Origin of the sequence: Chitinophaga agri (genome assembly GCF_010093065.1) — a bacterium.
GTDB lineage: Bacteria > Bacteroidota > Bacteroidia > Chitinophagales > Chitinophagaceae > Chitinophaga > Chitinophaga agri.
Map to the genome: position 1 here is coordinate 4,729,061 of NZ_CP048113.1, position 230,686 is coordinate 4,959,746.

The 230,686-nt window shown below is 45.7% G+C and carries 196 protein-coding genes, 2 tRNA genes and 1 riboswitch (2 of these 199 cut by a window edge); of the genes, 110 read left to right on the forward strand and 88 right to left on the reverse strand.

What is annotated here, in order from left to right; all coding sequences use genetic code 11:
• Positions 1 to 130, reverse strand: the start of a protein-coding gene (locus GWR21_RS18725) for a pyridoxal phosphate-dependent aminotransferase (RefSeq protein WP_162333221.1). 1,130 nt of this gene lie to the left of the window's left edge; the window shows 130 of its 1,260 coding nt (coding positions 1-130); it begins with the start codon at positions 128 to 130; the stop codon falls past the left edge of the window.
• 351 nt (positions 131 to 481) lie between these two features.
• Here GWR21_RS18725 and dnaN point away from each other — a divergent pair, with 351 nt between their 5' ends.
• The 3 genes from dnaN to GWR21_RS18740 all read left to right on the forward strand — a co-directional run bounded on the left by dnaN (position 482) and on the right by GWR21_RS18740 (position 2,940).
• Positions 482 to 1,600 carry a DNA polymerase III subunit beta gene (gene dnaN / locus GWR21_RS18730; protein ID WP_162333222.1) on the forward strand — a complete coding sequence of 373 codons (1,119 nt, stop codon included), beginning with the start codon at positions 482 to 484 and terminating at the stop codon, positions 1,598 to 1,600.
• Between the two features lie 234 nt (positions 1,601 to 1,834).
• Positions 1,835 to 2,653: a sterol desaturase family protein gene (locus GWR21_RS18735; protein WP_162333223.1), complete on the forward strand. Its 819-nt coding sequence runs from the start codon at positions 1,835 to 1,837 to the stop codon at positions 2,651 to 2,653.
• 29 nt (positions 2,654 to 2,682) lie between these two features.
• Complete coding sequence (locus tag GWR21_RS18740; protein WP_162333224.1) at positions 2,683 to 2,940, forward strand: hypothetical protein; 258 nt, start codon at positions 2,683 to 2,685, stop codon at positions 2,938 to 2,940.
• Between the two features lie 86 nt (positions 2,941 to 3,026).
• On the opposite strand, the gene GWR21_RS18745 is transcribed toward GWR21_RS18740, so the two are convergent.
• Entirely contained in the window at positions 3,027 to 3,524 is a 498-nt protein-coding gene (locus GWR21_RS18745) for a lipocalin-like domain-containing protein (RefSeq protein WP_162333225.1), read from the reverse strand.
• A 45-nt stretch (positions 3,525 to 3,569) separates the two neighbouring features.
• A riboswitch (TPP riboswitch) is annotated at positions 3,570 to 3,679 on the forward strand.
• A gap of 84 nt (positions 3,680 to 3,763) precedes the next feature.
• On the opposite strand from GWR21_RS18745, the gene thiS reads away from it, so the two are divergent.
• The 7 genes from thiS (at position 3,764) to thiH (ending at position 9,883) form a co-directional block, all read left to right on the forward strand.
• Positions 3,764 to 3,967 carry a sulfur carrier protein ThiS gene (thiS, locus tag GWR21_RS18750; protein ID WP_162333226.1) on the forward strand — a complete coding sequence of 68 codons (204 nt, stop codon included), beginning with the start codon at positions 3,764 to 3,766 and terminating at the stop codon, positions 3,965 to 3,967.
• Positions 3,968 to 4,119: 152 nt separating this feature from the next.
• Positions 4,120 to 5,949 carry a phosphomethylpyrimidine synthase ThiC gene (gene thiC / locus GWR21_RS18755; RefSeq protein WP_162333227.1) on the forward strand — a complete coding sequence of 610 codons (1,830 nt, stop codon included), beginning with the start codon at positions 4,120 to 4,122 and terminating at the stop codon, positions 5,947 to 5,949.
• Positions 5,949 to 6,563: a thiamine phosphate synthase gene (locus GWR21_RS18760; protein ID WP_162333228.1), complete on the forward strand. Its 615-nt coding sequence runs from the start codon at positions 5,949 to 5,951 to the stop codon at positions 6,561 to 6,563. Before thiC ends, GWR21_RS18760 begins: the two co-directional genes overlap by 1 nt.
• A complete protein-coding gene (locus GWR21_RS31585; protein ID WP_238429875.1) occupies positions 6,536 to 7,381 on the forward strand; it encodes a hydroxymethylpyrimidine/phosphomethylpyrimidine kinase in 846 nt (281 codons plus the stop codon). The genes GWR21_RS18760 and GWR21_RS31585 overlap by 28 nt, the downstream gene beginning before the upstream one ends.
• Entirely contained in the window at positions 7,378 to 7,992 is a 615-nt protein-coding gene (locus tag GWR21_RS18770) for a thiamine phosphate synthase (protein WP_162333229.1), read from the forward strand. Before GWR21_RS31585 ends, GWR21_RS18770 begins: the two co-directional genes overlap by 4 nt.
• Entirely contained in the window at positions 7,989 to 8,762 is a 774-nt protein-coding gene (locus tag GWR21_RS18775) for a thiazole synthase (RefSeq protein WP_162333230.1), read from the forward strand. The genes GWR21_RS18770 and GWR21_RS18775 overlap by 4 nt, the downstream gene beginning before the upstream one ends.
• A gap of 11 nt (positions 8,763 to 8,773) precedes the next feature.
• Positions 8,774 to 9,883, forward strand: coding sequence for a 2-iminoacetate synthase ThiH (gene thiH, locus GWR21_RS18780; RefSeq protein WP_162333231.1), 1,110 nt, complete (start codon positions 8,774 to 8,776; stop codon positions 9,881 to 9,883).
• A gap of 225 nt (positions 9,884 to 10,108) precedes the next feature.
• On the opposite strand, the gene GWR21_RS18785 is transcribed toward thiH, so the two are convergent.
• Positions 10,109 to 10,570 carry a ferritin-like domain-containing protein gene (locus GWR21_RS18785; protein WP_162333232.1) on the reverse strand — a complete coding sequence of 154 codons (462 nt, stop codon included), beginning with the start codon at positions 10,568 to 10,570 and terminating at the stop codon, positions 10,109 to 10,111.
• Between the two features lie 312 nt (positions 10,571 to 10,882).
• On the opposite strand from GWR21_RS18785, the gene GWR21_RS18790 reads away from it, so the two are divergent.
• From GWR21_RS18790 to GWR21_RS18815, 6 genes are all read left to right on the forward strand, one after another.
• Positions 10,883 to 11,035, forward strand: a complete 153-nt coding sequence (locus GWR21_RS18790) for a lmo0937 family membrane protein (RefSeq protein ID WP_162333233.1) — start codon at positions 10,883 to 10,885, stop codon at positions 11,033 to 11,035.
• A gap of 331 nt (positions 11,036 to 11,366) precedes the next feature.
• Positions 11,367 to 12,068: a ferritin-like domain-containing protein gene (locus GWR21_RS18795; RefSeq protein WP_162333234.1), complete on the forward strand. Its 702-nt coding sequence runs from the start codon at positions 11,367 to 11,369 to the stop codon at positions 12,066 to 12,068.
• 34 nt (positions 12,069 to 12,102) lie between these two features.
• Positions 12,103 to 12,924: a ferritin-like domain-containing protein gene (locus tag GWR21_RS18800; protein ID WP_162333235.1), complete on the forward strand. Its 822-nt coding sequence runs from the start codon at positions 12,103 to 12,105 to the stop codon at positions 12,922 to 12,924.
• Positions 12,925 to 13,047: 123 nt separating this feature from the next.
• Positions 13,048 to 14,178 carry an esterase-like activity of phytase family protein gene (locus GWR21_RS18805; RefSeq protein ID WP_162333236.1) on the forward strand — a complete coding sequence of 377 codons (1,131 nt, stop codon included), beginning with the start codon at positions 13,048 to 13,050 and terminating at the stop codon, positions 14,176 to 14,178.
• A 472-nt stretch (positions 14,179 to 14,650) separates the two neighbouring features.
• On the forward strand, positions 14,651 to 17,806 hold the full coding sequence (locus tag GWR21_RS18810) for a SusC/RagA family TonB-linked outer membrane protein (RefSeq protein WP_162333237.1): 3,156 nt from the start codon (positions 14,651 to 14,653) through the stop codon (positions 17,804 to 17,806).
• A gap of 27 nt (positions 17,807 to 17,833) precedes the next feature.
• Positions 17,834 to 19,399, forward strand: a complete 1,566-nt coding sequence (locus tag GWR21_RS18815) for a RagB/SusD family nutrient uptake outer membrane protein (protein ID WP_162333238.1) — start codon at positions 17,834 to 17,836, stop codon at positions 19,397 to 19,399.
• Positions 19,400 to 19,512: 113 nt separating this feature from the next.
• Here the strand turns inward: GWR21_RS18815 and map are convergent, their stop codons facing one another.
• The 5 genes from map to GWR21_RS18840 form a co-directional block, all read right to left on the reverse strand.
• Positions 19,513 to 20,277 carry a type I methionyl aminopeptidase gene (gene map / locus GWR21_RS18820; RefSeq protein ID WP_162333239.1) on the reverse strand — a complete coding sequence of 255 codons (765 nt, stop codon included), beginning with the start codon at positions 20,275 to 20,277 and terminating at the stop codon, positions 19,513 to 19,515.
• Positions 20,278 to 20,285: 8 nt separating this feature from the next.
• On the reverse strand, positions 20,286 to 20,972 hold the full coding sequence (gene tmk / locus GWR21_RS18825) for a dTMP kinase (RefSeq protein WP_162333240.1): 687 nt from the start codon (positions 20,970 to 20,972) through the stop codon (positions 20,286 to 20,288).
• Between the two features lie 36 nt (positions 20,973 to 21,008).
• On the reverse strand, positions 21,009 to 23,882 hold the full coding sequence (locus GWR21_RS18830) for a M1 family aminopeptidase (RefSeq protein ID WP_162333241.1): 2,874 nt from the start codon (positions 23,880 to 23,882) through the stop codon (positions 21,009 to 21,011).
• Between the two features lie 93 nt (positions 23,883 to 23,975).
• Positions 23,976 to 25,109: a helix-turn-helix domain-containing protein gene (locus tag GWR21_RS18835; protein WP_162333242.1), complete on the reverse strand. Its 1,134-nt coding sequence runs from the start codon at positions 25,107 to 25,109 to the stop codon at positions 23,976 to 23,978.
• A 36-nt stretch (positions 25,110 to 25,145) separates the two neighbouring features.
• Positions 25,146 to 25,517: a winged helix-turn-helix transcriptional regulator gene (locus GWR21_RS18840; protein WP_162333243.1), complete on the reverse strand. Its 372-nt coding sequence runs from the start codon at positions 25,515 to 25,517 to the stop codon at positions 25,146 to 25,148.
• 150 nt (positions 25,518 to 25,667) lie between these two features.
• On the opposite strand from GWR21_RS18840, the gene GWR21_RS18845 reads away from it, so the two are divergent.
• From GWR21_RS18845 to GWR21_RS18855, 3 genes are all read left to right on the forward strand, one after another.
• Positions 25,668 to 26,543: an SDR family oxidoreductase gene (locus GWR21_RS18845; RefSeq protein ID WP_162333244.1), complete on the forward strand. Its 876-nt coding sequence runs from the start codon at positions 25,668 to 25,670 to the stop codon at positions 26,541 to 26,543.
• Between the two features lie 296 nt (positions 26,544 to 26,839).
• The gene (locus GWR21_RS18850; protein WP_162333245.1) at positions 26,840 to 29,812 is read left to right on the forward strand and encodes a gliding motility-associated C-terminal domain-containing protein; all 2,973 of its coding nucleotides are present in this window, start codon (positions 26,840 to 26,842) and stop codon (positions 29,810 to 29,812) included.
• A gap of 149 nt (positions 29,813 to 29,961) precedes the next feature.
• Complete coding sequence (locus tag GWR21_RS18855) at positions 29,962 to 30,756, forward strand: class I SAM-dependent methyltransferase (protein WP_162333246.1); 795 nt, start codon at positions 29,962 to 29,964, stop codon at positions 30,754 to 30,756.
• Positions 30,757 to 30,838: 82 nt separating this feature from the next.
• On the opposite strand, the gene GWR21_RS18860 is transcribed toward GWR21_RS18855, so the two are convergent.
• Both GWR21_RS18860 and GWR21_RS18865 read right to left on the reverse strand, forming a co-directional pair.
• The gene (locus tag GWR21_RS18860; protein ID WP_162333247.1) at positions 30,839 to 32,095 is read right to left on the reverse strand and encodes a hypothetical protein; all 1,257 of its coding nucleotides are present in this window, start codon (positions 32,093 to 32,095) and stop codon (positions 30,839 to 30,841) included.
• Positions 32,096 to 32,879: 784 nt separating this feature from the next.
• Positions 32,880 to 32,953, reverse strand: a tRNA-Ile gene (locus GWR21_RS18865).
• A gap of 154 nt (positions 32,954 to 33,107) precedes the next feature.
• On the opposite strand from GWR21_RS18865, the gene GWR21_RS18870 reads away from it, so the two are divergent.
• A complete protein-coding gene (locus tag GWR21_RS18870) occupies positions 33,108 to 33,722 on the forward strand; it encodes an HAD family hydrolase (protein WP_162333248.1) in 615 nt (204 codons plus the stop codon).
• 8 nt (positions 33,723 to 33,730) lie between these two features.
• Here GWR21_RS18870 and GWR21_RS18875 read toward each other — a convergent pair whose 3' ends face one another.
• The 3 genes from GWR21_RS18875 to GWR21_RS18885 form a co-directional block, all read right to left on the reverse strand.
• Positions 33,731 to 33,991 carry a DUF4834 family protein gene (locus GWR21_RS18875; RefSeq protein WP_162333249.1) on the reverse strand — a complete coding sequence of 87 codons (261 nt, stop codon included), beginning with the start codon at positions 33,989 to 33,991 and terminating at the stop codon, positions 33,731 to 33,733.
• A 90-nt stretch (positions 33,992 to 34,081) separates the two neighbouring features.
• Positions 34,082 to 34,432, reverse strand: a complete 351-nt coding sequence (locus GWR21_RS18880; protein WP_162333250.1) for a TM2 domain-containing protein — start codon at positions 34,430 to 34,432, stop codon at positions 34,082 to 34,084.
• A complete protein-coding gene (locus GWR21_RS18885; RefSeq protein ID WP_162333251.1) occupies positions 34,429 to 34,746 on the reverse strand; it encodes a DUF2752 domain-containing protein in 318 nt (105 codons plus the stop codon). Before GWR21_RS18885 ends, GWR21_RS18880 begins: the two co-directional genes overlap by 4 nt.
• A gap of 182 nt (positions 34,747 to 34,928) precedes the next feature.
• Here GWR21_RS18885 and GWR21_RS18890 point away from each other — a divergent pair, with 182 nt between their 5' ends.
• From GWR21_RS18890 to GWR21_RS18915, 6 genes are all read left to right on the forward strand, one after another.
• Positions 34,929 to 35,393: a ribosome maturation factor RimP gene (locus GWR21_RS18890; RefSeq protein ID WP_238429877.1), complete on the forward strand. Its 465-nt coding sequence runs from the start codon at positions 34,929 to 34,931 to the stop codon at positions 35,391 to 35,393.
• Positions 35,394 to 35,412: 19 nt separating this feature from the next.
• Complete coding sequence (gene nusA, locus GWR21_RS18895) at positions 35,413 to 36,660, forward strand: transcription termination factor NusA (RefSeq protein ID WP_162333253.1); 1,248 nt, start codon at positions 35,413 to 35,415, stop codon at positions 36,658 to 36,660.
• A 124-nt stretch (positions 36,661 to 36,784) separates the two neighbouring features.
• A complete protein-coding gene (gene infB, locus GWR21_RS18900) occupies positions 36,785 to 40,405 on the forward strand; it encodes a translation initiation factor IF-2 (protein WP_162333254.1) in 3,621 nt (1,206 codons plus the stop codon).
• A 90-nt stretch (positions 40,406 to 40,495) separates the two neighbouring features.
• A complete protein-coding gene (locus GWR21_RS18905; RefSeq protein WP_162333255.1) occupies positions 40,496 to 41,881 on the forward strand; it encodes a peptidylprolyl isomerase in 1,386 nt (461 codons plus the stop codon).
• 255 nt (positions 41,882 to 42,136) lie between these two features.
• Positions 42,137 to 43,864 carry an amidophosphoribosyltransferase gene (locus GWR21_RS18910; protein ID WP_238429879.1) on the forward strand — a complete coding sequence of 576 codons (1,728 nt, stop codon included), beginning with the start codon at positions 42,137 to 42,139 and terminating at the stop codon, positions 43,862 to 43,864.
• Between the two features lie 202 nt (positions 43,865 to 44,066).
• Positions 44,067 to 44,567, forward strand: a complete 501-nt coding sequence (locus tag GWR21_RS18915) for a SixA phosphatase family protein (protein WP_162333257.1) — start codon at positions 44,067 to 44,069, stop codon at positions 44,565 to 44,567.
• Between the two features lies 1 nt (position 44,568).
• Here GWR21_RS18915 and proC read toward each other — a convergent pair whose 3' ends face one another.
• Positions 44,569 to 45,369 carry a pyrroline-5-carboxylate reductase gene (gene proC / locus GWR21_RS18920; RefSeq protein ID WP_162333258.1) on the reverse strand — a complete coding sequence of 267 codons (801 nt, stop codon included), beginning with the start codon at positions 45,367 to 45,369 and terminating at the stop codon, positions 44,569 to 44,571.
• 123 nt (positions 45,370 to 45,492) lie between these two features.
• Between proC and GWR21_RS18925 the strand changes: the two genes are divergently transcribed.
• Both GWR21_RS18925 and GWR21_RS18930 read left to right on the forward strand, forming a co-directional pair.
• Positions 45,493 to 45,960: a thermonuclease family protein gene (locus GWR21_RS18925; RefSeq protein ID WP_162333259.1), complete on the forward strand. Its 468-nt coding sequence runs from the start codon at positions 45,493 to 45,495 to the stop codon at positions 45,958 to 45,960.
• A gap of 72 nt (positions 45,961 to 46,032) precedes the next feature.
• On the forward strand, positions 46,033 to 49,341 hold the full coding sequence (locus GWR21_RS18930) for a DEAD/DEAH box helicase (RefSeq protein WP_162333260.1): 3,309 nt from the start codon (positions 46,033 to 46,035) through the stop codon (positions 49,339 to 49,341).
• Positions 49,342 to 49,419: 78 nt separating this feature from the next.
• Here the strand turns inward: GWR21_RS18930 and GWR21_RS18935 are convergent, their stop codons facing one another.
• Complete coding sequence (locus GWR21_RS18935) at positions 49,420 to 49,989, reverse strand: helix-turn-helix domain-containing protein (protein WP_162333261.1); 570 nt, start codon at positions 49,987 to 49,989, stop codon at positions 49,420 to 49,422.
• A gap of 31 nt (positions 49,990 to 50,020) precedes the next feature.
• Positions 50,021 to 51,085 (reverse strand): tRNA dihydrouridine synthase DusB, encoded by a 1,065-nt coding sequence (gene dusB / locus GWR21_RS18940; protein WP_162333262.1) that lies wholly within the window; start codon positions 51,083 to 51,085, stop codon positions 50,021 to 50,023.
• A 93-nt stretch (positions 51,086 to 51,178) separates the two neighbouring features.
• Between dusB and GWR21_RS18945 the strand changes: the two genes are divergently transcribed.
• From GWR21_RS18945 to GWR21_RS31380, 5 genes are read left to right on the forward strand one after another with little or no spacing between them, the layout of a single operon-like run.
• On the forward strand, positions 51,179 to 52,147 hold the full coding sequence (locus tag GWR21_RS18945) for a CPBP family intramembrane glutamic endopeptidase (RefSeq protein ID WP_162333263.1): 969 nt from the start codon (positions 51,179 to 51,181) through the stop codon (positions 52,145 to 52,147).
• Positions 52,148 to 52,179: 32 nt separating this feature from the next.
• Positions 52,180 to 52,401: a putative signal transducing protein gene (locus tag GWR21_RS18950; RefSeq protein WP_162333264.1), complete on the forward strand. Its 222-nt coding sequence runs from the start codon at positions 52,180 to 52,182 to the stop codon at positions 52,399 to 52,401.
• A 40-nt stretch (positions 52,402 to 52,441) separates the two neighbouring features.
• The gene (locus tag GWR21_RS18955; protein WP_162333265.1) at positions 52,442 to 53,329 is read left to right on the forward strand and encodes a phosphatidate cytidylyltransferase; all 888 of its coding nucleotides are present in this window, start codon (positions 52,442 to 52,444) and stop codon (positions 53,327 to 53,329) included.
• Between the two features lie 26 nt (positions 53,330 to 53,355).
• On the forward strand, positions 53,356 to 54,009 hold the full coding sequence (locus GWR21_RS18960) for a phosphatidylserine decarboxylase family protein (protein WP_162333266.1): 654 nt from the start codon (positions 53,356 to 53,358) through the stop codon (positions 54,007 to 54,009).
• A gap of 33 nt (positions 54,010 to 54,042) precedes the next feature.
• Positions 54,043 to 54,303 carry a hypothetical protein gene (locus tag GWR21_RS31380; protein WP_202928964.1) on the forward strand — a complete coding sequence of 87 codons (261 nt, stop codon included), beginning with the start codon at positions 54,043 to 54,045 and terminating at the stop codon, positions 54,301 to 54,303.
• Between the two features lie 78 nt (positions 54,304 to 54,381).
• Here the strand turns inward: GWR21_RS31380 and GWR21_RS18970 are convergent, their stop codons facing one another.
• Positions 54,382 to 55,080, reverse strand: a complete 699-nt coding sequence (locus tag GWR21_RS18970) for a YjjG family noncanonical pyrimidine nucleotidase (protein ID WP_162333267.1) — start codon at positions 55,078 to 55,080, stop codon at positions 54,382 to 54,384.
• Positions 55,081 to 55,168: 88 nt separating this feature from the next.
• Between GWR21_RS18970 and GWR21_RS18975 the strand changes: the two genes are divergently transcribed.
• From GWR21_RS18975 to GWR21_RS18985, 3 genes are all read left to right on the forward strand, one after another.
• Complete coding sequence (locus GWR21_RS18975) at positions 55,169 to 55,873, forward strand: SDR family oxidoreductase (protein ID WP_162333268.1); 705 nt, start codon at positions 55,169 to 55,171, stop codon at positions 55,871 to 55,873.
• 110 nt (positions 55,874 to 55,983) lie between these two features.
• Positions 55,984 to 57,966 (forward strand): BatD family protein, encoded by a 1,983-nt coding sequence (locus tag GWR21_RS18980; RefSeq protein ID WP_162333269.1) that lies wholly within the window; start codon positions 55,984 to 55,986, stop codon positions 57,964 to 57,966.
• 21 nt (positions 57,967 to 57,987) lie between these two features.
• Entirely contained in the window at positions 57,988 to 58,746 is a 759-nt protein-coding gene (locus GWR21_RS18985) for an SH3 domain-containing protein (RefSeq protein WP_162333270.1), read from the forward strand.
• 64 nt (positions 58,747 to 58,810) lie between these two features.
• On the opposite strand, the gene GWR21_RS18990 is transcribed toward GWR21_RS18985, so the two are convergent.
• The 7 genes from GWR21_RS18990 to GWR21_RS19020 all read right to left on the reverse strand — a co-directional run bounded on the left by GWR21_RS18990 (position 58,811) and on the right by GWR21_RS19020 (position 64,554).
• Positions 58,811 to 59,566 carry a LytR/AlgR family response regulator transcription factor gene (locus tag GWR21_RS18990; RefSeq protein ID WP_162333271.1) on the reverse strand — a complete coding sequence of 252 codons (756 nt, stop codon included), beginning with the start codon at positions 59,564 to 59,566 and terminating at the stop codon, positions 58,811 to 58,813.
• Positions 59,567 to 59,695: 129 nt separating this feature from the next.
• Positions 59,696 to 60,427, reverse strand: coding sequence for a sensor histidine kinase (locus GWR21_RS18995; RefSeq protein ID WP_162333272.1), 732 nt, complete (start codon positions 60,425 to 60,427; stop codon positions 59,696 to 59,698).
• Between the two features lie 252 nt (positions 60,428 to 60,679).
• On the reverse strand, positions 60,680 to 61,387 hold the full coding sequence (locus tag GWR21_RS19000; RefSeq protein ID WP_089829386.1) for a response regulator transcription factor: 708 nt from the start codon (positions 61,385 to 61,387) through the stop codon (positions 60,680 to 60,682).
• A 23-nt stretch (positions 61,388 to 61,410) separates the two neighbouring features.
• On the reverse strand, positions 61,411 to 62,430 hold the full coding sequence (locus GWR21_RS19005) for a sensor histidine kinase (RefSeq protein ID WP_162333273.1): 1,020 nt from the start codon (positions 62,428 to 62,430) through the stop codon (positions 61,411 to 61,413).
• Complete coding sequence (locus GWR21_RS19010; protein ID WP_162333274.1) at positions 62,411 to 62,920, reverse strand: gliding motility lipoprotein GldH; 510 nt, start codon at positions 62,918 to 62,920, stop codon at positions 62,411 to 62,413. Before GWR21_RS19010 ends, GWR21_RS19005 begins: the two co-directional genes overlap by 20 nt.
• Positions 62,921 to 62,965: 45 nt before the next feature.
• Complete coding sequence (locus tag GWR21_RS19015) at positions 62,966 to 63,841, reverse strand: YicC/YloC family endoribonuclease (RefSeq protein ID WP_162333275.1); 876 nt, start codon at positions 63,839 to 63,841, stop codon at positions 62,966 to 62,968.
• A gap of 128 nt (positions 63,842 to 63,969) precedes the next feature.
• Positions 63,970 to 64,554, reverse strand: a complete 585-nt coding sequence (locus GWR21_RS19020; RefSeq protein WP_162333276.1) for a pseudouridine synthase — start codon at positions 64,552 to 64,554, stop codon at positions 63,970 to 63,972.
• 65 nt (positions 64,555 to 64,619) lie between these two features.
• On the opposite strand from GWR21_RS19020, the gene GWR21_RS19025 reads away from it, so the two are divergent.
• From GWR21_RS19025 to GWR21_RS19080, 12 genes are all read left to right on the forward strand, one after another.
• Positions 64,620 to 65,330: a Crp/Fnr family transcriptional regulator gene (locus GWR21_RS19025; RefSeq protein ID WP_012788352.1), complete on the forward strand. Its 711-nt coding sequence runs from the start codon at positions 64,620 to 64,622 to the stop codon at positions 65,328 to 65,330.
• A gap of 122 nt (positions 65,331 to 65,452) precedes the next feature.
• Entirely contained in the window at positions 65,453 to 67,846 is a 2,394-nt protein-coding gene (locus GWR21_RS19030; protein ID WP_162333277.1) for a heavy metal translocating P-type ATPase, read from the forward strand.
• Between the two features lie 112 nt (positions 67,847 to 67,958).
• Positions 67,959 to 68,174 (forward strand): cbb3-type cytochrome oxidase assembly protein CcoS, encoded by a 216-nt coding sequence (gene ccoS, locus GWR21_RS19035; protein ID WP_162333278.1) that lies wholly within the window; start codon positions 67,959 to 67,961, stop codon positions 68,172 to 68,174.
• 53 nt (positions 68,175 to 68,227) lie between these two features.
• Positions 68,228 to 70,354: a cytochrome-c oxidase, cbb3-type subunit I gene (gene ccoN / locus GWR21_RS19040; protein WP_162333279.1), complete on the forward strand. Its 2,127-nt coding sequence runs from the start codon at positions 68,228 to 68,230 to the stop codon at positions 70,352 to 70,354.
• A 27-nt stretch (positions 70,355 to 70,381) separates the two neighbouring features.
• Entirely contained in the window at positions 70,382 to 70,549 is a 168-nt protein-coding gene (locus tag GWR21_RS19045) for a CcoQ/FixQ family Cbb3-type cytochrome c oxidase assembly chaperone (RefSeq protein WP_162333280.1), read from the forward strand.
• Between the two features lie 36 nt (positions 70,550 to 70,585).
• Entirely contained in the window at positions 70,586 to 71,680 is a 1,095-nt protein-coding gene (locus tag GWR21_RS19050) for a cbb3-type cytochrome c oxidase N-terminal domain-containing protein (RefSeq protein WP_162333281.1), read from the forward strand.
• A 14-nt stretch (positions 71,681 to 71,694) separates the two neighbouring features.
• Complete coding sequence (gene ccoG, locus GWR21_RS19055) at positions 71,695 to 73,077, forward strand: cytochrome c oxidase accessory protein CcoG (RefSeq protein WP_162333282.1); 1,383 nt, start codon at positions 71,695 to 71,697, stop codon at positions 73,075 to 73,077.
• 27 nt (positions 73,078 to 73,104) lie between these two features.
• Positions 73,105 to 73,542, forward strand: coding sequence for a FixH family protein (locus GWR21_RS19060; protein ID WP_162333283.1), 438 nt, complete (start codon positions 73,105 to 73,107; stop codon positions 73,540 to 73,542).
• 7 nt (positions 73,543 to 73,549) lie between these two features.
• Positions 73,550 to 74,266 (forward strand): sulfite exporter TauE/SafE family protein, encoded by a 717-nt coding sequence (locus GWR21_RS19065; RefSeq protein ID WP_162333284.1) that lies wholly within the window; start codon positions 73,550 to 73,552, stop codon positions 74,264 to 74,266.
• Between the two features lie 2 nt (positions 74,267 to 74,268).
• Positions 74,269 to 75,627, forward strand: a complete 1,359-nt coding sequence (gene hemN / locus GWR21_RS19070) for an oxygen-independent coproporphyrinogen III oxidase (protein WP_162333285.1) — start codon at positions 74,269 to 74,271, stop codon at positions 75,625 to 75,627.
• A 485-nt stretch (positions 75,628 to 76,112) separates the two neighbouring features.
• A complete protein-coding gene (locus tag GWR21_RS19075) occupies positions 76,113 to 77,057 on the forward strand; it encodes a UDP-3-O-(3-hydroxymyristoyl)glucosamine N-acyltransferase (RefSeq protein WP_162333286.1) in 945 nt (314 codons plus the stop codon).
• Between the two features lie 60 nt (positions 77,058 to 77,117).
• Positions 77,118 to 77,792 carry a hypothetical protein gene (locus GWR21_RS19080; protein ID WP_162333287.1) on the forward strand — a complete coding sequence of 225 codons (675 nt, stop codon included), beginning with the start codon at positions 77,118 to 77,120 and terminating at the stop codon, positions 77,790 to 77,792.
• Positions 77,793 to 77,798: 6 nt separating this feature from the next.
• Here GWR21_RS19080 and GWR21_RS19085 read toward each other — a convergent pair whose 3' ends face one another.
• From GWR21_RS19085 to GWR21_RS19105, 5 genes are all read right to left on the reverse strand, one after another.
• Positions 77,799 to 78,785, reverse strand: a complete 987-nt coding sequence (locus GWR21_RS19085) for an SDR family NAD(P)-dependent oxidoreductase (RefSeq protein WP_162333288.1) — start codon at positions 78,783 to 78,785, stop codon at positions 77,799 to 77,801.
• A gap of 19 nt (positions 78,786 to 78,804) precedes the next feature.
• Complete coding sequence (locus GWR21_RS19090) at positions 78,805 to 79,665, reverse strand: 3-hydroxyacyl-CoA dehydrogenase NAD-binding domain-containing protein (protein ID WP_162333289.1); 861 nt, start codon at positions 79,663 to 79,665, stop codon at positions 78,805 to 78,807.
• A 92-nt stretch (positions 79,666 to 79,757) separates the two neighbouring features.
• A complete protein-coding gene (gene pheS, locus GWR21_RS19095; protein WP_162333290.1) occupies positions 79,758 to 80,786 on the reverse strand; it encodes a phenylalanine--tRNA ligase subunit alpha in 1,029 nt (342 codons plus the stop codon).
• A gap of 16 nt (positions 80,787 to 80,802) precedes the next feature.
• Complete coding sequence (locus GWR21_RS19100) at positions 80,803 to 81,492, reverse strand: response regulator transcription factor (RefSeq protein ID WP_162333291.1); 690 nt, start codon at positions 81,490 to 81,492, stop codon at positions 80,803 to 80,805.
• Positions 81,493 to 81,503: 11 nt separating this feature from the next.
• Positions 81,504 to 82,925, reverse strand: coding sequence for a sensor histidine kinase (locus tag GWR21_RS19105; RefSeq protein ID WP_162333292.1), 1,422 nt, complete (start codon positions 82,923 to 82,925; stop codon positions 81,504 to 81,506).
• A 177-nt stretch (positions 82,926 to 83,102) separates the two neighbouring features.
• Here GWR21_RS19105 and GWR21_RS19110 point away from each other — a divergent pair, with 177 nt between their 5' ends.
• Both GWR21_RS19110 and GWR21_RS19115 read left to right on the forward strand, forming a co-directional pair.
• Complete coding sequence (locus tag GWR21_RS19110; RefSeq protein ID WP_162333293.1) at positions 83,103 to 83,861, forward strand: GLPGLI family protein; 759 nt, start codon at positions 83,103 to 83,105, stop codon at positions 83,859 to 83,861.
• Positions 83,862 to 83,905: 44 nt separating this feature from the next.
• On the forward strand, positions 83,906 to 86,776 hold the full coding sequence (locus GWR21_RS19115) for a TonB-dependent receptor (RefSeq protein ID WP_162333294.1): 2,871 nt from the start codon (positions 83,906 to 83,908) through the stop codon (positions 86,774 to 86,776).
• Between the two features lie 195 nt (positions 86,777 to 86,971).
• On the opposite strand, the gene GWR21_RS19120 is transcribed toward GWR21_RS19115, so the two are convergent.
• On the reverse strand, positions 86,972 to 87,289 hold the full coding sequence (locus GWR21_RS19120) for a hypothetical protein (RefSeq protein ID WP_162333295.1): 318 nt from the start codon (positions 87,287 to 87,289) through the stop codon (positions 86,972 to 86,974).
• Positions 87,290 to 87,586: 297 nt separating this feature from the next.
• Between GWR21_RS19120 and GWR21_RS19125 the strand changes: the two genes are divergently transcribed.
• Positions 87,587 to 88,480, forward strand: a complete 894-nt coding sequence (locus GWR21_RS19125; RefSeq protein WP_162333296.1) for a hydroxypyruvate isomerase family protein — start codon at positions 87,587 to 87,589, stop codon at positions 88,478 to 88,480.
• Here the strand turns inward: GWR21_RS19125 and GWR21_RS19130 are convergent.
• The 3 genes from GWR21_RS19130 to mqnC form a co-directional block, all read right to left on the reverse strand.
• Complete coding sequence (locus GWR21_RS19130; RefSeq protein WP_162333297.1) at positions 88,477 to 89,019, reverse strand: GNAT family N-acetyltransferase; 543 nt, start codon at positions 89,017 to 89,019, stop codon at positions 88,477 to 88,479. The two genes, GWR21_RS19125 and GWR21_RS19130, sit on opposite strands and share 4 nt — an antisense overlap.
• A gap of 52 nt (positions 89,020 to 89,071) precedes the next feature.
• Positions 89,072 to 89,716, reverse strand: coding sequence for a hypothetical protein (locus tag GWR21_RS19135; protein ID WP_162333298.1), 645 nt, complete (start codon positions 89,714 to 89,716; stop codon positions 89,072 to 89,074).
• A 339-nt stretch (positions 89,717 to 90,055) separates the two neighbouring features.
• The gene (gene mqnC / locus GWR21_RS19140) at positions 90,056 to 91,180 is read right to left on the reverse strand and encodes a cyclic dehypoxanthinyl futalosine synthase (RefSeq protein WP_162333299.1); all 1,125 of its coding nucleotides are present in this window, start codon (positions 91,178 to 91,180) and stop codon (positions 90,056 to 90,058) included.
• 61 nt (positions 91,181 to 91,241) lie between these two features.
• On the opposite strand from mqnC, the gene GWR21_RS19145 reads away from it, so the two are divergent.
• From GWR21_RS19145 to GWR21_RS19165, 5 genes are all read left to right on the forward strand, one after another.
• Positions 91,242 to 92,474, forward strand: coding sequence for an aspartyl protease family protein (locus GWR21_RS19145; protein WP_162333300.1), 1,233 nt, complete (start codon positions 91,242 to 91,244; stop codon positions 92,472 to 92,474).
• Positions 92,475 to 92,556: 82 nt separating this feature from the next.
• Complete coding sequence (locus tag GWR21_RS19150) at positions 92,557 to 93,480, forward strand: aspartyl protease family protein (RefSeq protein WP_162333301.1); 924 nt, start codon at positions 92,557 to 92,559, stop codon at positions 93,478 to 93,480.
• A 58-nt stretch (positions 93,481 to 93,538) separates the two neighbouring features.
• Positions 93,539 to 94,774, forward strand: coding sequence for a M16 family metallopeptidase (locus GWR21_RS19155; RefSeq protein WP_162333302.1), 1,236 nt, complete (start codon positions 93,539 to 93,541; stop codon positions 94,772 to 94,774).
• Between the two features lie 59 nt (positions 94,775 to 94,833).
• Entirely contained in the window at positions 94,834 to 96,117 is a 1,284-nt protein-coding gene (locus tag GWR21_RS19160; RefSeq protein ID WP_162333303.1) for a M16 family metallopeptidase, read from the forward strand.
• Between the two features lie 168 nt (positions 96,118 to 96,285).
• Complete coding sequence (locus GWR21_RS19165) at positions 96,286 to 96,693, forward strand: lysozyme inhibitor LprI family protein (protein ID WP_162333304.1); 408 nt, start codon at positions 96,286 to 96,288, stop codon at positions 96,691 to 96,693.
• A 4-nt stretch (positions 96,694 to 96,697) separates the two neighbouring features.
• On the opposite strand, the gene GWR21_RS19170 is transcribed toward GWR21_RS19165, so the two are convergent.
• From GWR21_RS19170 to GWR21_RS19180, 3 genes are all read right to left on the reverse strand, one after another.
• On the reverse strand, positions 96,698 to 97,588 hold the full coding sequence (locus GWR21_RS19170) for a YitT family protein (RefSeq protein WP_162333305.1): 891 nt from the start codon (positions 97,586 to 97,588) through the stop codon (positions 96,698 to 96,700).
• Positions 97,589 to 97,598: 10 nt separating this feature from the next.
• On the reverse strand, positions 97,599 to 98,750 hold the full coding sequence (locus GWR21_RS19175) for a formimidoylglutamase (RefSeq protein ID WP_162333306.1): 1,152 nt from the start codon (positions 98,748 to 98,750) through the stop codon (positions 97,599 to 97,601).
• A gap of 150 nt (positions 98,751 to 98,900) precedes the next feature.
• Complete coding sequence (locus GWR21_RS19180; protein WP_012788383.1) at positions 98,901 to 99,149, reverse strand: hypothetical protein; 249 nt, start codon at positions 99,147 to 99,149, stop codon at positions 98,901 to 98,903.
• A gap of 379 nt (positions 99,150 to 99,528) precedes the next feature.
• Here GWR21_RS19180 and GWR21_RS19185 point away from each other — a divergent pair, with 379 nt between their 5' ends.
• Positions 99,529 to 100,632 (forward strand): glycosyltransferase, encoded by a 1,104-nt coding sequence (locus GWR21_RS19185; protein WP_162333307.1) that lies wholly within the window; start codon positions 99,529 to 99,531, stop codon positions 100,630 to 100,632.
• Positions 100,633 to 100,759: 127 nt separating this feature from the next.
• On the opposite strand, the gene GWR21_RS19190 is transcribed toward GWR21_RS19185, so the two are convergent.
• On the reverse strand, positions 100,760 to 101,122 hold the full coding sequence (locus GWR21_RS19190) for an arsenate reductase family protein (RefSeq protein ID WP_162333308.1): 363 nt from the start codon (positions 101,120 to 101,122) through the stop codon (positions 100,760 to 100,762).
• A 182-nt stretch (positions 101,123 to 101,304) separates the two neighbouring features.
• Between GWR21_RS19190 and polA the strand changes: the two genes are divergently transcribed.
• From polA to GWR21_RS19205, 3 genes are all read left to right on the forward strand, one after another.
• Positions 101,305 to 104,127: a DNA polymerase I gene (gene polA / locus GWR21_RS19195; protein ID WP_162333309.1), complete on the forward strand. Its 2,823-nt coding sequence runs from the start codon at positions 101,305 to 101,307 to the stop codon at positions 104,125 to 104,127.
• Positions 104,128 to 104,364: 237 nt separating this feature from the next.
• Positions 104,365 to 104,883, forward strand: a complete 519-nt coding sequence (locus GWR21_RS19200) for a GNAT family N-acetyltransferase (protein WP_162333310.1) — start codon at positions 104,365 to 104,367, stop codon at positions 104,881 to 104,883.
• A gap of 122 nt (positions 104,884 to 105,005) precedes the next feature.
• On the forward strand, positions 105,006 to 106,142 hold the full coding sequence (locus GWR21_RS19205) for a C1 family peptidase (protein ID WP_162333311.1): 1,137 nt from the start codon (positions 105,006 to 105,008) through the stop codon (positions 106,140 to 106,142).
• Between the two features lie 92 nt (positions 106,143 to 106,234).
• On the opposite strand, the gene GWR21_RS19210 is transcribed toward GWR21_RS19205, so the two are convergent.
• The 3 genes from GWR21_RS19210 to GWR21_RS19220 form a co-directional block, all read right to left on the reverse strand.
• Positions 106,235 to 106,936 carry a pectate lyase gene (locus tag GWR21_RS19210; protein WP_162333312.1) on the reverse strand — a complete coding sequence of 234 codons (702 nt, stop codon included), beginning with the start codon at positions 106,934 to 106,936 and terminating at the stop codon, positions 106,235 to 106,237.
• 541 nt (positions 106,937 to 107,477) lie between these two features.
• A complete protein-coding gene (locus GWR21_RS19215) occupies positions 107,478 to 107,642 on the reverse strand; it encodes a hypothetical protein (RefSeq protein ID WP_162333313.1) in 165 nt (54 codons plus the stop codon).
• 215 nt (positions 107,643 to 107,857) lie between these two features.
• On the reverse strand, positions 107,858 to 108,475 hold the full coding sequence (locus tag GWR21_RS19220) for an L-threonylcarbamoyladenylate synthase (RefSeq protein WP_162333314.1): 618 nt from the start codon (positions 108,473 to 108,475) through the stop codon (positions 107,858 to 107,860).
• 108 nt (positions 108,476 to 108,583) lie between these two features.
• Between GWR21_RS19220 and mtgA the strand changes: the two genes are divergently transcribed.
• On the forward strand, positions 108,584 to 109,297 hold the full coding sequence (gene mtgA, locus GWR21_RS19225; RefSeq protein ID WP_162333315.1) for a monofunctional biosynthetic peptidoglycan transglycosylase: 714 nt from the start codon (positions 108,584 to 108,586) through the stop codon (positions 109,295 to 109,297).
• A gap of 63 nt (positions 109,298 to 109,360) precedes the next feature.
• On the opposite strand, the gene GWR21_RS19230 is transcribed toward mtgA, so the two are convergent.
• From GWR21_RS19230 to GWR21_RS19245, 4 genes are all read right to left on the reverse strand, one after another.
• The gene (locus tag GWR21_RS19230) at positions 109,361 to 109,882 is read right to left on the reverse strand and encodes an AAA family ATPase (protein WP_162333316.1); all 522 of its coding nucleotides are present in this window, start codon (positions 109,880 to 109,882) and stop codon (positions 109,361 to 109,363) included.
• A gap of 8 nt (positions 109,883 to 109,890) precedes the next feature.
• Positions 109,891 to 110,526 (reverse strand): nicotinamide riboside transporter PnuC, encoded by a 636-nt coding sequence (gene pnuC, locus GWR21_RS19235; protein ID WP_162333317.1) that lies wholly within the window; start codon positions 110,524 to 110,526, stop codon positions 109,891 to 109,893.
• 22 nt (positions 110,527 to 110,548) lie between these two features.
• Complete coding sequence (locus GWR21_RS19240; protein WP_238429882.1) at positions 110,549 to 112,219, reverse strand: PNGase F N-terminal domain-containing protein; 1,671 nt, start codon at positions 112,217 to 112,219, stop codon at positions 110,549 to 110,551.
• A 106-nt stretch (positions 112,220 to 112,325) separates the two neighbouring features.
• Positions 112,326 to 112,922, reverse strand: a complete 597-nt coding sequence (locus GWR21_RS19245; RefSeq protein WP_162333318.1) for a NifU family protein — start codon at positions 112,920 to 112,922, stop codon at positions 112,326 to 112,328.
• Positions 112,923 to 113,186: 264 nt separating this feature from the next.
• On the opposite strand from GWR21_RS19245, the gene GWR21_RS19250 reads away from it, so the two are divergent.
• Positions 113,187 to 114,719 carry a glycoside hydrolase family 10 protein gene (locus tag GWR21_RS19250; RefSeq protein WP_162333319.1) on the forward strand — a complete coding sequence of 511 codons (1,533 nt, stop codon included), beginning with the start codon at positions 113,187 to 113,189 and terminating at the stop codon, positions 114,717 to 114,719.
• A 171-nt stretch (positions 114,720 to 114,890) separates the two neighbouring features.
• Here GWR21_RS19250 and pafA read toward each other — a convergent pair whose 3' ends face one another.
• From pafA to GWR21_RS19275, 5 genes are all read right to left on the reverse strand, one after another.
• Complete coding sequence (gene pafA, locus GWR21_RS19255; protein ID WP_162333320.1) at positions 114,891 to 116,528, reverse strand: alkaline phosphatase PafA; 1,638 nt, start codon at positions 116,526 to 116,528, stop codon at positions 114,891 to 114,893.
• Between the two features lie 135 nt (positions 116,529 to 116,663).
• Positions 116,664 to 117,590 carry a glycerophosphodiester phosphodiesterase family protein gene (locus GWR21_RS19260; protein ID WP_202928965.1) on the reverse strand — a complete coding sequence of 309 codons (927 nt, stop codon included), beginning with the start codon at positions 117,588 to 117,590 and terminating at the stop codon, positions 116,664 to 116,666.
• An 85-nt stretch (positions 117,591 to 117,675) separates the two neighbouring features.
• Positions 117,676 to 118,404: an MIP/aquaporin family protein gene (locus GWR21_RS19265; protein ID WP_162333321.1), complete on the reverse strand. Its 729-nt coding sequence runs from the start codon at positions 118,402 to 118,404 to the stop codon at positions 117,676 to 117,678.
• Between the two features lie 78 nt (positions 118,405 to 118,482).
• Positions 118,483 to 120,024 (reverse strand): glycerol kinase GlpK, encoded by a 1,542-nt coding sequence (gene glpK, locus GWR21_RS19270; protein WP_162333322.1) that lies wholly within the window; start codon positions 120,022 to 120,024, stop codon positions 118,483 to 118,485.
• Between the two features lie 15 nt (positions 120,025 to 120,039).
• On the reverse strand, positions 120,040 to 121,632 hold the full coding sequence (locus GWR21_RS19275; RefSeq protein WP_162333323.1) for a glycerol-3-phosphate dehydrogenase/oxidase: 1,593 nt from the start codon (positions 121,630 to 121,632) through the stop codon (positions 120,040 to 120,042).
• Between the two features lie 322 nt (positions 121,633 to 121,954).
• Between GWR21_RS19275 and GWR21_RS19280 the strand changes: the two genes are divergently transcribed.
• Positions 121,955 to 122,725, forward strand: a complete 771-nt coding sequence (locus GWR21_RS19280) for a DeoR/GlpR family DNA-binding transcription regulator (protein WP_162333324.1) — start codon at positions 121,955 to 121,957, stop codon at positions 122,723 to 122,725.
• Positions 122,726 to 122,805: 80 nt separating this feature from the next.
• Here the strand turns inward: GWR21_RS19280 and GWR21_RS19285 are convergent, their stop codons facing one another.
• Complete coding sequence (locus tag GWR21_RS19285; RefSeq protein ID WP_162333325.1) at positions 122,806 to 123,102, reverse strand: hypothetical protein; 297 nt, start codon at positions 123,100 to 123,102, stop codon at positions 122,806 to 122,808.
• A gap of 932 nt (positions 123,103 to 124,034) precedes the next feature.
• Between GWR21_RS19285 and gltB the strand changes: the two genes are divergently transcribed.
• The 8 genes from gltB (at position 124,035) to GWR21_RS19325 (ending at position 140,189) form a co-directional block, all read left to right on the forward strand.
• A complete protein-coding gene (gene gltB / locus GWR21_RS19290; RefSeq protein ID WP_162333326.1) occupies positions 124,035 to 128,561 on the forward strand; it encodes a glutamate synthase large subunit in 4,527 nt (1,508 codons plus the stop codon).
• 33 nt (positions 128,562 to 128,594) lie between these two features.
• Positions 128,595 to 130,070: a glutamate synthase subunit beta gene (locus GWR21_RS19295; RefSeq protein WP_162333327.1), complete on the forward strand. Its 1,476-nt coding sequence runs from the start codon at positions 128,595 to 128,597 to the stop codon at positions 130,068 to 130,070.
• 173 nt (positions 130,071 to 130,243) lie between these two features.
• On the forward strand, positions 130,244 to 130,834 hold the full coding sequence (locus GWR21_RS19300; RefSeq protein WP_162333328.1) for a hypothetical protein: 591 nt from the start codon (positions 130,244 to 130,246) through the stop codon (positions 130,832 to 130,834).
• Positions 130,835 to 130,941: 107 nt separating this feature from the next.
• Entirely contained in the window at positions 130,942 to 131,553 is a 612-nt protein-coding gene (locus GWR21_RS19305; RefSeq protein WP_162333329.1) for a hypothetical protein, read from the forward strand.
• Positions 131,554 to 131,589: 36 nt separating this feature from the next.
• Positions 131,590 to 132,204, forward strand: coding sequence for a hypothetical protein (locus tag GWR21_RS19310; protein ID WP_162333330.1), 615 nt, complete (start codon positions 131,590 to 131,592; stop codon positions 132,202 to 132,204).
• 177 nt (positions 132,205 to 132,381) lie between these two features.
• Positions 132,382 to 137,454 carry a translocation/assembly module TamB domain-containing protein gene (locus tag GWR21_RS19315; RefSeq protein WP_162333331.1) on the forward strand — a complete coding sequence of 1,691 codons (5,073 nt, stop codon included), beginning with the start codon at positions 132,382 to 132,384 and terminating at the stop codon, positions 137,452 to 137,454.
• 1 nt (position 137,455) lies between these two features.
• On the forward strand, positions 137,456 to 139,759 hold the full coding sequence (gene tamL / locus GWR21_RS19320) for a translocation and assembly module lipoprotein TamL (protein WP_162333332.1): 2,304 nt from the start codon (positions 137,456 to 137,458) through the stop codon (positions 139,757 to 139,759).
• Between the two features lie 58 nt (positions 139,760 to 139,817).
• The gene (locus GWR21_RS19325) at positions 139,818 to 140,189 is read left to right on the forward strand and encodes a septal ring lytic transglycosylase RlpA family protein (protein ID WP_238429886.1); all 372 of its coding nucleotides are present in this window, start codon (positions 139,818 to 139,820) and stop codon (positions 140,187 to 140,189) included.
• A 72-nt stretch (positions 140,190 to 140,261) separates the two neighbouring features.
• Here the strand turns inward: GWR21_RS19325 and GWR21_RS19330 are convergent, their stop codons facing one another.
• Positions 140,262 to 140,813: a type 1 glutamine amidotransferase domain-containing protein gene (locus tag GWR21_RS19330; RefSeq protein WP_162333334.1), complete on the reverse strand. Its 552-nt coding sequence runs from the start codon at positions 140,811 to 140,813 to the stop codon at positions 140,262 to 140,264.
• 563 nt (positions 140,814 to 141,376) lie between these two features.
• Positions 141,377 to 142,381, reverse strand: a complete 1,005-nt coding sequence (locus GWR21_RS19335; protein ID WP_162333335.1) for a hypothetical protein — start codon at positions 142,379 to 142,381, stop codon at positions 141,377 to 141,379.
• A gap of 238 nt (positions 142,382 to 142,619) precedes the next feature.
• On the opposite strand from GWR21_RS19335, the gene corA reads away from it, so the two are divergent.
• Entirely contained in the window at positions 142,620 to 143,744 is a 1,125-nt protein-coding gene (corA, locus tag GWR21_RS19340; RefSeq protein ID WP_162333336.1) for a magnesium/cobalt transporter CorA, read from the forward strand.
• Here the strand turns inward: corA and GWR21_RS19345 are convergent, their stop codons facing one another.
• Both GWR21_RS19345 and GWR21_RS19350 read right to left on the reverse strand, forming a co-directional pair.
• The gene (locus GWR21_RS19345) at positions 143,745 to 144,248 is read right to left on the reverse strand and encodes a DUF2480 family protein (RefSeq protein WP_162333337.1); all 504 of its coding nucleotides are present in this window, start codon (positions 144,246 to 144,248) and stop codon (positions 143,745 to 143,747) included.
• A 145-nt stretch (positions 144,249 to 144,393) separates the two neighbouring features.
• A complete protein-coding gene (locus GWR21_RS19350) occupies positions 144,394 to 146,502 on the reverse strand; it encodes a peptidylprolyl isomerase (protein WP_162333338.1) in 2,109 nt (702 codons plus the stop codon).
• Between the two features lie 763 nt (positions 146,503 to 147,265).
• Here GWR21_RS19350 and nadA point away from each other — a divergent pair.
• Positions 147,266 to 148,273 (forward strand): quinolinate synthase NadA, encoded by a 1,008-nt coding sequence (gene nadA, locus GWR21_RS19355; RefSeq protein ID WP_238429889.1) that lies wholly within the window; start codon positions 147,266 to 147,268, stop codon positions 148,271 to 148,273.
• A gap of 2,446 nt (positions 148,274 to 150,719) precedes the next feature.
• Here nadA and GWR21_RS19360 read toward each other — a convergent pair.
• Positions 150,720 to 150,959 carry a FeoA family protein gene (locus tag GWR21_RS19360; protein ID WP_012788419.1) on the reverse strand — a complete coding sequence of 80 codons (240 nt, stop codon included), beginning with the start codon at positions 150,957 to 150,959 and terminating at the stop codon, positions 150,720 to 150,722.
• Between the two features lie 191 nt (positions 150,960 to 151,150).
• Here GWR21_RS19360 and ybeY point away from each other — a divergent pair, with 191 nt between their 5' ends.
• The 4 genes from ybeY to GWR21_RS19380 all read left to right on the forward strand — a co-directional run bounded on the left by ybeY (position 151,151) and on the right by GWR21_RS19380 (position 157,654).
• On the forward strand, positions 151,151 to 151,585 hold the full coding sequence (gene ybeY, locus GWR21_RS19365; RefSeq protein ID WP_162333339.1) for an rRNA maturation RNase YbeY: 435 nt from the start codon (positions 151,151 to 151,153) through the stop codon (positions 151,583 to 151,585).
• 2,025 nt (positions 151,586 to 153,610) lie between these two features.
• Positions 153,611 to 155,479: a tRNA uridine-5-carboxymethylaminomethyl(34) synthesis enzyme MnmG gene (mnmG, locus tag GWR21_RS19370; protein ID WP_162333340.1), complete on the forward strand. Its 1,869-nt coding sequence runs from the start codon at positions 153,611 to 153,613 to the stop codon at positions 155,477 to 155,479.
• Between the two features lie 680 nt (positions 155,480 to 156,159).
• Positions 156,160 to 157,245: a lactonase family protein gene (locus GWR21_RS19375; RefSeq protein WP_238429891.1), complete on the forward strand. Its 1,086-nt coding sequence runs from the start codon at positions 156,160 to 156,162 to the stop codon at positions 157,243 to 157,245.
• A 67-nt stretch (positions 157,246 to 157,312) separates the two neighbouring features.
• Positions 157,313 to 157,654 carry a hypothetical protein gene (locus tag GWR21_RS19380; protein WP_162333342.1) on the forward strand — a complete coding sequence of 114 codons (342 nt, stop codon included), beginning with the start codon at positions 157,313 to 157,315 and terminating at the stop codon, positions 157,652 to 157,654.
• Positions 157,655 to 157,661: 7 nt separating this feature from the next.
• On the opposite strand, the gene cls is transcribed toward GWR21_RS19380, so the two are convergent.
• Positions 157,662 to 159,140 carry a cardiolipin synthase gene (gene cls, locus GWR21_RS19385; protein WP_162333343.1) on the reverse strand — a complete coding sequence of 493 codons (1,479 nt, stop codon included), beginning with the start codon at positions 159,138 to 159,140 and terminating at the stop codon, positions 157,662 to 157,664.
• 117 nt (positions 159,141 to 159,257) lie between these two features.
• On the opposite strand from cls, the gene GWR21_RS19390 reads away from it, so the two are divergent.
• Positions 159,258 to 163,940 carry a DUF3320 domain-containing protein gene (locus GWR21_RS19390; RefSeq protein WP_162333344.1) on the forward strand — a complete coding sequence of 1,561 codons (4,683 nt, stop codon included), beginning with the start codon at positions 159,258 to 159,260 and terminating at the stop codon, positions 163,938 to 163,940.
• 1 nt (position 163,941) lies between these two features.
• On the opposite strand, the gene GWR21_RS19395 is transcribed toward GWR21_RS19390, so the two are convergent.
• The 8 genes from GWR21_RS19395 to GWR21_RS19430 are packed head-to-tail and all read right to left on the reverse strand — an operon-like array spanning position 163,942 to position 173,898.
• The gene (locus GWR21_RS19395; RefSeq protein ID WP_162333345.1) at positions 163,942 to 165,072 is read right to left on the reverse strand and encodes a VWA domain-containing protein; all 1,131 of its coding nucleotides are present in this window, start codon (positions 165,070 to 165,072) and stop codon (positions 163,942 to 163,944) included.
• A gap of 7 nt (positions 165,073 to 165,079) precedes the next feature.
• Positions 165,080 to 167,326, reverse strand: a complete 2,247-nt coding sequence (locus GWR21_RS19400) for a DUF5682 family protein (RefSeq protein WP_162333346.1) — start codon at positions 167,324 to 167,326, stop codon at positions 165,080 to 165,082.
• Between the two features lie 9 nt (positions 167,327 to 167,335).
• Entirely contained in the window at positions 167,336 to 168,412 is a 1,077-nt protein-coding gene (locus tag GWR21_RS19405; RefSeq protein WP_162333347.1) for an ATP-binding protein, read from the reverse strand.
• Between the two features lie 38 nt (positions 168,413 to 168,450).
• Entirely contained in the window at positions 168,451 to 169,902 is a 1,452-nt protein-coding gene (locus GWR21_RS19410) for a DUF5691 domain-containing protein (protein WP_162333348.1), read from the reverse strand.
• A gap of 5 nt (positions 169,903 to 169,907) precedes the next feature.
• A complete protein-coding gene (locus tag GWR21_RS19415) occupies positions 169,908 to 171,212 on the reverse strand; it encodes an SWIM zinc finger family protein (protein ID WP_162333349.1) in 1,305 nt (434 codons plus the stop codon).
• Positions 171,213 to 171,250: 38 nt separating this feature from the next.
• Positions 171,251 to 171,592, reverse strand: coding sequence for a hypothetical protein (locus tag GWR21_RS19420; RefSeq protein WP_162333350.1), 342 nt, complete (start codon positions 171,590 to 171,592; stop codon positions 171,251 to 171,253).
• A 52-nt stretch (positions 171,593 to 171,644) separates the two neighbouring features.
• Complete coding sequence (locus GWR21_RS19425) at positions 171,645 to 172,595, reverse strand: carotenoid biosynthesis protein (RefSeq protein WP_162333351.1); 951 nt, start codon at positions 172,593 to 172,595, stop codon at positions 171,645 to 171,647.
• Positions 172,596 to 172,608: 13 nt separating this feature from the next.
• Positions 172,609 to 173,898: an MFS transporter gene (locus GWR21_RS19430; RefSeq protein ID WP_162333352.1), complete on the reverse strand. Its 1,290-nt coding sequence runs from the start codon at positions 173,896 to 173,898 to the stop codon at positions 172,609 to 172,611.
• Between the two features lie 79 nt (positions 173,899 to 173,977).
• Between GWR21_RS19430 and rpiA the strand changes: the two genes are divergently transcribed.
• From rpiA to GWR21_RS19445, 3 genes are read left to right on the forward strand one after another with little or no spacing between them, the layout of a single operon-like run.
• Complete coding sequence (rpiA, locus tag GWR21_RS19435; RefSeq protein WP_162333353.1) at positions 173,978 to 174,652, forward strand: ribose-5-phosphate isomerase RpiA; 675 nt, start codon at positions 173,978 to 173,980, stop codon at positions 174,650 to 174,652.
• A 20-nt stretch (positions 174,653 to 174,672) separates the two neighbouring features.
• Entirely contained in the window at positions 174,673 to 175,236 is a 564-nt protein-coding gene (locus tag GWR21_RS19440) for a methyltransferase family protein (RefSeq protein ID WP_162333354.1), read from the forward strand.
• A 43-nt stretch (positions 175,237 to 175,279) separates the two neighbouring features.
• On the forward strand, positions 175,280 to 176,125 hold the full coding sequence (locus GWR21_RS19445; protein ID WP_162333355.1) for a sulfurtransferase: 846 nt from the start codon (positions 175,280 to 175,282) through the stop codon (positions 176,123 to 176,125).
• Positions 176,126 to 176,208: 83 nt separating this feature from the next.
• On the opposite strand, the gene GWR21_RS19450 is transcribed toward GWR21_RS19445, so the two are convergent.
• The 5 genes from GWR21_RS19450 to recQ all read right to left on the reverse strand — a co-directional run bounded on the left by GWR21_RS19450 (position 176,209) and on the right by recQ (position 181,782).
• Positions 176,209 to 177,330: a zinc finger domain-containing protein gene (locus tag GWR21_RS19450; RefSeq protein WP_162333356.1), complete on the reverse strand. Its 1,122-nt coding sequence runs from the start codon at positions 177,328 to 177,330 to the stop codon at positions 176,209 to 176,211.
• Between the two features lie 6 nt (positions 177,331 to 177,336).
• Complete coding sequence (locus tag GWR21_RS19455; RefSeq protein ID WP_162333357.1) at positions 177,337 to 178,440, reverse strand: SPFH domain-containing protein; 1,104 nt, start codon at positions 178,438 to 178,440, stop codon at positions 177,337 to 177,339.
• A 204-nt stretch (positions 178,441 to 178,644) separates the two neighbouring features.
• A tRNA-Phe gene (locus GWR21_RS19460) sits at positions 178,645 to 178,717 on the reverse strand.
• Positions 178,718 to 178,789: 72 nt separating this feature from the next.
• Positions 178,790 to 179,560: a DUF3050 domain-containing protein gene (locus tag GWR21_RS19465; protein WP_162333358.1), complete on the reverse strand. Its 771-nt coding sequence runs from the start codon at positions 179,558 to 179,560 to the stop codon at positions 178,790 to 178,792.
• Positions 179,561 to 179,580: 20 nt separating this feature from the next.
• Positions 179,581 to 181,782, reverse strand: a complete 2,202-nt coding sequence (recQ, locus tag GWR21_RS19470) for a DNA helicase RecQ (protein WP_162333359.1) — start codon at positions 181,780 to 181,782, stop codon at positions 179,581 to 179,583.
• A 306-nt stretch (positions 181,783 to 182,088) separates the two neighbouring features.
• Here recQ and GWR21_RS19475 point away from each other — a divergent pair, with 306 nt between their 5' ends.
• The 3 genes from GWR21_RS19475 (at position 182,089) to GWR21_RS19485 (ending at position 185,374) form a co-directional block, all read left to right on the forward strand.
• Positions 182,089 to 183,063 carry a KpsF/GutQ family sugar-phosphate isomerase gene (locus tag GWR21_RS19475; protein ID WP_162333360.1) on the forward strand — a complete coding sequence of 325 codons (975 nt, stop codon included), beginning with the start codon at positions 182,089 to 182,091 and terminating at the stop codon, positions 183,061 to 183,063.
• 1 nt (position 183,064) lies between these two features.
• Positions 183,065 to 184,156, forward strand: coding sequence for a mannose-1-phosphate guanylyltransferase (locus GWR21_RS19480; RefSeq protein WP_162333361.1), 1,092 nt, complete (start codon positions 183,065 to 183,067; stop codon positions 184,154 to 184,156).
• Between the two features lie 84 nt (positions 184,157 to 184,240).
• Entirely contained in the window at positions 184,241 to 185,374 is a 1,134-nt protein-coding gene (locus GWR21_RS19485; RefSeq protein ID WP_238429895.1) for a methionine aminotransferase, read from the forward strand.
• Between the two features lie 111 nt (positions 185,375 to 185,485).
• Here the strand turns inward: GWR21_RS19485 and GWR21_RS19490 are convergent, their stop codons facing one another.
• The 3 genes from GWR21_RS19490 to GWR21_RS19500 all read right to left on the reverse strand — a co-directional run bounded on the left by GWR21_RS19490 (position 185,486) and on the right by GWR21_RS19500 (position 188,363).
• Complete coding sequence (locus GWR21_RS19490; RefSeq protein ID WP_162333363.1) at positions 185,486 to 186,166, reverse strand: carbonic anhydrase family protein; 681 nt, start codon at positions 186,164 to 186,166, stop codon at positions 185,486 to 185,488.
• Between the two features lie 45 nt (positions 186,167 to 186,211).
• Positions 186,212 to 187,858, reverse strand: coding sequence for a SulP family inorganic anion transporter (locus GWR21_RS19495; protein WP_162333364.1), 1,647 nt, complete (start codon positions 187,856 to 187,858; stop codon positions 186,212 to 186,214).
• Positions 187,859 to 188,075: 217 nt separating this feature from the next.
• The gene (locus GWR21_RS19500; protein WP_162333365.1) at positions 188,076 to 188,363 is read right to left on the reverse strand and encodes a hypothetical protein; all 288 of its coding nucleotides are present in this window, start codon (positions 188,361 to 188,363) and stop codon (positions 188,076 to 188,078) included.
• 441 nt (positions 188,364 to 188,804) lie between these two features.
• Here GWR21_RS19500 and GWR21_RS19505 point away from each other — a divergent pair, with 441 nt between their 5' ends.
• From GWR21_RS19505 to GWR21_RS19520, 4 genes are all read left to right on the forward strand, one after another.
• Entirely contained in the window at positions 188,805 to 189,134 is a 330-nt protein-coding gene (locus GWR21_RS19505) for a PadR family transcriptional regulator (RefSeq protein WP_162333366.1), read from the forward strand.
• Positions 189,135 to 189,174: 40 nt separating this feature from the next.
• Positions 189,175 to 190,950, forward strand: coding sequence for a PspC domain-containing protein (locus GWR21_RS19510; protein ID WP_162333367.1), 1,776 nt, complete (start codon positions 189,175 to 189,177; stop codon positions 190,948 to 190,950).
• A 194-nt stretch (positions 190,951 to 191,144) separates the two neighbouring features.
• Positions 191,145 to 193,280 (forward strand): ferrous iron transport protein B, encoded by a 2,136-nt coding sequence (gene feoB / locus GWR21_RS19515; RefSeq protein WP_162333368.1) that lies wholly within the window; start codon positions 191,145 to 191,147, stop codon positions 193,278 to 193,280.
• 59 nt (positions 193,281 to 193,339) lie between these two features.
• Positions 193,340 to 194,245: a M28 family peptidase gene (locus GWR21_RS19520; protein WP_162333369.1), complete on the forward strand. Its 906-nt coding sequence runs from the start codon at positions 193,340 to 193,342 to the stop codon at positions 194,243 to 194,245.
• Here the strand turns inward: GWR21_RS19520 and GWR21_RS19525 are convergent.
• Entirely contained in the window at positions 194,185 to 194,859 is a 675-nt protein-coding gene (locus GWR21_RS19525) for a DUF922 domain-containing protein (protein ID WP_162333370.1), read from the reverse strand. The genes GWR21_RS19520 and GWR21_RS19525 overlap by 61 nt on opposite strands.
• Positions 194,860 to 194,923: 64 nt before the next feature.
• Between GWR21_RS19525 and paaA the strand changes: the two genes are divergently transcribed.
• From paaA to nadD, 5 genes are all read left to right on the forward strand, one after another.
• On the forward strand, positions 194,924 to 195,928 hold the full coding sequence (gene paaA, locus GWR21_RS19530; protein WP_162333371.1) for a 1,2-phenylacetyl-CoA epoxidase subunit PaaA: 1,005 nt from the start codon (positions 194,924 to 194,926) through the stop codon (positions 195,926 to 195,928).
• Between the two features lie 70 nt (positions 195,929 to 195,998).
• Positions 195,999 to 196,367 (forward strand): 1,2-phenylacetyl-CoA epoxidase subunit B, encoded by a 369-nt coding sequence (locus GWR21_RS19535; RefSeq protein WP_162333372.1) that lies wholly within the window; start codon positions 195,999 to 196,001, stop codon positions 196,365 to 196,367.
• Positions 196,368 to 196,382: 15 nt separating this feature from the next.
• On the forward strand, positions 196,383 to 197,138 hold the full coding sequence (gene paaC, locus GWR21_RS19540; RefSeq protein WP_162333373.1) for a 1,2-phenylacetyl-CoA epoxidase subunit PaaC: 756 nt from the start codon (positions 196,383 to 196,385) through the stop codon (positions 197,136 to 197,138).
• A 13-nt stretch (positions 197,139 to 197,151) separates the two neighbouring features.
• Positions 197,152 to 197,640: a 1,2-phenylacetyl-CoA epoxidase subunit PaaD gene (gene paaD / locus GWR21_RS19545; RefSeq protein ID WP_162333374.1), complete on the forward strand. Its 489-nt coding sequence runs from the start codon at positions 197,152 to 197,154 to the stop codon at positions 197,638 to 197,640.
• 17 nt (positions 197,641 to 197,657) lie between these two features.
• Entirely contained in the window at positions 197,658 to 198,269 is a 612-nt protein-coding gene (gene nadD / locus GWR21_RS19550) for a nicotinate (nicotinamide) nucleotide adenylyltransferase (RefSeq protein WP_238429897.1), read from the forward strand.
• 1 nt (position 198,270) lies between these two features.
• Here nadD and GWR21_RS19555 read toward each other — a convergent pair whose 3' ends face one another.
• Positions 198,271 to 199,305: an AI-2E family transporter gene (locus GWR21_RS19555; RefSeq protein ID WP_162333375.1), complete on the reverse strand. Its 1,035-nt coding sequence runs from the start codon at positions 199,303 to 199,305 to the stop codon at positions 198,271 to 198,273.
• Between the two features lie 279 nt (positions 199,306 to 199,584).
• Here GWR21_RS19555 and GWR21_RS19560 point away from each other — a divergent pair, with 279 nt between their 5' ends.
• Genes GWR21_RS19560 through GWR21_RS19570 form a run of 3 tightly spaced genes read left to right on the forward strand, consistent with a single transcriptional unit; the run spans position 199,585 to position 200,663 of the window.
• A complete protein-coding gene (locus tag GWR21_RS19560) occupies positions 199,585 to 199,782 on the forward strand; it encodes a YtxH domain-containing protein (RefSeq protein WP_162333376.1) in 198 nt (65 codons plus the stop codon).
• 28 nt (positions 199,783 to 199,810) lie between these two features.
• Positions 199,811 to 200,260, forward strand: a complete 450-nt coding sequence (locus tag GWR21_RS19565) for a hypothetical protein (RefSeq protein WP_162333377.1) — start codon at positions 199,811 to 199,813, stop codon at positions 200,258 to 200,260.
• Positions 200,261 to 200,294: 34 nt separating this feature from the next.
• Positions 200,295 to 200,663 (forward strand): hypothetical protein, encoded by a 369-nt coding sequence (locus GWR21_RS19570; protein WP_162333378.1) that lies wholly within the window; start codon positions 200,295 to 200,297, stop codon positions 200,661 to 200,663.
• Between the two features lie 10 nt (positions 200,664 to 200,673).
• Here the strand turns inward: GWR21_RS19570 and GWR21_RS19575 are convergent, their stop codons facing one another.
• Positions 200,674 to 201,699 (reverse strand): SPASM domain-containing protein, encoded by a 1,026-nt coding sequence (locus tag GWR21_RS19575; protein WP_162333379.1) that lies wholly within the window; start codon positions 201,697 to 201,699, stop codon positions 200,674 to 200,676.
• 121 nt (positions 201,700 to 201,820) lie between these two features.
• Here GWR21_RS19575 and GWR21_RS19580 point away from each other — a divergent pair, with 121 nt between their 5' ends.
• Both GWR21_RS19580 and GWR21_RS19585 read left to right on the forward strand, forming a co-directional pair.
• Positions 201,821 to 202,588, forward strand: coding sequence for a glycoside hydrolase family 25 protein (locus GWR21_RS19580; protein ID WP_162333380.1), 768 nt, complete (start codon positions 201,821 to 201,823; stop codon positions 202,586 to 202,588).
• A gap of 17 nt (positions 202,589 to 202,605) precedes the next feature.
• A complete protein-coding gene (locus GWR21_RS19585; RefSeq protein ID WP_162333381.1) occupies positions 202,606 to 202,884 on the forward strand; it encodes a hypothetical protein in 279 nt (92 codons plus the stop codon).
• A gap of 80 nt (positions 202,885 to 202,964) precedes the next feature.
• Here GWR21_RS19585 and GWR21_RS19590 read toward each other — a convergent pair whose 3' ends face one another.
• Complete coding sequence (locus GWR21_RS19590; protein WP_162333382.1) at positions 202,965 to 203,177, reverse strand: general stress protein CsbD; 213 nt, start codon at positions 203,175 to 203,177, stop codon at positions 202,965 to 202,967.
• A gap of 509 nt (positions 203,178 to 203,686) precedes the next feature.
• Here GWR21_RS19590 and GWR21_RS19595 point away from each other — a divergent pair.
• Positions 203,687 to 203,881 (forward strand): hypothetical protein, encoded by a 195-nt coding sequence (locus tag GWR21_RS19595; RefSeq protein ID WP_162333383.1) that lies wholly within the window; start codon positions 203,687 to 203,689, stop codon positions 203,879 to 203,881.
• Positions 203,882 to 204,019: 138 nt separating this feature from the next.
• On the opposite strand, the gene GWR21_RS19600 is transcribed toward GWR21_RS19595, so the two are convergent.
• The gene (locus GWR21_RS19600; protein ID WP_162333384.1) at positions 204,020 to 204,442 is read right to left on the reverse strand and encodes a YybH family protein; all 423 of its coding nucleotides are present in this window, start codon (positions 204,440 to 204,442) and stop codon (positions 204,020 to 204,022) included.
• Positions 204,443 to 204,522: 80 nt separating this feature from the next.
• Here GWR21_RS19600 and GWR21_RS19605 point away from each other — a divergent pair, with 80 nt between their 5' ends.
• The 3 genes from GWR21_RS19605 to GWR21_RS19615 are packed head-to-tail and all read left to right on the forward strand — an operon-like array spanning position 204,523 to position 207,556.
• Entirely contained in the window at positions 204,523 to 205,713 is a 1,191-nt protein-coding gene (locus tag GWR21_RS19605; protein WP_162333385.1) for a DegT/DnrJ/EryC1/StrS family aminotransferase, read from the forward strand.
• 10 nt (positions 205,714 to 205,723) lie between these two features.
• Positions 205,724 to 206,452, forward strand: a complete 729-nt coding sequence (gene kdsB, locus GWR21_RS19610; protein ID WP_162333386.1) for a 3-deoxy-manno-octulosonate cytidylyltransferase — start codon at positions 205,724 to 205,726, stop codon at positions 206,450 to 206,452.
• A 27-nt stretch (positions 206,453 to 206,479) separates the two neighbouring features.
• Positions 206,480 to 207,556, forward strand: coding sequence for an iron-containing alcohol dehydrogenase family protein (locus GWR21_RS19615; RefSeq protein ID WP_162333387.1), 1,077 nt, complete (start codon positions 206,480 to 206,482; stop codon positions 207,554 to 207,556).
• 99 nt (positions 207,557 to 207,655) lie between these two features.
• Here GWR21_RS19615 and GWR21_RS19620 read toward each other — a convergent pair whose 3' ends face one another.
• A complete protein-coding gene (locus GWR21_RS19620; RefSeq protein ID WP_162333388.1) occupies positions 207,656 to 208,882 on the reverse strand; it encodes an MFS transporter in 1,227 nt (408 codons plus the stop codon).
• A gap of 116 nt (positions 208,883 to 208,998) precedes the next feature.
• On the opposite strand from GWR21_RS19620, the gene GWR21_RS19625 reads away from it, so the two are divergent.
• Positions 208,999 to 209,742 (forward strand): NYN domain-containing protein, encoded by a 744-nt coding sequence (locus tag GWR21_RS19625; protein WP_162333389.1) that lies wholly within the window; start codon positions 208,999 to 209,001, stop codon positions 209,740 to 209,742.
• A gap of 279 nt (positions 209,743 to 210,021) precedes the next feature.
• Here the strand turns inward: GWR21_RS19625 and GWR21_RS19630 are convergent, their stop codons facing one another.
• From GWR21_RS19630 to GWR21_RS19640, 3 genes are read right to left on the reverse strand one after another with little or no spacing between them, the layout of a single operon-like run.
• A complete protein-coding gene (locus tag GWR21_RS19630) occupies positions 210,022 to 212,001 on the reverse strand; it encodes an alpha-ketoacid dehydrogenase subunit alpha/beta (RefSeq protein ID WP_162333390.1) in 1,980 nt (659 codons plus the stop codon).
• 11 nt (positions 212,002 to 212,012) lie between these two features.
• Complete coding sequence (locus GWR21_RS19635) at positions 212,013 to 212,360, reverse strand: phage holin family protein (protein ID WP_162333391.1); 348 nt, start codon at positions 212,358 to 212,360, stop codon at positions 212,013 to 212,015.
• A gap of 49 nt (positions 212,361 to 212,409) precedes the next feature.
• Positions 212,410 to 213,333 (reverse strand): hydroxypyruvate isomerase family protein, encoded by a 924-nt coding sequence (locus GWR21_RS19640; RefSeq protein ID WP_162333392.1) that lies wholly within the window; start codon positions 213,331 to 213,333, stop codon positions 212,410 to 212,412.
• A 164-nt stretch (positions 213,334 to 213,497) separates the two neighbouring features.
• Between GWR21_RS19640 and GWR21_RS19645 the strand changes: the two genes are divergently transcribed.
• From GWR21_RS19645 to GWR21_RS19655, 3 genes are all read left to right on the forward strand, one after another.
• Positions 213,498 to 214,466, forward strand: a complete 969-nt coding sequence (locus GWR21_RS19645) for a formylglycine-generating enzyme family protein (protein WP_162333393.1) — start codon at positions 213,498 to 213,500, stop codon at positions 214,464 to 214,466.
• 74 nt (positions 214,467 to 214,540) lie between these two features.
• Positions 214,541 to 215,878, forward strand: coding sequence for a Gfo/Idh/MocA family protein (locus GWR21_RS19650; RefSeq protein ID WP_162333394.1), 1,338 nt, complete (start codon positions 214,541 to 214,543; stop codon positions 215,876 to 215,878).
• Between the two features lie 72 nt (positions 215,879 to 215,950).
• Positions 215,951 to 217,273, forward strand: coding sequence for a D-alanyl-D-alanine carboxypeptidase/D-alanyl-D-alanine-endopeptidase (locus GWR21_RS19655; RefSeq protein WP_162333395.1), 1,323 nt, complete (start codon positions 215,951 to 215,953; stop codon positions 217,271 to 217,273).
• Here GWR21_RS19655 and GWR21_RS19660 read toward each other — a convergent pair whose 3' ends face one another.
• The 5 genes from GWR21_RS19660 to GWR21_RS19680 form a co-directional block, all read right to left on the reverse strand.
• Positions 217,274 to 217,918: a hypothetical protein gene (locus GWR21_RS19660; protein ID WP_162333396.1), complete on the reverse strand. Its 645-nt coding sequence runs from the start codon at positions 217,916 to 217,918 to the stop codon at positions 217,274 to 217,276.
• Positions 217,919 to 218,028: 110 nt separating this feature from the next.
• On the reverse strand, positions 218,029 to 219,402 hold the full coding sequence (locus GWR21_RS19665) for a carboxypeptidase-like regulatory domain-containing protein (protein WP_162333397.1): 1,374 nt from the start codon (positions 219,400 to 219,402) through the stop codon (positions 218,029 to 218,031).
• Between the two features lie 349 nt (positions 219,403 to 219,751).
• Positions 219,752 to 221,200 (reverse strand): Gfo/Idh/MocA family protein, encoded by a 1,449-nt coding sequence (locus tag GWR21_RS19670; RefSeq protein ID WP_162333398.1) that lies wholly within the window; start codon positions 221,198 to 221,200, stop codon positions 219,752 to 219,754.
• A 69-nt stretch (positions 221,201 to 221,269) separates the two neighbouring features.
• Positions 221,270 to 221,956: a gluconate 2-dehydrogenase subunit 3 family protein gene (locus GWR21_RS19675; RefSeq protein ID WP_162333399.1), complete on the reverse strand. Its 687-nt coding sequence runs from the start codon at positions 221,954 to 221,956 to the stop codon at positions 221,270 to 221,272.
• Between the two features lie 21 nt (positions 221,957 to 221,977).
• Entirely contained in the window at positions 221,978 to 223,717 is a 1,740-nt protein-coding gene (locus GWR21_RS19680) for a GMC family oxidoreductase (RefSeq protein WP_162333400.1), read from the reverse strand.
• A 104-nt stretch (positions 223,718 to 223,821) separates the two neighbouring features.
• Between GWR21_RS19680 and GWR21_RS19685 the strand changes: the two genes are divergently transcribed.
• A complete protein-coding gene (locus tag GWR21_RS19685; protein ID WP_162333401.1) occupies positions 223,822 to 225,291 on the forward strand; it encodes a gluconokinase in 1,470 nt (489 codons plus the stop codon).
• 76 nt (positions 225,292 to 225,367) lie between these two features.
• Here GWR21_RS19685 and mutL read toward each other — a convergent pair whose 3' ends face one another.
• Complete coding sequence (mutL, locus tag GWR21_RS19690) at positions 225,368 to 227,260, reverse strand: DNA mismatch repair endonuclease MutL (RefSeq protein ID WP_162333402.1); 1,893 nt, start codon at positions 227,258 to 227,260, stop codon at positions 225,368 to 225,370.
• Between the two features lie 331 nt (positions 227,261 to 227,591).
• Between mutL and msrB the strand changes: the two genes are divergently transcribed.
• Positions 227,592 to 228,059, forward strand: coding sequence for a peptide-methionine (R)-S-oxide reductase MsrB (gene msrB / locus GWR21_RS19695; protein WP_162333403.1), 468 nt, complete (start codon positions 227,592 to 227,594; stop codon positions 228,057 to 228,059).
• 60 nt (positions 228,060 to 228,119) lie between these two features.
• Here the strand turns inward: msrB and GWR21_RS19700 are convergent, their stop codons facing one another.
• Positions 228,120 to 228,407: a YciI family protein gene (locus GWR21_RS19700; protein WP_012788497.1), complete on the reverse strand. Its 288-nt coding sequence runs from the start codon at positions 228,405 to 228,407 to the stop codon at positions 228,120 to 228,122.
• Positions 228,408 to 228,676: 269 nt separating this feature from the next.
• Between GWR21_RS19700 and GWR21_RS19705 the strand changes: the two genes are divergently transcribed.
• On the forward strand, positions 228,677 to 230,443 hold the full coding sequence (locus GWR21_RS19705) for a DUF4836 family protein (protein ID WP_162333404.1): 1,767 nt from the start codon (positions 228,677 to 228,679) through the stop codon (positions 230,441 to 230,443).
• A 114-nt stretch (positions 230,444 to 230,557) separates the two neighbouring features.
• Positions 230,558 to 230,686 carry the beginning of an ATP-binding cassette domain-containing protein gene (locus GWR21_RS19710; RefSeq protein WP_162333405.1) on the forward strand. It continues 522 nt past the right edge of the window, so only the first 129 of its 651 coding nucleotides appear in the window; its start codon is at positions 230,558 to 230,560; its stop codon lies off the right edge, out of view.

Genomic DNA, 230,686 nt, shown 5'->3' on the forward strand with positions numbered 1-230,686 from the left:
CCTTGGGATCAAAGTCCCCAATAGTGAAATTGTAGATCTTCTCGCCCTTGGCCTGCTTCTCCTTTATCTCACCGGCCAGCTTAATAATTTCAGACCCGATCAACGTTTCGGCTAAATGAGACAGTTTCATAACCCAAAAGAATTTTAGTTTTAAAAATATTTTTTTGCGACCGCAAAGCTAAAGGATATGAACATCATTTAAAAGAAATAGGTATTTTTTTCACGCCGTATTAATAAATCGGCCCTTTATTAAATTACATTCAATAAAAGAACTTGTAATCATCGCTTTATCTAACATTGCATTTTCCGGTAATATCTGTAGTTAGCGGGATACTTGACATTTCTTTCTATCTTTGTCCGCGTTTCTTAAAAAGCCTTATTTTAGTGTGGTTAGACAAAATCCGAATTTCGGTAATTCACCTCACGGGCCATTACAGCGGCTATTTCAAGTTTAGCAAAAAGTAAATACAATATAAATCACATGAAGTTTATCGTTTCTTCCTCTACTTTGTTAAAACAATTGCAGCAGATCAGCGGGGTGATCAACTCGAACACGGTGTTGCCTATATTGGAAGATTTCCTGTTCCTGATCGATAAGAACGAACTGACTGTAGTAGCCACAGACCTTGAGACTGTGATGAAGGTGAAGCTGGAGGTGGAAGCCAAAGAAAGTGGCCGTATCTGTATTCCGGCAAAGATCCTGATGGACTCTCTCAAAAACCTGCCTGACCAGCCACTTACATTTCATATAGATCTTAACTCCTACGCGGTTGAAATTACTTCCGACAATGGTAAGTACAAGGTGATGGGTGAAAATCCGGAGAATTTCCCGAAAGAGCCTGCGGCTGATGATACCACTTCATTCACCGTAACTGCCACCGCCCTGGTTACTGCGATCAACAAGACCCTCTTCGCCGTAAGCAATGACGATCTCCGTCCTGCCATGACAGGTGTGTTCTTCGAACTGACCCCGGGTAGCCTGACCTTCGTAGCTACAGATGCGCACCGCCTTGTTAAGTATGTAAGAACAGATGTAGTGTGCCCTAAAGCAGAAACCTTCATCGTGCCTAAAAAACCGCTGAACCTGCTGAAGTCTGCATTACCTGACAATAGCACCGAAATTAAGATTGCCTATAGCCAGAACCACTTCTTTGTTACACATGACGGCGCCCAGATGATCTGCCGCCTCATCGATGCAAGGTTCCCTGACTATAAGGTTGTTATTCCTAAAGACAACCCATACCGCCTGACCGTTGCAAAAAGCGATTTCCAGAATGCCCTGAAACGCGTAAGCGTTTTCGCTAACAAGAGCACCAACCAGGTAGCCCTGAGCATTACAGGCAGCGAACTGCAGCTTTCCGCCCAGGACGTTGACTTCTCTTTCGAAGGTAATGAGCGTATGAGTTGCCAGTACACAGGTGATGATATGCAGATCGCATTCAACGCGAAATTCCTTATCGAAATGCTGAACGCAGCAGAGGGGGATGAGATCTCTATCGAATTGTCTACACCAACCAAAGCAGGTATCCTGAAACCTTCTGAGATAGAAGAAAATGAAGATCTGCTGATGCTGGTTATGCCGCTTATGCTGAATAACTAAGCCGGCCTTCCAACAACTAATAACTAATGTTTATCTATAAAGCAATCTCTCACAAGGAGATTGCTTTTTTCTTTTACCATAGCCACTTTCAAAAGATTTATTATTTAAAAAAGTCGTAAATTAATAGTACCAATAAGGATAGTAAGTATTTGATTTACCCCTGTTTGATGACCGCTATTTCACGTTCAATGATCACCGCATGAACCACGATCATGCAGAAAACTGAATTCCCGTATGGAAGAATTCTTTAATAATATTCCACCCTGGTATCGTACCGCCTTTCTTGTCGGCGGACTGGTGCTTCTCTGGATGATAGAAGGCGTAATACCCCGTCTCTCATTCAAAGGAGACCGCTACAGGCATGCGGGTACCAATCTGTTCTTTACGTTGACAACTGCGGCTGTTAACCTGGGCTTCGCATTCCTGATCGTTACCGCATCAGAATGGACTGCCCGGACACAATTTGGTCTGTTGTACACCATTCAGCTGCCTGTATGGCTGCATTGCCTGTTAGCCATGATGATGATGGATCTCATCGGCGCTTACCTGGTACACCTCATCCAGCATAAAATAGCCTGGATGTGGCATTTCCATAAGATCCATCACATTGATACCGCTGTAGATACTACGACGGCCTTACGCCACCATCCGGTAGAAAGTCTGTTCCGGGTATTCGCCCTGTTACTGGCTATCGTAGTGATGGGCGTTCCCATCTGGATGGTGATGTTATACCAGAGCGTATCCGCATTTATGTCCCAGTTCAATCATGCCAATATCCGGTTACCCAAATGGCTAGATAATGCCCTTAGCCTTGTCATAGTATCGCCTGACATGCATAAGGTGCACCATAGTCATTATCAGCCCGAAACTGATTCCAACTACGCCAACATCTTTTCATTCTGGGACCGCCTGTTCGGCACATTTGTAAAAGTGAAAGACGTAACACACCTGCGTTACGGACTGGATGAGTATCGGGAAGAACATTATCAGCAGATCGGTACCCTGCTAAAGGTTCCCTGGGAACATACAAAGCAGGAAAAAGTTATAAACTAATATTCAAATCACGCTTAATTCAACTCCATATGCAACAGCACACCACGTCCACACCCACTAAAATAGCCTGCTTCGTTTCTATGTTTGCAGGCATCTTTGCTGCAGTATATGCCTTCGTTGCAAGGAATCCAAGTACAGCACTTGTACTCGGGATTGCGGCAATCGTAATCGGAGGACTCTCCGTTGTAAAGGCACACAAAAACATTGACGATACACAGGTTGCCACTGCCGGTATATTCATGGCAGTCGTTGCCTGCGCAGTAGCTTTGTGGCAAATGTATAATTAGTATGTTCATGACTACTATAGTCTGCTTGCAGGTAACGGGCAGTATCCGTCATACTGCCTGTTGCCTGCGGACTATGGAAGTATTGGCTATCTCTTTTTACCTGCCTTTTTATATTCCTCGAGGTATCCCTCTGCAGCTTTGATGGGAAACAGCACTAACGAAGTGTCGGTCAGTGCCCTGATAAGCGTAGTATCTATGACCACAGCAGAATCTTTCTGCCGGGTACCCTCTATGTGACTCCAGAAAAGCAGCGTATCGTGCGACACACTCCACTTGTCATATGTCATCGAATAGGTATTAATGGATGTAATAGCCCCGTTCTTCTTCAGCTGAAAACCCTGCATTGCTTTATCCACACCAGCAACCGGCTGTAACCATCTCCCAAACAGCTGATCTTCACTATAAGAAATCGTATCTGCCTTGACCGTTGTAACGGAATCAATGATCGTTTCCGGCATAACTGTATCCGGCACATCTATCAGGCTGCTATCTTCTACCTGTACAGTACTGGGAGAAGGAGCGGGCTGCTGACAAGCTGCGGCAATAACGGTACAGATTACTGGCAAAAGCAGACTTTTTTTCATAGATCCAAAGATAGCAATAGTAGTTTAACAAATTTAACTACCTTTAAGGCACTTTAGGGGTGTTTTCCGGATACCTACAGTAACCGGAAAGCTGAGATGAGACCCTCAGACCTGATGCAGTTCATACTGCCGTAGGAAAAAGTTGCCTGACACAACACTTATTGTCTCAGGAACACATAACTGAACTCTCCATCATTTCCATCCTTAAAGTTTATTGTTCAACTTAATTCCTTGCAAACATGGAAGTGCTTGTAAACAATAAACTTTATGCGGTGCAGCCGGGGACCTCCATCGCTGCACTCTTACAGTTTATTCAACTACCGTCAGAAAAAGGCGTAGCCATCGCCATCAACAGTCAGGTCATACCAAAGACCTCCTGGCCCGATCAGATCTTACAGACCGCTGATAAGGTCACGATCATTCGCGCCACACAGGGGGGATAGTCTCCTGCGCTATTCACATCGACGAACCGACAATGGACATACATCGCCATAAGAGCCCTGTCATGCCCATACGTGAACGTCATTGCGCATAGCCGCCCCGTCATTCGACTTTTTTAAAACCCGATTCCTTATCTGTAAATCATTCACTGATTATGCATTCTATTTCACGCACACCATTCCCAGGATCCAGAAAAATCTACGTAGATGGCGTAGCCATGCGAGAGATCACACTGACACCTACACGTCCGCATAATAGCAAAGCAGCCGACATTCCCAACGCACCGGTTGTAGTATATGATACCAGCGGACCATACACCGATCCCAATGCTGACATCGACGTACGTAAAGGCCTCCCAAGACTGCGGGAAAGCTGGATCCTCGACAGAAATGATGTTGATAAACTGCCTGGCATTACTTCTTCCTATGGTAAACAAAGACTCGAAGATAACCGCCTGGACCACTTACGTTTCTCCTATCAGCATTCTCCGCTGAGAGCGAAAGCCGGACACAACGTATCGCAGATGCACTACGCGAAGAAAGGCATCATCACCCGGGAAATGGAATATATCGCTACCCGTGAGAACCAGTGCGTAGAAAAGCTGTTCCAGGAAAATAATGCCCTCTGGCAGCAACACAAAGGCCAGTCCTTTGGTGCCAATACCCCTGTAAAATTCATCACACCTGAATTTGTAAGACAGGAAATAGCTGCTGGCCGCGCTATTATCCCCAACAATATTAACCACCCGGAAAGTGAACCGATGATCATCGGCCGCAATTTCCTGGTGAAGATCAATGCGAATATTGGTAACTCTGCCGTGACCTCCAGCATAGAAGAAGAAGTAGAAAAGGCTGTATGGGCCTGCCGATGGGGTGCTGATACGATCATGGACCTGAGCACCGGTAAACATATTCATGAAACCAGGGAATGGATCATCCGTAACTCACCTGTACCTATTGGTACAGTGCCCATCTACCAGGCACTGGAAAAAGTGAATGGTAAAGCAGAAGAACTCAACTGGGAAATATTCCGCGATACCCTCATCGAACAGGCAGAACAAGGCGTTGATTACTTCACTATCCACGCGGGTGTACTGCTACGCTACGTGCCATTGACGGCAAAACGTACCACGGGCATCGTGTCCCGCGGAGGTTCGATCATGGCAAAATGGTGCCTCGCACATCACAAGGAAAACTTCCTCTATACACATTTTGAAGAGATCTGTGAGATCATGAAAGCGTATGATGTGGCCTTTTCCCTGGGTGATGGATTACGTCCCGGCAGTATCGCAGATGCTAACGATGCCGCACAATTCGCAGAACTGGAAACACTTGGCGAACTGACCCATCAGGCGTGGAACCATGATATTCAGACCATGATAGAAGGACCTGGTCACGTACCGATGCACCTCATCAAAGCCAACATGGACAAGCAGCTGGAACATTGTAAAGAGGCTCCTTTCTACACACTCGGACCATTGACAACTGATATCGCACCTGGTTATGACCATATCACATCGGCTATCGGCGCTGCCATGATAGGATGGTTCGGGACTGCCATGCTCTGTTATGTAACGCCGAAAGAACACCTGGGTCTTCCGAATAAGGAAGATGTGAGACAGGGGGTGATCACCTATAAGATCGCCGCACATGCTGCTGACCTGGCGAAAGGTCATCCTGGTGCGCAACACCGTGACAATGCATTGAGCAAAGCCCGCTTTGAGTTCAGATGGGATGATCAGTTCAACCTGTCCCTCGATCCTGAAACAGCGCGTTCCTATCACGATGAAACGCTGCCCGCCGAAGGTGCCAAAATCGCACATTTCTGTTCTATGTGCGGGCCACATTTCTGCTCTATGAAGATCACACAGGAAGTACGCGACTACGCTGCTAATCAGCAGATAGATGAAACACTGGCACTGGAAACCGGTATGGCGGAACAGGCGGACGCGTTTAAAGCCCAGGGAGGCGCTATCTACTTCTGATGATACAGGTCCTTACACATAGTACCCACCTACCGGAAGAGACCCGTTACTGGCGGCAACTACTGGATGCTGGTGCTGACAGTATCCTGCTGCGCAAGCCCGGATGGACGGCCGGTGATTATGAGCAATTGCTGCTGGAAGCAGATGTCACCTGCTATAGTAAGATCATGATCGCCGGTCACCCACTGCTTTGCGAAAAGTATGGTTTGCAGGGCATACACTTCAGCGAGAACGCCGGTAACCAACTGACAGCCACCACACTGTCATTATTCCGGGAGCAGGGCTGGCGGCTCAGCACCAGTGTACATACTATTCCCGTATTGCAATCAGCCGCTAATCACTGGGACCAGCTATTACTGGCGCCTGTGTTTGACAGCATCTCTAAACCGGGGCATAACAGTGCCTTCGGTGAAGATTTCAGGCTGTTCAGGGGCGCTTATCAGGGTAGGGTATTAGCGTTAGGAGGGATCGATCGTACAACAGCTGTTAAAGCCCGCAACATGCAGTTTGACGGGATTGCCCTTCTGGGCGCCATCTGGCAGGAACCAGCCACAGCTATCAGCCGGTTCAGCCACATCATGGATATATGGAACACAACCGGCCATTCGTTATGAGCCTTGCCGGCCTGGACCCGTCCGCAGGAGCGGGATTACTGGCCGACATCAAAACATTTGAGGCGCTGAACACTTACGGACTTGGTGTCTGTACTGCATTGACCGTACAAACAGATACGCAGTTTATCTCAGCCGAATGGCAGTCTGCTACGCAGATCATTGCACAGGCTCAACCACTATTGGAAAAGTTTCCCGTGCAATACTGTAAGATCGGGATCATAAAAGATGCGGCGACCATGCTGGCCGTGATCAGTGCCATCCGGCATATACAGCCAGATATAAAGATCATACTTGACCCGGTACTGAAAGCCAGTGCAGGATATGTCTTTCATCAAGATGCCCGGCTGGGTGTATGGAAGGCCGTGCTGGAACAGGTTTACCTGCTCACGCCTAATTACCACGAAGCGTTATTGTTAAGCGGGGAAGCGGATGGTGCTGCTGCCGCACGTGTGCTGGCCACTTATTGTGCAGTACTATTGAAAGGCGGTCACCGGGCGGACATGCCAGGAACCGACAGTCTGTTTGTTCAGGAAGAAGAGAAGATACGACTGCAGGACTATTGGCCTCAATCCGGTCGGGACGATCGTCTGCATATCGTACCCGGTATGCAGGAAGGTAGTTCGGTCAGTATCCTCGACATTCCGGCAGGCAGGCAGACCGTCTATCCAAAACACGGGTCCGGATGTGTACTCAGTGCTGCCGTCACCGCACAACTGGCAGCAGGCGTATCATTGTTCAAAGCATGTATTTCAGCAAAGCTGTATACAGAGAAATTCCTGGCCAGTCATTCATCACTATTAGGTTATCACAACTCATGATCAACTCATTACATTACATATCACAGCAAACGGCCAATGCTTCGCATGTTGACAATATACTGGCCGCTTGTGAAGCAGGCTGCAAATGGATACAGCTTCGTATCAAAAATGAGCCGGAAGAAAGTATACGGCGACAGGCAATGGCCGCAAAAGCTATCTGTGCGAAATACAATGCTACGCTGATCATTAATGATCATCCGCAGGTTGCGGCTACCATAGGCGCACACGGCGTACATGTAGGCAAAGAGGATATGACCGTAGCGGCAGCACGTGCACTCACGGGTGACAACTTTATCATCGGCGGCACCGCGAATACACTCGAAGACATTCTCGCTCATGTGAAAGACGGTGCTGATTATGTTGGGGTAGGACCTTACCGGTTCACCACAACGAAAGAGAAATTAAGCCCGGTACTGGGACTGGAAGGCATCGCCGGTATCATGTCATCTCTGCGGAACATGGGCATTCATATACCGGTAATTGCGATAGGGGGCATACTGGCAGCAGATGTACCGGCCCTGATGCAAACAGGGATACATGGTATTGCCGTAAGCGGTCTTATCACACATGCTGACAATAAATTACTCACCGTATCATCACTTGCAATATGACACCTCTTGTAATAGCAGGACATACCTTTTCTTCCCGGCTGTTCACTGGTACGGGTAAGTTCTCCTCTCTGCCGCTCATGGAAGAAGCCTTACTGGCATCTGGTTCAGAGCTGGTGACGGTAGCGTTGAAAAGGGTAGATGTGCATAATCAATCGGACGACATGTTACAGCATGTTCATCATCCGCAGCTAAAATTATTGCCTAACACCTCTGGTGTAAGAACAGCAAAAGAGGCAGTGTATGCCGCACAGCTGGCCAGGGAGGCACTGGAAACGAACTGGCTGAAACTGGAGATCCATCCTGACCCGCGGTATTTATTACCCGACCCGATAGAGACATTAAAAGCCGCAGAAGAACTGGTAAAACTCGGTTTCATTGTGTTACCCTATGTACATGCAGACCCTGTACTGTGCAAGCGGCTGGAAGAAGTGGGCACAGCGGCAGTGATGCCATTGGGTGCGCCTATCGGCAGTAATAAGGGACTTAAAACGATTGACTTTCTTGAGATCATCGTAGAACAAAGCAATGTGCCCGTTGTCGTGGATGCCGGCATTGGCAGTCCGTCAGATGCGGCTAAGGCAATGGAAATAGGGGCTGATGCAGTGCTGGTGAATACCGCTATTGCGGTAGCAGCCAACCCGGTACTGATGGCCCAGGCATTCAGGCAGGCAGTGTTAGCGGGCAGACAGGCATATGAAGCAGGACTGGCACCGGTACATAGACAGGCAGTGGCATCCAGTCCGCTGATCGGTTTCCTTGATGAAGTATAAACAAACACATGATGTCAGGTTTCAGAAACATTTTTGACCAGCATAACTGGGAAGAGGAGAAAGCGTCTATCTATGCAAAGACATCCAGGGATGTAGAAGCAGCGCTCGCTGCCGGTAAACGCACTTTAGAAGACTTTAAAGCGCTGATCTCACCGGCCGCAGCACCTTACCTCGAACAGATGGCACAACAGAGCAGAAGGCTTACGCAACAGCGTTTCGGGCATACTATGCAATTGTACATACCGTTGTACCTAAGCAATGAATGCCAGAACATCTGTACTTATTGTGGCTTTAGCCTGGATAACAAGATCGCCAGGAAGACGCTGAATAAGGAGGAGATCCTGCGGGAAGTGGAAGTGATCAAGGCAATGGGGTATGATCATGTATTGCTGGTAACAGGGGAGGCCAATCAGACAGTAGGGGTGGACTACTTCCGGGAAGCCATGCAGCTTATACGCCCACATTTCTCCAACATCTCGATGGAAGTACAGCCGATGGATCAGGAAGATTATGCAGCATTGATCCCGCATGGACTGCACGGCGTACTGGTATACCAGGAGACCTACCATCAGGCAGATTATAAACTGCATCATCCCAAAGGAAAGAAATCAAACTTTTATTACCGGCTGGATACACCGGACAGACTGGGAAAAGCAGGCATTCATAAAATAGGGCTGGGGGTGCTGATCGGGCTGGAAGACTGGCGGACGGACAGTTTCTTTACCGCCCTTCATCTGCAATACCTGGAAAAGACCTACTGGCAAACAAAATATAGTATTTCATTCCCCAGGTTACGCCCATGCTCCGGTGGCCTGGCCCCTAAAGTGGTCATGAGCGACCGCGAGCTGGTGCAACTGATCTGTGCCTACAGACTCCTTGACCAGGAAGTGGAATTAAGCCTTTCTACGCGCGAAACACCTAAGTTCCGGGACAATGTTATCAAACTAGGCATTACAGCGCTTAGCGCAGGCTCTAAAACGAATCCCGGGGGGTATGCTACAGACCTATCCTCACTGGAACAGTTTGAGATATCTGATGACCGTAGCCCGGCAGGCATCAGCCATATGCTGCGTACCCAGGGTTATGAACCGGTGTGGAAAGACTGGGAAGAGGGGTACTAGCACGGTCTTTTCGTGCACTATACATATTTGAAGCGATAATAAGGTAAGCCCCGCATTCCTGCGGGGCTGTTTTTTTACCTAAATCCATTACTGAAATTTGTTACTTATGGAGATAAGTAGCCGCTTAATCTTACATTTCAAATGTAAGTCGCTCATAATGAACAACCACATTGCCTGCTGTTTTGAACAAAAAGAACAACGGGTATCAAAATGAACGCAGGCCCATCAATGAGGTATCTTTTCCAGGTCTCTATATGTCTTTACGGTATCATGCGAACTTCTGAGCGCTCCTTTCTGGTTAGCGATCAATTCTCTGACACTATAAGGCATCGGAATACTGGAACGAAGTATTTCCTCGTAGGTCCGCTGAGCGGCAGCTTCTCCATATTCACATGCGGAGAGGATGGAATGGCGGTCGTGTCCGGAAAAAGTCGCTTTCACGTCCATCCATGTCCTGTAGATCTTTCCGTATATAGTAGCACCGTCCGGCGCGGTTTCACCATGTTCAGTCAATAGTTTGTTCAACTGTTCTATATATGTATTACTTTCTTCTGTCATTCTTTGAAACAATGCTTTGAGGTCTGCATCATCGGTCTGATCAATTGCCTTGCTATATCCTTCTACACGGTCGCGGTTAATTCTAACCAGGTCATTCAGGGCTTCCAACAATTTTTCATTCAGTTGCATGATAGTCGATTTAAGATTAATTCAATGGTGATTGTATATATGGATAAAGGGGTCAAAAATATGACCAGTTCTGTCGTTGCAACACCGTAGCGGGTCGCAGTCGGATAAGATGTTTTGTTTGACGGAGTTTTTGCCCTTGGTGGGGAATGAGTTCCACAAGGAAAATCCCTTATAAATCCCTGATATTCCCTACTTATAAGAGGGTATGATCCGTGAAAACACCTATAAATACTGGTATTACGCTCCGCCCGCTGTCGTTAACACTATCTGGCATAAATTTTCTACTTACAATTTTAACCAAATCTTTTTGATATGAACGGCTTACTTTATTTAATCGCAGTTATTCTGATTATCGGATGGGTTCTGGGTGCGTTTGTTTACTCCGCCGGTGGTCTTATACACATTCTACTGGTATTGGCAGTTATCGCTATTCTTGTAAATATCATACGCGGTCGCGCAGTATAGGCACGACAAACCAAGCTCCATTGTGTGAAAGGTAATCAATCGTACTGAAGAGAGATAAACACTCTTACAGCACGATTGATTACCTTATGTAATTTAGTTAAATCCTCTATGGATAGGCATCCCCGAAGAAAAATATTACCTGAAATAATAAAACCGAATATAATTATACCCCGTATATCCAATCAGAAGCACCTGCAGCTTGTCCGGAAAAGCGCCCGTGTTTCAGCTATCGCGTAGCTCCATCTCTATTTTTCCCAGTTAACTACAGATTGTTATTGTAAACAGATTGTCATTGTAAGTGTAATTTTTCGTTCACTCTAAATCTCACTTTATGTTAATACGGAAAACCCACTCCGTGGCCAGTGATGGCAAAGGAGAAGGTATTGCCATGCCTAATGTACATCGCCGTACTTTCCTTAAATACGCCGGTATGGGCGCTGCTATACTCACTGCAGGTTCTATCAGTAGCTGCAGCAGCGACGATGATGATGATGGTACAGGAGTAAGTCTTGGTAACGGAGATGTAGCCGTACTGAACTACGCCTTTGCATTGGAACAACTGGAAGCTGCTTTTTACACACAGGTAGTAGCTACGCCATATTCAGGTATATCGGCTGTTGAACTTGACCTGCTAACTGACATTCGCAATCATGAAATAGCCCATCGTGAATTTTTCAAAAAGGCGCTGGCAGGAAGTGCCATACCCAGCCTGGCAGTAGACTTTTCAACGGTCAATTTTACAAGCAGGGATTCCGTACTGGCCACAGCCAAAGCTTTTGAAGATCTGGGTGTATCAGCATATAATGGTGCCGGCCGATATATTAAGACGGCTGATTACCTGGTCCTCGCTGGCAAGATCGTATCTGTAGAGGCACGTCATGCCGCGCTGATCAGAGACCTTATCAGCAACGGCTCATTTGCAACAGACACAGACGCCAATGGGCTTGACTATGTAAGGACGCCAGCGGAAGTTTTTGCAATAGCAGGTACTTATATCAAGACTGTTATCAATGCCAACACACTTCCAAAGTAATACGGCTCATTCCTCATTGTAAAAACTGATCACTATGAATCTTCAAAATATTTTCTCCGAAATAGAAAAGACAGACCCTGAGATATACCAACGCCTTGACACCCGCAGAGACGCGATGAAACAATTCAGGAATATAGGTCGTCTATTAGCATTATCAGCCATTCCCCTCGCATTAGGTAGTATGTTTAAGAAGGCCTATGGCCGTACACCGCAGGATGTGCTGGGTGTCTTAAATTATGCACTCACACTGGAATATCTGGAGGCCGAATATTATTCCACAGCTATCACAAAAGATATCTTTCCTACCCCTGCTTCAAAAGGAGCATTTACAACGATTGCGAATCATGAGAATGCACATGTAGCATTATTAAAATCGGCAATTACCGCAGCAGGAGGAACTCCAGTGAACAAACCAACATTCGATTTTACTGCTGGTGGCAATTTTGCTCCTTTCACTGATTATCCTACGCTGCTTATACTGGCACAGGCATTCGAAGACACTGGCGTAAGGGCCTATAAAGGTAAAGCCACAGTACTGATGGAAAATCCGGATGTACTCACGGTAGCGCTTCGCATCCATTCTGTTGAAGCAAGGCATGCCGCACATTTAAGGTACATGCGCCGGAACCTGAGCAGCGCACCTCAACCCAATCTGAAACCCTGGATCACCAATGCAGATAATGATGTAGCGGCCATTCAGGCTGTATATGCAGGGGAAGATAATGAGGTACAGGGGGGTGTAACGATTACGAATATTGCGACGGAGGTAAAGAAAGAAGATGCGACAGAAGCATTTGATGAATTCCTGACCGATACACAAGTCCTCAACATCGCCAAGCTGTTTATTGCTTCGTGATCAAATCGTTAAATATCTACGCGTATTAATCATGCTGGTGGAGCTAAGAGGGATCCTTCTGCGTAAGCAGGAGGGTTCCTTGTTTTCATTCGCTACTTTTGCACCCGGGCAAAAAATGCGTTTATGAGAAAATTACTACTACTAGCCGTTTTACTGGCGGGATGCACTACCGCGAAAAAAACGACCGTCACCGAAACACCTATACCGGACGTTTCATCCCTGCGTCTACTGCATAAATATGTAGTACCGTACAACCGGCCTTTTAAAGGTACCACCATCGGGGGCCTGTCGGGGATAGACTACGATAGCGCCCGTAAGGTCTATTACATCATCTGTGATGACAGATCAGAAAAACAGCCGGCCAGGTTCTACACCGCACAGGTACCAGTGTCCCGGAAGGAAGGGGATAGTGTGATCTTCAAAGATGTTACCTATCTGCGTAAGCGCGATGGTAAGACCTATCCTTCCAAACAGGACTTTGCGCCTGATCCGGAAGCCATGCGCTATAACCCGCATACCCAAAGCTTTGTATGGAGCAGCGAAGGAGAGCGGATACTTTCTCCTGCCGGCTATATCCTCAATGACCCGGGGGTATATGAAATTGATGGTCTCGGCCGCCTGGTAGACAGCTTCCCTTTACCTCCACAATTTCACATGCAGGCCAGTGAAAACGGTCCGAGACGTAATGGTACATTTGAAGGACTGGGATTCACCCCGAACGGGCAGTATATGTTTGTAAGCCTGGAAGAACCCCGTTACGAAGATGGCCCAAGAGCCGATCTTAAAGATACGACCGCCTATACACGCCTCATTAAATATGACATACAAACCAGGAAGCCTGTGGCACAGTATGCTTACAGACTGTCCCCGGTAGCCCACGCCCCTGTACCTGCCGATGAATTTCGTGTAAACGGTATTTCGGACATCCTTCCACTGTCATCCGATAAACTACTGGTGATGGAACGCTCCTATTCCCGTGGTGTAAAAAATAATACTATCAGGGTGTATACAATAGAAATAGGGAATGCTACCAACATCAACAATATTGGCTCATTAAAGACAACAAAAAGTTTTACACCTGTAAAGAAGACGTTACTGTTAGACTTCGATACACTACATACCTATGTAGACAATGTAGAGGGTATGACCTTTGGTCCGGTACTGCCCAACGGACACAGAAGTATGATATTTGTCGTAGATAATAACTTCGATAAAGATGAAGAAACGCAGTTCTTTGTATTCGAAGTAGAATAGAGAGATACTATTTTATCATTCATTCCTAACGATAACAGGAAAGTATGCCAAAATGCTACTTTCCTGTTATCGTTTTTACGGGTTAGTTTCTCCTACTTGACCGATCAGCAGAAAACCCGCCGGTATACCCTACCATAGCAGATTCCAACACAGGAAAAGTTTTTTGCAAAAACGTTTTACTTTACTTAAAAAATATTATACTTTTAACTCGAAGTTACCATACTTTAAAACCGAAATCATATTTATAACTTAACTATTGAATTAAAGTAAATTCCGAAGTACGTTATTAGAATCATCATCAATTATTTACTGTAGCTTTTCTATTATCCAAGGATATATCGATCAGCATTTAAAATTTTCCATTACTGAGCCACGTAAAATAATGATGTAATGTCAAATCACTGATCAGGGTCGCTTATGCATACGCATGTCTGCATAGGTATGCTAAACTATTCTCTAAAACCTCCAGAATATGAAATCTAAATTCACACGTTTCATGAGAATCGCTGTGCAAGGAACATTGGCTTTGCTGATGACGTTGCATGCATTCTCACAAAGCCGGAAAATTACCGGTAGAGTCCTCGACAACCGGGACAATTCGCCTCTCCCCGGGGTTTCTGTACAACTAAAAGGAACAGCTAATGGTACACAAACTAAAGCAGATGGTACTTACAGCATAGAAGTCCCAAGTGGCGGTACACTGGTATTCTCCTTCATTGGCTATCTGAGCCAGGAGAAAGCCGTTAACGGTGCCAACGCTGTCAATGTCAGCATGTCAGCCGACGTTAAATCTCTTCAGGACGTAGTAGTGGTAGGTTACGGTACGCAAAGACGTTCCGACCTGACTGGTGCTGTCGCTTCTGTTAAAACCGCGCAACTGGAAGAAAGACCTGCTGCCTCTGTAAACCAGGCACTTGCAGGTAGAATTCCCGGTGTGCAGGTAAATACTAACTCCGGTCGTCCGGGTGGTCAGACCAATGTACGTATCCGTGGTTTCAGCTCTATCAACACTACCAACAACCCGCTCTATGTAATAGACGGAGTGGTAATTCCGGTAGGCGCACAAACACAGAGCAGTAATGCAATCGACTTCTTAAACCCTAACGAGATCGCTTCCGTGGAAGTACTGAAAGATGCCTCTTCTACTGCGATCTACGGTGCCAGAGGTGCGAACGGTGTTATCCTCGTTACGACAAAAAGAGGTAATGCAAGCGGCAGCCGCGTAACTTATGATGCTGGCCTGTCCTACAACATTCCTGGTCCTCACAGAGTAGAAATGCTGAACGCACGCGAATATATGCAGGTAGAAGACCTGGCCTGGAAAAATGCAGAGATCTATGATCCTGTAGGTTGGGCTGCTGGTAACTACGTGTCTAAAGACCCTAAGATCAAACGTTCAAACCCACTGCTGTTCGATTCAAATGGCAATCCGCTGTATGATACGGACTGGTTCAAAGAATCAATACAGAAGAAAGTATCTCACAGCCACCAGTTGGGTTTTACCGGTGGTGATGAAAACAGCCAGTTTGGTCTGTTCCTGGGTTACAGGAATGACCAGGGTCTGCTCCTGAACTCTTATCTGAAAAGATACTCTGCCCGTTTCACTTTCGACAGCCAGATGAAACCATGGCTGAAAGTAGGCGGTTCACTGGGTTATACCAACCAGGATGAAAACCTGGTAGATATCGGTACCGGTGGTCTGAACTCCGTGCGTATGATCACGGAAGCGCTGCCATTCCTGCCTGTTAAAATGCCTGATGGCTCCTATAGCAATAACAAACTGTATCCAGGTGCTGAAGGTGGTTCTAACCCTGTTCACATCCTGACTGACCGTAAATACATCCTGCAAACGCAGAACGTACTGGGTAATGCTTACGCTACTATCTCCCTGGCTCCAGGTCTGCAATTCCGCAGCGTAGTAGGTGCTAACGTAGTAACCCGCGGCCGGAACGAATGGAACGGCCGTTCACTGCTCGATATCTCCGCTACCCAGAAAGGTATCGCTATCGTAGCAAACGACAGGGAAACATACTGGTCATTTGAAAACTATATGACCTATAACAAACGCTTCAATAACAAACATTCTATTGATGCGATACTGGGTATAGGCTGGCAGAAAGACAACCTCTTTGGTTTCAACGTACGTGGTGAGAACTTCTCTACCGACTACTTCCAGACCAACAGTATTGGTTCTGCTGGTCTGATCCCTTCTTCCGGCGCCGGTTCACGTAACCTTGGATTTGCCTTTAACTCTTATTTCGGTCGTGTTAATTACGGCATTAAGGACAAATACTACATCACCTTCACAGGTCGCGCGGATGGTTCTTCCAAATTCGGTCCTAACAACAAATACGCATTTTTCCCATCAGGAGCATTGGCATGGCGTGTATCTGAAGAGCCTTTCCTGAAAAACAATCCAACCATCTCTACACTGAAACTGCGTACGAGCTATGGTCTGACAGGTAACTCTGAGATCGATCCATACAACTATAGCGCTTCACTGGCCGCCAGCAACGATTATGCATTCGTACTGAATGGTCAGAAGGTACAGGGTGTGGGCACAAACAGACTGGCGAACGATGACCTGAAATGGGAAAAAACTGCACAGTACGATTTCGGTATGGAACTGGGTCTGTTGAAAAACAGGATCTCTCTGGAAGCTGATATCTACTACAGAAAAACAACAGACATGCTGCTCGAGGCTCCAGTGCCAACCAGCAGTGGCTACACCGTCATTCGTAAGAACGTAGGTGCGATGGAGAACAAAGGTCTGGAGTTAGGTCTGAACAGCGTGAACATCGACACTAAAGACTTCACCTGGACCACTACTTTCAACATCTCTTTCAACAAAAATAAGGTACTGTCACTGGCTACTGCAGCTGATGTATTCGGTATCGGTGGTCCAAACTTCACTAACCAGACTAACATCATCCGTGTAGGTGAACCTGTAGGTTCCTTCTGGGGACTGGTACGTGAAGGCACCTGGAGCACTAAAGATGCAGCAGAAGCAGCCCTGTTTAAAGACTACCGTGGTGGTAAACCAATCCTGCCTGGCGATATCAAATACCGCGACGTAAATGGCGACCACGCTATCAATGATGCTGACCGTATGATCATCGGTAATGGTAACCCTGACTTCTGGGGCGGTTTCTTTAACACCTTCAAGTACAAAAACCTGGACCTGACTGTTGAATTACAGTTCGTTTCCGGCAACGACGTACTGAACATGACACACCACTCCGGTGAAGACCGTACAGGTCTGGCAAACAGCTTCAAAACAGTATTAAACTACTGGACTGAATCTAACCAGAACACCGACATCGCAGCTCCACGTGATCCGGCAGCAGGTTATGTTACAAACGTTGACACCCGTTGGGTAGAAGACGGTTCCTTCATCCGTGGTAGAAACCTGGCACTGGGTTACAACTTCACAGCAGAAAAACTGAAACGCCTGCACCTCTCTAAACTGAGATTATATGCATCTGTTCAGAACTTCTTCCTGGCTACCAAGTTCAGAGGTAACGATCCGGAGGTTAGCACTTACTCTCAGCCATTTGCTCAGGGTCAGACCTTCTTCGATTATCCAAAACCAACCACGTTCCAGCTGGGTGCTAACGTTGCATTCTAATCCAATTATCAGAAAAAAGAGATGCTCATGAAGAACTACATTAAAAAAACCGCATTCGGCATATTACTCGGAAGCAGCCTGTTTATGACCGGTTGCTCCAACTTCCTGGATGACCAGGACCCTTCCAACCTGTCGCCCGACAGCTATTATACTTTACCGGAACACGCTGACGCAGCTGTATATGCAGCCTATGCACGTGCCCGTTTCATCGGCGCCGGTGCCGGTATCTTCTCCAATAACTTCCAGTTACTGGATGCACCTACCGGTACTCAAACAACTGCCACCGCACAGAACTCTGACCTGAACAACCTCTTAGGTCTGGTGTACGATGGTGATAACCTGCACGTAAGACAGTGGTGGACCGGTGCATACAGAGTGATCGCACAGGCCAATCTGGCACTGGAAAAGATCCCTGGTATCAATCCAATGGATGAAGCACAGAAGAAGAGAACACTGGGCGAAGCTAGTTTCATGCGTGCATGGGCTTACTTCTACATTGTAAGACTGTGGGGTGATGCGCCACTGGTGCTGAAACCACAGACGGCTAACTCTGAAGATTTCTATCCGACACGTACACCGGTGGAAGCGATCTACGACCAGATCATTGCTGACCTGAAAGTAGCAGAAGCATCCGGTCTGCCATGGATGGACGCATCCGGCAGGGTAGGACTGGCAGCGATCAAAACTGAGCTGGCCAAAGTATACCTGACAATGGCTGGTGAACCGCTGAACAAAAAAGAATACTATAAACTGGCGGCTGACAAAGCTAAAGAAGTGCTGGATTATTCCGTTGCAAATCCGACTATTATCAACCTGTTTGAAAAATATGACGATCTGCATGCGGTAACACAGAATAACAAGGTGGAGCACCTGTTTGAAGTACAGTATCTGGCTGATATCGAGGGTAACCCTTTGCAGTCTATCATGCTGCCAAATAACTCCCTTGCCAAGAACATCTCTGCCTTTGGTAGCGGTGTTGGTAGCTCTGTGCCAACCGTATCTTTCTATAATTCCTACAAGAAGTTCAATCCAACTGATAAACGCACTGACGAACAACAGTTCTTCTTTACTTCTTATTTCGTAGATGGAACTGGTGCAGCATTCCCACTGGGTGCTCCTTACATCTTCAAACATTTCGATGTAGCTGGCCACGGTGCTCCGGGTAAACCAGGTACCGGCAGAAGCAATCTGAACATTCCTCAGATCCGCTTTGCTGAAACACTGCTGATCTATGCGGAAGCACAGAACAGAGCTGACGGAACACCAAATACTACTGCTTATGATGCACTGAACCGTGTACGTGGCAGGGCAAATCTGCCTGCATTATCTGGCCTGACGCAAACTACTTTCGAAGAAGCAGTTTGGCGTGAACGCTGGCATGAATTTGCTTATGAAGGTATTATCTGGTTTGACATGGTACGTCTGAGAAGAGTTTACAACGAAGACAGCAACGGCTTCGATAGCTTCATCGGGCACGTTAATAAGAACTCAGGTAAAGCCCTCGAAGAAAAACACCTGCTGTTCCCACTGCCAATCCAGGAAATGCGTAATAACACGAACCTGAAACCTCAGAATAAAGGCTACGGTTCCTGATATACAGACTAATTAACTACAAAAGGAAAGCGGCTCTTCATATGAAGAGCCGCTTTCCTTTTGTAGTAGCAGGAATATACAATGCACATTCCCCTGAATGAGTTGCGACCTGTTTACGCCCAGATCTCGTTAGCAGCAGTAAGTATCACCGGCTTGCCATCTGTTACAATGATCGTGTGTTCATGTTGTGCTACAAAACTACCATCATTGGTCACCAGCGTCCAGCCATCACCCATATCATACGCATAGGACGCCTTCGTAGAAATGAACGTCTCAATAGCCACCACACTGTTCTTACGGAAACGGTTCTTATTCATACGATCATAATAGTTGGGGATCTCTTTCGGCTCTTCATGCAGACTTCTGCCTACACCGTGACCTACCAGGTTCCTGATCACCCTATAGCCCATTTTCTTTGCAGCTGTTTCTATCAGATGACCCACATCAGCGATCTTCACACCTCCTCTGATCTCGTTGATGGCTTTCTGTAAGATCTGTTTGGATGCATTCACCAGCGGATTATGATTATAAATATCATTGCCTATGACAAATGATCCTCCATTATCCCCCCAGTAACCATTCAGTTCTGCAGAAACATCGATGTTCAGCAGGTCGCCTTCCTTCAGTATTTTATTTTCAGACGGAATGCCATGTGCCACTTCATTATTCAGACTGATACATGTCCATCCAGGGAATCCGTACGTCAGTCTGGGAGCGGATTTTGCACCCAGTTCATTCAGCAGCTTCCCTCCATATTCGTCCAGTTCTCTTGTAGACATTCCCGGTGTTGCATACTCACGCATCTTCTTCAGTGTAATACCAACGGCTTCACTGACTGCCTGCATACCGGAAAGATCTGTATCAGATGTGATTGACATACGCTTTATTATTTAGTGATATTATGAATGATCGCTGCATGAATTTCTTCAATAGAACGCATCTGACCCTTCTCATCGTAACAGATGATCTTTGTGACAGTAGGATCTGTATCTGCTAATATTTCATACTCCTTTTTCACTGCCAGCTGTAAGGAAAAATCCTTCTCATGTATATCTTCTTTTCCATTCAGGTATTGCCTGTCTTCCGCAGCACGTCTTTTAGTCAATGCCTGCTCAGTATGGGTAAAAGGAACATCGAGGTACACGGAAAGATCAGGGCGTGGAATACGGTTGTACTCATATTCAAACATATTGATCCAGTCACGCAGCGATTGTTTTTCTTCGCCAGTTTTCAGCTTAGCGCACTGAAAGGCAATATTGGATAATACATAGCGGTCCACCAGTACCACATATCCATTAGCCAGCCATTCATTGATTGTGTGCGAAAAGGCTTTCCTGTCTTCTGCAAACAACAGGGCGACCAGTTGCGGATGAACATCTTTCACCTCTCCAAATTCACCACGAAGGAACTTTGCGATCAGTTCTCCGAAAACCCCTTCCTGCACAATAGGAAAGTGTACGAACCTTGTTTCTATTCCCTGGTTGCTGAAAAACTGTCTGAGTAAATCAATCTGGGTGGACTTGCCTGCTCCATCCAATCCTTCGATGGCTATAAACCTGCTGTTGTTTTGCATTAAAATCAGTTAAAAACTATCCGGCAAAGATACCACTTATTCAACGAACGGGGTTTCTCCGCCTGTATCCCCCGCCACATCAATAAAAAAGTGATCTTCATCTACCATAAAATCTGCCGCCTGCATATTTTTCAGCGTCAAGGTCTTCCAGGCAGTCGTCGGGTAGATAAAAGCCATCTGGTGAGCGGCGGTAGTGACTTTTACAGGCATGTCAAAAGCAGCTACATCAGCCTTCCATCGGTACTTTACTACCAGATTTGTACCCTGTTCCTTTGTCAGAAACTCCAGTTTTGGTAAATGAGGATATTTCAGGTACTGATCAAAGAAAGGAGTATGATCATGCCGGGTAAACCTGTTGATATAGCCGACAAGGCTATCTGAAGAAAGCGTCTGATAACGGAAATGTTGTTGGATCCCCCGTAAAAGGTCAAACCACAATGTGTCGTTATGCAACACACTTCTGAACGTATGCAGCATGAGACTACCTTTGGAATACATATCCCCAATATCATAGAAAATGTGGTTAACATCGTATACCCCGATCACCGGCTCCTTATTCGCAACACCGCTTTTCTGATTATTGAGGTAGGCCGTAGCCGATGTGGTGTCTAAGAGGTCTTCGATCATCAGCGCTTCTGCATAGGTAGCAAACGCCTCATGCATCCACATATCTGCCATGTCCCGGCAGCTGATCGCATTGCCCCACCATTCATGAGCCGATTCGTGCCATACCAGTGCAGGATATTCCAGGTTCATGCCTTTGCCGATCTTTCCGAAACACACCCCACTCTGATGCTCCATCGGATAGGGGCTTTCCAGCAGGGTAAAACCATCCCTGCGAAAGGCATACCTACCGAAGTACTTCTCGAAACAAGCCAGCATAGGGGGTATTTTCTTCAGGAGCTTTTGTCCCTCCTTGAGATTATACGGCATTACGTACAGGTCAATCGTCAGCGTGTCCCCACTGATGTACAGGTCCGTCAGATGCGCATATTTACCAATGCAAAAACTAGCATTGTAGTTGTTGATCGGATAGGTCACCTGCCATTCAAAACGGGTTTTGCCAGTATCTACCGGTAGTTTACGCAACAGGCGGCCATTGGAAATTTCTGTGAATCCATTGGGCACCGTCACCCAGATCCGCATACTATCCGGTTCGTCGGACAGATGATCTTTACATGGCCACCACAAACTAGCCCCCGAACCCTGGCATACTACCTGTACCCATGGATGCCCATCATCATCCTTGTCCCACAGTACTCCGCCGTTCATAGAAATACTTTTATCGGGTATCTGCGGAACACCCTCATAGAAAACGGTGATCTCTCCGGTACTACCTGCCAGCTGCTCTTCCGGAAACTGAACAAACACAGCATCATATTCCCGGGTATAATGCAACGGTTTGCCTTTGTAAAGAATACGCTCAATCTGCATATTGGCGTACAGATCGATCTGCATCCGGCTAAAAGCCGATCCGACCTTATACCTGATCCTGTTATTTCCTTTCAGGTAATGTTTATCCATATCCACATCAACATCCAGGTGATAGAACGTCACATCATAACAGGAGCGGAGTGGTGATAACTGCCCCCGAAGCGTATCTCCCCTGATGAAACCATTTTTTCGGTTAGATATGCGGGAAACGGGCACAACTGGTTCAGCCTGCTTCTTCAATGAATCAGGTAGTTCGGGTTGCAAAATATTGTAGTGCTCCCAGAAGGCAGCATCATAGTTATTACCGACCAGGTAATTCATGGATGTTTCACGGCTGCTGACATCCGTCTGAAACCGCTGTACGCTGTCTTTATTCACATCCGTGATCAGCAGGTTAAAATCTCCCTTCCAGGGAACGTCCCGCATGTTCCGCTTATGGCTGTTGATAATAATATCCCAATGCCGGCTAACAGTATGGAGATAATACTTTCCATGATAAGGCCGATAGGACAAAACAAGCTTCAGTCCGCTGAAATCAAATCCCGCACCGACCACCTTCGACATCAGCGTATACCTGATCCCGCCTTTTCCATGCTTATTCACCCAGTCATTACCCTGTGGTGTTGTTTCTATTTCATACCGTACAATAGCTAATGACCCTTCATCTATATAAATGCGTCCTTTTACTAACCCCTTCCGGTGATTTTTCCTGGGCGCTATCTGTACCACCTGTAAATAATGGTCATCCTCTGAAACCGTCTCCAGTAATGTATAGTCATAGTAGCGATAGTTATCCGGCGCCAGCGGACTGTTTTGCACAGCGTTATATTTCACAATATCCTCACCGAGGGAACTATATGCCGTATTCCTGATATTTCCCATCCAGTTATATAAAACCGGGTCGTTATTGGGGCGTGCAGGCATCTTCCTGCCTTTGATGAGCCGTATCTGATCACGGTAGGTCTTATCCACCCGGAAGGTCTTGTAAATATCCAGTACAGACTCATTATAGTTCAGGGTGTCATTATTTAAACGTATGTCTTCCCTGTAAAAGCCGGTCATCCTGCTATCAGCTGTATCATAATTCACAGGGATAGCAGCAATAGCCTTCTTCAGGAGGTCAAGGCCGCTACGCGGCTGAACGGCAACTTCCGGCAGGGATATGACAGCCCGTTCCAGTGGGATATTTACAGCGGGACGATCTTCAGTGAATACCCGGGTCACGGACCGGTAGCCAATACAGGAGATCAACACACTATCTGCCGATAAATGCACCGGTATTTTAAAGGTAAAGTCACCCTGCGTGTTGGTGACGGTACCGGTACTACCATTCTTCAGTTGAATATTTACAGCGGGAATAGGTTGGCGGCTGGCAGCATCAGTAATACGCCCTGATATGATGATAAACCGTTCCTGTCCAAAAGAAAAATGAGGGATCAGGAGTAAACAGGCGACAACTAGCAATCGTATGTACATGGCTTCTTTTTTAAAGCAAAAGAAGCGCGTACCCCCCATTCTATCCACTCAAATCCGGATTTGAATAGTTTTTAAACTACTCATTTACAGCATTTAAGCAGTTTTATTCTGATTGTTCATGTATTCCCGCGGTGACATGCCGGTGTTGTTACGGAATGCCCGTTGAAAAGTGGGAAGAGAATTAAACCCGGACTCATAGGCAAGGCTCAGGATGGTAAACTGCTCCTGTTGAGCCGCTGCGATCTTTTCCTTAAAGGCAGAAATGCGGTATTCGTTCACAAACTCATTAAAGCTTTTCTGAAGATGCTGATTCAGGACAGCCGAGATGGTTTTCTGAGGTAGGCGGACATGTTGTGCCAGCAGCGATAGGTTTAACTCCGGATTGAGATATAACTTATCCTGTTCCATTGCTTTGATCAATAACGGAACAACTTCGTCAATCACCGAGGGCGGAATAGGAGCGGGGCTGGTAACTGCCTTTTGTATAGCGACCGTCTCTTCTGCCGTCATCATATACCCCTTTATCCCCAGGTAGTAGATCAGCACCACCAGTGGTATATACACCGGATACCAGTCTACCATGTTCAGCAGCCAGTCTGTGTAACGGGGTATTACATAAGGCACCAGGTAAATGAGCCAGATCAGCTGGAAAACCAGGAAGACCTGCAGGAACTGTTTTATCCAGTGAAAACGTTTCTCATTGTCGGTTCGCGCAACTGACAGATAGCGGTAGGAAAGGTATACGTAGACTGTTGTAGAAAGCCAGCGGGGAATATCCGAATAAACATTGTACGTATCTATGAAAATAGTCCACGGTTCCGGGTTTTTAGACAACCGGCCGGCCAGCATACCGCCGACGAAGACCATAGCAGCCAATTGCGGAACGATATCGATAATAGCGGTATAAAACAGAGGACGATGGCTGCGGGTTATTGTAAATGTGGGATCAAGACTAGACCTGACATACAAATAGATCAATGGTCCCAGTGGCATAATAATAATCAGTGGCACAAAGTTCATCAGGAACCGGAACAGGGGAATGGCGTCCGGCCAGCTGGCCATGGCAATATGCAGATTGAGACAGGCCATGGCGATCAGCAATATTAGTACTGCCAGCAAACGATCTCTTGCTGGCCGCTTTTTTGCGAAGAACAGCAGCGCACTCATAATGAGGCCCTGCAACGCGCCAAGCAACATCAGGGTACCAAATATTCCGGAAAAATGCATTGGGTTAATTTACCTACTGAAGGTACGTCACCCCGATTATGATGCCATATATTTTTCTCTGGATGCACGAATACCGTCGATGTGCACAAGCGCCCATTTCGTTAAAGCCTCAACATGAGGCAACAGGCTCATGCCTCTGTCGGTCAACGTATACTCGACACGTGGCGGTATTTCCGGGAATACTTTACGGGTTACCAGTCCATCAGCCTCCAGTGATTTCAACGTTACCGTCAGCATTTTCTGAGAGATATCTCCAATGACGTGATGCAGCTGGTTGAAGCGCATTGTTCCTTCTTCGCCCAGCACAATGATCACCAGCATAGACCATTTGTCGCCTAAGCGGTCCAAAACACTCCTTACAGGGCAATTCCCATCAATAGGCAGATATTTTTCCCACTTATCTTTCATGATAACAAATTGAATATCAGTAATAGTTACTTTCTGGTAAGATGCTGACAACGCGGTGCCTTCTTGTTTGCAATACCTCGCCGCTCTACCTTTGACTTACCAAAAGTAAGTTAAAGTAAATCAGTAAGCAATATTATCAAATCTAAGAAAATGGGTAAAATACTTATAACAGGCGTAACAGGTCACCTGGGTGGTGCCGTGCTGAACAAATTACTGGCAAAAGTGCCTGCATCGGAAGTGAGGATACTGGTTCGTGATGAAGCAAAAGCAACCGCATTCAAGCCGCTGGGTGTGGAAATAGCGCTGGGCACCTATGATGACAAGGCTTCTCTGGTAGCCGCGTTCAAAGGTATTGACAAACTGTATTTCGTATCCGGCAATGATGTGGCCAACCGTGGCCCTCAGCATGAGAATGTGGTACAAGCCGCTACAGAGGCGAAAGTAGGGCACGTTGTCTACACCAGTTTCCAGCGTAAAAATGAGTCAGACACTGCGCCACTGGCATTCCTGGCGGCCACTCACCTGCTGGCGGAGAAACTGCTGAAAGCATCCGGCCTGACATATACTATTCTGGAGCATGCGTTGTATGCTGAAGTGATCCCAATGTTTGCAGGCGAAAAAGTCCTGGAAACAGGAGTGATATTCCAGCCGGCGGGCGACGGTAAAACCGCCTTTGCACTGCGTGAAGACCTGGCAGAAGCAGGGGTAGCCGTACTGACAGGAGAGGGACATGAGAACCGCAGTTATGAACTGACTGGTCCGAAAGCATTATCCTATGCGGATATCGCAGCATTGATATCAGCAGCCAGCGGTAAAAACATTACCTATGTGTCTCCGACGGTGGAAGTATTCAAGGCAGAACTCACAAAGGCAGGTGTACCCGCTATCTACATTGATCTGTTCGCAGGGTTCAGCGGTGCGATCAAAGACGGGGAATTTGCAGGCGTCACAGATGATCTGGAAAAGCTGATCGGTCGTAAAGGCGGCAGCGTGGAAGCGTATGTGAAGAGCGTGTATGGGAAATAATACATCCATAATATATTAAAATAAATGCTCCGTCTCCGGCGGAGCATTTATCTTTCAGAGATCCCCCTCAGATAACATGGCCCCGGATACTACAACCGTCTATCACTTTCACACTTAAGTGTGACGATACCATTCCTTTTTCTTACCGTTTTTTGCACTCTATTTCGGGGGGGACAATTCTTTTGCTGCTGGTCTGATAACATTTTAGTCCCAGTACAATATATTTGTATATACCTGTTTGTTAGGATGCAACCAGTTACCCTGCTATCATTATCCTTTAAGTCTTTTTGTTACCTATGAGATTATTCTTACTGATGCTGTCACTGTTGGTAGTAAACGTGGCCTACCCACAATGCGCCAATACCTTCCGGTATGCCTTGAAAGGCGATTATACTGATGCCGCATATGATATCATGGAAATAACCGGCGGAGACCTTATTGTCGGAGGACAAACCAACAGTTTCGGGGCGGGTGGATACGATTTCTTCCTGACAAGGATGACAAAATCCGGTACTGTGGTATGGAGTAAAACCTTTGGCGGCGTGATGGACGAAACGATCAGGAAGATGCGACCGTCAAGGGATGGTAACATTCTTATTACCGGGCAAACCAAATCTTTTGGTCATTATGTGGGACACGCTATTGCCATGAAGATAGATGTGAATGGCAATGTTATCTGGTCACTCACACTTTCCGAAGGCTCGGAAACAACTCTGGGGGTGGATATTTACTGTGCAGCCGATAACAGCGTCATTGTGAGTGGCTCCAGTTATCAATCCATTAACACCTCTGACTGGATAGTGGCTAAGATAGATCCTGCGGGTAACCTCTCCTGGTTTAAACGTATGGATGGTTCATTTTCTGAAGATGTATTTTCCGTCATACAGAAAGGTGATACGCTCATTGTCAACGGAGACTCCAGTCCGGGCCCGGAGTATTCACTGGTGATGGCAAAACTCTCTTTTATTAATGGTACATTGTATGACACACGTGCGCTTCAAATGGACAACAGGGGATTATTTAGCAGTAATATCCAGTATTCCTCCGGCCAGTACCGCATCAGCTCACACCTGATAGATGGCGGTTCCTATGCACAGAAGCAGGACGTCTTTACGATACTTGATACGGCTTCGTTAAATCCTGTTAAGGCATTTAAGATAAATGCATCCCCCAGTTATAATAACAACTTCTTCACAGGGGTGCACCAGACGGCGGACGGCGGATTTGTAGCAGTATCCAGCCCAATGACATCTAATGAAGGATATCTTTACAAGTTCGATCAGCAATCTAACCTTGTATCGACGCATAGGTATTCGGCCTCACAGTCGCTGGTCTTATCCGGAATATTGGAAGATAGTGATGGTGCGATATGGCTGGTAGGCACAGAGAATGACGATGCCGTAGTGATGAAGCTGAATGCAGCAGGCGAGTTTGAATATTGCACCAATGAGCCGGTAGTGGGAACAACCACGCCTGCAACAATTACCAGTCAGCCTTTCACCTGGCTTAGCGAAGGACTTTATACAGCGCAGCGACAGGATAATACACCTACCATCACTGATTTTACTTTCAAGATAGACTCGCTTTGTACGGTACCTGTATGCGGTACCCCACAGGTCACCGGCCCGCTAACTAGTTGTAACCTGGCCGATTCTCTGACCTACGTCGCCTCTAACGGTGGGACCTGCACCGCCAGCTGGCAATGGATACTGCCAACAGGTTTCACATCGCGCATAGTGAATGATTCAACGGTGCACGTAATTGCTCCTGCAGCTGGTACCTATCCCATTATTGTAGAGAATATGACAGGCTGTACTGTACAGCGGGATACATTGTCCGTGACAATAGCACCATCACCACGCAGTATTAATCTGGGCAATGATACTGTGATATGCAGTACTTCATCCGTTACTCTGGATGCTGGCGCTGGTTTTGCGCGTTATCAATGGCAGGGCAACACTACCGGACAAACGTTGACGACCAGCACACCTGGCACTTACTTCGTAACAGCCTGGAACAGCTGTAATGAGGAGTTTTCAGATACGATACGGGTAACGTTCCGGTCAGCAGTAAATTTCAGTGCCACACCGCAGGATACTACATTATGTACGCCACTTACGCCTGTACAGCTATCCGCAACCGGAGGTCACACCTACCAATGGAGCCCGGCTACTTATCTGGACGATCCGCAGATCAGTGATCCGGTAGCTCGTCCGGCTGTCCCGACTATCTATAGTGTGCTCATTACTGATACAGTGTGTAATGTGACAAGGACACTGAATGTCAACATCAATATCACACCATCACCTGCTGGTATTGATCTGGGTAATGATACTGTACTATGTAATACAGCTACGCTGGTGTTGGATGCAGGCAACGGTTTCACCCGTTATCAGTGGCAGGACAATAGTACCGGACAAACGTTCACTGTACGTAATCCGGGCACCTACTCAGTACGGGCCTGGAATGCCTGCAACGAAGTATTCTCAGAAATGATACAGGTGAGGTACCGGTTACCTGCCGATTTCAGTGTTACCCCGCTGGATACATCATACTGTACAGCGATAGCGCCGATCCGTTTTACCGCCAGTGGGGGAGATCTCTATCAATGGAGCCCTGCTACCTATCTGAATGATCCACAGATCAGTAACCCGGTAGGCAGTCCGGATCAGTCGATCGTGTATACAGTCACTATCACAGATACGGTCTGCCATTATTCACAGGAACTTGAGGTGAATATTAGTGTGAATGCGTCTCCGGATATTCAGCTGTCCAAATCGAATGACCTGAACTGTGCAGTAGGAGCGACGCAGTTGTCAGCAACAGGGGCCGATCGTTACGAATGGATGGCAGATGAGTCTTTGAGTGCGCTGAATATACCGAATCCGGTAGCACGTCCAAATAAGACCACCACATATACCGTGAAAGCATATAGCACAGGCGGATGTATGTCGGAAGATTCCATCACGGTATACTTTGAAAAAACCGGCATCGCTGACATCTATTTGCCAACAGGCTTTACGCCGAACGGAGATGGGAAGAATGATGTTTTCCGGGTTGTTGCGACAGGATCTGTGGAGGTAAAGGAACTGTCTGTATTTAACCGCTGGGGAGAGTTGATATTTACCACTCAAAATGCCTCAAAAGGATGGGATGGTACATTCAAAGGTGTGTTTGTGGAGCCCGGCGCATATTACTGGTTTGTAAGGGCTACGAGCGCCTGTGGAGGAGAGCTATTTAAGAAGGGCCACGTAATACTTATCAAATAATCTCTATATTGTGTAATATTGCGCTAATTTTTAAGACCATGAAAGAGAACATATTCGGAAGGATTTTGTCGAAATTACCTTATTTAAGGTACGCTCACTTATATAGAAAAAATGTCGCTCACAGACCCGGACATTTTTATTCTCCCGTTGTGGACTTACATGATCTTGAAAGCCGTCAGGAACAGATATGGTCAGCTAAATCGCTGAAAGGTGTGAATATGAATGAGGCGCAGCAACGCCTGCTGATGGAGGATATGGTAGAAGCTGCCAAAGTGATTCCGTTCACTTCGCAACCATCACAGAACAACCTTCGGTATTATTTTGATAATAAGACTTATGCGCATGCTGACGGGATGGCCTTATTCAACATCCTGCTGAAATTCAAACCTAAAAGGGTGATTGAGATTGGTTCCGGTTTCTCGTCTGCATTGATGCTGGATACCAATGATAAGATCCTGAACAATAGCATTCACTTTACTTTTATAGAACCTAACCCGGATATCAGTCTGAAACGCCTGTTACGCCAGGAAGACTATAAAAATACAGATGTCAAAAAGCAACTGGTACAAGAGGTAGATCCACAGATCTTCACCACTTTACAGGAGAATGATATACTGATGATCGATAATTCACACGTGTCTAAAACAGGTAGCGATGTGAATTATCTGATGGCAGAAGTATTACCTATCCTGAATAAAGGAGTGATCATACACATTCATGATATTTTTTACCCCTTCGAATATCCGAAAGAGTGGTTGTTTGAACACAAGCTGAACTGGAACGAGATCTATACAGTCCATAACTTCCTGCTGTTTAACAATACGTTTGAGATATTGTTCTTCTCTGACTTTGTACAGCAACAGACGAAGGCGCAGTATGCGGACAAGGCGCCACTGTTCTTTAAGGATCGTCCGAGCAGCCTGTGGCTGCGGAAGGTGCAGTAAGGAGATAAGATATTTTATTAACAAAACAGACCGCCATATGGCGGTCTGTTTTGTTATAGCTGGTCTGAACTTACAAATATGTTTATTCTACTATCTGGATCAATTTCCCGTTTTTAAATGTCAGCAACGTTGAACTGGTATAGTTATGATTATAGAACCAGGATTCAACAAGGTCAGCACCTACCTGACTTTTTACGACTTTATCCGGTGTTCCTTTTGCAGCCAGACACATATCATCAGTCATCCCTAATTTCACTTTGCCTGCTACTATCAGGTTACCATTGGTAGCGCCGAATTGCTTTATCATACTGGCCCGGTATTCTTTCACATCTTTCTGCAATTGTTGTTTAGCCGCTTCTTCTTTGGCCAGTAAAGCTTCCTGTTCGGCTTTTTCCTTCTGTACAGTGGCCAGGTATTTATTTTCCGGCCATATGTATCCCAAGGAAAGCTGACGTTCAGAAGTACCTCTTTCTTCTATCTGTACCGCTATCTCTTTTCCGGCGTCATTACGAAGAATAAGGTGCAGTCTGCTAAAGTATTGTTCATCAGAAAGGAAGGTCAGGTCTGTACAATCCCATTTACTACCTTTTACATAATCGAGGGTCTGTTTATCCAGCGGATTGTAAAACGTGGCAGGAGCATAACTTTCAGTAACGAAGTAAACAGTTTTATTTACCCAGATCTGCTTGAGCTTTTCGAGATAACCTTTGGTAAAGACAGACACATTCGGCAGGTTCCTGTAGATAACCCACTCTACCTTTTCACCATCAGGATCTTTCAGGGTAACCTTGCTCTGGCAAAGGTGCTCGTCTTCTTTAATGACCTCCCAGCCGGTAACAGTAAACGTTTTGTTCTCCAGTGCGCTGTAAGGGGTGACGGCTTCGCCGGAGTATTGACCATGCTGTATATAAACAGGTTTGTACAGATACGTTTTGAGATCGTCGCTTTTTTTGGCCGTGCCGCGCACCGCGTTAGCGACACCACCAATGCTACCGAGGCTACGGATATTGGTTGACTGCGTCTTTCTCACTGTTTCATTTAACGCAGCTTTCCCCAGGTCTTTAATGACGGTCTCCTTTTCAGATCTAAATGCTGTCAGTGTGGAGTCCGGATTTGAATAGTTCTTTTTGTAATTCGGGCTTCTTTGTGCGAAATAAAATTCCTGGCCGATCATAGAAGCAGGATCATAGTAGCATCGGATGTTTTCTACGTTAACAGTACTATCGTATGTTTTTTTCTTCGGCTGGTCATTTGGTACACTACGATACCCTACTTGTCCTGATGCAGCATGCGCAGTCAGGAGAGAAATGATAAGGGGGATTTTATTGATTAACTTCACGGTATTGGGTTTAAAGCAGGCAAGGTAGGCATATTTCCGTGCGATACATGCGAATGAAATTATATACAATAAGCAGGTATTGGATCTGTAGAATGATTATTCAGTCATGCTGTGTTCCCAGACGTCCTTTACGTCCCGATTGTTTGAATTTTGCATCTTTTTCACTTTTTAAGGTGTAAACCTATTTCAGGATCAGTCAAGTATCAGTCAAGATGGCTTTCACTTACGTTTCTCTTACGTTTTAAAACGTAAGAGAAACGTAAGTGAAAGCCATCTGAAAGCCACCTCAAAGCCCCCCCAAGTATAGGCCAAACCAATCTGATGTTTTCAAATAGCTGTGGAGACTTCTCAAAACACATTAATTAATTAATTTTCAAATTTTTATACAACTAAAAATTGCCTAACGGCTTATGCCGCGAAAACGACGGCTCGTGTACACTGTTTTAGAACTGCTTTAAAAATCATTGGTAATATTGTGTTATCAATCATAGCCAAGGGTAGCGCCCCAAACAGGATAGGTACTGTCTGTTATGCCTGGCGCCTATGCATACAGGGGATATCATTTGTAAACCTTAAAAATCAGACTGTGTATATTATAATAAGCAGTAAAATGCTGACGGGGGTACTTCGGTACAATGCGAAACGTAGCTTCAGTGTGAGAAGAAATAAGACTATTGATGTTTGCAGGGGTTTCCTCCTGTGATTAAAAGGGATCATGCTCCTTCTGATAGGAGAAGTATTAAATAAAAAAGCCTCACTGGGTTACCAGCAAGGCTCTTTTATGTGGTCCCACCAGGGCATGATCCTGGGACCCCCTGATTATGAGTCAGGTGCTCTAACCAACTGAGCTATAGGACCTGTTCTTTTCAGAACGAATATTTTGAAACTTTCTCGAGGGTTCCCCTTTTGCGGGGACGGCAAAATTAATTATTTTATTCAATTATCCAATCAATTTAAAATTTTTTATTTCCGCCATATAAATTTGCACTTTCTCATTCAGCTGTTAAATACGATGAAAGGCATTAAACATATCATTTTCGATCTGGGAGGGGTGATTATAAATCTCAACTACCAGCTGACCTACAAGGCATTTGAAGACCTGGGAGTGAAGGAGTTCACCAGTTTGTACAACCAGTTCACGTTGAATACCTTATTTGACGACTTAGAGACAGGCAAGGTTGCACCAGAGGTGTTCCTGGACGAAATGCAAAAGCATACGGCACCGGGTACAACGCATCAGCAGATAATGGATGCCTGGAATGCGATGCTGCTGGATTTCCCGGTACGCAGGTTGCAGATATTACAGCAGTTAAGACAGCATTACGGGCTGTATTTGCTGAGTAATACGAATGTAATACATATGAATGCCTTTAATAAGATACTGCAGGACAGCAGGGGCATACCATCCCTGGCAGCCTTTTTTGACAAGGCATATTATTCACACGAGATCGGATTACGTAAACCCAACAGGGAATCGTTCGAATTTGTGCTGGAGGAGAATGGTCTGGACCCTGCCGAGACCTTATTTATAGATGACACGCTTCCGAATATTGAAGGTGCAAAGGCGGTTGGCCTACAAACAATTCATTTGTTGCCACCGAAAACGATGGCAGATATATTCAGATAGCAATAGAATTATTTGATTTCCTCGAAATCCAGGTAATCCCCTTTATCAGCTTTTCTGGCGTTGGCGCGTTCTGCCTGTTGCTGTTGTGCCTGGGCAGCTTGTCGCTGCGCCTGTTCCTGTTGCTGATATTGACGGCGAAGATGCTCCTGAATATCACCCATCTGTCTGCGTACGTGTTTGGTAGACTGATACACTGGTACGATGAAGCCGAACACCAGTTTATACAGTAACCAGAACACAAAAGCTAAAAATGCATATTTCAGTATCATATAGGCAAATTTAACAGTTAATCTGTTTTCGGGACAGAAAAAAGAGGGGGTTTAAGTTTTCTTTAACAGCCCCGGAAACAGATTAAAAGTCTATAAACCAAGCAGCGCGGCACTTTCAATAGCTGCTTTCTTATTGTATTCCCAGGCAAGCCTGCGGTAATTGATGGCATCTACGATCGTACCGATCACACACAAACCGCCTGTAAGAAAATAGAGGATGCCTAATCCGATCTGGTTCATCAGGAACCGGTGGATACCAGCAGCGCCTATCAGACCAATGAGGCAGCAGATAAGGATGATGGTCGGTTCTTTACGACGGCCCTGATAGATGGCAAGGAACCGCTGCCGGTTCTCGGTCGAATAATTTCTGGTCAGTTCCTGCAGCCACAGGAGCTCTTCCTGCTCTATGCCTGGTAGGGATGCAAAAGAATAGTCGTTCATGTATAATGGTTTTTAAGTTCCGCAAAAGACTGCCATTGTAATCTGGCCAGCTGGCAAGTCCGGTAAATAAGCATTACCAGTGCAAAGGGGCCGAGATAGTGGCTTTTGAAAGCTGCTCTCCATTCGCCATGCAAGAGGAAACTGATCGAGTGTCCGAGTCCACAACCGGGGCACCAGGGTATTCCGATACGCTTCAGCAAACAAAATCCGGGACCATTGTCGCTATGTGGATCCATGAAAAACAGGAGAACAAGCGCGGTCGGCCAGATGATCAACTCAAAGTTAATACGTTGTATGTATGCTTTAATTTGCATGCCTGAGAGAAAGGCAAAAGTTATTATTATTTTTTAAAATCTATGCGGACAGGGAGTTTTCTCTTATTAATTTATTTGCTACAAGTTAAAGAAAATGTTCTTGGATCAAAATAAAATGCTAATTTTGCATTAGGAAAATGATACTAACGAAGGGGACTGAGCGGTCCCCTTCTCGTTTTTTTATGGCAAACGAACAAGTAATAACAAATATCCGGGACATGGCTGCTGAAATGCTGTCGCCTTATCCTGAATACTTCGTAGTAGACGTGCGGATAAAACCCACAAATAATGTAAAACTCTTTGTAGATGGGGATAATGGTGTTCCGGTAGATAAGCTGGTCGCATTCAACCGGAACCTGTACACCAGGCTGGAAGAAGCTAATTTGTTCCCGGACAATGATTTTTCCCTGGAAGTATCTTCCCCCGGACTGGACGAGCCGTTGAAACTTCTCCGTCAATACTTAAAAAATATTGGTCGCAAGGTAGCTGTTACTTTATTGGATAACTCCGAAAAAGAAGGTACGCTGGTGTCTGTAACTGAGGAGATTGTAACAATTGAAGAGCAGGTGGGTAAGAAAAAGGAGAAAAAAACAACAGAGATAAACTTAAATGAAATCAAGCACACGAAGGTGTGCATCGTGTTTTAAAATATAATATAACCGAAACATGGCTAGTATTAACCTGATTGAGTCATTCACGGAGTTTAAAGAGGCGGAAAACATTGACCGCCCGACGTTAATGAAAGTGTTGGAAGATGTGTTCAAGACTCTTCTCCGTAAAAAGTATGGCTCTGATGAGAACTTTGACGTGATTGTAAATACTGAGAAAGGTGACCTGGAAATTTTACGCCGCCGTACCATTGTAACAGATGGAGAGGTGGAAGATGATAATGCCCAGATCGCTTATTCGGAAGCCATTTTAGTTGAACCAGATTATCAGGTAGGTGAAGATCTGTATGAAGAGGTAGAGATCCTGGATTTCGGCCGCAGAGCCATCCTGGCTGCTAAGCAGACACTTTCTGCCCGTATCGGTGACCTGAAAAAGAACATTCTCGTTAAGAAATATGCAGACCGTGTCGGTGAAATTGTAACCGGTGAAGTGTACCAGGTTTGGAAAAAAGAAGTTTTATTGCTTGATGATGAAAGGAATGAGTTAATTTTACCTAAATCTGAACAAATTCCTACCGATTATTTCAAGAAAGGTGAAAATGTAAGGGCAGTAGTTAAGAAGGTGGAGATGAAAAACAACGCTCCGCTTATCATACTTTCCCGCACCCATCCTACCTTCCTGGCAAAATTGCTGGAAATTGAAGTTCCGGAGATCTTTGACGGCCTGATCGTAATTAAGAAAATCGTACGCGAACCTGGAGAAAGAGCCAAAGTGGCGGTAGAGTCTTATGACGACCGTATTGACCCGGTTGGTGCATGTGTGGGTATGAAAGGTAGCCGTATTCACGGTATTGTGCGTGAACTGCGTAACGAAAATATTGATATCATTAATTATACCGCCAATATCCAGCTGTTGATCCAGCGTGCACTCACGCCAGCAAGGATCAGCCGGATGGAGGTAGATAATGAGAATAAATACGCTTCTGTTTTCCTCAAGGCTGATCAGGTGTCCCTGGCTATCGGTAAAAAAGGCGTCAATATAAAACTGGCCTGTGAATTGACAGGTTATGAAATAGATGTCTTCCGTGACGAAGAACAGGAACAGGCTGAATACGACATTGACCTGAGCGAATTCTCTGATGAAATCGAAGAATGGATACTGGATGAACTCAAACGTATAGGTTGTGACACTGCCCGTAGTGTGCTTGACCTGACTGTAGAGGAACTGGTACGTCGTTCAGATCTGGAAGAGGAAACTGTAAAAGATGTAAGAAGAATACTACAGGAAGAATTTGATAAAGAGTAGGTTCACACCACTAACTTCCCCGGGATGTGGGCTTGCTTGACAGAAGTATTTTTTAGTTATTGTTAATTGTTAAAAAGGAGTCCCGTTAGCCAACGGGAAAAATGGGGAGGCCCGAGATTACAATATGCCTGAAGTAACAAACAACACGCCACGATTGCTGGCTGCAGCCAAGGAGTTCAATATTGGTAAGGAAACGTTGATCGATTTCCTTGCTAATAAGGGCTATGATATGGGAGGCTTTGGCTCACCCAACGCACGCCTTAATGCTCAGATGTATGCAGCGCTGCAGTCCGAATTCCAACAGGACAAGGCTAACAAACGCAAAAGCGATCAGATAGCCCTGCCTAAAGGAAGCGTGTTAGATGCAATGAAGAAGAAAGAAAAAGAAGAAGCAGAGGCAGCAGCCAAGAAGAAAGAAGCAGCTCCTAAAGAGGAACCCACTCCCGCGGTTGCAGTTGAAGCACCCAAACCCGAACCAAAACCAGAACCGATCCCGGAACCAAAGGCAGAGCCTAAGCCCGAACCTAAACCCGAGCCCAAGCCTGAACCTAAACCCGAGCCGGTACCAGTTGCGGAAGTTAAACCACCTGTTACCAAAACAGAAGAGGGTCCGAAAGAGCCTGTCGCAGCGCCTCAGCAACCTGTTGCCGAGAAAACGCCGCCTGCAACTACTCAGCCGGAAACTCCGGAAGTTATAAAAACAGACACACCTAGGATCAATGGCCCGAAAGTCGTGGCTACTATTGACCTGGATGCGCTGAACAGACCTAAAAAACCTCCTGTTCCTCCGGTTACTAAAAAACCTGAACAGGAAGAGAAACCGGCTGCCGTGAGGCAACCAGAGCCTCCGGCTGTTGAAAAAGTACCGGTGAAAGAACCGGCACCACTGCCACAGGCTCAGACAACGCAACAACCCGTTGCCCAACAGCAACCTCCGGTAGAAGCCGCAAAACCTGCCGCACAACCGGAAGTGAAACCTGTGCAACCCGTTCAGCAAGTACAAAACGTTCAACCAGTACAACAAGAAAAAACAACTGCACCCGCTGCTGAAAAACCTGCTGTCCCCGCTGTAGAAGAGAAACAAGCGCCGGCAGCCGAAAAACCGGCAGCTGCTCAGGAAAAAACAAAAGAACCGGCAGAAGTGAAAGAAACAGTCACCAAGAAACCGGCCGCACAGCATATGGACGAAGTTGCAGCAGCAGCTATTACAGCGCAAGCATCAGAGCAGGACGACACCGGAACCACTGCCACTATTCAAAATATCCAGGCAGAAAAATTAACCGGCCCGAAAGTGATCGGAAAGATCGACTTGCCCGTACACACAGAAAGACGCGATAACAAGGGTAACAACAATTTCAACCGCGGCGGCAACAATAATAATAATGCCGACAACAACCGTAAGCGTAAGCGCATTATAGTTGAGAAGAAACCCGAACCTGTTCAACCAGGCGATCTTTCTAAAGGTGGTAACCCAGACAACCGCGATAACCGTAACTCCGGTAACCGCGACTTCAACAGGGATAACCGTAATCACGGTAACCAGGGTAACCGCGATAATAACAATAATAATAACCGACCAGGCGGTGGTCAGAACAGACCTCACGCCGCTCCTAACCGCGATGGCCGTCCAGGTGGACCAGGCCAGCATGGTGGAGGCGGTAACAGACCAGGTGGTGGTAGCCAACATGGCGGTGGTAACCGTCAGGGTGGACCAGGTGGTCACAGACCAGGTGGACCAGGCCAGCACGGTAACAGACCGGGTGGCAACTTCGGTAACCGCCAGGGTGGTCAGCATGGAGGGTACGGTAATAACCGCGACAACAACAGAAGACCTGAAGACAAAGAAATCGACAAAAACGAGATCCAGAATAAGATCAAGGAAACCATGGCCAAAATGGGCGGTGGTAACCGAGGTAAAAACGTCAAAGCCAAACAACGCCGTGAAAAACGCCATGAACTCGCAGAGCAAATGGCCAACCAGGGCGCTGAAGGCAACAAACTCCAGGTTACTGAATTCGTATCTGTGAGTGAACTGGCGAACCTGATGGATGTAAGCTTCGCCGAAGTGATCTCAAAATGTATGGGACTCGGTATCATGGTGTCTATTAACCAACGTCTTGATGCTGAGGTAATAGAACTGGTAGCCGGAGAGTTCGGTTATGAAGTGGAATTCATCGGTGTAGATGACGCTGATGAAATAGATGAAGAAGAAGTAACTGATAATGAGGAAGATCTGCTGCCAAGAGCGCCAATCGTGACTATTATGGGTCACGTTGACCACGGTAAGACCTCCCTGCTTGACTACATCCGTAACGCCAATGTGGTATCCGGTGAAGCAGGTGGTATCACCCAGCACATCGGTGCTTACCAGGTGGTAACTGCCTCAGGTAAGAAACTGACCTTCCTCGATACGCCTGGTCACGAAGCGTTTACCGCGATGCGTGCCCGTGGTGCCAAAGTAGCAGATATCGCAATCATCGTGATCGCTGCTGATGACGCCATCATGCCACAAACACGTGAAGCGATCTCCCACTCACAGGCCGCTGGTCTGCCAATGGTATTTGCTATCAACAAGGTGGATAAAGACGGCGCAAATCCTGAAAAAATTAAAGAACAGCTGGCCGGTATGAACCTGCTGGTGGAAGACTGGGGTGGTAAATACCAAAGCCAGGAAATTTCTGCCAAGAGCGGTCTGAACATAGACGTCCTGCTGGAAAAAATACTCCTCGAAGCTGAATTACTCGAACTGAAAGCGAATCCTAACAGAGAGGCTTCCGGTAGCGTGATCGAAGCATCCCTCGATAAAGGCCGTGGTTACGTAGCTACCCTGCTGGTACAGAGCGGTACGCTGCGCCAGGGTGATACGATCGCCTCCGGTTCTAACTTCGGTAAGATCAAGGCGATGTTCAACGAACGTGGACAACGTGTTGATTCCGTAGGACCTTCTTCACCTGTACAGGTACTGGGTCTGAACGGCGCTCCTCAGGCAGGTGAGAAATTCCGCATGTATGAAGACGAATCTGAAGCAAAAGAAGTGGCTAACCGCCGTGCTCAGATCATCCGTGAACAAGGTATCCGTACCAAGAAACACATCACACTGGATGAGATTGGCCGTCGTCTTGCCCTGGGTAACTTCAAACAGCTCAACCTCATCATCAAGGGTGACTTTGATGGTTCCGTAGAAGCATTAAGCGACTCCCTGCAGAAACTGTCGACCGAAGAGATCGTGGTAAGCGTGGTGCACAAAGCCGTAGGTCAGATCACCGAATCAGACGTATTGCTGGCAACGGCTTCCGATGCGATCATCGTAGGTTTCCAGGTACGTCCTTCTTCTCAGGCTTCAAAACTGGCAGAGAAAGAGAACATCGAGATCCGTACTTACTCTATCATCTACGACGCGATCGACGAACTGAAGAGCGCGATGGAAGGTATGCTGGAGCCGAAGATCGAAAAGAAAGTGGTAGCCAATGTGGAGATTCGCGAAACTTACCGCTTCGACAAGGTAACCGTTGCAGGTTGTTTTGTTCTGGACGGAAAGATCACCAGAAACACACGTATAAACGTTGTGCGCGATGGTATCGTGGTCTACACCGGCGAACTGGCCTCTCTGAAACGCTACAAAGACGACGTGAAGGAAGTTGCCGCCAATATGGAATGTGGTCTGAGTATCAAAAACTACAGTGCACTCCAGGTGGGCGATATCGTAGAAGGCTTCGAAGAAGTAGAAGTAAAGAGAACTTTATAATATCAGTATAAACTTTTGTTAAAAAGATAAGCCGCTATCATGCGGCTTATTTTTTATTGGCTATTTTTGAAATTCACTGCACTTGTTATCATGAACAAAATTTTTGCACTTTCTGCAGGTACTTTACTACTGTGCCAGGTAGCCGTTGCCCAGAAGAAAATGGTGGCCGATAAAATAGCCGCGATTGTGGGCGACAAGATCGTACTAAGATCAGATATAGAAGGAGAGATGGTGAATATGCAACGTAGCATTCCAGATGGTAACCTGCCTCCTGATGCTGCCTGTTTGATCATGGAACAGATCATTTCCCAGAAAGTTATGGTAATGCAGGCAGAGAGAGACAGCTTACCTGTAAGTGATGCCGACGTAGACGGCCAGATCGAAAACCGTATTCGTTATTTCCAGGACATGTATGGTAGTCCTGAGAAAATGAAAGAGGTGACCGGCTATTCTATTTATCAGCTGAAAGAACGTTTCCGTCAGCCAATTAAGGAAGGCCTACTCGCTAAAGCAATGCAGGATAAGATCACCAGCTCCGTAAAAGTTACCCCTTCCGAGGTAAAAAGATATTTCGATGCTATTCCGAAAGACAGTCTCCAGTTCTATGAATCAGAACTGGAAATCGGTCAGATCGTAATACAGCCGAAAGCCACCAAAGAAATGGACCAGTATGCGATTGATCGTCTGCTGGAATTTAAGAAGCAGGTACAGGATAAAACCAGTGACTTTGGTCGTCTGGCCATCCTTTATTCTGAAGATCCGGGCGCTAAAGAGAATAAAGGCGTGTATATCCTGAACCGTAATGACAAACATTGGGATCCGGATTTCCTCTCCGCTTCTTTCCGACTGAAAGAAAATGAGATCTCGTCCCCGGTAAAGTCTCAGTTCGGTTATCACCTGATCCAATGTATTAAACGTCAGGGTGATAACATCACCGTACAGCATATCCTGCTTCGGCCAAACGTTACCCGTAGCGACCTGGCGGAAGCAACCAAACTGCTGGATAGCGTACGCACGGTGATCCTGAATGGTAAGATGACTTTCTCTGAGGCCGTGACGAAATACAGCACGCTGCCAACGTCGAAATTTGACGGCGGTATGCTGCAGAATAAAATGAACGGCACCACCTATATCACTATCGACCAGCTGGACCAGCCATCAGAAAGAGATATCGTATTGCTGCTGGACACCCTGAAAACAGGTGGTATTTCCAAGCCAATAACGTATGTTGATGATGATCCTAATGGCCGTAACGGTGTTCGTCTTGTTTATCTGAAAACACGTACACAGCCACACCGTGAGAATATGAACGATGACTATTCCCGCATCCAGCAACGTACACTTCAGTTGAAACAGCAGGACGCGCGTGATAAATGGTTAAGAGAAAAGATCCCGACATATTATATCCATGTAGATGATGAGTTCAGACAATGTAACCACATCAACCAGTGGATGGGAGGTATAGCAAAACAATAACACATATAATTGAATAGGAATCCCCGGTATATATGAATACCGGGGATTCTTCTTTTCAGATACCATTGCATTTATCACAGGCCGTTGGGCATTCCGGTTTTTACCCGTAACTTTGCGCCTTCAATTCTAATAGGGATGAGTGATGACATAAAACATGAATGCGGGTTAGCATTTATTAGACTCAGGAAACCGTTTTCTTATTATCAACAGCAATACGGATCGGTTTTCTACGGACTAAACAAGTTGTACCTCCTGATGGAGAAACAACATAACCGCGGACAGGACGGAGCAGGTATTGCCACAGTGAAGTTAAACACGGAACCAGGAGTACCTTTCATGCATCGCCTGCGAAGCAGTGCCCCGCAAGCAATAGGAGATATCTTTGCTAAGGTCAGAGACGAAATAGACGAAATCGAGAAGTACCAGCCGGAAATCACCAAATACCCAGGCCTCATGAAAGGCCACATACGTTTCCTGGGAGAACTCTTAATGGGCCACCTCCGCTACGCCACCCAGGGTAAAAACAACGTAGAACTCTGCCACCCCTTCGTACGTCACAATACTATTCCTGCACGCAACCTTGCACTTGCCGGTAACTTCAACCTGGTAAACGTGGATGAACTGTTCAAGTTTGTCAATGTAACCCCGGGTGAAACACACCGCAACAGTGACCTTGCTGCTATGCTGGAAGTAATTCACCACTTCCTGAGCCAGGAAGATGAGGAAAAACGTAACGGACTGGATGTGAAAAGCATTCTCCAGAAAGCATTTTCCATGTTTGACGGAGGCTATCACGTTAGTGGTCTGATAGGTAGTGGAGACGCGTTCGTAATGCGTGATGCGTATGGTATCCGTCCTTCGTACTACTATGTTAACGACGAGGTGATCGTTGCCGCATCTGAACGTGCAGCTATCCGCACCGCCTTTAACGTAGGTGAGAACGAAGTACTGGAACTGATGCCAGGTAACGCCCTGATCGTAAAAGAGAACGGTGAGTATAGTATTGAGCAGATACTCCAGCCTAAGGAACGCAGAGCTTGTAGCTTCGAGCGTATCTATTTCTCCCGTGGTAACGACGAAAAGATCTATAAGGAACGTACCGCTTTAGGTTACAACCTTTCAGAAACAGTGCTGAAAAGCATTGATAACGACCTGCGTAATACCATCTTCTCCTTCATACCTAATACGGCGGAAATCGCCTTCTACGGTATGCTGAAAGGACTGGAAGATTACCTGAACAAGATCAAGATAGAGCGTATCCTGTCATGGGGTAAAGACTTTGATGAAGAAAAATTGTCGGAAATGGTCAACCGCCGGATCCGTATAGACAAGATCGCCATCAAAGATGTGAAAATGCGCACATTCATCACTGCTGATACCGGCCGTAATGAAATGGTACAACACGTGTACGACATCACTTACGGTACTGTACGTCCGGGGGTCGATACCCTGGTAGTGATCGATGACTCTATCGTTCGCGGTACCACCCTGCGTGAAAGTATTATCAGAATGCTTGACCGTCTGGGACCAAAACGCATCATCGTTGTGTCTTCCGCTCCGCAGATCCGTTATCCGGATTGCTACGGTATTGACATGAGTAAAATAGGCGATTTCGTGGCATTTAAGGCGGCCATCGAGCTCCTTAAAGATCACGGCAAGGAACACATTCTTCAGGAAGCTTATGGTCTCTGTAAGGAGCTTGAGCGTACCAATACCCTGCATGCACAGAATGTGGTAAGAAACATCTATAAACCATTCACTACCGAAGAGATCTCTGCGAAGATCGCTGAGATCATCACTCCAAAGAACATCGGTGCTAAAGTAGATGTCATCTACCAGTCCATCGATGGTCTGCACCAGGCTTGTCCTAATAACCTGGGCGACTGGTACTTCACGGGTAACTTCCCGACTCCGGGTGGTAACCGCGTAGTGAATAAGGCTTTCATGAACTACATGGAAGGCAAGAACGAAAGAGGATACTAATAATAGAAAAAGGCCTGTTTAAAACAGGCCTTTTTTATATCTTTTCTATTATTAAATTTCCTTTAAATCCCCACTAACAGGGCTTGCTGAGCCCCCTGTACCATACATCCTTTCAGTAAAATCCGTAAATTCGTCAGTATTAATTGTTAATACTAACTCAAACCTCCGGCAGGATCCTCTGCTGCATAATAACATTGTTGTTATGAAAACATTATTACTGATCCGTCATGCCAAATCAAGCTGGAATGACCCCGATGTAGACGATTTCGACAGACCACTTAACAAGCGTGGCAAACAGAATGCGCCGGAAATGGCCAACAGACTGACCCACAGAGGCATCGTACCCGAACTGCTGATCGCCAGTCCTGCCAAACGCACGAAAACTACTGCACGGATAATGGCGAAAGAATGGTCGTATGATAAAGACGCCATTTTGCTGGAAGACGAATTGTATCTATGCTACGCTTCCACCTTTCTGAAAGTGATCACAAAAGTAGATGACGACATCGACACAGTGGCCATCTTTGCGCACAATCCTGGTATTACGGATTTTGCGAACTATTTAACCCAGGAAATCAGGATTGACAATATTCCCACATCCGGCGTTTTTGCTGTCCAGGCCAATATTGACTCCTGGAACAACTTTGACAGTGCCAGAAAGTCTTTCCTTTTCTTTGATTATCCCAAACAGGAAGTTGTCTGAGTTAATCCTTGGCGATCTTATTGTAAGAAACAGTAATCCCCTTGATCAGTGAAGAGCTGAAACCCTGATGTTCCATTTCATTGAGGCCCGCAATGGTGCAGCCTTTTGGAGTGGTTACCTTGTCTATTTCTTCTTCCGGATGGCGGTTCTCCTTAATCAATAGCTGAGCAGCCCCTTTCACGGTCTGTGCCGCGATCAGATTAGCTGTGCGTGCATCAAACCCTATTTCAATACCACCCTGTATGCTGGCCCTGATAAAACGGAGTGCATAGGCAATACCGCAGGCACCTAATACAGTCGCTGCATCCATCAGTTTTTCGTCAATCAGTACAGCTACTCCCAGCTGATCGAACATCTCCTTTACATAAGCTGCCTGTTCTGCTGATACGTTCTTGTGGCAGATACACGTCATAGACTCCTGTATCGCAATCGCCGTATTCGGCATCGCTCTTACCACAGGCATCCCTGCACCGGCGATCTGTTCCAGATCATCGATCGAAATACCCGTAATCACGCTGATCAACATCTGACGGGAAGGGTCAAAAGCATGCTTCACCTGTGCCAGCACTTCTCTGACATTATAGGGCTTCAATGCTACCACGATAATTTCTGCATCGCGGATAGCAGCTTCGTTATCAGAAATTGTTTGTACTCCTAATGATTGCAGGTCACTCAATGAAGCAAGGTTCCGCTTCGTCACCGTCAGGTCCGCAGGCATTGAAAACCCGCTCTTTAACAGTCCCTGAGCGATTGCGCTACCCAGATTTCCCCCGCCAATAATGGCTATTTTCTTGTTGGACATGTTCACTTAATACTTTAAATCCTTCGGAAGGTAGAACAAAAATTTGTTACTTCGCATCCCTAAATACAGCGTGTAATGCCGAAAGTTTTTTATTGTGTGGTGTCATGCCTTATCCTATGCCTTTTGTTTCAACTATCCTTAGCAGCCAATCCTCCGAAAAAAGTAAAAGGGAAGGTCGTTCGCATAATGGATGGTGATACTTTTGAACTGCTTGTGAATAAAACGACCTATAAAATACGTCTGAATGCTATAGATGCACCCGAAAAAGGTCAGGACTACTACGAAAGAAGCAAGCAGGCTCTTTCCAGCCTTATTTTCAATACAACCGTTACAGTAGAACTGTTACGCCAGGATAAGTTCCAGCGTTGGGTAGGAGAGGTATACAGTGCTGACGGGCAGTACGTGAACGGAAGAATGATCTCTGATGGTTATGCCTGGCATTATACCGTTTATTCCGAAAGTGCGCCACTAGCCGCAGCACAGGCAACGGCGAAAAAACAGAAGCTGGGGTTATGGTCACTCAGCAAGCCTGTCGCCCCATGGGAATTCAGGGCAGAAAAGCGGAAAAGCAAACCACGTAGGGCAGCCTAAGCTGTTTTTACTTAACTTGCTGTTTGCGTCGTCATTAACGGTTGTCAATGCCTGGCGCCCCGCCCATTAATTATGTCAGTGAATAAGACCAATGCACCGCTGCATCAGCTTACAGGGCAAGCCTGTTATATGCGTCTGCTGGAAATTTCAGACAGGCAGTCGCCTGTAGAGATTATACGGCAACTAAGACCATTGCTGGAACAACTATTCCGCTATCTTACCAGGGAAGAATCCCGCAGCTTCGGCAACCTGTTTGCCCGCATGCAGTTCTTCTTTGATAAATATACTGTGCCTGCCCCCGTGCAGGAACAGCTTACCGTACTCAGGATCCTCACTTATAAAGCCGTTACCGGCTACCTGAAAGCCGACGACGAATTAGCCCTTGTCTGCATCCGTACGCTGGCCGATGCCATTAAGTATTTCTATGAAGAAGAGATACCCGCATCACTGGAAATACTGTGTGCTGATGTAAAGGACGAGATCTTATCATACACGCCCGAGCACGCGGCGGACTTAATCCCGCAACTAAAATGCCTGATCATACAGGTTGGTATACTTCAGAAAAAACCAGGACATGCGCCTTACTTCATGCTGGAGTGCCGCAATGATGACCTGGGACAATTTCAACTGATCATTTCAGAAAGCGTATACCCACAGGCTACGCTTTTACATACACAACTGCGTTCCTATGATACTATCCATATACTTAACTGCAGCAAAAGTGAAGCACCGCAGATATATGAGGCAGTCAATGCCACGCAGATCATACTGGAACCTGACCTGCTGATCGATATTAGTGATCTGGCGGAATGCTTCGGCAAACAGGGTGCGCACAGACTACTTTACCTGGTGAGAAAACTGGTGCCACAAACACCTGGTATCGCTGCATTTAAAGGTAATGTGGTCAATTCCCTCCTGGATAATGTACTTCGTAATCCTCAAATGGAACTACGTCAGTCATTTGTAGAAGCGGTTGCTGATCACGTATTACAGGCAGCCGCCTACGGTAAGGCAGAACTCAATAACATGTTTACTGACATCCGCAGCGTTCACTGGCCAAACCTGCTGGCGTCTGCTGCGGAAATGCATAACCGGCCTGTCAGAATAGAGCCGACCTTCTTTTCAGCTCTTTATGGATTGCAGGGACGACTGGATATCCTGGCGGAAGATGAGCATGACCCACTGAGGAAAGAGATCTTCGAGCTGAAAAGTGGCCGTAGTCCTGACTACGGAGCCTGGAAAAACCATGAGATGCAGGTAGTCGGGTATAACCTGCTGTTACAGTCTGCCTTCGGCAACGAAAGACGGGGTAGCTCAGCCATCCTATATTCAGCAGCGGCCGACACACCACTTCGCAACGTGACCACTACAAGACAGGGAGAATATGACCTGCTTTCACTGAGAAATGAAGTTGTCTCTCAGCTACTCAGACTTGCGGGAGGAGAATATGATATACTGGACAAGATCACAGAAGACGCAGCAGAAGGATTACCAGCTTTCAATGTAGTACACTTCACTGCTTTTCATGAAGTATACAGCAAGGCAGACCCGCTGTTAAGAACCTACTACCAGCAATTTCTTTCCTTTTTGCTGCGGGAATATCTACTGGCAAAATGTGGTATGTACTCTGCACCCGACCGGGAAGAAGACGCCGAAGGGTTTTCGGCCCTTTGGCTGTTATCAGAAAAGGAGAAACTGGAGCGATTCAATATCATGCCCGGGCTGCAGTTCCGGCGTTTTGATGCGAACAGCAGTACAGTTGTATTTAACGTCGAGATCCCTGTCAACCACAATTTCCGGCCGGGGGATGCCGCTATTATCTATCCCCGTTCAGCGGATGGCCTGTACCCCCTGCGGCACCAGGTATTGAAAGGCAGGATAGATGATCTCGCAAAAGATACGCTTACGTTCTCTTTGAATAACCGGCAGATCTCAGACGACTTCTTCGCGCAGCAACAACTGTGGGCAATAGAGCATGATATCTATGATTCCAATTACTGGGCAGCGGCCACTGCACTGTTCCATGTACTGGAACCCCGTCTTCAACGGAAGATGGAATTGCTGCTGGGACAGCGCGCGCCCAGTACTGTACCACTGGACATGCCAGTACCCAGGATGTTCAACAGCAACCAGCAACATATCCTGCAGGCGGCGCTGGAAGCACAGGATTATTATCTTATACAGGGGCCTCCCGGGACGGGAAAAACCTCCGCACTGCTGACTGCACTGGTCGATGTACTGGCCAATACTGATACCCAAACAGTGGTCGTTGCCTTTACCAACAGGGCAGTGGAAGAGATCTGCCGTAAACTGGAAGCCAAAGGCATTGCTCACATGCGACTCGGAAGCCGGCGATCAGAAGCAGAGAATCGCCTGCGGCAGTATTGTATGGAAGGAGATATTGCCGGTGCGGCGCAATTCGTATTGAGTCAGCGGGTATTCGTAGGCACAGTAGCGACTATGGCTACCCGTCTTCAGTTGTTGCAAACGCTGGGCGTCAAAACAGATACACTCATTGCAGATGAGGCATCACAGCTAACCGAACCACAGTTACTGGGGCTGTTAATGCCATTCCGGAAGTTTATATTGATCGGTGATCAAAACCAGCTACCGCCAGTGGTCGCACAGGATGAGCTATTTTGTCATACACAGCATCCGTTACTTGTCAATGCCGGCATCGGAGACCTGCGGTGTACGCTCTTTGAACGGCTTATCAGACGCTGTAAGGAGCAACAATGGCACTACGCCTGGGGCATGTTGAACACCCATTTCCGCATGCATACTGACATTGCCTCCCTGATTAATCATTACTATGCGGGGCAGTTATCAGCAGGAAGCGATACGCAGTCCTTCCCTTATAACACAGGCGAGCATCCGGGGTCGGACGACTGGGCAAAAATACTCTCCAGGGGGCGCACACTATTTATTCCCAGTCCGCTGGAACCAACATCCAAAATGAACCGTACGGAGGCCACCCGGGTTGTATCACTGCTGCACTACCTGCGTAACCGGTATGGACATCGTTTCGGCAGGGATACCGTGGGGGTAGTAACGCCATGGCGTACACAGATCAGCCTTATACGGGAAATGATCGGAGATGATGAACAGTTACAGGCTGTCAATATTGACACGGCTGAACGATTTCAGGGAGCGGAAAATGATATCATTATCATTTCGCTGGCTATTTATCATCCCGTACAACTGGGGTTACTGCAGAACCTTGGCGTATTCCACTGGGAGCAGGATAGGGTAGAGGTAGACAGAAAGCTCCTGGTAACATTATCCAGGGCAAGGCATCAGGTGATCATTATGGGGTATGAGCCGGTGTTGAGGGCCAGTCAGCATTACCGGGGCTTATTGAATAACGTCATCAGTTGCTAAAAAGAAAAAGCCATCTGTCACAAAACAGATGGCCGTATGTCAGACAACATCATATGATCATTCCCGGAAAACCAGGCTTTAATCCAATGTTACATGGCTCCAGTTCTCACCGCTTTTTATGCGGTAGAGCTGCATTTCGCTGATATCAAACTGTTCAGCGATCTGCTTCATGGTTTTCCTGCCGGGTTTAGCCAACAGGCGTTTAATACTTTTCACTTTGGTTATGTTCAGCTTCAGGCCTTTAACCCTGTTACGTTGCCTTTCTTTGTAGGCCAGTTTCGCAGGACTGAACTGCTGATGAGCTTCCATTTCTTCTTTGGTGGCCCATTGAAGGTTGGTGGCTTTGTTGTTCTTTTTGTCGTAATCCATGTGGATAACGAACTTGTAAGTACGTCCCGGCTTCTTATTAAATAACTTGGCTACTTCCCGGTGAAGATAAAGTGACTGGTAACTGTCTGCCGGCTTTACGTTAAGGACAGTATACCCTTCTACTGTCGAGCCGGACAACAATTTCCCGTCGGAAATATCTTCGTAATAGCTGATCACTCTTCCCATGTTAGAGACTGCATACTTTTTACGCAGGGCAGATTTATTTTTAATCTGCAAGTCTTTCCAGACTTCATTTTTCAGATTTTTAATCGTGGCCATGTGAAAGAAATTTAATAGTTGAACCTGGGGTTTATCCGTAAACGTTACAATCTGCTACTTCATTTTTTGCTGGCAGTAGGTTCTGGTCAGTAAGGGGGGATGTCCTTTCTACTATGTGATCTTTGTAATGCAATGCTATCGAATCCAACACTTCTTCTACGGCTGCCAATGTACTGCAAGTTACTAATTGTTGCCTGAATTCTTTTATATGAGGTAAACCCTTCAGGTAATTGGTATAGTGCCTTCTCATTTCCAGTATTCCCACGATGTCACCCTTCCACTGCACTGAATGTTGCAGATGTTTTTTACAGACGTTCACCCGTTCAAGAACAGATGGGGGCGGCAAATGTTCACCTGTTTTCATAAAATGCTTAATTTCATTGAATATCCATGGATACCCGATCGCGGCACGTCCTATCATAATACCATCCACCCCGTATTTCTCGCGGGCAGCAATGGCCTGTTCAGGGGTACATATGTCCCCGTTACCGAATATAGGTATGTGTATGCGTGGATTATTCTTCACCTTCCCGATGAGGGTCCAGTCGGCGTTGCCTTTATACATCTGGGTGCGGGTACGGCCATGAATGGTCAGGGCCTGTATTCCGACATCCTGCAGACGTTCGGCTACTTCTTCAATGTTTTTGGTGTCATCGTCCCAGCCGAGGCGGGTCTTTACAGTTACTGGCAGTTTAGTCGCTTTCACTACGGCGGCTGTCAGTTTAACCATTTTGGGAATATCTTTCAGGATACCGGAACCGGCGCCTTTACAAACCACCTTTTTCACCGGACAACCGTAGTTGATATCCAGCAGGTCAGGGTTTGCGGCCTCTACGATCTGGGCGGCCATGGCCATTGGTTCTTCGTCCCCTCCGAATATCTGAATGCCCACAGGGCGTTCGTAATCAAAGATGTCGAGCTTCTTCCGGCTCTTAATCGCATCACGTATAAGTCCCTCCGAAGAGATAAACTCAGAATACATCAGGTCCGCACCATTCTCTTTACATACCGCACGAAATGGCGGGTCACTAACATCCTCCATAGGAGCAAGCAATAGCGGAAAATTGCCTAATGTTATATTTCCAATCTTTACCATTTTATCATTTATTGCTGACCTGTGACCCTTCGGTTCATCCGAAAAGCAATTGTCAACTCGATTTCACAATGTAAATTTACGCAAATTTAAACTATGACAGGCCGATTGAAGCAATCTTCGCCCGCCTTACAGTTTGCGGCATTTATGCTGGCATTCCTGATTTGTGCATTGCTGTATTTTATTTTTCTGGCAGCCATATTTCCGCTGATAAGTGGCCAGTCCCTGCTTACAATCCAGAGAGAGCTGACATGGGCTACAAGTAACTCCCAGCCAGTATCCCCTAAAGTTCTCGGCTATCTGAAATTAACGCAATTTCTATACACTTTGGTAGTTTATTTATTCCCCCCCGTAATTTTCGCATGGCTGAGTTTTGAGCGCCCCGGTAACTGGCTGCGTATAGACCGCAAACCCCGCTACCTGCCTGTTATATTAGCGCTTTTAATCATGCTGATGGCTTTGCCATTTGTTAGCTATACCGGAGACTGGAACCATACATGGCCATTTTCACCAGCACTGAGAGAAGCAGAAAAACAGACCGAAGCGCTTACACGTACTATGCTCATCATGCCCGATATTTCCAGTTGGCTCATTAATCTGGTCATGATAGCCATCATTCCGGCCATAGCAGAAGAATTCTTCTTCCGGGGAGTGGTGCAGCAGCTCTTTATTAAAATGATGCCCAAAGTACCCTGGCTGGCCATCGTAATCACAGCTATCTGCTTCAGTGCCATTCACATGCAATGGATGGACTTTATTCCCCGTGTGCTACTCGGATTTCTTCTCGGTGCCATCTTTTACCTGAGCGGTAATTTATGGCTATCTATAGTTGGTCACTTTCTTAATAACGGTCTACAGGTCACGATGGTTTACCTTTACCAGATAAAAGTGATTAAAACCGATCCTATGGAAGCCGGGGCCACCGATTGGTACCTGGCGGCCGGCAGTCTGGCCCTGACAATAGGAGCTGTCTGGATATTATATAAGCGTACATCCGCCAGTGACAGGATTTATACATCACGTAAAGACGACTTTTCAGACAATGTTGAATCAATAGGCAAGTAATTTGTACTTTTGATTCTAACAAACAGATTATTATGGAAAAAGACTGGGTTAAAATTTATAATACTAACCAGGTGTTCCGGGCTGAGATCATAAAAGGAATGCTGGAAGAAAACGGCATTAATGTGGTCCTCGTGAACAGACAGGACTCTTCCTATCTGGTGGCATTACCAGGCATGGCCGAATTGTTCGTACACAATTCCCAGGAAGCGGACGCCCGCCGGCTGCTGGAACAAAATCCGGAAGCCTTGTCCTGATGCTCACCCATATCGAAATTGCTAAAACAATCACTTTTACATGAAAACATTTTTTACCCGTACTGCTACCGCTCTTGTCTTTGTGGTGGTCATGCTAGGCGGGATACTGTATAGTCCTTTTACTTTTTTCCTGTTGTTCTTTCTGATCAACTTCTTTGCGCTGCAGGAATATTTTAAACTGATCCGTCATATTGACCCGGATTATAATAATATCTCCGGCTGGCATAAAACAGGCCTGCTGGTAGCCAGCTGTGCCTTGATGATGGCGTTTACAGGAGAGCATTTTTCGTCTACAGCCAATCTCTCACTGGGTTTTCTCGGCTGGTGGATGACCGTAATCTTCCTGTTGATCATGCCTATTGGCGAAATCCTGCTCAGTAAGGACTTTCAGCTTAAGAATATGGGCTATTCCGCACTGGGATTAGCCTACATCACTCTTTCACTGGGCTTGCTGGTGCACCTGTGCCTGAACTACCGTACAATCCAGTTTACCGAAACGGCAACTGGTACTGGTCCGGGATGGCTGATCCCGATGTTGCTCATTGCTTTTATCTGGATCAATGATACCATGGCATATATTGTAGGTTCTCTGATCGGTCGCACACCTTTCGCACCTGCTATTTCCCCTAAAAAGACCATTGAGGGTACCGTAGGGGGAATGATCCTTGCTGTGGCTGCGGCAGGTATATATGGTCATTTCTGGGGAGGCCAATACCTGGCTCTGCAGCACTGGCTGGTACTGGCAGGTATTGCGGCGACCTTCGGAACGGCCGGCGATCTCATCGAGTCCAAACTGAAACGTATGGCGGGTGTCAAAGATTCCGGCAGTATTATGCCCGGCCATGGCGGGTTCATGGATCGCTTCGATTCTTTGCTGCTGGCGGCTCCATTCGCCTGGTTATATGTACATTTCTTCGCAATGATTTAACTTCGCACTAAAATAACACAACAACAATGAAGATCCACCGAGAAGGATTAGGCACCATTTTACTGACATTTGCTGTTCTGGCACTGATCAACGGCGCTGTTTTCTATTTTTTAGGGCAAATGCCACTGCTTTGCAGAATCGTGGCTGCTTTTTCCCTGGTATTATTTCTTTTCATCATTTCTTTCTTCCGTATTCCGAACAGAGAGATGAAACTAGACGAATCCCTGGTAATAGCTCCTTGTGATGGAAAAGTTGTGGTGATTGAAGAAACCTATGAGCCTGAGTATTTCAAAGACAAACGCTTACAGGTCTCCATTTTCATGAGCCCTGCCAATGTGCATGTAAACAGAAACCCGATCAGCGGTCAGGTGAAATTATCTCAGTATCATGCTGGTAAATTCCTGGTAGCCTGGCATCCAAAGTCCTCAACCGAGAATGAGCGTCACACAGTAGTAATAGGCAACAGCAAAGCAGACGTTCTGGTAAGACAGATCGCAGGTGCACTGGCGCGCCGTATTGTGAACTATCTGAAACCTGGTATGCAGGTAACACAGAACGATGAACTGGGCTTCATCAAGTTCGGTTCCCGGGTTGACATCTTCCTGCCAGTAGGTACCAAAGTATCTGTACAAATGGACCAGGTAGTTCGTGGTGGTCAGACAGTGATCGCTAACATATAATTGGTTATATTTATTAGCATAAAACAGACAGTTATGAAGAAATTCATTATAGGAACCACCACCGTATTATTCCTCGCTGCCGCTGTATATGCTCAGGATAAATCAAAAGATAAGGCCTGCTGCAAGAAGACCGCAAAGGGAGAAGCTACTGCATGCAATACGAAAGACCAGGCTGACAAAAAAGATGCTGCCTGCTGTAAACAGCCCTCTAAAACGGCTGCTTTACGTACTGCTGCCAAGCCGGCCAAACCGGCGCCAGCAACCACCCCGGCTGCCAAACCAGCAGGAAAATAAATTGATTCTTTTAATAAAAAAGTCCCGTCTCTATTGCTTTCAGTATACGAGACGGGACTTTTTATTATGTAAGTATACTTAGAGGATGTCTTTCAGTTCATGCAGGCTATTGATCACATAGGTTGGCTTCGGATCTCCGGTCACAGGCACCTGATTGTTAAAATATACCTGATCTATCCCTGCATTTCTTGCGCCCAGAATATCAACATCCAGCGTATCGCCGATCATTATACTGGTTTCCGCAGTAGCCCCTGCTTTCGCCACCGCATAGTCGAAGATCTCTCTGTATGGTTTAAGACTACCGGCTGATTCTGATGTGATCACATGTGTAAAGAAATGGTCTATGCCAGAACTTTTCATCTTCAGGTACTGCACTTCTTCAAATCCATTGGTAATCATATGGATAGGGTAGTTTTTAGCAGCCAGGTATTCCAGTACTTCTTTCGCGTGTGGAAACAAAGCTGTCTGGGTAGGCAGCTGCTCCAGGAACTGACAGCCAAGCGCCTCACATAATTTTTCATCACCGATCCTAAAGTCCAGTAATGTCAACCGGAAACGCTTGTTACGCAGATCATTCCTGGTAATATACCCCTTCCTGAAACGGTCCCAGAGCTTTTCATTGTGTACCATATAGACACTGTGAAAATCCTTGAAAGAGGTTACTCCACGGGCTTCCAGGTTATGTGCGTGATACAGTTGTTCCAGCACCAGGTAAGCATTGGTTTCAAAATCCCATAACGTATGGTCCAGATCGAAAAATATATGTTTGTATTTCATTTGCTAACTCTCCTTGGCTGGCGCAAAGATACTCATTACGTAGGGAAGCACATTTTTTACTATTTTCCAGCTTCTATAATTAACAGATATGAACGCAGTTATCACAGGCTCAAGTAAAGGAATAGGTAAGGCTATAGCGGAGAAGCTGGCCAAAGAAGGATTTAATGTCGCTATCTGTGCAAGAAATGCTGCCATGCTTGAAAAAGCGGCGGCCGATATCCGGGCGGTTAACCCCGCAGTCAAAGTACTGGCCGTTCCGGTAGATATGGGCAAAAAAGAAGAAGTGATCGCATTTGCCCGACAGATCAGCGCCACTTTTTCCACAGTAGATATCCTTGTCAACAATGCAGGTTTATTTGTACCCGGCTCACTGCATGAGCAGGAAGACGGGCTGCTGGAAAGCCTGATGGCCACCAACGTCTATAGTGCATATCACCTTACCCGCCAGCTACTGGCTGGTATGAAGACAAACAGAAAAGGTCATATTTTTAACATGTGTTCTACCGCCAGTTATACCTCATATCCCAATGGCGGTGCTTACAGCATTACAAAATTTGCCCTGTTGGGATTCTCCAAAAATCTAAGGGAAGAATTAAAATCACACAACATTAAGGTCACCTCACTGAGCCCCGGACCGACCTTAACCGCATCATGGGAAGGCTTTGAAGCGCCGCCCCGCAGGATGATGGAACCAGCCGATGTTGCGAACCTGTTATGGGGGGCCTACACCTTGTCAGAACAGGCAGTAGTAGAAGAGGTGATCATGCGACCAATGCTGGGAGACATTTCATAAACCCTTTACCAGCAAGCACTTCCGGGCTTATATAAATTATTTTTTTAACTAACTTTTAACTGGGGACTCAGCACCAACAGGGCTGGCTTTGGTTAAATTTGTTTTGCATTATGAATGTCACTACTGTTAGTATAAGGAAGTTTGTATTATCCCTGTTCTTTTGTCTGGGCGCAATCACGTGTCTGCAGGCACAGGAATTCAGGTTCACTACCACTGTCAGCAGTGACAGGGTAGCACTGGACGAACCGTTCCAGATACAGTTCATGCTGGAAAATGCACCCAATGTTACCAGCTTTTCTCCTCCTGCATTCAACGATTTTGAAATTTTGCAGGGTCCATCACAGATGCAGGGGCAGTCTATCATGAACGGACGTCGTTCTGAATATATCGCGCTCATCTATGTCATCCAGGCAAGAAAGGTAGGCAACTTCACCCTTCCCGGCGCAACCGCGCGTTCTGATGGAAAGGTGATACGTTCCAACCCGGTTACCATAGAAGTAGTAAAATCCAATACAGCCCGTGGTAGCCAAAGCCAGTCGCAAGCCGGACCTCAGGGAGGATATCCGCCATCCCGGGCGCAGCGCCAGTCATCGCAATCAGATGATATGGAAGCCGTGCTCAAAAATGGGGAAGATGTCAACGAAAAACTCCGTAAGAACATTTTTGTAAAGGTGGATGTAGATAAAACCACCTTGTATGAAGGAGAACAACTCACGGCTACCTATAAATTGTATACCCGGCTCCCCACCAACTCCAGCGTAACAAAAGTGCCGGCCTTCAAGGGGTTTTCTGCTAAAGATATAGAGTTACCAAACCCACCGCAGGCTTCCGAGGAAGTTATAAATGGCGCACGCTTCAGGGTATTTACCATCCGTAAAACATTACTCTTCCCGTTGCAGTCAGGAACCCTGGAACTGGATCCGGTGGAAGTAGACAACCATGTAAAACTGGTTAAACTTGTCAAGAACAATAACAAACGCCAGAGAGATCCGTTCGCAGATATCTTTAATGACCCTGCTTTCAGAGACCCGTTTGATGACCCTTTCTTTGACGACTTCTTCAATCGTCCGGAAGTGTCATACGAGGATGTTCCTTATAAGATACAGACAGCGCCAGTAAGGGTAACTGTTAAACCTCTACCGGTTGACAACCGTCCGGCGAGTTTTGCTGGTGCAGTTGGTAAATTCAATATGACAGCCGCCATTGACAAAAATAACCTGACCACTGATGATGCGCTCACGCTGAAAGTAGTGATATCCGGCCAGGGAAATGTCAATCTCCTGAACGGGCCGAAGGTGGACGTGCCTGCTGGTTTTGAAAAATACGATCCAAAGGTGACTGACAATATTGAAAAAAACAGCAATCCGTTGTCAGGCACCCGCCAGTTTGAATACGTACTGATGCCACAGGAAGCAGGGGACCAGGTCATTCCGCCAGTGGAATTCTCCTATTTCGATCCGGCATCCAATACTTATAAATCTGTTCGCTCAGCAGCCTTTACTGTTCATGTTGCTCCTGGTAAACAAACCAAACGCGAAAAAGAAGACTTCAGCGTCAATAAAAATACAATCACATCCAATTATACAGGTGTACTGAACTGGGTAAAACAAGGCAGATTCCTGCTGGTAAGTCCACTGTTCTACATCCTGTTATTACTGCCGGTAATAGCCCTCATAGCGGCAATCATCTTCTATCGCAGAAAGAATTATCAGCAGAACAACGCTGCCTTCCTTAAACATCGTTATGCTAATAAAGTAGCACTCAAACGTCTCGAACTGGCAGCCCGCTATCTGAAAGAAGGGAAGGACAAGGCCTTTTATGAGGAAACATCCAGGGCCATCTGGGGTTATCTGAGTAATAAGTTGCATGTACCTTTTGCAGACCTCAGCAAACAGCTGATACAGGACAAACTTACGCAACAACAGGTAGACGAGCAATATACCGCCAAGTTGTTTACCCTGTTGGATGATTGTGAAATGGCATTGTATACGCCGATGCATAACAATGATAAAATGCAGGATACCTATAGGCAGGCTGTTGAAGTCATCAGCCACCTGGAAGATGAATTACAGCGCGCAAAAACGGTGGCGTAAACCCTGTTAACTTATAAAAGGATGAGAACAATATTCACCACTATATGTGCCTTTTTACTGCTTTGCAATGTGGCAGGAGCTGCTCCGGCACCACAGCAGCAGTTTGAAAAAGCCAATGAACTTTTCAGACAGAAACAATATACCGAGGCGGCGAACATGTACCAGGGCCTGATCGACGAGGGATTCAGTCAGCCTGAATTATACCTCAATGCAGGCAATGCATGGTATAAAGCCAATAAAACCGGGCAGGCCATCTACAACTACGAAAAAGCACTCGCAAAAGATCCGTTCAACAAATCTGCTGCACACAACCTGTCTGTTGCTAACCAACGGGTGGAAGGGTATGTGAATGATCTTCCGCTGCTGTTCTTTCAGCAATGGTGGTTACAGTTATTGCATTTCCACACTCCGGACGGATGGGCAACAGGCATTATCATACTTTTCTGGCTTTTCATTGCAGGTATTATCGCCCTGCTGATAGCGCCATCATTTAAACAAAGGTTAGTGAAATGGGGAACAGGAGCTGTCCTTATTTTATTCTTGCTATATCTTACTGTTGGCATAAGTGCTTATGTGTCAGCCAATACACACAATGAAGGTATCATTATGGGCGCTGCGGTGAAAGTGAAATCCGCCCCTGATAACGATAGTAAAGATCTGTTTGAACTGCATGAAGGCGTAAAAGTAGCCGTAGTCGATGCTACCCAGGAATTCTGTAAGATATCGCTGCCGGATGGCAAGACCGGCTGGCTGGCTTGTGCAGAGATAAAGAGGTTGTAGAAAGCCGCAAACTACAGGCATCAGGTAAAAGATATTTACTTTCCTGAAGTCTGTAGTTTGCGGCTTAAAGCTTTTCAATCCTTTCCATAAATTCCTGTTTCCGCTGACGGGATACTGGTATACAGCTGCCATCTCTCATTATAATATCCCCTCCGTCTCCCTTAATATAACGGTCCATATAATTAAGATTGACCATATAGCTATGGTGTACCCTGAAGAATCCCTTGTTCTTCAGTTGTACTTCCACATCTTTGAGCGTTCGGCATATCAGGGAGGGTTCCGGTGTGTTTAAGAGATGTACCAGGGTGGTTTCTCCATCCGCCACACAATACAAAATATCCTTTACCTGCAGCATTCTGAGTCCCTCAGGACTTGGCAGGGCCAGTCTTTCCCCGGGATAGAGGTGCTGATGGAGTACCTCCAACAGGGAAATATCCGGCTTTGCATCCGGCTGTCCTCTTTTCCACTGGCGGGCAGCAGCCTTGTCAACAGCCTCTGCCAGGTCTTCCCTGATAATGGGTTTCAGCAAATAGTCCAGCGCATTATGCCTGATTGCTTCCAGTGCATAATGATCATGTGAAGTGGTCACGATAATAGAAAAATGGGCGTCTTTACACGCTTTCAGTACCTCAAATCCATTTAGCCCCGGCATCTCGATGTCCAGGAAAAGTAAGTCTGGCTGATACTTCTCAATTGCCTCTAATGCAGAGATCCCGTCTGCGCAAACCGCCACTATATTGACTGCAGGGCAATGCTTCTCAAGCAGAAGCTTCAAAACGCTTCTACTGAGCTTCTCATCATCCACGATAATGGTGCGCATGTTATAATAGTTCTTGTCCCCAAAAACCCTCTGTCAGCATAAGAAAAGCATAGGCGAGGGTCAATAAAATATACAATATTTCGTGTAAAGATGTGAAAGTTTCTTTTACGCAGATACCATTTTTATACCTTACATTACGCCTTCTCTGGTAGCTGCCTGCTGCATTTTAATTATAACAACGTGGCCACTGGGTTGTTGCAGATCATTATAAAGTGACTGTTCTGTAATGCCGGTATTCATATTGTACCGCTCTTTGATGACGTTCAGTCTTTCAGCAGCAATGGTTATACCACGGGAGAGCGTCACATCTTCTCCAGGCGCATTCTGACTGATCCCGTTGTCTTCAATGCGGACATAGAGCAATTCATTTTCACGGCTGATCCTGATGTTGAGACAGCCGCCGCTTTTGGCTGGCCGGAGCAGTATACGCTTCCAGATGGCATCCTGAATATATGGCTGAATAATAAGCGGAGGCACAAAAGTAACCTGCTGAAACACATCGGGACCTACATCCAGCTGATATTCGAACTGGGCGCCAAAACGTAGCTGCTCCAGCTGAAGGTAGAGCTCCAGTGCCTCTATATCTTCCTCGAGGTTAACCCATTCTTTGTTACAATTACGTATGATGAGCCGCATCAACCGGGCAAACCGGGTGAGGTAGAGGGAAGCCTGATCTGTACTGGTAGTAAGGATGTAGTGGTGTATGGCATTCAGACTGTTAAAAATGAAATGGGGATCCATTTGCGCCTGGAATGCATGCATTTCCAGGTGTATCAGCTGCTGTTGCCTGCTTATCTCTCGTGTTGATGCCTGTCTGATGCGCCTCTCGCGGAGATAGAACACACAGCAGATCGTAATCAAACTCAACAGAAAAAACACCCAGTACGGCCAACCTACTGCATTGAGTATGTTAGAGCAAAAAACCAAAATCTAAAGGTTTGCGAAAGGATATAATATAAGCACCTCACAAAGTCGTACACTCCTGCAGGCACGATATTCGTCAAGACCGGGATTAAATATCCGTCAAATCCGGTTGCCGGGAAAGGGGCAGTTATTACAAGGCAGCTTTTACAGAACAACCGGGGGAAAAACAATGGTAACTGGTAACAATGGCTATTCAGTAAACTTATATCCCACACCTCTTACAGAGTGGAAATACCGGGAATTCCGGCTATCTTCTTCAAAATACTTACGAAAGTTCAATATAAAGTTGTCAATAGTACGGGTAGTAGGGTAGACGTTGTATCCCCAAACCACCTGAAGGATCTTTTCGCGGGTTACGACTTCTCCTTTATTCTCTATGAGCAGCTTCAGGAGCATCGTTTCCTTTTTGCTCAGTTCATAGTGTTTACCATCTTTACCGATACATTCCTGGGCAGCAAAATCAATTTCATTATTGCCAAAGTGGTATACGGTTGATACACTGTCTTTATCCTGTATGCGTTTGTTTTTAACGATCAGCTTTTCAACCCGCAGCAACAGCTCTTCGAGGTTAAAAGGCTTAGTCATATAATCATCTCCACCTTTTTTCAGGCCCAGTACGCGGTCTGCGCTACTATTCTTGGCGCTGAGGAAAAGGATAGGTACTTCATTATTCTGGATACGGATATTCTCACAAACAGCAATACCGTCCATTTCCGGCAACATTATATCCAGGATGATCAGATCAAAATATTCGTTTTTTACCGCCTTCAAAGCAGCGGTGCCATTATCTACAGCCGTTACTTCATATCCCTCCAGTTCCAGGTTGAGCTTCAGCGCTTCCTGGAGGTTCTCTTCGTCCTCTACCAGTAGTATGGATGCTTTAGTAGCTTCCTTCATAGTTAATAATTGCAATCACTAATTTACACTCTTTGGATGGAATATACCGGCCAGGTTATTTCAAAACTGGCGCCGGCAGGCACATTATCTTTCACGACAATCGTCCCTCCATGCTGCTGTACGATCTTTCGGCACAGAAACAGCCCGAGGCCGGACCCTTTTGCCTTACGCGTATTTTCATTGCCTATACGATAAAACTTCAGGAATATCCTTTCCCGTTCATCTGCTGGTATACCGGGACCTTCATCCGCTACTTTCAGCTTTAACAGGTTGTTATTGCATATCTCCAGGCTTACGTTAATAGTGGTATTCCTGGGAGCGTATTTCACGGCATTCTCTACGAGGTTGCTCAGTAATATCTGCAGCATGAATTTATCCCCATTAATCCACACATCAGGCAAAATATGTGCCTGTATCGTATGTGTTGAGATGCGGGACTGCATTTCCTTCACCCCGTTTTCCAGTAATGAAGTGTAATCTAAGTCTTCCCTGAACAGTTGATAGCGCTGTGATTCCATCTGGGAAGCAAGGAGGATATTATTACAAAGCTGGTCCAGACGGTTTGTTTCCCGGATGGTATTGTCCAGCAGTTTCAAGCGTTTGTCCTCATCCAGCTTATGTTTGCGGAGCGTTTCAAGATTCAGTTTGGCAGCAGCGATAGGCGATTTCAATTCATGTGTCACCGCCATCAGGAAATTCTGCTGCTGCTGCGAGAGCCGCATTTGCTTCCAGATAGCCCGGTAAACAAAGAATCCACCTAATAAAATTATAGCAAGAAAAATAAGTCCTTCACCAAAGAACATGACAGAACGTCTCTCTTCTGTCGTTTGTATACGTTGCAGCTCCTGGTGATATTCCTGCGGATGTGCAATACTGTCAGTACGTAAAACGAGGTTCTGTATCTCAAACCGGGTGATCTGTTCACTTTGATTGAACAGTAACACACCCCACCATACCAGTGCGAGAATGGTATATGCCAGTACAAAGAGATAGATAAAGGAGATGGCCCTCCCTTCCTGCATATTACGGAATAGCTTTTTCATCTTTTCTCAACCCGGCTTTCTCAATCCGCAGGCCTACATTCATCACATCGGGCAACGGATTTTGCCGCATATTTTGTTCAAAAGTAAACTTGTAGACTCCTGGCTTATTCAGAATAGCATTCTGCTGAATAGGAATCCTGTGTTCGTAAATATCATCCAGTCCACTGCCCAGCCATTTTCCCGACATGTCGGCCAGCGGTAGTTCTACCCGCTGTGCAACTGGTTTGTCTCCGGGAAACTGCGTATTGACCAGCAGCCAGATGTTACTATAAGGGTAGGAGTCCTTGTGCCTGATATTCACATAAATGTTATAAAGATATGCTGTATCCTGAGGCTGCACGGTAACCTCAAAAACGGGCTTGTTAGCATAAGCCCACTCATGCCCCGGGATATCCAGGTTCTTTTCATAGGTGTCCATTTTCAGGGGCTGACAGGAGGCTGCTGCTAACAACATTCCTGCGGCCACCATCATCCGGCAGAGTCTATTCATACTTTATTGAAAATACATTTAATACGTGAGGATTGAAAGACCTTCTTACAAAACGTTCAACACCTGTTCCTTTGCCTTTTCCAGTTCATCCTTCATCAGTACCACCCATTGCTGGATACTTGCATCATTCGCTTTGGAGCCGGTCGTATTGATCTCCCGTCCCACTTCCTGCAGCACAAATCCCAGTTTCTTACCTTTAGACGGATCCACATCTGCCAGGATCTCCTTGAAATAACGACAGTGATTCTCCAGTCGTACCAGTTCTTCAGAAATATCCAGTTTCTCTAAATAGAAAATCAGTTCCTGTTCGAGACGGTTCTCATCTACGTTCTCTTTACCTACATGTTCAGCCAGCAGTCCTTCCAGACGCTGACGCACCCTTTCCTTACGTAGTGGGTCCAGCTCGCGTACTTTCGCACAGTAGGTCCCGATATTCTCTATACGGAGTAACAGATCCGCGGACAGCATCTTGCCTTCGTCCAGACGGTGTGCGTCCAGGTCAGCAACTGCCTGTCTGATCGCTGTATCAACTTCCAGCCATTCTCCCTCTGAAATCTGTTCCGTCGCTGGTGATACCACTTCCGGCAATTTCATCAGCACATTCAGCATGTCTTCCTGTGGCAGGTTCAGCTCTGTAGCCAGCGCTGTAATTGAATGATAATAGTACTTCGCCAGGTCAGTATTGATCACTACCGGGCGGGTAGCTCCATTCTGCCGGATGTTGATTGTAGCATCCAGTGTACCACGCAACAATGCCTGCTGCAGTACGTTACGGATATCAAACTCATAAGGCTTTAACAGTGGGGAAAGTTTCAGGTTTACCTCAAACTGCTTACCATTGAGCGATTTCACCTCTACAATTATCGTAGTTTCTCCTTTGGTAATTTCCGCCCTTCCGAAGCCGGTCATTGATTTCAGCATAATAGAGATTTGTAGGCAACAAACCTACCTAAATTAGCCCAAAACACAAAGAATCCATACAGGCAAACAACATCTTATGCCTGCCCGGTCTATCAGGGTGCCCGTCAGGGCCTCTCCGTAACACGCTCTCAGAACAGCAGATCGTAGATCTCTTTTTTATCTAATTCCCGCATCTGGCCTGGCTCCAGGCCATCTATCGTGATACGGGCTATACGGTAACGGATAAGTCTCAACGTCGGGAAACCCACGGCTGCCGTCATTTTTCTGACCTGCCTGTTTTTTCCTTCGCCAAGGGTTAATCTGATCCAGGGGGCGGGAATAAGCTTACGGAAACGGATAGGGGGATTCCTTTCCGGAACGGTTGGATCAGTTTCAAATATGGCCGCCTGGCAACGACGTGTGCGATAGGTCTTTCCATCTATAGCTATTTCAACACCCTGTCTCAGTTGTTGAACCGCTTCTCCTGTAACCGCCCCATCTACCTGTACCCAATACTCCCGCTCATGCGAAAATTTAGGGTCCAGCAGCCGGTGATTCAGTGATTTATCATTCGTAAGTATCAGCAGTCCCTCGCTGTCATAGTCCAGCCTGCCCACCGGATACACATCCGAAGGAACGTTGAAATAGTCCGCCAGACTGGCCTTTCCTTCCTCTCTCCCGAACCGCGTAAGCACCTGGAAAGGCTTATATATTATATAATATTTAAATGGCATACCCAAAGTAGTAAGGTCGTACGTTTATTTTGGCCGTAAATTAGTAATTTTGCCAACTGAAACTTATGTGTACGCCTTACCATAATGCCTCATGTGCGAATTGCCAGGACCGCTTTGGATCAATTTTGTTCAAAGCAGAGAAGTGTAATCTGGAAGAGATAGAGTCCGCAAAGGTGTGTACTACCTATAAAAAAGGACAAATTGTATTCCAGGAAGGCGCCTATCCGTTCGGCATTTATTGCGTTAATACAGGCAAGATAAAACTATCCCACTGTGGAGATGATGGCCGCGAACAAATCGTTCGTCTGGCCAAACCTGGCGATATTATAGGTTACAAAGCATTACTCAGCGCTGAACGCTACACCGCTTCGGCCATTGCTCTCGACGATTCTTCCGTCTGCTTTATTCCAAAAGACCTTTTCATGAGCGTACTTCAGAAAGATGCCAGCCTCTCTCTCGAAATGATGCGCATCCTGGCCAGCGAACTCAGAAAAGCAGAAATGAAGATCACCCATCTCGCACAAAAGCCTGTACGTGAACGTCTTGCAGAAACACTTCTGTTCATACGAGAGACCTATGGGGTTGAGCAGGATGGCAGCACCCTCAACGTGCGCCTTTCACGTGAAGAAATTGCCAACCTGGTAGGTACAGCGACGGAATCGGCTATCCGCTTGCTGTCCGAATTTAAAAAAGACGGTCTCATCGAATTACAGGGTAAAAAGATCCGTCTGCTTAATCCGGAGGAACTTACCCGAACGGCCAATCTCCAGGATTAATTCCCTGCACAAATATATTCCTCCTTTCCGCCGATCTCACTGACACAGATCAGTCAATCTTTTGATACCCATCATTGCCCCCCATTTCTCCTGCCGGTAGTTTTGCAGCAAACCATTTTACCATGGCAACGACCGCTGTCATTCCAGATACCAGATTGCAATGTGCCCACTGTGGAGAAGATTGTCCAGACGATAAAATCGTCCTGGAGAACAATCACTTCTGCTGCGATGGCTGCAAGCTGGTATACGAGATCCTGAACGAAAATGGCCTTTGTGACTACTATGCCCTGAACAACAATCCCGGGCAATCTCAGCGTATCGCGGTACGGAAAGATAAGTTTGCCTTCCTGGACGATAAAAAGATACAACAGCAACTTATTCAGTTCCAGGACGACAGCCAGACCCACATTACCTTTTACATCCCGCATATTCATTGCAGTTCCTGCCTCTGGCTACTGGAAAACCTCCACAGGCTTGACGGTGGCGTACAGCGTGTCACCGTCAACTTTACCCGAAAGGAAGCACTTGTTGTGTTCAACCAGCAGGAGACCTCTCTGCGCCACATCGCCGAAACGCTCACCAGCATAGGCTATGAACCTTATATCAGCCTGCAGGACCTTCGTCAGAAAAAACCACGTATACAACGTGACCTCGTATATAGACTGGGGGTAGTAGGGTTCTGTTTTGGCAATATCATGCTGCTGAGCTTTCCCGAATACTTTGCCAACTACGGTTATTCGGATGAAAAAATGAATCACATTTTCCGTTGGCTCAACCTCTCGCTGTCGCTACCTGTTTTCTTCTATAGCGCCCAGGTCTTCTTCAAGTCTGCCTGGGGTGGTCTGAAAACCGGATTTCTCAATATCGACGTACCTATAGTACTGGCCATTATCGTGACCTTCGTTCGTAGTCTGATAGATGTATTCAGTGGACAGGGAGCTGGCTTTTTTGACTCTATGACCGGTATAGTGTTCTTCATGCTCATTGGCAGGATACTACAAGACAAAACATACCAGGGATTGTCATTTGACAGAGACTACACCGCCTATTTTCCTATTGCAGTGACCGCGTTAAAGAATGGGCAGGAAGTTCCTACAGCATTACCGGACATCAGGATTAATGACACCCTGCTCATACATAACCAGGAACTCATCCCCGCCGATGGCATACTGGTAAAAGGAAACGCTGTCATTGACTACAGTTTTGTAACAGGAGAGGCAGTCCCTGTACATAAAAACACCGGCGAGATCGTGTATGCTGGTGGTAAACAGCTGGAAGGCAACATTGAAATACTTACGATCAAGGAAGTAGCGCAAAGCTACCTGACCAGTCTCTGGAACAGAGAGGAGCTAAAATCATCAGACAAAAAACCCCCTTCCTTCATACATATGCTCAGCCGTTATTTCACCTGGGTAGTATTGACTATTGCGGTGCTTGCGGCTACTTACTGGTGGATAAATGACCCATCCCGTATATGGCCGGCTGTTACCGCAGTGCTGATCATTGCCTGCCCTTGTGCGCTGCTACTGGCGGCATCTTTTACAAACGGACATATCCTGCGTATACTCAGCCGCCGGCATCTCTACCTGCGTAATGCAGATGCGATCGAAAGACTGGCTGCTGTAGATCATATTGTATTTGATAAAACAGGTACCCTGACTGGTAAGGCTGAAGCCACTATTTCATATGAAGGGGAGACACTTACGCAGGAAAAACTGAAAGCAATCGGCACGCTCGCCGCACAGTCGGCCCATCCGCTCAGTAAGATCGTCACTTCCTTCTGTGGAAAAGATGAAGGACTTCCCGTCAGGAACTTCCGTAGCATTCCATCAGGCGGCATCAGCGGATGGGTACAATATAATTTTATACAGCTGGGCAGTGCAGCCTTTACAGGGGCGGAGCACAATGATTCCACTGATGGTAGCACGGTCTATGTCACTATTGATGGCGTACAAACCGGTCATTTCACCATCCGGCATCAATATAGAGAGGGGGTACAGGAACTATTGCAGGCTTTACAGCAACGATACCCGTTATCGCTGCTTTCCGGCGACAATGATGCTGAAAGCACCTACCTGCAAAAGATTATGGGACCATCTGCCAGTCTGCATTTTGCACAGAAACCTGCTGATAAGCTAAACTATGTATTGAGCTTACAGCAGCAGGGCCAACGTGTATTGATGATAGGAGACGGACTCAATGATGCTGGCGCATTGAAGCAAAGTGACGTCGGCCTCTCACTGACAGAAGACAGTAACAACTTCACCCCCGCGAGTGACGGCATACTTGAAGCAGCACAACTCGTGCAGCTACCCCGACTGATCAGTATATGCAATAACAACAGACGCATCATTATCATCACATTCATCATCTCTCTGCTTTACAATTTTATCGGACTTTTCTTTGCCGTACAAGGCATTCTATCCCCACTCACAGCGGCTATACTGATGCCGGCAAGCTCTATCAGCATTGTGTTGCTGACCTATGGTTTGAGTGAATGGATGAACAGATCATGATTCATATCATGATCCTGATCATGATATGAATCAGTAAACCGGTTGAGCGGCATCATCGTACCCCCACCCACAACTGGCTAGCTTTGTTCATAGAAATTTAAAACCAATTACTATGAGCGTGATCATCATCCTTCTCGGAGCCAGCCTCCTGGTAGCCATTTTCTTCCTGGCGGCTTTCATATGGTCAGTAAGGAATGGGCAATTTGAAGACAATTTCTCACCTGCACATCGTATGCTGTTTGAGACTAAACCAAATGAATCCACATGCAGCACTGGAAATGCATGCACAAATTCAAACTGCAAATCACGCATCTGTCAGCACAACTAACTATCCTTATTTATACTAGCAACGCATCTATTATCATTCGTAATTGAACAAACATGTCTCTCGAAAAATTTTCGTACGATAACCGTACCGTGAAATGGTTTGCATACGCCTGTATCGGCTGGGGGCTGATCGGCATGCTGGCCGGATTATGGGCTGCACTGGCGCTCGTGCTACCCGATCTTAACCTTGGCTATGCACCTACAACATTTGGCCGTCTGAGGCCTGTTCACACCAACGCTGTCATTTTCGCTTTTGTCGGCAATGGCATCTTCATGGGTGTGTACTATTCATTACAACGCCTGTGTAAAACGCGCATGTTCAGCGATCTGCTGAGCAAGATTCACTTCTGGGGATGGCAGGCCATCATCGCTGGTGGAGCGATCACCCTGTTAATGGGCTGTACTACCGGTAAGGAATACGCAGAACTGGAATGGCCATTTGATATTGCTATCACACTGATATGGGTAGCATTCGGTGCTAACATGCTGGGTACCATCCTTCGCCGTCGTGAAACACATCTGTATGTGGCTATCTGGTTCTACATCGGCACATGGGTGGCTATCGCCATGCTGCACATTGTGAACTCCTTTGAAATGCCGGTGTCATTCCTGAAAAGTTATTCCTGGTATGCAGGTGTACAGGATGCCCTTGTACAATGGTGGTACGGACACAACGCTGTTGCGTTCTTCCTGACCACTCCGTATCTCGGACTGATGTACTACTTCGTACCTAAAGCAGCTAACAGACCTGTATATTCCTACCGTTGGTCTATCATACACTTCTGGGCGCTGATCTTTATATACATCTGGGCAGGTCCTCACCACCTGCTATACACCGCACTGCCTGAATGGGCTCAATCACTGGGTACCGTCTTCTCTATCATGCTGATCGCTCCTTCCTGGGGTGGTATGTTGAATGGCCTGCTGACACTACGTGGCGCATGGGACCGGGTAAGAGAAGATGCTATCCTGAAGTTCTTCGTTGTTGCACTTACCTGCTATGGTATGGCCACTTTCGAAGGCCCAATGCTTTCTCTCAAGAACGTGAATGCTATCAGCCATTATACTGACTGGACAATCGCACACGTACACGTTGGTGCATTAGGATGGAACGGCTTCCTGACCTTCGGTATCCTTTACTGGATGTTACCCCGTCTGTTCACTACAGAACTGTATTCACGCAAATGGGCCAATGCTCACTTCTGGTTGGGTACACTGGGTATCATTTTTTATGTGATCCCGTTGTACTGGGCTGCATTCACACAGAGTATGATGTGGAAACAGTTCACACCGGAAGGACAATTGAAATTCCAGTTCCTGGAAACAGTGAATACAGTTGTCCCAATGTACGCACTGCGCGCATTAGGTGGTTTACTCTATATCTCTGGTGTTGTCCTAATGATTGTCAACCTTGCTAAAACCGTCCGTCGCGGATCATTCGTAGCCAACGAGCCTGCTGAAACACCACCTTTACCGAAAGTGATACACACACATGGCAAATCTCACTGGCACAACTGGATCGAACGCAGACCAATACAGCTTACTGTTTTCAGTCTTATTGTAGTTGGCATAGGCGGTGCGCTTGAAATGGTACCCACCTTCCTGATAAGAAGTAATGTTCCTACCATCACCAGTGTAAAACCATACACGCCGCTTGAGCTACACGGTCGTGATGTCTACATCCGTGAAGGCTGCTACACCTGTCACTCTCAGATGATCAGACCATTCCGTGATGAAGTAGCCCGCTACGGAGAATATTCAAAAGCAGGCGAGTTTGTATATGACCATCCATTCCAGTGGGGATCAAAAAGAACCGGACCAGACCTGGCAAGACTAGGTAATAAATATCCTGACTCCTGGCACTACAACCACATGCTCGATCCGACATCTATGTCCCCTGGATCTATCATGCCACAATATCCATGGTTATTTGATGATAAGATCGACAAAGGAAAAACACCGGCCATGATCAACGCCATGAGAAAGCTGGGTGTACCATATCCTGAAGGTTATGAAAAACAGGCCAACGCGGACATGCAGAAACAGGCGGAAGAAATTGCTTCCAAGCTGAAAAAAGATAAGCTGGAAGTGAAATCAGACAAAGAAATTGTCGCACTGATCGCTTACCTGCAGCGTCTGGGTACTGACATCAAATCAAATACCGTCGCGGAGAAAAAATAATCTGAACAACTGTAAAAAAAGCAAGCCATGAAGTTTATCAATTATCTGAAATCCATCACAGGCGTGAGCATCTATCCAATGACGTCCCTGTTGATCTTCACCGTGTTCTTCATACTCGCTGCATTCTGGGCACTCAAGGCAGATAAGCGCATGATGGACCATATCAGCAATATCCCGCTGGATGACCGCTCATGATGTGATGCTCATTTACTATTCTCCAATTGCAACAATATGAACAAGAAATCAATCACTATAACCGGCCTATCTCTATTCTCCTTATGCCTGCTTAGCAGTTTGCCGGCAGCTGCACAATACAAGCCTGAGCCTCCGTCAGAACTCGGTCATCCTGTCGCTATTGTATTACTGACGGTTATCGTCGGACTACTCATTGCGATCGTAGTGCTGGGGAGTGCGGTGATCAGTGCCATGGATATATACAGAGAGCGCCTCAAGAACAAAAAAAGTACCACCATTACTACGGTTTTACTACTGCTGGCTGGTTTACTTTCTACAAGCAACCTGTTTGCACAGGAAGCAGCCGAAGCGGCAAAACCTGTCGCTACAACAGTAGTAAGCGGTCTTTCAGATACTTCCTTTTATCTGCTCTGTGCTGTAATAGCCCTGCAGATCCTGATCATCTTCTCACTGTTATACAGCCTGCGTGTACTGGTGGGCATGGAGAAGAAAAAGAAAGTAGTCCCACCTGGTAAACCCGTTGTACACTGGCTTGAGCGTATCAATAATACCAAAACACTGGATGCTGCTACCGAAGCAGACGAAGACATGGGACATGACTACGATGGCATCCGTGAACTGAACAATCCCACACCTCCATGGTGGAGATGGAGCTTCTACTTCAGTGTGGTGTTTGCTGTAGTATATATGTGGCGCTTCCAGATCGCCCATTCGGCACCTTCACAGCTGGAAGAACTGGCGATCGCTGAAACGGCTGCTGCGGAAGCAAAAGAAGAGTACCTGAAGAATGCTGCCAATAATATTGATGAAAACAATGTTACGCTCCTGACAGGGGCAGACGATATTGCCAGCGGACAAAAACTGTTCTCGGCCAGTTGTGCGCCCTGCCATGGCCCACAGGGTCAGGGGGTGGTAGGTCCCAACCTGACGGACGACTACTGGCTGCATGGAGGATCCGTTAAACATGTCTTTACCACCATCAAATATGGTGTACCTGACAAGGGAATGAAGTCGTGGAAAGATGACTTCTCTCCAAAACAACTGGCTGAACTGGCCAGCTATATCAAAAGCATTCACGGTTCCAATCCTGCTAACCCTAAAGAACCGCAGGGTGCATTGGAAAAAGAATAAGAAAAGTACTTGTGATGGAAGAAACGTTCAGAGATAGTCTTGCTACTGTTGATAGACAGGGAAAAAGAAGCTGGATTTACAGCCAGCAACCGAACGGTAAATTCTATAACGCGAGGAGTGTGCTGAGCTTCCTTTATTTCCTTGCGTTTTTCGCCGGCCCATTCATTAAATTGAATGGCCGGCCCCTGTTTTTATTTAATGTCCTGGAAGGCCGGTTTATCCTGTTTGGCGCTATCTTCTGGCCGCAGGACTTCTTCATTTTCGGGCTGGCGATGCTCGCCTTCATTTTGTTCATTGTGCTATTTACCATGGCCTTTGGTCGTCTTTTCTGCGGATGGGCATGCCCCCAGACGATATTCATGGAGATGCTTTTCCGCAGGGTAGAATACTGGATAGAAGGAGATGCTCCTGCACAGAAGTTACTGAACCAGGCGCCCTGGAATACAGATAAGATCATCAAAAAGACCAGCAAACATACCATCTTCTATCTGCTGTCTTTCCTTATCGCCAATACGTTCCTGGCTTATATTATCGGGATAGACAGTCTGATAGAAATAGTTACCGGACCTGTTACAGAACATACCGGTGGACTGGCCGCCATGGTCATTTTTGCTGGTGTATTCTATGGGGTTTTTGCCTTTTTCAGAGAACAGGTATGTACCGTAGTCTGCCCGTATGGACGCTTACAGGGTGTGTTACTGGACAGAGACTCTGTTGTGGTTGCCTATGATTATACCAGGGGAGAACCAAGAGGACGCTTTACAAAAAAAGCCGACAGTAATCTGGGCGACTGTATTGATTGCTACCAATGTGTCAAGGTTTGTCCTACAGGAATAGACATCCGGAATGGTACGCAGCTGGAATGTGTGAATTGCACCGCCTGTATTGATGCCTGCAACTTCATGATGGAAAAGACAGGCCGGCCGCTGGACCTTATCCGCTATGCCTCTGAAAACGGCATTGCGAATAAAAAACCATTAAGGTTTACACCCAGGCTCCGGGTATATAGCTCCATTCTGCTCATCCTGCTCACCGCTATCACCTGGATGCTTGCCAGCCGTAAACCGGTAAGTGGCACCATTATGCGTACAGCGGGAATGCTCTACCAGGAAAGGGGGACAGACAGTATCACCAATCTTTACCGCATTAAGCTTGTCAACAAAACAACTGCTGATATTCCGCTTACGCTCAAACTAGAAGATACTCCTGGTAAAATAGAACTGCTTGGGCATCCACAGATACTGGTAAAAGAAGAAGAACAGGGAGAAGGTACTTTCTTCATCGTTCTTCCCCGTACCGCCATCGACAAACGTAAAACGAAATTGCGCATTTCCCTGTATGAGGGAGATAAAAAGACCGGCACCTTACAGACTACGTTTCTGGGGCCTGCCCGGTAATTCATCACTAATTAAAATATACAGATCATGCATTGGGGTCATAAAATCATTATAGTATTCGCACTCTTTGCCGCAGGCATCATTACCCTCGTAACCAAAAGTATGCATACACGCATCGACATGGTTACACCTGACTACTACGCTGCAGAACTGAAGTATCAGGAGGTGATCGACGGCAGGAGAGCGGCTCAGTCACTTTCTGCTCCCGTGACTATTAACCAGTCCGCTCAATCCATTGGTGTGGCTTTTCCTTCAGAAATGCAGGGTATTGCGCTCAATGGCAACGTACTTTTCTATCGCGCATCCGATTCCCGGCAGGATGTATCCATGCCAATTAAAACCGATGAGAATGGCCTTATGCTGGTCAGTAAACAACGGTTCACTAAGGGTGACTACAAAGTGCAATTACAATGGGAAGCCGGAGGTAAAACATACTTCCAGGAGAACTTAGTAACCGTCAATTAACACGACCATGTTCCTGACATTGCTATACGCATTATCAATGGGATTCATCGGCAGCTTTCACTGCATTGGCATGTGTGGGCCCATTGCACTCACCTTACCTGTGCAACACCTGGATGGTGTACGCAAACAGGCAGGTATCCTGCTATACAATGCGGGCAGGATCACGGCTTATGCGATTCCCGGTACCATCGCCGGGTGGCTGGGCAGACAGTTCTTTCTGGGAGGATTGCAACAGTGGTTGTCTGTAACACTCGGCGGCGGCATGCTCCTGTTTATTCTATTCCGGTATGTATTTCACCATACAGCTCTCCGGATGAACACCAGCTTCTACGACCGCCACATCAAAAGAATGCTGGGAGACCTGTTACGCAAAAGACAACTGCATACGCTGTATACCATTGGTTTCCTGAATGGGCTATTGCCCTGCGGCCTGGTCTGGTTCGCCGTTACCGGAGCTGTCGCAACCGGCAGTTATGTGCAGGGAGCTTTTTTTATGATGGCTTTCGGACTCGGAACGCTTCCAGCCATGGTAGCCATCAGCTGGTGCAACGATCTTATCAGTATACAAGTGCGTAACCGGCTGCGCCGTTGTATCCCCTACGCCATGACCTTAATGGCAGTACTCCTGATCATGCGCGGCCTGAATCTTAATATTCCATACATCAGTCCTGTATTGCCTGCCGCTAATGACCGGGTGATGCAACACTGCTATAAACCATCCTGATCATGCAACTCATTAGAAAATATAACACAGCTGCTCCCCGCTATACAAGTTATCCGACTGTTCCTTACTGGGATGAATCTTCTTTTGATATTGATACATGGAAGCAGACTTTACTGCAATCTTTCCGTGCCTCCAATGAAAAAGAAGGAATCAGTATTTATATTCACCTCCCGTACTGTGAACAGTTATGTACATACTGTGGTTGCAACAAACATATCACGGTGAATCATGCTGTCGAGGCACCCTATATCCAGTCCCTGCTGAATGAATGGAAACTGTACCTGGAGTTATTTAAAGAAAGGCCACGCATTAAGGAATTACATCTCGGTGGAGGTACACCTACCTTCTTCAGTCCGGAAAGTCTGCATCAGCTCCTGTCAGGCCTCTATCTGCATGCCGACCTGCTTCCAGATGCGACGCTTAGTTTTGAAGGTCACCCGAACAACACCACTACTGAACACATGCTAACGCTCTACAATCTGGGTTTTCGCCGTATGAGTCTTGGCATACAGGACTTTGACATCCGTGTGCAGGATATCATCAACCGTATACAACCTTATGAGACAGTAGAGCAGGTAACTGCTGCTGCAAGGAAAATCGGTTACACTTCTATTAACTACGACCTGGTGTATGGCTTACCACTGCAAACCATGGCAAGTGTAGGAGATACCATCAGCAAAGTCATGCAACTGCGTCCGGACAGAATATCGTTCTACAGCTATGCACATGTACCATGGGTAAAGGGTGTCGGACAAAGGCGATATGCTGAAGACGACCTTCCTAAAGACGAAGAGAAGAGAGCATTGTATGAGCTGGGTAAAACAATGTTCGCTGAAAATGGATATACTGAGATCGGGATGGACCATTTTGCCTTGCCGCATGACAGTCTCTTCGAAGCCTGCAACCAGGGTTCACTGCACAGAAACTTCATGGGATATACCGATCACCATACAACCCTGATGATTGGGTTAGGTGCATCTTCTATAGGAGACAGCTGGTATGCATACGCACAGAATGAAAAGAGGATAGCACTATGGCAACAACTGGTCAACAGTGGTCAGTTCCCCGTTGTGCGAGGACATATCCTTGACGCGGAAGATCTCTTTTTACGCCGGCATATACATCAGCTGATGTGCGGTTTTAAAACCAGCTGGAACCAGTACAGTGAAGAGACCCATGTGATCGCAGAAAGTATTGAGCGGCTTGAGGAACTGGAGAAAGACGGCCTGGTAGACATCACTGCAGACAGTGTTACTGTAACAGAAAAAGGAAAACCTTTTATACGCAACATATGTATGGCTTTTGACGCCCGACTGTGGAAAAAGCTACCTCAATCTCAACTGTTCAGCACTGCGATATGATACTGTACAGGTCTTATCGTCTTCATTTTTATCACTTTATAAGCAGCAAGATACTGTTGTTCAAAAACGGGATACTTTTTCCAGAAAATGGAATTTCTAAACAAGGAATATATTACCGCATATAAACAGTGAATAACTGCTCCTCGGCACCAGGAAAAACAAGAAGATATATTTGGCTGAAACGCTTGTGTGGCGGGGATTTTAGCGGGCATTAAAAAAGTCTGACCGTTTTTACAATCAGACTTTCTTGTTATGTGAATGGGTTAGTAAGTACAGGGAACAAAAATTCCCTACACAATATTAAAAAGAATTTCATCACAAAAGAAAAAAAATGCAAACTTTTTTATTCACACCACTAAAAAAAGTGTGGATAACAACAGTTAAAAAGAAGCGTTAAAACTTAGCCGATCAGGTTTACGAAACCGTAACCTATGAATAATAATATCGGATTCTCTACTACCTTTGCCTCACTAAACAACTTAAACATGAAGTTTAACGAACCGATCGCAGTAACGGAAATAGCAGCATTCATAGGCGCTACGCTGGAAGGTGATGAGCAACAAATGGCAACCGGTATCAACGAGGTACACAAGGTTGAACCAGGCGATATCTCATTCGTGGATTTCGAGAAGTACTATGATAAATGTCTGCGTTCTGCGGCGACGATTATTATCATCAATAAAAAAGTTGCTTGCCCTCCAGGTAAAACATTACTGATATCAGATGATCCATTCTCCGCTTATGTAAAACTGGTTAAACGTTTCCGTCCATTCCAGCCAGCCACCAGTCCCATCAGCGATACAGCTGTAATAGGCGAGGGTACTATCATACAACCGAACGTATTCGTAGGTAACAACGTAACAATCGGCACCAACTGCATTATACACCCGAACGTAACTATTTATGACAACTCCATCATCGGTAACAACGTGATCATTCACGCCGGTACAGTTATTGGAGCTGATGCTTTTTACTTCAAGAGAAGAGCTGACAGGGAAGTGATGTACGATAAGATGGAAAGCTGTGGAAGAGTGATCATCGAAGACGATGTGGAGATCGGCGCAGGCTGCACCATCGATAAAGGTGTAAGCGGCGATACGATTATCGGCCGTGGCACAAAATTCGATAACATGATCCATATAGGACATGGTACCGTTATCGGTCGTAACTGTCTCTTTGCTGGTCAGGTAGGTGTTGGAGGTAAAGCCCACATCGAAGATAATGTCATCCTTTGGGGTCAGGTCGGCGTATCCAAAGACCTTACCATAGGAAAAGGAGCCGTTGTGCTGGCACAGAGTGGTGTACCTTCTTCTCTCGAAGGTGGTAAAACCTATTTCGGTTCACCAGTAGAAGAAGCCCGTACAAAGATGAAAGAAATTGCCCTGATAAAACGTCTTCCGGAGATCTGGGAGAAACTCACAGGCAAATAATTTACGCTATAAAAAAGGCTTCATGTATAACGCATGAAGCCTTTTTGTTAATCCTGATATATGTTCCGTTATTTCCTGACATGCTTACTCGCTGTCTCCCTGAGCACAACATGCCTGGCGCAAAAAAGCCTTTATGACTCCTCACAGGAATGGACAGTAAAGATCGATGATGGCTGGTTCACCGCCAGAACCATCTCCTTTGGCGCGTATACCACAACTTCCCGTAAGAACGGTGCAGATAGAAATATTGATCTTTCTTTTGTAAAATCGCCCCTGCATCCCTTTAATTTCCGGCTCACGGGTAAAGAGCAGGATATACTAATACAAGTGATACAGGCGGCTCACATTGCCTTTTCAGGGCTATCTCTGCCCTCATTTATGGACAAAATGCCTCCAACTGCATTATTTACCTATGTAGCGATCAATATTGGCAAAAATGAGCCCTTAAAACAGTGGCAGCTCATCCTGAAGGACCAGACCTTTCTGGAGCTGAATGAAAATAAACCGGCAGGTATACTTAGATCCGCTGATACAGAGATCCGTATTACTGCTCATAACCGGTTTGGCACTAAAAATTCCTATGAAAATATCTGCTATGAATTTCACCTCCGTAAAAAGGTGGTAGCTGCGGTAGTAACCGGCGTGCATCCCCGGGTATGGATGAGTGCGGACATGGAGGAAAATCCTTTTCAGCCGGTCCTGGCAGCGGCCATAAGCGCGCTGCTTGTCAGATAAGAAAGTTTATGATCGTTGCTGCTGTTCCCGCAGGAAGGCCTTACACATATCGGCAATAGTTTGCTCCAGTGGTGTAAAAGTGAAATCCGGTAATGCCTGCTGTATCTTGTCGTTGTTGTAGAAAACCTGCATTTGTGCTGTTCGGGCTGTCTCTTTAGTCAGAATGCTCTTTTTTCCCGTGATCTTGCTTTTCAGCGTTTCCATACGCCATACGATTTCCGCCAGCCATGGTTTCACCGGTATATGTGGCGGCTTTTTACCCAGTTGGGTCGCCATCTCACGAAACAGATCGTAATACTTCCAGTTGGCCGTTGATATAACAAACCGTTCGCCATCAATATCACTTTCCATTAACCTGTACATGATCTCAGCCACGTCCCTTACATCAGTGAAGCCGTTGATCCCCTGTGTATAATAAGGAAATTCCTTCCAGGCATTTTTGATCAGCGCGCCGGAGCCGTCACTCCAGTAACCTGCTCCAAGGATGATACTTGGATTGACAATTGCCACATTCAGACCTTCCGCTCTGCCTCTCCATACCTCCATCTCTGAAAAGTATTTACTGACAGCATACTTAGAATTATTCTTGCTATCCTGCCACTCACAGGACTCATCCAGTTTGCCGGCTTTAGCTCGTCCAAGCGCTGCTACCGAACTTACATGCACCAGTTTTCTTACGCCGCCGGCATCTATAGCAAGGTTCACCACATTTGCAGTACCTTCTATATTCACCTTCATCATCCTGTCATGATCTCCCGGAGTAAAAGACACGACTGCCGCACAGTGGTAGACTTTGTCCACTCCCTGCATCGCGTCTTCCAGCGCGACCACGTCAAGCACGTCACCCTGTATCCATTCTATTTTATGCTGAATATCTTTTACCTGATGAGGAATTTCTTTACGGTACAATGCACGTACCTGTTGCCCGACATTCACCAGTTTCCGTAATAAATGACTGCCTAAAAAACCTGTTCCTCCCGTTACTAAAATCATGAAGTAAGTCCCGTTTGCATCAAAGATAATTATAAAATCCCTTCCCGCTTTTCTTTCCAAGTGCACCTTCTTCCACTTTCGCTTCCTGGAGAGGGCTTGGCGCAAACCGGGGAGCCCTGTCATATGCCTCATAAAGTGAACGGGTAACGGCCAGATTTACGTCATTACCGATCAGGTCCATCAATGCAAAAGGCCCCATCCGAAAACCTGCACTTTCCAGCAACCGGTCAATTGTTTTATACCCTGCGACGCCTTCTGCGGCCACCTGCATAGCTTCCAGGTAGTAGTGCCGGGCGACCCTGTTGACGATAAATCCGGGCGTATCTTTCACCATTACGGGCGTTTTTCCCAACCGCTGAGATAATGTAAATAGCAGTTCAGCTACCGCAGGTGATGTACGATCTCCGGTTACTATTTCTACCAGTTTCATCAGGGGAGCCGGATTAAAAAAATGCATCCCGGCGACCCGTTCCGGTTGTGCGATCTCTTTAGCGATCTGGGAAACCGACAGGGAAGAGGTATTGGTAGCAAAGATCGTATCCGGACCATTGACACCTGCCAGTTCGTTAAATAATGCTGTCTTTACATCTGTTCTCTCTATGATCGCCTCAATGATCAGGTCAGCTTTACAATCGTCCACCCTTCTGGTAAAAGAGAGCCGCTGTAATACCGCTTCTTTTTCTGCTGGTGTCATACGTTCCTTCTTTACTGCTGCTTCCAGCTGCTGGGAGATCTGCTGACGTGCCTTATCCAGCACAGTAGCCTGCAGGTCGTAAAGTATCGTGCTATAACCGGCTGTTGCCGCTACCTGTGCAATGCCTGCGCCCATGGTACCGGCGCCACACACAACGATCGTTGTGATCTGATCAATTGTTTTCATAATAGGAACTGTTGGGGTAAAAAAACAGAAGGAGAAAACGGTGGCTATCTCTAACGCACGTCTTCTCCTTCTGAAAAGAATAATTTATGTCGTCAAAGCGCACCCTCGAACTGCTCAAGGAACCTGGTGTCGTTCTCTGAGAACAGGCGAAGATCTTTGATCTGGTAGTTCAACATGGTAATTCGTTCGATACCCATACCGAAAGCAAAACCGGTATATTTCTCCGGATCGATACCACAGTTTTCCAGCACTTTAGGATGTACCATACCACAACCCAGGATCTCTACCCAGCCGGTATGTTTACAAACGTTACATCCGGAACCACCACAGATCTGACAGGAAATGTCCATTTCTGCACTTGGCTCAGTGAACGGGAAGTAGGAGGGACGGAAGCGGATACGGGTGGTATCTCCGAACAGCTCCTTTACGAAATGGTAGAGCGTCTGTTTCAGATCAGCAAACGATACATTCTCATCAATGTACAGGCCTTCTACCTGATGGAAGAAGCAATGTGCTCTTGCTGAAATGGTCTCGTTACGGTACACACGACCCGGGCAAATGATACGGATCGGCAGTTTGCCGGACTCCATTGCTCTTACCTGTACAGAAGACGTATGGGTACGCAGTAACCAATCCGGATGCTTACTGATATAGAATGTGTCCTGCATATCGCGGGCAGGGTGATTTTCCGGCAGATTTAACGCTGTAAAGTTATGCCAGTCGTCTTCTATCTCCGGACCTTCCGCAATAGCGAAGCCCAGGCGTTCAAATATGCTGATAATCTTATTTCTTACTACGCTGATCGGGTGACGGGTACCCAGTCTGTGTGGTTCTGCAGGCAGGGTCAGGTCAGCATCGGTGCTGGCTACAGCGCCGTTGTCTTTCAGGTGCTCAAACTGAGCATACCTTTCCTCCGCCAGCTGTTTAAAGCCGTTCAGTACCTGTCCGAACTCTTTTTTACGGTCGTTAGGCACCTGCTTCATTTCGCCAAACATGGCTTTTACGATTCCTTTGGTACCAAGGAATTTAATGCGGTACTGTTCAAGATCCGCAGCTGTGGCTGGTTCAAATCCCAGAATTTCCTGTTTGTAGGCAGCTATTTGCTGTTCTATCTGCTCCATAGTCCGCAAATATAATTTAAAAGATCAGTTTATAACCAACCCCTCTTATATTCACGATCTGTACCCGCGGATCGTCTTTCAGGTACCTTCTAAGCTTGGTGATAAACACGTCCATGCTCCTGGCATTGAAGAAACTATCATCCCCCCAGAGGTCCAGCAATACCGTCTTCCTTTCCATGACCTGGTTCAGGTTATCCGACAAACGGCGTAATATTTCCGCCTCCCGGTGGGAGAGGAATGCTGTCTGGTTATTACGCGTCAGCGTCTGCTTGGTATAGTTAAATGAATACTGGCCAATGGAAATCTCATCCGAACTGGCAGCCGGCGCGGCTCCGTTTGCCTCTTTAAACCGCTGCAATAGCGCCTTGATACGGACAATCAGCTCATCCATACTGAACGGCTTCTTCAGGTAATCATTGCCCCCCAGCTCAAACCCTTTCACCACATCCGTCGTCTGGGACTTTGCTGTCAGAAAAATGATAGGCGTCGTCTTATCCTGTCTTCTGATCTCCGTGGTGACCGTAAACCCGTCCATATTCGGCATCATAATATCCAGCACGACTACATCCGGCTGATGCTCCTGGTATAAACGGAGCCCTTCCTTTCCATCTGCTGCATATAACATCTCAAAGCCTCTCATTTCCAGACTATCCTTCACGATCTGTCCTAACTGCCATTCATCCTCTATCAATAATACTTTAGACATAATTGCTCGTATTAAACCAGTATTTGTATGATAAATTCACTTCCTTTTTCCGGCTCACTGTGTACGGTGATGGTGCCTCCATGCAGCTCCACTATCTTCTTCACATAACTCAACCCGAGCCCAAATCCCTTCACATTATGCAGGTTACCGGTCGGTACACGGAAGAAGGTATCAAAAATGTTCTGCTGATATACCTTCGGGATACCGATCCCGTTATCTTTCACCCGAATCACCAGCTTACTTCCCTCCAGTGCCGTTTTGATATAGACGGAAGGCTGATCTCCGGAGTATTTTATCGCATTGTCCACCAGGTTACTGACTGCATTTGTCAGATGCGTCCTGTCTATATTGACCAGCTGTTCTCCCAGCAGATTATCAAACCTGAACTGTACCGGACGGTTGTACTTCAACTGATGATTGGTTATAATACTGTCCATCACTTCGCTTAGGTCTGTCGGCTCTCTGAACAATTCTATCTCCTCATTCTCCTCTGCCGCAATATGCAGTACTTTTTCCACCAGGTCGGACAACCGTTGTAACTCCTGCTTTGAAATATCCAGGTACATCTGTGTCTTCCGCTGATCGTTCAGTGCATTAAAGTTCTGCATAGCTTCAACGGCTGCGTAGACCGTTGCAATGGGTGTTTTCAGCTCATGCGTCATGTTATTGATAAAATCGTTCTTCACCTCTGACAATCGCTTCTGTTTCAATATCGTACGCAGCATATACACGAAGCAGAGCGTCGTCAGCACTAATAACAAAAGAGAACCGATCAGCGTCCACATCATCTTTGTCAGTATATATTCCAGCGGCGATTCAAACTTAGCCTGGACAAAAAGGTTGCTGGCCGCATTAAAAGGAATTTTAGATGTCTGTAGCGGGGGACGTTTTCTTAAACTGTCCCGGAACCCTTCTCTGGAAAAACCGTTAAAATCAATATGAAAAGTATCCAGCGAATACGCTGTAAGTATCTGACGGGAATGAAGTTCTGAAGTAAATAAAGAATCCAGTTTAATGAGCTTCACACTGTCACTTAACAGGCTGTTGAGCAATATCAGGTCAGATATCTGTCTCGCAAGCGTATCTGCATACTCCCGCTTCGAAGAGTCATTACTTCCCCGGAAATCTCTCCTTCGTTTAATTGTGTCTGTTAAATAAGTGCTTTGCTTTCTTCTGATGATAGGCTCTTCCATCTGCATATCATGCGGTGGCATTCTGAAAGAATCCCGGTCCCTGCCCGGATTTCTGAAATACCTGCGTACATCTGCAAACTGTTTATTAAATACAGCCGTGCGCAGCGATTCATTGATATCTTTGTTAAACTGATCAAGCTGTATACGGTAAGAATTGTATAACCAGTATCCCTGAAAGAGATAGATGCCTACTATGCAGACACACATTAATATCAGAATATTCCGGATCCGTTGACGCATATGTGCCAGTTTTCACTTTAAATAAGATGAGTTCCCCGGTAACCGGGTTTGATGCAAATCTATTGGTTCCTCCTGTACCCACTCTATGCCCTTAACAGTAATTAACAGTAAATAAAGCTATTTAACCAACAAATGGAAAACGAATAGTGACTTTTGTATCAGAAAAAATCAGCGTATATGAAGCACTTACCAAAGACACTCCTCAGCGCCGCATTGATAGCCTTTACCGCTATGACGGCCTTTGCACAGGATAAGAATACAGGTGTAATAGACTATGAAGTCAATGCTAAAATGCCCCAGCGTGGTGGTGCAGAAGGTGATGGAGAAGAGCAGGTGATCACGTTTAACCAGCATTTCTACTTCTCCGGTGGAAAGGGTAAGCTGGATACAGAACGTCCTAACTTTGGCGGTGGACGCCCTGGTGGCGCCGGCGGCCCTGGTGGACAAGGCGGTGGCCGTGGTGGTCGCTTCTCAGGTATGCGTGGCCCTGGTGGTAATGCATATGTAGACCTGTCCGGCAAAAAGTACCTCCAGCTATTCTCCAAACCAGACGATACCACTAAAGTATATTTCGCGGAAGAAGCCTATGCTGCAGCAAAAGAGCCCAAGCTGAGCGAAAAAACAAAGAAAATAGCGGGCTTCAGCTGTAAGAAAGCCACAGTTACCATCCGTAATGAAGAATACACCGTATGGTACACCCAGGACCTGCCATTCAGCTACAGCCCGATCAATGGTCTCCTGCCTGAAGGCAATGGCGTTGTACTCTCTGCCGAAGGCAGCCGCCGCTCGTTCACAGCTACGAAAGTGGATTTCAAACCAGTTACTGTCGACCTTTCCATACCTGCCAACGCAGAAAAAGTAACTGAGGACCAATTACGTGAAATGCGTCGTGAGACGATGCAGCGTTTCCGCGACAGACAAAACGGAAACAACTAAGAACCGTAAGTTTGCATCGTGTCCTCATTACCAACACCCTTTTCATGAAAAGATTTACCCTTATAGCTATAACACTGTTCCTGTTTGCGCTGACCACACAAGCGCAACAGGGACAGATTAAAGGCTTACTGACTGACTCTTCTGCTACGCACCCTTTGCCGGATGCGACAGTTGCCCTGCTGAATGGACGAGATTCTTCCCTGGCTCAGACTTCCTTTACCGATAAAAAAGGTGCCTTCTCTTTCCCGGGCATCGCATTAGGCGACTACAGGATATATATTACGTTCCTGGGTTACAGGCCTGTATTTAAAAGTGTTACGATATCTGCAGCCCAGCCCGTGCTTGACATGGGCACCATCCAGCTGAAAGGCAATGGCCTGCAGCTGAATGAAGTGGAAATTGTCCAGGAAGTACCGCCCATCACCGTTAAAAAAGACACGCTTGAATTCAATGCCGGGTCTTTTAAGACAAGGGAAAATGCTGTAGTAGAAGATCTGTTAAAGAAACTGCCTGGTGTAACCGTTGACAAAGATGGGGCAGTGACTGCGCAGGGTGAAACCGTCAAAAGGGTATTGGTAGATGGTAAACCTTTCTTTGGCGATGATCCGAAACTGGCTACTAAAAACCTTCCTGCTGATATCATTGATAAGATCCAGCTGATAGACCGTAAGTCCGATCAGTCGCAATTTACTGGTATTGACGATGGTAACACAGAAAAAACGATCAACATCACCCTGAAAAAAGATAAAAAACAGGGCTTTTTCGGCCGTGCTTCCGCTGGTTATGGTGATAACGACCGCTTCGCAGTCAATACAAGCCTGAACCATTTCAATAATGACCTGCAGCTCTCCTTCCTTGGTGGTGGTAACAACATCAACAACATGGGCTACACCTTTAATGACGTCTTTAACTTCAGCGGTGGCGGTGGTGGAGGAGGCGGTGGCCGTGCCGGTGGGGGAGGCCGTGGTGCTGCACAATCTACTTTCGGTAACCTGGGTGGTAACAACAACACAGGCATCACGCGTAACTGGAATGCGGGTTTAAACTTCAACCAGACATTCAATTCTAAACTGAAAATAGGTGGAAGTTATTTCGTCAGCGATACACGTACAGAGACCAGCCGAACGAGTGATAAACAGACCTTCCTGCAGGATAGCACATTCTTTTATAACCAGCAGTCCGGCTCTGTTACCAATAATACCAACCACAAACTTGACATGCGGGTGGAGTACCAGATCGACTCCATGCATTCACTGATCGTGACGCCAACCCTGAGTTATTCAGAAGGCGGTACCAATTCACTCAACAACTATCAGTCGCTCGATAAGAACAGGGTACAGACCATTGATGGTACTTCGGATAACCGTAGTCATGCTACCTCGCCGAACTTCTCCACCAATGCATTGTTCCGCAAAAAATTTAATAAGGTGGGCCGCACATTGAGTGTGAACTTCTCCTTCGGATATAATACTACCGACAGACAGAACTTCTTCAAAACAAGAGATACGCATCTTGGCACAGATACGACTGACGCCTATTTCACCGGCTATGACCGTATGACCAGTGCAGACAACAAGGGGCGTAATCTAGGAACCAGACTGACGTATACGGAACCGCTCATGAAAGATCGTTTCCTTGAACTGACCTACAGCTTTAATAACAATTACAGCAATTCAAAAAACCTTACCTATGATGTAAATGGTGATGGTAAATATGACCTGCTGAACGATAGTCTGAGCAACCTGTTTGAAAATACATTCACAACACAACAGGCAGGCATTAACATCCGGACGCAGAAACTGAAGTATGATTATACCTTTGGTATGAACGTGCAGTTTGCCAGTCTTGTAAACGATAACGTAAGCCGTAATACACATATTGATCAGCGTACGGTAAACTTCTACCCATCCGCATCATTCAACTATAATTTCCAGAAAGGAAAAAGATTACGTCTGCGGTATAATGGTAGTACCACACAGCCTACTGTATCACAGTTACAACCACTACCAGACCTTACCAGTTCGCTGTACGTCCCACAGGGAAATCCGGATCTGAAGCCGTCCTTCCAACACAGCGTGAACCTGGGTTACAATATGTTTAACAGCAGCACATTCAGAGGTTTCATCACAGGTGTAAGTGCAAATATGACAAGCAATAAAATTGTAAATGCCAACCGTGTTGATACTTCCGGTAAGCAATACACGAAACCAATGAATGCCAATGGAGCCTATAGTGCCAACGCATTTATGGTGAATATCTTCCCACTTAAAAAACTGAACAGCTCACTGAACCTCAATACAAATCTGAACTATACCAGGGACGTCAGTTTCACCAGCAGTAGCGCAGATTTCTCAAGACTGGGAAGAAATTATACAAAGAACTTCAGTGTCTCACAGGGCATCAGCTTCAATTATAGCCATAAAGAGCTGTTTGATATCTCTACCTCTGCGAATATCAATTACCAGGGAGCCCGGTATGATATTCAGCCAAACAATAACACCAACTATTTCAACTATGCATTCTCCCTTGACTATAACATCAATCTGCCACTTGGGCTGATCATTGGAAGCGATATTACCTATACGCTGAATGCGGGCAGGGCAGAAGGTTACAACGTTGATGTGACGATGCTGAATGCGTTTGTATCTAAAAGCGTGTTTAAGAATAAGAGAGGTCTGATCAAACTTTCGGGGTACGACCTGCTAAATCAGAACGTCAGCATCAGCCGTAACATCGGTGAAAACTACATCGAAGATGTGAATAACATGGTATTGCAACGCTACTTTATGCTAAGCTTTACGTTCTTCATCAACAAGTTCACCGGCAGCGGGAATAACAATAATAACATGGAGCGTCGCAGGATGGGTAACCCGGGAATGCGCATGGGCACTCCGATGATGATGCCAAGAGGTTAGGAAGCTAATTACTGTAAAGAAAAAGGTCTCACAAATTGTGAGACCTTTTTTTATGTAAGATGCTGTAAAATGACTCCGACGTTGATGAAATTTTGAAAGGTTGAAAGGATAACAAAGGTGGGGGCGTACTTCCTCAATCATACCTCCAGCTTCGAAACCTTACAACCTTAGTATTTTTTGTTGGTGCTTATGGTACTATACACCGGCTACCTTGTACCTGCGTACTTTTTGAGCCGTCTTGCGTTCCCTGATGCTCTGCGTCACTTTTCTTACTACCCAGCTCAGTGTAAATGTTGGAATAAAATCCAGACCAGGGAATAGTTCTTCAATAAAGTTGAACACACTTCCAAAAGCCCCCAGGTTACTGCCAAACATCCTGTAAAAAATAATAGCAGAAATTGGGGCCCAGATCACATCACTTACTTCTCCTAAAACCGGCACAGAATAACTTGCACATCCGATCAGGTCCATTACAATACAAGTCCATAATGCAGGGGTAAATCTTCTTTCCATAGACCTCCGCTTTAAATGTTAACAATGTATAATCAAATAGCTTACCAATCTTAATTACGGTTGAACGGTACGGGAATTACGATGCGGCGTTGTGGCGTTTTTTTGGAGTAATGATCTGTTTAACAAGCTCTTAAAAAATGCTGATTGATTTATCTGTGTATTCGTAACCCTTAAAATCAAACATAATCGTCGGCTAAATATTATAACGTATTGGCGCTACATAAAGTTACGAAGTATTTAACGGAACAGATCTACGGAAATTTAAATTGCGTAGTTTCACGTAAACTGTAATCCGACATGCTTAACGAAAATTCCCGCCGCGATATGATTAAGAAAGCCGCTGCAATGGCATTTGCTTCGACTTCCCTCGCCTCTCTTACTACCCGTGTAATGGCGCACGAGAGTACGATGGATGAAAAACTAAAAGGCCAGATTAACCACTCCGTTTGTGCCTGGTGCTATAATGACATTCCACTGGAAGAACTTTGTAAAGCCGCTAACAGAATCGGTATTCAGTCAATCGACCTGCTGGACCCGAAAGATTTTGCCACCGCAAAGAAATATGACCTGACCTGTGCGATGGTCGCCTCAATTAACAAAGACTGGGGTATTACAAAAGGATGGAACCGGGAAGCACATCACGATCAGTTAGTTACATACTATGAACATCTCATAGATGAGACGGCTAAAGCTGGTTTTACTAACCTGATCTGTTTTTCCGGGAACCGTGACGGACTGGATGACCAGGCGGGTGTGGAAAACTGCGCCAAAGGACTGAAACGCATTATGAGCTATGCGGAAAAGAAAAAGGTGACCATTGTGATGGAACTGCTTAACAGCAAGGTAAACCATCCTGATTATCAGTGTGACCATACCGACTGGGGTGTTGAACTCTGTAAATCAATCGGTTCAGACCGCTTCAAATTATTATATGATATTTACCATATGCAGATCATGGAAGGAGATGTGATCCGCACTATCCAGAATAATCACCAGTATTTTGCACACTATCATACAGGTGGCGTTCCGGGCAGAAATGAAATAGACGAATCACAGGAACTGTACTATCCGGCTATTATGAAAGCCATCCACGACACGGGATTCAAAGGCTTTGTGGCACAGGAGTTTGTGCCTAAACGTACGGACAAACTGGCGTCGCTGAAACAAGCCGTGGCCATTTGCGATATCTAATATTTCCAGTCCTGCTTCAGGATCCCCATCACGACGGTATCCACATACTGCCCATGTAATTTGGCACTGTGGCGAAGAATACCCTCTTTGGTAAAACCGAGCCTGATGGGGATCTGAGCGCTGGATGTATTCTGTAATGCAAACCTGATCTCCAGTTTATTCAGTCTCAGCGATTCAAATGCAAACGAAATAAGGGCCTTACAGGCATTTACTACCAATCCTTTCCCCCGGAAATCCTCTCCCAGCCAATACCCGATCTCTGCCTTTTCCAGCTGATGATCCCAGCCATGCAGGTCAATTACGCCACCTAATTCTCCCTGATACCATATCCCCATAGCAATCGCCTCACGATCTTCGGCCTTGCGAAGCATCATCTCAATAAAACGAAGTGTATGTTCCTGCTGGGTGTTATAGTCCACCCACGGCAGGAATCGGCGAAGACTCTTTCTGGAATGATCCAGTTGGTTATAGAGGGCCGGGGCATGTTCAGGTTGCAACTGCCTTAACACAACAGCCTCGTTAACAGGTAATTCCAGCATAAAAGAAGAGGTTTGGCGTTGGGCCAAACCTCAAAAATAATAAATTAACCTACTACTTCATGGCGATAAGCTGCTGCTTCTGCATATCCTTTACGATCTGTTTTGCAAACAGGTAAGCCTGCCTGTAGGCAGTAGGAGGGTCTACTGATGCGGACTGCGCATTGTACAACAGCTTCTTCTCTTTCAGGTCATACAGGTTGGTCTCCCATTCATATTTCGTATTCACTGAATAATATCCAGGATCGTACATCCGTCCATACCAGCCTCTGTAATAGGGCCAGAAACCGCCACCATAGTAGGGATAACCACCATAAGGGCCAAAGCCATTATATGCAGGGACATACTTTTTCTCGCGGGACTTATCCACCATTGCGACAGTCATAACCTGATCCACATCACTGTTACGGAATTGCTTCAGGGCTGCCTTCTCGTCTTTTCCCAGCGTATCGGCTGGTCCATAGGTCGCATACGCCGATATAGCGTTATAACCTTCTTTCTTCAGCTCAGTGACCAGATTATTTTCCATCAGTATACGCAGACTGCGTTCTTTCGCGGGTACCAGTGCAATCACCATGATCTTATTCTCCTGTTGCAACCGCGCGTCCGGTGTTTTCCAGGATGAAGTGAGTTTGGTGCTGGTACAGGCTGTCATGGATAATAACCCAATAGCCATTAAAAATAAACCTAACTTTTTCATAATTCCTCCTTTTAACTACCTGTTAGACGGCGGACGAGCGGTAGAGTTACAAGTCAGAAATAAATTAACATTTCTTTGATAACCAGCATATTGCGCAACGAATTGTGCTTAAAAAAATTGTTCCTCCCTGTAAATTTCTCCGTGGGCTATATTGATCAACCATCTGGCGGGTCCTCCCATTAAACCCTCACAATTGTCACATTTTAACCACACATAAAAAGCCGCGGCGCCTCATTACTGAAGCACCGCGGCTTTTATAAATAGTCTGCTTAAATAAATTACGCTCGTATCACTCTCCGGCGCACTTCCGATCGTAACCCATTGTTGCCCTGTTACGAATTAGTAGTTGATGATCTGCTCCTGTATACCTTCCGGTATGGCTCTGAACTCGTACAACTGCGTGCGCAGCTGCGGTTCAAAACCAGCTTCCTTGATCGCTTCCTGCATAGAGCGGTAGGTGAACCTGTGAGGAGCCCCTGCAGCACTTACTACGTTTTCTTCGATCATGATAGAGCCGAAATCGTTCGCACCGGCATGAAGACAGATCTGTGCTACCTGTTTACCTACCGTCAGCCAGGAAGCCTGGATGTTTTTGATATTGGGCAGCATGATACGGCTCAATGCGATCATGCGGATATATTCTTCAGAAGTGGTCATGTTATGCACACCGCGGATACGGGATAACAGTGTATCCACATCCTGGAATGTCCATGGAATAAAGGCTGTGAAGCCATAGTGCCCCTCCGGCTTTTCGCTCTGCACCTGGCGGATGTCGGCAAAGTGCTGGAAGCGTTCCATCAGTGTTTCCACATGACCAAACATCATTGTTGCAGATGATGGGATGTTCAGCTTATGGGCAGCTCTCATAACATCCAGCCATTCCTGTGCACCGCATTTACCTTTAGAGATAAGGCGGCGTACACGATCATTCAGGATCTCTGCGCCTGCACCGGGTAAACTGGCCAGTCCCGCTTCTTTCAGTGCCGACAGCACTTCAATATGCGTACTTTTCTCCAGTTTGGTGATGTGCGCTACTTCGGGGGGACCGAGCGCGTGCAGCTTTACAGCCGGATACAACTGCTTCAGCTGTTTAAAGGTATCAACATAGAATTGGAGCCCCAGTTCCGGGTGGTGACCACCCTGCAACAGCAGCTGGTCTCCGCCGAACTTCAGCGTCTCTTCTATCTTTTTCTTGTATTCGTCAATGGTGGTAATGTAGGCCTCCGCGTGACCGGGAATCCTGTAGAAGTTACAGAACTTACAGTTGGCCGTACACACGTTCGTTGTATTCACATTACGGTCAATCTGCCAGGTCACCTTTCCGTGTGGCACCTGCTGCTTACGCAGTTCGTTTGCGACATCCATCAGTTCTGCAAGCGGTGCCTTTTCAAAGAGGTAAATCCCTTCTTCCGGAGTAAGCCACTCAAAGTTTAATGCTTTCCTGTATAGATCTTTCAGTTCCATGATGGACAAAGGTAGGAATAATGTTAAATTTATAGCATCGTTATTCTGTTACGGTAACTGTATGCAAAAATCTACGTTGTTGAAGCACTACTGGTTCATATTATTTGCCATTAACTGTCTATTCCATGTTGCGAACGCGCAAACGATACCGACACCCGCCACCACCCTAAAAGAAGGTGAACTGATCACCCGTTTCCCATTTAAACAGTACTATGGAGGCGTCGTAGTCGTCCAGGCATGCCTCGCCGGCATTCCGGATACCCTGCAGTTCATACTTGATACCGGTAGCGCCGGCATCTCCCTGGATACCAATACCTGCCTGCAACTAGGCATTCCACTCACGCCGACCGATCGCGTAGTAAGAGGAGTAGGAGGGTCTAAGACTGTCGCTTTTGCTATGGACAAAACACTGTTATTACCTGGTTTACAGGTGGATAGTCTGGACTTTCACATCAACGACTATGAGCTTATCAGCCAGGTTTACGGATTACAGATAGATGGAATAATGGGTTACAGCGTGTTGAGCAAATTCATTGTACAGGTAGATTACGACACTGAAATGATCTCTATCTACCAGAAAGGCAAGTTCAATTACCCTAAGGGTGGTCATCTGCTGCGTCCATCCCTTACCCTGATACCTATTGTCAATGCATTCCTGAAAAACGGGAAAGCACAGCACTATAACCGTTACTACTTTGATACCGGTGCGGGCATGTGCCTGCTGTTATCCCATCAGTTTGTGAAAGACAGCGCCCTGCTCTCTTCCCGTAAAAGACAGCGTAAGGTGATCCAGACCGAAGCGCAGGGACTGGGCGGCAAAATGAGCATGGACATCACTACATTGCAAGAGTTCAAGATCGGCAATTACAGCTTTCGTAATGTACCGGTATACCTGTTTGATGATGTCAGCAATGTCACCGCCTATCCTTTCCTGGGTGGTATGGTAGGAAACGACCTGCTGCGCAGGTTCAACCTGATCCTTAACTACGGCAAAAAGGAAATATACCTGATGCCCAATTCTCACTTCAGAGATCCGTTTGACTATTCCTACACAGGTCTGATCATCTATCTCATTGACGGCAGGGTAGAGGTAACAGACATCATTAAAGGCTCACCCGCAGAAAAAGCCGGCCTGGAAAAAGGAGATATCATCATGGCAATCAATAATACCTTCTCCACGAATCTGCAGCTATACCGTGACCTGCTGAAAAATGTAGGGACAAAGCCTACTCTCCTGATAATGCGCAATAAAGAACTGCTGATAAAAAAAATACAGATCAAAAGCATATTATAAGGACATGATATAATACATTGCACATTCCTCCGTTAGGAATCTGTGTGGGATCTTCCCACTTTAAAAGGAGATAATGTTCATCGTGAGAAAGTACGTTTTTGCCATACTCGTATGCCTGCCGGTATTCCTTTTTGCACAGGTGCCGGCAAAGCCGAAACCAACAGCAACTATCCCGTTCCGGTTGTATGACCGCTATATGGTGATCAGCTGTGCCACTTCCGGTAATACGCCTTCAGGAGGAGCGCCAGACAGCCTTCATTTCATCTTCGATACCGGAGCAGAAGTGACTACGCTTCGCAAGCGAACAGCGGAAAGACTGGATCTGAAGACGAAAGAAGGCGGCGGATTAACAGGAACCGATGCTGTTGTGGTCAGAGTGCCTACTGCTGAACTCAGTGTGCTTTATTTCGAGAAGACAAGGCTGCCATTCGTTAAAGTATACATTGAGCCACTTGACGAATTTCAAGACATCCCCATCACCATTGATGGCCTCATTGGCGTAGACCTGCTGAAATCGTTCATTGTGAAGATCGACTACGAAAAAGAAGTGCTGGAACTTTACCGGTCGGCACAAACGCCTGCCAATACACCGGGACAACGGATGACGCTGAGCCGGAACTTCAATACCCCGGTTGTGGAAGGCGCCGTGAAACTGCCTGATGGCGAAACGCTCAGCAGCCGCTTTCATTTGATCTCAGGTGGAGAATACGGTATCCTGTTCAACTTCCCATTTGTGGAAAAACATAAACTAAATAGCCGGCTCACCACTCTCAGCACAGACAAGGTACACGACCTTTATAAAGAATTAACGTATACCAATACCAGCGTACCTACGCTCAGTCTGGGTACAGTACAGCTCTCCCAGGTGGCGGCCAGTTACTGCAAAGATGTCAATGATGCCGGCTCTATCCATGAAATGGCTGGCTCCATCGGGTACATGGTGTGGAGGCAATTCAGATCTATGACGATCAATTATACCGGACGCGAGTTATTTCTCGAAAAATAAGACCCAGTCTATTCTCCCATTCTTTTAGTTAACTTGCAACTCTCATAAACAGGGAAATATGATTCATTTCAATAAATTCACTTTAGCCAACGGATTGCGCGTGATAGTGCATGAAGACCATACCACTCCAATGGCTGTGGTAAATGTGATGTACGATGTCGGCGCCCGCGATGAAGATCCCAGTAAGACCGGCTTTGCTCACCTGTTCGAACACCTGATGTTCGGTGGTTCTGTTAATATTCCTGAATACGATGAACCTTTACAGATGGCCGGCGGTGAAAACAACGCCTACACCACCAGCGATCTTACCAACTACTATATACAACTGCCTGCTGAAAATATCGAAACAGCGTTCTGGCTGGAAAGCGACCGTATGCTATCGCTCGCCTTCAGTGAAAAGAGCCTGGACGTACAGCGTAAGGTAGTTTGTGAAGAGTTTAAAGAACATTACATCAACAAACCATATGGCGATGTCTGGCACAAAATGAGAGACCTGGCCTATTCCACACATCCCTATAAATGGATGACCATCGGAAAGGAGCTGTCTCACATTGAAAATGCCAGTCTGCAGGATGTAAAAGACTTCTTCTTCAAATATTACCGTCCGGCAAATGCGATACTAGTAGTAGGTGGCCATGTGACCACCGCCCAGGTAAAGATGCTGGCAGAAAAATGGTTCGGCGATATTCCCGGGGGAGAACGTGTACAACGTCATATTCCGGTAGAACCTGTGCAGACAGCCGCGCATAAACTGGAAGTAAAAGCCAATGTGCCACTGGATGCACTGTACAAATGCTACCATATGCCTGCCCGTACCGGCAAAGGCTACTACGCTATAGACCTGATCTCCGACATCCTCGGTGGCGGCGCGTCTTCCCGCCTGAACCAGGTATTGGTAAAAGAGAAAAAACTGTTCAGCAATATTGATTGTTATCACTTCGGTACCCTCGATGCCGGCCTGCTGACCATAGAAGGCAAACTGGTAAAAGGTGTCAAAATGAAAGATGCAGAGAAAGCCGTACAGGAAGAACTGGATAAAGTACAGCAAACGATCATCCCGGAAAGAGAACTGCAAAAGGTAAAGAACAGGGTAGAAAGTATGCTCGCTTTTGAAGATATGGGCCTGCTGAACCGTGCGAACAACCTTGCATTCTATGAGCTGATCGGTAACGCAGCTCTCATGAATGAAGAGTTCAGTCATTATGAAGCCGTAACAGCTACTGAAATGCACGAGGAAGCACAGCATCTTTTCGACGAGAAAAATTCCAATACGATTTACTATCACGCAGGATAAGGTATTCAGCCACAACTGACAGACTTTAATCCTTTGTAAATAAATACGCTTTTAGATTAATGATAAACCGGAAAATTGCCCCTGAGATAAAAGATGCCACGGCCTTCGATATTAAACTAAGACCGTATGAAAAGGTAACACTGGACAATGGCATCCCTGTATATATCATCAAATCGGACGAACAGGATACACTGCAGCTGGAACTCGTATTTCCGGGTGGCAGTTGGTATGAAACAGAAAATCTCGTAGCCTCTGCCACCAATTTTCTCATGAAAAACGGTAGTAGTAAACATGCTGCTCACGAGATCAATGAAAGTATTGACTATTTTGGTGCATACCTGAACCGCGGCAGTCATCACGAATATTCAACATATACCCTGCACTGTCTCACGAAGCACTTCGCTGATATGATGCCGGTATTGCAGGAAGTGATCCTGGACCCTGCGTTCCCTGAAGAAGAACTGGCTATCTTCCGCCAGAACATGAAACAGCGGCTGGCAGTAAATCTCCAGAAATGCGACTTCGTTGCTAACAGGCATATTGATAAATACCTGTTCGGAGAGTTCCATCCTTATGGAAGAGTGAGCAGCATGGACGCTTACGATGCATTGCAGACGTCCACTATGCAGGCTTTCTATAAGCAACACTACACTTACAACAACTGTAAGATCTTCGTTGCCGGAAATCTGCCGGCAAACATGATAGAACTGCTCAATCAGTCTTTCGGTAAAGACAAATGGAATGGCGAAGCCTCCATTATCCGCCCGGAAATATCTATCATGGCAGCAGAAGAGAAGAAGTTCCGCATCTTCAACGATGAAAACGGTGTACAGGGTGCTGTACGTGTAGCGAGACCGTTCCCGAACCGCTACCATCCTGACTTCCCTAAAATGCTGGTGCTGAACACCATCCTGGGCGGCTACTTCGGCTCCCGCCTGATGAGCAACATCAGAGAAGAAAAAGGATATACCTACGGTATCCATTCACAGTTATACAACTTCCGCCAGTCCAGCGCTATCAATATACAGACAGAAGCAGGACGCGATGTATGCGAAGCAACTATCGAAGAGATCTACAAAGAACTGCGCATACTGCAGAAAGAGGTTGTACCGGAAGAAGAACTGCACCTGGTGCGTAACTTCATGATCGGCTCAATACTGGGTGACCTGGATGGCGCATTCGAAGTGATTCAGCGCTGGAAAAACCTGATACTGAATGGCCTGGATGAAAACTATTTCTACAATAACATCAATATCATCAAAACGATCACTGCCGAGGAGCTACATGAACTGGCACAGGAATATTTCTCTCCGGAAGATTTCTATGAACTGGTAGTTATCTAATCATGCATTGATTTTTGAGGTATTACAGCCTTATTCATAAAAAAACGACCTGCAGATAATCTGCAGGTCGTTTTTTTTATACCTGTTTCCTTCACACACATTGAGAAGAACAAACAGACATCACATATTTTTATTTTATTATATTTGCAACCCTAATTGTTAGATCCTATGAAAGCTTTTATCCTATGTTTACTATTGGGCATATGCCTGAATGTTTTTGCACAAACCAGCAAGTCCGATGTAGAAACACTCGAAAAACGTTACCAGGAGTGCCTGGCCGAGGGCAAAAGCCAATACAACTGCGCCCTTCAGTACTATACCCAGATGGATAGCCTGTTGACCACCGTATACCGTCAGTTATATGATAATCTGGATACGACCCGTCGTCAAACCTTACAAATTTCCCAGCAGCAATGGGAGGAGAAAAAAGATACTTACTTCAAGGACATTGATGTACGCGTGGAAAAGAAACGACCATTGACGCTATCAGGTCTCGATGACGATATGATCGTTACAGACAACAAAGCTGCATATATCAGAACACGTGTGATAGAGTTGATCGATAAGCAGTCCTGAGAGCTTAGTGGTGTGTAGCACGCCGTTTTATCATACCGCCTTTGGTATCATTAATGTTGTGTTGTACAATAAAGGCCTTCTCATCAATCTTTTCAATTTCATCAATGATCTTGTGGACTTCCAGGCGGGTGACTACCGTGTAGATAATATCAATATCCCTGTCTACAGAGCCCCGCTTGCCAAAGCCACTCTGGCCTTTGAAGACAGTTACTCCCTTGCGTAGAGAGAGGGTCAGTGTTTTTCTAATCAGTTCACTTTCATCGGAGATGATAGTCAGGGCAATGTATTCTTCAAAACCCTGAATGATAAAGTCTACTGTTTTGGATGCAGAAAGGTAGGTTAGCAGCGCATACAGGGCCGTCTCTACATTGATCAGTACCGCAGCAACACTGAATATCACAATGTTAAAGTACATGATCACTTCGCCCATGGAGAGGATCGTTTTCCGGTTGATGTAAAGTGCCAGTACTTCTGTGCCATCCAGTACAGCCCCCCCTCTCACGGACATACCAATACCAGCGCCCAGGAAAAAACCACCGAAAATAGCGATCAGTAGTTTATCGCTGGTGATAGTAGGCACGTGTATAAATACAAGTGCAGCCGCTAGTCCGAGGATGGCGCATAGCGCCCTTACCGTAAAGCCAACGGACAACTGTTTGTAAGCCAGGAGAATAAAGGGAATATTGATCACGATCAGCAGTACAGAGATAGACCAGCCGGTTAACCTGCTTATCAGCAGGGAAATACCAGTCACACCACCATCCAGGAATCCGTTAGGCAGCAGGAACCCTTTCAGCCCGACAGCGGCCAGTAGAATGCCAATGGCAATCAATATAATATCCTGGGCAGTCTGAATAATGGTGAGACGTGCTCGCGACTTCCTGTTTTTCGACATAATTATAAACTTACAATCTTTCCTGGTGTCTGAGCAATCTTTCCGGTATCTCGTTATTGCTGGCCATTACATAATCGCTGTAGGTACAGGGAAGAAATTCGTCCTCCTTGCCTCTGCCGGGTAATTGCATCCACCAGCGACCGGTCTTTTTGCTTTTCAGAAAGAGGGTCACTATATCCGCACAGACGATATTAAATTCATAAAAAGCATCCCTTTCTTCCAGCAGGGCTTCTTTATTCTTCACGGCCACTCCGTCCATAAAGTACCAGAGCATCTGAGCGATCTGTTTGGCCGTCAGTGACTCCCGGTCTTTTTCCGGACGGTAACCATAAATACCGAAAGTGGTGAGTTTGGGGCTCATGCCCGCATAACGGGTAAGTGAACAGGCTTCGTCTCCTCCGAGTCCGTTAGGAGAGAGGGTGTTCGCCGGCGCGTCATTATGCTTAACGATATTGATATCAATACTAAACAGGTCACTATTGCGTAGTACCGGTTCTATATCATCCATGTTCTCTCTCACCTTACCCAGGCGATAGCAGTCAAACCTTAACTTGTCGAGCGTCTCGAGCATGTGCGGATGTACAAAATAGCTCTGGAAAGCCAGGTGATTATAATGCCGGATATAATTTGGCTGCTCAGTCAGCATTTCCATGAGGAAGTTTTCCTCCGGAACAGATGATCCTTCTTTAAGGTCGATGATCGCATCAGCGATGGTCACTTCTATCACCTGTTTCCGGGCAGCGTACGCTTTATATTGTGCATAGGTGAGGTCATGTGCACCACCCAGAATGACAATGGTCTTATGGGAATTGATCACTTCGGCCATAACAGTCTGGAGAGCGGCATAGGTATCTTCAAGGCTAGCCCCTTTGCGCAGGTTACCCAGATCAGCGATCCTGACACCTCTATGCCAGTAGTACAGGTTATAGAAGGCTTTTCTGATAATGTCAGCAGCATCGGCCGACTTTCTTCCCGGACCATAACCACGGTCTTCATTTACGCCCAGCAGAATAACATCTGCTATATCAAGATTGGGGATATGCCCATCCTCGTAGGCATCAGTGACACCTCCTATCTGAAAATCATCATACTCCTGATCATCATTCAGGCCTGCTTTGGAAATGGGCAGCAGATAGTCATGCAGCAGCGTAAAGTCTGACATCAGAACAATATTTTGTTTTGCGGCAAACCTACGAATCAATTGTGAATTATGTTCTTTTGCGAGGGATGATTTGCAGAGGGTTAACTGTTGTGGGCAATCAGACACGCATGATCAAAAATTGGTCATGAAATAATGTGCGAATCTGTGAGACTAGTTCTTATGGACGATAAATTCGAATGCTTTATGCTCTTTCCTGGAAAATGCTTTCTGTAAGACAGATCGTTTGCTGGTAATGCGGTTTTTGTTGCAGTCAGCTACTTCCATAACGTTACATAGGTATTCCATGGTCTCGACCATTGTAAGCATATCGCTAATCTGTTTCACTGCATATTGGATCTGTTGTTCGCTGTACCGATCTTCATGCAGTAAGATCAATAAATCCCTCTCAACCTGTTTCATTTGAATATTTTGAGTGTTCCCTTAAATTTGTTAAAGGCGTTTTCATATAGGTGTAAGCGGCTTGGCGTATTCAACAACTGGATGTTACAAGTTTTCCTTCAAGATCGGGAACTCAACGGCAAAAGACAAAGTACCTATTTACTTAGTGCATACGTTTTTTATTCATGGTTGGGCATCCGCAGTCATTCTTCTTCAAAATCTTGCAACCCTGACTCATTATGCTAAGACTACCGCACACTAAAAAGATAGTCAGCCATTTTCTTGTTATCATACTCTTAAGTTAGTTCACTTTTGATATAAAGCCTGTCGTACGAGAGTTTACCGTTTCTTAACAGTGCGCATTTCTAAATTAAGCTAATTTCGTAAAAATTTCAAATATTTGTCCACAATTTCTACGCGCAAAACGATTCTCATAGTCCCGCTCGACTGGGGATTGGGACATGCCACCCGCGACATTCCCCTTATCCATGAATTACTAAACGCTGGCTGCAACGTTGTTATTGCAGCAGAGGGTAAACATGCCGCTCTTTTGCAGCAGGAGTTCCCGGAACTGACTATCCTGCCGCTGCCTGGTTACCGTATTGAATACGCTCAGAAAGGATGGTTTTTTGGATTGAAAATCATCCAGCAGATCCCCAAGATCCTGAACGCGATCAGGTACGAACAGGAGTGGCTCCGGAAAATAGTGGTGGAACACCATATAGATGCTGTCATATCCGACAACCGGTTCGGACTTTACCACGATAAGATACCGACAGTCTTCATCTCCCACCAGCTATTGATCAAGCAGCCTTTCGGCCCGCTGATGGACAAAGTGTTACAGTCACTTAACTATCGCTACATCCGTCGTTACAGTGCCTGCTGGATACCTGATTATGCCGATACGCATAACCTCTCCGGTGTACTAGGCCATCCATCCAAACTACCACCTAATACCACTTACCTGGGCTGCCTCAGCCGTTTTGAGGACCGCCCTGACGTAACACAACAATATGATCTGCTGGTACTTATATCCGGTCCGGAACCACAACGTTCTAACCTGGAGAAAATGATACTCGATCAGATCACCGATCTGCCTATCAGTGCCCTGATCGTCAGTGGTAAACCAGGCATGCCGGAAAAGAAACAGATCACTCCACGTGTGCAGCAGGTTAACCATATGAATGCGAAGGAGTTAAATGAGGCAATGCTGGCTTCCGGAATGGTATTGAGCCGCTCCGGCTACACCACCCTGATGGACCTGATAAAGCTGAACAAAAAAGCGATCCTCGTGCCGACACCTGGTCAGTCAGAACAGGAATATCTGGGTAAGTTTCTGATGAAAAAAGGCTATTTCTATAATGTTCCGCAACATCTCTTCGGTCTGAAAACAGCATTGGACGCCGCGAAGCATTTTGAGTTCAAATCATTCGGACATGCACAGGATATGGAGCAGTATAAAGGCGTGGTAAAGAAGTTTGTAGAGGATCTCAGAAAAGATTAGGAGCTAAATAATAAAATGCAAAGGGGCGCTTCGTACACTGAAGTTCCCCGTTGTATTTATGCTCATACTAAATAAAGAATTTATCAGGCTTTCTTCACCGATCTCCGCTGCTTTGAATGCTTAATTCCTAATTTTTAATGCCTAATTTCTCCTTCAGTCGCTCCACTGTCTTCTTTTCACTACCCACAAAGATCTCTTTTCCCACAATAGCTACCGGACGCTTCAGAAAGGAATATTCTTCCAGGATCAGATCATGATAATCCTTTTCGGTCAGCTCTTTTTCATGCAGTCCCATAGGACGGTATTTCATAGAACGGCGGCTGAAAAGTGATTCATATGTACCCGCCAGGGCGTGCATTTCTGCTAGTTGGGCCGGGGTGATCTTCTCCGTTTTGATATCCTGCAGTACAACTCCATTGTCTTTCGCGTTCACTTCTTCCAGTATTCTCTTGCAGGTACTACAGGTAGATAAATGATATATTTTCTTCATGTCGTTTCTCTTTGTACGCAAATATCCATTATTAATGATGATATCTCAACCGGAGAGGCATGAGCGTCCTGTCTTTGCCGCTTCTGCATTGATTACCAATTACTGATTTCGATATTGACCACGCAACTTTCCAATTCCTAATTCGTAATCCTTAATTCCCAATTACTCTTTACTTTTGGCGGATGCAAAAGAAATTGTTCTTACTGGATGCAATGGCACTTATCTATCGTGCCTATTATGCATTGATCAGAAATCCACGCCTTACCAGCACCGGCAGAAATACGAACGCCCAGTTCGGTTTTACTTCCACCTTGCTGGACCTTATTAATAAGGAAAAGCCAACTCACATGGCAGTGGCATTTGATACGCATGCTCCTACGGAAAGACATACCACCTTCGTTGACTATAAGGCAAACAGGATGGATGCCCCTGAAGATATCCTGGACTCACTGGATGATATCAAACGCATCATCACCGGTTTCAATATACCTGTTGTTGAACTGGATGGCTACGAAGCTGATGATGTGATCGGCACACTGGCATGGCAGGCTGCAGATGCCGGTTATAGTGTATACATGGTAACACCTGATAAGGACTATGGTCAGCTCGTAAGAGAAAATGTATTTATCTACAAACCTCCTTACATGGGTAATAAAGAAGAAATTCTCGGCCCGAAGGAAGTGTGTGAAAAATGGCAGATCGCGGATGTACACCAGGTAATAGATATCCTGGGACTGATGGGTGACGCGGTCGATAATATTCCTGGCATCCCGGGTGTAGGAGAGAAAACGGCGATGAAGCTGCTTGCCCAGTATGGCTCTGTGGAAGATGTGATCGCCAATGCAGATAAGATAGGCGGCAAGATGGCCGAGAAGATCAAAGCCGGCGCAGAAAGTGCGATCCTATCCAAACAACTGGCCACCATCATAACAGATGTACCAGTAACCTTCCATGAAGAAGACTTCTGCATCAAAGACCCTAACAAGGAACAGCTGATAGAAGTATTCACAGAACTGGAATTTAAAACCCTGGGGAAACGTATCCTGGGCGATAGCTTCGTTCCTGCTGCGGCAGCAGAACCTGCCTCCCCGCGCAAAGCGCAGCTTGACCTCTTCGGTAATGAAATACAGGGCGCTGTACCGCCGGCATCTGAAGAGCCACAGGAAGTAGTGCAGAGCATCATGATCGCCGACAGGAATATCACGAATACGCCACATAATTATCTGCTCGCGGATACACCCGAGAAAAGAGCCGAGCTACTGGACCTGCTGCTGAAACAGCAGGAAATTTCTTTCGATACCGAAACAACCGGTACTGATGCGAATGCGGTTGACCTGGTGGGGATGAGCTTTTCTATCAAGGCGGGTGAAGGATGGTATATCCCGGTACCGGCGGACAGGACGCTGGCACAGGCGATCGTTGACAGCTTCCGCCCACTCTTTGATACCACCCATATCTTATTCATTGGTCAGAATATCAAATACGATATGATCGTGATGAAGTGGTACGGTGTGGAATTTAAAGGCCCCGTGTTCGACACCATGCTCGCACACTACCTTATTGAGCCGGAAGGCCGCCGTAGTATGGACCTGCTCAGCGCCCAGTACCTTCAGTACGAACCCGTGTCTATTGAGACGCTGATCGGAAAGAAAGGAAAAGGTCAGGGTAATATGCGGGATGTGGAAATTGAAAAGATCAAAGATTACGCAGTAGAGGATGCCGACATTACTCTCCAGCTGAAAGAAAAGTTTGCACCACTCCTGCCTTTGAAAGCAGTGGAAAAAGTATTCTACGAAGTGGAAAACCCACTGGTGAAGGTACTGACTGATATGGAGTATGAAGGTATTGCCCTGGATATCCAGGCTTTAAGTGACTACTCCCGCGAACTGGAAACTGAGATCAAACGCGCAGAAGAAAGTGTATATAGCCAGGCAGGCGTCCGTTTCAACCTCGCATCTCCCAAACAACTGGGAGAGGTGCTGTTCGAAAAACTGCTGCTCGACCCAAAAGCCAAGAAGACAAGAACAGGACAATACGCCACTGGTGAAGACGTACTGGCCAAATTGTCCAATAAGCACCAGATCGTGGAAGACATCCTGGTATTCCGCGAACTGAGCAAACTGAAATCTACCTATGTAGATGCCTTGCCGCTGATGCTGAATAAAAAGACGAACCGTGTACATACCTCTTACAATCAGGCGGTAGCCGTTACCGGTCGTCTCAGCTCTAACAATCCGAACCTGCAGAACATTCCTATCCGTACTGACAGGGGCCGTGAGGTGCGTAAGGCATTCGTAGCCAGGAATGAAGACTTCGTTCTAATGTCTGCCGACTATTCACAGATAGAGTTACGTATCATCGCCGCTATCAGTGAAGATGTACATATGATTGATGCTTTCCGTCAGGGGCTCGATATTCATGCTGCCACTGCGGCGAAGGTATATGGGGTAGACCTGGCAGATGTGACATCTGAAATGCGCCGTAATGCCAAGAGTGTGAACTTCGGTATCATTTACGGTGTGAGTGCATTTGGCCTGTCAGAAAATCTGGGTATCGCCAGGGGAGAAGCAAAGACGCTGATCGATAACTATTTTGCACAGTATCCGTCTATTAAGGAGTACATGGACAAGCAGATCCAGTCTGCACAGCAGAATGGTTATGTAGAAACTCTCCTGGGACGTAAACGCTGGCTGAAAGACATCAACTCCTCCAATGCAGTGGTGAGAGGCTACGCAGAACGAAATGCCATCAACATGCCGATACAAGGTACCGCTGCCGACATGATCAAACTGGCCATGATCGCTATTCACAAAACACTCCGGAAAGAAAACCTCCGCTCCCGCATGATCCTGCAGGTACACGATGAGTTGGTGTTTGACGTGCATAAAGATGAAGTAGAGCTGATCAAGCCATTGATAGAAGAAGGCATGCGTAATGCACTCCCTCTTTCCGTTCCTGTGGATGTTGAAATAGGCATTGGCCGTAACTGGTTACAGGCCCATTAGTATATGAGTGTTAATACCACAATTATAATCTGACTACAGATAGACCGGCCGTGAATGGTAAGCAGTCCTGATAACTGTTCATCATTTACGCTGGTCGCTACTGTAGGGAAGCCTTCCCCCCGTATAATAAAAGTGGCCTGTAGTAGCATTGCACCCCTGTATTTCCTGCTGATAATTAATATTTTTTACCCCGCTTTGCCTCTTGTGTTTTCCAAAATCGTTTACTAGCTTTCGGCCATGATCCTGACCTCCCGACTCCAATTGTTATCTTGTACCCTGCAGTACTTCGAAGCGCTGTTGCAGGGCGAGGAGGTATTGAGTGAGTTACTCCACGTACGTATCCCCGACCCCTGGACTGAATATCCGGAAATTATCCTCATTGCTTACGACAAACTGCGTAATGATCCTTCTATGCTGGGCTGGTTTTTCTACCTGGTCATTCACAAGGAAGACAAATGCCTCATTGGCGCCGGTGGCTTCAAAGGCCGGCCCGATAAAGATGGCACTGTCGAAATTGGCTATGAGATCTCTGCCCCATACCGGGAACAGGGGTATGGCACAGAGCTAACCCAGGCACTGGTGCGGTTTGCCTTTAGCCATTCCTATGTGAATAAAGTAGTGGCCCATACAGAAGAAGAATATAATGCAGCAGTAAAAGTACTTCAGAAATCAGGGATGCACTTTGCAGGAGAAGACCCCGAGCAACTGTGGAAATGGGAAATTACCCGCGACCAGTATAAGTGGCCACAGGACTAAGCTCCGATCACCTGCAATCTATTGCATTCCCCATTCATCAATCTTTATCGGTTAAAAATGACTGTTTTAGCTTAGATTCGACCTCTTATTTTTTTACAACAAAAGAAAAACACCAATACACAATGAAGAAATGGGCGCTCTGCCTTGCCGTTTTCTGTTCTACAGCGGCTATCGCACAAACAACCAACAAAGAAGGAAGCAATTACAAATTCACCGTAGTTAAAAATCTGGATGCTGGTGATGTGGAAAATCAGGGTAACACCGGTACCTGCTGGTCATTCTCTGGTCTTTCTTTCTTCCAGGCGGAAGCTCTCCGCAATGGCAAGGGTAAAAACGTGAACCTGAGTGAAATGTTCGTCGTTAGAAAAATGTACCCACTGAAAGCTGCAAACTATGTGCGTATGCATGGTAAAGCCAATTTCGATGAAGGCGGTGGATTTCCTGATGACCTGCTGTGTCTCCGTGAATATGGTCTGGTGCCACAGAGCGTATACGATGGTAACCGTGTGAAAACATACAACCATGCTGAAATGAAAGGTCTGATGGAAGGTCTGGTAAAAAAAGTAGGTGAGTCTAACACGACTATCAATCCAAACTGGAGCAAAGCACTGGATGGTATTCTGAATGCATACATGGGCGACGCTCCTGAAAAATTCGATTACAACGGCAAATCATATACGCCGAGAACGTTCGCAAAAGAAATGGGGCTGGATGCTGATGACTATGTAATGGTCACTTCATTCACACATCATCCATACTATTCACAGTTCGTACTGGAAGTGCCTGATAACTGGAACTGGGACAAAATGTACAACGTTCCTTTAAATGACCTCACCGCCATCGCAGAAAATGCGATCCAGAATGGTTATACCATTGCATGGGCTTCTGATGTAAGCGAGAAAGGTTTCAACTTCGCACAGGGCCTTGCTATCGTTCCTGATGTAGAAAGCCTGACACCTGAACAGTTACAGAAAGCATTCACTGAGCCAGTAAAGGAACTGACTATCACTCCGGAACTGCGTCAGCAGGCTTTCGATAACTACGAAACACAGGACGACCACGGTATGCATATCGTAGGTATGGCAAAAGACCAGAATGGTAAAGTATTCTTCCGTGTGAAGAACTCCTGGGGCACCAGCAATCCAGGCAGTGGTTACTTCTATGCTTCTGAACCTTTCTTTGCCTACAAAACCACCAGCATCATGCTGAACAAGAAGGCAATACCTGCTGATATCGCAAAGAAACTGGGTATTAAATAATCCGGCGATGTTTTAAGACGCAGCAGCATGCACACTGCATTCGTCATACATAAAATAAAAACGAGGCGGCCACACACCGCCTCGTTTTTATTTTAATAGGTAGATACCTGAGACGCACTGGGTACTTCCCACAATTTAGTTACACTGGAAGTAGTGATGTTCCTGTAACGTACCCGCAGATTTTTACTTTCTGTACGCACAATGTTAGTCCCTCCACTGAAGGTGCCACCATTGATGTTCACTGTTACGTTGTACTGACCGCTACCATTCGTACGTAATACTTTACCGAAGGTGGTCACTCTGAAATTGTTAATATTGATCGTACCGTCTGCATTTATCTGCAATACCTTATCTGCTGCTTTCTGGGCTATACAGTTATTCAGTGTCACGGTACCTGCCGACTTCAATGTCATTGCATCTTCTCCTACATCCAGCCATTCCACATTCTCAAGTGTTGCGTTACCGTATACATGCACGCCATCACAACCCGGCGCACCAATTTTTACATTCTTAAGTACGGCGCCGTTCTCAAGTTTGAAGATCGGCTTCTGACCTTCAGACTGGCTGCCATCACCCAGGCCCTGGGCGATGATAGTGTTCCCCTTGCCGTCATAGGTCTGACCGGCTTTTACAACAATGGTGGCTGTAATTGGTACATTCGCAAAAGGTGTTACACCTATAGCAGCTGCAACGTCAGGCGTCATGTTGGATACATCAGTGCTGTGATCTTTCGTACAGCCCATAGCAAGAGCGCCAGCCAATACGGCCGACATCAACATCTTGTTTGTTTTCATGTCAGTAGAATTTATAAGTGATTAATGAATCATAATGTGGATATTCAGGTCATGGCTGTGCCAATACCATATAGGTTCATTTTAAAAAACAACACGCACTGAAATGGAAAAAAGGGTTAAATGAATCTGGGTTCTCTCTGGATTGAACTACAGGTTCTATTGTTCGCTATTCGTTCTATTGCCGGTTGATAAGGTTACTGTAGGTTGATGACCGAAATTATCTAAAAACATTACACAACTACATAAACCTGAACGATATTTTTACGCAATCGTTCTCGGTATCGATTCCGTAAATAAATTATTTGCTTTTGTCAAGTATGGGCCATTTTTTGATAGCGTTGAGGACATTTTTACCCCCCGAAAAATCTCTTTCGCGGCATGGTCGCTGCCGATACGAATCCTGGCCGGAAGGCCTGCCGAAAATATCCAGCTGTATCCTCAAAAAAACATGACGACAGCAAGTACTTTAGTTGCCATCGTCATATATAAACACGTATATCCTTTACTATAAATGCTTCTAACGGATTTAAATTTCATCCTTTTACTTTCCTTCCAGGCGTTGTGCCTCCTGATAACTTCCCAGTCTGAGCTTCACAGGAAACTGTGTTTGCTTCTCCCAGTTCCATTCTTTCTTGCAAAAAAAACCAAAATGTTGATCATAATAATCGTTCGGTTTTAAAGGGGACTTCACGACCCTGTTTTGCATATCAGGAGGTATCTGAAACGACGATAAATACAAGGGAGAAAATGCCTCCTTCCTGTCCGTTAGCCACGATTTGCTTGACTTAGTCAAAGGATAAAGTGGTCCTACGATCAATCTCACCTGGGCAGATACTTGCGTAAGGCAAGCAATTAGCAATAAACCTGCTATAATAGCCGCTCTTCTCATATTCAATTTATTTTTAAACGCATGATCATCTTTTATACAAGGGCCTCCCAGCTACCTGCGCCTTCCCTGATCAGTTCCGGTTCATCGCCTGTACAATCTACAACAGTGGAAAAGGCCATCCCGCCAATCCCGCCATCTACCACAATGTCTACGATGTTGCCAAATTTCTCATGTATGATCTCAGGGTCTGTGTATTCCTCTACGTATTCTTCAATAGGAAGGGAGGTACTCATCACCGGGTTACCAAGTTCTTTGACGATCGTCCGGGCGATGTTATTATCGGGGATGCGTATACCAACCGTATCCTTCTTCTGTTTCAGCAAACGGGGAACAGCCCGGCTGGCTGGCAGAATAAAAGTATATGGTCCAGGCAATGCCTTTTTCAGCATACGGAAAATGGGCGTATCCACACTTTTCGCATAGTCCGATAAATGGCTGAGGTCATAACATACGAATGAGAACTGGGCTTTGGCCGGGTTAATATGTTTGATACGACAGATCCGTTCCACTGCTTTGGTCTGACAAATATCGCACCCCATACCATACACGGTATCGGTAGGATAGATAATCACACCTCCGTCTTTCAGACACTCAGTGATTGTCTTTAGATGTCGCGGATTCGGATTGTCCGGATGTACTGTTAAGAGCATAATACGAATTTACGAAACTACTGCGGAAGCGCCCCAATTTCCAGGCCAACAGCTGTTGCACATTAAATAATCTTACTATCTTTCGGACCAATTTGAAAAACCAATCGGATGAATACAAAGGGGATTGTTCCGAGAACATGGAGAAGGCTAAAAAGGATTGCACTTATTCTGTTTATAGCACAATTTGTTTACATCATTATCTTAAAGTGGATCAATCCGCCCATTACGCTAACCATGATATCCAGCTGGTTTAGTCTGATGGGAACGGATAAGCACTTTCATAAAACCTGGGTCAATTACGACGAGATATCCCAACATGCCAAACTGGCGGTACTGGCTAGTGAGGACCAACTCTTTCCTGATCATAATGGCTTCGACTTCAAGTCCATCGAAAAAGCGATGAAGCATAATCAGAAAAGTAAAAAGATCAGAGGCGCCAGCACCATCAGTCAGCAGGTAGCAAAAAACGTTTTCCTGTGGCAGGGGCGTAGTTGGGTACGGAAGGGGCTCGAGGTCTACTTCACATTTATGATTGAGAAGATCTGGGGCAAGGAGCGTATCCTGGAAATGTACCTCAATGTGGCACAGATGGGAGATGGCATTTTCGGTATAGAAGCCGCTGCGCAGCAATATTATCACAAGGGAGCCGCCAGTCTGAACCGCGAACAGGCGGCCATGATCGCTGCCTGCCTGCCAAACCCCGTTAAGTACACGGTAGTACCACCTGCACGAACTACTTCCTATCGTCAGCGTAAGATATTACAACAGATGCGTTTTATCGCTCCCGATCCGGATATATCGGAACTGGTAAGGGGTGAATAGCAACGACTATTATAAGAAAGAAGGGGTACCAATGCGATTGGTACCCCTTCTTTCTTATAATAGTCATTGCCGTAATAACCTGTCAATGGCGGCTATGGCACTTGTCTGCCTTTCTTCGAAACCGCCCCTGATCTCGACCCATGGTACTCCTGACGCAATCACCAGTTCACGGTAGATATTGTAAAAATATTCACGCATCTCCGGGTCGGGATGCTCACGTTGTGGGTCTTCGACCCACGGAAGGTCAATATAGGTCAGCAGATACAGATCATAGTGCCGGGCGGCAATGTGTTGCAGAATGACCGGATCACAATTACCGTATTTATGTTCGCTCCATACCTTAATGACATGCAGGTCTGTATCACAGATCAGCAGGCGGTTAGCCTGTGTGGCCAGCCGGTCCTCTAACGCCAGCTGCCCCTCAGCCATCAGCGTGAGGTCGTGTTGTTCATAAGGCCTGGGCAATTCCTCCAGGTACTGCCGGGCATATTCAGGTACCCACATCGTTTTAAAATGTGTGGCCAGCTGCTCACTTAATGTACTCTTTCCGGTCGACTCCGGGCCTATAACAACGACTCTCAACATATGATAATTTACTTTGCCAGTCCTGCAGCTTGTTGTTCCCGCCAGATCTTCATCCAGCTGAAATATCCCAGTATGGCAACTATAAACAGGAAAATGGTCAGTACGGCTGTTGGTAACAGGTGCTTGTGAAATAACAGGGGTATTGCCACCAGGTTAGAAACGTTCAGTACCAGCCAGTTTTCAATCTTTCTCTTTGCCAGTAGCCACATGCCGGCACAGGCGGTAGCAGACACAAATCCATCCACCACAGCAACATCCGATTTGGAATAGGTAGTGAGCAGATAAGCGAACACTCCCCAGCCGACGACCGTGATAAGCCCTGTTATCAACCAGTCTTTACCATTCGCTCTGGTCACCGGGGTTTCAGGACCATCTGCTCCTTTTTTGGCCCAGTGATACCAGCCATAGGCACTCATGATGAAATAATAGATATTCAGCGTCGCTTCTGCATATAACATGAACTCCGCCCTCGATAACAGGTAGGCATAAATACCCGTGCTCACCAGACCGGTCGGGTACAGCCAGATGCTGTTCTGTTTGCTGAAGAGCACACTGATGGCACCAAATAGCGCTGCCACTATTTCCAGCCAACTCATCGCTTTTATTCCTTCCTGCAAACCCTGATATAGCGTGTCAAAAATCATTTCGAAAGATTATACTGCTTAATTATTCAGCTATTAAACATCCAGCTACGTTCCAGGCACTGAAGCTGCCGCCTTCTCTTTCTCCTAATGGAATAGCCACTTTAAATGTATGCAGTCCCGGCGTGAGATCAGGCAAAGGTATGGTAACCGGTTCAGTTACACCACCCGGACACCAGTTGGACCTGCTCAGGTCAGAAGAGGAGAGACCATTGATGAAGTTACCTGTTGCCGGATTCAGTAAGCGGAAGTTTCCACAGTCTGTTCTCCAGGGAATGAAGTGATATACCCGCTGCCCGTCGACAAAGATCTCATTCAGCTTCTTATTGAACTCATCTCCGCCACCCCAGCCGCCATGGCCGGTAGTGGTATAACGCAGCCGCAGGTTTTTCAGGCCTGCAGGGACATTTACGGTCACTGCCAGCGAATCCTTTCCGAACATGGTACCATATTCCTGACCCGCCATTTCCATCAGGTTAGTGGAGTTGAAGATCGGCATGATCCAGTGCTTTTTAGTGGTAGTATCCTGGTCATTGTCCGCCGGATAATACTTCAGTCGCAGACTCACCTTGTGTCCTCCTTTATCATAGTTACCCACAAATACACCTATCCAGACGTCCCCTTCCAGACGTGGTTGTAATTCTGTGATGTCCTGACGGTATACGGCAGAATCAGCCCACTGATAACCTTTGATCTTCACTTTTTTGTTGTATTCACTGATGCCGAAAGGCGTGAAAAAGCGCATCAGTTCCAAAGTAGGCAGGTAGCTGTCCGTAGCTATAACCCCACGGTACTTCTCATGATAAGCCGGTAGCGCATTTACACCGTTTTTTAATCCGTCCAGGAATGACTGCTTTTTATCCATCGGAATCATAAATACAGCACCTGTGCGGTCATAGGAATCTCCGTTGGAAAATGCTGCTACTTCGGCAAACAGGGTGCCGACTGGCAGTTTAGGCAGCTTCACCTTCTTCAGGATCACAGTACCTCCCGCATAGTGGTAGGTCACATTCTCCTGATCATCGGCCGGATCATGGTGTTCATTGCCCCAGCTGATCTGCTCATCAGTGAAAATTGGAATAGTGGTGAATCTGTTTTCAATTACCTGGCGCAGGTAAGTGGCGTCGTCCACCAGCTGGCCCATAGATGCAGGCCATTGTAATTCAGTGTCTTTTATAGTATGCAGATCTACTTTTGTCGCAATATATTCGGCAGTACCGTTACGTACCGTTCTGAGTATCAGTCCCAGACCAGGCGCATAACCCTGAATCGGTGTTCCTTTTACCGGTAGTGCATCTGTGTACCAGATCTCAATGCTATTGGAGCGAACCCTCATTTTGGCCTTCTTACAGGGATATCCCAGTATAGTGTCTGTACCCGGTATCAGTTCCGGCTGATCATATTCAGCGAATGGCTTCTTAAATGTGAGCAGATGGCCTTCCTTGTCTTTGATCTGCTGGTAGGTTACCTTTCCTTTCTGGTCCAGCAGCTGCAGTTCTTTCTGTGCGACGGGATCAACAGGTGCAAAACGGGCTTTATCTCCGCTGATGATCAGCTTAATATTCCCATCAGGCACTTCTTTTCCATTGTACCTGAATCCATATGTGACCTCGGCACCGGCCTTTGTTCCTTTCGACTGTGCGAATGCGCTCCCTGCGACAAGCAGGGTCATCCACACGAATGACATTTTCTTCATAAGTATAAGTGTATCCTATTTATGGCTAAAGATACTGGTATAAATAAAAAAAGCACAGTCAAAAGACTGCGCTCTTTTTTAACACTATCATTCTCTCAACTATGGCTTATTCTGCTTCTGCCACTACTTCTTTCACTTCTGGAATCATACGCTTCATCATGCCTTCAATACCGGCTTTCAGCGTGATCATAGAAGATGGGCAGCCTGAACAGGACCCCTGCAGCATCAACGTCACAGTACCGTCGTCGTAATCTTTAAACTGAATTGCACCACCATCCATTTCTACCGCTGGCTTTACGTAGTTCTCAAGTAATTCCTTGATACGTTTTACAACATCGGTATCATCTGCACTTACTTCATTGGTGGCAGCTGCTTTTGTAACCACTATTTCCTCTTCGTTAACAACAGGACGGTTATCTTCCAGGTATTCCTTCAGGAAGGCTTTAATAGTAGGTATAATATCGTTCCAATCAGTGTCTGGCGTCTTCGTGAGTGTAATGAAGTTCGCCATGATAAAAACTCCTCTGATAAACGGGAAGCTGAACAACTCAACAGCCAATGGAGATGGCTTAGCGCTCGCCTCATCAGGGAAATCGATGTGCTTACCAGGGTACAACAGTTTGTTAGCTACAAACTTCATTGTCTCCGGATTGGGCGTCATTTCTGTATATATACTGATTATGGGATTGCCTGTTTTGATCATAGTACACTAAACTTTTATGATGGGACAAAGGTAGCAACTTTCGCTCACATACCCAGTGGAATCAACCGTAATACCCATCGAATTTTACAATGCGGATATAGATAAATTTTGCATCACATGTCATTTAACACTGTTTTCTCCTTATTTCCGGCACCGTTTGTGCTGCATAACCAACTTCATAATCAACCTTCCGTATAACGGATTGGTGGAATGATTCGTTTTGTTATTTTCGCAGTTTTCAGGTCTTAACCTACAATTAGTAGAATGTTGAAGTATTTATTGGGAGTTGCGCTGCTACTGACGGGCATCTTCGGTCAGGCACTTGCACAACTGCCGCCTAAACGGGAATTTCGTGCAGTATGGATCGCCACGGTAGAAAACATTGACTGGCCCTCCCGAAGGGGCCTGCCAGTGGAAACACAGAAACAGGAATTTATTAATCTACTTGATAAACAGCAACGCAATGGTATGAACGCGGTGATCGTACAGATACGCCCGGTCGCCGATGCTTTCTACGATTCTCCTTTCGAGCCCTGGTCCGAATACATCACCGGTACCCAGGGACAAGCGCCCAACCCTTATTATGATCCGCTTCGTTTTATGCTGGAAGAGACGCATAAAAGAGGAATGGAATTTCATGCATGGTTCAATCCTTACCGCGCCGCTATTCGCAATACAACGTCCAACCACATCACCCGCATGCGTCCTCAGTGGTTCGTAACGTTTGATGGTAAAAAATACTTCGACCCGGGCATTCCGGAGGTCCGTGAATATGTGACCAATATCATCCGTGACGTAGTACGCCGCTATGATATTGACGCTGTACATTTTGATGACTATTTCTATCCTTACCCGGTTCCGGGAAAAGAATTTGGCGACAACAACTCCTACCGCCAGTATGGTCGCAACATGATGAAAGACGACTGGCGCCGCTGGAATGTAGACACGATCATCCAGATGGTAGGTAAAATGATCAAGGAAGAAAAACCCTGGGTAAAATTCGGTATCAGTCCGTTCGGCATCTGGCGTAATAAGAATAAAGACCCTGAAGGTTCTTACTCTTCAGGTCTGTCCAACTACGACGACCTCTATGCTGATGTACTCAAATGGCTCAAAAACGGCTGGATAGATTATGTCGCGCCACAGCTCTACTGGGAGCGGGGCCATCGTGTAGCCAATTATGAGTTGCTGCTGAACTGGTGGGCCCAGCATGGGTATGGTCGCAATGTCTACATCGGCCATGGTGTATACCGCCTTAAAAGTAATGCTGCCTGGAGTATTCCCAACGAACTGCCTGTACAGATCACCGAGGTACGTACACTCAACACTATACACGGCAGCGCCTTTTACAGCGCCAAGTCCTTCAATGGTAATCCTTTAGGCATTGAAGACAGTCTCCGCAACCACTTTTACCGTTACCCCGCACTCAGACCAGCAATGCCCTGGATCAACATGCCATCGCCATTTCCGCCCTACTTCGTGGATGCGTTTGAACGCACAGATGGATTGCATCTGCACTGGGCTGACCAGGATACATCCGGGCGTACGCAGCAATATGTGCTGTACCGCTTCGATGCCAATGAGTCTATTAACCTGGGTGATCCGACTAAAATACTGGCGATCGTACAGCAACAGTCGGAACCACAATATGTAGATCTCTCTTATGTAAAAGGCAGGCTGTACACATATGTTGTGACTGCCCTGAACAGGATGCAGACGGAAAGCTGGGCCAGCGATCCCTTGTATATGCGTTTCTCAGGCAAAAAGACCCAGTTCATTATTGATCCTGAACCGTAGAAAATCCATTAAGCATTAGGAACTGGGATTATTGCTAAAATATTCTTACTCAAAGAAGAAATACGATATTAATATTAAAAGAAAGGGGGCTTCTATTAAATAGAGCCCCCTTTCTTTTTTCATCCATCGATCCCAATCTCCGCTACATTTCAATTTCTAATTCCTAATTAATTACTTATATACTGCCTGCACCGGTTTACCTACAGCACCGTTCGGCATCTGTATACGCAGCATTGCAGCAATAGTGGGTGCAATGTCAGCCATGCTTACCACGTCATTTGTATAACCATGTTTCACATGCCAGCCCATAAATACAAGTGGTAAATGGGTATCATATGGGTTCCAGTTACCATGTGTCGTGCCTTTGGATGAGCCGGAATACCAGCCTGGTTCAGGAATGATGATCACTGATCCGCAGCGCTTGGGGTTATATCCATTAGCAGCCATAGACTTTATAGGCTCAGGCAGCGGGCTATTCCCCAGGTTATCCATGTCTGCCGCAAACTCAACGCCTGGTAATTTCTGAAGGAATTGTACGGTAGCCTTCTTAATCGCATCAAAATCCAATTTCTGTGCTTCGATGCTTTTCAGATCAAAACCTATATGATAGTTTTCTCCTGTCAGGGCCAGCTTATCTGCACCGAAACGTTCTTTCAGCCATGCATTCAGGCCGGAAAGCATTTTACCGTCTGGTAATCCTGCAGGTATCTGATGTTCTTTCATAAAACCGACTGAATGAGCCGCACCATGGTCGGCAGAGAGGAACACCAGGTAATTGCCCTTACCTACACGCTGGTCCAGATAGCGGAAGAATGCAGACAGGTCTTTGTCAAGACGCAGGTAAGTATCTTCTACCTCTATGGAGTTAGGACCATATTTATGTCCAACATAATCTGTTGAAGCACAGTTGATCGTTAAAAAGTCTGTCACATTGCCGGTACCCATCTTATATCCATCGATCGCTGCTTTGGCAAATTCCAGTGTCAGGGTGTTTCCGGAAGGCGTGGTACGCAGGCTACCCTTGTCATTCGGGTAAATATCCTGCATGTTGTGTGGGAATGTAGCCGTTTTCTCTCCCCCGAATGTACCTTCCCAGCTCATATCATCCGCGGTGCTCTGCACATAGGTGCTGATCGGGTAGAGCGGGTTCCAGGGTTTGGACATCATTGCAGCCGGCAGCTGACGCGCGTTAAAAGTTTTCACCCATTCCGGCAGGTCCTGCATATAAAAGGAACTGGTCACAAAACTGGCATTACTGTCATCCAGCCAGAAAGCACCATCGGCGATATGGCCGGCAGGCAGGATAGAGGCCCTGTCTTTCAGCGATACACCTACCACTTTGGAACGGAAGTTGGTCGCCAGTTTTAACTCGTCCGTGATCGTAGAAGCCAGCAGGTTACGAGGCGACATTTTACCCGCATCTGTCGTAGTACCGATAGGCTGTACGGTAGTATCTTCTGTACAATACCAGTGACGGCCGGTTACCTGGTCTGTCCAGTCATTGCCGGTAATACCATGAATAGCAGGCACCGAACCCGTGTAAATAGTACTATGTCCTACAGCTGTAAAAGAAGGTAAGTGAGTAATGAAAGCGTTTTCGCAGGAGAAACCTTCTCCCAGCATTCTTTTGAATCCGCCTGCCTCGTATCGGTCATAATAGCGGTACAGATAGTCCCAACGCATCTGATCAACAACAATCCCGACTACCAGTTTCGGACGATCTACCGGTTTTTGTGCCCGGAGAACGCCTGCCTGCAGCATGGCGCCGGTAAGCGCCAGCGCAGACAATAATTTGCAAATTCTTCTCATGATAGATAATTTCAACAGTGATAAGACCCGTGACTATTAACGCCTTTGGTTACTTAAGGTTGTCAAATTATCTATCCTTTTAAACTTATGATTATATAAATGTTACCAACGGAGATATAAATGGATAAGGACTCCTTAGAATCCTGCTTCCGCAAACCGCACCGGATAATCAGAGATAATACCATCTACGCCCATTTCCTTAAGCTTCTTCATCTCTGCTGCCTCCTGTACCGTCCATGGAACAACCTGGATCTTCCGGCTATGGCACAACGTTAATAACGCAGGTGTTGTGAACTGGTAAAACGGATTATAGAACTGTGGAGTGAATCCGAGCAGGTCCAGTTGTTTAGCCGGGTTCACTTCCTTATCATATGTCAGGAAACCCAGTGTGACAGCAGGATATCTGCGATGCAGCACCTGCAGGGGCCGGGCGTCAAAAGACTGTATAATCAGGCGGTTACCGAGTGGCAGCATGTTCTTCACCGCCATCAGTTTGTCAATATATTCTTCCGGCGCGGGTTGTTCTGTACCATCTGTTTTAGCGGAAGACTTGATTTCCAGTAAATAAAATACCGGTGCCAGGTGATGCGCCTTAGTATATGTCTCTACGGAATCAATCATCTCTGACAGGAGAGGAGCATAGGATTTAATGCGCTGCTGCTGAGGGAACTCAGGATATGGCTTTTCACCGATCACAAACTGGCGGATGCGGCTATAGTCCATCTTATAGAAGGTATAGTCTGCCCTGGAAGCAGTCGGTATTTCTGCGCCATCTGGCATGGTTGTATAAGCAGGATTGAAGGAGGCGTCATGATATACGACCACCTGTCCGTCTTTTGTGATATGCACATCAAACTCGATCGTGTTTGCACCTGTCTCAATGGCTTTGATCATGGAAGGAATCGTATTCTCCGGCATCAGTCCACGGGTACCGCGGTGCCCTACCTTGTAAAATGATGGCAACTGGTGTGCTGTCATGGGTTTCGTAGATTTACAGGCATTCATACCTGTTGTGGCGAGCAGCAGTCCTGCCGCCAGCATGGCTTGTTGTAAAGGTTTCATCGTCTAACGTTTTCCGGCTGTTAAAGTAATACTCGCGCATTTCTTTACGGGACCAGGCATGTTAACTCATTATTAATTAATGGGATTACATGCAGAGAAATACGCCTGCTGCGATGGCAGCCCCTGCTAGTGGACCCAGTACAGGTATCCAGGCATAATCCCAGCCATTACCGCCTTTTCCCTTCACAGGCAGAATAGCATGCATGATACGGGGGCCAAGGTCTCTCACCGGATTAATCGCATATCCCGTTGTTCCTCCCAGTGAAAGGCCGATGGCCAATACCAGCAGAGACACCGGCACCGCGCCCAGGGAGCCCATGCCTATGGGTGTTTTCTCCTTACCAAACTCCCCGTTCGAAACGATATAGAAAATAGTGAACAACAATACAAAGGTACCGACAATCTCACTGGTCAGGTTACGGGCATTATTACGGATAGCCGGGGCCGTACAGTAACAGGCCTGTATCAATCCCGGATCTGCTGTATCATCCAGGTGATCTTTATAATGTATCCATACCAGCAGTGAGCCAGCCATAGCACCCAGTAACTGTGCTCCGGCAAATAACGGCAACTGTGCCCATTCAAACCTGCCGGCTAAAGTTAGTGCCAGCGTCACTGCCGGATTAAGGTGTGCGCCGCTGTAGGGGCCTGCTACCACCACACCGACAAATACAGCCAGTGCCCAGCCGGTCGTAATTACGATCCAGCCGCCACCATGACCTTTTGTTTTATTAAGGATCACATTAGCAACCACACCATTGCCGAGCAATATCATCAGCATGGTGCCCAGAAACTCTGCTATTAAGGGATGCATCGAAGAATGAATTTTATCAGTTAGTCATTGGTGCTGTGTGACATGGAACGATTCCCGCACCAGCGTTTACGTGAAATATTACTTTGTAACAGCAGCATCTTCTTCCTGTGCGGAAAACTTCGTCCAGGCTTTTACTGCCTTTACAGCATTGCCCCATCCGCGTACCCATTTACGCACATCTTCATCTTTCCCAGCAGGTGTAAAAGAGTGGTCTACCTGCCATTGACGGGCGATCTCCTCCTGGTCTTTCCAGAAGCCAGTGGCTAACCCTGCCAGATAAGCCGCGCCCATTGCAGTTGTTTCCGTCACTTTAGGGCGTACCACCTGTGTATTGAGAATATCAGCCTGGAACTGCATCAGCAGATTATTGTTAGTGGCCCCGCCGTCCACCCGCAACTCTTTGATACTGATACCCGCATCCGCCTCCATGGCCTGTAATACATCCATGGTTTGATAGGCAATGCTCTCCAGGGCGGCCCTGGCAATATGTGCAGATGTTGTACCCCTTGTCATTCCCACGAGTGTACCTCTCGCATGCTGGTCCCAGTGAGGCGCCCCCAGTCCGGCGAAAGCCGGCACCAGATACACACCATCATTATGTACTACTTTCTTAGCCAGTCCCTCCACTTCGGAAGATGAGCGGATGATCCCCAGACCATCTCTCAGCCATTGCACAACCGCACCGGCAATAAAGATGCTGCCTTCCAGCGCGTATTCTACCTTGCCATTTATCTTCCAGGCAATTGTGGTTACCAGGTTATTCTGCGAAATGATCGGCTGTTCCCCGATGTTCATCAGCATGAAACAGCCGGTGCCGTAGGTGTTCTTCACCATTCCCGGCGCAGTACACATCTGCCCGAATAAGGCGGCATGCTGGTCGCCCGCAATACCGGCAATAGGGATCGTTGAAGAGAAAATAGCAGAGGTAGTATGACTGATCAGCTCACTGGACTGCTTTACTTCCGGCAACATACCTGCCGGAATATCGAACAGTGAGAGCAGTTCTTCATCCCACTGCTGTGTATGTATATTAAATAACATGGTACGGGATGCATTGGTGATGTCCGTCGCATGCGTCTTTCCTTCTGTCAGGTTCCATACAAGCCAGGCATCCACCGTACCAAATGCCAGTAGCCCTTTGGCCGCTCTTTCGCGCGCACCTTCCACATTATCAAGTATCCATTTTACTTTCGTAGCCGAGAAATAGGCGTCAATGACCAGTCCTGTTTTTTCACGGATCAGCTGTTCATGACCAGCTGCTTTGAGCTCGTCGCAATAAGCGGCCGTACGGCGGTCCTGCCATACGATGGCATGATGAACCGGCTTTCCGGTGTGGCGGTCCCATACGACGGTTGTTTCCCGTTGATTGGTAATACCTATGGCTACAATGTCCGTTCCCCGCAGGCCGGCTTTGGCTACGGCTTCTGCCGCGACTCCCAGCTGGCTGGACCAGATCTCATTGGCATCATGCTCCACCCATCCCGGTTGTGGGAAGATCTGACGAAACTCTTTTTGTGCAAGGGATACGATCGTACCTGCTTTGTCAAATATGATCGCTCTGGAGCTGGTAGTACCCTGGTCGAGTGCGAGGATGTATCCGGTTGTTTCCTTTTCCTTCATAACTGATCGTGAAATTTATTGCTGGTTATTAACAGGTACTGATACAGGTAACAGGTAATGTGCGGCTATGGCTGCAAAGATTTTCACCTGTTCCTGCTCCCAGTCTTTATCCTTTCCCAGTTCGGCAGCCATGATAGCGGCTACCTCCGGGGCCATGTCAATAGCGGCATGTGCGTCGAGTAATAATGCCCGTAATCTGCGGGACAGCACATCATCCACTGTCCTGGCCATTTCATGCTCAACGGCCCAGATCACCTGTGCTTTTATGTAAGGCAGTCTGGAGTGGAGCTGTGCTTTCAGTTCCGGCCGGGCTTCTATCAATTCGGTTATTTCAACAGCATCACTGCCATAGACATCCAGAGGAGCCATACTGATAGCAGTCGTATAGCCATGTATGTGCAGGGTCTCAGTACCACAGGGTACAGCGGGCAGTCCACCGGTCGTAATTGCTGTATCCACGGTGTCTTCTGCCATTTTACGGAAGGTAGTCCATTTACCACCGGTAATGGTGATCAATCCGGAATCAGCAATGATGATCTTATGACTGCGCGATATTTCCTTGGTGCTGTCTGTTTCTTTCTGAGGAGCGGCCAGCGGGCGAAGACCTGCATACACGCTCAGAACATCCGCACGGGTAGGTGCCTTTATCAGGTATCCTGCGGCCGTCTCCAATATAAAACTGATCTCTGCCTCCAGCGCCTGCGGTTCCAGACTATGTGCATTGAGTGGCGTATCCGTCGTACCCACCAGTACCTTCCCATGCCAGGGGAGTGCAAATAGCACTCTGCCATCGGCCGTTTTAGGAATCATTAATGCGCTGGTACTGTCCAGAAAAGAGGCATCCAGCACGATGTGGACACCCTGACTGGGGCGGATCGTTGGCCGGGCGCCTGGCTCGTCCATCTGTAACACTTCATCTGCAAAAACCCCTGTTGCATTGATCACAGACCTGGCGCTGAGCTGATATCTTTCCCCCGTTTCTTCATCCTGGGCATGTACACCTGCGATCTTACCTGCGTTGTCTTTATCTAACCCAATGACTTTAAAATAATTAAGCAGTACAGCGCCCTGTTCTGCCGCCGTTTGTGCGATGTTGATCGCCAGGCGGGCATCATCAAACTGTCCGTCGTGATAGACAATACCACCTTTCAGTTTATCTCTGCGTATAGCCGGCAACGCTTTGATAACAGCGTTACGGCCAATGACTTTTGACGGGCCGAGGCTAAGCCTTCCGGAAAGGAGGTCATATACTTTAAGACCGATACCGTAGAACGGGCCCTGCCACCATTTATAGTATGGAATAATAAACTCCTGATCATGTGCCAGGTGAGGCGCGTTGGCCAGCAGCAACCCTCTTTCGTGCAAAGCCTCTTTCACAAGGCCCACATCTCCCTGGGCGAGATACCGCACGCCCCCATGTACGAGTTTAGTGCTGCGGCTGGAGGTACCTTTTGCAAAGTCTGACTGTTCGAGTAACAGTGTGCGGTAACCTCTCTGGGCGGCATCCATAGCTACCCCGAGTCCGGTCGCACCACCGCCGATGACAATAATATCCCAAACGACTGATGCCGTATTGCCTATCTGTTGCTTAAAGGTTAACCTGTTCATAGTGAGGAAAATGCTTTAATTTTCTTTTAATTCGTTTCAGTTTATTTCATCCATATATGAAAAAAACATACCGGGCGCTGGCCGTCCCGTTAGCCGAAAATAAATGTTTTGTTCCTTCCTTTTCAGTAAGTTAATGCATAAACGAGCATTTATACATGATATTCTTCACTTTTTACTAAATATTTTTTCTGATACGATGTGTTTAATTCAACAACATGAAAGTAATTTTGTAACGAATTGGAAGAAGGCATAAGCGTATTTATTCCAAATCTGATTTTAACATCTTTTGCTTTTTTCTACAACTGCTAATTTTATTTCGCATATGTCAATGATCAATATTGCAGAGAGACACAAATACATTCTTGACCGGTTGTCTGAGAAGGGGTATGTGAATGTGGTGGATCTTTGCAAAGAACTGGATGTTTCCGGTGTTACCATACGTAAAGACCTAAAGCTACTCGAAGACAAATCCCTGTTATTCCGTTCTCACGGAGGGGCAACAGTGAACAATCCGTACATTAATGATAAACCGGTTAATGAAAAGGAGAAGCTACGCCGTGAAGAGAAGAACAATATCGCGGTAGCTGCTGCTGCAATGATTGCACCAAATGACGCGATTATCATATCATCTGGCACAACAGCACTGGCGCTGGCGAGGAACATACATCCGAGAGGCCATCTTACGGTGATCACCCCGGCGCTGAATGTGGCACAGGAGTTACTGAGACACCAGGAGATAGAGGTATTACAGCTGGGAGGAATTGTGAGAAACAGTTCTTCTTCAGTAACAGGCACTTATGCTGAGCGTATACTGGCCGACTTTTCCTGCTCCAAATTATTCTTAGGGCTGGAAGGTATTGATATTGAATTCGGACTGACGACTACCAATCTGATGGAAGCACAGCTGAATGCACGTATGGTGACGGCTGCACAAAAGACGATCGTACTGGCCGATTCTTCTAAATTTGGCCGTCGCGGTTTTGGAAAGATCTGCGACCTGGAAGATGTAGATGAGATTATCACAGACAGTGGTATATCAGGACATGTGGTCAAGGCACTGGAAGAGATGGGCATTAATGTCACGATCGTATAAAATATTACTTGGAAGGGGAGGACAGGCGTCTTCCCCTTTTCATTTTCAGATTAACTACTCACACCGGTAATAGCGATTACCTATCTACGCAAACAGTTTGTACTGATCTTATAGGTAAATAACAATGTATCCTTCCCTGCTATGACGTGGTTCCTGCCGGTGGCCTTATGAAAATGGTCAAGATAGGCGACGATAAATGCCTCTGTATCACAAATGGTCCGGACTATTGTGTCGCGGCCGGTCTTGCCATTGTCAAACAGGCTGTCAATGTGGCTTGTACAGACATAGCAGTATACTTTTGGCGAATAATCGGGCCTGACGTCCTCTTTAATGCAGGCGGTCATAAGCAGGAGGGTGGGTAATAACAGCTTTTTCATGTCGGGATTGGGTCTGATAATGATTATGTTAATTCCGGGTATAACCAGGGATGTTGTTGTCCTGACAAACTACATAATTATTTGATCCCACAGATACAACATCGCCGGCTTTTCATTTTCTTTCGGATCAGGGCATTCCGGCCACTCGCGTATTTAGCGACTTAGCGTGGTATTGGGTGGCTTTTAGTATGCTTTTAGTATTAGTAAGGTAAGCTTTCTCTTACGTTTCTCCTACGTTTTAAAACGTAAGAGAAACGTAAGAGAAAGCTTACCTTACTAATACTAAACCGAATCTAAACACTATTAAAAACACACATCCAACTGCGGACAGTCAGATAAATAACCTGGTGGGCTGCCGGTATACATATCGTGTTTGACCCTGTTTTTAGCCCATTGGCAACGTTCCCGGCAACCGGGGTGCTCCCGATGGTCACAACTAGGCCTTTTTGTCCTGAATGCCCCCTATCGGTCCTTTTTTATCGTTTGGACGAACAAGCGACGAACAAGCGACGAACAAGCGCTATACAAGCAACGACTATTTTACCGCTTATCTACCCGGCTTTTACCACGTCAGGCTACATATCCGCCCGTTCATATGATTAACGATCAGTCACTTACTGTCTGGATCTCCTAATTCCATATGGATGACTCCTAATTACAATCTTTGCGCGCACCCAACACATTAAACATTTTTATAAGTCAAGATCCGCTGGCAATACCCTAAAAAGGGCCCATATCACCCTGCTCCTTATTTAATTCTAACGAATACCTATACTTTTTTAATCTTTTCTAAATTTTCGGGGTTATACAAAAACTTTCTTAAAAAATACCGGCTTCCTTTAGTATCTTTATACCGTTCCCGAAACAATTACGGTACCACAACCGCCTGGAGTAAGCGGGGAAGTATGCCAAGGTCAAAAAAATCTAAACGAATGCAAGAAGTGAAGCAATTGCAAGGACTGTACCGCCCGGAATTTGAAAGTGATGCATGCGGAACGGGCTTTACCGCCCATATTAAGGGCCGTAAATCGCATCAGATCATCCGGGATGCGCTGACCATGTTGGAAAATATGGAACATCGCGGTGCATGTGGTTACGAACAGAACACAGGTGATGGAGCTGGTATCCTGATCCAGCTGCCACATGAATTTCTGTACGACGAATGCCTGAAAGTAGGCTTTAGCCTCCCGGAATTTGGAAAGTACGGTGTAGGTATGATTTTCTTTCCAAAGGAACCTCGCTGGCGCGAAGAGTGTCGTGAGATACTGGACCGTGCGGCCGAAAAACTGGGTCTGGAAATTCTGGGTTACCGTAAGGTGCCTGTGCGGCCGGACGGCATCGGTGAAGGCGCTCTTTCCGTTGAACCAGAAATTGAGCAGGTATTTATAGCCTGTCCCTATCATATTACGGACAATGACGTTTTCGAACGCAAACTCTTCGTACTGCGCAACTACGTTTCTAAAACGGTGCGCAACACAGTACCAAAAGAGAAGGCGCTCTTCTACATTCCCTCCCTTTCTACAAAAACGATCGTATATAAAGGTCAGCTGACCACTTACCAGGTACGTCATTATTATGCCGACCTGAGTGATGAGAAGATGGTATCCGCGTTCGCGCTGATCCACTCCCGTTTTGCGACCAATACATTCCCGAGCTGGCGCCTGGCTCACCCTTACCGCTATATTGCGCACAATGGTGAGATCAATACGCTGAAAGGTAACCTGAACTGGTTACGTGCCGGTGAAAAAGACTTCGTGTCCAAATACTTCTCCCAGGAAGAAATGGACATGCTGCTGCCGCTTGTGGAAGAAGGTCAGTCTGACTCTGCCAGCCTTGACAATGTCGTGGAACTGCTGATGCTCTCCGGCCGTTCCCTGCCACATGTTATGATGATGCTTATCCCTGAAGCATGGGATGGCAATGATGACATGGACCCGGTGAAAAAGGCCTTCTACGAATACCACGCCTCTCTCATGGAACCATGGGATGGCCCGGCATGTATCTCCTTCACAGATGGTAAGATCATCGGTGGTACCCTGGACCGTAACGGTCTGCGTCCTGCCCGCTTCGTTATCACTAAGGATGACCGCGTGATCATGGCTTCTGAAGCAGGTGTACTGCCAATAGATCCTAAAAATGTAAAAGAAAAAGGCCGCCTGCAGCCTGGTAAAATGTTCATCGTGGACATGGAACAGGGCCGTATCATCGGTGATGAGGAACTGAAAAGCACTATCTGCTCTCAGCAACCTTACGGCGAGTGGCTGAATAAATATAAGATCCGCCTGGAAGAACTGCCTGAACCAAGGGTTACTTTTACCCACCTGGAACACGAGCAGATCTTCAAATATCAGCGCGCTTTCGGTTATTCTATCGAAGACCTGAATACCATCATCGCGCCAATGGCACTGGATGGTAAGGAACCGATAGGCTCCATGGGTACAGATGCTCCGCTGGCGATCCTGAGTGATCAGCCACAGCACCTGACCAGCTACTTCAAACAGCTGTTCGCCCAGGTAACCAACCCACCGATCGATCCGATCCGTGAAAAGCTGGTTATGTCCCTGGCTACCTATGTAGGTAACAACGGCAACCTGCTTGATGAAGATCCGCTGCACTGTCATGGTGTTGCCCTTCGTCATCCGATCCTGACCAACTTCGAACTGGAAAAAGTACGTAGTATAGACACTGGCCTGTTCCAGGCTAAGACCCTGCACACTTATTTCCGGGCTGATGGTAAACCAGGCTCCATGGAAAAAGGGCTGCAGCGTTTGTGCCGTTATGCGGTAGATGCGGTAGAAGACGGTTTCGAAGTGATCATTCTGTCCGACAGGGCGATCGACTCCGAACACGCGGCGATTCCTTCCCTGCTTGCAGCATCTGCAGTACACCACCACCTTATCCGCAAAGGATACCGTGGTCAGGTTGGTCTGATTGTAGAAGCTGGCGACGTATGGGAAGTGCATCACTTTGCTTGTCTGCTGGGCTTTGGCGTAACAGCTATTAACCCGTACCTGGCGCTGAGCACGATCCGCGACATGAAGCTGAACAATAAACTGGAAACTGACCTGGATGTAGATAAACTGAAAAAGAACTATATCAAGTCAGTATGTGATGGTCTGCTGAAAGTATTCTCTAAAATGGGTATCTCCACCCTGCAGTCTTATCAGGGAGCACAGATATTTGAAATATTAGGTATTAACCGTCAGGTGGTGGACAAATACTTCACCGGTGCCGTTTCCCGTATACAGGGTATGGGCCTGGATGACATTGCCCGCGAAACACTGGCGAAACACTGGATGGGTTATGGCCGTAAGGAAACGCCTGTACAGCGCCTGACCACTGGTGGTATCTATCAGTGGAAGCGGAAAGGGGAGTTCCACCTGTTCAATCCGACCACAATCCACCTGCTGCAGTATTCTACCCGTATGGGCGATTACAACACATTCAAGAAGTACTCAAAAGCCGTAAACGATCAAAGTGAAAAAGCTGCCACCCTGCGTAGCCTCTTCGCTTTCAAACGTACCCGTCCTTCTGTGCCGCTAAGTGAAGTTGAATCTGCCGAAAGCATCCTGAAACGTTTTGCTACCGGCGCGATGAGCTTTGGCTCTATCTCCCACGAAGCACACTCCACACTGGCCATCGCCATGAACCGTATCGGTGCGAAAAGCAATACCGGTGAGGGTGGTGAAGACGAGCTGCGTTACGAACTGCTGCCTAACGGCGACAGCATGCGTTCTTCTATCAAACAGGTAGCAAGTGCCCGTTTCGGTGTAACAAGTAATTATCTCACAAATGCGGACGAACTCCAGATCAAGATGGCACAGGGTGCCAAACCTGGTGAAGGTGGTCAGCTGCCTGGCCATAAAGTAGACGACTGGATCGCTAAAGTACGTCACTCCACTCCGGGTGTTGGTCTGATTTCCCCTCCTCCGCATCACGATATCTATTCTATTGAGGATCTTGCACAGCTGATCTTCGACCTGAAAAATGCTAACCGTGCTGCCCGTATCAGTGTAAAACTGGTATCCAAAGCAGGCGTTGGTACCATTGCTGCCGGTGTTGCTAAAGCAAAAGCGGATGTAGTACTGATCGCTGGTTATGACGGCGGTACCGGTGCCTCTCCGATCAGCTCTATCAAACATGCGGGTCTGCCATGGGAACTGGGTCTGGCTGAAACACATCAGACGCTGGTAAAGAACAGGCTGCGTAGCCGTGTAGTAGTACAGGCTGACGGTCAGATGAAGACAGGTCGTGACATTGCGATCGCTACCCTGCTGGGTGCTGAAGAATGGGGTGTAGCAACTGCTGCCCTGGTAGTAGAAGGTTGTATCATGATGCGTAAGTGTCACCTGAATACATGTCCCGTAGGCGTTGCCACACAGGATCCTGAACTGCGCAAGCGCTTCGAAGGTAATGCTGATCATGTGGTGAACCTCTTCAAGTTCCTTGTAGAAGAAATGCGTGAGATCATGGCGGACCTTGGTTTCCGTACAGTAAATGAAATGGTCGGTCAGGTAGACAGTCTCCAGTTACGTGAAAACATCACACACTGGAAATACAAATCTCTGGATCTGTCTCCGATATTATATAAAGAACCGGCTGCTGAAGAAACAGGGTTGTTCAAACAGGAAGAACAGGACCACGGCATCAGCGAAGTGATCGACTGGAGACTGCTGAAAGCAGCACAGCCGGCACTGGAAAAGAAAGCACGTGTGTTCCAGCAGTTCCCTGTGAGAAATACAGACAGAGCGGTAGGTACCATCCTCAGTAATGAAATATCCAAACTTTATGCAGGAGAAGGTCTTCCGGAAGATACAATTCACTACAAGTTCGTAGGTTCTGCCGGCCAGAGCTTCGGTGCATTCAACACTAAAGGTGTGACACTGGAACTGGAAGGAGAAGCGAACGACTACTTCGGTAAAGGACTTTCAGGTGCAAAACTGATCCTGTATCCTTCTCCTGAAGCCGGCTTTAAAGCAGAGGAAAATATCATAGCGGGTAACGTTGCCTTCTATGGTGCTACTTCCGGAGAGGCTTATATCCGTGGTAAAGCAGGTGAACGTTTCTGCGTTCGTAATTCCGGCGCTACCATCGTAACAGAAGGCGTAGGCGATCACGGTTGTGAATACATGACCGGCGGTAAGGCTGTCATTCTGGGTGAAACAGGCCGCAACTTCGGTGCAGGTATGAGTGGTGGTATTGCTTATGTATATGATGTAAAAGGTTTATTCGCAGGCCGCAGTAATACGGATATGATCGACCTGGATCCGCTGGATCAGGAAGATGCAGCCGAACTGCAGGACCTCATTACCAAGCATCATGCTTACACTAACAGCACCGTGGCCAAGTTCATACTGAAAGACTGGGAAAATCAGCTGCGTCACTTCGTGAAAGTATTCCCGAAAGAATACAAGGCTGTATTGAGTGCGGGCAAGACTGCACAGAAAGTAGAGAAGTAGTATTATTCTAACACCACCTAACGAAAGAGACAAATGGGCAAACCAACAGGATTCATGGAATTTACCCGGGAGATGCCGGGTAAAGCTCCTGCAAAGGAAAGAGTCCAACATTATAATGAATTCGTGGAAAAGTATTCAGATTCAAAACTGAATGAACAGTCTGCGCGCTGCATGAACTGTGGCGTTCCTTTCTGTCACAGCGGTTGCCCTCTGGGTAATGTGATCCCTGAGTTCAATGATGCCGTGTATCATAAGGACTGGAAAGAAGCTTACGAAATATTAACCAGTACCAATAACTTCCCGGAATTCACAGGCAGGATCTGTCCTGCGCCATGTGAAAGTGCCTGTGTACTGGGTATCAATCAACCGCCTGTAGCGATTGAAGAAATCGAGCGTCACATTATTGAGATCGCTTTTGATAAAGGACTCGTACAGGCGAAAACACCGAGAGTACGTACTGGCAAAAAAGTAGCAGTAATTGGTTCTGGTCCTGCCGGACTGGCCGCTGCTGCTCAGCTGAACTACGCTGGTCACAGTGTAACCGTATTCGAGAGAGACGATGCTCCAGGTGGCTTGCTGCGTTACGGTATCCCTGACTTCAAACTGGAGAAATGGGTGATCGACCGCCGTGTAAAACTGATGGAAGAAGAAGGTATCGTATTCAATTGTAATGCAAACGTAGGCGTAAATGTAGGCGTGAACGATCTGCTGCGTGAATATAATGCGATCGTACTGGCTGGTGGTTCCACTATTCCACGCGACCTGGGTATCCCTGGCCGTCAGCTGAAAGGTGTACACTATGCGATGGACTTCCTGAAACAGCAGAACAAACGCGTGAGCGAACGTGCTGTAGACGGAGAAGACATCCTTGCAACAGGTAAAAATGTAGTTGTCATCGGTGGCGGTGATACCGGTTCTGATTGTGTAGGTACTTCCAACCGTCACGGCGCAATAAGTATCACACAGCTGGAGCTGTTACCAAAACCTCCGGGCGAACGTACTACGTATATGCCCTGGCCAACGTATCCTATGGTGCTGAAAACTTCTTCTTCTCATGAAGAAGGAGCAAACCGTGAATGGGCCATCGGTACCAAAGAATTTGTAGGTGACGAAAACGGAAATCTCAAAGGATTAAAAATAGTAAAGCTGGAATGGGCATTAGGTCCTGATGGCAGACCCGGTAGCTTCAAAGAAGTACCTGGCACCGAACAGGAGATCCCTTGTGAACTGGCATTCCTGGCAATGGGCTTCTTACATCCGCAACATACGGGTCTCCTCGATGAACTGGGTGTAGACAGAGACGAGCGCGGTAATGTGAAAGCCGGTGAAAAAGCATTCCAGACTTCCATCTCCAAGGTATTTGCCGCAGGTGATATGCGTCGTGGTCAATCCCTGGTAGTATGGGCCATCAGCGAAGGACGTGAGTGCGCAAGAAAAGTAGATGAATTCCTGATGGGGGCCTCTCAACTTGAAAGTAAAGATCATTCCCTGCAGGCAATGGCAGTGTAATACTACCATCACCGCAGTGATCAATTTATAATCTAAAGAATCTCATAAGCAGGTTTAGATTTTGTTGTAACCTTCAGCCGGGCCGGGTTTTTACCCGGCCTTTTGCATGCCAGGAACTGCCGGCAGGAATTTCTATATCTTTGAATATATAAATTGTATTCCTCCAGATCCCTATGAAAACATTTTTACTGTCCCTGATCAGCGTATGCCTGCTGCTGCCTGCCTTTTCCCAGAGAAGGACCATCCTTAAACTGGATGTCACTGAACACAAACTGGATTCCGTTAAAAGTTATCATAAACTCCTGATCGTTACAGAAGGTAACATGCAGTCGCGCATGTATGTGGAAAACCTCTCTGCAGAGCTGGGAAAAGCACTCAAATCATTACAGATTGAATGTAAATACCAGTTTCTGGGCGACCGGCTGAAAGACAATGCGGATACTGATGCCGCACTGGAAAAAGCGAAAGCATGGGCGCCAGATGCGATACTTCGTTTTGTACCGTCTACTACGACAGAAAAAATGGGATATACTTATGCGCCTGTCGTGAATTCTCTAAATAATAGCATGCGTTTCTCGAGTCCCTCAGCAGAACTATATCTTACTAATACCTTTGATGTCAAATTAATTGACACAGAAGACGATCATGTCTGGTCAGCCAGACTATTCACCGTTATTGAAGCAGGGCGGCCGACTATTTTCAGACGTATCGGGAAAATGATCCTCGCCGGGCTGAGAAAACAGCATGTACTGGCCCAATCCTGATACCAGGTTGTATACCAACCCTATACGACAAATCTTTACATACAGGCCAGCTCCTGCACTTTCAGGTGCATGCATGATCAGGCGTCGGGATTTGTTATATATTTGGTGTGCAATTAAATCCCATCCCTTACCTGTTTATGAGAGTAGCGTTATTACTGCTGTTAGCATCATTTGTATTCTTTATTGCAAAAGCCCAGCTGCCAGATATTAAATTATCGCCTGTAGAACATCCCCTGGATAGTGTGAAACATTTTAAAAAAATACTGATTGTCGGGGAAGGCAACATACAGGCGCATGCATTTGTAGACATGCTTGCAGCTGAGCTGATCAAAGGATTTAAAACAAAGAACATTGAATGTAAATATCAGTTCCTTGGTGATAAATCGAAAGTAAATACTGCTGCTGTACTGGAAAGCAGCAAAAGCTGGGAACCCGATGTTGTTTTTCATCTCAATCCGGTATCTAATACCATGAATAACAAAAGGGAAATTGGGATCGTGCCTATTGACCTGAGAAGAACCAATATAGTCGCTCCTTTTGGATATGAGAACAACAGATACGTTAAGAATGAATTTGAACTGCTGCTGGAAGAAAATAATACTTCTCTCTGGTTTAGTACGCTTTCTCTTGAAACGAAGTTTGGTAAAAAAAACTTCTTCAAACAATTGCGTATGATGATCATCGAAGATATGGAACGGCAGCTTGTACTACCTTCCTAATCGTTGCCTGCTCTAAAAACAGTAAATTTGTTGTCTATGAGGCAGTTAGTACTTTTATTCATGTTCTGCACAGCCATTGCGCACAACATTTCCGCACAGGTAGGCAATACGGTGTATGATACCCGTCAATATAAAAAAGGCGTATACAAGACATTCCAGGAGTTTCGTGCTAACAACCCGTCCGTAACAGGCACCCTGGTTGTCAAGAACAGGACGCCGGCAGCGCAGGTATACCTGCTGTCTGCACCCAATGAACTGAGGATCATTGATTCTACAGGACAGGAACAGAAAGTGAGGAAGTTCTGGGGATATTCCGATGGTGTATCTATATATATAAAAGACAACGGACTAAATAAGCTGGAAGAAATCGGATACTATTGCCTTTACCGCATTAATGCCATTACCTCTGCCCCGGCAAACAGAGCAACAGAAGGCATGGTTTTCAATAATACGCCGCCGCCGACAGCTGATAAAAGGGTGCTGAATCTGGCTACCGGCGATGTATATGACCTGACGCTGTTCAATATGCGCCGTTATATCCTGCCAAATGATACGGCGTTACTACGGGAATTCAACGACGATAAACAAAATAAGAACAAACTGGTATATTATATACAGAAATTCAATCAGCGGAACACACCAACCTGGTGAAAATCTGCCAATTGAGCTGATAAACACCTTTTTATATGATAGCGTCCTGTGAGTAGCAGGACGCTTTTTTAATTGGGGAATAGCTGAGCAGGTACAGTATTTGTTTGATTACCTATGTAAACCAGAAGTGCCCTAAAGCGTTTTATTTCAGTAATTTACTATGTAACCTTTTTCGTAGTGACAGATCCATCTACAACCGAAGAGAAACATCATGGTCGTCCCTGGTGGCGGTGGTTATTGTGGGCGCTTGTCGTCCTGCTGATACTGCCTGTTATGGCAGTATTGCTTTTACAGCTCGATCCTGTGCAGGATTTCATCCGCCGGCAGGGAGAACAATACCTCAAAAAGAAACTTCATACTCAGGTAAAGATTGGCTACCTCCGCATGCGCGGCTGGCAGTATCTGGAACTCAGAGATGTGTACGTTGCTGATCCCTCGTCTAAAGCCCTGCTTTACTCCGGCTCCCTGAAAGTCAGGTACAATCTGTTGGCATTTCTCAACAATGAGTTACAGGTTAATGGACTGGAATGGGATTCTGTCCTGGTGAATGTCTATCGTAATCAGGGGGATAGCACCTTTAATTACCAGTTCGTAATGGATGCCTTCGTTTCAAAGGATACAATTCCTGATACACTTTCGGCAGAGACAGGCACTACCTTACAGTTCAAAATAAAAGATGTTAATCTCCGTAAGATAAGACTTCGTTTTGCAGATGCAGAAGGCGGGATGACGGCTGTAATGTACCTGGAATACCTGCATGTAGACCCGGATGATCTCTTGATGGATGAAGGATTATATGCTTTCCGGGGCATCGAATTAGTTGGCCTGAAAGGTCTTTATTCACAGGAATATCGTCCCAAAGCTATTACCAATGCAGCTCCTCCGCCTGCTCCGGCAGATACTGCCAGCACACCTTTTCATCTGTTGCTCAAAAAACTCCAGATTAAGAACAGCTCCTTCCTTTACAAGGATGAGGCGAGTGGTATATCAACGGTGTGGCGTATTGGTAAACTGGAATTGCTGAATTCAAGCATCGACATGGACTCTACCCTGGTACAGCTGGGTAGTCTGAAGATCGGTAATACTGCTGGTGCCTTTACATTAGCCGCAGCGAAAGATACTTCAACACCTATTCCGGCAGATAGCACTGCTCCAAACACATGGAAAGTGCTGGCAACCAAGGCGGAACTGGAACAGATAGACGTCAAATTTGACAACAATGCGGCCCCACCAACCAGGGGTGCAGGCAATGATCCCGACTTTAATCATCTCTTCCTCTATAATTTCAACACCTCAGTTTCCAATATAGCTTATAATCCTGATACGATCAGTGCTTCTCTGAAAAAGCTGGAAGTAAGGGAAAAATCGGGCTTTGCTGTCAAAGAGGGACATTTCAATGTGATTTTCACACAGCAGTCCCTGGCGTTGGAGAACATGTTACTCCAAACCAACAAAACCCTGCTCCGTAAGCAAATCGCTGTTGACGTTCCATCATGGGCTACAATGTCAGAAAATATGGATCTGCTACAGCTCCGGGCGAATATAGACTCTTCACATATTTCGCTGGGTGAATGGCTGCCGTTTGTGCCCGACTCCCGTAAAAATCCCTCGATGAAACCATTGTGGGATAAAGAGATAGACGTAACCGCAGTCTTAAAAGGCAACCTAGGTAAGCTGATCATAGAAACCCTGCGGGTTGCCGACAATAAGGGTAATCGCATCCGCACAAGCGGAGAAATAGCACACGCTACTGACCCTGATCATTTCGCAGCCAATCTTCCTTCCATATATATTGAATCAGGTAACAAGCCGCTCCGTTCCTGGTTACCGCCAGGCACAATGCCCGATACCCCACGGCTTCCAGAGCACATGATCATTACTGGTAGTGTACTGGGAGGCATACAGGATATTAAAACCCGGCTTCAGCTGACCAGCAGTTCTGCCAACGCCCAAATTGCTGCTCATCTGGTCAATATCATGGATAGTATACGTGCCCGTTATGATGTGAATCTGTCTTCTTTCAAAGCCAATCCGGGCGTATTATTATATGATACGACTATGGGCTGGATCAGTGGAAGAATGCTGGCAACGGGGCAGGGGTATACTTTTCCGGGGATGGTAGCCAGGGCTGCGATAAATCTGGATGCCGCTACCTACAACGGTTACACCTATCGGGGGATAGATATTAACGGTAATATTGACAAACAGCAGTTGCATGCTGAAGGACAGAGTACGGATACCAGCATCACCCTCAATTTTAATGTGGATGCAACTATGAATGATACCAGTGTAAGCACCTTACAGGCCAACCTGCAAATGGACAAAGCGGACCTGTATGCGACGAACTGGTACAATTCACCCATGATACTGAAGGGAAACCTGGCTGCCGACTTTAGTAGTCTCGATCCACAAAGATTAACGGGCAATGCCTTCCTGCATAACTGGCAGATCGCTACTAACGGACAGGTATTCCCAATAGATACAATAGCGCTTACTGCTAAATATGAAGATCAGCAATACATTTCGCTGACAGGGCCTTTCGGCTTTGTAAACGCCAATGGGCATATAGACTATACGAAGGTAGGTAGCGCCTTTGGCGCGTTGATCAATAAACCGCTACAGCCATACGATAGCGCGAAGCTAGTGAAATTGCCCGCCGGGCAACTGTTACAATGGAATGCCGCCCTATCTTGGCCCCGCAGCCTGAAAAATATGGCACCTGGTCTTCGTATGGAACAGCCACTTATTGTCACCGGTCGCCTGAACTCAGATAGTAGCTTGCTTGCATTAAATGCCTCCTTACTGAAACTTACCTACGACTCTATCCGGGTAGATAGTATGACGCTCACCGCTCAAATACAGGATACTGCGCTGACCACTGTTGTTGACATGGCCAGACTTTACCACCCTATCGCGCCGTTAAATCATACTCAACTGAAAGCCAGTGCCGAGAGTGGGAAAGTAGACTGGGACCTGTTGGTAGATGATATCAAAAGGGATCCCAAATATAAGATGGGCGGCTACGTGTATTTCCTGCCAGCCAATGTGATGGACCTGTCTCTAAAAACGGACCTGCTCCTGAACAAACAGCAATGGAGAGTAGACGAAGGCAATCATATCCATCTGAACAATGGTAACCCTGATTCAGCACAACTGACACTATCATATCAGAACCAGTCCATACAGATACAAACGCTGGCTGATAGCGTACATGGTAATCTGCCTCCGCTGAAAGCCACCATTAAAGACTTCAAATTATCAACTGTAACAAGCTTGCTTTCCAGCGATACCCTGCTAGCCAATGGTATTCTAAATGCAGATGCTACAGTCACTAATCTGGATAAATCTCCACTGATAACCAGTAAATTAAAAATAGATTCACTGGTATTCAGAGGCACTTCGGTTGGTACACTGGAGGCGAATGTCGAAACTCCGCAGGCAGGTCAGTATAAACTGGCTGCTAACCTGACAGGCAATCAAAATGATGTGAAAGTAGACGGAACATACGACTCTACTATTAACGCCAATGTGAATATCAACAATCTCAACATGGCGTCCATAGAAGCATTTACGTTTGGTAATGTATCGCGTATGCATGGAAGTGCAGATGGGAAGTTCACAATCACAGGTACTAGAGACAAGCCTAAAGTATTGGGAAACATTCATTTTAACAATGCTGGTGGTACTATTACGTATATAGGAACACCGCTGACACTACCAGATGAAAACATCCAGCTGGATGAAAGAGGTATTCAGTTCCAACAGTTTGTTGTAGCTGACAGCCTTGGTAACGAAATGGTTGTAAATGGACGTGTCAATACCCGGGACTTTACCAACTACAACTTTAACATGACTGTAAACTCAGATAACTTCATGGTGCTGGGTGAACAACAAAACCCTGACCAGCTATATTATGGTCCGGCGTTTATTGATACACGTATCTCCGTAAGAGGAAATATGGACCTTCCGAGGGTGGATGCCAATGTTAAGCTCAAAGATAAATCCAAGGTAACGATTACCCTGCCCACAGAAGAACCAGGCGTTGCCAACAGAGAAGGGGTAATGGTATTCGTAGATAAATCGAATCCTGTAGACTCCGCACTGATAAGAGCTGCTGATAGTCTCCGTTTTCAGAATCCGCGCCTGAAAGGCATTAACCTTTCAGGTAACGCTGAAATCACACCGGAGTCCATTATTAAGATCATCATCGATCCTTTGAATGGTGACTATGTACAGGCACAGGGTACTGCCAGTATTAATGCCACACTGGACGCAAGCAGCAAAATGAGCCTGACCGGCCGCTATGAGATCTCAGAGGGTAAGTATGAGATGTCGCTCAACCAGTTGATCAAACGTTCTTTCAGTATTGAAAAGGGAAGTACCATTACTTTCAGTGGCGATGCTATGGATGCTGATCTGAACATTACTGCACGCTATACGGTCAATGCTACTGCCGCAGACCTGGTACAGGACCAGCTCACCAATCCGAATATGTCTGAATCTGATAGAAACAGGTATCGTCAGAAACTGCCTTTCTATGTATACCTCCGCATCAAAGGACAGATGATGAAACCCGAAATATCCTTCGAACTGGATATGCCGGAAGCAGAACAGAATGCTTTTAACGGAAGCGTATATAATCGTCTAAAACAGATCAACCAGATACCATCAGAACTGAATAAGCAGGTAATGGGATTACTGGTGCTTAACCAGTTTATACCAGAAGACCCACTCGCCGGTGATGGTGGTGGAAGCGGAGATTTTGGTGTGAGTAATATGGCCCGTCAGAGCGTGAGCAAGATCCTTTCACAACAATTGAATAACCTCGCTGGTAATCTCATCAAAGGGGTAGATCTGAACTTTGACTTAGAAACAAGAGAAGACTATTCCACCGGTAGTGCGCAGCAAACCACCAATTTGAAAGTAGGAGCATCCAAGCAACTGTTCAACGAAAGACTGTCTGTGTCTGTTGGCTCAAACGTGATGCTGGAAGGAGAGAACCAGGCCAATCCCTCTACACTGGTAGGTGATATATCAGTGGAATATAAACTGACAAAAGACGGCCGCTATCGTGTCAGGGTGTATCAGCGTAATGACAATAGCACAGTGATCCAGGGCCAGGTTGTAGAAACGGGGGTTGCATTTGCATTGATCATGGACTATGATGAATTCCGGGAAATATTCCACAGGGCCAAAGCCCAGCAGAAAACAGAACGACTCCGCAATAAGAAAACCGTGAGCAAAAAATAAGATGATCAAAGGAAACAGGTATATATCATCCACTGTTAGCGCAGCACTGATTGCCATGTGCATCTGTGCCTGTAGCACTACCAGGACGGTTCCAGACAACGACCGGTTATACACTGGTGCCAATGTCAAGTGGGAGGGAAAGAAACCCCGTGACTACAGCACGCTTTCAGCTGAAATGAACAGCCAGACGAGGCCGAAACCTAACCGTAAGTTTGCCGGTATGCCTTTCAAACTATGGTTCTATAACCTGGGAAATGAACCCAAAGGCAAAGGGCTCAACTACCTGCTCAGAAAGAAATGGGGAGAACCACCGGTATTACTTAGCAGTGCTAAACCTGACTATACAGCAAACGTGCTGGAACAATACCTGGTAGACAATGGCTTCTTCCAGGCAGCTATTGCCTCTGAGATCAAGAACAGCGGAAAGAAAAAAGCGTCCATCACATATACTGTTACCCCTAATCACCGCTACCGGATTAAGAGTGTCACGTATCTGACCGATTCCAGTGCCTTGGGCAAAGCTGTTGCGGCAGCAAAGGAAGGAAGTTCGTTAAAACTTAATCGTCCTTACAGACTGGATAGCGTGGTGGCAGAGCGGAACCGTGTACATATTATCTTAAAGGATCAGGGATATTATTATTTTACTCCTGATCACCTGCTGGTAGAAGTAGACAGCACAAACAATGGCATGGTAGACCTGTATCTGAAGATAAAGGACGAAACGCCAGAAGCTGCCCGCAGGGCATATCGCATGAAAAACATTACGTTGTACCCTAACTATTCCCTGGATAATGACTCCATGAGCCGTAGGGGTACACCAGTGCAATACAATCATATCAGGATTGTTGACTCTACTAAAAAGTTCAGACCCAGTGTCTTTGATAAATCTGTCTTCCTCAAGCCAGACAGTTTATATAGATTGACCAATCACAATCTTACACTCCGGCGTTTGACGGACCTTGGCACTTTCAAGTTTGTAAAAGGTCAGTTCAGAACAGTTAGAGGAGACAGCTCCCGGCTGAACGCAAGTTTCTTCCTTACACCCTATCCACGCAGGAGTTTGTCTGCTGAGTTAAGAGGTACATCCAAGTCAAACAACTTTGTCGGTTCTGAAATAAGGATCACTTCCAGGAACCGCAACTGGCTACATGCAGCCAACTTACTGGAAATTATATTATCCGGAGGTATGGAATGGCAGGTAGGTGGCCGGAAAGCAGCTGATAACAGCCCCTTGCTCGGCGGCAACTCCTATAATCTGAAGGCAGAAGCAGCTGTTACCATTCCTCGTTTCTGGCAGCCTCTTTTTAATTTCAATGTGCGTACACCATATGTCCCACGCACCCGCATCAGTGTAAGTTATGAGTTGTTCAGCCGTAGCCAGCTCTATAACCTGAATGCCTATTCCTTCCAGTTCCAGTATATCTGGCGGCAAACGCAGTACCTGGAACATAAGTGGTCGCCAATTGCTATTACATATGTATTGCCAACCAGCACCACACCAGGATATGATAGTATCCTGGTGAATGACCCGAGTCAGCGGGCGGCTATTGAAAAACAATTTATACTGGGCGGTAACTATACCGTTACATATAATAATCAGTCGGATAACAGGGAACACAGCTTCTACATGAATGGTGACCTGGATTATTCCGGTAACCTGGCAGGCCTGGTGGTGCCTAAGAAAGATGATGCCAGAAAGATCGTTGGATCTCCATTTGCACAGTATATACGTCTTACCGGTGATATCAGGCACTACTGGAAACTCAACCGCAAACTGACCTGGGTAAACCGTGTTTTCGCCGGCTTTGGTATGCCTTACGGTAATTCAACCACCCTACCTTTTGTAAAGCAATACTTTATTGGAGGTAGTAGCAGCCTTCGGGGTTTTCGCGCCAGAACACTTGGTCCGGGCTCATACAGAGATACGACCAGCCAGTACCTGGCCAATGAAGCCGGGGATATTAAATTTGAATTTAACTCTGAACTGCGGGCAAAGCTGACCGGCATATTCAATGCGGCCGTCTTTGTAGACGCGGGTAATATCTGGCTGAAAAAAGATATCCCGACCAAACCGGGTAGTAAATTCAAAGCCAGCAGTTTTGGCAACCAGATGGCGGTAGATGGAGGTGTTGGTCTTCGTGTAGATGCGTCTATCATCGTAGTCAGGCTCGATCTGGCCTTCCCTCTTCGTAAGCCATGGCTCCCATCCGACGAAAGATGGGTAATAAAAGATATTAAGTTGGGCGATCCAGACTGGCGTAAAGAAAATCTTATTCTGAACATTGCGATTGGATATCCTTTCTGATTTCTTTACCTTGGGCGGGAATATCCCGCCCATTTTTTAAAAACGACCTATGATAATAATGAAATATACACGCCATGCATTACTGCTGCTCGGAACAATGTTCTGCTTCACTGCCTGCAGCAAAAAAGTTACAGAGACAGGAAAAGCATCTTACTATGCGGATAAGTTTGAAGGCCGTAAAACTGCCAGCGGAGAAATATTCAGACAGGGGCAACTCACCGCAGCTCACCGGACCTTGCCATTTGGTACAAAAGTGACTGTCGTGAATGTGTCTAACGGACGTTCTGTAAAAGTGCGTATCAATGACCGCGGACCATTTGCTGAAGGCAGGGTCATTGATGTATCAAAGAAAGCTGCCCGGAAGCTGGGTATGGTGACAACGGGTGTCGCGCCGGTGGAAGTGAAGTATAAGAAGAAGAAGAAGGGATAGAAGATATTTATCAATAACAGAAAAGGCGATATCATACACTGATATCGCCTTTATTTATTGGAAACCTTAATATCAAGCGTGTACACCTTCACCAATCTCTTCCACCATTTTTCTGCAGAAAGCAGGCAGGTCATTCGGATTGCGGCTGGTCACTAAACCATTGTCTACCACTACTTCCTGGTCTACCCAATTGGCACCCGCATTGGTAAGATCTGTTTTCAGCGAAGGGTAGGAAGTAACCGTTCTGCCTTTCAGTTCTCCGGTCTCTATCAGCGTCCATGGACCGTGACAGATAGCAGCAATTGGTTTACTATCATCAAAAAAGCCAGATACGAAATTTACCGCGTCCTGATTTTCCCTCAGGTGATCAGGATTCATTACACCACCGGGCAGAACAAGCGCATCATAATCTTTTGCATTAGCACTCTCAACAGTCTTATCGACAGGATAGGTATTCCCCCAGTCTTTTTCCGCCCACGCCTTTACCTCTCCATCATGTAACGATACCACTTCTACCAATGCACCAGCCTCTTTCAATGCTTCGACCGGCTGTGTAAATTCGACTTCTTCAAAACCATCGGCCACAAGAACGGCCACTTTTTTATTACTGAGTTTGTTTTCCATGATTATATCGTTTTATGGGTGTTAGGTAATAATCAGTTCGGACTACTATTTATTCACACAAAAACGATTCCTAAAGGTAAAATGAAGGCCATAGCGCATACGACGCATATATGTGTATGACGTTCAGTGGGTTGCTGTGCAATTATTTACTCAGAATAATGTTCACAATACTCATTTAACTCACATTTATGTGGCAATTGGGGTGTTTTTTTTGGAATTATTAGGCAGCTAATGTTACTTGCAGCGCAATCAGTTTTACACTTATCCTTGTGAATACAGAAGACACGACTTGCTACCAGGCATCTGAGAATGCAAATTAAATCAGGATTGCTGCAATGGTGTTGTGGGCTAATAATGTAAGAGAAAGCTGAAGAATTGTTATTATCCAATCTCTATTAATTCCCTTTTTTGTACTGCATGTGTTCCTTCGTAAACATTTACGGAGTTGTTTGCGTGCTGCCTGCGAATACTGACCATAACATTATTTTCCATCGTCTTCCATATCCTAGTCTTAAATAGCCAATCTGCTGCCGGTGAGTCCTTCGCCGGCAGTTCTTCTTGTGTTAATTATCCGCCGCAACAGAATTGAGTCCACCGTTCTGTTGCAGTAACGTATACATGTAACTGGCCCGGAATTGCTGTCCATTTATTTCATACAGGGGATCATTGTTGCCTGCCGAATCATGTAGCGCATCGGCCGAAAAGTATAAAGGATGAACGGCATCTCTGGCAAATATATTCGAGGCTGCCGGATCCAGTGCATAAGCATTATCATCATAAGGAATAGACAGTGCTTCTCTTGATAATTTGAAGTTAACAGACAGATGGTTCATATAATCTGAAATGAACAATTGCCTGTCGAAGGTTGACGTTGTTGAATGCTCTAACTGTCTGATAGCTGCATCTATCAGTTCATCCGTATATTTTACCAGGGAAGGATTGTAAATATTCACACGGTCAGTATACAAGCTCCATACACTTTCTATGCCTCTCAAAGATGCTGCCGCTTCCCGGAGACTCTGATACGCTTGGGGAGAATCAAACCCACTGATACCCAGCGATATGATCCGAACGAGCTCCAGCCTCATCGCATCAAATAATTGGCCGTCAGTAGGAGCGGGGTGGTTATTTCCCTGACATAATGTTTTCACCGCATCAGCCAGTTTGCGGGCCGCTATATATGCCTGCTGTGCATCTGTAGCGTGCAGTTCAGGGTAAATAAGAGATTCCAGTTGTTGAAACGCATGACCATTCCTGTACATGGTCATATCACCTCCCTGCCCATTCATCAACTGGACAGTAGATGGATGTAAATATGCTGCAAGTACCTCTATTTCTTTATAGGCAATTCTGGATGCGGAAAAGGCTTCGTGTATGGTCGCTGAAGACTGGTTCGTGGCAAGTGCTGTACATAGTTTATCCACATTGGCCTCCAACTTCTTTATTCCTGGTGTATACCAGGAAAATATCTGTTGCGAAGGAGCTGCAGGCTTTTGTCTGCATTCATACATACTGAAAATGCATATGGCTGACAATAATGTGGTCACAACAAAAATTAGTACACGCATAGCCCTATTATTTCTCAAGTTGTTTAAAGCACTCTATTTTTATACATACAAAACTGAGGTCAGCATAATAGCATGTCATTACCGGTGGGTTGGCTAACAAGCGGAGCAGTTATCCCTGATAATTCTTATTATGTGAACAGTCGTAGGTAGTATCCGCTCAAGATAAAGACCAGTTGTTAAATCAGCGTTACGGCTATTTTAATTTAACTTTAAAATAGCGCAGCATAAATCTGTCCAAATGCCAAGGCCGAATCGCATATTGCCCATACAACCGATACAAGATGTACTGGAGACCTTAAATCCATTTAAGGCCAGGAAGCAACGGTTGATGAATTACAATCCGGTAACGGGGCCGTTGACCCGTAAACCAACTGAATGTGAAAAGATCACCATCTTTAATTATAGTCACACTTATTTCGAGGAAGTAACAGTGAAAGGAGGAGATGTAGCTGCCATATTCAGGCACATTGATAGCAAAAATACGGTGTGGATCAATGTGGATGGTATTAATAAGGAAACGGTGCACAGGATATGTATAGAACTGGGTGTGCATATACTACTGGAAGATGATATCATGAGTATCGGACAGCGGGCAAAAATGGACGAGATAGGCGATCATCTTTTCTGTCTTCTCCCTATGATGTATTTCAATGCAGAGACTTGTACTATTGAACAGGAGCAGGTCAGCATCGTGCTGGGAAAGAACTTCGTAATCTCGTTTCAGGAAGATGCGGAACGTGATGTTTTCAATCATGTAAGAGATAAACTGCGCATTAATAATTCCCGTATCCGTTCAGTAGGAGCAGATTATCTTTGCTATTCACTGATAGATGTTATTGTAGACAGCTACTATCTCATCATTGAAAAACTGGGCGAGCGTATAGAGTTAATGGAAGATGCTGTACAGCATCAGGCGAATACACGGGCACAGGCAAGAATTAATTTGCTGCGAAAGGAGTTGCTGTTATTTAAACGCGCCATCGCTCCAGTAAGAGAACTGGTGAATGGGTTTCTTAAGAGTGAAAGTGACTTACTGGAAGAGCGGACAACTAAATACTTCAAAGACGTATACGACCATATTGTACAGGCCAATGACCTGACAGAAAACTATCGTGATGTATTACTCAACGTACAGGATCTTTATCATACCCAAATCAATCTCAAGATGAACGAGATCATGAAGGTGCTGGCGGTCGTAACAACAATCATGGCCCCGCTCACTTTCATCGTAGGCATTTACGGTATGAACTTCGACAATATGCCGGAGCTACACACCAAGAACGGATATTACTACACTATGGGACTTATGCTGTTCCTGCTGGTCGGTATGATCATTTTTTTCAGAAAAAAGAAGTGGTTCTAATCACTTCTTTTTATAAATAGGTACTGTGGAGCAAGGTTCTCCGTACATCAGGCTTTTTACGACCGGTTTCAGTAACCTGGTAATCTCTACATAAGCAGCTTCACCGGCTCCCTTATCTCCGCATCCCTTGATGACAATGCGCTTATCGCTGTATTCAGTTACATCTATCGCAGCAAGGTTTTTCATGAACTGTACCTGGTGAACATGTCTCTTGTCACCGAAAGCTGCGAAATGAGCGAGAGGCTCGAGGTATGTCATCACCAGCATATATGCCCAGAAGGGTATGACAGCATCGACAGAACAGAAGATCGCGACATTTTTATTGCGGTATTGTTCCCAATCCAGTTCCTGTAATTTAGTACGAAAGTCTTTCTCTTTGAGGATCATCTCCATAAAGAGGTATGGCTTGAGATCAAACTCGACTATTTCTTCCTTTGGATAGTAATCTTCAAGGTCCAGCGTAATGATTCCACTCTGTGCTACCTTGTTTACAATCTCTTCCATGATAAATCGCTTTATACAAATTTACTAAAAAATGGATCGCTGCCCGGAAATTATATTGACAGCTTTCGATGTATAACTGATTATAACAAAAAGCCCCAGGCTGTTGGCCTGGGGCTTTTTGTTATAATCAGTTATTGAAGATTCCTTAAAAGAATTTGCCACGGTTGTCTTCGATCTTGCTCAGCTTTTTCAGCACAGCAAACAGCTGACCATCCAGCGCAGCAAGCATGCTTTGTTCATAAGCACGGCTTACGCTCTTAGGATCCTGACCGCCACCAGCGTTCTGGTAAGCATCAACTTTTACTACATATACACCAGCGTTACCTTCGATTGGTGAGCTAACCTTAGCAGTACCCCAGTTCTTGTTGAAAGCTGCACCTACTACGCGAGGCTCAAAGCCCATGCTAGCTACGAAAGGAGTACCGAAACCGATACCTTCAGCTTTCTGCTCTGGTTGCGCGGTTGCTTTTGCAACGTCAGCCAGGGAAGCAGGAGATTTGATCTTTTCGATGATCTGAGCCGCTTTCTTTTCTTTTCTAACTTCTGCTTCAACAGTAGGTTTTACATCAGCCAGTGGCGCAACACCTTCAGCACGAACAGCAGTCAGCACAGCTACTACATAAGTGTTATCAAAAGTGAATACGTTACTTACCGCACCAGCTTCAGAATCATATGCCCAACGAACCAGCTCACGAGCCTGGCCGATACCTGGAATTACGAAGTCCATAGGTCGGAGGTTATCAGCAATACGTTTGTTAAGACCTTTCTCCTGAATAGTTTTTTCGAAAGTTTTCTGGTCACGGTTCTTAGAAGCGAACTCATTTGCTTGAGCGTATGCTTTGCTGTCAGTTTCACGGCTAGGCGTTACTGGTTTAGCAAGGTACGCGATCTTAACAGCGGAACCCACATTCTTCTGGTCCATGATCTGGATCAGGTGGTAACCAGCCTGTGTTTTTACTACTCCGATAGAACCTTTAGGTTTTTCCAGTGCGAAATCTTTAAATTCTTTCAGGAAGTCAGTAGAAGGAGTTACATCATATTCACCACCGGTTGGTTTGCTTCTTACGTCGTCTGTAAATTGTTCAACGAGCGCTTTGAAGTCAGCACCACCTTTAAACGCTCTTTCGATACTATCGATACGAGCTTTAGCGATAGAATCAGGTAAACCACCACCCTGTGGGTTCTGGGTAGCAATTAATATATGACGTACTTTAACGCTATCCGGTAAAGTCTTACGATCGATCATTTTAGCATAAACGATCAGGTTGTTATCATAATAAGGTCCGAATACAGCACCTACTGGTAAGCTAACCAATGTATCTTTCTGAGGCACCATCAGTGCGCTCTTAGCCACATAGCTATCATAAAAAGGCAGGTCAGAGTTACGGTTGATAAATGCAGCAATGTCGTTGTTACCGATAGTATCCAACTCCTGTTTTGCATCCATCAGTACTTTCAGGGCAGCAGCTGTATCAGCAGCTGAAGGGATCACGTTGAAAGCGATATAATCTACTTTACGGGATTCTTCTACCTTGAACAGTTCTTTATGTTTATTAATGAACTCATTCAGTTCGCCATCAGTTACTTTAACAGTAGAGTCAGCGATAGAGGCATACGGAACGGATACATAAGAAATAGATGCTGTCTGTGCGTTATCCAGGATTTGCTTTTCAGCTAACCATTTAGGATAATAAACTGCCTGTTTGATCAGGGAGAGATATTTCTCAGAAACTCTTGACTGAGCGATATAGTCTTCCAGCTGGAGTAGACTGGCACGCATCTGACCGGTTTTATCCTGGCCGATGCTGGCAAGTACCTGCTGCATACGTACACGGTCAAACTTTCCTGTTTTCTCATCAGTGAACTGTTGAGTAATAATAGGACTAGGATTTTGACCGGTGAATTGATCCTTGATCTCTTCTTCGGTTACCGCGATACCCAGTTTCTCGTACTGAGCATTCAAGATATTGTCGCTCAGGAATTTGTTCCATGCGGATTCACGGGCCTGCTGAGTGATTTGCTCATTCACGCCCCCATTAGACATACGCATACGGTCCTCAGCAGTCTTAATCATTTGCTGATAGTCCGCAAATTCGAGTTCCTCGCCGTTTACTTTACCAACAGTCGTGGAGCGGCGGATAATTGAGTTTTTGCCAAAAAAGGCATCCTGTAGCAGGAAACTAACAATAGCCAGGCAGATCACTACTACGATCACCACGGCATATTTATCCCTGATCTTCTGAATAACTGACATATATTATATAGTCTAAATTTTTTAAGGAAAGCAAAAATAGAATAAAATAATTGTAACTACAAAAAGGTTTTCATTCGCCGAAACCCAATACAGTAAAGGGTTTGGGGCATTTTATCGTGAAAAGTATTCCAAGTTTCATTCACAGGTTATCCACATTTGTCATGATTTTTGTACCAGGTATTGGTTGCACCTGTTGATTTTTAAATACGGCTACAGGCCATTATTTCAGGAAAAGGGTGATGCCAAAACCATGTGTTTGGTTATTCACATTTTGGAAGTGGCAAATTCTTCATCCACATAAAATTGTGAAAAAGATTCATGTAAAGCTAAAAAAGCAAATTCAACCTGTGATAACTTTTTAGTTGTAGTTTATCCACATCGGCTGTTAAAAAACTGGCAAAAGTTGTTCAATATCTTCTTAAAAACTCTACTTCGGGTACCTGAAAACTAATTTTGTTATTTCAAAAGAAACTGGTCCGGATGGAAAAAGTGGATTTCTCCGCCGAGTTTTACCTCACTATTAACATTTTCTTAATACAGGGTCCATTAAAAAATTATTCACGGGAAACGATATCCACGGGTGTGGATTAAAATAGGGTTTTCCAGTGCTATGGCCAATCTCGACTGTTAATTTGCTGTGGATAGCCGTGTTAAAAGGAATAACAACTACATTTGTACACAGCGGTCAAAATTTGTTTTCACATATTCACAGCCCTAATAGTAGTGGGTTTTTCTTTTTTAAAAAATAACTAGATATATAATTATGATGAGGGAGCTGGAAATTGCTAAAAGCGAACTTCAAAAAAAAGGGTACCTCGATTTGCCGGTTGATGTGCGTCTGGACCTTTTTGCAGAAATCGAAAGATTAAAGAAAGAAAAAAATGCGATCGTCCTGGCGCATTATTACCAGGAACCAGATATTCAGGATGTAGCCGACTACATCGGAGATAGTTTGGGCTTAAGTCAGCAGGCTGCAAAAACCGATGCTGACATTATTGTTTTTGCCGGTGTGCATTTTATGGCTGAGACAGCAAAGATTTTGAGTCCGCAGAAGAAGGTATTGCTTCCTGATCTCAAAGCGGGTTGTTCCCTAGCCGACAGCGCTCCTCCCGAGCTTTTCAGAAAGTTCAAGGAGAAGCACCCCGACCACCTCGTTATTTCCTACATAAACTGTTCTGCGGGTATCAAGGCCCTCAGCGATATCATTTGCACGTCCTCTAATGCCGAAAAGATCATTGAGAGCGTTCCAAAGGACCAGCCGATCATTTTTGCCCCCGACAGGAATTTAGGCGGTTATTTGGCCAAAAAAACGGGTAGGGAAATGTTACTATGGAACGGAGCATGCATGGTGCATGAGATATTTTCCCTTGAAAAAATAACAAAACTGAAGATCCGTCATCCGAAAGCCAAGGTGATAGCGCATCCAGAATGTGAAGCGGCTATTCTCGATATTGCCGATTACATCGGATCGACAACTGCGCTGTTGAATTTTTCGAAAAAGGACGACGCGAAGGAATACATTGTGGTGACCGAAACCGGAATTTTACACCAGATGCAAAAAGAAAATCCTTCGAAAACTTTCATTCCGGCTCCTCCCAATAATGCATGCGCCTGCAACGACTGTCCACACATGAAATTGAACACACTTGAAAAGTTGTATTTGTGTATGGAGTTCGAACAACCAGAGATTACTATGAACGAACAATTGCGGATCGCTGCTAAAAAACCGATTGAGCGTATGTTAGAGATCAGTGCTCAGTATGGATTATAGTTAAATGTTTGAAAAACAATAAATTATAACTTAGTTTCAGAATAATTTATCATAAAAAGGCCTGGTTAGCGTGCTAATCGGGCCTTTTTTATGCCTATAAAGGCCTGATCAGTAGCTTAAACCGCTTCGTTTCGTAGGCTTATACAGGCTAATTTGTACTAATGCGTTGGTTTTTCTAACTGTCTGTAGATGAAATATTTTTAAAAATCACGTGGGGGGGTACGGGGATTTTTCGTACAGGCAATTCTCAGGATGCTTATTTACGAAGGCCTTATAGCTGTAATAACTTCCCCTCATAAGATAATCATCCGGATAAGTGTATCCTGACGGCTTTATGTGAAGGCCTCATAGTTTTGTTGAAGTTTGATATGCTGTAGGGGACTACGGGAATTTAGTTTTCAACATGATTATGGGGCTTTCGTTTTTGAAGGCCTTATGGATGCAACGAAATTCACATTGTGTGAATTGGGATTGTGTAATAAACTATAAGCCGTTTATTTTGAATGTTTTTTAGGTGAACTACGTGTGGATATCGTGTGGGTACCTACGAGAATGTTTAATTTATTGAACGGAAATCGCCTTCCTTTTTGAACACGTTATAGAGGCGATGGTGTTTTAAATGTGGATAATATATGGGGCTATTTAAACCTCAGCCTGTTCATGAAAGCGTTATGCTTGAAATGAATTTTTTTACCTGTGGACACCCACAGGTCTTTTTATTTAATAACGATTATGCGCGTTTAAATTTTAAAGGCCTTTTAGTTGTGATGGGATTTGGTTGCCTGGGATATTCTGAAGATCACTTTATTCTCAGCGCTTTCACGAAGCGCTTGTGTGTGAGGTAATAATTTATTCCTGTGTATACCTACAGGTTTTTTTGTCTGATCGAAAATGACAGGCCTTTATTTTTTAATGGCCTGTAAATAAGGTGAAAGTCAGCCGTCTGGAGAATAGTTAGATGTATCAAATTCTCAGGCTTTCATGAAGGACTTGTGAATTGATTGATGATATGTAGCTGTGGGATACCACAGCTATTCTTTCTCGATCAAAAATGTGAGGCTTTCGTCGGTAAGAGCTTTCTAATTGCGATAAAAATATCAGGACGGAGCGGTGTATAGATGGATTAATTCTCGACACCTTCGCTAACCGCTATGTTTGGGATAATGCAAAAATGCTGTAGGTAGGTACGAGTGAAGGTAATTGGAGTCAACTACATGTTACTTATTTCTGGAGCTTTGCAATAGCGAAAGAATTTTGAAGGGGTACTAATAAATGCGATATGTTTCTGGCCGTTTGTTAAGCAAGAGCCGATTATACATGTGATATCCACATTTTTGAAGAATTTTTTTCATTTTTTCTAATTTCTTTTGTCGACGCGCCGTTCTCCCCAGAAAATGTGAATATGTGAGTTACTTCAGGTTATTTTCCCCCGATGTTGCTTTGTTATGCGGAGTAGACGGAGTTTTTCATTGAATTTCATGCCTTTTTACAATGACATTGTGGAAAAGTTTTAGGAACCTAGACTATAAATAGGTTAAATGAAGAAATATATTTATTGCACCTTTGAAATGTGAATAACAGGGGAGGATATCGCGAGGTTTTTGTTATTTATCTTTTTATTTCTGTTTTCTGGCGCTCTTATGTGGATTTGCGACCTGATTTTTTTTCTTTCTGATAGGAGATATTAACAACTAATTGATTTAAGAGGAGCTCATGTGAATTTATAATCTTTATTATGCCAGTTCATTGTCCATCCTGCTTTTTTAGCATTTTCAGGGGTAATATGCCCTTTTTCTTATTTTTTTTGCCAATTTAGCTTTAGAGCATATGATAACTAGACAGTTATCCACAAATCAGCACTTAATCCAGGACTTCTCCATATTTTTACAGACTTTCTCATTGTAGTCTAATGTTCTTTCCAATATGGTTGGAAAACTTCAATTTATTCACAATAACATGGCTAGCTTGCATACCAAGCAGCTATTCAATAGTGTTTCGGCATGCAGACATTTGGGTGAGTAGTGACAATGTCAATGGTGGCAGGGAAAAGTATACACTTCGACCCCGTTTAGTTCTGCTCCAATGAAAGCAGAGATGGAATGTTATCAATCTATATGATGTTTTTTAAGGCAGGCTCTCCTTCTCTGCGTTGTTGAACTGTAAACATATAGTAGATAGCTAGGTAATGATAACTATTGCTAAAGGCAGGTGTTTTTAGAAACTACAGTGGATTGGCTGCCTTATATAGTCAGGTCATGTTTATTTCAGCAAAGACGTTCTTCCTTTTCTTGCGATATTGGGCGAGGGGAGTATCGTGTTGAAGTAGATTCAGATAATGGAGGGGGAATAGAAAGGATATTGTAGCAAAATAATATTAGCGGTTAAACACGAATGACCTGGTATTGTTTCCTATTAAAACGAAGACCAGGTCATTCACATTCTTTAATCAGACCAATTCTTCTACCCATATATAGTCTGCTTCTGTTTTTCGGAGGGATAGATTATATCCAGCTACCATAATTGAGATAGGATCTCCAAGAGGGGCGATCTTCTCCACTTTCACTGTCTCACCAGGTACACAACCCATTTCCATTAACTTAAGGTGCAAATCATCTTTTTCGAAAGATGTGATCACGGCACTTTTTCCAATAGCAAGTGAAGACAACTTAATCACTCCTTTTTTCATCCGTTGTATTTTAATCTTTAATGCCTGAAGAAATTCTCAATCTTAGTCGGGTGATAAATTGCACCTTTATACTAAGTAATGGAGCAAAGGTACTGGCTGCCTCCCAATCGAACAAAGACAGTCTAGCTGTAATCCGAAATTTCACCATATTTTTACATTCTCAATCACTTACATAAACATAGTTTCGAGGTATGGCGATCAATTTTACTGCTAATGAGGTAAAGGTTAATCTGAAGAACAGAACAAAGCTCAAAGCTTTTATAAAGGAGTTATTTACCAGAGAAGGACAGGGGCTTAAAAATCTTCAGTATGTTTTTTGTAGTGATGAGTATCTACTCGAAATCAACCAGGAATTTCTGCAGCATGATACCTTAACTGACATTGTTACTTTTGAATTAGGAGAGGATCCGAATATCACTGAAGGAGAAATCTATATCAGTATTGATAGAGTTAGGGACAACGCGGAAAAGTTTAAGGTAACTGAAGAGCAAGAATTGCATCGCGTAATTTTCCATGGCGCCCTACATCTCTGTGGTTACAAAGACAAGACAAAAGAGCAATCTGCCAACATGAGGGCGAAGGAAAATGAAGCAATTGAAATGTATTTTGGCATAAAAATATCATAATGTTCCACGTGGAACATTTGTAAAAACCGGATCGCCTGATCCGGTTTTTACGTTTATGGGACTTGAAGTTGATAACCTAGTCCGATCAAAAAAACCTTTGCACCTATCAATAAATTTTTCAATTCCAGTGAGTCAATATTTAAAGAGAGCTGGCAGCTTGCTTGCAGTCCGCTGGTTAAGTATATTGTCGAACTTTGTTTTTATGGATAAATGAAGCAAGTTTTATTGTGATTCAGTAGACGAGGTTCAAGGAAGAATTATTTCTAATTTGTCTAATTAGAACTGTTTGTTGTAGGAATAGCGTTTTATAATACTGCATCTTTAGTAATAGGGTGAACTTTTTTTAGACTGGTATGACTATATTCCCTTTCTTAAGCCCTTATGTTGAACCTGGTCTGTGTAGGAGAGATATTAACCTCTGCCGGGGGCAGTAATCTGGATAGGGTGAACGCCCTTTATAACAGACTAAACTTGCAGTAATGATCGTTTTTTTATCATGGGTCGAGTGTTTAGATCATTGATTCTTTTCGATTGATAATTTATCCCACACATGCATTTATCCTGAACAATACTGTTCCTTTTTTTTGTCTTTAAACTTGAATAAAGGTTGGCAATGTTAGCGACTAATAATAGTTAGAAGTTCTGATCTATCTCCTGGTGTATTATTTTGGATAGCTATTTCTTTTGTAATTGATCGAAGTTTAACTGTCCAGTACCCCTATAGTATCTGAAAATTATAAATGCTTATACCTGCATAATAAATATTTCCGTCGGCCCCTTACAATGTTATTTAGCTATGCACTTACCAGAAGGTATAGCATTATAGGGACAAGATTGTCGAAGAAGGTGAACTTCTTTTCAACGATTGACATCGAAAAGAAGACATATGTCTTCTAATATTTACGTATTGCTCTCAACTGGTGTCATCCGGATCCTGTGCTGATAATTGCTATCTTACGCTCATTTTCTGTTTTTAAACGGGGGATAGACATAGGATAATAAATATCATAGCAAAACTAGGCAAAGATCCGCCATTAACCCGTTGTAGGCACCTCGCCATATTATTTGCCCAGGTGTCATGGGAACTGACGCTTTGCCTGACTGCTTGAGGAACTATCTTAACTCTCCAATTTAGATTTGGAAACTTGCTATTATAAGAGTGCGTTAATAATGTGAGATCCTGAAATGTTGATTCAATTTGAGATAATCGAAGAGAATGTAAGAAGTAAGTTTCCCCTGTCATATACCTCCATCCAATAGCTAAATCTTTTAAACTTGTCTCGTCAAGTCAGATTCAGGAACGTAGCCTGATTAGTTTTTCTGGCATTTAATCTAGTACGAACTATATCCTCTTCTAATTATTCCGTCGTCGGTCTTGCCAAACATTTTATCAGCGTTTTGATGCGGCTCTGGCGCTTTTGCGTTACATAGCACCCAATGCCTTGAGAGAAGAAGATAGTCCCAACTCGATTGTGATCGACCGGGCTCAATACATCTCCTTCAGGAACGGATACGACCCGAATATCCTTATGAGGTACTTTTCGAAGTCTGGGTATACAAGCGACGAACAAGCGACGAACTAGCGACGGCCAAGCGGTATGCAAATGACGGTATAGCAAAAGCGGCTGAAGGCGAACAGCCAGGGTGATACTTCTCAGCGCATATCTGAAACGCTGCCTATTAAATGATGTGAACCGATCCTTCCACGACATAATAACATAGACTTACATTTCGATATAGGAGGTTACTCCAATATTGTTTCAAGGAAAAATCACTTTTTTATCGACAATAACATTTGAGAGCCGAAATATTTACGCCCATAAAATCAGACTATCGAACCCAAATATATCAGGTTATAAACAGGTTTTTTTTAGATAAAGAGTCAGGCAAAATTCCTTAAACTTGTTAGGCTCGTATTTTTAAATATACCTTAGCCCCCTTTAGTAAGGAAAAAGTCAATGTTCCACGTGGAACATCATATATCCTCCCTTCTATGTACTTTTGCAGTTCTATTTAAACAAAATTATGTTTCCATCATACGATGTAATTGTGGTAGGCGCCGGACATGCCGGTTGCGAAGCGGCGGCAGCTGCTGCAAACATGGGATCAAAAGTACTGTTGATCACCATGAACATGCAAACCATCGCTCAGATGAGTTGTAACCCGGCAATGGGAGGTATCGCTAAAGGACAGATAGTTAGAGAGATTGATGCATTAGGAGGATACTCAGGAATTGTGACGGATCAATCTATGATACAGTTCCGGATGCTGAACCGTTCCAAAGGACCGGCGATGTGGAGTCCCAGAACCCAGAATGACAGAATGTTGTTCGCGGCGAAGTGGAGAGAAGCATTGGAACAGACACCTAACGTTGACTTCTACCAGGACATGGTGAAAGGACTACTGGTGAAAGATGGCAGATGTTATGGCGTAGTCACTGGAATGGGACACGAAATAAAAGCTAAATCAGTTGTACTGACAAATGGTACATTCCTAAATGGAGTGATGCATATTGGCGACAAACAATTTGGTGGAGGACGCGTTGCTGAAAAAGCAGCCACAGGCATCACAGAACAATTAGTGACGCTTGGCTTCGAAAGCGACAGATTAAAAACAGGTACCCCGCCAAGAATTGATGCCAGAAGTCTAGATTATTCCAAAATGGAGGAACAACCGGGTGACGATGTAATCACCGGTTTTTCTTACCTGGATGTTGAAAAGATTAAACCTGAGCAACAAAGAAGTTGCCACGTCACTTATACAAGTGACAAAGTACATGAAATGCTGAAGACAGGTTTCGACAGGTCTCCTATGTTTCAGGGCAGGATTCAGGGGGTCGGACCACGGTATTGTCCAAGTATCGAAGATAAGATCAACCGTTTCGCCGAAAGGGACAGACACCAGTTATTTGTAGAACCTGAAGGTTGGAACACGGTTGAAATTTATGTGAATGGATTCTCCACATCCTTGCCGGAAGATGTACAGTATAAAGCACTGCAGTTGGTACCTGGGTTTGAGAATGTGAAAATGTTCCGTCCGGGATATGCTATTGAATATGATTATTTTCCACCAACCCAATTACAATTTTCTCTGGAAACTAAACAGATCCAGCACCTGTTTTTCGCCGGGCAAATAAATGGTACTACTGGATATGAGGAGGCCGCATGTCAGGGTCTGATGGCAGGCATCAATGCACACCTGAAAGCAAACGGTCAGGCGCCATTTGTATTGAAAAGGAGTGAAGCCTATATCGGCGTACTGATAGATGATCTTATTAATAAAGGTACCGATGAGCCATATAGAATGTTCACATCAAGAGCTGAATTCAGAACATTGCTGAGACAGGATAACGCCGACCTGCGGCTTACAGAGACTAGTTTCCAAATGGGACTCGCCCGACAAAACAGGCTCGACAAAGTGATTATTAAGAAAGAAGGTGTAGAAAAGATCAAAGCGATTCTGAAAGAACTGCCAATTGATCCGGAAGATATTAACCACCTGCTGGCTGAGAAAAATACCTCGGCATTACCACAGCGTATGCGCGCTTACCAGATCCTCCTGCGTCCTTCTATGGATATCTTCTCCATGAAACGCAACGTAACAAAAATCGGGAAAGCACTGGCTGAGTTTTCAGACGAAGTACTGGAACAAGCAGAGATCCAGATCAAGTATGAGGTATATATTGAAAAGGAAAATGACCTGGTGAAGAGAATGAGTCAGATGGAAGACCTGCTGATACCTGATGGTTTTGATTATACCAAACTGGTATCACTGAGTGCAGAAGCCAGACAAAAATTTAACAAGATCCGCCCACGTACCCTTGGTCAGGCAAGCAGGATCAGTGGTGTAAATCCAAGCGATGTACAGATACTGATGGTATACATGGGGAGATAACAGCAATAATACTCAAAGAGAAAATAAAAATACATGCTTGTTATGAGCATGTATTTTTTTTGTTTATATTCGTTTGATACCAGAAATCACGTTAACCCTGAGTAGATGTAAACGACTGAACCTATGACTCGACCAGCATTTATTTCATCCAGCAAAAAATTCTAACGAAGCAGGCTGAAATTTATTTATAGCTCTTGCCACTAATATCTTAATTAGTGTTCTATGAATTTATTCATCATCCGATTTTCTGAAAATTTACAGATCAATTTTACGCAACGTAATATTTCGTGATTACTGTTACAATTGTACACAGCACACACATGCCGTGTATAATATATTAACATAGTCATTACCGTCTTTAAGATAAAAGTTAAGGTTAAATTAGAAGTATATAGCTCCCGGACCGCTTCTTCGGACTGGGATTTTCTTTAAAATATTAAAATATTGATTTTCAATCATTTGATCTTTTACAAGCGTTAAAATAGCGGCTCTATTATCTCTTCATAATTCGACGATCAGTAGATGAGTAAGGGTAATGTTCCAAAACAGGATAATTGTTCTAATTCAGGCTTAAAATGCGTTTTCTACTTTATTATGGAATTAGTAACTTGTTTTTACATAAAAAGGCACAGTATATGCTCAATACCTTACTTACTTGCACTGCGTTATTAACTACTACTATGTTGTCAGCACAAACCGATACGACAAAAGAAAATTTTTTACTGGTAGGCACTTATACAAAAAGTGCAGAGGAAGGTATCAATGTCTATGCATTTAATACGACTACCGGTAAGCTACGTTTCGTCAGCACGGCAAAAGATGTGAATAATCCTTCTTATCTCGTTATTGCGCCGGATCATCAACATGTGTATACTGTCAATGAAAATGATGAAGGAGGTGTCAGTGCCTTTGCATGGGATACAGTGAGTGGTAATCTAACTTTTTTAAATAAACAGATATCCGGTGGTGCAGCGCCTTGCTATATTACGACTGATGCAGATGGAAAATATGTGATCGTGGGAAATTATAGTGGTGGTAGTCTGTCGGTATTGCCTGTTCGCGAAGATGGTAAAATTGATGCTCCTGTGCAAACAATTGAGCATACCGGCAGAGGGCCTAATAAAGAAAGACAGGAAAAGCCGCACGTGCATTGTGTGGTCTTTGGTCCAGATAAAAATACATTGTACGTATCGGATCTGGGCATAGATCAGGTAGTCATCTACAATTATAAACAGGGAGATGTCTTGCCACTTGTACCTGCAGATACGGGCTATGCTGCATTAGCACCAGGTGCTGGTCCGCGACATCTTACTTTCCATCCTAACGGAAAATGGGCATACATTATTCATGAACTGGATGGAAAAGTAACAGCGTTCAATTACGTTAATAAAAAGCTTGTTCCATTTCAGACAATATCTATGTTGCCCGCAGGGTACAAAGGTCCTGTCTCTGGTGCTGACATTCACATCTCTCCGGATGGTAAATTTTTATATGCCTCCAACAGAGAGAAATTGAATAATATTGTTATCTACAGTATCGATCGTAAAAATGGTCAGCTTGTAAAAAAAGGTGAACAACCTACTGGTGGAAAAGCACCGCGCAACTTTATGATCGATCCTGATGGAAACTTCTTACTGGTTGCCAATCAGAATACAGATAATGTGGTTGTATTCAAAAGAAATAAACTGACGGGGTTATTAACATCAACTGGTCAGGAAATCAAAGTACCCAAGCCTGTTTGCCTGAAAATGATCGGAACGAATTAACTTTTGCTGATGAAATACTGGTATCTGATTGGCATAACTTTTTCATAAATATTAAAAACCAAAGATCATGAAAAAGAAAGTGACGAAACCAACAGATAAGAAATCCGAACTCAAAGAAGATGAAAAATTTCCGGGCTATCCTGCTTATCCTGCAAATGAAGATATCACTTACAGAGGTGAACAGGAAGATCTCGATGTAGAAAAGGTAACAAGATCTTCACGTTTAAATAATGAACTCGCGAGAGAAGAATTTGTTGATCCAGCTGAAATGGATGAAGGACTCGATGTTCCTGGCGCAGACCTTGACGATAGTAATGAACTGATAGGAGAGGAAGATGAAGAAAATAATTACTATAGCTTAGGTGGTGACAGGCATGAAGACCTGGAGGAAGATAATGACCAGGCCTGATCATATATTACAATAAAGGAGTTAGTAATCTGCATACTGCATCAATAAACTTTTCCCACACAGAACGGTTCCTCCATGATCGGCGATCGATGTGAACCGCATCCTGTAAGTCCTGTTCAAATGCTGCATTCAGCTTATGCACAAATGGTTTGTCATAAACGACTACAGCAATTTCGCTATTCAGATAAAAACTCCTGTAATCAAGGTTTACAGAACCGACAATTGCAAGATTATCATCTATTGCGATTGACTTTGCATGTATAAAACCTTTCTGATAAAAATACACTTTCACACCTGCATCAAGCATTGATTTGATGTAGGATTGTGCTGCATGTTGTACAAAAAAGGAATCTCCTCGATGAGGTAAAATGAGCTGCACTGTCTTTCCTGATAGTGCAGCCATTTGTAATGCAGTTAATATCTGTTCATTGGGAATAAAGTATGGATTGCTGATGCGAATGGAACGTCTGGCATTATTGATGGCCATCAGAATTGTTTGCATGGCCATTGGAAATTCTGAATCAGGCCCGCTGGCTACAATATCAGCAAAACACTTCTCCCGTAACTCAGAACGATGAAAATAAGGAGGACTAAACGGAAAGGTTTGTTTGCTGCAATAACGGTAACTCATCAGGAACTGTAGCTGCAGAAGATTTACAACATCTCCTTCCAGTTTAACATGTGTATCTCTCCAGAATACAGGATGCTTTCCATTATTAAGATAACGGTCATCAATATTAATTCCACCGGTAAATCCAACCTCGCCATCAATGATGATAATTTTTCTGTGATCGCGGTAGTTGGCGTTGAGATAAAAATTGACCAGCACTGGAGAAAAAGAATAGACTTCTGCGCCGTTTTCCTCTAACAGGTCTGGAATATCATCTATATTATCGCTACCCAGATCATCATAAATAAATCTTACTTCAACGCCTTCCTTCAGTTTTTCTATCAGTACTTCAGTTATTGCATTGCCCACATCATCAGCAGCAAAAATGTAGTATTCAATATGTATATGATGCTTCGCGGCTTTTAGTGCGTTTATTACGGTGGGGTACTTTTCTTCTCCATTTAGTAATAGTTGTACGCGATTATCACAGGAGAGTACAGAGTGCCTGGTATTCAGCAGCATAGCTGAGATCTCCTGTTTACTAGCTACTTCTTTCCTTAACTGGAGCTGCATTTGATCAATCTCCATTCTTTGTGACTCCCAATATCGCAGCATCAGGGTTTCATCCTTGCTGCCTTTGAGCGTAAACCGGCGCTTCTTGCGGAGATCTCTTCCCAGGTAGTAGTAGACTACTAAACCCAGTATGGGAACAAAAACAAGCAGCATGATATATGACATCGCCTTCACAGGATTGCGGTTCTCCAGCAGAATGGTACCTACAATACCCAGAAAGGAAAGAGAGATTAGCACATAGCCTATAATTTTCAATGCGATATGCCAGTTTGTGCCCCAGAGAAAATATAATATCTGATACACGGTAATGCTTGATAGTTATGTAAATAAAGGTAATAGTAATATTATTAGAATAAATTATCGTCAATAATCGTTCTTAACATAAATTATCTTTTTTTTTGCTCTTACAACGAACTGTACATGAAGGAATCAATCCTTATTAAACTGGAAGCATCCCGCAGGGAATTGTTGGACCTGGGACTACGTAACCCCTTGCTAAATTATCGTTTACCCGTAAGTCGCGGAGTACATATCGAACAGGAGACCGTCAGCAGTATTTACGAAGTACTGGTGAAACAGGGAAAGGCGATGACTTTCCTACCGAAAGCGGATGTGAAGGAAAAGAAAGCCGTAGCAGAACAGGAGACAATACCCGAAATTGTACCTGTTGAACCTGTAGTATTGCCTGAAGTGGAAGAAGTAGTATATGATACCCGGTTACAGACAGCAGAAACAGCTACCGCTTTACAGAACAGATTACTTAATACATACTATGCTGCACGTACCAGTCTTGAAGAACAAGGTGTTAATATCCTGTTCCTTACATTGGGTATGTTAAAATGGTATGAAAAAGATAATGGTAAAGAGGCTCGTTATGCGCCGCTTATTTTAATACCTGTATCTCTTGAACGATCAAGTGCAAGAGAAAGGTTTCGTTTGCGCTATACCGGTAGTGATGTTGAAATGAATCTTAGCTTACAGACTAAGATCAAGGCTGAATATGGAATTATACTTCCTGATATACCAGAAGGAGATGACATAGCTGTTAATGAATATATACAACAGGTCGCAGATACTATTAATGGTATGCAGGGATGGGACGTGATCACAGATACTGCAGAACTGGGCTTCTTTTCATTTGGTAAACTGATGTTGTATCATGACCTGGATAGTGATGGATGGCCTGCTGATGAACAGCCTGCGGATCATCCGATATTACAGAGTTTGTTCGGAGATGGATTCAGTGATGGTGCGCCTGTTGTTCCGGAAGACGCATTCATTGATACAGACACGAATGCACATGAATTACACCAGGTAGTTGATGCGGATGGCTCACAATTGCTAGCTATGCTGGCGGTACAGGAAGGTCGTAACCTTGTGATACAGGGGCCTCCTGGTACAGGTAAATCGCAGACAATTACCAATCTTATCGCCAATGCAATTGGTGAAGGAAAGAAGGTATTGTTCGTGGCAGAAAAGATGGCTGCTCTTGAGGTGGTAAAACGTAGGCTTGACAGTATACAGCTAGGCGATGCCTGTCTTGAACTGCATAGCCATAAAGCCAATAAAAAAGAATTACACCAGGAATTAAGAAAGACGCTGGAGCTACGTAAGCCGGCTATTCTTCAGTTGCAACAGGAAGTTACACTACTGAATGACTATCGTCAGGAGCTGAATGATTATAGTATTGCTGTTAATACACCTGTTGGTGAAAGTGGTATTACGCCGCAGCAATTGATGGGATATCTGCTGCAGTTAAAAGAGCAGTTTCCTGATACTACATTGCCAAGAATTCCTTTACCTGATATGGATAAATGGAATGCACTGAACATGAAACGTGCAGAAGCTATGTCGGCAAGAATAGAGCATAGACTGAAAGAAACAGGAATGCCTTCTTCTTTATTGTTCTGGGGAGTTAGCTTAACCGTATTAACGCCTCCAGAACAGGATAGATTAACGCCTTTGTTGCAAAAGGCATTCGATACAATCACATCGCTGCAACATGAAAGTGCCGTGATTGCAGGACAGGTGGGATTGTCTATGCCGCTTAGCAGAAAGTATAGTATGGATCTTTCTTTCTTTGTACAACTGGCATCCATACGTCCTGATATAACAGGAGTGAACTTAAGGCATCCGGCGTGGTTGCAACAGAAAGAGGATATCAAAGAGTTATTGCAGACAGGAAAACGTTTGCGACAGATACGTCAGGTATATGACGCAATTCTTATTCCTGAAGCATGGGATCAGCAAGTGCTTGAGATCAGACAGCATCTACTGGCGTATGGTGATAAGTGGTATAAGTTTTTAAAAGGCGATTATAATAAAACGAATCGCCAGCTGGCTGCCTTATGTAAAGCTGGAGTACCGGATGAGTTGTCTGAGAAACTTGCTTGTGTTGACGCTATTCTGGAAGCAAGGCGGCTGGAAAAGCAATTGCAGGAGCAGGAGTTACTGGCGAAAGATCTGTTCCTGCAACGCTGGCAGAAGGGACAGTCTAACTGGGATGTGCTGGAAGCTATTACTAATTATGTTACAGAAGTGCATAAGCAGATCAGCTATGGTACTTGTACGGTGGTAATACTAGATTATCTGGAGAAGAATGAGCCAGTTGAAATAGCGAAAAAATATTACGATACTTTATTGAGAGTGTTGCAACAACATGGAGCTGCTATTGATGTCATTATCAGTTCATTTGCGTTGAATGAGCAGCGGAGATTCAGAGATGTGACGCCATTATTACAGCGCACCTATGAAGAGCAGCTGGTGATGATGCAGTCATGGATAAATGGTTTGCCGGAAATCCATCATGCTATTTCCTGGAACAACCTCGAGGCTACGGCCAGAACAGAAGGATTGCAAACATTGACGGATGCTGTTGCTTATTGGCCGGAAGCAGTAACTGCGTTAAAAGGAGCATTGCAGAAAACATGGTATGAATATCTGTGGGAAAAAGCATTGATGACACATGCCGCATTGAGAAAATTTGAGCGGTCCAGTCATGAAGCTGCCGTAAAGCAGTTTGTGAAACTGGATACGTTAAATCTTCAGTATAACAGGGCACGTGCAGCGTTGAAACATTACGAAGGTATTCCACCAATGGAGGCTGGTGGACAGGTAAATGTGCTGCGTACAGAGTTTAATAAGAAGGCAAGACATATGCCTATACGTAAACTGGTGCAGGCAGCAGGATTAGCTATACAGGCGATTAAGCCTGTATTTATGATGAGTCCACTTTCTATTGCCAATTTTCTTCCACCCGGATCATTGCAATTCGATCTGGTGATATTTGATGAGGCCAGTCAGGTAAGGCCTGTTGATGCATTAGGTGCGTTGCTAAGAGGAAAACAACTGGTAGTTGTAGGAGATAGTAAACAGTTGCCACCCAGTAGCTTCTTTGACTCATTATTAAAAGAAGTAGATGATGACGAGAACGTAACAGCGGATATGCCGAGCATTCTCGGGATGTGTGATGCACAGGGTGCGCCACAGCGAATGTTACGATGGCACTATCGTAGCCGGCACGAGTCACTGATCGCTATGTCGAATCACGAGTTCTACGAAAACAAACTGGTGATATTTCCAAGCCCTGGTGCAGCACATCAGATGGGGTTAGTTTATCATCATCTGAAGGAAGCTACATACGATCGTGGTAAGACCAGAACAAACCAGCAGGAGGCAGATGCAATTACTGCGGCTGTTATTGAACATGCGCACAAACATCCGGGAATGAGTCTGGGAGTGGTTGCTTTTTCGACAGCGCAAATGCAGGCGATACAACAGTCACTTGAATCGGCGAGAAAGAAGATGCCGGAGCTCGAGATGTTCTTCAGAGCGCATCCGCATGAGCCATTCTTTGTGAAGAACCTTGAGAACGTCCAGGGGGATGAACGTGATGTGATTTTTATCAGCATAGGCTATGGCAGAACCCCGGAAGGAACAGTAAGCCTGTCTTTTGGTCCGCTGAACAATGAAGGCGGAGAGAAACGACTGAATGTCTTGATCACACGTGCGAAACAATGTTGTGAAGTGTTTACTAATCTGACAGCGGATGATATTGATCTTACCAAGACCGAAAGTGAGGGTGTACGTGCGTTGAAAAACTTCCTTTACTTCGCGCAACATGGATCAATGAATCGGGTATATACGGATGTTTTTCCTGCTAACATACCTTTTGAAACATTGGTAGCAGATCAGCTGACTGCCGCAGGATACAATGTTAAGAAGCAGTTAGGAAGCAAAGGATTTTACATCGACCTCGCTGTTGTAGATCCGGATTATCCTGGCAAGTATATTATGGGTATAATGTGTGATGGAGCGGCATATCATTCTGCAAGATCAGCAAAAGACAGAGATAGGTTACGCCAGCAGGTACTGGAGAATATGGGATGGAATATTTATACCGTGTGGAGTACGGACTGGTTCCGTCATCCAGTGCGTGAGTTAAAACGATTGATCTCAGCGATTGAAGCTATACGAGAAAATGGCGTTGATCAGCAGGAGACAGTAGTGCCTACCGAAGATTATACAATGGTCAGAGAGGAAGATGAAGAAGGGACAGACATACCATTATATGAGATGGCGGTATTACCGGAAGAAATTGCACTCAAGGACCTGCACCAGCATCCGGCGGATAAGTTAAGATCATGGCTGGAGATGATCGTACGGGTAGAAAGTCCTGTACATGTTGAGGAGGCAACCCGCAGAATATTGGATGCAGCAGAGGTATCGCGTGTAGGTAACAGGATACGCGAAGTGTTGAAGGCCGCAATTGCCGATGCTGTAGGTAATGAAACAGTTATTGTAAAAGACGAATTCCTGTGGGATGCCGAGATGCAGCAACCATTCGTACGAAGCAGGGCGAATCTTCCTTCTGCATCGCGAAAGATGACTTACATAGCACCGGAGGAATTGAACGTGGTGATTGAAAAAGTGGTAGCAGATGCGGTGGCAATTACGGCAACAGCGGCTATCCCTGTTATTGCAAAGACGTTAGGTTTTGCAAGGGTAACAGAAGACCTGCGTGCCGAGCTGGAGGATGCTGTAGAAACAGCCCTGGCAGATGGCATCATCTACCAGGACGATGAATGGTTAAAAGTTAAGTAGCTTATTTCTTTAGTACGAAGTCCTCTCTGGATGCCCAGTTATTGATATCCTGTTTGCTTAATGCAGCAGCCATAAGGTCGGGAAATTTATCAGGCGTACACGCAAATACAGGTATACCGAGGTCAGACAGGAATTGTGCGTTGCTATGATCATACGAAGGCGCACCATCATCGTTCAATGCAAGTAGTACGATAACCTGTACACCTGCTGCTGTTAATTCAGCTGCACGTTTCCGCATGGGGTCATCATTGCCACCTTCAAAGAGATCTGTGATCAGTACAAGTACAGTATCAGCAGGGCGTGTTATGACCTGTTGGCAATAGGTAAGCGCAGCATTGATATCTGTACCTCCACCCAGTTGTACACCGAATAACAGGTCAACAGGATCATCCAGTTCTTCTGTCAGATCGGCAACTGCGGTATCAAATACAACCATGCGTGTTTTAATTGCCGGTATAGATGCCATCACTGACCCAAAGATCCCTGAGTAAACAACAGAAGTACCCATTGATCCACTTTGGTCAAGACATAATACCACATCTTTCAGAGAAGTTGTCTTACGACCATACCCGATACGGGTTTCAGGAATGACTGTTTTATAATCCGGCTGATAATGCTGCAGATTTTTCAGGATGGTAGCATGCCAGTTGATTTCATTATGACGTGGCCTTCTGTTGCGCACACTTCTCTGCAGGCTACCTGTTATAGCCTGCTGCGTTGGTTGCGTCAGTTTCTTGACCAGTTCATCAACAACACGTTTCACAACTTGCCTGGCTGTATCACGCGTTTTATCTGGTATAGCATGTTTTAATGTAAGCAGGGTTGCGACCAGATGTACATCTGGTTCAACATTCTCCAGCATTTCTTTTTCAAACAGCATCTGTGTAATATTCAGACGTTGCAAGGCATCGCGTTGCATGATCTGTACGACAGAAGCGGGAAAGAAAGTGCGGATATCTCCCAGCCAGCGGCTCACGTTGGGAGAGGAGGCGCCTAATCCCCCTTTTTTTTCACTATCGTATAGTGCTTCCAGTGTCTTATCCATCTGGAGTTCCTGCCCGTTGAGTGAATAGCCGGTGCCATCTGCTTCGTTACCTCCCAGCACCAGCCGCCATTTATTCAAATCGTCCATATCAGTATTATTTAACGCCTAACATTTGGAGCACAATGGGAACGCCTTTCATGGCTCTTTCCGCATCAATATTTTCCATGGTCTGCTGTAATGTACCTGTTGTTCCTGCACTACCACCTTTAGCTTTTTCGCCCAGCTTTCTTCTCTCCGCTTTTGTAAAACCGGAGAAAGTTCTGCGTAGTAACGGAAGTAACTGTTTGAAGGCCTCTTCTTCCAGTTGATGCATCCAGTTGGATACAACTGTCCAGAGATCGTTATCCACAAGCAATAGCGTGCCGCTTCCTTTCAAAAAGCCTTCGAGCCAGGCAGCAGCGATAGCAGGAGGAGTGGCGGATGACATTGCATAACTGAAAGCACGTACCAGCTCACTACCAGAAAGTTGTCTGTGGTCAGCAAGGAGTCGTGTGGCATATCCTCCAATGACAGGTGCTGCACTGTTATTGCCAGCGATAGCTGATAAGGTCTGCTGCCATTGTGTGGTCATATCAATATCCTGCAGGAGGAGTATCGCATCGTTCATATTGTAGACCAGTTCCAGTAGTTCAGCAGCAGCATCGTCCGCAATACCTATACAGGCAGCAGGTAGGCTCACACAGATGCGGGTGATCATGCCTGAGATGATATTCTCTACCAGTGTGGCGTCTGTTTTTCTGACGTTGCCGTATCTGCCTATCTGCACGAGGCCGGGAATAACGGTCATCAGCTGCATTACATCACCTGTTGCCGCTGCCAGGTTATTGACCTGTTGTACGAGTACTTCCACAGCAGTATGCAGTTCTGCAGGAATAGCAGCTTCCAGTAAGGTACATACTTCTTTCAGGGAAGTAGCCGTGCGGGCCTGGTGTTGTACATACTGTGAGGTGGCTTCTTCTACTGTATTTCCCCAACTTCCTTTTTCGATGATGTCAATAGAAAAGTCAGGATTCCATTGCAGGCGCCATTGTTCTTTGAAGGTACCTTTACCAGAAGGTCCATAGCGGTGTCCCCACTGGATGTCCAGCATTTCAAGCCGGTGTAGCAGGATACTGCGTTCAAGATCTGTGTCCTTACGGAGATCGAGTACATAGTCTTTATAATCAGCTGTTTGAGGTAGCCTTAATTTCTTTTGCAGCTTCTCGATATCTGTCTGCAGCGGCGGACGGGGAATATCTGAAGGGACTTCTCCGATGGTATTACTGACAATAAGTGCATCATTGATCAGTTGCAGCAGGATCTCTTCTCCGTTACACAGCACGCTTAAGGTCGCTTCATTCAGTTCCTCGAGACCAGCTTTTGACAAGCCTCTTAATGCAGAGAGAGCAGAAGAAAGACGAACGGCTTCCATGACGTGTGCTACAGAAATATCTTTCTGCTGTTCACGGAAGAGTCTAGCCACTCTCGACATCCAACGGGTACCATCGTCAAAGGGGTAACGCCAGTTATGTTCATACCAACCTGGAGAATTGATACCGGCACCATAACCGCTGTTATAACTGAGACGGTTGTAGGTCCATGGAATCCAGGTTGTTGCTACTTTTACTTTTGGTAATCCTTTGAGAAGATCATTATCATCTTTGGCCTTTCCCATATTAAGAAGGGCAGGTGTATGCCAGGCACCACAGATGACAGCTATCTCAGTATACATCTCTCTTTCAGCCTGACGAATGGTCTTACGCATATGTGCTTCGCGCAGTTGTTCTTCACGGTCGTAGGGTAGCTGCAGGTCCTGTCTCAAAGCCTGCATACCTTCAGCGACGGCTATAAAGACTTCCTGTGGGTCCTGCCTATATTCAAACATATGTTCCCACCATTTCTCTTCATCCGCAAAGCCGGCTGCTCCTGCGAGATAGGCCACAGGATTTCTTCTTATAATACGGGCATCAGGTATATGTGGCGCAAGACTGTTATTCAGCGCAGGGGCTTCATCCGCAGTAGTTTTTTGTTCTTTCTCTGCCTTCAGGTCAAACTGATGTGCAATAGGAAGGTCCATGAACCGCACGGGAATACCGTGTGTGCGCGCATACAGAATGGCCTGCCATTCGGGAGAGAATTCAGCAAAAGGGTAGAAGACAGCTTTCTGTGGAGCATCCGGCTGATAGGCCAGGATCGCAACAGGTGGCCGCAGCTGTTCATCGCCTACCCATTCAAGTATATTGTCGGCTTCCGGAGGTCCTTCTACCAGTACAATGTCGGGTTTAACTTTCTCCAGATAATCCTTCACATGTCTGGCAGAACCGGGCCCATGGTGTCGAATGCCTAGTATGTGTATTGACATATGACTTGTTTATAGGTCGCGGCATGCGCGGTAAATATCTTTCCAGTCTTCTCTTGTCTTTACAACAGTCTCCAGGTATTCGTGCCAAACCAGTTTATCCTGTACAGGGTCTTTGAGGACAGCACCGATGATACCAGCGGCAAGATCGGCTGCTTTCAGCTGACCATCACCGAAGTAGGCCGCCATTGCCAGGCCATTGTTCACTACTGAGATCGCTTCAGCTGTGCTGAGTGTACCGGAAGGAGCCTTAATCTTCGTTTTACCATCCAGTGTGACACCATTCCTGAGTTCACGGAAAATGGTCACGATGCGGCGGATCTCTTCCAGTGCTGGTTTCTCAGCAGGAAGGTCCATGACCTTTTCATAGCTTTCCACACGGCGGCGTACGATATCAATCTCTTCCTCCATGGAGTCAGGTACCGGCAGAATAACCGTATTAAAGCGGCGTTTTAAGGCGCTTGAAAGGTCGTTGACACCCTTGTCCCTATTATTGGCTGTGGCGATGATGTTGAAGCCTTTTTGTGCCATTATAGCGGTATTCAACTCAGGCACGGGAAGGGTCTTTTCTGATAAGATAGTGATCAGCGTATCCTGTACATCCGCACTGATACGGGTTAACTCTTCTATTCTGGCTATTCTGCCTGACTGCATGGCACGCATGACAGGCGTTTCTACCAGTGCTTTTTCTGAAGGGCCTTCTGCCAGTAACCGGGCATAGTTCCATCCGTAGCGGATAGCCTCTTCGCCAGTACCTGCGGTTCCCTGTACGATCAGGGTGGAATCGCCACTTATGGCAGCAGCCAGGTGCTCACTTACCCAGCTTTTTGCCGTACCGGGTAAACCATACAGCAACAGGGCTCTGTCAGTAGTAAGCGTCGCTACGGCGATTTCTATCAGTCTGCGGTTACCGATATATTTAGGCTGTATTTCAAATCCATTTTTCAATGTACCTCCCAGCAGGTAAGTTACTACAGACTGTGGTGATAGTACCCAGTTATAAGGACGCTTTTCATTGTCCTGTTTCTTCAGCTCTTCCAGTTCTTCAAGGAACAGTTGTTCGGCATGTTGACGTAATATGTTTGACATCTTTATATGCTTGAAAAGGTGATCTTTTTTATCTTTATTTATGTGAATGCGGTGGTTATCTGCATTTTGCAGGATAGCAGTTTTCGTATATGCTCACTGGTATTTCTCCACATGTTCTGGTATGCAGGTTCCTCTGGTCCCAGTTTCTCCAGTTCGTCAGCGATGGCTGACGGCAACTGCATGATGTGTTTATCAAAGAAATTCCGGGTATATTGATAAGGGTTCCGGGCAATCCATTTCAGTACCTCACGGGTAATTTTCAGGTTCCATTCTCCGTCCATCTTATCCATGAAATGAATGATACTCTGCGGGTCGCCAGGTAACATGCGCAGTAGGTATTCTTCCTGTTCTTCGGGAGACAATAAAGATATTCCGTCAGGAAAAAATGCATCTTCAGTCAGTTGCGTAAGCAGGCGAACCCAGGCCACATCCCTGAAGCGTCCCGAAGGGATGATCATTGCTTTTAGAAGTCGTTTGCCGATATCATCATTAGAGAAAATATTGATCACTTCTTGTTTGTCAGCATTGAAATGGGTTTCCCACCATGAAGGAGGAACATTATTCGTCAGCTGATACAGGATAAAGCCTTCATCACTGATATTCTTCTGATTACTCATCATGATGATACCTGAGTCGGCAATGATCTTGTCCAGCGGTAATTGCAGCGATATATGCAGGGTTTTACCAGTACCGTGAGTGATAGCTTTTTGTAGTATCTGCCAGTAGGACTGCACGATAAATGAGCCAGGTATATTTTTTAGTAAGGTCCATATCTCATCTTTCACCTTCTGGTTCTTCTCTTTCAGCGATTCCAGCCAGGAAAGATCATCTTCACTGATATTTATACGCATGACTTTCAGGAATTCAGTTTTGGCAGCTGTATTTTCCTGTGACCAGGTTTGCTGCAACCACTCTCTCGCCATGCCAGGATAAGACCGGCGTATTTCTTCCAGTACCTGTATACGATCTTCCGAACTTCCTGTTTGCCAGCGTTCTTCAGGGCTGTGTACAACGGGGAACTGCCAGTCGGGATTCATTTTACTGAGCCATTGACCTCGTTTTCCACACACATCCATTGCCAGCTGGCGGATGCGTTTCTGCGAAACCGCTGTATCGAGTATCACGGGAATGTATTCCGGTACTACGATCTGTCTTTTGTCAGAACACGCTTCCAGCCAGTAATGTACCAACGGTAACAGGTCCATGTCCAGCGCATCCTGTAGTGCGTATATAGCAGCCGTATTACAGTAAGGTCTTTCCTCAGGGGGAGCCGGCTGTAATGGTACGCCACTGTTATTCACAGCGTTGACGCCACTTTGCCGGTAACTTAACACAACCGAGGCCAGATGCAGGAACTGGGTCTCTGTATCCAATGATTTGTCGCCAATGATCTTTTCAGCAACGGTGACAAGGTCAGTAGGCAGATCAGCGACAGATAATTGCCTTTTACCAGTGCCGAGGAGAGCTGTATTAATGATATTGTTCCACATGTCCCTTATAACAATTTATAGACGCCGTTATGCCAGACGCCAAGAGGTTCATATTCCTGTTCTCTACCCAGGATAGCCATGTCCAATGGATGGCCTCCACTGAGAGACAGTAATTTCCAGATATTACGGAAGCCGTCTTTGATAGGCATGATTTCTTCATTCCGGTCTTTCAGCCACCATTTCATATTATGCTGAACAGGGGTCAACTGTTGTACAATATACGGTCGTTCGCTGCGGACAGGCATCTTCCCGGCCAGGGCTGTTTCAGCTGTGGTCAATTCCTGCCAGCCGGTCATACCATAGGTGTCCTGCAGTTTATTATTGGTAACTGGTTCTTTGATCAATGCCCTGAGAGGTATTTCCGAAGGAAAGAAAACAAGTTCTGCTTCAATAGACATTCCGGCTGTCAATAGCAATTGTGGACGGGACATTCCCCTTGCATAGAACTGAAGGATCAATGCCGGCTGAAGGCAATTCAGGCCGAAAAGCCAGTATTTTTCAGTGGTAAGCCCTTCTTCTTCAGTGATCTGTTTATTGAGTATCAGCCAGGTATCTTTTGTTCCTTTTTCCTGACGCAGTGCTTCCTGACTTTGAGTAAAACCAATTAATGCGCGCAGTTCCTGCTGTAACAGGGGAGGAAGGGAGTCGCCCTGATTAAAGCCCTGAATGACAAGGTACATGCGGAGTAACTGTTCCATGAAGGAATGTTGCCAGCCTTCACTGTAATAGTTGATTTCAGAAAGACCCCGAACCATAGCTGCCAGTCCAGGCGCCTGAGCATCGATCATACGGCGGGCCATATTTTCCCAGTAAGAAGTTCCTTTTTCAGGAAGAGACAGGATACCATTACGTACAATGTCTTTCATCCAGAGCAACAGCTCGTAGATGCCATCTTCTACCTTTTGCTGGCGTGCCTGTTGTCTTTTGTCGCGGGCTGTTTCGTCTACCGGCTTTTCTTCTTTTCCTCGCTTCTTGGTTTCATTTTCAGCTCTTTTTTCTAACCATTCACTCACCCATGCCGGAGGCGTATTGTCAGTAAAAATAGTTGCTTCCCGGGCATAGAGCAGCATCAGTCCGATACCATGTTTACATGGGAATTTGCGGCTTGGACAACTGCATTTAAAAGCGGTGCTGGCCCGGTCTATCTGGGTTTGATATGGTTTACTGCCACTTCCCAGGCATTCTCCCCATAAGGCTTGTTCATTCGCCCCTTTACTCACCCATTTAGCCATAACAGCCAGTGCTTTACCGGCTTTTCTGGACGGTTCGTCCGGTGCTAAGGATAGCACCTGTTCTTCTGTTAGGAGCAATGGATATAAGATTTAAAGTATTGTATTTACAAACAATGTTACGCCAGTAATACCTTGTATATCCTGGAGTATAACATCACAAGATATGTGATCAGAATCACTGCATTTAATACGAGCAGCCAGTTTACATCTACCTGCTGATATTTATTCTTCTTACAGAGGATTGCCAGCCAGAGGAAACCGATCAGGAGGATAGCAGGAAACACCAGCGTCCACTTATTCGTAATGATCAAATGTGCATTGGCAATACGCTCATTCCATCCCTCATCGTTACCTGCCACGAGCGGCAATATACCCATGAAAAGCACGATGATAAATATTCTTATAGCCGTTTTGGCTGCCGTTTTACTGATTTTCTGACTCTTACTTTCCTGTTGCATTGTTTCTTCAATTTTAAATATTGACCCGATTGCTAAGTTCGGGATTTAAGTATTACGATCCTATTGGTTTCCTGATATGTATCCACCAGTGAATCACCATTGCCATGAATAGATTTAATACACAGAAAAACGTCATCCAGCTATTTTCGGTGGCAAACCCACCAATAAACAACCAGGTGAAAAAGTAAAGATGAAACCATACAGGAACTAACCATGCAATGACAGGCAGTGCTGGCGTTGTCGTCTGTTTTTTCTTTCTGAACCCCCAGATGGTAAGTACGGGTAATAATATGAGTAAAAAGACCAGTTTCTCACGACTTCTGATACCAAATCTTTCATTTAGCCAGGTAGCCATGGGAAACAAGGTGATCCACAGTGCAACCTGCGAGATCAGTATGGATAATAGTGGTATGATAACCTGCCAGCAACGGATAACGATCTTTTTACTGAATTGAATCTTTTCCAGCGTACGGGCAAAGGTAGAGTAGAAGAACACAACACACAGCCATCCGAAGAAATTCCCGTAGGGTACACCAAACCATTGTGCGGTAAGAGGAGAAGGGAATTCGGGTCGATTGTCCCAGCTCCAGTGCCACATGTGTAAGCGATAAGCAACGACGTCCATACTTGCATCAATACTGAGTGCGAGTAATGCATCAAAAGCGGCTGCTGCGATCAGGGGAAGTCCCCGGCTGTCGGAGATGAGTCTGGAAGTATAGATAATAATTCCCCATCCCATACCGATACATACAGGGATATTATCCGGTGCATGTCCCAGCATTAGCCAGAATTGCCCGTATTTGTAACCGGCATTGGAAACCACGTTGACATATTCCAACAATAATCCGAACCCAAATCCTCCCAGCATATAGGCGACGTGCCCGGGTCCTCTTTTCCATGCATGCAGCAAGGTCAGTATGAACAACAGCAGCATACAGCTTTCCGACAGGGGATAGCAGATAGCAGGAGGAACATCATAAGGCATATTCGCGTAGGGAAGCATAACAACAGTTTTGTTATTGTTCTTTATCCATGAAAGAAGTGTGTTTCGTATCTCTTACTACAGCATAAACGATCAGTGAAATAAAGATACAACCAGTAACGTACCAGTAATACATCGACTCGTGACCGATATTCTTGAAATACAGCGCAATATATTCAGCTGTGCCACCAAATAGGGCTACCGTCAATGCATAAGGTAGGCCAACCCCGAGCGCGCGTATCTCTGCCGGAAACATCTCAGCTTTTACCACTGCGTTAATGGAGGTATAACCAGTCACAATGATCAGTGCACAAAAGATAAGAAAGAAGGCCGCCCATTCCGAAGAGGCGTGACTGATAGCGGTAAGGATAGGAACGGTTAATAAGGTGCCTAATATTCCGAAGCCAAGTAGTAAAGGTTTACGGCCGATCCTGTCACTCAGCATACCAAAGAGCGGTTGCAGACAGGCATATACCAGCATCAGCAGGAACGTCAGCATAGTAGATCTTTCTTTGGTAAGATGGACTGTATTGACCAGGAACTTCTGCATATAGGTTGTGTAAGTATAAAAGGCAAGTGTACCTCCCATGGTCAGTCCGACAACTGTCATGACGGCCCTGGGGTGTTCCTGTAACAGGATCAGAACGGAACCCCGTTTTTTGTTTTCTTTTTCAGGGGTAAAAGTCTCCTGCATATGTTGCCTGATCACCAGGGCAAAAAGGGATAATGCAGAGCCGATGGCGAAAGGGATGCGCCATCCCCACTCGTGCAGTTGTTCCGCTGTCAGGAATACCTTTTGCAGCAACAGTTGTATGCCGAGAGCAGTTAGCTGACCACCAATCAGGGTGACGTACTGAAAGCTGGAGTAGAAACCTCTTTTATCACGTGTGGATATTTCACTCAGGTAAGTCGCAGAGGTACCATATTCTCCGCCAACGCTTAGTCCCTGGATGAGCCTTGCCAGCAGAAGAATAATAGGAGAAAGGATACCCGCCGTAGCGTAGGTGGGTGCCACAGCAATCATCAGACTACCGAAAGACATCAGCAATACAGAAAGTGTCATGGATACCTTCCTGCCGTTTTTATCGGCAATACTGCCGAATAACCAGCCTCCGATCGGACGCATGAGGAAGCCAACAGCGAAGATAGCAGCAGTGTCCAGTAACTGAGCTGTGGGATTGCCTTTCGGAAAGAACACAGGGGCGAAATAAAGGGCGAAGGCGGCATAGGCATACCAGTCATACCATTCAACGAGATTACCAATGGAACCAGTGAAAATAGCTTTGATACGGTATGCGGTGTCGCTTTTTTGATTTGTATTCATTATTAACAGGAGCGTGGTCTTCAAAAATAATACAATCGGGCCAATAGTCTTATATTGCTTAACAATTAACAGGATAATCATGGACACGATCACAAAAGCAAAGAAAGCGGCCGGAGAGAAGGCTGCAGCGTTGGTACAGCCCGGCATGTTAGTGGGATTGGGAACAGGGTCTACTGCTTACTGGGCAATAGAAAAGATAGGACAGATGGTAAAGGAAGGACTGAATATCCGTGCCGTGGCGACGTCTGTCGCTTCCGAGCAGCAGGCCAAAGCGTTGGGTATTCCAATCACTTCTTTCAGCGAAATTCAGCAACTGGATATAGATATTGACGGTGCTGACGAAGTCAGCGAAGATCTACAGATCATCAAAGGTGGAGGTGGTGCTTTACTACGTGAAAAAATCGTTGCTCATGCCAGCAGAAGAAAGGTGATCGTGGCGGATGAGCGTAAGTATGTTAAAACATTGGGTAAGTTCCCCCTCCCAGTAGAGATCATCCCGTTTGGCTGGGAGCTGGTATTCAAATCTATCCAGGCTTTACAGGGATCACCTACACTCAGGACCAGAGAAGATCAACCTTATATCACCGATAACGGGAATTATATTCTGGACTGTAAGTTTGGTGCCATTGAAAATCCTGAACAGTTGCACCATCATCTGAAGGCGATGACTGGTGTTGTGGAGACTGGACTGTTCATTAATCTGAAACCTACCGTCATCATAGCGTATGAAAATGGCGAAGTGAAGACTATTTAACGGCTAATTCTATTCATCCTATGTATCATTTTTTCCATTGGTTTGTTGTCATCAGCTGGGTGTTATCAGAAGTATTGCTGAACAGACTTTTCAGGTCGTCCGGGACAGATAAGACACAGGCAGACCAGCGTTCGCTGCGGACGATATGGATCACTATCATGATCGCATTGCCATTGGCACACATACTGTCACTGTATACGTCTTTTCCGGTTAGTACATCTCCAACTGTGATGCTGGCAGGCCTTGGAATGATCATAGCCGGGATGTTGTACCGGTTTACGGCTATCTATACACTGGGCAGGTATTTTACGGTTGATGTAGCCATCAGGCAGGACCACAGGATCGTAAGCAGGGGGATGTACAGGTATATGCGGCATCCCTCTTACCTGGGATCGCTGATCTCTTTTCTGGGTAATGGTTTCGTGCTGAACAACTGGGTAGGTCTGGTCATGAGTTTCGTTCCGGTGCTGATCGCATTTATATACAGGATGAATATAGAAGAAGAGTTATTGTTGTCTAACTTCGGTCAGGAATACCTTGACTATAAGAAGAAAACCTGGAGATTAATACCATTCGTTTACTGATACCTGTTAAACAGCACATGTATCATTTCTTAAAGGACACAATATGAGCTACACAAACTTTGTAAAAACGGCAGAAGCACAGGCGCTTATCAATACGCCTGGTGTACTTTTCATTGATTGCAGTTTTGCATTGAATGATAAAGAGTGGGGTAGGCAAGAGTACGAAAAAGCACATATACCCGGCGCATTGTATGCTGACCTTGATAAAGATCTTTCCGGACCGATCACACCAGGTAAAACAGGTCGTCATCCGTTGCCGGGAAAGAAAGAACTGGAAGCCCGTATTGCTTCCTGGGGTATCACACCGACAACGCAGGTGATCGCTTATGATGCTGGTGCCGGATTCATGGCTGCTGCCAGATTATGGTGGCTCCTGAAATGGGCTGGTCATGAGCAGGTGGCAGTATTGGACGGGGGGAAAAAAGTATGGGCAGAAAAAGGATTTCCGCTGGAGAGTGGAACGGTAACACCAGTTGCCGCGGCATTTACCGCACATTATGATGATTACCTCCTGGCAGATGCTGCTGCTGTATTGAAAGCTATAGAGGTGAATGGAAGTTGTGTGATCGATTCCAGAACAGCCGACCGGTATGCCGGGCAGAATGAAACAATAGACCCGGTAGCAGGACATATTCCTGAAGCTATTTCAAGGCCTTTTAATGCCAATATTACTCCGGAAGGAGTCGTTGCAGGACAGGACGTGGTAAGAGGCTATTTTGCTGCTGATTTTGCAAAGGACGAGGTGATTTTTTATTGTGGGTCAGGGGTGACAGCTGCATTTAATGTATTGCTGGCAAACTATGCCGGATATCCGATGCCGAAGTTATATGCCGGTTCATGGAGTGAATGGATCACTGATGATGCAAGGCCGGTAGCAGTGAATGTCTGATAAAAAAAGATCTCCGCATAGCAGCATAGAAATAAAAAAAGGGCGTCGACAGTTAATTGCTGTTGACGCCCTTTTTTGTATAACTACTGTTGACTACAGAAGTAGACAATAAGTATGATCACAAGAAGGATTGCCATTACAAGCAGCGTAATCTTGGTACCGCTGTACGGTCTTTCACCAACAACTTCTCCTGTAGAGGCATTGATCGTAAAGTGATAGATCTTGCCATTGTAACGGTAGGCGCTGATCCATACCGGTAGCAACAGGTATTTCAAACCCAGATTATAATAGGTACAATGATAATCACCTATTCGTTGTTCATCACCTCCGATATCGCGACGGATTGTATTTTCAATGCTGGGCCGCATGATCACCTTCGCCTGTTCCAGTCCGTCTTCAGGCGGTATCTGATAAAGCTCGGAGCGGAAGCCACTGACATAGCGTTCATTATAATGTTCCAGGGCCTGCATATGCCATGGTTCCAGTCTTCGTGATACTTTTGGCGGCAATGAGGTGCTGGCTGTAATAAGAATATCATGGAAAGAATTATAGACAGTACCGCTCACATGATGCCACCTGGTATGGCGTACCTGTCTGGAACGCTGTACCCGCTCGCCGTTAACGGTTTCAGTATAATATTCTGTTTCATAATAATAATCGCCACGGCTACCATCGTAGTCGGTCGTAGTATCCGCATCATAGCTCCAGTGAGGCAGATAAAGGCCTTTCAGCAGGTCTGCATGACCAGCAACTAATTGTGCAAGGTCAGATGGTGCAAACCATAGTTTATCCATCCAGGTGCGGAAGTTGCCTGCCGCCTGTTGCTTTGTGATAGCAAAAGGAAGGAGGTAATGTGGTTCAACGATGTGTCGGTCCTGGGCATCGCTGATCACCAGCGGACTTGCACAGAAGGTACAGTTATCGGAATTGACTTCCGGTGGCAGGGTAGTAGAGGCGCCGCAGTTTTTACAGGAGACAACCTTCGCCACAATTTGCACATCACGGTTAGTTTTACTGATAAAGCTGTTATAATCCACTGAAACAATGGGACCATGATACTCCCGTTCAATGTCATTGGTAGCGCCGCAATAATTACATTTTAGCTGATGGGTACCCGGTGCATAATGGAGGGTAGCGCCACAGCTGCAGCATTGTAACGATGCATTCAGAGAGGCGGATTGCTCCGCCTGGGAAAGAGGATCCATGAACGATTACGGAATAGGTAAGGGTGGTGGTGTATTGTTAAACAGACCGGCCAGGTCAGGCAGTGTATTAGCAGCCGCCCAGTTAGCCATTCCTTTTTTCCACATATGGCTCTGCTGATTGATCGTACCAGCAGCTACCAGTTGTGTCAGCTGGTCCATGGTATATGGGCCTGCCTGTTGTCCATTAATAGCGGCATAATACTGCACAGCAGCCGGTAATGGCGGTGGCGCTTCGTTATTTTGTACACTATTCGGCTGAAAAATATTGCCCATCTGGCTTCCCATAGCCATGCCCAGACCAGCACCCATACCAGCGCCTGCAAGGCCACCGTTAGGGTTCTGTGCCGCCTGCTCCATTGCATTAGCCGCCTGGAATTGTGCATACGCGCCCAGGTTACCTACGATACCCATGCTGGTACGTTTGTCCATCGCAGCTTCTACTTCAGGTGGCAGAGAGATATTTTCGATCAGGAACTTTGTCAGTTCCAGGCCCATGGCATTAAATTCTGGCTGTATCTTGGTTGTGATGAGTGCAGACACTTCATCGTAGTTGGCTGCCAGGTCCAGCACCGGGATCCTTGCCTGTGCAATGGCATCCATACCACGGGTGATAGCAAGATTACGCAGTTGCTCATTTACTGATTCTACAGTAAACTCAGGATTGGTTGCAGCGATCTCTTTTATGAATAATCCAGCATCCTGTACACGGAATGCGAAGCTACCAAAGGCACGCAGACGTACCGGACCAAATTCTGCATCACGTAACATTACCGGATTGCGGGTACCCCATTTCTGGTTAATGAACTGACGAGTGCTTACGAAGAATACGTCAGCTTTGAAAGGGCTGTTGAATCCATAGATCCAGCCTTTCAACGTAGTCAGGATAGGCATGTTCTGCGTATTCAGCGTGTACATGCCGGGTTTGAAAATGTCAGCGATAACACCTTCATTCATAAATACGACCAACTGTGATTCACGAACAGTCAGCTTTGCATTCATCTTGATCTCATTCTGGTAACGGGGGAATTTCCATACAATGATTTCATTGGAGGTATCGACCCAGTCAATGATGTCGATAAATTCGTTGCGGAGTTTGTCAAATAGTCCCATATAAGACGGTTTACGGTAGTATGAAAATAGAATAAAGGTGTAATATATTGTATATGTGCGATCAAAAAAGATAGGAGATCAGGGGTTCAGTGGTTGGTGTTATTGACAAGCGTAATTCTTTAACCTGAAAATAAGATAGTGTAAGAAGGCTATAATAGCCTAAAACAAAAAAGGAACAACATATACGTTGTTCCTTTTTCTTCGTGGTGTGAGGCGGGATCGAACCGCCGACACAAGGATTTTCAGTCCTTTGCTCTACCGACTGAGCTACCGCACCAACTCTTTTTTGTTGTCCTTCTCTCGTGAAGGGATTGCAAAGATAAGCAAATTAAAAACTAACTTCCAAATTTTATTCAACAAAAGTTTTAATTTCTTCCAAGATACCGTTCCAGAGAGCGTTTCGTTGTTCCAGCGCTGTTCTGGATGCTTGTGCCGCCTGCTCCCATTTCTCCGGATCCTTACCGCAAAGCTCCTGTACCATTTCCATACCGAGGTGACTATGATGATCTCCATCTACCTCAATATGTCTTTCGAGATAATATTTGAACAGACTGATTTGCCCCGGGAATTGTTTATCCAGGTCGTTCACTAATGCCAGGAACATATCTGGGATCAGGTCTTCCCTTCCGAAAGTGAAGACGGCTGCCTGTACATGCACAGGTTCATGTGCGATCAGATCGAACGTATATTTTACAAAGGAACGTACCGCTGGTGGTAGTCCATTAATAACAGCGGTAAGTGATTTTCCTCTTTCCAGTTGCTGCAGGCATTCTTTAATACCAGAGGTGTCTGCACCAACTTGTTCCATCGCTTCGAGATACAGCTCAAAATGGCTCACGCGTTTACCATTAGGGTCAACATCACTTTCCTCGCCCGTTACAATCTCATTGATCAGGTAACGGGTCGCTGCGCTGCCCTTTGGTACCCATGGAATATCGGTGCAGGTAAGATGTCTTTGCAGGGATTTCAGGAGTGACATAAAATCCCATACCGCAAATACGTGGTATTGCATGAAAGAGCGGATGTCTTCCATGCGCTGCATTTCTCGATATAGAGAATGTTGTATAATAGTCTCCCTTACCGGAGCAATTGTGGCCTTAATGTGTGGTATGCCAGTCATTACGTGTTAAATATTGTCCTTTAGTTACCGTAAACCACCAGGAACTTGATACGCATTAATTTCAGCTGTTCGATGGTGTAGTCGTTTTCAATCAGTTCTTCTCTTGCGAGTGCCAGGCTGGAAGTTTCACAGCCCTTGAAATACTCCATGATCTCATCCTGGGCATAATCGTCCAGTTCCTCGTCCAGACAGTAGTCAAGATTCAGTTTAGTACCACTGGCAACAATGGTTTCCATTTCATCAAGCAACTGAGGGATGGTGAGTTCCTTATTTCGGGCGATCGTTTCCAGCGGCATCTTTTTATCGATGTTCTGGATGATGAATACTTTGAGTCCACTCTTATTCACAACGCTCTTCATGACGAAATCGTCAGGTTTCACGATGTCATTCTCTTCCACATATTTAGATATCACATCTACGAATTGTTTTCCGTAGCGGATTGCTTTCCCTTTGCTGACACCCTGGATCTTTTCCAGTTCCTGGATGGTAGTAGGGTATTGTGTTGCCATGTCTTCAAGAGAAGTCTCCAGGAAGATCACGAAAGGAGGGAGGTTCTTTTCTTTCGCTACCTTCTTACGAAGCTCTTTCAGCATCTCAAACAACACGGTGTCCGCTGCTGCTTGTGCTTCGGCGCCGACTTCTTCATCTTCTCCACCGTCTTCCTCGAACTGATGATTGAGTGATACCATGATAGAGTACGGTTCTTTCAGGAACTGCTGACCTTTTTCTGTAATCTTCAGCAGGCCGTATTCTTCAATATCTTTCTCGATCAGATCTTCCAGCATCATCTGGCGGATAAGAGAATTCCAGAAGTGAGCGTCAAATTCTTTACCCATACCAAATACTTCCAGTTGATTATGCTGGTAGGTAGTGATCTGAGGATTTGTCTTTCCGGTAATGATATTAACAACGTATTCAGTACCAAAGCGCTCTTCCAGTGCACGGATAGCATCCAGTACGATCACTACGCGGTTTTTAACTTCGATCTTTTCTTTTGGATTCCGGCAGTTGTCACATGCGTTATCACACTGCGACTCTTCATATTTCTCTCCGAAATAGTGAAGGATCACTTTCCTCCGGCAGGCAGAGCTTTCAGCGTAAGCAACCGTCTCATTGATCAGCTGAGCCCCCATTTCTCTCTCACTCAACGGTTTATCCCGCATCAGGTGCTCCAGTTTCTGTACATCCTTGTAGGAATAGAAGCATACGCAGATACCTTCCAGTCCATCACGACCGGCACGTCCTGTTTCCTGGTAATAATTCTCCAGGCTCTTTGGAATATTATAGTGTATCACAAATCGGACATCCGGTTTATCGATACCCATACCAAACGCGATCGTAGCCACAATTACGTCCACATCTTCATGGAGGAACATATCCTGGCGTTGTGCACGGGTACCCGCATCAAGTCCGGCGTGGTATGCAACCGCCTTGATATTATTGGCCACCAGCATATCTGCCAGTTCTTCCGTGGTTTTACGATTAAGTGTATATATAATACCGCTTTTACCCTTGTGCTGGTGGATGAACTTCACGATCTCGCGGATAGTCTGGTCTTTCTTACGCTTCGGACGGATCTCATAATAGAGGTTCGGTCTGTTAAACGAAGACAGATACACCTGCGGATCACGCAGGCTCAGATTCTTCAGAATATCGCTCTGTACTTTCGGCGTTGCAGTCGCTGTCAGCGCAATGATTGGAAGGTTCTCACTGATCTGGTCTATCATTTCCTTCAGACGACGGTACTCCGGACGGAAATCATGTCCCCATTCTGAAATACAGTGTGCCTCGTCTACGGCAATAAATGAGATCTCCAGTTCACGGAAGAAGTCAAGATTTTCCTGTTTTGTCAGCGTTTCCGGAGCTACATACAGCATCTTCGTCTTGCCAGACAGCAGGTCAGTTCTTACTTTTTTTATCTGTGCTTTAGACAGGGTAGAATTGAGGAAGTGCGCCACATTATCCTTACTGCTGTATGAACGTACCAGATCCACCTGGTTTTTCATCAAGGCAATGAGTGGAGAAACGATTAGCGCGCAACCCGGACTCATGAGAGCCGGTAATTGATAACATAAAGATTTACCGCCGCCGGTTGGCATTATTACAAAAGTATCTTTACCGGCAAGAATGCTCTTGATGATGATTTCCTGGTTCCCTTTAAAGGAATCAAACCCAAAGTGTTCCCGTAATGCATCTATCAAACTTACCTTTACAACAGCCATTGCATTCAAAATTTAAAACAAATAAACTCTAAAGAAAGTAACAAATTATGGATATTGTTTATGTGTTTTTTAGGGGACACGAAGTTAATTAAAAATGCGCTGACCGGCAATTAATTTATGTGTTATAGGAAGTTACGGCTCATCAGAATCTCCCGTTCAGACTGCCTTTCCGGCAGGGCCCGTATGAAGGGGTTGGTCAATAGCAGGCTTTCGTTCCCTGTTACCACCCAAAGCGATTCCTTATGATAAAATAAGCAGATATCATGGACTTAATCTGCTGAAACCTAGTTAACTTTGTGGCTGCCCATGAAAAATAGAACGGTTATTAATATTGCTGAAGTGGCAAAACGGACGCTCTCCCTCGAGTCGACTGCTGTATCAGACCTGAAGCAATACATCAATGGTGATTTTGAGCAGGCAGTAGAATTGATCGCTCATTGTACCGGACGCCTGGTAGTGTCTGGTATCGGTAAAAGCGCCATTATTGCTCAGAAAATAGTTGCCACGCTTAATTCCACGGGTACTCCCGCTATTTTTATGCATGCTGCTGATGCTATCCACGGTGATCTGGGGATGATTCAACAGGATGATATTATATTATGTATCTCTAAGAGCGGTAATTCTCCTGAAATAAAAGTACTGGTACCGCTGGTCCGAAATTTTGGTAACAAACTGATTGCCATGGTGGGAAATATCGATTCCTTCCTGGCAAGAGAAGCTGATCTGATACTAAATACGACTGTTGAACAGGAAGCTTGTCCTAACAATCTGGCACCTACCACCAGCACAACTGCCCAATTGGCAATGGGCGACGCCTTAGCGGTATGTTTGATAGAATGGCATGGTTTTACTGCTGGTGATTTTGCAAAATTCCATCCCGGGGGTACACTTGGTAAAAAGCTGTATCTCAAGGTTGGTGACCTGAGCCGTTTACATCAGGCGCCAAAAGTAAGCAGAGATAGTTCTTTAAAAGAGGTAATTGTTATGATATCCTCCGGTATGCTGGGCGTTACCGCTGTACTGGAAGCCGACGGAGATCTGGCTGGTATCATTACTGATGGAGACCTCCGCCGGATGCTTGAAAAAGGCATTCCAGGAGATCATGTTACCGCTGAAAATATCATGTCCAGACATCCAAAGACAATTCAGGAAGACGAACTGGCTATTAATGCTTTGGAAATGATGAGGCAACATGATATTACACAACTGCTGGTTTTGAAAGACAAACGATATATTGGCATCATTCATTTACATGACTTAATCAGGGAAGGAATTATATAAGATGACAGCTGTGAACAGGCATTTTTACGTGGCCATTATGGCCGGGGGAATAGGTAGCCGATTCTGGCCCTATAGCCGGACTGATCACCCCAAACAATTCCTGGATATCCTAAATACAGGAAAAACGTTACTGCAATGGACTTTCGAAAGGTTCGCCCAGTTTATTCCACAGGAAAACATTTTTGTTGTAACACACCATCATTATGTAACGAAAGTAAAGGAACAGCTACCGCAACTGCCTGTTGATAATGTTGTCAGCGAGCCGTCCCGTAAGAATACTGCTCCGTGCGTTGCTTACATTTCTCATAAGATCCATAAGCAGGATCCGAAGGCAAGTATTATCTGTGCACCTGCCGATCATCTGATCATGGACGCCATCGCTTTCGCAAGCACCTGTCTGAATGCATTGATGTTCGTTCAGAAACACAGCGCGCTCGTGACATTAGGTATCAAACCTACCCGTCCTGATACTGGTTATGGTTATATACAGTTTGAAACCCAACAGGTCTCAGATAATGTATATCCTGTAAAAACCTTTACAGAAAAGCCAAACCTCGAACTGGCCAAAACATTTCTGCAAAGTGGAGATTTTCTCTGGAATGCCGGCATCTTCGTCTGGAATGTAAAAACAATCCTAGCGGCTTTTAATAAATACCTGCCGGAGATTGATGAGCTATTCCTACAGAGCCAGGATCTGTTGAATACACCCGAAGAAAAGAAGGCATTGGAAAATATCTATCCGCAGTGCACCAACATTTCCATTGATTATGCCATCATGGAGAAGGCAGATAATGTATATGTGATCCCGTCCAACTTTGGTTGGAGCGATCTGGGTACCTGGGCTTCCGCCTATGAGAATCTGGACCGTGATGAATCCGGTAACGCTATTCAGGGGAAGAACGTTATGCTGGTAGACGCTAAAAACTGCATGATCAAAGCTCCACAGGAAAAGTTGGTGGTGGTACAGGGACTAAGTGAGTTTATCGTTGTAGATACAGCTGATGTGTTGCTCATCTGTAAGAAAGAAAATGAACAACAGATCAAGGACTACGTAGCTGAAGTAAAAAGAAATAAAGGAGAGAAATATCTCTAGGAATAAATGCATTGATCAGATGATCAATTACGGATTACATGTTTTAATTTCAGACATCTATTCGTAATTGATCATTTGTATTTTATGTCGAAACTACCTAATGTAGGCACCACTATTTTCTCGGTAATGTCCGCGCTCGCGGCTCAGCATAAAGCCATTAACCTTTCCCAGGGATTTCCGGACTTTGATTGCGATGAACAACTCAAACGTATGGTCAGCGAGGCCATGGAAGAAGGCTATAATCAATACGCTCCCATGCCTGGTATCATGCCGTTGAGGGAAGTGATTGCGGGAAAGATCTATAGTCTTTATGGACAACAGGTTCATCCTGATACAGAAATCACCATTACACCAGGCGGTACATACGCCATCTTTACAGCTATCGCTACCTGCATCGGTCCCGGTGATGAAGTCATTATATTTGAACCGGCCTATGACAGTTACATTCCCAATGTACTTGTAAACGGTGGAGTACCTGTATTGATCTCGTTATCTTATCCTGATTATACAATTGACTGGTCACTGGTGCGTAGTAAGATCACGCCACGTACAAAGATGATCATGATCAATACGCCTCATAATCCGACAGCGAGTATGCTGTCTGCTGCTGACCTGGAGGAGCTGCAAAAGATTGTAAAAGAATATAATCTACTGGTATTGTCTGACGAAGTATACGAGCACCTGGTATTTGACGGGGCTCAGCATCTCAGTATATTGAAATATCCGGAGTTATTTAAAAACAGCTTTGTGACATTTTCCTTTGGAAAAGTGTTTCACAATACGGGCTGGAAAATGGGATATTGCGTGGCGCCCGCGCACCTGATGACCGAATACCGTAAAGTGCATCAGTACCTTTGCTTCTCCGTAAATACGCCGATGCAGTTCGGGTTGTCCCGTTACTTGCAGACGCCAGAGCATTATCTCTCTCTCCCTGCCTTCTACCAGGAGAAGAGGGATTACTTCCTCGAACTGATGAAGGATTCCCGGTTTACACCGCTGCCATCAAAAGGGAGTTATTTTCAGCTGATGCGTTATGACCGTATTTCAGACGAAGGAGATAAGGAATTTACTACGCGAATTACCAAAGAGTTCGGCGTGGCCAGTATTCCCGTGTCCGCGTTTTATGAAAACGGGAAGGACGATCATGTGGTGAGGTTCTGTTTTGCAAAGAAGAACGAGACCCTGGAGCTGGCTGCCGAAAGACTTAGAAAAATATAAAACTATTTCCATCAACTGACCTGGTATAAAGACAAAGAAGCCGCTCCTGAAGAAGAGCGGCTATTCCTTTGTATATGACTACAAGCATGGCTTGTCAAGAGTTGAAACACCTTATGCTAATACAGCTTCCGGCGTTGCTTGGAACTTCTCGCTGCCGATATAGAGGGTATTTTCCTCAAATGTCACAACACCTGTTTCCACATCATACATGGCACCGATAATACCAATCTCACCATTCATGACCATTTCACGGAGAATATGGCTCTGTTCCAGGATTGCCTGAACAGAACGCTCTGTATGTAAGTGAGTCACTGCATCAACAAATGCAGGATTGGAAGAAGTTCTGTTTTCTTTAACTGTTTTTTCTGCAAAAACAGCAGGAGTGATCTTATTTAACAGACCGGTCAGATTACCCATCTGTACCATGTCGCAGGCACCCTTGATAGCGCCACATTTCGTGTGACCCAGCACAACGATGAATTTTGAACCGGCTACTTTACAAGCATATTCCAGGCTGCCCAGTACATTATCAGAGATAACAGCACCCGCCAGACGGATACTAAAAATATCACCCAGACCCTGATCGAAGATCAGCTCAGCAGAAGTACGGGAGTCCATACAGCTAACAATGGCTGCCATCGGCCACTGACCATCACGGGTATCATTTACCTGTTCCAACAGATTGCGGTGCAACCGGAGGTTGTCTACAAAACGTTCGTTACCGTTTTTCAATAATTCATAAGCCTGAGCAGGAGTAATAGTTGCCTGAGATGCTTTATTTAATGTCTTCATTTTTTGTAGTTTTTCAGTTTAAAGTTAATACACTGAGCGGCTGTATTAGTTCAGCTGGAGCTCTTTTAATAATTGTTCATGATTACCTGTTATGGTATGAACGTGACCACTGGCTATTTTCTCCTGATGTTCGGGGGAAATATTCTCAGTGTTAGGCAGTTTATACTGCTCTTTAAAACCACTTATAATGACTGTGATGTTTTTCTGAGCAGCTTTCACTTCTTTGAATTCACGTATAGTTTCTAATACGTCAAAATCTATGTATGTGGTTTTACTACCGTCAATAACTACCGTAGAATTTTCTGGCATATGGTCAAGTGTCAGCAGGATACTCGCCTTATTCAGGAAAGAAACTTCCTGTGCCAGTTCCAGTATGATGCTATCGCCTGCCTTATATTTTTCTTTGCGGAAAAAATAAGAACTGCGGATGTTACCGCGTAGGATGGCGATTACGCTCACTGCCATACCGAGAGAAATACCGATCAGCAGATCAGTGAAGACGATGGCGACTACTGTCACCAGGAACGGGATCCACTGGTACTTGCCATTTTTAAACATTTCCTTGAATATAGAAATCTTACACAGTTTGTAGCCTGTTACTAATAATACGGCTGCCAGGGTAGCGAGCGGTATTTTGTTCAGCAGGGTGGGGATCATGGCAGTACATACCAGCAGGAGTGTACCATGTGCGATCGTAGACAATTTGGTGCGTGCGCCGGAATTGATATTCGCGGAAGAACGCACAATTACAGATGTTACCGGCAAGCCGCCCAGTAGTCCACTGATAATGTTACCAATACCCTGAGCCTGCAATTCACGGTTGGGAGGAGAATTGCGTTTCATTGGGTCCAGCTTGTCGGTCGCCTCCAGGTTCAGCAGGGTTTCTATTGACGCTACTATGGCAATAGTTGCGCCCACTACCCATACCTCCTTATTAGTGATAGCACTGAAGTCCGGAAGTGTGAACTGTCCGATAAAAGAACTGAAGTCCTGGGCTACTGGCAAACTTACCAGGTGGCTAGGAGCCACTGCCAGTACACTGCCGGTGGCAATGAAAAGGGCATTGAGTCCGACACCTGTAAGTACGGCAACCAAGGGCGCCGGGATAACATTCAGTTTCGGGATCTTTCCCCAGTAAAGAATGATCACTATTGATACAGCGGTGATCAGTGTTGCGCCCAGGTGGATGTGATTCAGGGTGGACAATAAAGCGGAGAAGCTATTATTTCCATCTACCTGTATGAAAGCGAAGTCTCCTTCAGCGTCTGCATCGTAACCAAAAGCATGCGGTAACTGTTTCAGTATAATGATAATACCGATGGCAGTAAGCATTCCTTTAATGACGTTGGAAGGGAAGTAGTTAGCAATGATACCGGCCTTTAAAAGACCCAGTCCCAGTTGTATTACTCCACCAACCACGACAGCCAGCAGAAAAACTTCGAACACACCAAATTTAGTAATAGCAGTAAGTACAACAGCGGTAAGGCCTGCGGCCGGACCACTTACACTTAGCTGGGAGCCGCTGAGGGAACCCACTACAAGACCTCCTACAATACCGGCGATCATTCCGGCAAATAACGGTGCGCCGGATGCGAGGGCTATACCCAGGCACAGCGGAACCGCGATCAGAAATACAACAAGGCCCGCAGAGAGGTCCCCTTTCACGTTGGAGAATATAGATTGCCTGCTCATAGTCAAAAGGATTTTTGAGACGCGAAAACGTAATAACGGGAGACAGAGATGCCTTTTCTAACTGGCATAGCTATTCCGGTTAAAATGAATAATTAATGGATACAGTAAGTGTTGCGCAGCGTGAATGCGCTTAAAATGGAGGAAATATCGGTCAGTATAAAGCCAGCAATGCCCTTAATGACATAGTTGGCATACTGAGATAATAAGTGTGACTGGATTAGCAATTAGGTGGTGGACAGTGTATTTCGCGGACAGGACCCTGCGCGATTTCTGCAAAGAAATTGTAATGAAGGCTCTTTACCAGTAATGAAGGCTCAAACTGGATAATAGAGGTGTGACTCAGGAATTTCAGTTCCTTACTGAACTTAACATCAAAGTGGCAGCCGTCTTCCACGGGATGTTCTTCAACGATCTGATTATTGAACAGTATCTTCCCCACCTCCTTTATCGGGAGGAGCTGCGTGCACATGAGTGCCAGGAGGAATATGCCTATAATACGTTTCATCGCTGATACAAAAATAGGTTAGTGACAACCTTACTTTGTAAATATACACTATAAAAAAATGTTAAATCCCATTTCTTTATGGGTGGTTTTCGAGATAAACCCTTATGCCCGCCGAACTAACAATGGAGCTATTAGCGACGAACTAGCGACGAACAAGCGACGAACAAACAGTATCATAACTGACCTCTTTAGATGTATTTCATCCCCTTTCTCAAACCATTCATCACAAACAGAAAAATATTTTTTGACGCCAGAGATTTTTATAAGTGTTTGGTTGTGAATGTATAATGGCTAATAACGGTAATGTTCAAAGCAAGTTATTTTGTTTTCCATGGTATTGTGTATTGCATAGTAGTATAAAACCCCTATCTTTACATCGTAATTATCAAAACCACCATTAGAAATGTTTAAGTATCATTTTATTCATAAAGCTCACTTGCCATGAATATAGATAACACACAGTCACAGATGAGAAAGGGGGTGCTTGAATTTTGCATTCTTTCTATCATCAAGCAAGGAGAAGCTTATCCTTCAGACATTATTGAAAAAATGAAAGAGGCAAAGCTGGACATCCTGGAGGGCACCCTGTACCCACTACTTACCCGACTTAAAAACGCAGAACTGCTTACTTACAGATGGGTTGAAAGCAACTCAGGCCCCCCAAGAAAATATTTTTCCATGACTGATAAAGGAGAACTCTTTTATAAGGAACTGGAAGCCACCTGGAATGAGCTGGCCAATGCAGTACATCAGCTCACAAGTATTAACTAAGACGCCATCCGATAACCAAAACCTAAAATAGAGCATCGAAATGAAAAAGATCATTAACATAAACCTGGCCGGCCGCCTGATCGCTATCGAAGATAGTGCCTACGAAGTCTTGCGGCAGTACCTGGAAAGCTTAGCGCGGTATTTTTCCCGCGAAGAGGGTGGGGATGAGATTGTGAGTGATATTGAAAGCCGCATTGCCGAGATTTTCCTTGATAAATTAAAGACAACACATTGTATAACAGATGAGGATGTGCTGGCAGTAAAAGCGTCTATGGGCACCCCTGAGCAGTTTGATGAGGCTGAAGAAGGTGGTAAACAAAAGCAGTCTGCCAACGATGCTGCATACGATACTATCCGCCCGCGTAAAAGATTGTTCCGCGATCCGGACAGTAAAGTGCTCGGTGGTGTATGCGGCGGTCTGGGTGCTTACCTGAACGTAGACCCGATCGTCTTCCGTATCATATTCGCCTTACTCGCTATTGGTGGGTTCGGTACCGGTATCCTCGCATACTTCATCCTCTGGGTAGCAACGCCTGAGGCGAATACTTCTGCTGAAAAGCTGCAGATGAGAGGAGAGAAGGTCGATATAAATAATATCCGTGCTGCTGTACAGGACGAGATCAATGCTGCCAAAGGCCAGTTTAAGAACCTGGGTAATGATATCAAAAATTTTTCGCAGGGCCGCGGAAGGCAAGTTGGTAGCGATTTAGAGAGAGCGTTTCGCAATATTTTCGAAGCATTGGGGAAAGTGCTCTTGTTGCTCACCAAAGGGATCTTCTATTTTCTTGCGGTTGTGATATTCCTGTTGCTGATAGCTTTGGGAATCTTTGTCACCGCATCTTCTGCGGCCCTTTTCCCTCTCAAGAACCTGTTGCTCGCAGGTGCATGGCAGAATCTGATGCTGTGGGGAACTATTCTTCTACTGATAGGTATTCCTATCGTAGCACTGATCATCTTTTTTGTACGTAAGGCTACCGGTATCAAGGAAGCGAACCGTTATGTAGGATATTCCCTGAGTCTGCTCTGGTTTGCAGGTCTGATCTGCGCTATCTCACTTTTTGCGTCCATAGGGAAAGACTTCACGGCAGGTACGGTTGTAAAAGAAAAATTTGCGCTCGTGCAACCATCTGCCGGAACCTTAGTCATTAAACAGGCGGAAGATTATGCAGGTATTGATGATATCGACTTTTTCGGGCTTGCCATCAGGGCTGCTGAAGACACAGTGATTATCAACACCTCAAAGGTCAAGGTAGAAAAAAGTAGTTCAGACAGCTTCGAAGTAGTGGTAGAGCGGTATGCCTACGGAAGAAGAGTGGCTCAGGCAAGAGCCCTGGCCGGACAAATCGAATATAAGCTTGTGCAGGACGGCGGAACACTCTACATCCCTTCGGGCGTCTCCATCCCCGCCGACTCCAAATTCAGAGGTCAGCATGTCGTTGTGATCGTAAGAGTACCCGCTAATAAGAAGGTAATGATGGACCGAAACATCGAATATTCTAACGGATGGGAATTTGATGGTGATGATTGGGGCCACTGGAACCGGCATCGTAACAGAGGAGAAATAGAGATCAAAATGAATGAAGATGGTTCCTCTGAGGATGTACAGGACAGCAGCAAGTCCCTTCCATATGAAGAGAAATCGGAAAACAATAAAGATTCCCTGGAGCGGAACTACCGTTACAAGGGAACAAAACAGGAAAGTAAAACACCAGTAGAAGACAGCGGTTCCGGAAGCACACCGGCTACCCGTAACAGCGAAGCTGCCCTGGATGCACTGAGCTCAATCTCCTACAGTTTATATAAACTCGTTAAGTGATGGGATGGTGTAGTTGAGATTAAACTTTGTCATCACAATAAGTTCAATAGTTAAAGAAACATTAACCACGGTATTTACCGTGGTTTTTTTATTAAACCCCTAATAGCCCCTTTTTTTCCCGATCCGATTCCTGCCCTCGCGTTTTAAACCTTAATTTTGCGTTTTTAAACCGTTCATCAGGATAAGGCTAAGGAATGCAGGCAACAAAAAAAGCTACGATCAATATTGCGTTGGTAGGTAATCCGAATAGTGGAAAAAGTTCGCTCTTTAATGCGTTGACAGGTCTGAACCAGAAAGTGAGCAACTTTCCTGGGGTCACTGTCGATAAGAAAACAGGTGCAGCCTCCATTTCTCCTACCTTGCAAGCCAATATTATCGATCTGCCCGGTACTTATAGTCTCTATCCCAAAAGTGCGGACGAATTTGTCACTTATGATGTCCTGGTAAATCCTTCCGGCGATGAACAACCTGATATGGTCCTCATCATTGCTGACGCCTCCAACCTCAAACGCAACCTGCTCTTCTGTTCTCAGATCATGGACCTGAAAATTCCGGTCATCATTGGCCTGACCATGATGGATATTGCCCGTAAAAAAGGGGTGGAGATAGATGAAGCCGGTCTCGAAAGAGAGTTGGGAGTGCCCATTGTAACGATCAACCCCCGTAAGAATAAAGGGGTATCTGAACTGAAAAAAATGATCGACCTGGTGGCGAAAGAAAAACAGTCTGTTGCACCAAGAGACTTCATAGATAGTGCGGCCCTGGCTCCTGAAGTGGTCCGCGATATCAGGCAATATGTACAGGTGAAAAGTGATTATGCCGCCTTGCACGTGGCAGTTAATCATGGTGAACTCCCTTTCCTGAACGGAGGACAAAAACTGGCGATCACGAATCTATTACAGGCGAACCAGTTCAACAAGACCAAGGTACAGGCTGAAGAGATCATGCAGCGCTATGGCAGGATTAAGCATATCATGAAGAATACCGTGGTAGAAGCCGACCCTTTACAGAAACAGCTGCAAACCGAAAAACTCGATAATATATTATTACATCGCTTCTGGGGCTACGTGATCCTGCTAAGTATCATGTTTGTCATGTTCCAGAGCATCTTCTGGCTGGCATCCTTCCCGATGGACTGGATAGAGGCTGGTTTTGGTGCCCTGAGTGGATGGCTGACGAACATCCTGCCTGCCAATCAGCTGACGGACATCCTGGTGAATGGGGTAATTGCCGGTCTTGGGGGAATTGCTGTCTTCGTTCCACAGATCATGATCCTGTTCGCATTTATCACTGTGCTGGAAGACACGGGATATATGGCGAGGATCAGTTTCCTCACAGACAGACTGATGCGCCAGGTGGGACTGAACGGTAAATCAGTCATGCCACTGATCAGTGGTGTGGCTTGTGCCGTACCCGCGATCATGGCTACCAGGAATATTGAAAACAGGAAAGAGCGGCTGATCACCATCCTCATCACTCCGCTGATGAGCTGTTCTGCACGCTTACCTATTTATACAGTAATGATCGCCCTGGTGATACCCAATAAGCTGATATTCGGATTCTTTAATCTTCAGGGATTGGTGATGATGGGATTATATCTCTTGGGTTTTGTGATGGCATTACTCATCGCTGCACTGCTGAAACTATTCATCTCTATAAAAGAGAAAAGCTATTTTATAATGGAACTGCCAGTGTATCGTGCTCCCCGCTGGGCAAACGTTGGCACTACCATGGTACAGAAAGCCAAAATATTTATTACTGACGCAGGTAAGGTGATCATGATCATTTCTATCATTCTGTGGTTCCTTGCCTCTTTCGGACCTAAGGACAGAATGGAGAAAGTAACGGCGCATTATGAACAGCTGAAAACTGCTCATCCGGAGCAGAGTGAAGCTCTCGATATGGAACTGCAATCTGAAAAACTGTCTAATTCCTATGCAGGGGTATTGGGCCATGCGATTGAGCCGGTGATCCGTCCGCTGGGATATGACTGGAAAATCGGTATTGCGGTGATCACGTCCTTCGCAGCCCGTGAGGTATTTGTAGGTACAATGGCCACTCTATACAGCGTAGGAGAATCTCCGGAAGATAATGACGCCACCCTTAGAGAAAAGATGAGAAATGCAACCTGGCGGGATGGTAGTCCGGTATATACACTGGCAAGCGGGGTATCGCTGATGCTGTTCTACGCGTTTGCTATGCAATGTATGAGCACCCTTGCAATCGTAAAAAGAGAAACTAAATCCTGGAAGCTTCCCGCCATACAATTTGCTTATATGACAGTCCTGGCATATATATCGGCGTTCATTGCATTTGAATTACTGAAATAATCCTATTGCCAGGTACTACGCAGTGAAATAGCTTATATTGCAGTATAACCAGTCAAGGTATGAAAGTATTCATCCACAGTTTGCTGCTGCTGGTGGCTATAACCACCCGCGCACAGTCATCATTGGACTCCACACAATTAGTGAAAGATATTGAGACCCTTTCTTCAGATAAGTATGAGGGAAGAATGGTGGGTACGCGTGGAAGCCGTATGGCCCAGTTTTATATCCTCCGCCGTTTCCGCGAAAATGGTCTGCAGCTATTTCACAATACATATGAATATCCGTTTTACTTCAGCCATGAGGGCCGCCAGGTCATGGGCACCAATCTGTTTGGGTACATAAAAGGGAGGTCAGATGCTGTTATTGTGGTGACAGCACATTATGACCACCTGGGTACAAAACATCAGACAGATGGGAAAGACAGCATCTATAACGGTGCAGATGATAATGCCTCAGGAGTGGGTGGATTGCTGGCGTTAATGGGATACTATAAGAAGAATCAACCCCAGCATACCATCGTATTCGCAGCCTTGGATGGAGAAGAGGAAGGATTGCAGGGGGCGAGGGCCTTTGTGCAGCAACCTCCGGTATCGGCAGATAAGATCGTGTTGAATATTAATATGGACATGATTAGCCGGAATGATCAGCACGAGTTGTATGTATGCGGATTGGCTCAGTTTCCGCAGCTGAAGCCTTATTTCGAAGCAGCGGTTGCTACAGGCGGGCCAGTGACGTTACTATCTGGTCATGACCAAAAGGAAGAAGGTGCTGGTAACTGGTTGAATCAGAGCGATCATTACGAATTTTATAAGTTGAAGATACCCTTTCTGTATTTCGGCGTCGAAGATCATCCGGATTACCACAGATTGTCAGATGAGTTCTCTCATATCCAGCCATCATTTTACTACCAGGCAGTATTGAAAGTACTGAGTGTACTGGAATCAGCCGACAAAGGACTAAAGTAACGTGTAAGCGCCCCTTCCAGTGTGAGGGCGGCCAGCGCTTCCCCGACAGTACGTTTCCATTTTTTTTGTGCATCAGGACTTTGTCCGTGATTGGTTTCACGGTCATAGGCTTCCTGTAATTTATTCATTTCCCGGAAGGACTCAATGTATTGATATTGAATTATACTGTCGTAATCATCCGCAGTCAGTTCCATAGATCTTATGCGCTGCTGGAAGCGCAGGGCGACAAGCCAGGTAATATCGAAATGGATCTGTTCGTGTTCCAGAGAATAGCTATCTCTGGCGAATGATTTGACCCAGGAAGCACTTTTAATGAAAAAAACCTGCAGGGTCAGATTGATCTGTAGGGTATCTTTTTTAAGAAGGCTACTTCCTTCATAGGCAAAACTGGTGTATGAGACAGCTGCACTCGGGCCGCGCAGGGGAGGAGTAGCTTTGAAGTCAGACCAGTTAAGCTTCCGGTGAGGCTGATAAAAGAGAGAATCGGAGTCAGGATTTTCCGGACGGCGATCGGGGGTGAATACTATTTTAATGATCGTAACAGGGCTGGGTCCTTTCGGAGGGACCGCAGGAAAGCATAAGGAAGACCATATGAAATGCAGGAATAAAAACATAGCACCCGTTCAGGATTAAAGGTACATTTTTTCGTAACTTACAATCTACCAAAACAATCGCACTATGTACGGTGGCGGATATATTTACGATGATCCTAACAGGTCCCGTCAGCAGGAAGAACAACTGGTTGACGATCCTGTAAAGCTGGCCGCGTTTGAGGCGCGTATTACCAGAGGGGAGAAGATTGAGCCCGGCGACTGGATGCCGGCAGAGTATCGCAGGCAGCTGATCCGGTTGATAGAACAGCATGCTCATTCTGAGGTGATTGGCGCTTTGCCGGAGGGTACCTGGATCACCCGGGCACCCGGATTTAAACGGAAGCTGGCACTGATCGCTAAAGTGCAGGATGAGATTGGGCATGGACAGCTTTTGTATAATGCCGCAGAAACATTAGGAAAGTCCCGCGAAGCGATGATCAATGACCTGTTAAGTGGGAAGTCGAAATATTCCAATGTATTTAATTATCCGGCCGAAACCTGGGCAGACGTTACAGTGATAGGCTTCCTAATAGACGCGGCTGCCATTGTAAACCAGGTGGCTAATTCCAAAGGTTCTTACGGCCCTTACTGCCGGGCACTGGAAAGGATCTGTTATGAAGAGAGTTTCCATCTGAAACAGGGACATGATGCATTTATTGAACTGGCAACAGGCACCCCGGCACAAAAAGCAATATTGCAGGATGCACTTAACCGATGGTGGCAGCCCATCATGCATTTCTTTGGTCCACCGGATAAGGTATCCAGTCATAGCGAAAAGCTGATGCAATGGAAAGTGAAGATGGCTAGTAATGACGATATGCGTAATCAGTTCCTGGACGCCTATGTGCCTAAAATATGGGAGCTGGGCCTGACATTGCCGGACCCTTCATTGAAAAAGGACAAAGAAACTGGCAAATGGGAATATTCGGATCCTGACTGGGAGCTGTTTTTTGAAGTGATCAAAGGAAATGGTCCCTGCAATAAAGAACGGCTGAATGTACGTAAGTGGGCTGAAGAGCATGGGCGCTGGATAAGAAAAGCACTGATGCGTGAGGATGAGCGAGCGCGTACGGCATTGCCGGTAGCATAAGATAGCATAGATAAGTCAGGTAGTATATAGAATAGATAGTTCCCCGGAGATATAAGAAAGTACCACGATTATGAATGAATCACTGGATCCACGTGTTAACCGGCTACGGTTAAATAATAGTGACGGCTCCTTCACCATTGAGGAAGGAGAAAACTGGAATGTATTTGAAGTTTTTCACCAGGAGAAAAGAGGCGCGCACCATGAACATGTCGGTTGTGTACATGCGCCTGATGCCAATCTCGCATTGATTTTTGCCAAAGAACAATTTGGCCGCAGGAAGAAGTGTGTTAATCTCTGGGTAGTACGTAGTGCGGATATTCTCGCATTTGACCTGGAAGATGAAGACATGTTTGCCAACAATCCGGATAAAACCTACCGGGATGCCAGCGGATTCAAGGTCATGGAGAAGATCAACAAATTTAAAGCACAGTCAAAATAGTTCACCCATATCCCAATGCAATTACAACAAGCATTACCCGAACTGCTCACTAAAATAGCAGATGATGAGCTGATCATTGGTCACCGTAATTCAGAATGGACTGGTTTGGGACCCGTAATGGAAGAAGATATCGCATTCTCTTCTATGGCACAGGACAAAATAGGACATGCGTGGGCACTCTATCGCATCCTGCAGGAACATTTTGGAGGAGGAGACCCGGACCACTTTGCATTTATGAGACAAGCCGGCGAATATAAATGCTGTCATTTTGTGGAGCTGCCCATCGGATCCTATGAGTTCAGCCTGATGCGGCATTTCCTGTTCGATCATGCCGAAACAGTCCGTTACCAGTCTTTTGCTCAAAGTAGTTTTGTTCCCTTACAACAGTTGGCCGGTAAGATAAAAGGCGAATTAAAATATCATACACTGCACGCAGACGCATGGATATTACAATTGTGCACAGCCGGAGAAGACAGTCGTCAGCGAATGCAACATGCACTGGATCAATGCTTCCAGCTGGCAGGAGGCATATTTGAACCCGGCGCGGGAGAGGCACTGCTAATAGCTGAAAAAGTGTACCCGGGAGAGGAGGCATTGTGTGAGCAATGGCTGAAAAATATTTCACACGTTATAGAAAAAGCAGGGCTGCGTTTGCCTCAAATGACCACTCCGGTTTATGGGGGGCGTACAGGGCAGCATACCCAGCATCTGCAACAATTATTAAACGAAATGGGAGAAGTATTCCGGCTGGATCCGGAAGCTACCTGGTAGAAAAAACAAGGCTATGCAAACAATTACCACATTACAGGCTGTCTACAATGCTCTGGAACATGTTATGGACCCTGAAATTCCCGTATTAAATGTACTCGAACTGGGTATGATCACTGATGTAAAGATTGACCTGGAGGGAGTGCATATTAAAATGATCCCAACATTTTCTGCCTGCCCCGCTATTGACCTTATCCGGGAAAACATTACCAATACTGTGGAAAGAGAGCTGCAGATGCCGGCTATCGTCACGGTAGACAAAGAGGTGAACTGGAACAGTAACCGACTGTCAGAAGAAGCAAAAGAGAAACTGCGGAACTATGGGATCGCTGCTCCTGTAAGACATGAAGGGGATGTAAGCCTTGACCTGCTTGAGAAGGCGAACTGCCCACATTGTGGCAGTGAGAGCACCTATCTGCGTTCCCCTTTTGGCTCCGCCCTTTGCAGAGCGCTCCATGTTTGCCGCCAGTGTGGGATGATGTTTGAGCAGTTCAAGCCGCTCTAATAAGGATACATATATATATGTCCTTATTATTCACTACTTTCACGCTCAAAAAACAGGGCATGAAGATAGGCTTGTATTTTGGGTCTTTTAATCCCATACATACCGGGCATCTGATTATTGCGAATTATGTGGCATACAATACGGATCTTGATAAAGTTTGGTTAGTGGTTTCTCCACAAAACCCGCTAAAGCCTTCGGGGTCATTATTGAATGAACATACCCGCTTTCATCTGGTGGAGCTGGCAATTAAGGATGAACCCAAATTAAGAGCGAGCAATATCGAATTTTCTCTGCCCAGGCCTTCTTTTACCATAGATACATTGACTTATCTGGGGGAAAAATTTCCTACCCAGGAGTTTACCATCATAATGGGGAGTGATAGTTTTAAAAATATCACCCGTTGGAAGAACTATCAGCAGATCGTCAAGAATTATCCTATCTGCGTATATCTGCGTCCTGGCCACGAAGTGACGGAAACATATGGTGCGCATGTGGAAATACTGAAGGCGCCGATGCTTGATATTTCTTCAACAGATATCCGTCAGTATGTGCAGGAAGGCAAGCCTATCCGGTACATGGTGCCAGATAATGTGGCTGCCTATATTGCTGAGAATAACTACTATAAATAGATCAGTGTTTAATGCGCACTTCCCGCTTTTTAGTAAAGAACTCATTAGAGTAAATATCTAATAGCAGGATAAACATAGAGATCAGCAATGGCCCGAATATCAATCCTATAAATCCAAAGAGATTCACACCTATAAGTACACCGAATACCGTGATCAGAGGATGTACATCTCCTATTCTTTTAGCCAGCACAAACCTGAATATATTATCAGAAGTACCTACCACAGCAAATCCATATACCAGTACACCGATGCCCTGCCAGGTCATGCCAGTGCCTAGCAGATAAAGCCCCATCGGAACATATACAGCTGCCGCACCGACTACCGGCAACATAGCTGTGAAGCAGGTAACTGCAAACCAGAACATAGGTTGAGGTACCTGGAAAATAAAGTAGCCTATCAGCGAGACGATTCCCTGGATAACGGCAATGGCTGGTATACCTACCGCATTGGCAACCACAAGTTTCTGAAATTCAGTGCCCAGCCGTAGCACGTTTTCATCTTTCAGTGGAATATATTCATATAGCCAGGCTTCCATCTTACGACCGTTTACCAGCATAAAATACAGAATGAAATAAAGTATAGCGATGGCAGTTAGTGTGTTGAAGGTTGCACCCAGCAATGTGGGGAGGACAGCCGTCAGGTATTCCTGCAGTTTTTCAAGTTTTACCTGCGACATCACATCAATATTCGTGGACTGCTTTATCCGTAAATTGAATTGCTCAAGTCCCTGCACAAGTTCCTGGGAATGAGATACCGCGTAGCCGATCTTGTCTGTTAGCATATTAATAAGTAAACCGAAAGGCAGCAGAATAATGATGAAAGACATGAACATAAGTATACCGGCAGCAAGGCTCTTTTTCCAGTTACGTTGTTCTACCAGCCGGAACATATATTTCCGACTTAGTACATACATGGTAACAGCGCCTAAAAATCCGGGGAGAAAAGTATACAACTCTCTAAATAGCACGTATGCCAGTAGGAGAATGATAAGAAGAAAGCTGACTTGTTTTATTTGTTGGTTGTCTATTACGCTCATGAGGTTAAAGGTTATTCTGCCATTTTGGTAGCGGTTTCGCAAATCGATATAACTAACCTGCAAAAAGAGTACCGTTCGCAGCAATAGTGCCAGTTGATAGAAATCTAAACTATTACAGCTGCTAAAGTGTTTAGACAGTGCAGGTTATTGATCATGTATCAGTAATAGATCATTTTTCTTTAACAGTTATTCTCACTTAAATGTAATTATTGGAATAATGTTTGTTCCCTGTACAGTACGATTGTTAAAATCATTTGTTCACTTTTAAAACTTTATTTTATGGCAAGCAACGGTTCAAAAGCAGTTGTATCATTCATTGTAGGTGCAGCAGTTGGTGTAGCAGTAGGCTACTTCCTGAACTCTGACAAGAAAGATGAACTGGTAGACAAGCTGAAATATCAGGCAGATAAGCTGAAAGACAAGTTCAAGAAAAAGAAGGAACAATATGAGGATGCTTTGGAAAATGAGTTAGCATAATCTTGCTTGTTGCACAAAAAATATTTGCATGGAAGATAATTTCAGCAATTACTTCAATCAGACCGGTAAGGTTGCCAAAGAATATCTGGAAACCAGATTGGACCTGATTAAGCTTCAGGCAGCAGGAAAGCTATCGAAAGCCTTAGGGCTTTTCTTCTCACTGATACTGGCTTTCCTGCTGTTCTTTTTTGTTATTGTATTCCTTGGCATGGTGCTGGGATTCTGGATAGGTGAAATGACCAACAGTTTTACGTTAGGATTTTCCTGCTCAGCAGGTCTATTCGTGGTACTGCTGGGTATATTGCTCGCATTCCGGAAACCACTTATTCAGGTGCCATTATCCAACTTGCTTATCAAAGAGCTGTTGAATGAAATGGATATGGATGATTCCGACAGGGACAATGAGAAAAAAGTGAAAGAAGCTGAAACAGGTAACAGGTCTGAGGAGGAAGAAGAAGAATTGTACGAACAACTATAACAATGTTGAAAGCATTAATGATAAACCTTTACACATGCCCAAGGTGAAAGTAACGAACACCGATCTGTTACAAAAGGAAATCAACCGTCTGAAAAAACGTTCCCGCGCATTGGAAAATGAGTTAGGAGACAGGCTTGATCATTTCAAAGGTAATTATGGGAAGATGGCATTAAACTCTGTGATCCCAGGAAGCGCGAAAGGCGCTGGTATGATGGGTATTGTAGGGCGTGTCGCCAAGGTTGCCTGGCAGAGTGGAAGTTTCAAATCATTCACTACCAATGCATTGATGACAGCCCTCGAGTTTGCAGGGGTCAGGCTTGGTATTAATCTGTTTGATAAATTCAGGAAGAGCCGCAGCAAAAAGAAAAAAGCTAAAGCTGCGGCTGCACAGGAAGAAGATTGATCTAGGTTTGTTATCCCCAAACCTTTGTTCCTTCACTACAATTTGCACAAATATCGATATTGGCGCGACCTGTTTGTAGCTGGGTTCTGAATTTAATGTACTTATCGTCGTGCCACAATTCCTTGAAAGATTCTTTCTTCAGATCGCCCAATTTATGCTGAGCGTCCTTATCAAAACAGCATGGTACAACCAGACCGTCCCAGGTGATAACAGGAGAGTGCCATAAGCGCCAGCAGCTATTACCCATTTTGTTCTTGATAGTATAGGTACCATCATCATTACGATGATAACGGCTGTATTTATCAATGGTCGGAATCAGTCGGTTCCCTTCTTCATAGTCGTATACCTGCGCTGTCTTAAAACGAACTTCGTCTACACCAATTTCCTTCGCCAGTTTCTTAATATCCTCGATCTGATGTTCATTTGGTTTTACTACCAGGAACTGGAAAAAGACAAATGGCGTTTTAGACTTCAGTTCTTTTTTCCATTTTACGATATTCTTTGCTCCCTGAATAACTTTCTCCAGATTACCACCTACGCGGTATTGAGTGTAGACATCCTGAGTCGTACCATCAATGGAAATGATCAGCCGGTCAAGACCACTTTCTACTGTTTTTCGGGCATTTTCTTCCGTAAGATAGTGTGCATTGGTAGAGGTAGCCGTATAGATACCTTTCGCATGCGCATATTTTACCATTTCCAGAAAACCCGGATTGAGGAAGGGTTCCCCCTGGAAATAGAAGATCAGGTATAACAGCTCCTTATAGATCTCATCAATGGTCTTTCTGAAAAAATCCTGTTGCAACATACCAGTAGGACGGGTAAATGCGCGCAGTCCGCTTGGACATTCAGGACACCTCAGATTGCATGACGTTGTCGGTTCGAAAGATACGGATATAGGATAACCCCACTGAACAGGCTTACCGGTCCACTTGCTTACGAAATAACTGCTTAGTACCTTTCCGGCGTTCCAGGCACGGCGCGGCGTGAACTTGGAAAACAGATTGAGGGTATCGTTAAGATTAAATTCTGGCATAACAACATCACTTATTCTTGTAAAAATAAGATAACTATGCCGGTTATGTATAATAATAATTATACTTGCTGTGAAATTTGAAAAACCTTCATATTTAATGCGAAAGCTGAATAAATAAAAAGTGTCAAAACTCCGAATTAAGAAGTCACGGCGTCTTATTTACGTCCTTTTATTCCTGATATGTGTAGCTTTCTGTGGCTGGCTTTGGTGGCTGGATAAAGAAGAGACTATCAACTTTGTACGATACGAAGAATTTGGTATTGATATGCCGGTGAATTATTCTATCCACGGCATAGATGTATCAAAATTCCAGAAAAATATTAACTGGTCTGCAGTGGAGCAGATGCAGGTAGACAGGATCCATATTTCCTTTGCTTTTATTAAAGCGACGGAAGGAATTACCCGTCAGGATGCAAACTTTAAGCAGAACTGGCAGAAAGCTAAGAAGGCTGGCATTATACGGGGAGCTTATCATTTCTTTTATTCCACGAGAGATCCGTTGAAACAGGTGATCAATTTCCAGAATGTCGTACAGCTTGAACCTGGTGACCTTCCGCCTGTACTGGACATAGAGGTGCACAATAATCAGCCACCAGCAGTGATCAGATCTACAGCAAGAATATGGCTGGAGGAAATGGAAAAGGCATACGGTGTGAAGCCGATCATCTATACGAATATGCACTTTTATGAAGACTATCTGGGAGAGGAGTTTGATAAGTATCCGCTCTGGGTGGCGCATTACTATCAGAAAGAGCGCCCTTCCACCAAAAGGCACTGGCTGTTCTGGCAGCATAGTGACATGGGGCGGGTAAATGGTATCAGAACAACAGTTGATTTTAACGTCTTCAGGGGAGATAGTCTCGCTTTGCGAAAACTTTGTCTGCCCTGATACAAAACAGCATTGATATGGAATCACAGGAACCACAATACGACAAAAAGGAACCCTTTGACATGAGGATTGTATTCTACTTCGCGAGGATAGTCCGCACCGTGTTTCTGTTCTTTTTCTGGATGATGATAAACGTATTTCTGGGACTGTATCTAGGATTTGCAATCCCCGGAGAATCTACGCCCGGAAGGATGATCTTCTTTTACAGCTGGGCGATACTATCACTTGGAGGATATCTCTGGATCGTTATCCGGATGTGGCGGAAAAGTGAGAAGGTACAAGACAATTACAAATAAAAAAGTGATCAATCATGTGTATGACTGCCAGCACTTTCGCCTGACAAAACCCATAATTGATCACTTTCAGTACTTATCCCTTACAGCAATGTTGTCTGCTGCAAGTATGCTTGTTGCATACCTTTAATTATGCGGGCAACATCTTCCTCAGACTTTCCCGTTTTGCGTTCCAGTCTGACATACAGCTCCCGTTCTTTACCCCTTTCAAACACTAGATCTTCGTCTGAAAGTTGATTGAAACGCTGTTTTAGCAGTTTCTTCAGTACCGACCACTGGTAACCCCGGATGTTCATAGTAGCGTTTTTTAAATATGTGTTATTGAATTGTATATGTAGATATCCAAGTTGCCAATTTTCGATTCTAATCCGTGCGATGCCTTTGGGTAACTGTCAATTGCTGAGGTATAACTATCATGGTTATCAACACGGCTAGGCTACATAATATTCAAAGTCTATGCCATCCGGCGGCAGTAAATGTTAAAACATTTCTAATAAAGGAACGCCGTATTTCCTCTACTGGCGCGTATTTCACCCCTGCCCACATAAAAAAAACATCCCGAAAGCTGTGCTAAAGTGCTGCTAAAACTTATCCATCAAGAATATTGCAATCTATTGCACCAAACGCGGCATCTATGCCTATGTGGAGGATGCTGCCCATTGGAACCAACGGTTTGGGGCGCGTTTTGTGGAATGCATTACTCATAAGCGCCAACGAAACCCTAATTAGCAAGGTTTTCAGAGCTGGAACAGACTTTGCAAAGTATTAATTGTACTTGACACGCAAACATTCTAAAACGGAACATATGCTAAGTGAGAAAGAGAAAGATCAAAAGTCTTCAGAAGAATACAACCAACCGGAGCAGCATCCCGTTGAAGTGTTAAAAACAAGTAAAGCAGATAATTCACGCAGCCCACTACACGGAGACCTCTCCGAAGCACCAGAAGAGGAAAACGCAGTGGTACGCGATCAGGATACTAAAAAAGATACTAAAGACTAAATCGTTATTTACCATGATTTATTGATTAACCTTTAAATGGTAATTTCCCAACAGAGGAATAAAACGATTAGTTAGAACTTCTTCTTTAATGTTGTGGTGTATAGCAGGCCGTCCCATTCATGGGATGGTTTTCTTTTTTTAGCTACTATGGTCGGCAATGATCTTCCATTGCCCTTTGGTCTTCCTGATAAGCAGTGAAAAGTGTCCCTCCAGGTCCCCAATGCTTCTCGCCAGGTGCCACTTTCCTACCACAAACCATGTGTCGCTGGCAACAGATTTCATCTCAAGTATATCAAAATGGAGCTTTCCCATAGCTGTCGTGTCTGGATAAGATCGCTTATAATTATCCAAGGTTGCCTGCCAGCCGTAGGTCGGACCCCTTTTACCAATAAAGATCAATGAGTCCGACTGCCAGTACGTGCTCATAAAACTGTCGAGATTGCCCTCGTTCCAGGAGTCAGTCTGCTTTTGCAGTAAAGCCTTGATGGCAGACGCTGATCGTTGGGCATGTACCCCTGTGAATGGGGCTGCCAACAGGATAAGGAACAACAAAAAACGCATGGTAATTTTTAGTAAAAGATAAACAGTTTTTGCGAGGAAGGGCAATATGATTGTACTACCTTTGCAAAAATCAACAACTTATGCCCGGATATGAATTTTTTGGCCCGGAAGAACGCAAGGAAGTAAATGATGTACTGGAAACAGGCATTTTTATGCGTTATGGCTTTGATGGTCCCCGTAAAGGCATCTGGAAAGCTAAGGAACTTGAACAGGCCATATCTGAAAAACTGAACGTAGGCCATACACACCTGGTATCCAGCGGTACTGCCGCCCTTACTACCGCCTTTGCGGCATTAGGCATTGGTGCAGGAGATGAGGTGATCATGCCAACATTTACATTTGTAGCCAGCTTTGAATGTATTTTCTCCGTTGGTGCAACACCTGTACTTGTGGATGTGGACGATACCCTGACGCTGGATCCGAAAGCTGTAGAAGCCGCCATTACTCCGCGTACAAAAGTGGTAATGCCCGTTCACATGTGCGGTTCAATGGCCGACCTTGACGCATTGAAAGCTATCTGCGATAAACATAACCTGATATTACTCGAAGATGCCTGCCAGTCATTTGGCGGTACCTATAAAGGAAAGGCCCTCGGCACCATTGGTCACGCAGGCGCTTTCTCATTTGACTTTGTAAAAACGATCACTTGTGCTGAAGGTGGCGCAGTGGTAACCAACGACAAAGACGTTTACGTAAAATGTGATGCCTATGCAGACCATGGCCACGATCACCTTGGTGTAGACCGCGGCGCAGACCTGCATCCTTATGTTGGGTATAACTACCGTATCTCCGAACTGCATGCTGCAGTGGGTCTGGCACAGGTACGTAAACTGGATACTTTCCTGAGTATTCAGCGTAATATCAAAAAGATCTTCAAAGACGCTCTGGCTGAAGTGCCTGGTGTAACTTTCCGCCGTTTGCCGGACGCGGAAGGTGATAGTGCTACCTTCCTGGCTTTCTTCCTGCCTGAAGAGAATCAGGCAAGAGCTGCTGCCGCTGCGATGAAAGCTGCGGGTCTCGCCGCGTTCTACTGGTTTGACAACAACTGGCATTACATCCGTAACTGGGCGCACTTTAAGGAAAGTACTGTACTGACCCGTTTTGCCCCAGGTTTGCAACAGGCAATGGAGATCTACAAAACGAAACAGTTTCCAGCTTCTGATGCGATCATGAGCCGTTGCATCTGTACACCGATCAACCTTGGCTGGAGCGAAGAAGAAGTAAAACAACGTGCAGAGAAACTGGTGAATGCAGTAAAGAGCGCTTTATAATCAGATAAGCATGAAAAAAGTAGCCTTAATTCCCGCCCGCTATGGTGCTACCCGTTTTCCGGGTAAACTGATGGCGCAGCTGGGAGGAAAGTCGGTTATATTACGTACTTACGAAAGCACAGTCAACACTGGTGTGTTCGATGAAGTAATGGTCGTTTGCGATAATGAGATCATCTACAACGAAATTGTGAATAATGGCGGTAAAGCTGTTATGAGCAAAAAAGAACACGAGTGTGGTACCGATCGCATCGCAGAGGCAATAGAAGACCGTATTGATGTGGATATCGTTGTAAACGTGCAGGGTGATGAGCCTTTTACCCAAAAAGAACCGCTGGAGAAATTACTGCAGGTTTTTGAAGGGGAAGAAGGTAAGCAGGTGCAGGTGGCCTCACTGATGCAGGAACTGAAAGACTGGAACGCCATTCAGGACCCTAATTATGTGAAAGTCGCTGTTGATAAAAGATCCAATGCGCTGTTCTTCTCCCGTTCAGTGATACCTTATCCCCGTGATAAGAATGTCGCCACTACTTATTACGAACATATCGGTATCTATGCATTCCGCAGACAAACACTGATGGACTTTACCAAAATGCCTGTTAGTCCGCTGGAAGCTGCTGAAAAAGTAGAATGCCTGCGCTACCTGGAAAATGGTATACCAATGAAGATGGTCGTGACGGAGTACATGGGCGTAGAGATTGATACTCCGGAAGACCTGGTGAAGGCGGAAAAATTACTGTAATACTTACTAAAATATTAAACCACCGAGATGAAATTCAGGAACTTTAAAATGGTTGATTATGTGGTGTTTGGCCGTGGTGCGTTTGACCAGCTTGATGAAATACTCGCTCCCCGTCGTAAAGGTGATGCACCCATGATATTTTTTGTGGACTACTTTTTCGAAGGGAATGAAACCTTTGCAAAACGTATTCCTCTGAGAGGAAAAGACAAGATTGTTTACATCGATGTTACTGACGAGCCAAAGACAAAGTATGTAGATAAGGTCAGAGACGACCTGAAAGCAGAATTTGGTGAAGTAAGCGGTATCATCGGTATCGGCGGTGGCTCCGTAATGGATATGGCGAAAGCGGTATCTCTCATGATGACCAATCCGGGATCTTCAGCTGACTATCAGGGCTGGGACCTCGTGAAATTTGCCGGTGTGTATAAAGTAGGTATCCCTACTATTTCTGGTACTGGTGCTGAAGTTAGCCGCACATGTGTGCTGACCGGCCCTACCCGTAAACTGGGTATGAACTCTGACTTTACACCATTTGACCAGATCGTACTGGATCCGGAATTAATCAGAGGTGTACCGGTTAATCAGCAGTTCTATACTGCGATGGACTGCTATATTCACTGTATAGAATCCCTTCAGGGTACTTACCTGAACGCTTTCAGCCGGTCGTATGGAGAAGAAGCACTGCGCCTGTGCCAGGAGATCTTCCTGCACAAGGAGAAATGGGATGATGATGCAGATGAGAAACTGATGATGGCTTCCTATGCTGGTGGAATGAGCATCGCTTATTCCCAGGTAGGGGTAGCACATGCGGTTAGTTATGGTCTGGCTTACCTGTTAGGAACCAAGCACGGCATAGGTAACTGTATCGTGTTTGATAAACTGGAAGAGTTCTATCCGGAAGGTGTGAAAGAGTTCAAAGAAATGGTGAAGAAACACAACATTGACATTCCGCAGGGTATCACCAAAGGATTGACCGACGAGCAGTTTAATATCATGATCGATGTGTCTCTGGGTATGGCTCCGCTGTGGGAAAATGCACTGGGCAAAGACTGGAAAGAACAGATGACCCGTGAGCGTTTACGCGCTTTATACGAGCAGCTGTAAGCACAAGATCGCAATGTCTTAATAATAACAGAAAAAGCCGTCGGCCAGTAAGGCCGACGGCTTTTTCTGTTCCGGTATAACCGGTATTTGCAAAATATTTTAGCGAAGAAGTCTTCTGATAGGGGTTCTCATATGTACAAACCGCCACATCAGCTGTAACTTATGGTTGTGATAAACGAATAACAGATACATAGAGGCCAGTAAGGTTACCACCGCTGTGCAATAGAAGGTAAGCGAAAAGAAGCGGGCGTCATTGTGGTATATGAACGCAGACAGATAAGCACCCAGGCCTATACCTGCTTCCATGGCGATATACATACTGGCCAATGCCCGTCCTTTGAACTGCGGATGTCCCAGATCAATGGTCCAGGCGGTAATAGCCGGAGAGTTCAGCCCGACAGAAATACCATATATGATAGCCGCCGTCAGCATCATTGCCGGTGTGTGAGCTACCGCCAGTATAAATACCGCTATCGCCATTGTAAAGGACGAGATCTTCAGAATTGGTACCCGGCCATATTTGTCAGATACCTTCCCCGCCAGTAACCGGATACCGATGGAAGCTGCTGTAAAGAAAGTAAAGAACAGGCCCTTATTCTGGATGCCCAGATGGGAACTGAAATCAGGAATGATCGTGAACAGCGCCCCGTAGCTTAGGTAAGTCAGGAAAGTAATGATCACAGGCGCCAGCACCAATGGTTCAAAAAGTTCACTTTTGGAGATCTTCAGAGTGGATAACCGAAAGCCCTGCTTATCTACCAGCGTCTCCCGCATGCCTCCTACCAGGATCACCACCGACAGCAATGCAAAGGCAGCGGATACCTGGAACATCACCTGTATATCCCAAATGGTAGAGATATAACCGCCGATGGCTGGTCCTAATGCCAGCCCTATTGTACTGAACAGGCCAACCATACCCATGGCTTCCGCCCGGCGGGTAGCCGGTACTATATCCGAAACATAGGCGGCCGTACCTGTTGGCTTAAAGCCGGTAGAAAACCCATGAAAGAAACGAAGTAACAAAAATGCCCCTACAGAGCTGACCAGCGGATAAAGCAGACTACACACTACACACACCACTGAACCAAAGATCATGACGGGTACACGCCCGATTGTATCTGTCAGTTTCCCGCTGAATGGTCGGGATAATCCCGCCATTAGGGTAAAAAGCGCAAGAATATATCCTTTGTAGTCCTCACCGCCCATCCGGGTCAGATAAGCTGGCAATTCCGGAAGCAACATGTTAAAGCTGGCGGAAAACAGTGCATTGCTGAGGCAGAGCATGATAAAGTGGAAGGTATACACTCTTCCGGGCGACTGATCCATACTGCAAAGTTACAGATAAACGACACATACCCAGGAGCTTACTGCGAAAATTACAACTAATGTTATTTTATCAGCAAGCTGGTGTTAAATTTGTTTATCACCCCAATAAAAAAGGTATGGAAAACAAAGATCTCCGCCTGGCTGTCCTTATCGACGCAGATAATATTCCTCACGCAAGTGTAAAAGAGATGATGGAAGAAGTGGCTAAATATGGTATTCCCACCTTCAAACGTATCTATGGCGACTGGACCAAGCCTACACTGGCGGGCTGGAAGACTGTCCTGCTGGACAATGCTATCACACCCATCCAGCAATATGCCTATACTTCCGGAAAGAATGCCACAGACTCAGCCATGATCATAGATGCCATGGACATCCTGTACACAGGCCGGGTAGATGGGTTCTGTCTCATTACCAGTGATAGTGACTTCACCCGTCTGGCCACCCGGCTCAGAGAAGCTGGGATGCGCGTATTCGGGCTGGGAGAGAAGAAGACGCCCAGCGCCTTCCGGGCTGCCTGTGACAAATTCATCTATCTGGAAATTCTGGTCAGCGACAAGAAGGATACCTCTGTCAAACAAAAGACCGTAAAGGAAAAAAGTAACAAAGCGATCAGTAAGGCAGATAAAGAAGTGGTCAATATGCTGGGTGCCAGCATCAATGATATTGCTGATGAAGATGGATGGGCGTACCTGGGTGAACTGGGTAACCTGTTGTTGAAAAAACAGCCTGACTTTGATGCCCGTAATTACGGATATAGCAAACTTTTACAGCTGATCAAGAGTTTTGATGACTTTGAAATAGACATCAGGGAGAGCGGCCGTAAGATGGGGAAACTCGTATATGTCAGGGTAAAATAAGACATAAAAAAAGCCATTTTACAATGGAGTAAAACAGCTTTTGAATATCTTAAGTTGTTGAATACTAGCGCTTAGCGTATTTTATAGCCGCGTAGAGGAACATTAATGTGAAAAGAATGATCACAACATAAGTCAATATGTGAGCAACTTTATCTCCGGCTCTGTAAAAGTCTGTAGTCTCTACGTTATTGATTACTTCAAGCAACATAAAAAAAATGTTTATTGGTCTGGGCTGCAAGTTAGCGCATTCTCTTTAAAAATCCCAACATAGACAGCCGCCTAATAACTAAGCAGTTGCTGTATGCATTGATGCATACGTGTTTTCGCCAGGAAATTTTTCTCCAGCTCAGCAGCAAACGGTACCGGTGTGTCCAATCCGGCACAACGCATCACCGGTGCGTCCAGTGAGGTAAAGCAATGCTCTGCTATCCAGGCGCTGATCTCTGCACCCAGTCCGCCCGTCAGGGTATCTTCATGTAAGATCAATACTTTTCCTGTTGCGGCTACTGCGGTCCTGATAGCGTCATAGTCCAGTGGCTGTAAAGTACGGAGGTCAAGGATGTATGATGACTGCTCCGGATGTTGCTGTGCATACTCCAGCGCCCAGTGTACGCCACTACCATAAGTGATGATACTGATATCATCTCCGCTTTGTATAATATTGGCTTTCCCGATCTCAATCGTATACCATTCCTCAGGTACTGGTCCGCTGATACTACGGTATAACGCTTTATGCTCGAAATAGAGTACCGGGTTCGGATCTGCAAAAGCAGCCAGTAGTAATCCCTTCGCATCTGCTGGTGTTGCGGGGTACACTACTTTTAACCCCGGTACATGCGTGAACCATGCTTCATTGCTCTGGGAATGGAATGGTCCGGCACCTACGCCTGCTCCTGCCGGGAGCCGTATCACTACATCTGCATTCTGACCCCAGCGGTAATGGATCTTAGCCAGATTATTAACGATCTGATTGAATCCACAGGTGACAAAGTCACCAAACTGCATTTCTACCATGCTTTTATACCCCATGATAGATAATCCCAGTCCTGCGCCAACAATAGCGCTTTCACAAAGGGGCGTATTTCTGATCCTTTCTTTACCAAATGTATCGGAGAAGCCTTCTGTTATTTTAAATGCACCTCCATATGCTGCTATATCCTGCCCCATGAAGATAAGGTTAGGATATCGCTCCAGTGCCTGACGAAGGCCTTCTGAGATGGCATTTATAAATCTTTTCTCAGCTACCGGAGTTGTGACCGGTGGTGGAACTGCCGATGGTGCTGGTGCATAGATATCCTGTAATTCATCTGCTATAGATACAGCGGGAGAGGTGGCAGATAATGCCTCATTGATATCCTTTTCTATCTCATATTTCAGTGTATTTCTGATTTCACTGATCTTTTCAGTGTCCAGGAGATGGAGGTACTGCAGGAACCCCTCGAAATGACGGATAGGATCCTGTTTCGCCCATTCTTCCAGTAAGGCAGGCGGTACATATTTGGTACCACTCGCTTCTTCATGACCACGCATGCGGAAGGTCATCGCCTCGATCAGGACTGGTTGCTGTTCGTTCAGCGCATGTCCTTTCGCTTCTTTGACAGCATGGTAAACTTCCAGGAGATTGTTCCCGTTGATGCGCATACCACGCATGCCATAACCCGCGGCTCGCTGCACCAGTTGTTCACAGCGGTATTGTTCTTCGACGGGGGTACTCAGGCCATAGCCGTTGTTCTCTATGAGGAATATGACAGGAAGGCCCCACACCGCTGCTACATTGAGGGCTTCATGAAATTCGCCTTCACTGGTGCCTCCCTCGCCGGTAAAAGCGAGGGAGACCTTATTTTCTTTTCTTAGTTTATGTGCCAGGGAAATGCCATCCGCAATAGATAGCTGAGGCCCCAGGTGAGAGATCATGCCACATATATGGTGCTGCCGGCTGCCAAAGTGAAAGGATCGTTCCCGTCCTTTACTGAACCCCAGCGGGCTGCCCTGCCATTGATGAAACAATTGCTGCAGGGGCATTTTTCTGCCTGTGAATACCCCCAGATTACGATGAAGTGGGAGTATCCATTCGTCTTTATCCAACGCTAATGTGGCGCCAACTGCTATGGCTTCCTGGCCGATGCCCGAAAACCATTTGCTTACTTTGCCCTGGCGGAGCAGTAAAAGCATCTTTTCTTCTACCATCCGGGGATAAAGCAGCTGTTTGTAAAAACTCAGCAGTTCTTCATCACTGATATGTGCACGTTCAAAGTACATGGTATAAAAACTCAATCTTTTTCTCCTCCTGCAATGCCATGCATGATACTATTGATAACAGACAGGACAATACTGAATAGCAGCGCCCAGAAGAAGCCATCCACCTCAAATCTATCCACCAGGTTAGCTGCCAGCAGAATGATCACGGCATTAATAACAAGCAGGAACAAACCCAAAGTGATCACTGTTACGGGGAGTGTCAGTAATATCAGGACAGGTTTGACCAGCAGGTTCAAGATAGCCAATACCAGTGCGAGTATAAGCGCAGTCTTGAAATCCGGAAGGTGAACACCAGGCAAAATGTATGCTGTGACCATTGCTGCCAGGGCAGTGACAAGCAACCTGATTATAATGTTCATGGGGAGTCAATTTTTCAGGGAAGATACTGAAAATTGAAGTCATGCCTGATCACAGAAAATCATCGCTTTCTCTGTAAGCCTTTATCAGCGCCTGTTCCCCCTCTTTACCCGGATAAGCATTCCCATGCTCCATACCCAGTATTCCCTTGAAACCTTTCTTGTGGAGGTGCTTGAAAATGTTCTTATAGTTGATCTCTCCACTGGTCGGTTCTTTACGCCCAGGGTTGTCGCCGATCTGTATATAGGCAATTTCATCCCAGCACATTTCCATTACCGGAATCAGATTGCCTGTATTACGCTGCATATGATAGATGTCGTAAAGGATCTTACAGCTAGGGCTGTTCACCGCTTTACAGATGCCATAACTCTGTTCTGCTGTACGGAGGAACAGGTCCGGGTTGTCACTCAATGGTTCCATCACCATTACCAACCCTTCTTTTTCCAGTACGTTCGCTCCCATACGGAACGCTTCGATGACATGAGCCGTTTGCACACCGATAGGCAGGTTGCGCTCAAAATAGCCAGGTACGACCGTCGCCCATTTGGCATTGACCCGTTTCGCTGTTTCCAGTGCCCGCTTACACTCCTTCACAAAGGCATCTTTGAACTCCTGTTTACCGGATGTCAGGGAAACTTTCCAGTTGTCGCCGCCATCAATAACAAACACCCCCATCTGCATGCCCAGTTTGCTGAGCAGTTTACCGATCTTCTCCTGTTCTGCCGGGTCTCTTTTCATCAGGCCATTGTCTTCAATGGCACGGAAGCCCTGATCGTACATAAACTGGATCTGGTCAAGGAAACCAGCGCCTGCGCTGTTCTTAAACATACCGTCGTGGGGGGCGTAGTTCAGGTTGAATGTCTTACCAGCGTGTTCATTCTCTGTAGCACAATGCATCGCAGTGGCTGTCGAGCCTAATGCCAGTGTGGAGAGACCTGCAAGGGTTCCTTGCTGAAGGAATTTTCTTCTTTCCATAACGTTAAAGGGTTGATTGCATGAAAACTAAATGTAATCGCTTTTTGATTCCGGTGCAAGGGGGAAGACATGAATGTGTATTTATTACGCTCATTCATGGAAAAAACGTTGCATCCCAAGTTTTGATTTAATAAATTCACAGGTATTATCTTTTAAGACGTGTTATGAAAAACAGAATACTGGCGTTGTCGCTGGGGAGCTTGCTGGCTGGTCCGGCATTCGCACAGGAACCCTCCCAGCCGTTTGCTGCTTATGAAGAAAAGTTGCCTGGAACAGACTTTACTTTTAAAATGGTACCCATCCCCGCCGGGGAAGTTACACTGGGAAGCCCTGCCGGAGAAAAAGGTCGGAATACGGACGAAGGTCCTCAGAAAAAAGTGAAAATCAATGCATTCTGGATGAGTGCATATGAGGTTACCTTTGAACAGTATGATGTTTATTCTGACCCCGAGAAGGATAAAACTCCTATCCCGGATGGGATGACCCGCCCTAGTCCTCCATATATTGACCTGACGCTTGGTATGGGAAAAGTAGGAGGCTATCCGGCAAATAGTATGAGCCAGTACGGTGCCCTGATGTATTGTAAATGGCTTTACGCCAAGACAGGGGTATTCTACCGTCTGCCAACTGAAGCAGAGTGGGAATATGCCTGCCGCGCTGGCGCGACAACCGCTTATCCCTTCGGGAACAATGCCGCTCAGTTAAAAGAATACGCCTGGTATGCCGGTAACAGCGATAATAAGTACCATAAAGTTGGAGAACTGAAACCGAATGCCTGGGGATTGTATGATATGCTTGGCAATGTGGCGGAATGGACGCTTGATCAATACGACGAGCAGTATCTATCACACGCAGCTGAGAATGATCCATGGATCAAACCAACATCTAAAACACCTCGTACGATCAAAGGTGGTAACTACCGAGATGAGGCAGTTGCACTGCGTAGCGCAAGCCGGCTAAAATCTGATCCTAACTGGAACCGCAGAGATCCTCAGATCCCTAAGAGCTACTGGTGGAATGCAGATGCTCCTTTTGTAGGCTTTCGGTTAGTACGCCCGCAACAACAGCCGAGCAAGGAAGAAGCAGAACGTTTCTTCGAAGAAGTAGTAGATCAATATAAAGGCGCAAGATAATTAACACACAGCCCATCGCTGGATATTACAGGTTCATAAAAATTCCCCGACTAACACATAAAAAACCATCTATCATGCAACAGGAAGAACTGAATCAATTCCACGGTAAGTCCCGCAGGGACTTCGTAAAAGAGTCTTCACTACTCGCAGGCGGCCTGCTGACAATGCCGATGCTTTCTCAGGCTAACTTCTTTTCAGGTGCAGGCGATGTTATTAAGATCGCTCTTATAGGCTGCGGCGGACGAGGTACCGGCGCTGCTGTTCAGGCCCTGAGCACGAAAGAAAATGTACAGCTGGTTGCGATGGCGGATGCTTTCGCTGATAGACTGAACAACAGCTACAACGATATTAAAGGAGAAGTAGGCGATAAGCCAGGAAAGCTGAATGTAAAAGAAGAACACAAATTCGTTGGGTTTGACGCTTATCAGAAAGCGATCGCACTGGCGGATGTAGTGATCCTCGCTACACCTCCGGGTTTCCGTCCCGTTCATTTTGAAGAGGCGATCAAACAGGGTAAACATGTATTCATGGAGAAACCCGTTGCTACTGATCCTGCCGGTATAAAGAAAGTACTCGAAGCCGCAGAAGTAGCCAAGTCTAAGAAACTGAACGTCGTAGTAGGATTGCAACGCCGGTATCAGACTTCCTACCGTGAATTATACAAGCGTTTCCAGGATGGTATCATTGGCGATATCGTATCTATGCAGGTATGGTGGAACCAGGGTGCCCTGTGGGTAAAACCACGTAAACCTGAATACACCGAAATGGAATACCAGATGCGTAACTGGTATTATTTCAATTGGTTGTGTGGCGATCATATTGTAGAGCAGCATATTCACAATATTGATGTGGGTAACTGGTTCATGAATGACTATCCGGTGACCGCTGTCGGTATGGGCGGCCGCGCTGTACGTACCGGTAAAGAATTCGGAGAGATCTATGACCATCACTATGTTGAATACCGCTATGGTAATGGTGTAGTAATGAACAGCCAGTGCCGTCACTGGAAAGATGCCGACAGCCGTGTAGATGAAGAGATTGTGGGTGTCAAGGGCCGCATGATCATGGATAAAGGTGTGATCAAAGATCACAAGGGAAAAGTGCTGTATCAGTTTGACAGGAAAAACGAAAATCAGCCTTACCAGGCAGAACATGATGAGCTGTTTGCCGCCATTGCGAAAGGAGAATATAAGTTCCATGATGCAGAAAGGGCTGCAAAGACTACCCTGACGGCCATTATCGGCCGACTGGCCACTTACTCCGGTCAGACTATTGCATTCGACAAAGCATTAAATTCCGGCCTGAACCTGCAACCTGCTAAATACGCATTTGACGCAGCTCCGCCGATCGTGCCGGATGCACAGGGCAATTATGCATATGCTAAGCCAGGTATCACTAGATATTTTAGCTAAGTCGCTGTATATTAGACACTATTTAAAATGTTGAAGGCTCCTTTATGGAGCCTTCGCTTTATAAGGAAGTTTATGAGATCATTCAGGATTGTTTTATTAGGATGTCTGCTGTTTTCCATTACATCTGAGACCTTCGCACAATTTGGTCCGATAAAGAAATGGGCGGAAGAAGAGCTGCTCTCAAGTGCAGCGCTGAAGAAAGCACATACCGGTATCAGTATTTATGAACCGGCTACTGGCAGGTACTGGTACAGCTACCAGGATGATCACTATTTTACCCCGGCATCCAATACAAAGATCTTCTCTTTATACACCGGTCTGCGTTTATTGGGCGATTCCCTGCCGGCCTTGCGCTATCTCCTGACGGACACTGTCTTATACGTAAAAGGAACCGCAGATCCTGCTTTCCTGCATCCTGACTATAAAGTACAACCCGCCTGGGACCTGTTACTGCAGTCAAAACAGCCCATCGTTGTCGTACCTGCTGTCAATGAAAATAAACGCTTCGGAAGTGGATGGGCATGGAGTGATTATGCCGATTACTATCAACCGGAACTGAACGAATGGCCTATATATGGTAATGTCGCCTGGGTGCGCCATCAGCGCGATACCACAACCATCTCCCCACGGATGTTTAATGATTCACTGCATCTCTCCGTGCGCAGGGACGATACATTGAAAGAACTGCTCATAGAAAGAGAAGAACATAGTAACCGGTTTGCTGTAGCATATAACGGGAAAGACTGGAGCATACAGACAGGAGAGGTGCCATTTGTGACCGGTAATACAACTGACCTGACTGGTCGCTTACAGGATACTTTACATAAATCAGTGACAGTGGCAGCACCAGGTATACCTGGTACGGATCAGCCATTTTCTTTGCTGAAAGGTATTCCCGTAGACTCTCTCTTTCTGCCAATGATGCATCGTAGTGATAACTTCTTTGCTGAACAGACATTAATGATGTGTTCTGCTTTGTTATGGGATACGATCAGTACTGCCCGCACCATTGCTTTCATGCAAAAGAGCTATCTGGCTAACCTGCCCGATTCTCCTAAATGGGTGGACGGCTCAGGGCTATCCCGCTATAATCTTTTTACACCGAGAGACTTTGTAAGTGTGTTAGCTGATATGTATAAAACATATCCTTCAGAACGACTATACGCACTATTTCCAACAGGTGGAAAAGGCACACTGAAAAACTACTATAAACAGCAGTTCGTGCACGCCAAAACAGGTACGCTGTCAGGATGTGTGGCATTGAGCGGCTACCTGGTTACAAAGAAAAATAAAACACTGATCTTCAGTGTACTTGTAAATAACCACAATAACAGTGCTACGGCGGTCCGGCGCAGTGTAGAAAGCTTCCTCACACAGATCTGGGAGAAATACTAACTACCGTATCGTATACTTTACCAGCTTAACGCCATCTGTTGCGGATGCCGTTTCAATATACCCCACACCCGGTGCATAGTAATAGGTCGCTATTGTCCCGACAGGATGCGTCGTTTCCCCAACGATGATCGCCGCATCCTGTTTGACCACGATCACGTCACGGTAGGTCTTTCCCAGTACAATTCTTGTGACATTCCGCTCAAGGACGCGGTACTGTAATAAGTTGAGCTGTGAGAGGCCGCTTACGGTCGTATACACGGTATCGTTCCAGGTTGCCCCTGCGGGATAATCATCGTGCAGAAACAGTCTGTCTCCTGCTTTCAATTCATAATCAGGTAAAGACATTGCCCGCTCGTACAGATAGTAATTCCCGTTATCACAGCGCAGGAACTGGTCGTTATACCCATCATGCAGGATCGCATATTTACGGCCTTCGATGGCAGTATCTGCTCTTACTGTCAGTGTGTATTGGGAACTGTCGCCCACACTGCTGACGTATTGATAGGTAAAGGAAGAACCGACGGTATAGGGGGAATAGCTACAGGGAGTGGTTTTTTCCAGTGTTTCAAGGCTTTTCTCTTTACGACAGGCATAGGCAGCAATAAGACTCACAGCCCCTAAAAGAGACAGTAATTTGTATGGCATAGATGGACGTAATAGTTAGGAATAAAAAATAGGGGGTATAGGACCCTATACCAGTAAATGTAATAAAACTTTCCCGGGACTTATTTTAAAATATTGAATATCATATTTATTTAATCACATACCACGATGTTCGGAGTGATCGTTCCACTGCTTGCGTTGGTGGTCATGGCAGATGTTTTTCCTGTCCGGTCGTCTGTAGCGGTAAGGGTAATATTAACCGCTGCGTTATCACACCTGACAATTGTTGTATTGAACTTGCCAAGCGCAATGCTGGCCGCATAGTTTTGTCCGTCGATATTAATGATCACCCTCCCGGTCACCACATTGAAGTTGTCGCAGTCCTTTGCCGTCCCTTTGACGATCAGTGAGGTAGATGCTGGCAACGTGACACTGATATTGTCTATAGCGCTACTGGTATTGAGTGGACCTATTTCCTGCTGTCGCAGGACGTTATCGCAGTTGTCAGTGACTGTCAATATCAGCGGCTTACCAGAAGGCACCTTGCCATAGTAGATGCCGTCTCCGGCAGTGAAGGCAAATGCCGGAACAAGATCCTGTTTGGTGAGGATAGTGATCCTGAGATTAGGTACAGGATTACCTTCCTGATCTTTTACCAGTGCGGTCAATACAATCTGAGGCAGGGTAGTGGCACATAGCCAGTAGCCCGGTTTATTGGCCGTAGCTGCGTAGTCATTGCCCTCCCGTGTGGCGGTACCTTCCTGCTGCCACAGTCCCGTGCCTGTATCAAAATGCCACAGCGGAATTTCATTAGGCGCACTGCTTAACAGGCTGCCTGGAATCATAATACGGAAGCTAACCGGCTTTGTGGGATCCACCAATAAAGCCGTTCCACCATCGTCTTCCAGCTGAAAAACGATCATACTGAATGGCCGTAGCAATACCTGTTTCCCCTGGTCATTAATACCCCGGAGATCGCCAGGCATCTGGTCGGAAAAAGTGCTGTTTTCCGGATTGACATAGATGGAACGCACAGTAACCTGGCCGCCATACGGCTGACTTCCAGCAGTTACTACGCTATTGGCTGGAAAGGTAAGCGTGCCTTCCGGAAAAGGAATGATGTCACCAGTACTATTGTTAACAGGTGTTTCATTTTGCAGCAGCAGTTCCAGCTGTATATAGTGCAGTTGTTCCTCCCGTACCATGAGCGTACGTGAGCTCTTAAAGTAGCCGGCCTTTTCTACGGAGACAACAGTTGCATCATCCAGAGAGCGGATGTTTTGCAACAGGAAGTAACCATTGACGTCCGTAACGGCTGTAGTACCGCCTCCGGAAACCCTTGCTGCCTGCACAGGTTGCCGCTGTTCATTCAGTACACGTCCCTGTATACTGGTGGTAACCGTCTGGGCAGGTGGTTCTTCTGTCTCAGGAGGTGTTCCTTCCCAGGATTTTTCTTTCTTACAGGCGCCTGTTGCCAACAATAACAGACATACGAGCAGCACCGGGGACAATCTTAACAAATGCATATGGACTAGTGGATGGGGATTAATGATCGTTATAGTAAATATAGTGCTTAAATAGCTGGTTAACAAAGAAAAACGTGATCTGTACAAAGTAATGAGGCTTCCTGTTCATATACCTCTGCCTGGTGTCAAAACGGCGCCTGATCTTCTTACTTAGTGAGTATTAATACGTCACCATAAGGGCACTTCGAGGGCACTTCAATATCCCCTGGATATTGAAGTGCCCTTATGGTGACCTTATAGTGTCATTGTAGTAAGCTTATTTAGCCAACTTCAGGGCATTAAAAATAGGAAAGGGTATCAAACGCGTTTTGATACCCTTTCCTATTAAATATGGATATAACTTTCAGACTTATACCCCCAGGCTCCAGCCTTCGCGGTAGGTTCTCTTCACAAACTGGTTCGCATCGTCGAAGTTAGTGATCTTCATCTGCTTGCTATCCCAGAGCAGTTTGATATAACGGCCGGGGAAGCTGGTGTGACCATCTTTTTCCTTCTTGATATCGAAGCTTCTGATAGCCAGGTTCGCCATGAGCAAGGTTTCTGTCAGCGGACCAGCAATAGAGAACGGAGAGCTGATCAACTTGTCTTTCGGACTATTGAAACCAGCGATTGCTGCATTTACCCACTGCACATAGTGACCTTCCGGTACACGGGCAATGGTCTGCGGCGTGTTCGTTTGTTTGGTCTTGCTGGTAGGTAACAGCTGAGGATCTCTACCATAGGTACCACACATCATTTTACCTTTATCTCCGATCAGGATAGCGCCGTTGCCACCATCGCCCATAACTTCGTTAGGGCCAAGTTCTTCCGGACGCTCCGGCTGAATACCACCGTCCATCCAGTGAAGGGTGATTTCCTTACCGTTCTTACCATCAAATTTGAGGATAACGTGCGAAGATGGAGGACAGCTTTCCGGGAAGTAGCCGCGTTTAAATTCATCTACATACACGCTACCAACGCTACATTCTACGGACTTAGGATAACCCAGTCCGAGTATGCGGAAAGGAGGTTCGATGATATGACAGCCCATATCACCCAGGGCACCAGTACCATAATCCCACCAGCCACGCCAGTTGAATGGAACCAGCTTGTCAATGTAATCTTTGTAAGGGGCAGTACCTAACCACAGGTTCCAATCCAGCTCTTTAGGGATGTCCGCTTTCATGCTGGACCACGGAATACCCTGCGGCCATACCGGACGGTCAGTCCAGCAATAAACGGTATGCACATCACCGATCAGGCCGGCATTGTACCATTCCATCATCTGGCGTACACCATCACCGGAAGCACCCTGGTTACCCATCTGAGTAACTACTTTATGTTTCTGGGCGGCAGCAGTCAGTGCACGTGCTTCAAAAATATCATGTGTGAGTGGTTTCTGCACGTATACGTGTTTTCCCAGCTGCATAGCGGCCATAGCGGCTACTGCGTGCTGATGATCGGGTGTAGAAACGGTTACCGCATCAATATGTTTGTGCTCTTTGTCGAGCATTTCCCTGAAGTCTTTGTAGAATTTAGCTTTGGGGAAACGGGCTACAGAAGCGGCTGCTCTGCGGGTATCTACATCGCACAGGTACGTAATATCAGCCGGACCTTTTGCGATTTCAGACAGATCGCTTTCTCCTTTACCTCCCACACCGATACCTGCTACGCGTAGGCGATCACTTGGTGCGATAAAACCTTTACCTCCTAAAACGTGACGTGGAACGATCATAAAGCCGGCAGCAGCAAGTGCGCCGTTCTTTAGAAATGATCTACGGGATTCATGACTTCCCTGATTGTTTTTTTCCTGGACCATATGTAACAATATTTATCGATCAATATAAAAGAAAATGAGAGAAAATGCCTGTTATTATTGATATGTGGCTTAATCCCAGGTCATGATCTTGCCTCTGTCTTCCATTTTTAAATACTGTGGCAGCAGCTTTTCATCGTAAGCCAGTCCGTATTGTTGCAGCACATCTGCCGGAACGCCATCCCATTCATTCGCTACATTACCTTTGTACCCGATGTCTTTAATACCCATGTCACTGGTGAAAAAGCCGTTGGCAGTAAGGTCGCGCATCAGACTAAAGAAAGCAACGCCCTGACTCATTTCTGGCTTTGCCTGCTCCGGATACGCGATCTGGTCTACCAGTTCCAGTTGCTGTTGTGGTGTACAATCCGTGAACCCGTTATTGTACCGTTTCATGCACTGTACATCCAGCCAGCGTAGTCCACCGCGTAATGGCAGTTTGAACTGTGGCTGGTCTTTGGCCATAAACTCTATAAAGGCAGGCACTTTGGCTTCAGAAGCGCTGCCGGAGTGTTCATCAGCCGGAATAATAATATCGGTGAGTACCGTAATCGTTTTCATTTCTGCTGCCGTAAAGAAAGTCTCGGCCATTAAGGCGGCGTCCCTGGCTGCTTCCGGTTCTGTACGACCATACCCCGGCAGTTTATCTCCGGTTCCTTTTTCTTTGGCGGCAGGCGTTTTATCATTACAGGCGGTCAGTATGGTGCCGACTGAGAAAGAGCCTATAGTTAACGCTTTGAGCGATTCCCTTCTGTCCATATATAATGAATTGAGGTGTGATTAAAGGTTTTGCTTTTTCAACTCTCCCATAATGAATTCCGATGCACGGAGTGACAGGGCGAGGATGGTCCAGGTAGGGTTTTTATCCGCCTGTGATACGAATGGGCCGCCGTCAACCACAAACAGGTTCTTCACATCATGTGCCTGATTATGTTTATTGAGCACAGACCTTTTCGGATCATCTCCCATACGCGTGGTACCCACTTCGTGAATGATCCTGCCGGGAGTTTCAAGTCCGTACATGGTTTCCGCGCCAGGTTTTGTGCCTAATGGTACACCGCCCAGTTCATGGATCAGTTGTTCGAAAGTATCCTGCATATGTTTCGCCTGTTTGATCTCATGATCGCTCCAGGTATAGTTGAAACGTAATACAGGAATGCCCCATTTATCCACCACTTTCGGATCTATTTCACAGTAGTTATCCTCACGGGCAATACATTCTCCTCTACCGGCCATGCCTATGGTAGCACCATAAAAGTGACGGTAGTCTTCTTTCAGTGCGAGGCCATATCCACCAGCTGCTTTAGATTTACCATCAGCGCCGGGGTACTTCCCATTCAGGCGTTCTATACCGGTAAAGCCGCCGTATGTAGGCATACGCATGCCTCCACCGAATTCGATATGATATCCTCTTGCGAAGTCGAGTTTCTTATTGTCTTCCCACCATGGAACGTACATATGCATGCCGCCTACGCCATCTTCATTGTAGCGCTTACGGCCCATCAGCTGTGGCATGAAAGCCGCCCTGGATGAGCCGGTAGAATCATGCAGGTATTTACCTACTACGCCGCTTGAATTGGCTAATCCATTGGGGAAACGGGCTGATTTTGAGTTCAGCAGTAATCTGGCTGATTCACAGGCACTGGCAGCAAGCACGATCACTTTTGCATTGACTACATACTCCTGCAGGTCTGTTTTATCTACATAGGCTACACCGGTAGCTTTGCCTTCTTTGTCGGTCAATACCTCCCTGGCCATGGCATTGTCGTAAAGATCTACGTGTCCGCTTTTCATAGCTGGCTTCACCAGTACGGAAGAGGAGGAGAAATCTGCATATACCTGACACCCACGGTTACACTGCCCGCAAAAGAAACAGGCACCACGGTCCTTGTTGACAGGGCGTGTCAGCATAGACATACGCGAGGTGATAACCGGGATCTTCAGCTTATCTCCCGCCTTTTTCAGCATTAGTTCATGCAGCCTCGGTTTAGGAGGAGGGAGGAAGAAGCCATCCGGCTCATTAGGCATTCCCTCACGGGTACCAAATACACCGATCATTTTATCTACACGGTCATAATAAGGCGCAACGTCCTCGTAACTGATAGGCCAGTCATCGCCGAGACCATCATAGCTTTTATGTTTAAAATCCCTGGGGCCGAACCGGAGTGATATACGTCCCCAGTGATTGGTACGTCCACCGACCATTCTGGAACGGAACCAGTCGAATTTGGTACCGTCTTTGGCAGTATACGGTTCGCCTTCAATATCCCATCCGCCGTAGGCAGCATCAAAGTCGCCGAAGGGACGGGTCGTGGTGGCACCTCTGCGGGGAGAAGCGGATGGCCATTTTAATTGTGTAATTTGGTTGGGATCTGCCGGGTCATATTTGGGTCCTGCTTCCAGGAGGGCTATTTTAAGTCCTGCTTCTGAGAGTATTTTGGCCGCCATACCGCCACCTGCACCAGAACCAACAATGCAAATATCATAGACTGGTCCTTTCTGTTTTATCTGAAATGCCATAATCGTGGATAATTTATTTGACCTAAAGTGATTTTAAATCTATAAATTATTTTCTAAGGTTTATAGCAAAAAAAGTATAAAAGGAAATTTCTAAAAATATAGTGATGGAATATATAATAGGAGTGGATTTGGGTACGAGCAGTGCCAAAATAATTGCTGTAAGACAGGATGGGAAGGTGATGGCGCATTCACAGCAGGAATATACGATCCAGCAACCGGAACCCGGCCATAGTGAGCAGGATCCCGATGTGATACTGCTGGCAGTGAAGAATGGTATCAGGAGCGTGGCTACTATTATGAAAGACCCTCCTGCAGCCATCTCATTCAGCACTGCAATGCATAGCATTATGGCGATGGGTGAGGGGGGACAGGCATTAACACCCCTGATCATCTGGGCGGATAACCGGAGTCAGCCAGTGGCGGACCGGCTACGTAAAACTGCCTTATCAGCGAAGCTCCACCAGCAAAGTGGTACACCCGTGCATCCGATGTCCCCGCTTTGCAAGATCATCTGGTGGAAAGAGGCTGCACCTGAGATCTTCCAGGCGGCGACCTGTTTCATTGGGATCAAAGAGTATATCTTCTATCATTTATTCGGCCGGTACATAACCGATCATTCTACTGCTTCGGCTACCGGGTTGTTTAATATTCATACGCTTACCTGGAATGCAGACTCACTGGAGGCAGCGGGGATCACTACTGCTCAGTTGCCCGAACTGGTGAGCAGTAACACTATCATTGAATGGCTGCTGGAAGAGGTTGCCCAGGAACTGGGTATACCGGTGAATACGCGTTTTATAGCGGGTGCCAGTGATGGATGCCTGGCACAGCTGGGGAGTAACGCGCTGGGCAAAGGCCATGCTACGCTTACTATCGGTACCAGCGGAGCAGTACGTATGGCGATTCCAACACCGCTGACAGATGCCCAGGGCAGGTTGTTTACCTATGTACTGACGCCTGGGCACTTTGTGACAGGTGGGGCCATCAATAATGGTGGAGTGGTATTACAATGGTACCTGGATTCCTTTCTGCAATCAGCGACAGAAAAGCCATTACATGTAGATGCCGGTTTGCAGCAGGCATTGGGCACACCGCCAGGGGCGGAGGGGCTGTTGTGTCTGCCTTATCTGCATGGCGAGCGTGCCCCGGTATGGGATGGGCATGCGAAAGGCGCTTTTATAGGCGTACAGCCGCAACATACTACCTGGCATTTTATGCGGGCATTGCTGGAGGGAATGGCTTTTGGCCTCCTCAGCATTACAGAAGCACTGGAGGAAACAGCTGGGAAAGTGGAAAAGATCTCCGTAAGTGGCGGGTTTACCCATTCTCCCGAATGGGTACAGCTGATGGCAGATGTGTTTCAGCGTCCGATGTATCTGCGGAATGAGAGTGATGCATCGGCTATGGGAGCGGTATTACTGGGGTTTCAGACATTGCAGCTGGAAACACAGTTTACGGCGGCACAGGAAAAGGTGTTTCTGCCGAGGGAGGAGCATGCAGCCGTATACAGCCGGGCATATAGCATTTATGGCCAGCTGTATGGGGCATTGAAGGACGTATTCCCTTTGTTATGATGGCAGTACTCATAAATAAAATGCCCGGATCAGGTCTGATCCGGGCATTTTATTTATGAGTATCATTATCAGTGACCTATCCGAACATTTTTGCCAGATCGGTCAGTTTGAAAGAGATGTAAGTGTATTTTCCTCCCGGGGAAGAATTCGGCATAGCACAGGCGAACAATTCATCAATAATGTTCTGCATCTCTCTGGTAGATAGTGATTTACCGGAGGGGATGGCATTATTGCGAGCCATAGAGCGGATCAGTTGTTCGCGGCGTGGCACTTTCAGTTCATGACTGAAGTTCTTGAACTGTTCCAGTAAGCCTTCGATGCTGGCCTGTTCGTTACCACTCTGGATGTCGGCAGGCGTACCACGTACGACGAAGGTGCCTTTACCGAATGGGTCGAGGTCGTAACCAAGCATCTGCAGGTCCGGGATCATTTCCATGATCAGTGCAGCATCGGCCGGCAGGAGTTGCAGTGTTTGCGGGAAAAGGCTTTGTTGTGTAGCCATAGGCGTTTCCTGTACGGCGCGTTGGTAGCGTTCATACAGGATACGTTCATGAGCAGCCTGCTGATCTATCAGGATAAAGCCGGATTTGATCTGAGACAGGATATATTGCTGATGTACCTGAACGGGGACTTTCTGGTCGATAGACGTATCCTGCCAGCCTTCATCTATCATAGAGGTGGCGGAGGAGCGGCTTTCGATGGTGCTGGCCTGGGTAGTGAAGCCTTCTTCACCGGGACTGTCCATTGTTTCGGTATCGCTGTAAGCGTAATTACTGTTCGCGTTACTGCCGTCATAGAGGTCTTTCCAGTGTTTCAGATTGCTGGAGGCATCTATGGCGTGGGCCTGATTGGCCTGGGTAAAGCTTTTATAAAGGGAGGTATTGACAGACTGCGCCTGCTGCTGTTCGGTGAACGGCTTGCTGATCGCGTCCAGTTGCTGTATGCTTGGATCCAGGCCGAAGTCCAGGGTAGGAGCGACGTTGAACTGTGCCAGTGCATGTTTTACGGCTGACTGTACGAAGGCGTACATGAGTTTTTCGTCGTCAAACTTGATCTCCTGTTTAGTCGGGTGGACGTTGATATCCACATGGCTTGGATCTACGTCTATGAACAATACATACAGCGGGTAGCTGTCTGCCGGTATCATTTCCGCAAAAGCATTCATGATAGCATGGTGCAGGTACGGGCTTTTGATAAAGCGGTTGTTCACGAAGAAGAACTGGTCACCTCTGGTCTTTTTAGCTGTTTCGGGTTTACCTACGAAGCCGTTCACATTCATATAGTCCGTCGTTTCCTTTACAGAGACGATCCTGGAGTTATAATGCTGACCGAGGATAGCGATGATACGCTGTTTAAGGGAGCCCTTTTCCAGGTAGAAAAGCTGCTGGGTATTACTGGTAAGTGTAAACTGTATTTGTGGGAATGACATGGCTACGCGGATGAATTCATCCACGATATGCCTCATTTCCGCGGCATTGCTTTTCAGGAAGTTACGGCGGGCCGGCACGTTGAAGAATAGGTTCTTCATAGCGATGCTGGTTCCTTCGGCCGTTTGACACATTTCCTGTTTCTTCACCGCACTATTATCGATTTCGATATAAGTACCTATATCTGATCCGCGCTGGCGGGTTTTCAGTTCCACCTGGGAAACGGCGGCAATAGATGCCAGCGCTTCACCCCGGAAGCCCATGGTACGGATGGAAAAGAGATCGTCTATGGTTTGTATTTTGGACGTTGCATGTCTTTCAAAGCACATACGTGCATCTGTTTCTGTCATGCCTTTTCCATTATCGATCACCTGGACCAACTCCTTACCAGCATCCCGGATAATCAGCTGAATTTCCGACGCGCCTGCGTCCACGGCATTCTCCAGCAGTTCTTTGACCGCTGAAGCCGGCCGCTGAATCACTTCTCCCGCAGCAATCTGATTGGCTATGTTGTCTGGTAATAGATTAATAATATCCGCCACTTATTATGTGCCTTTTGCTGTAAAGTTAGCAAAGTTTAGTCTTTGATTGGGGGAGTGGGGGTAAAGAAGTATACAATAGTATGTGCATATAATGGGGAGCTGCTATAGAATAATGAATTGAATGTCAATACAGGCGGGCATCTGACCGATGGGGAAACGATGTTCGTAACTTTATTTATCGAGTTGGAATATAATTTATTCACAAGATAGTGATGTTAATAAGACGTTAATCCAGCCTAATTAAAGAGGTGTAGTGTTGGAATCTGATAATTTTGAGTCTTTCCATATTAGTTAGCAACTGCTCCTATCTGCGGAGCGCAAAAATCAGTCTATGGAAGACCAGAAAAAGAGTGACGTATATTCAAGGACGGATGCCAGCAAAGTGAACCTCACCAATGATCAATGGAAAGAGCGCTTATCTCCTGAAGTTTATAACATTGCCAGGGAAAAAGGCACCGAATGGGCTTTTACCGGTAAATACTGGAATACCAAGGAAGAGGGGACGTATTATTGTGCCGCCTGTGGTAATCCGCTGTTTGTATCAGATGCAAAATTCGAAAGCAGTTGTGGCTGGCCAAGCTTTTTTGAACCAGTCACAAAAGGTAGTGTGATCTACGCACCTGACAATACGCATGGCATGCAGCGTACGGAGGTCATGTGTGGCCGTTGCAAGGCACACCTCGGGCACGTATTTGACGATGGCCCGCCACCTACAGGTTTACGTTACTGTATCAATTCCGTTATACTGGATTTTGACAAAGCGCAGGAAGCCGATAAGAATTTTACAGGAAGACAATAGTTCACCTGATGCCTGATTGCGGACATGCTTAATGCCACGGTACGTAATCAGGCATTTTCATTAGGAAAGATATGACTGTAACTCGTTGACGTAGGATGTTGGCTCGAACTCAATGATCTCATACAACGCCAGCTGGTATTTATCCAGTGGATCTTCAGTAATGATTTGCTCTACTTCTTTGCGGCTTGAGGCCTTACAAATGATCAATCCCCCTGATTTAGGCTTACGGCGTCCCGCCAGTATAAACTGTCCGCTCTTGTAGAACTTCTCAAGGAATGCTCTATGCTGCTCCATGTAGTGTTCTACAGCAGCTACCGGACGGATGTATTGTAAAAGGATTAAAAACATAACAACACTTCAATAATAGGATTTAAAATCATGAAAAAGAGACCTCTCTAAAGTACAAAGGTATAAAACTATTGCAGCTTTTATTTTTATAATAATGGTGTAGAAATGAATGTTTTATCGCAATATTCACCGCTATCACGATTTAGATGCTCCAAATGCTAATATATGAATAAAATCGTTAATTTAAAGAAGGCCCCTATAAGGTAGTAAACGAAAAAGGAAGTATTTTAGCGTCCAATTCACTCATTTTTAATTTTGATCCCCTGATTATGACAAGAATGTTTTCCAAAGCTTTGTTAGCTGCATCCGCGATAGCTATCCTGCTATCCTCCTGTTCCAAGGTGCCGGAACAGAGCAAATATATCCCCAAAACTGCAAGCATCGTACTGAGCGTAAACAGCAAAGAAATTAGCAAAAAACTGATTACCAATGGTATAACCATGGATAAACTGTTTGCTGCTGTACAGGAAAAGGATACGCTTAGCGAGGCACAAAAGTTCTGGAAGGATATTGAAAATTCAGGTTTGGACCTGCAGGCCAACTCTTTTGTGTCTGTTGTATATGGTAAAACGCAGTCTTATGTTACCCTCACCGGTGGACTGAAAGACGCGGCCAAATTTGAAGATTATCTGAAAAAGAATGTGAACAACTTCTCTCTGCAGACAAAATCCGACTTCAAATACATCGTTGAAGAAAAGTCTGAAGGATTGATCGCCTGGAACAAAGAGACTGTGATCTACCTGAAAGGTATCGAAGGTGATGCTATGCAGAAAGCAATGCCGGTTCCTCAGGGTCTTCCTGCTCCGGATGCTCCTGAATCAGAAGAAGGTACCACTGCGCAACCTGCAGCACTGGTAACTACGGACGCTTCTTCTGAAGTATGGGTAGCTGAAGCAGACCACCTGTTCCACCTGAAAAAGGAAGAAACAGCTGGCTCTATTGATGCGTTCAGTGACCTGCTGAAAAACAATGCTGACCTGAGTCTGTATGTGAATCCGGAGCCGATCTACAGCGCACAGGCTGCTATGATGCCGGCTAACCTGAAAACATTACTGGCTGGCTGTTACTACACTGGGGCAGTGAACTTTGACAAAGGTAAAGTGGTTGTAGATGGTACTTCCTATGCTGGAAAAGACCTGGCAGCTATCTATAAGAAATATGGCAACATGGAAGCTGACCTGGATATGCTGGAGAAATATCCTTCCAAGAATATCACCGGTTTCCTGGTATACGGTTTCGACTTCCGTATGATCGGTGATATCGTAAAGAGCACCGGTCTGGATGGTATCGCTAATATGGGCTTACAGAGCTCCGGCCTGACCCTGGACGATATCCTGAATGCTTTCAAAGGCCAGCTGGTATTTGTAGCATCTGACTTTGAAATGAAAAAGAAATTAAGCCTGTACACGGGTGATTCAACTGCTGCTCCTGAATCTAAATGGCTGTTTGCTATGAAAGTAGGAGATAAGGCTGCATTTGATAAAGTAATGAAGTCTCCGATGTTGCAGGGCTTCTTCACCAAACAGGGCGATAAGTATGTAATGACGCGTGAAATGCCAGGTATGCCGGCACTGTCTATTACTGACAAACTGGTTGCCAGCGCATCTGACTCCGTATTACTGCAATCTTACCTGGCTGGTAACGGCAAGGCGGAAGGTCTTGACAACGGTTTCGTAAGCAAGATCAAAGGCAATCCAATGGGTGCTTACGTGAACTTTGAGAAGATCGTGAATACTATCCCAGATAGCGAAATTCCTGAAGACGGCAGACCACTGGCTGGTAAGTTCAAAAATCTGCTGAAAGATATGACCGCTGTAAGCAAATCTTTTGATGGTAAGACCCAGAAGTCAGAAATCGTGCTGAACTTCAAAGATGAGAATACCAACAGCCTTGTACAGCTGGTAAACCTGGGTACAGAAGCGGCTAAATACCTGGAAGAAAGCAAGAAGAAAGACGCTGCCAGATCAGAAGCTATCGACAGCATCGCTGAAGCTGTACCAACAGATACAGCTTTTGTTCCGGTAGAATCAAAATAATCATTGCGCTAAGCGTATTATAAAAGTAAATGTCCGTGGAGGTATTCCTTACCACGGGCATTTTCATTTGGAAAAAGCTCTATATTGGGTCATCATTTCAAGAACACCAGTTACATGCAGATACAGTTAGAAAACCTGGTGCCCGTTCCGCTGCGGGATAAGATACTGCAGCGCTCCTCAGATATCTGGAACAGGCAGCTCGCATTCCCCCCGGGTAGTTTCATCAAAATAAAGGCCCCCTCT

Coding starts and splice junctions, on each gene's coding strand:
- GWR21_RS19555 (WP_162333375.1), bottom strand. CDS start 199,305: ATGAGCGTAATAGACAACCAACAAATAAAACAAGTCAGCTTTCTTCTT.
- GWR21_RS19395 (WP_162333345.1), bottom strand. CDS start 165,072: ATGGACGATTTGAATAAATGGCGGCTGGTGCTGGGAGGTAACGAAGCA.
- GWR21_RS18830 (WP_162333241.1), bottom strand. CDS start 23,882: ATGTACATACGATTGCTAGTTGTCGCCTGTTTACTCCTGATCCCTCAT.
- GWR21_RS19375 (WP_238429891.1), top strand. CDS start 156,160: ATGTTGTCAGCACAAACCGATACGACAAAAGAAAATTTTTTACTGGTA.
- GWR21_RS18740 (WP_162333224.1), top strand. CDS start 2,683: ATGCAACAGCACACCACGTCCACACCCACTAAAATAGCCTGCTTCGTT.
- hemN (WP_162333285.1), top strand. CDS start 74,269: ATGCAACTCATTAGAAAATATAACACAGCTGCTCCCCGCTATACAAGT.
- GWR21_RS18790 (WP_162333233.1), top strand. CDS start 10,883: ATGAACGGCTTACTTTATTTAATCGCAGTTATTCTGATTATCGGATGG.
- ccoS (WP_162333278.1), top strand. CDS start 67,959: ATGAGCGTGATCATCATCCTTCTCGGAGCCAGCCTCCTGGTAGCCATT.
- GWR21_RS19310 (WP_162333330.1), top strand. CDS start 131,590: ATGAGGCAGTTAGTACTTTTATTCATGTTCTGCACAGCCATTGCGCAC.
- GWR21_RS19265 (WP_162333321.1), bottom strand. CDS start 118,404: ATGCATCCCTTAATAGCAGAGTTTCTGGGCACCATGCTGATGATATTG.
- GWR21_RS19490 (WP_162333363.1), bottom strand. CDS start 186,166: ATGAAGACATTAAATAAAGCATCTCAGGCAACTATTACTCCTGCTCAG.
- GWR21_RS18970 (WP_162333267.1), bottom strand. CDS start 55,080: ATGAAATACAAACATATATTTTTCGATCTGGACCATACGTTATGGGAT.
- GWR21_RS19210 (WP_162333312.1), bottom strand. CDS start 106,936: ATGAAAACAAACAAGATGTTGATGTCGGCCGTATTGGCTGGCGCTCTT.
- msrB (WP_162333403.1), top strand. CDS start 227,592: ATGGAAGACCAGAAAAAGAGTGACGTATATTCAAGGACGGATGCCAGC.
- GWR21_RS19230 (WP_162333316.1), bottom strand. CDS start 109,882: ATGTTGAGAGTCGTTGTTATAGGCCCGGAGTCGACCGGAAAGAGTACA.
- GWR21_RS19165 (WP_162333304.1), top strand. CDS start 96,286: ATGAAAGCTTTTATCCTATGTTTACTATTGGGCATATGCCTGAATGTT.
- GWR21_RS19295 (WP_162333327.1), top strand. CDS start 128,595: ATGGGCAAACCAACAGGATTCATGGAATTTACCCGGGAGATGCCGGGT.
- mtgA (WP_162333315.1), top strand. CDS start 108,584: ATGAATACAAAGGGGATTGTTCCGAGAACATGGAGAAGGCTAAAAAGG.
- GWR21_RS19665 (WP_162333397.1), bottom strand. CDS start 219,402: ATGCATTTGTTAAGATTGTCCCCGGTGCTGCTCGTATGTCTGTTATTG.
- polA (WP_162333309.1), top strand. CDS start 101,305: ATGCAAAAGAAATTGTTCTTACTGGATGCAATGGCACTTATCTATCGT.
- recQ (WP_162333359.1), bottom strand. CDS start 181,782: ATGGCTGTTGTAAAGGTAAGTTTGATAGATGCATTACGGGAACACTTT.
- GWR21_RS19125 (WP_162333296.1), top strand. CDS start 87,587: ATGCTTAACGAAAATTCCCGCCGCGATATGATTAAGAAAGCCGCTGCA.
- GWR21_RS19410 (WP_162333348.1), bottom strand. CDS start 169,902: ATGTGGAACAATATCATTAATACAGCTCTCCTCGGCACTGGTAAAAGG.
- nadD (WP_238429897.1), top strand. CDS start 197,658: ATGTCCTTATTATTCACTACTTTCACGCTCAAAAAACAGGGCATGAAG.
- GWR21_RS19405 (WP_162333347.1), bottom strand. CDS start 168,412: ATGTCAAACATATTACGTCAACATGCCGAACAACTGTTCCTTGAAGAA.
- infB (WP_162333254.1), top strand. CDS start 36,785: ATGCCTGAAGTAACAAACAACACGCCACGATTGCTGGCTGCAGCCAAG.
- pnuC (WP_162333317.1), bottom strand. CDS start 110,526: ATGATTTTTGACACGCTATATCAGGGTTTGCAGGAAGGAATAAAAGCG.
- GWR21_RS19475 (WP_162333360.1), top strand. CDS start 182,089: ATGAAAAATAGAACGGTTATTAATATTGCTGAAGTGGCAAAACGGACG.
- GWR21_RS18950 (WP_162333264.1), top strand. CDS start 52,180: ATGGAAAAAGACTGGGTTAAAATTTATAATACTAACCAGGTGTTCCGG.
- paaC (WP_162333373.1), top strand. CDS start 196,383: ATGCAATTACAACAAGCATTACCCGAACTGCTCACTAAAATAGCAGAT.
- GWR21_RS19400 (WP_162333346.1), bottom strand. CDS start 167,326: ATGTCAATACACATACTAGGCATTCGACACCATGGGCCCGGTTCTGCC.
- paaD (WP_162333374.1), top strand. CDS start 197,152: ATGCAAACAATTACCACATTACAGGCTGTCTACAATGCTCTGGAACAT.
- GWR21_RS18735 (WP_162333223.1), top strand. CDS start 1,835: ATGGAAGAATTCTTTAATAATATTCCACCCTGGTATCGTACCGCCTTT.
- pafA (WP_162333320.1), bottom strand. CDS start 116,528: ATGAGAAGAATTTGCAAATTATTGTCTGCGCTGGCGCTTACCGGCGCC.
- GWR21_RS19685 (WP_162333401.1), top strand. CDS start 223,822: ATGGAATATATAATAGGAGTGGATTTGGGTACGAGCAGTGCCAAAATA.
- GWR21_RS18935 (WP_162333261.1), bottom strand. CDS start 49,989: ATGGCCACGATTAAAAATCTGAAAAATGAAGTCTGGAAAGACTTGCAG.
- GWR21_RS18800 (WP_162333235.1), top strand. CDS start 12,103: ATGAATCTTCAAAATATTTTCTCCGAAATAGAAAAGACAGACCCTGAG.
- GWR21_RS19705 (WP_162333404.1), top strand. CDS start 228,677: ATGACAAGAATGTTTTCCAAAGCTTTGTTAGCTGCATCCGCGATAGCT.
- GWR21_RS19130 (WP_162333297.1), bottom strand. CDS start 89,019: ATGCTGGAATTACCTGTTAACGAGGCTGTTGTGTTAAGGCAGTTGCAA.
- glpK (WP_162333322.1), bottom strand. CDS start 120,024: ATGAAGGAAAAGGAAACAACCGGATACATCCTCGCACTCGACCAGGGT.
- GWR21_RS18960 (WP_162333266.1), top strand. CDS start 53,356: ATGAAGATCCACCGAGAAGGATTAGGCACCATTTTACTGACATTTGCT.
- GWR21_RS19425 (WP_162333351.1), bottom strand. CDS start 172,595: ATGCTTCCCTACGCGAATATGCCTTATGATGTTCCTCCTGCTATCTGC.
- GWR21_RS19480 (WP_162333361.1), top strand. CDS start 183,065: ATGACAGCTGTGAACAGGCATTTTTACGTGGCCATTATGGCCGGGGGA.
- GWR21_RS19640 (WP_162333392.1), bottom strand. CDS start 213,333: ATGGAAAGAAGAAAATTCCTTCAGCAAGGAACCCTTGCAGGTCTCTCC.
- GWR21_RS18905 (WP_162333255.1), top strand. CDS start 40,496: ATGAACAAAATTTTTGCACTTTCTGCAGGTACTTTACTACTGTGCCAG.
- GWR21_RS18875 (WP_162333249.1), bottom strand. CDS start 33,991: ATGATACTGAAATATGCATTTTTAGCTTTTGTGTTCTGGTTACTGTAT.
- GWR21_RS19285 (WP_162333325.1), bottom strand. CDS start 123,102: ATGAAAAAGCTGTTATTACCCACCCTCCTGCTTATGACCGCCTGCATT.
- GWR21_RS19215 (WP_162333313.1), bottom strand. CDS start 107,642: ATGCAAAACAGGGTCGTGAAGTCCCCTTTAAAACCGAACGATTATTAT.
- GWR21_RS31380 (WP_202928964.1), top strand. CDS start 54,043: ATGAAGAAATTCATTATAGGAACCACCACCGTATTATTCCTCGCTGCC.
- GWR21_RS19300 (WP_162333328.1), top strand. CDS start 130,244: ATGAAAACATTTTTACTGTCCCTGATCAGCGTATGCCTGCTGCTGCCT.
- GWR21_RS19010 (WP_162333274.1), bottom strand. CDS start 62,920: ATGAATAGACTCTGCCGGATGATGGTGGCCGCAGGAATGTTGTTAGCA.
- GWR21_RS19350 (WP_162333338.1), bottom strand. CDS start 146,502: ATGTCAGTTATTCAGAAGATCAGGGATAAATATGCCGTGGTGATCGTA.
- GWR21_RS19650 (WP_162333394.1), top strand. CDS start 214,541: ATGCAACAGGAAGAACTGAATCAATTCCACGGTAAGTCCCGCAGGGAC.
- GWR21_RS19115 (WP_162333294.1), top strand. CDS start 83,906: ATGAAAAGATTTACCCTTATAGCTATAACACTGTTCCTGTTTGCGCTG.
- GWR21_RS19520 (WP_162333369.1), top strand. CDS start 193,340: ATGAAAGTATTCATCCACAGTTTGCTGCTGCTGGTGGCTATAACCACC.
- GWR21_RS19145 (WP_162333300.1), top strand. CDS start 91,242: ATGCAAAAATCTACGTTGTTGAAGCACTACTGGTTCATATTATTTGCC.
- GWR21_RS18835 (WP_162333242.1), bottom strand. CDS start 25,109: ATGCATTTTTCCGGAATATTTGGTACCCTGATGTTGCTTGGCGCGTTG.
- ybeY (WP_162333339.1), top strand. CDS start 151,151: ATGGCGATCAATTTTACTGCTAATGAGGTAAAGGTTAATCTGAAGAAC.
- GWR21_RS19645 (WP_162333393.1), top strand. CDS start 213,498: ATGAAAAACAGAATACTGGCGTTGTCGCTGGGGAGCTTGCTGGCTGGT.
- feoB (WP_162333368.1), top strand. CDS start 191,145: ATGCAGGCAACAAAAAAAGCTACGATCAATATTGCGTTGGTAGGTAAT.
- ccoN (WP_162333279.1), top strand. CDS start 68,228: ATGTCTCTCGAAAAATTTTCGTACGATAACCGTACCGTGAAATGGTTT.
- GWR21_RS19500 (WP_162333365.1), bottom strand. CDS start 188,363: ATGAAACGTATTATAGGCATATTCCTCCTGGCACTCATGTGCACGCAG.
- GWR21_RS19220 (WP_162333314.1), bottom strand. CDS start 108,475: ATGCTCTTAACAGTACATCCGGACAATCCGAATCCGCGACATCTAAAG.
- GWR21_RS19345 (WP_162333337.1), bottom strand. CDS start 144,248: ATGGAAGAGATTGTAAACAAGGTAGCACAGAGTGGAATCATTACGCTG.
- GWR21_RS18885 (WP_162333251.1), bottom strand. CDS start 34,746: ATGCAAATTAAAGCATACATACAACGTATTAACTTTGAGTTGATCATC.
- mnmG (WP_162333340.1), top strand. CDS start 153,611: ATGTTTCCATCATACGATGTAATTGTGGTAGGCGCCGGACATGCCGGT.
- GWR21_RS31585 (WP_238429875.1), top strand. CDS start 6,536: ATGGAACACAACCGGCCATTCGTTATGAGCCTTGCCGGCCTGGACCCG.
- GWR21_RS18985 (WP_162333270.1), top strand. CDS start 57,988: ATGAGAACAATATTCACCACTATATGTGCCTTTTTACTGCTTTGCAAT.
- GWR21_RS19025 (WP_012788352.1), top strand. CDS start 64,620: ATGTGTACGCCTTACCATAATGCCTCATGTGCGAATTGCCAGGACCGC.
- GWR21_RS19100 (WP_162333291.1), bottom strand. CDS start 81,492: ATGTCTAAAGTATTATTGATAGAGGATGAATGGCAGTTAGGACAGATC.
- GWR21_RS19030 (WP_162333277.1), top strand. CDS start 65,453: ATGGCAACGACCGCTGTCATTCCAGATACCAGATTGCAATGTGCCCAC.
- map (WP_162333239.1), bottom strand. CDS start 20,277: ATGTCAATCACATCTGATACAGATCTTTCCGGTATGCAGGCAGTCAGT.
- GWR21_RS19105 (WP_162333292.1), bottom strand. CDS start 82,925: ATGCGTCAACGGATCCGGAATATTCTGATATTAATGTGTGTCTGCATA.
- rpiA (WP_162333353.1), top strand. CDS start 173,978: ATGGACACGATCACAAAAGCAAAGAAAGCGGCCGGAGAGAAGGCTGCA.
- GWR21_RS19020 (WP_162333276.1), bottom strand. CDS start 64,554: ATGCCATTTAAATATTATATAATATATAAGCCTTTCCAGGTGCTTACG.
- thiH (WP_162333231.1), top strand. CDS start 8,774: ATGTCAGGTTTCAGAAACATTTTTGACCAGCATAACTGGGAAGAGGAG.
- GWR21_RS19250 (WP_162333319.1), top strand. CDS start 113,187: ATGTTGAAGTATTTATTGGGAGTTGCGCTGCTACTGACGGGCATCTTC.
- GWR21_RS19440 (WP_162333354.1), top strand. CDS start 174,673: ATGTATCATTTTTTCCATTGGTTTGTTGTCATCAGCTGGGTGTTATCA.
- GWR21_RS19380 (WP_162333342.1), top strand. CDS start 157,313: ATGAAAAAGAAAGTGACGAAACCAACAGATAAGAAATCCGAACTCAAA.
- GWR21_RS19260 (WP_202928965.1), bottom strand. CDS start 117,590: ATGAAACCTTTACAACAAGCCATGCTGGCGGCAGGACTGCTGCTCGCC.
- GWR21_RS19080 (WP_162333287.1), top strand. CDS start 77,118: ATGTTCCGTTATTTCCTGACATGCTTACTCGCTGTCTCCCTGAGCACA.
- GWR21_RS18955 (WP_162333265.1), top strand. CDS start 52,442: ATGAAAACATTTTTTACCCGTACTGCTACCGCTCTTGTCTTTGTGGTG.
- ccoG (WP_162333282.1), top strand. CDS start 71,695: ATGGAAGAAACGTTCAGAGATAGTCTTGCTACTGTTGATAGACAGGGA.
- gltB (WP_162333326.1), top strand. CDS start 124,035: ATGCAAGAAGTGAAGCAATTGCAAGGACTGTACCGCCCGGAATTTGAA.
- GWR21_RS18990 (WP_162333271.1), bottom strand. CDS start 59,566: ATGCGCACCATTATCGTGGATGATGAGAAGCTCAGTAGAAGCGTTTTG.
- GWR21_RS19625 (WP_162333389.1), top strand. CDS start 208,999: ATGGAAAACAAAGATCTCCGCCTGGCTGTCCTTATCGACGCAGATAAT.
- tamL (WP_162333332.1), top strand. CDS start 137,456: ATGATCAAAGGAAACAGGTATATATCATCCACTGTTAGCGCAGCACTG.
- GWR21_RS19680 (WP_162333400.1), bottom strand. CDS start 223,717: ATGGCATTTCAGATAAAACAGAAAGGACCAGTCTATGATATTTGCATT.
- GWR21_RS19060 (WP_162333283.1), top strand. CDS start 73,105: ATGCATTGGGGTCATAAAATCATTATAGTATTCGCACTCTTTGCCGCA.
- GWR21_RS19120 (WP_162333295.1), bottom strand. CDS start 87,289: ATGGAAAGAAGATTTACCCCTGCATTATGGACTTGTATTGTAATGGAC.
- GWR21_RS18745 (WP_162333225.1), bottom strand. CDS start 3,524: ATGAAAAAAAGTCTGCTTTTGCCAGTAATCTGTACCGTTATTGCCGCA.
- GWR21_RS19675 (WP_162333399.1), bottom strand. CDS start 221,956: ATGGACAGAAGGGAATCGCTCAAAGCGTTAACTATAGGCTCTTTCTCA.
- kdsB (WP_162333386.1), top strand. CDS start 205,724: ATGAAAAAAGTAGCCTTAATTCCCGCCCGCTATGGTGCTACCCGTTTT.
- GWR21_RS19485 (WP_238429895.1), top strand. CDS start 184,241: ATGTCGAAACTACCTAATGTAGGCACCACTATTTTCTCGGTAATGTCC.
- GWR21_RS18890 (WP_238429877.1), top strand. CDS start 34,929: ATGGCAAACGAACAAGTAATAACAAATATCCGGGACATGGCTGCTGAA.
- dnaN (WP_162333222.1), top strand. CDS start 482: ATGAAGTTTATCGTTTCTTCCTCTACTTTGTTAAAACAATTGCAGCAG.
- GWR21_RS19325 (WP_238429886.1), top strand. CDS start 139,818: ATGAAATATACACGCCATGCATTACTGCTGCTCGGAACAATGTTCTGC.
- GWR21_RS19660 (WP_162333396.1), bottom strand. CDS start 217,918: ATGCCATACAAATTACTGTCTCTTTTAGGGGCTGTGAGTCTTATTGCT.
- GWR21_RS19605 (WP_162333385.1), top strand. CDS start 204,523: ATGCCCGGATATGAATTTTTTGGCCCGGAAGAACGCAAGGAAGTAAAT.
- GWR21_RS18850 (WP_162333245.1), top strand. CDS start 26,840: ATGAGATTATTCTTACTGATGCTGTCACTGTTGGTAGTAAACGTGGCC.
- GWR21_RS19635 (WP_162333391.1), bottom strand. CDS start 212,360: ATGAACATTATAATCAGGTTGCTTGTCACTGCCCTGGCAGCAATGGTC.
- GWR21_RS19200 (WP_162333310.1), top strand. CDS start 104,365: ATGATCCTGACCTCCCGACTCCAATTGTTATCTTGTACCCTGCAGTAC.
- GWR21_RS19450 (WP_162333356.1), bottom strand. CDS start 177,330: ATGGATCCTCTTTCCCAGGCGGAGCAATCCGCCTCTCTGAATGCATCG.
- GWR21_RS19620 (WP_162333388.1), bottom strand. CDS start 208,882: ATGGATCAGTCGCCCGGAAGAGTGTATACCTTCCACTTTATCATGCTC.
- GWR21_RS19170 (WP_162333305.1), bottom strand. CDS start 97,588: ATGTCGAAAAACAGGAAGTCGCGAGCACGTCTCACCATTATTCAGACT.
- GWR21_RS19160 (WP_162333303.1), top strand. CDS start 94,834: ATGATAAACCGGAAAATTGCCCCTGAGATAAAAGATGCCACGGCCTTC.
- GWR21_RS19600 (WP_162333384.1), bottom strand. CDS start 204,442: ATGCGTTTTTTGTTGTTCCTTATCCTGTTGGCAGCCCCATTCACAGGG.
- GWR21_RS18795 (WP_162333234.1), top strand. CDS start 11,367: ATGTTAATACGGAAAACCCACTCCGTGGCCAGTGATGGCAAAGGAGAA.
- thiC (WP_162333227.1), top strand. CDS start 4,120: ATGCATTCTATTTCACGCACACCATTCCCAGGATCCAGAAAAATCTAC.
- GWR21_RS19005 (WP_162333273.1), bottom strand. CDS start 62,430: ATGAAAAAGCTATTCCGTAATATGCAGGAAGGGAGGGCCATCTCCTTT.
- GWR21_RS19360 (WP_012788419.1), bottom strand. CDS start 150,959: ATGAAAAAAGGAGTGATTAAGTTGTCTTCACTTGCTATTGGAAAAAGT.
- GWR21_RS19525 (WP_162333370.1), bottom strand. CDS start 194,859: ATGTTTTTATTCCTGCATTTCATATGGTCTTCCTTATGCTTTCCTGCG.
- GWR21_RS18785 (WP_162333232.1), bottom strand. CDS start 10,570: ATGCAACTGAATGAAAAATTGTTGGAAGCCCTGAATGACCTGGTTAGA.
- GWR21_RS19205 (WP_162333311.1), top strand. CDS start 105,006: ATGAAGAAATGGGCGCTCTGCCTTGCCGTTTTCTGTTCTACAGCGGCT.
- GWR21_RS19275 (WP_162333323.1), bottom strand. CDS start 121,632: ATGAACAGGTTAACCTTTAAGCAACAGATAGGCAATACGGCATCAGTC.
- GWR21_RS18775 (WP_162333230.1), top strand. CDS start 7,989: ATGACACCTCTTGTAATAGCAGGACATACCTTTTCTTCCCGGCTGTTC.
- GWR21_RS19045 (WP_162333280.1), top strand. CDS start 70,382: ATGAAGTTTATCAATTATCTGAAATCCATCACAGGCGTGAGCATCTAT.
- GWR21_RS18870 (WP_162333248.1), top strand. CDS start 33,108: ATGAAAGGCATTAAACATATCATTTTCGATCTGGGAGGGGTGATTATA.
- GWR21_RS19110 (WP_162333293.1), top strand. CDS start 83,103: ATGAAGCACTTACCAAAGACACTCCTCAGCGCCGCATTGATAGCCTTT.
- mqnC (WP_162333299.1), bottom strand. CDS start 91,180: ATGGAACTGAAAGATCTATACAGGAAAGCATTAAACTTTGAGTGGCTT.
- paaA (WP_162333371.1), top strand. CDS start 194,924: ATGTACGGTGGCGGATATATTTACGATGATCCTAACAGGTCCCGTCAG.
- GWR21_RS19155 (WP_162333302.1), top strand. CDS start 93,539: ATGATTCATTTCAATAAATTCACTTTAGCCAACGGATTGCGCGTGATA.
- GWR21_RS18910 (WP_238429879.1), top strand. CDS start 42,137: ATGGAGAAACAACATAACCGCGGACAGGACGGAGCAGGTATTGCCACA.
- GWR21_RS19700 (WP_012788497.1), bottom strand. CDS start 228,407: ATGTTTTTAATCCTTTTACAATACATCCGTCCGGTAGCTGCTGTAGAA.
- GWR21_RS19000 (WP_089829386.1), bottom strand. CDS start 61,387: ATGAAGGAAGCTACTAAAGCATCCATACTACTGGTAGAGGACGAAGAG.
- GWR21_RS19175 (WP_162333306.1), bottom strand. CDS start 98,750: ATGTCAGACTTTACGCTGCTGCATGACTATCTGCTGCCCATTTCCAAA.
- nadA (WP_238429889.1), top strand. CDS start 147,266: ATGATGAGGGAGCTGGAAATTGCTAAAAGCGAACTTCAAAAAAAAGGG.
- GWR21_RS19615 (WP_162333387.1), top strand. CDS start 206,480: ATGAAATTCAGGAACTTTAAAATGGTTGATTATGTGGTGTTTGGCCGT.
- GWR21_RS19245 (WP_162333318.1), bottom strand. CDS start 112,922: ATGATCAAAACAGGCAATCCCATAATCAGTATATATACAGAAATGACG.
- GWR21_RS19465 (WP_162333358.1), bottom strand. CDS start 179,560: ATGACTGGCATACCACACATTAAGGCCACAATTGCTCCGGTAAGGGAG.
- GWR21_RS19630 (WP_162333390.1), bottom strand. CDS start 212,001: ATGTACTTTGAACGTGCACATATCAGTGATGAAGAACTGCTGAGTTTT.
- GWR21_RS19565 (WP_162333377.1), top strand. CDS start 199,811: ATGGAAGATAATTTCAGCAATTACTTCAATCAGACCGGTAAGGTTGCC.
- GWR21_RS19590 (WP_162333382.1), bottom strand. CDS start 203,177: ATGAACATCCGGGGTTACCAGTGGTCGGTACTGAAGAAACTGCTAAAA.
- GWR21_RS19050 (WP_162333281.1), top strand. CDS start 70,586: ATGAACAAGAAATCAATCACTATAACCGGCCTATCTCTATTCTCCTTA.
- GWR21_RS18815 (WP_162333238.1), top strand. CDS start 17,834: ATGAAGAACTACATTAAAAAAACCGCATTCGGCATATTACTCGGAAGC.
- nusA (WP_162333253.1), top strand. CDS start 35,413: ATGGCTAGTATTAACCTGATTGAGTCATTCACGGAGTTTAAAGAGGCG.
- GWR21_RS19330 (WP_162333334.1), bottom strand. CDS start 140,813: ATGGAAAACAAACTCAGTAATAAAAAAGTGGCCGTTCTTGTGGCCGAT.
- GWR21_RS19495 (WP_162333364.1), bottom strand. CDS start 187,858: ATGAGCAGGCAATCTATATTCTCCAACGTGAAAGGGGACCTCTCTGCG.
- GWR21_RS19575 (WP_162333379.1), bottom strand. CDS start 201,699: ATGCCAGAATTTAATCTTAACGATACCCTCAATCTGTTTTCCAAGTTC.
- GWR21_RS18980 (WP_162333269.1), top strand. CDS start 55,984: ATGAATGTCACTACTGTTAGTATAAGGAAGTTTGTATTATCCCTGTTC.
- GWR21_RS19090 (WP_162333289.1), bottom strand. CDS start 79,665: ATGAAAACAATTGATCAGATCACAACGATCGTTGTGTGTGGCGCCGGT.
- GWR21_RS18840 (WP_162333243.1), bottom strand. CDS start 25,517: ATGAAAGATAAGTGGGAAAAATATCTGCCTATTGATGGGAATTGCCCT.
- GWR21_RS19455 (WP_162333357.1), bottom strand. CDS start 178,440: ATGGGACTATTTGACAAACTCCGCAACGAATTTATCGACATCATTGAC.
- GWR21_RS19180 (WP_012788383.1), bottom strand. CDS start 99,149: ATGAAACAGGTTGAGAGGGATTTATTGATCTTACTGCATGAAGATCGG.
- GWR21_RS18880 (WP_162333250.1), bottom strand. CDS start 34,432: ATGAACGACTATTCTTTTGCATCCCTACCAGGCATAGAGCAGGAAGAG.
- thiS (WP_162333226.1), top strand. CDS start 3,764: ATGGAAGTGCTTGTAAACAATAAACTTTATGCGGTGCAGCCGGGGACC.
- GWR21_RS19585 (WP_162333381.1), top strand. CDS start 202,606: ATGGAATCACAGGAACCACAATACGACAAAAAGGAACCCTTTGACATG.
- GWR21_RS19510 (WP_162333367.1), top strand. CDS start 189,175: ATGAAAAAGATCATTAACATAAACCTGGCCGGCCGCCTGATCGCTATC.
- GWR21_RS19190 (WP_162333308.1), bottom strand. CDS start 101,122: ATGAAGAAAATATATCATTTATCTACCTGTAGTACCTGCAAGAGAATA.
- GWR21_RS18930 (WP_162333260.1), top strand. CDS start 46,033: ATGTCAGTGAATAAGACCAATGCACCGCTGCATCAGCTTACAGGGCAA.
- GWR21_RS19390 (WP_162333344.1), top strand. CDS start 159,258: ATGAAGGAATCAATCCTTATTAAACTGGAAGCATCCCGCAGGGAATTG.
- dusB (WP_162333262.1), bottom strand. CDS start 51,085: ATGGTAAAGATTGGAAATATAACATTAGGCAATTTTCCGCTATTGCTT.
- GWR21_RS19135 (WP_162333298.1), bottom strand. CDS start 89,716: ATGAAAAAGTTAGGTTTATTTTTAATGGCTATTGGGTTATTATCCATG.
- GWR21_RS19535 (WP_162333372.1), top strand. CDS start 195,999: ATGAATGAATCACTGGATCCACGTGTTAACCGGCTACGGTTAAATAAT.
- GWR21_RS19655 (WP_162333395.1), top strand. CDS start 215,951: ATGAGATCATTCAGGATTGTTTTATTAGGATGTCTGCTGTTTTCCATT.
- GWR21_RS19015 (WP_162333275.1), bottom strand. CDS start 63,841: ATGCTGAAATCAATGACCGGCTTCGGAAGGGCGGAAATTACCAAAGGA.
- GWR21_RS19570 (WP_162333378.1), top strand. CDS start 200,295: ATGCCCAAGGTGAAAGTAACGAACACCGATCTGTTACAAAAGGAAATC.
- GWR21_RS19430 (WP_162333352.1), bottom strand. CDS start 173,898: ATGAATACAAATCAAAAAAGCGACACCGCATACCGTATCAAAGCTATT.
- GWR21_RS19065 (WP_162333284.1), top strand. CDS start 73,550: ATGTTCCTGACATTGCTATACGCATTATCAATGGGATTCATCGGCAGC.
- GWR21_RS19335 (WP_162333335.1), bottom strand. CDS start 142,381: ATGCGTGTACTAATTTTTGTTGTGACCACATTATTGTCAGCCATATGC.
- corA (WP_162333336.1), top strand. CDS start 142,620: ATGCCAAGGCCGAATCGCATATTGCCCATACAACCGATACAAGATGTA.
- GWR21_RS18845 (WP_162333244.1), top strand. CDS start 25,668: ATGGGTAAAATACTTATAACAGGCGTAACAGGTCACCTGGGTGGTGCC.
- GWR21_RS19595 (WP_162333383.1), top strand. CDS start 203,687: ATGCTAAGTGAGAAAGAGAAAGATCAAAAGTCTTCAGAAGAATACAAC.
- GWR21_RS18770 (WP_162333229.1), top strand. CDS start 7,378: ATGATCAACTCATTACATTACATATCACAGCAAACGGCCAATGCTTCG.
- GWR21_RS19445 (WP_162333355.1), top strand. CDS start 175,280: ATGAGCTACACAAACTTTGTAAAAACGGCAGAAGCACAGGCGCTTATC.
- GWR21_RS19670 (WP_162333398.1), bottom strand. CDS start 221,200: ATGGTCCAGGAAAAAAACAATCAGGGAAGTCATGAATCCCGTAGATCA.
- GWR21_RS19420 (WP_162333350.1), bottom strand. CDS start 171,592: ATGCAACAGGAAAGTAAGAGTCAGAAAATCAGTAAAACGGCAGCCAAA.
- GWR21_RS18945 (WP_162333263.1), top strand. CDS start 51,179: ATGACAGGCCGATTGAAGCAATCTTCGCCCGCCTTACAGTTTGCGGCA.
- GWR21_RS18810 (WP_162333237.1), top strand. CDS start 14,651: ATGAAATCTAAATTCACACGTTTCATGAGAATCGCTGTGCAAGGAACA.
- proC (WP_162333258.1), bottom strand. CDS start 45,369: ATGTCCAACAAGAAAATAGCCATTATTGGCGGGGGAAATCTGGGTAGC.
- GWR21_RS19505 (WP_162333366.1), top strand. CDS start 188,805: ATGAATATAGATAACACACAGTCACAGATGAGAAAGGGGGTGCTTGAA.
- GWR21_RS19280 (WP_162333324.1), top strand. CDS start 121,955: ATGTCAATGATCAATATTGCAGAGAGACACAAATACATTCTTGACCGG.
- GWR21_RS19560 (WP_162333376.1), top strand. CDS start 199,585: ATGGCAAGCAACGGTTCAAAAGCAGTTGTATCATTCATTGTAGGTGCA.
- GWR21_RS19240 (WP_238429882.1), bottom strand. CDS start 112,219: ATGAAGAAAATGTCATTCGTGTGGATGACCCTGCTTGTCGCAGGGAGC.
- GWR21_RS18760 (WP_162333228.1), top strand. CDS start 5,949: ATGATACAGGTCCTTACACATAGTACCCACCTACCGGAAGAGACCCGT.
- GWR21_RS18975 (WP_162333268.1), top strand. CDS start 55,169: ATGAACGCAGTTATCACAGGCTCAAGTAAAGGAATAGGTAAGGCTATA.
- GWR21_RS19085 (WP_162333288.1), bottom strand. CDS start 78,785: ATGATTTTAGTAACGGGAGGAACAGGTTTTTTAGGCAGTCATTTATTA.
- GWR21_RS18805 (WP_162333236.1), top strand. CDS start 13,048: ATGAGAAAATTACTACTACTAGCCGTTTTACTGGCGGGATGCACTACC.
- tmk (WP_162333240.1), bottom strand. CDS start 20,972: ATGCAAAACAACAGCAGGTTTATAGCCATCGAAGGATTGGATGGAGCA.
- GWR21_RS18915 (WP_162333257.1), top strand. CDS start 44,067: ATGAAAACATTATTACTGATCCGTCATGCCAAATCAAGCTGGAATGAC.
- pheS (WP_162333290.1), bottom strand. CDS start 80,786: ATGGAGCAGATAGAACAGCAAATAGCTGCCTACAAACAGGAAATTCTG.
- GWR21_RS19075 (WP_162333286.1), top strand. CDS start 76,113: ATGAAGTTTAACGAACCGATCGCAGTAACGGAAATAGCAGCATTCATA.